The organism is Streptomyces sp. NPDC020965 (assembly GCF_044333555.1).
Taxonomy (GTDB): domain Bacteria; phylum Actinomycetota; class Actinomycetes; order Streptomycetales; family Streptomycetaceae; genus Streptomyces.
The window spans coordinates 56,835-284,271 of record NZ_JBIRRE010000003.1 but is presented as its reverse complement, the minus strand read 5'-3'; the positions used below and the strand labels follow the sequence as shown (position 1 = coordinate 284,271).

Here is a 227,437-nt window from a genome sequence, read left to right as displayed (position 1 = left end):
CCGCGCGCCGGTGATCCGGCTCAGCTCCTCCTCGCCGGCGCGGACCTGAGTGGTCTGCGGGCGGATCCCGGCGTCCGACATGAGACGCGCCATGTCACGCCGCTGCGGGGGCGTGACCAGAGTGACCACGCTGCCGGACTCGCCGGCACGGGCCGTACGGCCGCCGCGGTGCAGATAGTCCTTGTGGTCGCTCGGCGGGTCGACGTTCACGACCAGGTCGAGGTTGTCGACGTGGATGCCGCGCGCCGCGACATTGGTCGCCACCAGCACGTTCACATGACCGGTCTTGAAGTGGGACAGGGTCCGGGTGCGCTGGGGCTGCGACTTCCCGCCGTGCAGCGCGGCAGCTCGTACGCCACTGCTCAACAGGTGGGTGGTGAGCTGGTCGACGGCGTGCTTGGTGTCCAGGAACATGATCACCCGGCCCTCGCGAGCCGCGATCTCCGTCGTCGTCCGGTGCTTGTCCGCGCTGTGCACCTGCAGTATGTGGTGCTCCATCGTCGTGACCGCGCCCGCGGCGGGATCGACGGAGTGGACCACCGGGTCGACCAGATAGCGACGGACCAGGAGGTCGACGTTACGGTCCAGGGTGGCGGAGAACAGCATCCGCTGACCGCCGGGGGAGACCTGGTCGAGCAGTGCGGTGACCTGCGGCATGAAGCCCATGTCGGCCATCTGGTCGGCCTCGTCCAGCACGGTGATGCCGACCTCGTCCAGACGGCAGTCGCCGCGGTCGATGAGGTCCTTCAGCCGTCCGGGAGTCGCCACGACGACCTCCACCCCGGTGCGCAGCGCCCCGGCCTGCCTGCCGATCGGCATCCCGCCGACGACGGTGGCGAGCCGCAGCCGCATGGAGCGGGCGTACGGGGTGAGCGCGTCGGTGACCTGCTGGGCCAGCTCGCGAGTGGGTACGAGGACCAGCGCCAGCGGCTGTCGCGACTCGGCACGGCGGCCGGCCGTGCGGGCGAGCAGCGCGAGACCGAAGGCGAGGGTCTTGCCGGATCCGGTGCGCCCCCGGCCGAGGACGTCACGGCCCGCGAGGGAGTTCGGCAGGGTAGCCGCCTGGATGGGAAACGGAACGCTCACACCTTCCGCGGACAGCGCGGCCAGCAGGTGCTTGGGCATGTCGAGTTCGGCGAACGTCTCGACGGCGGGGAGTCCGGGAGTGAGCGTCACCGGCAGGGCGAACTCACCCTGCGGGGCGCTGGGTCGGCGTCCGTACCCACCCGAACGGCGCGGCGCGCCAGAGCGGTTGCCGCTCTTTCCTGATCCAGAGCCCGATCCATAGCCGGAGCCGGAGCCCGATCCGGAGCCATAGCCGGAGCCGGAGGTTCCGATACGGGTGCGGGTGCGGGCAAAGCGGTCGTTCGTACGTGTGCGGTTCATCAGAACCTTCCTCGATACGGCACGCATCAAGGAATTCCCGCGGAAAGGCGCAGCGCAGAGAATCGCAAGAACGAGCCGAGCTGAACGCGAAAGCGAATCCGGCCAGTGGTGAGAGCTTCATGGCCATCAGGGTCCGCGTGATCGTCATGTGAGTCATGTACGTCGTGGACGTCGTGTGCTTCATGGGACGAGGCGCTGAAACGAGCGGCCTGGTCCGGTGGGAGTGACCCCGGGCGGGGGCGGATACGGCAGGCTCTGACGGATTCTCATCCGGAGCCGGGAGCCGGGAGCCGGGAGCCGGGAGCCGGGAGCCGGGAGCCGGGAGCCGAGCGGCGGGGCCGGGTGGCGGTGGAACCGGAGCCTGGGCGCGCGCCGCCTGTCATCAGGTGGCTTCCCCCGGCGGGGGGTACTCGGCGGTACCGCGGAACGCAACGAGCTGGGGCCCGCACCCCAAGGTGCGGGCCCCAGCTCGGAAGTACGCGTCAGCGTCAGGCGGGAACGATGTTCTCGGCCGTCGGGCCCTTCTGGCCCTGCGCGATGTCGAAGGTCACCTTCTGGCCCTCCTGCAGCTCGCGGAAGCCCTGGGCGGCGATGTTCGAGTAGTGGGCGAACACGTCAGGGCCGCCACCGTCCTGCTCGATGAAGCCGAAACCCTTTTCCGCGTTGAACCACTTCACGGTGCCACTGGCCATGATATTTCTCCTTTGGGGCATTGCCCGGAACCCGCACTGTGCGGTCTCCGCGTCGCGATGATTGCCCCGCCCGGAAATAAAAATCCGGAAATACAGAAGCACTCTCACCGGCGCAGCGGCCGGTGAAGGCACTTGAAGTTTTGGGAACCAAACTGCAACTGATGTCGACAGTAGCACGAAGCGACCGGCCGAGCCGGGAGGATAATTCACTTCCGCCTGTTGTGTCAGAAACCCTCACAGCGCGTCGCGTCGATTTCTCACTTCACGGTCATAGATATTGATTTACGGGGAGCACAGCGTTCCCGCTGAAACGTCGAGTACATGACCACTGCGTCGGCGAACGAGTGCCCCCGCGGGAGCCGCGGGAGCCAAGCGGGAGCCAAGCGGGAGCCAAGCGGGAGCCAGGCAGGGGGGGCCTCGGGCGGGGGCGGCTCGGGCGACGTCTCCGGCCCTTCGCGGCGCCCGTGCGACGGACTCCGGGAGTCGCGACGACTACTTCGACAGTCGTTGTGACAGCCGTTTCGACAACTGCCGGAACCCGGAACCGGAAGACGCCTGACGGTGGGACCCCTCGGCGCTACGGTGTGTCTCTTCACAGAAAATACACAACACGCGACGTGAACGACACGGGCGCCACAGCCGACGCGGACGGCACAAACCACCCAAGGGGGGACCTTGAGTAACGCGTACCCGATCAGCCCGCCGCCAGCTCCACAGCCGGCCGCTGCGCAACGACCATTGCGGAAGATGAAGCGCATCTATGTCGGCGGCGTGTTGATCATGCTGGTCGGCTTCGGTTGCGGCAGCACGGCCGGATCGGCGGACGCCCGGTCGACCCCGGGGTCCGCGAAGCCCAGCCCCGCGCCGACGGTCACCGCCACCGTCACCGCGACGGCGACCGCCAGCGCGATACCCGAGCCCAGGGCGACGGTCACCAAACCCGGCCCGACCGTGACCGTGACCGTCACCAAGACGGAGACGGCGGAAGCCAACGACAGCGCCAACGGCGACGACACGAGCGGCGCCGGCCCGGACGTCTCCTACAAGAACTGTGCCGCCGCCCGCGCCGCCGGTGCCGCGCCGGTCCACCGGGGCCAGCCCGGCTACGGCAGCCACCTCGACCGCGACAACGACGGCACCGGCTGCGACTGGGGCTGACGAGCGCCCGCCCGTCCCGACTCCCGGTCGCCCGCCCACCCCGAGCCCGGGTGGGCGGCCCGGGTCCGGCCGCCCGGTGTCCGCAGTGCCCCCCGTCACCGGACGGGCGGGGACGAACCATGGTGCCCCCGCTAAGAGCCGGCGCGGCGGCCGTTACGGATTCTCGGTGAAGCGGACGGACCAGGCGTAACCGCTCAAGTTGTCCTGCGGGACCCGCCTGACCTCTCTGACCTGGCACCCGTCATGGCCGTACTTGCGGGCGAACCGGTCGAGGCGCTGAGCGTCGGTGAGGTCCTCCATGGACAGCGGCGCCCCCACGACCAGGTCTTCGTGAAGGATCGTCTCCCGCGCGCCGTCGTCGGAGCAGGCCGAGCAGAGATGCGATGTGGGTAGGGTCATGCGGCCAGTGTCCTCCTCGCCCGGCCCTCCCGGACACGATCCGCTCCCAGCCGCCGGCAAGACACGCCGGCCCGCTGCCCCTCGCGGCCGTTCACCCCCCCTGGGCCCCATCCCGCGCATGGTCGCGGTACCCACTCGGCCCCCGCTCCCCCTCTCCCGCGGTGACCGTCCCGGCGCACCCGCCGCGTACGGCCTTTGACTTCCCTGCGGACCATCCGCATACTCGCCATCACACCATTCCACTAACTAACTAGTGAATCGGGGGATCTGCATGGGTGACAGCTCTAGCCCGTACGCCATCGAGGCGCTCGACCTGGGCCGGAAGTATCTGCGCGGCTGGGCCCTGCGGGAGTGCTCCTTCCGGCTGCCCACCGGCTGCGTCAGCGCACTCGTGGGACCCAACGGCGCCGGCAAGTCCACTCTCCTGAGCATCGCCGGGCGTCTGCTCCGCCCCACCACCGGCAGCCTCCGCCTCTTCGGCCGAGAGATCGGTGATCCGGCGGTGCTGCCGCACATCGCGTTCGTGGACCAGGAACGCCCGCTGTACAAGCGGTTCACCGTCGCCGAGACACTGCGCATGGGCAGGGAACTCAACCCGCGCTGGGACCAGGCCGCCGCCGAGCGGATCGTGGAGGCGGGCAAGGTGCCCTTCGACGCCCGAGTCGGCACCCTCTCCTCCGGCCAGCGCACCCGGGTGGCCCTGGCCCTGGCCTTCGCCAAACGCGCCGAACTCCTGCTCCTGGACGAGCCGATGGCCGACCTCGACCCGCTCGCCCGGCACGAGCTGTCCGCCCTGCTGCTCTCCGAGGCCGCCGAACGCGGGCTGACCGTCCTGATGTCCTCGCACCTCCTCTCCGAGCTGGAAGAGATGTGCGACCACCTGCTCCTCCTCTCCGGCGCCCGGCTCCGCATGGCCGGCAACGTGGACGAGCTGATCCCCGCACACCGGCTCGTCACCGGACTCGCCGACCCCGGCCCGGAGGCCCGTACCAGCGACGGTGAGGAAGGCGCCGGCGTGCTGCCTCCCGGAATCGCCCAGCACCACACGGTGATCGAGGCCCGGTTCAGCGGACGCCAGTTCACCGCCCTGATCCGTACGGATTCGGAGCCCGGCGACGCGTACGACAGCGTGGAGCCGAGCCTCGAAGAGGTCCTGCTCGCCTATCTGCGCTCAGCCGACGCACCTTCGCTGATCAGCCCCGCGTCCCGTGTCCCCGTCACCCCGCAAGCAGAAGGGAAGGCAGCGTGAACGCCCCCACGACCGCCAAGGCCCCCGTCGGACGAACCGCGACCGCACGCCGTACCCTCCCGCGCGGACTGAGCGGGATGAGCTGGGTGGTGTGGCGCAACAACCGCACCGCCCTGCTGCTGCTCATCGGCCTCACCGCCGTGGTCTCCCTCTACTGCCTCGTCCAGCGCGTCGGGCTCGTGGAGTACATGGGCTCACCAGAGGCTGAACTGGGCAGTCTGCGCGACGCCGACGAAGACGTGATCGACAAACTGATCCCGGTGCTTCAGTTCCTGCCGGTCGCACTCGGCGTCTTCCTCGGTGCCCCGCTCGTCGCCTCCGAGTACGAGAACAGCACGCTCAGGCTCACCTCGACGCAGTCCGTCGGCCGGCTACGGATCGTCATGACGACACTGGCCGTACCGCTGGTCGTCGTGGCGCTCTGCACCACCGTGCTCACGCTGTCCTTCACCTGGCTGTGGCACCCGGCCCGCACCATCTACAACGGCGGCAACTGGTGGGACGGCGGCCTCTTCTTCGCGACCGGCCCGGTGCCGGTGGCCTTCAGCCTCTTCACCGTCTCGGCCGGCGTCCTCGCGGGAGCGGTCCTGCGCCGGTCGGTTGCCGCCATGGCCATCACCCTCGTCGGCCCCGCCCTGACGGGCTCGGTGGCGCTGGAATACCTGCGGACCTGGTTCGTCAGCCCCCACCGGATCTTCTACCCGGACGGCACTGAGCCCCCGGGGCTGAAGCCGGGCGACGTCTCGATCGACAACTGGGTCGCCACCGCGGACGGCAAGGTGTACGGATGGGGCACCTGCGCGCGGGCCACGGAGAAGGAGAGCGCGGAGTGCGACGCTAAGCATGGCATCGTGAAGGACGCCATCGACTATGTGACGCTGGACCAGATGCCCGGCCTTCAGTGGATGATCTCCGGAGTCCTTCTGGCACTGGCCGCCGTCGCGATCGTCGGCACCGCGTGGTGGACACACCGCAGGTCGCTGTGAGGCCCTGCCGGGCTGGAAGAACGGGGAGATAGAACGTGGTCGAGTTCCGGATCGACCGGCGCAGCGGAATGGCCACGTACCTCCAGATCGTGCAGCAGGTCAAACAGGCGCTGCGGCTCGGCATCCTGGTCGAGGGCGACCGCCTCCCCACCGCCGCCCAGGTGGCCGCCTCCACCCGGGTCAACCCCAACACCACCCTCAAGGCATACCGCGAACTCGAACGCGAGGGCCTGGTCGAACCCCGCCCCGGCGTCGGCACCTTCGTGAGCCGTTCCCTCGTCCGCCCGCCGTCCCAGGACGGCGAGCGCCTGGCGGCGGAACTGCTCACCTGGATGACCGGCGCACGGAAGGCGGGCCTGGAGCGCGAAGACGTGAAGGCCCTGCTGGACGCGACCCTGGACGGCCAGTTCCCTCCGCCGGACACCAGCGACGCCTAGCCATCCACCCGCTGCCCCCGCGCCCGATGATCAGCCATCGTGCACCCAGCGCCTGATGTGGTCTAGACAACAAACAAGGCCCTGGTCTCCGACCAGGGCCTTCATCATGGAGCGGGTGACGAGAATCGAACTCGCGCTCTGAGCTTGGGAAGCTCATGTTCTACCATTAAACTACACCCGCGCGGCGGTCCGTGATCCAGAACCGCAAGCGTCGCTCACTCTACCCCATCCCCCGCCCCGGCCGTATGCCGCCGTGGTGCACGCGTGCCGTGTGGTGGTCGACGCGGGCGTTTCGGGGGGCAGTTGAGGCGTACCGTTGGGGAGCGGAGTGCCGCCCGGTTAGTCGTGGAGTTCATCCCCTAATGTGGTCGTTCGTCCGCATTTGTTGGGGAAGGGACTCATGGACTTGATGGAGCGCACCGTCGTCCGCTGTGCCGAGGGGCACGTCTTCGCTACCGCCTCGTTTCCGATGCAGCAGCTCGGTGCCGGGCGGATCGGGCCCGGCCGGCTCATTCGGTGTCCACGGTGTGCGCGGCTGCGCAGTGCCGTGCCCGTGAGAGCCGTCAAGCGGTAGCGGAAGCAGGGACGAGCGGCAGAGGAGCCGGGGCGCGCGGGCCGACCGATTGGGGTGGGTCCGCGCGCTCTGCGTATCCTCGGGGGGTGCTTCTCTCAGACAAGGACATCCGAGCCGAGATCGCCGCAGGTCGGGTGCGTATCGACCCGTACGACGAATCCATGGTGCAGCCCTCGAGCATCGATGTGCGGCTGGACCGCTACTTCCGGGTGTTCGAGAACCACCGCTACCCCCACATCGACCCCGCCGTCGAGCAGATCGATCTGACCCGCACGGTGGAGCCGGAGGGCGACGAGCCCTTCATCCTCCACCCCGGGGAGTTCGTGCTCGCCTCGACCTACGAGGTCATCAGCCTGCCCGACGATCTCGCCTCCCGGCTGGAGGGCAAGAGCTCCCTCGGGCGGCTCGGGCTCGTCACCCATTCCACCGCTGGCTTCATCGACCCCGGATTCTCCGGCCATGTGACGTTGGAGCTGTCGAACCTCGCGACGCTGCCGATCAAGCTCTGGCCCGGAATGAAGATCGGCCAGCTCTGTATGTTCCGGCTCAGCTCGCCGGCCGAGTTCCCGTACGGGAGTGAGCGCTACGGCTCCCGTTACCAGGGGCAGCGCGGGCCGACCGCGTCTCGTTCGTTCCAGAATTTCCATCGGACCCAGGTGTGAGCATGAGTGACGCACGAGAGAACCTGACGTACGACGGGTTCGGCGGCGCCGTCCGTGAGCTGGCGCAGACCATCGCCGACGACGGGTATGAGCCCGATGTCGTGCTCTCCATCGCCCGGGGCGGTGTCTTCGTCGCCGGTGGGCTGGCGTACGCGCTCGACTGCAAGAACATCCACCTGGTGAATGTCGAGTTCTATACGGGCGTGGGAACCACCCTCGAAATGCCCGTCATGCTGGCGCCCGTTCCCAACGCGATCGACTTCTCGAACAAGAAGGTCCTCATCGCGGACGATGTCGCGGACACCGGAAAGACCCTCAAGCTCGTCCACGACTTCTGTGTGGCCCATGTCGCCGAGGTCCGTTCCGCCGTCATCTACGAGAAGTCCCACTCGCTCGTGAAGTGCGAGTACGTCTGGAAGCGCACCGACGAGTGGATCAACTTCCCTTGGAGCGTGCTGCCTCCCGTACGCAAGGCGGGCCAGCCCATCACGCCCTCCAAGGACGCCCTGTAGCCCAGCGGCCCCGGCGATACCCGCCACCCGCGCCGCCCGGCCCGCCCGCCCGGCTGGAACCGGCGACGCGACGAAGGCCCCGTTCTCCGTGGAGAGCGGGGCCTTCGCCGTGCGCCCGCCTCAGATGGTGCCGAGCTTGATGATCGACAGCAGTGCGATGAGCTGGATCGCCGACGCCCCGAGCGCCTTCGGCCACGGCAGGTCGTGCGATTTGCTCACCATCGAGGTGAACAGCGCGGCCGCCGCCAGCCAGGTCGCCCAGCCCAGCAGTTGGACCAGGGAGTTCTCGCCGCCCAGGAACATGGCGAAGACCAGCCGTGGCGCGTCCGTGATCGACATGATCAGCATGGAGAAGCCGACCGTCGGCTGCCAGGCTCCCGTACCGCCGAGCTGGCGGGCCAGGGTGTGGGTCACCGCTCCGAGGATCGAACCGCCGATGACGAACGCGACCGCCGTCGTCAGCGCGTACGGGATCGCCGTGGAGATCGTCGCGTTGATCGTCTCCTCGCGCGCCTTGTCGAAGCCGAAGATCGCGAGCAGTCCGTACAGGAACGTGACCACCAGCGCCGGGCCCCACACCGCGTAGTCCCGCATCTGTAGGAACGTCGGTCCCGGGCGCAGCACGATCCCGCTCAGCAACTGCTTCCAGTGCAGCCGCGGGCCGGACGGTGGCGCGGGCGCGTCGCCGCCCTGGTAGGTCGAGCCCTGGCCGTACGGGTCGTGTACGGAGAACGCCTGGGTGTGGCCCGCGCTGTTCGCGTACGGGTCGTGCTGCGGCGCGCCGCCGTACTGCGGCTGCTGGTGGCCCTGGTGGTGCGGGTGTTGCTGTGCGTGTGGATGAGGTTGCTGGGGAGGCTGCTGCTGGTACGGGTCGAAGTACTCCGGCTCCCCGTGCGGGCCCCGCTGCCCCTGTGGGCCCGGGTACCCGCCCGCCGGCGGCCACTGCGGCGGCGCCGCATGGCCACCCGCGTACGGCGGGGGTGCCTGTTGCGGTTGCTGCTGCTGCCGTTGCTGCTGCCTGCGGTTGTCCCGGCCGCGTCCGATCCTGAATCCAGCCACGCCTTCGAACGTACCCGCTTCCGGCGTACTCGGTGCAGGACGAAAGGGATTGAGCCACCCTTTGCGGCTGACCTGTGACATCCCCTAGGGGGAGCCAGGAGGGGCGAGGGAGGGGGCAGGGGAGAGGAAGAGGAGAGGAAAGGGAGCAGGGGCGAGGGGGAAAGCGCGCGGCCGGACCCGCTCGGGGCGGGTCCGGCCGCTTGAGGCGTCGGGAGGGTTACTTCGCGGGCTCCGGCTCCGGTGCGTTCTCCGGCTCCTCCGATGGTGCCGGGTCGGCCGGGGGCGTCCGTACGGAGTCCAGCAGTAGCTGGGCCACGTCCACGACCTTGAGGCTCTCCTTCGCCTGGCCGTCGTTCTTCTTGCCGTTCACCGAATCCGTGAGCATGACCAGGCAGAACGGGCACGCCGTCGAGACGATGTCCGGGTTCAGCGAGAGCGCCTCGTCCACGCGCTCGTTGTTGACGCGCTTGCCGATCCGCTCCTCCATCCACATCCGTGCGCCGCCCGCGCCGCAGCAGAAGCCGCGCTCCTTGTGGCGGTGCATCTCCTGCTGTCGCAGCCCGGGGACGGCGGACATGATCTCGCGCGGCGGTGTGTAGACCTTGTTGTGCCGGCCCAGGTAGCAGGGGTCGTGGTAGGTGATCAGACCCTCGACCGGGGTCACCGGGACCAGCCGGCCCTCGTCGATCAGATGCTGGAGCAGTTGGGTGTGGTGGATGACCTCGAACTCGCCGCCGAGCTGCGGGTACTCGTTGGCGATCGTGTTGAAGCAGTGCGGGCAGGTGGCGACGATCTTCTTCGAGGAGGTGGGCTTCTTGGTCGCCGGGTCCTCGTCGTCCTCGCCGAACGCCATGTTCAGCATCGCCACGTTCTCCTGGCCGAGCTGCTGGAACAGCGGCTCGTTGCCCAGGCGGCGCGGCGAGTCACCGGTGCACTTCTCCTCGCCGCCCATGATCGCGAACTTCACGCCCGCCATGTGCAGCAGCTCGGCGAACGCCTTCGTGGTCTTCTTCGCCCGGTCCTCCAGGGCGCCGGCGCAGCCGACCCAGTAGAGGTAGTCGACCTCCGTCAGGTCCGCCACGTCCTTGCCGACGATCGGGACCTCGAAGTCGACCTCCTTGGTCCACTCGACGCGCTGCTTCTTCGCCAGGCCCCAGGGGTTGCCCTTCTTCTCCAGGTTCTTGAGCATCGTGCCCGCCTCGGACGGGAACGCGGACTCGATCATCACCTGGTAGCGGCGCATATCGACGATGTGGTCGATGTGCTCGATGTCGACCGGGCACTGCTCGACGCACGCCCCGCAGGTCGTGCACGACCAGAGGACGTCGGGGTCGATGACGCCGTTCTCCTCCAGGGTGCCGATGAGCGGGCGCTCCGCCTCCGCGAGCGCGGACGCCGGTACGTCCTTCAGGGCCTCGGCGGACGCCTTCTCCTCGCCCTCCATGGTCTTGCCGCCGCCGGCCAGCAGATACGGCGCCTTGGCGTGTGCGTGGTCGCGCAGCGACATGATCAGGAGTTTGGGGGACAGCGGCTTACCGGTGTTCCAGGCCGGGCACTGCGACTGGCAGCGACCGCATTCGGTGCAGGTGGAGAAGTCGAGGATGCCCTTCCAGGAGAAGTGCTCGACCTGGGAGACGCCGAAGACGGTCTCCTCGCCGCTCTCGTCGTCGAAGACCGTCTCGAAGTCGATCTCCTTGCCGTCGGACACCATCGGCCGGAGCGCGCCGAGCGCGGTCCCGCCGTCGGCCTCGCGCTTGAACCAGATGTTCGGGAAGCCGAGGAAGCGGTGCCAGGCGACACCCATATTGGTGTTGAGCGACACCGTGATCATCCAGATCAGCGAGGCGCAGATCTTGATCATCGCGGTGAGGTAGATCAGCGTCTGGAGGGTGCTGACGTCGAGGCCGTCGAAGAGCGTGACCAGGGGGTACGAGACGAAGTACGCGGCCTCGTAGCCCTGGACGTGGTGGATCGCGCCCTCCAGCCCGCGCAGGGCGAGGATCGCGAGACCGATGGTGAGGATCACGTACTCGACGAAGTACGCCTGCCATGCCTTGGAGCCCGCGAACCGGGACTTGCGGCCGGCCCGGGAGGGGAGGTTCAGCAGCCGGATCGCCATCAGGACGAGGATGCCCACGACGGTCATTAGGCCGATGAACTCGATGTACATCTCGAACGGCACGAAGCCGCCGATCACCGGCAGCATCCAGTCCGCCTGGAAGAGCTGTCCGTACGCCTGGGCCAGGGTCGGCGGCAGGGTGAGGAAGCCGATCGCGACGAACCAGTGGGCCACGCCCACGATCCCCCACCGGTTCATCCGGCTGTGGCCGAGGAACTCCTTGGCCAGGGTGATCGTGCGCTGTCGGGGGCGGTCGGTGCGGCTGCCGGCCGGTACGGGTTGGCCGAGCTTCACGAACCGGTAGATCTGCGCGACGGCTCGGGCGATGAGCGCAACGCCGACCACGGTCAGGACCAGCGACACGACGATCGCGGCGAGTTGCATTTCGGGCTCCTCGGGCCTGCGAGGGAGGGTTGGGGGGCCGGTCAGTACGTCCGGTCAGCGCGTCCGACCGGCGCGAACCGCCGGCAGATATGCTGTCCAAGCGGTACTACTAAGCGGTAACTTAATCAGTCCGTGCTGAGACTACCCACTTATTTCGCCGCACTGTAGCCACGCGGCCGGTGATCTTTGTCGCTCAGGCTGCCCTCACCTGACGGTGTCGACGCGGGTCAGTTGTACGGGTCGTCGGCGCCCGGTGGCACGTCGGCGCCCGGGTGGCGTTACGGGCGCCGGGTGGCTCCCGCGGTGGCGGCGGCCCCCGCAGCCCCGGCCGCCCCGACGGCAGCGGCGCTGGCGGGCTCCGCACCCTCGCCAGGCCCCCCGCCCGCGGCTGTCGCGCATCTGTGGGTGCGGGTGTGGGTGCGGGTGTGCGGCAGGCCGGGTGGGTCGGTGCCGGGGTCCGTCGCCACCGCGCGCGGCGGGTGTCCACCCCGCACCACCAGCGGCACCGTCCGGGCCAGCACGCGCAGATCCATCCCCAGCCAGTGCTCCTCCGCGTAGTGCAGATCGAGTACGGCCATCTCCTCCCACGGGAGCTCCGACCGCCCGCCGATCTGCCACGGCCCCGTGACGCCCGGCCGGACCGCCGCGCGGGCCCGCTCCATGCCCGTGAGCGGGGTGCCCGGTGCGAGGGGGAACGGACCGACCAGGGACATCTCACCCCGTACGACATTGATCAGCCCGGGCAGTCCGTCGAGGTGGTGGTGGCGGAGCCAGCGCCCGGCGCGGGTGGTTCCGGGTGCCCGGAACAGCAGCATCGCGAACGTTCGGCCATCGTGACCGCGCCGCTCCCGGCGGGCCAGGAGTGGGCCGCGGGTGATCACGGCGGCGGTGGCCGCGACGGCGAGCAGCGGCGGGCCGAGGAGGAGGAGCAGGAGTACGGCTCCGAGAACGTCGACCGCTCGTTTCGCGGACACGGGCGCGCACCCCTTCTTCCTTCTTTTCTGTGGTTCTGGTCCGTGCCGGTCCGTCCCGCGCGGGAGGTGTGCTCCGGCTCCGTCGGGGGGAGGGTGGCCGTGGCGGCACATGCGCCGTGCGGTGGTTTGGGTGGATATGCGGGCATGACTCTCGCAGATGTGGGGTGCACGAGGCGGCCCGCCGCGCGTGACGAACCCCGGAGTGCCCCCGCAGGAACGAGCGCGAGTGGGTCGTGGGTGGGTCTAGGGGCAGGACTATGACCCCCAGGGTCAGGGCCAGGGCCAGGGGCATGGGCGGGTCATGGGTAAGGGTGCGGATAAGCGCGGGATAAAAGTTGAGTCGCTCCGACTCAGGTCTGTTGACTCGGGGGGAGTGGTCATGCATCCTTGAGTCAGATCCACTCAAGTAGTCAGCTGGAGGAATTGACATGGCACGTGCGGTCGGCATCGACCTGGGCACGACTAACTCCGTCGTCAGCGTTCTGGAGGGCGGCGAGCCCACCGTCATCACCAACGCCGAGGGTGCCAGGACCACGCCGTCCGTCGTCGCCTTCGCGAAGAACGGTGAGGTGCTGGTAGGCGAGGTTGCGAAGCGCCAGGCGGTCACCAACGTCGACAGGACCATCCGGTCGGTCAAGCGCCACATGGGCACCGACTGGAAGATCGAGATCGACGGGAAGAACTTCAACCCGCAGCAGATGAGCGCCTTCATCCTGCAGAAGTTGAAGCGCGACGCGGAGGCGTACCTCGGCGAGAAGGTCGCGGACGCGGTCATCACCGTCCCGGCCTACTTCAACGACTCGGAGCGCCAGGCCACCAAGGAGGCCGGTGAGATCGCGGGCCTCAACGTCCTGCGCATCGTCAACGAGCCCACCGCCGCGGCCCTGGCCTACGGCCTCGACAAGGACGACCAGACGATCCTCGTCTTCGACCTCGGTGGCGGCACCTTCGACGTCTCGCTGCTGGAGATCGGCGACGGCGTCGTCGAGGTGAAGGCGACCAACGGCGACAACCACCTCGGTGGTGACGACTGGGACCAGCGTGTCGTCGACTACCTGGTGAAGCAGTTCGCCAACGGACACGGCGTCGACCTGTCCAAGGACAAGATGGCTCTCCAGCGTCTCCGCGAGGCCGCGGAGAAGGCGAAGATCGAGCTGTCGTCCTCGACCGAGACGTCGATCAACCTCCCCTACATCACGGCGTCCGCCGAGGGCCCGCTGCACCTGGACGAGAAGCTCACGCGCGCCCAGTTCCAGCAGCTCACCTCCGACCTGCTGGACCGGTGCAAGACGCCGTTCCAGAACGTCATCAAGGACGCGGGCATCCAGCTCTCCGAGATCGACCACGTCGTTCTCGTCGGTGGCTCCACCCGTATGCCGGCCGTCGCCGAGCTCGTCAAGGAGCTGACCGGTGGCAAGGAGGCCAACAAAGGTGTGAACCCGGACGAGGTCGTCGCCATCGGCGCCTCGCTCCAGGCCGGTGTCCTCAAGGGTGAGGTCAAGGACGTCCTGCTCCTCGACGTGACCCCGCTGTCCCTCGGCATTGAGACCAAGGGCGGCATCATGACCAAGCTCATCGAGCGGAACACCACGATTCCGACGAAGCGCTCCGAGATCTTCACGACGGCCGAGGACAACCAGCCGTCGGTCCAGATCCAGGTCTACCAGGGCGAGCGCGAGATCGCCGCGTACAACAAGAAGCTCGGCATGTTCGAGCTGACCGGCCTGCCCCCGGCCCCGCGTGGTGTCCCGCAGATCGAGGTCTCCTTCGACATCGACGCCAACGGCATCATGCACGTGACCGCGAAGGACCTGGGCACGGGCAAGGAGCAGAAGATGACCGTCACCGGTGGCTCCTCGCTGCCGAAGGACGAGGTCGACCGGATGCGCCAGGAGGCCGAGCAGTACCAGGAGGAGGACCACCGCCGCCGTGAGGCCGCCGAGGTCCGCAACCAGGGCGAGCAGCTCGTCTACCAGACCGAGAAGTTCCTCAAGGACAACGAGGACAAGGTCCCGGGCGATGTGAAGACCGAGGTCGAGGCCGCGGTCGCCGAGCTCAAGGAGAAGCTCAAGGGCGGCGAGTCCGCCGAGGGCGAGAACTCCGCCGAGATCCGCACCGCCACCGAGAAGGTCGCCGCCGTCTCGCAGAAGCTGGGCCAGGCGCTGTACGCCGACGCCCAGGCGCAGCAGGCCGCTGGTGGCGCCGAGGGTGCGGCCGGGCCCGCGGGCGAGCAGCCCAAGGCCGATGACGATGTCGTGGACGCCGAGATCGTCGACGACGAGAAGGACAGCAAGGGTGGTGCCGCGTGACGGAGGAGACTCCGGGGTTCGACAAGGACGACTTCGACAAGGACAGCGAAGACAACGACGCGAACCCCACCGTCCCCTCCGGCGCCACATCTGACGACGCCGCCGATGCCGCCGAGCCCTCCGACGAGGAGGGCGAGGCGGCCCCGGCAGGGGACGCAGCGAAGATCACCGGTCTGACCGCCGAGCTGGACCAGGTCCGTACCGCGCTCAACGAACGCACCGCGGACCTCCAGCGGCTCCAGGCCGAGTACCAGAACTACCGGCGCCGGGTGGAGCGCGACAGGATCACGGTCAAGGAGATCGCCACGGCGACCCTGCTGACCGAGTTGCTGCCCGTGCTCGACGACATCGGTCGCGCCCGTGAGCACGGGGAGTTGGTGGGCGGCTTCAAGTCGGTCGCCGAATCCCTGGAGACGGGCGTCGCCAAGATGGGCCTCCAGCAGTTCGGCAAGGAGGGCGAGCCCTTCGACCCGACGATCCACGAGGCGCTGATGCACAGCTATGCGCCGGACGTCACCGAGACGACGTGCGTCGCGGTGCTCCAGCCGGGGTATCGCATCGGCGAGCGGACCATCAGGCCCGCTCGGGTCGCGGTCGCCGAGCCCCAGCCGGGCGCGACGCCGGGATCGAAGGACGACGCGGTTGACGACGAGGAGAGCGGTGGCCCGGACGAGGGCTGACGCCTTGACGGCGGCGACCGCCGGGACGCTTGACCGGAGGACTGTCCGGAAGGAGGGACGTCGATGAGCACGAAGGACTTCGTCGAGAAGGACTACTACAAGGTTCTCGGCGTCCCCAAGGACGCGACCGAGGCCGAGATCAAGAAGGCGTACCGGAAGCTCGCCCGCGAGTTCCACCCGGACGCCAACAAGGGCGACGCCAAGGCGGAGGAGCGCTTCAAGGAGATCTCCGAGGCCAATGACATCCTCGGTGACCCCAAGCGGCGCAAGGAGTACGACGAGGCCCGCGCCCTCTTCGGGAACGGCGGCTTCCGCCCCGGTCCCGGCGCGGGCGGCGGCGCCGGCTCGTTCAACTTCGACCTGGGCGACCTCTTCGGAGGCGCCCAGGGCGGGGCCCAGACCGGCGCCGGAGGCTTCGGCGGCGGACTGGGTGACGTCTTCGGCGGGCTGTTCAACCGCGGCGCCGGCACCGGTGCCGGTCCGTCCGGCACCCGGGTGCAGCCGCGCCGCGGCCAGGACATCGAGTCCGAGGTGACGCTCAGCTTCACCGAGGCCGTCGACGGGGCCACGGTCCCGCTGCGGATGTCCAGTTCGGCCGCGTGCAAGGCGTGCTCGGGCACCGGCGACAAGAACGGCACCCCCCGGGTCTGTCCCACCTGTGTCGGCACCGGCCAGGTGTCGCGCGGCGGCAGCGGTTCCTTCTCGCTGACCGACCCGTGTGTGGATTGCAAGGGGCGCGGTCTGATCGCGCAGGACCCCTGCGAGGTCTGCAAGGGCAGCGGGCGGGCCCGTTCCTCGCGGACCATGCAGGTCAGGATTCCGGCGGGCGTCTCCGACGGCCAGCGGATCCGGCTGCGCGGCAAGGGCGCCCCCGGCGAGCGCGGCGGCCCCGCCGGCGATCTGTATGTCGTCGTGCACGTGGGCGACCACCCGGTCTTCGGCCGCAAGGGCGACAACCTCACCGTCACCGTGCCCGTCGCCTATACGGAGGCGGTGCTCGGCGGCGAGGTCAAGGTGCCCACCCTCGCCGGCCCCCCGGTCACCCTGAAGCTCCCGGCCGGTACGCCCAACGGACGCACGATGCGCGCCCGGGGCAAGGGAGCGGTCCGCAAGGACGGCACTCGCGGCGATCTGCTGGTCACCGTCGAGGTCGCGATCCCCAAGGACCTGGGCGACAAGGCGAAGGAAGCGCTGGAGGCGTACCGCGAAGCCACCGTGGACGTGGACCCCAGGGCCGACCTGTTCCAGGCCGCGAACGGAGCGTGAGTGAGTGATGGACGGAAGGCGTCGTAACCCCTACCAACTGACCGATGAGACGCCGGTGTACGTGATCTCGATCGCGGCCCAGCTCTCCGGTCTGCATCCGCAGACCCTCCGGCAGTACGACCGGTTGGGCCTGGTCTCTCCGGACCGCACGGCCGGCCGGGGACGGCGCTACTCCGCCCGTGACATCGAACTGCTGCGCACCGTTCAGCAGTTGTCGCAGGACGAGGGGATCAACCTCGCGGGCATCAAGCGCATCATCGAGCTGGAGAACCAGGTCGCCGCGCTCCAGAACCGGATCGCCGAGCTCTCGGCGGCGGTGGAGGGCGCGGCGACGGCGATGCGGCAGCGCGAGGCCCAGGTGCACGCCTCGTACCGGCGCGATCTCGTGCCGTACCAGGACGTGCAGCAGGCGAGCGCGCTGGTGGTGTGGCGGCCCAAGCGGCCCGATTAGCGCGACCCATCTCTCCGCGGAAGGCCGCGGCCCCCGATCATCCGGGGGCCGCGGCCTTCCGTGCGATCCGGGGCGATGGGCGTGGTTCTCGGCCGAGGTGTCGGGTGCGGGCGGCCGTGCCGGTGTTTCGGCGGGATTCTGCGGCCCGCCCGGGTATGTACCGACCCCCTGGCCCGGTCGACCGTCCGGCAACCCCTCAGACGGGCCGTCAGTGCGTCGGACTCCCGCTCGGGCCGAGGCATTGCCTCCGCACATGGCGCGGGGGCGATGCCTCGGTCCGGCCGTGGCAGCCGGTGCCGGTCCTGAACCGGCACCGGTCCAAGACCGGCGCCGGTTCAGGAGTCGTGCTCCAGGATCCCCGACTGGGCGATGAGATAGCCCAGTTGGGTACGGCTGCCGCTGCCCAGTGACGATCCCAGCTTGGCGATGTGGGCCCGACAGGTCCGTACGTTCATCCCGAGCCGACGCGCGATGGCCTCATCCACGTGCCCCTCCACCAGTAGTTTCGCGATGGAGCGCTGCACGCCGGTGATGCCGTCCAGATCGGGCCCGTACGCCACGGGCTCTTCCCAGGGCAGACCGTGCAGCCAGAACTGCTCGAAGACCCCGACGAGATACTCGACGATCCCCTTGTGCCGGAGCTCCAGCGCGGAGAGCCGGTCGCTGCTCGCCGGGATGAAGGCCACCTTGCGGTCCACGATGATCAGCCGGTCGATTATTTCCTCAAGGGTGCGCACCTCGACTCCGGCCGGCCCCACCCGCTCCATATAGGCGAGCGTGGTGGGGTGGTGACGTGCGGTGTGTTGGTAGAGCGTGCGCATCCGTACGCCCCGCTCGATCAGCGGTTCCACCCGGCGCAGCGCCTTCTCCAGGATGTGGGGCTGCCGCCCGCTGCCCGGCTGGACGGTGAGCAGCTCCTCGGTGCAGTCGGCGGTGACCTGATCCAGCGTTGCGTTGATGCGGTTGAGACCCTCCAGGACGGTTATCCCCTGCGGGGCGGTGGAATTCTGAGCGGTGTACGCCATGAACGGCTCAAGTGCGTCCGTCAGTGCGACAGTTCGCCGTCTCCGCTCCTGGATCTCCCGCTCGATGGGGTGTATTAGCTGGGTCAACGCGGTGGTCGGAGGGACCGGACGGAGCCACTGGGGGTCGTCGGGATCCCGGTGCAGCAGGGCGAGATCGAAGAGACAGGGCGTGGATTCGGCTTCTGACCGGGCGATACGACCGGTACGCAGTGCGGTGATGTAAAGACTTTTCCCCGCCTCGCACAGTTCGCCGTCCGCGTGAGGGTGTCCGGATTCGCCCTCATTAGACGTCATATGCACCCCCTCAGGTTCCTGCATTACAGGAACATGATGCCTGCCGTCGCTGGTGCAAGCGTTCGGAGTGAGACATCGTCTTATGCGCGGGGGAGGAGGAATGATCAAAAGAGGTGGAGATCACCCATGTCTAGGACGCTACGTGCTCTTTGTGCTCTTGCCATAGCGGCGGCCGCGCTAGGTGCGGTGGCTTCCGGTGAGCCCTCCTGGGGTAGCTCCGTCACCGGCACGGTGGCGGCGACCACGGGCGAGCCTTCGTGGGGCCTCACTTCCGCTGACGCGGGGGCGGGAGCACTCGGTGAGCCCTCCTGGGGTTCGGCGCCGACGGCTGGCACGACTACGCCCGGTGAGCCCTCCTGGGGAGTCCCTCCGACCAACAACACAGAAGCATGACCGTTCCACCGGACGACCGGGTCTTCCGGCGTGAGATGGCTACGGCTTATCGATCGGGGTGGCATTTCATCGACCTCGTCACGGCAATCCCCCACCGTGGCGACTCGTTGATGGTCACTCTGTTTGGAGAGCCGATCGTCGTGGCGCGCGAGGAGGACGAGGACGTTCGTGCCTACCGGTGCCTTCGCCGACCCCGCGGAGCTCCACAGCCCGTCCGTTGCGCCATCCGGTACGGAATGATTTTTGTCAACCTCGATCAGCGTGACCAACAGCTGGCCGAGCCCGACACCATCACCGCCACCCCCCGCAGTGCCTGAGCGATTCCCCCGTCGTTACAAGTCGCTCAGGTGCTTCCCCCACACAGCGGCGCCATCGCGGACCTGAAACGCGATGGCGCCGCTGTGCATTTCCCGTACGCCCGTACTCGCGTGCCCGGGAAGCCTGAAATCCGGCCCGGTGTCCCGGTGACGGCGCGCGGAACGTACGCGCGCCCCCTGGCCGGCGCCGAGGTACCCCCGGCCGGCGCCGAGGCGCCGGGGCCCGTCATGCGGCGGGCCGGGGCCCGTCATACGCGCCCGAGCGCCCGCTCCACCGCGATTTCGATGACCACCCGGTCCGGGTTGGGCCGCGGTACCCGGCTGTACCGCTCCGCGTAGCGCCGTACGGCGTCCGCCACCGCCTCCGGCTCCGTCCGCACCCGCGCGCGGCCCTCCAGCGTCGCCCAGCGCCCGCGGTCCACCTGACAGACCGCCACCCGCGCCCCGCCCTCGCCCGCGGCCAGGATGTTGGCGATCTTCCGACGGCTCTTGCTGGTGATCACCCGCGCGGTCCGCGTCTCCGGCTCATAGGTCACCCCCACCGGCACCACGTGCGGACTGCCGTCCGGACGGAGGGTGGTGAGGGTGCAGAGGTGGTGTTCGCGCCAGAAGGCGAGGTACTCGGGACCGGGATCGTGCACGTCGAACGCCATGCCCCGAGCTTAGGTCCTGTCCTGGCGGGTGCCGCAGCGTGATGGCGCGACCGGGTTGAGTGGAATAGACTCAACTTTATGCAGGTTGAATGAGTCAGTGTCAGTGAACAGCCGCTGCCTGCAAGGAGGAGAGAGCGCACGTGGACGCCGAGCTGACCAACAAGAGCCGTGACGCCATCAACGCGGCCACCAGCCGGGCGGTGTCGGACGGGCATCCGGATCTGACGCCCGCCCATCTGCTGCTCGCGCTGCTGACGGCCCAGGAGAATGAGAACATCATCGACCTGCTGGTCGCCGTGGAGGCGGATCAGGCCGTCGTCCGGGCGGGGGCCGAGCGGGTGCTCGGCGCGCAGCCGAGCGTCACCGGCTCGACGGTCGCGCCACCGCAGCCGAACCGCGAGTTCCTGGCGGTCATCGCGGACGCCGCCCGGCAGGCGAAGGAGCTGGGCGACGACTATCTCTCCACCGAGCATCTGTTGATCGGCATCGCCGCCAAGGGCGGCCAGGCCGGAGAAGTGCTGAGCGCGCAGGGCGCGTCGGCGAAGAAACTGCTGGAGGCGTTCGAAAGTGTGCGAGGTGGACGCCGGGTGACCACGGCCGACCCCGAGGGTCAGTACAAGGCGCTGGAGAAGTTCGGTACGGACTTCACCGCCGCGGCCCGCGAGGGCAAGCTCGACCCGGTCATCGGCCGGGACCAGGAGATCCGCCGGGTGGTGCAGGTGCTCTCCCGCCGCACCAAGAACAACCCCGTGCTCATCGGTGAGCCGGGCGTCGGCAAGACCGCCGTGGTGGAGGGGCTCGCCCAGCGGATCGTGAAGGGTGATGTCCCCGAGTCGCTGAAGAACAAGCGGCTGGTCTCGCTCGACCTCGGCGCGATGGTGGCGGGCGCGAAGTACCGGGGCGAGTTCGAGGAGCGGCTGAAGACCGTGCTCTCCGAGATCAAGGGGAGCGACGGCCAGATCATCACCTTCATCGACGAGCTGCACACCGTCGTCGGTGCGGGCGCCGGTGGCGACTCCGCCATGGACGCGGGCAACATGCTCAAGCCGATGCTGGCCCGTGGCGAACTGCGCATGGTCGGCGCGACGACGCTGGACGAGTACCGCGAGCGGATCGAGAAGGACCCGGCGCTGGAGCGGCGCTTCCAGCAGGTGCTGGTCGCCGAGCCGACGGTCGAGGACACGATCGCGATCCTGCGCGGTCTCAAGGGCCGGTACGAGGCCCACCACAAGGTCCAGATCGCCGACTCGGCGCTGGTCGCGGCGGCCACGCTCTCCGACCGTTACATCACCTCCCGCTTCCTGCCGGACAAGGCGATCGACCTGGTGGACGAGGCCGCCTCCCGGCTCCGGATGGAGATCGACTCCTCCCCGCTGGAAATCGACGAGCTCCAGCGGTCCGTGGACCGGCTGCGGATGGAGGAGCTGGCGCTGAAGAACGAGGCCGACGCCGCCTCCAAGCAGCGGCTGGAGAAGCTCCGCCGCGACCTCGCCGACAAGGAGGAGGAGCTGCGCGGCCTGACCGCCCGCTGGGAGAAGGAGAAGGAGGGCCTCAACCGCGTCGGTGAGCTGAAGGAGCGGCTGGACGATCTGCGCGGCCAGGCCGAGCGCGCCCAGCGGGACGGCGACTTCGACGCGGCGTCCCAACTGCTGTACGGGGAGATCCCGGCGCTGGAGCGGGAGCTGGCCGAGGCGTCCGAGGCCGAGGCGGAGGCCCGTACGGACACCATGGTCAAGGAGGAGGTCGGCCCCGACGACATCGCGGACGTGGTCGGCGCCTGGACCGGGATCCCGGCCGGCCGGCTGCTGGAGGGCGAGACCAGGAAGCTGCTGCGGATGGAGTCGGAGCTCGGCCGTCGGCTGATCGGCCAGTCCGAGGCCGTGCAGGCCGTCTCCGACGCGGTACGGCGGACCCGCGCGGGCATCGCGGACCCGGACCGGCCCACCGGTTCGTTCCTCTTCCTCGGCCCCACGGGCGTCGGCAAGACCGAGCTGGCGAAGGCCCTCGCGGACTTCCTCTTCGACGACGAGCGGGCGATGGTCCGCATCGACATGTCGGAGTACGGCGAGAAGCACAGCGTCGCCCGGCTGGTCGGCGCGCCCCCCGGCTACATCGGGTACGAGGAGGGCGGCCAGCTCACCGAGGCGGTCCGCCGCCGCCCGTACAGCGTGGTCCTGCTGGACGAGGTGGAGAAGGCGCACCCGGAGGTCTTCGATGTGCTGCTCCAGGTGCTCGACGACGGCCGGCTGACCGACGGACAGGGCCGCACGGTCGATTTCCGGAACACGATCCTGATCCTGACGTCCAATCTGGGCAGCCAGTATCTGGTCGAGCCGCTGACCGGCGAGGAGGAGAAGAAGCAGCAGGTCCTGGAGGTCGTACGGGCCTCTTTCAAGCCGGAATTCCTGAACCGGCTGGACGATCTGGTGGTGTTCTCGGCCCTCACCAAGGACGAACTGGAACTCATCGCCAGGCTTCAGATCGACCGGCTGGCGAAGCGTCTCGCGGAGCGCCGGCTCACCCTGGAGGTCTCCGAAGCGGCGCTGGAGTGGCTGGCCGACGAGGGCAACGACCCGGCGTACGGGGCCCGTCCGCTGCGCCGGCTGGTGCAGACGGCGATCGGCGACCGGCTGGCGAAGGAGATCCTCTCGGGCGAGGTCACGGACGGGGACACCGTGCGGGTGGACCGGTTCGAGGACGGTCTGATCGTGGGCCGGGCGTCCGGGAAGACGCTGTAGCGGTCACGAGGCCGGGGTGGGGGTTGCCACGCCCGCCCCGGCATGGGGGAGGATGGCCGCATCCGTACGAAGGGAAATCCACGGTGACCATCGATCCGTCCTCGATTCCTAATTTCGGGGGCCAGCCCCAGCCGCAGGCCGCAGGACCGGCGGGCCCCGTCGTTCCCGACCAGGACCTGGTCAAGCAGCTCCTCGACCAGATGGAGCTGAAGTACGTCGTCGACGACGAGGGAGACCTCGCCGCCCCGTGGGAGGAATTCCGCACGTACTTCATGTTCCGTGGCGAGGCCGACCAGCAGGTCTTCTCCGTCCGGACCTTCTACGACCGGCCGCTGCCGGTCGAGGACCGCCCGCGCATCCTCGATGTGATCGACGACTGGAACCGCCGCACCCTGTGGCCGAAGGTCTACACGCACCTCCACGACGAGGAGGAGGAGGCACCCGCCACCATCCGTCTCATCGGTGAGGCGCAGATGCTGGTGGGCACCGGCGTCAATCTGGAGCACTTCGTCTCCTCCACCGTCAGTTGGGTGCGGGCCGCGATCGAGTTCGACAAGTGGCTCGCGGAGCAGCTCGGCCTGGAGACGGCGGCCGGTCCGGTCGACGGCACCGGAAACGAGAAGCCCACCGAGGTCTGAGGCCCCCGCGGTCTCCGGCAAGGGCCCCTGGAGCCGTCCCCAGCGGACACGGCGCCCGGCTCCCCGACCGGCTCAGAGCGCGATCGGGGACCAGGTCAGCAGGTAGGCCCCATAGGCGAAGGAGAGCCCGGCCAGGGCGGCGGTCACCACGACCGCCGTCCCCGGCCGGGCTCTCGCCAGTCCCCGCGCCACCGGCAGCAGCAGCGGGAACGCGGGCAGCAGGAAACGCGGCTTGGACTCGAAGAAGCCGGAGCCGCCCACCGTGATCAGCACCAGTACGGCGGTGTAGACGACGAGCGCCAGCGGCGGCCGGTCCAGCGCGAACAGCGCGAACAGCACCACCGAGGCGGCCACCACCGCCAGGGCCACCACCAGCGGCAGCACCGTCGGCCGCAGCACGATGTCCCGCACCACCCGCAGCGCCCCGACGCCGAAGTCGAAGCGGGAGGTCCAGCCGCGCTGCACGGCGAAGTAGCCGCCGAGCGGATCGCCCTTGCGGAAGCCGACGTACAGCACATAGCCGCACCAGCCCGCGGGTGCCAGCGCGGCGCCGGCCCAGAGCCGCCAGGGGCCCCGGCCCCGGCACCGGACCAGTTCGTACGCGGCGACCAAGAGCACCGCCGCCGCCACCGCGATCCCGTTGGGCCGGGCCAGGCCCGCGAGCGCGGCGAGCGCCCCCGCCCAGAGCCAGCGCCGGGTGAGGACCGCGTACAGCGACCAGGCGGCGAAGGCGGTCAGGACGGGTTCGGTGTACGCCATCGACAGCACCACGGCGTGCGGCAGCAGCCCCCACACCACGACCAGCGCGGTCGCGGTGCGCCGCCCGTACAGCCGCTCGCCGATCGCGTAGATCCCCCAGGCCGCCGCGCCCGCCGCGGTCCAGGAGACCAGCAGCCCGGCGGTGCCGCTGGTCACGGGCGTGACATCGGTGATCGCGCGGACCAGACCGGGGTAGAGCGGGAAGAAGGCGAGATCGCTCTGGACGGCGCCGTCCGGCCAGCGGAGGGTGCGGCCGTAGCCGTTCTCGGCGATCAGGAGGTACCAGTCCGAGTCCCAGGACCTGGCGAGGGTGCGTCGCGGCGGTCGGTCGATGTGCCAGGCCCAGCCGGCCATCACGAGCATCCCGGTCACCCGCGCCACCGCGAAGAGGGCGAGCGCGGGGGCGGCCCGGAGCAGCGCGGCCCGCCAGCGGGGCACGGACCGCCCGCCGCGCGCCCTCCGCCCGCCCGCGCGCGCGCCGTACGCCGTCTCACCTGTCTCGTCGAACGCCTCGTCGTACGCCTCGGTGGAAGTCTCGGCGGACAGGGGGCACCTCCGGGCGCGCACATGGGTCTCTTCCACTCGACCATGAGCGGCCCCGGGGGTTCACGCGAGCGCTGCGCATCCGACGGGGCCGGATCGGTGACCGTTCCCACCCGGTCGGCTGAACGTCACTCCAGGGGCCCCGGGGCCCCCGCGCCCGGCCGCGGTCAGCGGGCTCCCCGCAGCCCCTGGAGCCGGGTGACGGCCTCCCGCAGGACCTCGTCGCGCTTGCAGAAGGCGAAGCGGACGAACGGCGCGCCCTGCTCACGGTGGTCGTAGAAGACCGCGTTCGGGATGGCCACCACACCGGCGCGCTCCGGCAGGGCGCGGCAGAAGGCGTGCCCGTCGGTCTCGCCCAGGGGGCGGATGTCGGTGGTGACGAAGTACGTGCCGGCCGGCCGGTAGACGCCGAACCCGGCGTCGGCGAGTCCCGCGCTCAGCAGGTCCCGCTTGGTCCGGTGCTCCTCGCGCAGGGTGTCGAAGTACGCCGTCGGGAGTCGCAGCGCCGCCGCCACCGCGTACTGGAACGGCCCCGCCGACACATAGGTCAGGTACTGCTTGGCGGAGCGCACCGCCGACACCAGTTCGGGGGCGGCGGTCACCCAGCCGACCTTCCAGCCGGTGAACGAGAACGACTTGCCCGCCGATCCGATGGTGACCGTCCGCTCCCGCATGCCCGGGAAGGTCGCGATCGGGATGTGCTCGCCGTCGAAGACCAGGTGCTCGTAGACCTCGTCGGAGACCACCAGCAGATCGTGTTCCACCGCCAGCGCGGCGATCGCCGCCAGTTCGGCGCGGGTGAGCACCGTGCCCGTCGGGTTGTGCGGGGTGTTCAGCAGGATCAGCCGGGTGCGGTCGGTGATCGCGTCCCGGAGTTCGTCGAGGTCCAGGTGGTACGCGCCGTCGCGCGGGCGCAGGGTCACCGGCACCCGGCGGCCGCCCGCCATCGCCACACAGGCCGCGTACGAGTCGTAGTACGGCTCCAGTGCGATCACCTCGTCGCCCGGCTCCACCAGCGCGAGCAGCGCCGCCGCGATGGCCTCGGTGGCGCCCGTCGTGACCAGGACCTCGGTGTCGGGGTCGAGGCGCAGGCCGTGGAAGCGTTCCTGGTGGTCGGCGACGGCCGTGCGCAGCTCGGGGACGCCGGACCCCGGGGGGTACTGATTGCCCCGGCCGTCGCGCAGCGCCTTGACCGCCGCCTCCCGGATCTCGTCGGGGCCGTCGGTGTCGGGAAAGCCCTGGCCGAGGTTGATCGACCCCGTCCGTACCGCGAGCGCCGACATCTCCGCGAAGATCGTCGTGCCGAACTCCGCGAGTCGCCGATTGAGCAGGGGTCGTGCGCCGGGCGCGGGTGCATCCATGGTGGCCATACGGTCATCCTGGTCCGAAGCTCTGGACTTGCTCAAGTCCGCTTTGGCGCGGAGTGGCGTTGGGCATCCCCCTCTCACGCGAGAAGCGACAGGGAAGAAGCGGTCACGCGATGGCGCGGGGGGCTCGCTTCGGGGGAAAGAAAGACGGGGTGGGACCAGTGACGATTTTCCTGATGGTGTTGATTGTCAGCGTGACCGTGGTGGTGGTGCGGGCGGTCGCGCGCTATGCCAACCGCCCGACCGGCTACCGCCCGACCGACTACCGGCGTTCGGGCACCGGCCGGAGGGTCGGCGGTTCCGGTTCCGGGGCGACGGCGGACACCGGTGGTGGCGGCTGGTGGGCGGGTGGCGGGGGTTCGCACTCCTCCTGCGGCTCCTCCGGGGGCTCGTCCTGCGGTGGTGGCGGTGGCGGATGCGGTGGTGGAGGCAGCTAACACGGGGTAGCTGGTCCGCGATCCGTCCGCAGCCGCAGCCGCAGCCGCAGCCGCAGCCGCAGCCGCAGCCGGTGCCGGTGCCGGTGCCGATGTGCCGGCGCCGGGCCGATCCGATCCGGTGTCGATGTGCCGGAGCCGGTATCTGTTGCCGGTGTCCGTTGCCGGATCGGAAGTGGAGCCGCGGGTGATCGGCAGCGGGGGCAGTAAGGGCATCTGGTGGGAACGAATACTTCCACCAGGTGCCCCTTTCGTCGGTATCGGGCGTTTCCTGATCTCGAATTCAGTGGATTCCAGAGGCATATTTCGTTGAACAGTTGAACCGCAGGGCCCCCTAGGGGATGGAAACCCCTTCAAGTTGGGTAAAAACACTGTGAGGGCCGCGTACTTCATGATTCAGTCGCTGATGGAACCTGTTGGAGCCATCCAGCCCTCGGGCCGGCCTTCCGGCCTTGAGCCGGCGGTCCCCCCACATTCTTGAACTCCCGCTCAGGGGCGCTCAGGTCCTCGTGTCCACCGCCGAAGCGTGTTTGCGGAGCCGACCCATGCTCACGATCCTCAAGACCGCCTACACCGATACCCGTGCCGACGACCTCGCCTGGGCGCTCGGTCGGGAGCCGCTGCCCGCCCTGGCCGTTCTCGATCTGGAGCTTTCCGGAGCTCAACTTCAGCTGAGGCTACTGGGCGCCTCCCACCAGGTACTCCTGGAGGAGGAACGGGGCAGTTGCTCCGAGACCGTCGCCTGTATGCCCGGGAGTAGTACACCGCTCCCGTTGGGCGTGGCCAAGAGAGTGGGTGACTGGGAGTACGAATTCGCCGCCCGGGTCGAGACCCTCTCGCAGGGCTCTTTCGCCGGGCGCGCGCAGGAGTTGCTCGCCCTGGTCGCCGATCATCCCAATTCACTGGCCGGGACGTTTCCCGGTTCCCCGCACGCCTTCACCGCGATGATGGCGCAGCGGGTGCAGGGCCAGGTGCGCTGGCGCACCTGGCACGCCTATCCGCAGGAGGGTCGACTCGTCGTCACCCGTACGAGAGTGGGCGTCGTCTCGCAGGGTTCCCGGGCCGCGCGCCCGTTGGAGTCCGCCCGCCGTTAGTCCTGTTCGGGAGATCTCCCGGCGGGGGGTCCCGCGACGACGGCGGCGCCTGGGCCCCTGCGGGCCTGGGGCCTCATGCATCTGACGTCGCGGACTGATCCTCGAAGACCTCCCGGAGACCTCCCGGAGGTCGAAGTCCGCCCGGACCGGAACCCCGCCGCACCCCGGTCCCTCCTCACGGCTCGGTCGCGAGGAGGGACCGGGGTTTGCCGCGTGGTGAGCCCGTCCGTCGTGGGGTGCCCCGGTCAGGGCGGCGCCCGACTTGGAGCGCGCCGGTTTGGGCGCCGGTACGCTCCCCTCGCGCGCGGGTTGCGCTCCGGCCCGCGCGGTGCGGGTTCCGTCCGTTCGCGTGTGTCAGGTACACACGTGTGGGTGACAGTGCGCATGTATAGCGTGACGTAGCGTTACCGCATGATCGACCGGCATCCGCAGCTGTCACCACCCCAGGGCCAAGCAGCCCTGCCGGTGCGCCCAGCGGCCGGCCGGTCCCTCGTTCTGGTGACGGTCTTCGTCTGCGCCGCCTGTGGACTGGTGTACGAGCTGGAGTTGCTCGCCCTCGCCTCCTATCTCATCGGTGACTCGGTCACGCAGGCGTCCGTGGTGCTGTCGCTGATGGTCTTCGCGATGGGTGTCGGCTCGCTGCTCGCCAAGCGGCTGCGCTGCCGGGCCGCGGTCGGCTTCGGGCTGCTGGAGTTGGGGCTCGCGCTGGTCGGCGGCTGTTCGGCGATGGTGCTGTACGCGTCCTTTGCCTGGTTCGGCGAGTCACGCACCGTGTTGGTGGCCTTCTCGCTCGCCATCGGGGTGCTGATCGGCGCCGAGATCCCGCTGCTGATGTCGCTGATCCAGCGAATCTCCCGGCGGGACGCTGAGGGCACCGTCGCCGATCTCTTCGCCGCCGACTACGTGGGCGCCCTCGTCGGCGGTCTCGCCTTCCCGTTCCTGCTGTTGCCCTGGCTCGGCCAGCTCACCAGCGGACTGCTGACCGGCGCGGTCAACGCGGTCGTCGGCGGCTCGCTGGTGCTCTGGCTCTTCCGCCGCGACCTCACCCCCCGCTCGCGCGGCTGGCTGCTCGTCGCCAATGTGACCGTCCTCGCCGTGCTCGGCACCGCGACCGTGCTCGTCGACGACTTCGAGGAGGCCGCGCGCCGGGCGGTCTACGGCGATCAGGTACGGGTCGCCGTCCGCACCGGCATCCAGGAGGTGGTGCTCACCGGGCCCCCTGGCGGCCCGCTCGATCTCTTCGTCGACGGCCGGCTGCGGGTCAGCGAACGCGACGAGCACCGCTACCACGAGTCCCTGGTCCACCCCGCGATGAGCGGCCCGCACCGCCGGGTGCTGATCCTCGGCGGGGGCAACGGCCTCGCCGCGCGGGAGGTGTTGCGCTACCGCGGCGTCGATTCGGTGACCGTGGTCGAGGACGATCCGGGCGTCGTCCGCCTCGCCCGTACGGATCCGGCGCTGGCCGCGCTCAATGAACGCTCCCTCGCCGACCCCCGCCTCCGGGTGATCACCGGCGACGCCTTCACCTGGCTGCGCTCCCCGCGCCCCGCGCATGAGGTGGTGATCGTGGATCTGCCCGATCCCGCCATCACCCCGAGCACCAAGTTCTACTCGCAGGAGTTCTACGGGTTGGTCGCCAGGGCCCTCGCCGACGACGGCCGGCTCGTGGTGCACGCGGGCCCCCTCGCCTCCCGCACCCGTACGTACTGGACCGTCGACGCGACCCTGCGGGCGGCGGGGTTCGGCACCACCCCCTACCGCGCCACCGGGCGCCGCGCCGGATTCACCGGCGGTCCTGACCGTGCCACCGGTACGGCGTTCGCGCCACGGGACTGGGGCTTTCTGCTCGCCGCCCCCGGCACGGGCCCGCAGCTCGGGCTCGACATCGGCGCCCCCACACTGCGGTCGCTGACCACGGCCGGACTGGCCGCCGACGGCTGGGGCGCGGAGCGTACGAGACGGCCGGGGCTGCCGCCGTCGACGTTGGTCCATCCGCGGTACGCGGACTGAGGCCGTGTCGCCGCGGGTCTGAGGCGCCGGGTGAGGCGCCGGCCCAGCCACGCCACCCGGGCCGGGACGCGGGCCCGTCCCCACGCCACCCGCGCCGGGTCGTGTGGGGGCCGCCCCCGCGCTGCGCGGACCGAAAGGCAGACGGGAGCGGCGCCGCTGAGTACGCTCGACTCCCATGGAGCATGAGGTGTTCGTTCCGGTTCCGGCAGAGGCCGTCCGACAGGTGCTGCGGGATCCCGCGCGGCTCGCCCGCTGTGTCCAGGGGTTCCAGCAGGACGCCGATGACACGGCCGGGCCGCTCTCGGGGCGGCTGAAGGTCCGTATCGGCAATCACTCGATCACCTATCGCGGCACCCTGCGCTCCGAGGAGCGCGATCCAGGTGACCCGAGTGACCCGAGTGACCCGGGCGGTCCGGATGGTCTCTTCCTGGTCGAGGGCGACGGAGTGGAGACACGGGGCAGCGGCTCGGTGAAGGTGATCCTGACGATCCGTCTGGCGGAGACCGAACGCGGTACGACGCTCCACCTCACCGGGGCGGCCGAGGCGACGGGCCGGCTGGCGGAGCTGCCGTCGAGTGCGACGGAGCCGGCCGCCCACCGGCTGCTCGACCGGTTCGCCGAACGGCTGTCGACGGTGGCGATCGAGCCGGGGTCGGCGCCCGACGAGGACGCGGAGGGGCCGGGGCCGGTCAGCAGCGAGGACGCCGAACGGCTGGGGATCGTCGGTGATGACGGTCCGGCCGGTGAGCCCGACGAGGGCCGGGCGGCGGGCGACGCCTCCCTCTTCGGGGCTCCGGTGCCGCCGCCCGCCCTCGGGCCCGAGGCCGACGCGGACTTCGACGCTGACCCGTCGGATCTGCCGGACGCGGCCGTCGGACCCGACGGGGAAACCGGTGACGGTGCCGACCTGGCCGACGACCTGAGCGAGTTGGACGGTCTGGACGACGACGACCACGACGACGATGAAGACGAGCTGGACGAATTCGACGGAGTCCCCGATGAGCCGCCCGCCGAGGCGGCCCACGCCCGGCGCACGATGATCGGGCGGAGCGCCGAAGAGGTCGATCACGCGCCGCCGCGCGGACGGTACGCCCCCGCCCCCGCCCCCGATGCGGGCGGCTCCGGACTCTCCCTCCGCTGGATCGCGCCCGCCGCCGCCCTCGCGGTCGCCTCCGCCGTCGTCGCCGGCCGGGCGCTGCGCCGCCGGAAGTAGGTTCGCGGGTGCCAGTAGTGTCGTGGTGTGAGTAGCAGCGAGAAGTACGTCCGGCTGGTCGCCGGAGACGTCGAGTTGACCGTGGATCCGCAGAACGGCTGCCGTATCGCGAGCCTGACCGTCGGTGGCACCGAGCTGCTGAGACAGGGCGAGAAGTACGGCTCCTTCCCGATGGTCCCCTGGTGCGGACGGGTCGAGAACGGGCGGTTCCGCAATGGCGACACCGTCCATCAACTGCCCCTCAACGCGGCCCCGCACGCCATCCACGGGACCGCCAGGGACGCTGCCTGGCGCACCGTCCGGACGACTGCGACGGATGCGGTCTTCACTCATGACCTGGCGGAGCCCTGGCCGTACAGCGGACGCGTCACCCAGCTCGCCGAGCTGACGGCGGATTCGCTGACGCTCACCCTGGGCGTCGAGACCTACGACGAGTCCTTCCCGGCCCAGGCGGGCTGGCACCCCTGGTTCCGGCGCGATCTCGGCGGGGGCGATGTGGAGCTGGACTTCCAGGCCGCCTGGCAGGAGGAGCGGGGCGACGACCACCTCCCGACCGGCAAGCGCATCGCACCGCTGCCCGGCCCCTGGGACGACTGCTTCGGGATGCCCGACGGGGTCTCGGTGACGCTCACCTGGCCCGGACAACTGGAGCTGACGGTCACCAGCCGCGCCGAGTGGGTGGTGATCTACGACGAGCAGGCGGAGGCGGTCTGTGTGGAGCCGCAGTCCGGCCCGCCGAACGGTCTCAACACCCTGCCCCGGCTCGTCACCCCGATCGACCCGCTGGAGATCTCGACCACCTGGAGCTGGCGCCGCCTCTGAGCGGGGCCGCAGATCCGGGCACGCCGACCTGAGCACGCCGACCCGGGTCGCCGGTCCGGGGCACGCCGACCTAAGCACGCCGACCCGGATCGCCGGTCCGGGGGGCGCCGACCGGAGTCGCCGGCCCCCCCGGCATCCGGATTGGGCTCGCCGGCCCGGGGGCCAGGGCAGCGGCTGGGGCAGTGGCCGGGGGGGCATGGCCAGGGGCAGGGGCAGGTGATCCGCGGTCGCCGGTCCTGAGTGGCCGAAAGTGAGGCTTTAAGCTCAGGGGCATGACTGATGCACGTGCTGAGCTGCTCCAGCAGATCAAGGACAAGGCCGTGGTCCACGGCAAGGTGACCCTCTCCTCAGGGCTTGAGGCCGACTACTACGTCGACCTTCGCCGGATCACGCTCGACGGCACGGCCGCGCCGCTCGTCGGTCAGGTCATGTCCGATCTGACCGCCGACCTGGAGTTCGACTGCGTGGGCGGTCTTACGCTCGGCGCCGACCCCGTGGCGACCTCGATCCTGCACGCCTCCGCCGCGCGCGGTCGCCGGGTGGACGCCTTCGTCGTACGGAAGGCCGCCAAGGCGCACGGAATGCAGCGCCGGGTCGAGGGTCCGGACATCACGGGCCGCCGCTGCCTGGTGGTGGAGGACACCTCCACCACCGGTGGTTCGCCGCTCACCGCCGTCGAGGCTGTCCGCGAGGCCGGCGGCGAGGTCGTCGCCGTCGCGACCATCGTGGACCGGGCGACCGGCGCCGGCGAGAAGATCAGCGGTACCGCAGGAGTGCCCTATTTGTATGCCTATTCGCTGGACGAGCTGGGCCTGTCCTGAGTATGCGCCGGCTCTGACCTGCGGAAATTCAAAGAACGCGGCTGTTTCACGTGAAACGGCCGCGCTCCGCTGAACGGCCGTGCACCAGGCGGGGTGGAGTCCTGTCGCGAGTCTGGAAAGATAGGCCCCGACGATGACGTCGCCCCAAGGTCAGGGCCAGCACATATCGCAAACCGCACATCACAAGGAGCGGACAGATGCCCATCGCAACCCCCGAGGTCTACAACGAGATGCTCGACCGGGCGAAGGCAGGCAAGTTCGCCTACCCGGCCATCAATGTGACCTCTTCCCAGACCCTGCACGCCGCGCTGCGCGGTTTCGCGGAGGCCGAGAGCGACGGCATCATCCAGATCTCCACCGGTGGTGCGGAGTTCCTGGGTGGCCAGTACAGCAAGGACATGGTGACCGGTGCCGTCGCGCTCGCCGAGTTCGCCCACATCGTGGCCTCCAAGTACGACGTCACCGTCGCGCTGCACACGGACCACTGCCCCAAGGACAAGCTGGACAGCTACGTCCGTCCGCTGATCGCCGTCTCGGCGGAGCGCGTCGCCCAGGGCCGTAACCCGCTGTTCCAGTCCCACATGTGGGATGGCTCGGCCGAGACCCTCGCCGACAACCTGTCCATCGGTCAGGAGCTGCTGGCGCAGGCCGCCGCCGCCAAGATCATCCTTGAGGTCGAGATCACCCCGACCGGTGGCGAGGAGGACGGTGTCACGCACGAGATCAACGACGAGCTCTACACCACCGTCGACGACGCCCTCCGCACCGCCGAGGCGCTCGGCCTGGGTGAGAAGGGTCGCTACCTGCTCGCCGCCTCCTTCGGCAATGTCCACGGCGTCTACAAGCCGGGCAATGTCGTCCTCCGCCCCGAGCTGCTGAAGGACCTCCAGCAGGGCGTCAGTGAGAAGTACGGCAAGTCGTCCCCGTTCGACTTCGTCTTCCACGGTGGCTCCGGCTCCACGGCCGAAGAGATCAGCACCGCGCTGGAGAACGGCGTCGTGAAGATGAACCTCGACACGGACACGCAGTACGCCTTCACGCGTCCCGTCGTCGGCCACATGCTCAGCAACTACGACGGTGTGCTGAAGATCGACGGCGAGGTCGGCTCGAAGAAGACGTACGACCCCCGGACCTGGGGCAAGCTCGCGGAGGCCGGTATGGCCACCCGTGTCACCGAGGCGTGTGGCGCGCTGCGCTCCACCGGCACGAAGCTGAAGTAGTTCGTCGCCCGGCGAGGGGAGACCTCCGCCGACGCATCCGTATCGGGTTCCGGGCCCGGTGCCCCCACTACTGGGGGTGCCGGGCCCGACCTGTGCCGTGGAAAGGGCCCACCGCTGTGACGACGTACGACTTCGATGCGCCGGTCGACCGGCGCGGCACCTGGAGCGTCCAGTGGGACGGGGTCGCCGACCGCTTCGGGGTGGCCGGGCTGCTCCCGTTCACCATCTCCGATATGGACTTCACCTCGCCGCCCGAGGTGCTCGCGGCGCTGCGGCGCCGTGTCGACCACGGTGTCTTCGGCTACACGGACTGGCGGCAGGACGACTTCCGGTCCGCCGTGCGGCACTGGTTCCGCAGCCGGTACGACACCGGGATCGACACCGACCATCTCGTCTACGCGCCCTCCGTGCTCAGCCAGCTCTCCCAGTTGCTGCGGATGTGGAGCGAGCCGGGGGACGGTGTGGTCGTGCACACCCCGACGTACGACGGCTTCCGCAAGGCGATAACCGGGCTCGGGCGGGAGCTGCGCGGGGTGCCCGTCGGGGACCCGGCCGCGCTGGAGGCCCAGCTCGCCCGGCCCGACAGCCGGGTCCTCGTGCTCTGCTCGCCCCACAACCCCACCGGCCGGGTGTGGACGGAGGCCGAGCTGACCGAGACCGCCCGGCTGGCCGAGTCGTACGGGGTCGCCGTCGTCAGCGACGAGATCCATGCCGACTTCGTCCACCGGGACTTCGTCGCCGAGGGGCGGCGGCATCTGCCGTGGACCCGATTCGGCTTGGGGCGATGGGCGCTGATCACCTCCGCGACCAAGGCGTTCAACTTTCCCGCGCTGAGCGGGTCGTACGGGATCATCGGCGACCCCGACGACCACGCGGCCTTCGTGCGCCGGATGGAGACCGGGGAGGGGCTCGCCTCGCCCGCCGTGCTCTCCCTGACGGCGCATATCGCCGCGTACCGGGAGGGGGCGGCCTGGCTCGACGCGCTGGACACCTATGTCACCGGGAACCTGCGCCTGGTCGAGGAGCGGCTCACCGCCGCCTTCCCGGAGATCGGGTGGCGGCCACCGGGGGCCGGGTACCTCGCCTGGATCGATCTGCGGCCCCTCGGCGTCGGCGACGACGCCTTGCAGCGGGAGCTGATCGACCGCGAACGGGTCGCGATCATGCCGGGGACGACCTACGGGTGCGAGGGGTTCGTACGGCTCAATGTGGGATGCCCGCGCGCCAAGGCGGAGCGGGGGGTGGACGCGCTGGTACGGGCGCTGGAGCGGTTGCGCGTGCGGTGACGCGGGGGCGTGCCGCGTGTGTCTGCCGCGGGTGCGTCATGTCGCTCGGGTCGTCGTGCGCGGCTCCCGCTGCGATGATTCCGGATATGGCTGACGTCCCTCCCGGAGAGATCAGGCTGTCCACCCCCACCGGCCGGTGGGTCATCCTCGCGACCGTGCTCGGCTCCAGCATGGCGCTGCTGGACTCGACCGTCGTCAATGTCGCCCTGCCGCGCATCGGCGAGGACCTCAACGCCGATATGGCCGTCCTCCAGTGGACCGTCAACGCCTACATGCTCGCGCTGGCCGGGCTGATCCTGCTGGGCGGCGCGCTCGGCGACCGCTACGGGCGACGGCGGATCTTCGTCATCGGGGTCATCTGGTTCGCCCTCGGCTCCCTGCTCTGCGGTATCGCGCCGAACGATGTGATCCTCGTGGCCTCCCGCGCGATCCAGGGCATCGGCGGCGCCCTCCTCACCCCCGGCTCCCTCGCCCTCATCCAGGCCAGCTTCCACCCCGACGACCGGGCGCGCGCGGTCGGCCTCTGGTCCGGGCTCGGCGGCGTCGGCGCGGCGATCGGGCCGTTCGTCGGCGGCTGGCTGGTGGACGGGCCCGGCTGGCGCTGGGTGTTCCTGATCAATGTGCCGCTCGCCGCGCTCTGCGTGCCGGTCGCGCTGCGGCACGTACCCGAATCCCGGGACCCCCGGGCGCACCACGCGCACTTCGACATCCTCGGCGCGGTGCTCGGCGCGGCGGCGCTGACCCTGGTGACGTACGGGCTGATCGCGCCCCTCTGGTGGGCGGGGGCGGCCGGTGTCGTCGTCGGTGTCGTCTTCGTCCTCGTCGAACGGCACCGGCCCGAACCGATGCTGCCGCTGTCGATCTTCCGGTCCCGGCTGTTCACCGTCGTGAACGTGGTCACGCTCTGTGTCTACGCGGCCTTCGGCGGCTTCTTCTTCCTCGCCGCGCTCCAGCTCCAGGTCGTCTCCGGCTACTCCGCGCTCGGTGCCGGGCTCGCCCTGTTGCCGACGACGGTCCTGATGCTGCTCTTCTCCGCCAAGTCCGGCGAACTGGCCCAGCGCATCGGGCCGAGGATTCCCCTGACGGTCGGACCGCTGCTCTGTGCGGCGGGGATGCTGCTGATGCTCCGGGTCGGGGAGAACCCCTCGTACGTGGCCGATGTGCTGCCCGCGCTCGTCGTGATGGGCCTCGGGATGGTCACCCTGGTCGCGCCCCTGACCGCGACGGTCCTGGCCTCCGTCGAGACCGCCCGCGCGGGCATCGCCAGCGGGATCAACAACGCGGCGGCCCGCGCGGCCGGCCTGCTGGCGGTGGCCGCGCTGCCCCTCCTGGCGGGCATGGGCCCGGAGGCGTACCGCTCGGCCCAGGAGTTCGGCGAGACCTTCCGACGGGCGATGCCGATGTGTGCGGGGGTGCTGGTGCTGGGGGCGCTGATCGCCGCGGTGGGGGTGCGGCGGGGGGTGTCGGGCGGGCCGCGCCCGGAGTGCCGCCTGAACTGCGGCGTGGGCGCGCCCCCTCTCGAATCGGTCACCCCCGCCGACCCGAAGCCTCCTGCCTTGTCGCCCGGCCCTCCTTGACTCGGCCCCTCGCCCGGAGCCGCCCGCCCGTCGCCCGGTCTCCCGCGAGCCTCGGCCCCTTGCGGGGCGCTGCCCCGTGCCCCGCGCCTCAATCGCCGGCGAGGCTGGAATTTGCTTGCCCGGCTTTTGAGGGCGGACCCTTACTCGTAGCGGCTTGAGATGTACGGGCCCCTCGGCCGGAGGCGGCTGCCCGTTGCCCGGTCTCCTGCGAGTCTCGGCTCCTTGCGGGGCGCTGCCCCGTGCCCCGCGCCTCAATCGCCGGCGAGGCTGGAATTTGCTTGCCCGGCTTTTGAGGGCGGACATCCCAACTGGGGGGCTGGAAATTCAGCCTGCCCGGCGATTGAGGGCGGACGCTTCGGCTCGGGGGGCCGGGAATTTCAGACCGTCCGGCGTTTGAGGACGACCCTCCAGCCCTGGGAGTCGGACTCCGGAGGGGGCACCGCATCAGGGCCGGGCCACCCGCACCGCCGGGGGGCCCGGGCCCGATCCGTACCTGGGAGACTGGGGGCATGTCCATCCATGAGAACCTCCTCGGGGGACCGCCCCCCACCCACCTCCCCGACGACCCCGAGCCGCGCGAGCTGCTCGCGTCCGGGGCCTCGCCCGCCGATGTCGCGGCGAAGTATCCGACCTCCTCCCTGGCCTGGGCCCGCCTCGCCGACGACGCCTGGGAGCGCGGCAGCGTCGTGGAGTCGTACGCCTACGCCCGTACCGGCTACCACCGCGGTCTCGACGCCCTCCGCCGCAGCGGTTGGAAGGGCCACGGCCCCGTCCCCTGGGAGCACGAGCCCAACCGCGGCTTCCTGCGGGCCCTGCACGCGCTCGCCCGAGCCGCGCAGTCCATCGGCGAGCAGGCCGAGTACGAGCGGTGCGCCGGCTTCCTGCGGGATTCGTCCGAGACCGCCGCGAACACCCTGGGCTGACCAGGGGCGCCTCCGCGGCTTTCGAGGCCCGTGCCCGCCATCGCGCCGCTGTCGCGTGGAGGGGGCGCGGGCCTCGGCCTATGATGCCGGTGGGGACCGGGGCTCCCGCATCCAGACAGGAAGGGGCGGACCGCTACCCGGAGACGTCGAGGAGACAGCGATGTCACAGGACGCCACCCCGCATCTCGATTTCGCGGGCACCACACCGTACGAGGACTACGTCCAGGCGGATGTGCTGACTCATCTGCAACACCCCCTGTCGGACGATCCCGGCGAGATGGTCTTCCTGGTCACGACCCAGGTCATGGAGTTGTGGTTCACCGTCATCGTCCATGAGTGGGAGACCGCGTCCCGTGCCCTGCGCGAGGACCGGGTACCCGTCGCGATGGACGCGCTGAAGCGTTCCGTACGCGAGCTGGAGGCGCTCAATGCCTCCTGGCGGCCGTTGGCGCAGCTCACTCCCGCCCAGTTCAACTCCTATCGCGCCGCCCTCGGCGAGGGTTCGGGTTTCCAGTCGGCGATGTACCGCCGGATGGAGTTCCTGCTCGGCGAGAAGTCGGCTTCGATGCTCGTCCCGCACCGGGGCGCGACGCGCGTGTACGCGGAGTTGGAGAAGGCGTTGCACGAGCCGAGCGTGTACGACGAGGTGCTGCGACTCCTCGCCCGACGCGGGCTGCCCGTGCCCCAGGAGGTGCTCGACCGCGATCTGTCGCAGCGTCACGAGCCGAGCCCGGCCGTGGAGGCGGTGTGGGCGTCGATCTACCAGGACCAGGACCAGAACGCCGAACTCGTCCGGCTCGGCGAGGCGTTGACCGACGTCGGGGAACTCGTCTGGCGCTGGCGCAACGACCATCTGGTGGCGACGCGCCGCGCAATGGGGTCGAAGACGGGCACGGGTGGTTCGGCGGGTGTGGCCTGGCTGGAGAAGCGGGCCCGTAAGAACGTCTTCCCGGAGCTGTGGACGGCGCGCAGTCATGTCTGAGTCCGAGCGCCGCGCGACCACGACCATGCCCGACGTGCGCGCGACCACGACCATGCCGGACGTGCGCGCGACCACGACCATGCCCGACGTGCGCGCGACCAACGACCGAGGACCGGGGGAGCACAACCATGCCTGACGACCGGAGGATCACGACCGACGACCGGGGGATCATGGCCGGGGGCAGGGACACCGGCCCCCGCCCGCTGCGCACCCGCGCCGCCGCCCTGGACGCGGCCGACGGCCTGCGCGGGGCACGCGCCCTCTTCGCCCTCGACGACGGCGTCTATCTCGACGGGAACTCGCTGGGCGCCCTCCCGGCCCATGTCCCCGCCCGGGTCGCCGATATCGTCACCCGGCAGTGGGGCGAGCTGCGCATCCGTTCCTGGGACGAGAGCGGCTGGTGGACCGCGCCGGAGCGGATCGGCGACCGTATCGCGCCGCTGGTCGGCGCCGCCCCGGGGCAGATCGTCGTCGGTGACTCCACCAGCGTGAACGTCTTCAAGGCCGTGGTGGCCGCCGCCCGGCTGCGACCCGACCGTACGGACATCGTGGTGGACGCGTCCACCTTCCCCACCGACGGCTACATCGCCGAGTCGGCGGCCCGGATGACCGGGCGGCGGATCGTCCCGGTCGCCCCCGCCGAACTGTCCTCCGCACTCGGTCCGGACACCGCCGTGGTCCTCCTCAACCATGTGGACTACCGCACCGGCCGGCTGCACGATCTGCCCTCCCTGACCGCCGACGTCCACGCGGCCGGCGCGGTCGCCGTCTGGGACCTCTGCCACAGCGCGGGCGCGCTGCCGGTGGGCCTGGACGCGCACGGAGTCGACCTCGCGGTCGGCTGCACCTACAAGTATCTGAACGGCGGCCCCGGTTCACCCGCGTATCTGTACGTCGCCGAGCGCCATCAGGCCGCCTTCGACTCCCCGCTGCCGGGCTGGCACTCGCACGCCGACCCGTTCGCGATGGACCACGCCTACGCGCCCGCCGACGGCGCGACCCGGGGGCGGGTGGGGACGCCCGAGATCCTCTCCACGCTCGCCCTGGAGGCGGCCCTTGAGGTCTGGGACGGTGTCTCCATCGACTCCGTACGGGCGAAGAGCCTCGCCCTGACCGACTTCTTCCTGGAGTGCGTCGCGGCGTACGTCCCGGGCGGTCTCGACGGCCCGGATTCCCGGCTCACCTCGACCACCCCGGTCGCCCACGCGGAGCGCGGCAGCCAGATCGCGCTGCGCTGCGCGGAGGCGCCGGCCGTGATGAAGGAGCTGGTCGCGCGCGGTGTGGTGGGCGATCTTCGCAGGCCGGACGTGCTGCGTTTCGGCTTCACTCCGCTGTACGTGGGGTTCGCCGACGCCGAGCGCGCGGCGGCCACCCTCGCCGAGGTGCTGGCGGAGATCACTCCGGTGTGACGCGCGACTGAACCGGACCAGCGGGGGACTGGTAGCGTCCCCGCTGGTCAGGTCAATTCCGTGACTCCCTGGGAAGGTTGGCACCGCACATGCCGGACCCCGTCGCCCGTGACAGCGCCGAGACCGAGTCGGCCTTCTCGCATCCCGCCGTGGATCCGGATGTGTCCCTCGCGTACGGCGAGCACCCCGATCAGGTCGTGGACTTCTACGCCCCCAGGGGTCCCGGAGGCGTTCCCGAGAAGGTGCCGGGGGACGGGAGTCCGCGCGAGACCGTGCCGCTCGTCGTGCTGCTGCACGGCGGGGCGTGGCGGGCGGCGTACGACCGCCGCCATGTGACCCCGTTCGCGGACTTCCTGGCCCGCCGCGGTCTGGCCGTCGCCAATGTGGAGTACCGGCGCGGGCGGGGGCTGCCGGGTCAGGGCGGTGCCGGTCCGGTGGCCGGCCGCTGGCCGGAGACCTTCGACGATGTGGCCGCCGCGCTGGACGCGCTGCCCGGTCTCGTACGGCGGGCGCTGCCGTGCGTCGATGTCCGGCGCACCGTACTGGCCGGCCACTCGGCCGGTGGACAGCTCGCGCTCTGGGCCGCCGCCCGGCATGTGCTGCCGGTGGGCTCGCCGTGGCGGCTGTCGGCACCGCCGCCGCTGCGGGGCGTGATCGCGCTCGCCCCGATCGCGGACTTCGCGCGCGCCGTCGAACTCGATGTGTGCGACGGCGCGGTCCGCCAACTGCTCGGCGGCGGTACGGACGCGGAGTTCGAGGCGAGGGCCGCGCACGCCGATCCGGCCGTCCTGCTGCCCACCGGGATCGCCACCGCGGTCGTGCAGGGGCGCGACGACCTCACCGTGCCGTTCGCCGTGGCCGAGTCCTTCGTGGACGCGGCGGCGAAGGCGGGGGAGACGGTCGGGCTGACGCTGCTGGAGGAGGTCGGCCACTTCCCGCTCATCGACCCGGCCGCGGACGCCTGCGCGGTGGTGGCGGAGGAGATCGCCCAGCTCGCCTGGTAGTCGCCAGGTCGCCCGGTGATCGCTCAGCTCGCCCGGTAGTCGCCCAGCTCGCCTGGTGATCGCCCGGCTCGCCGCGCCGACGGCCGGGCACGCCCGCTCGGTCTGCGACGGCCGGTCACGCCGCCCGGGCCCGGGGCCGCCCGGTGACGGTCGTCCGGGAGCTGCCCATGCACGCCCGGCACCCCTGGCAGCTCCCGGCCACACGACGGCTTCGCCAAAGGATCAGCTTGCGGACAGAAGCTGACCGCAAGCCGTTCTACGTTCTTCCCATGACCTACCTCATCACCGGAGCCACCGGAACCGTCGGCCGCCAGATCGTCCGGGAGCTGCTGGCCCGCGGCCACTCCGTCCGCGCCCTGACCCGTGACCCCGCCAGCGCGAACCTCCCCGCCGATGTCGATGTCGTACGGGGCGACCTGACCGACCCCGACTCCCTCCGCCCCGCCCTTGACGGCGTCACCGGCCTCCACCTGCTCACCTTCGGCGGCCCCTACTTCACCCCGCTGGAGACCGGGCCCCGCATCCTGGAGCTGGCTCGCGAGGCCGGCGTACGCAGGGTCACCGTGCTGCACGGCGGCGGCGCCAGCCCGCTGGAGGACGCCGTCCGCGCGAGCGACTTCGTCTGGACCGTCGTGATGCCCGTGGAGTTCATGTCCAACGCCCTGGAGTGGGCGGAGCGCGTCCGTACGGAGGACGAGGTGCGCGCGCCGTTCGTGGACCGGGTGAGCGCCATGATCCACGAGGCGGACATCGGCGCCGTCGCGGCGGTCGCCCTCTCCGAGGACGGTCACGGCGGCCAGGAATATCTGATCACCGGCCCGCAGGCGCTGACCATCAAGGACAAGACGGAGACCCTCGCGACCGCGCGCAGCCGCCCGATCCGGCTGGTGGAGCTGTCCCCGGAGGAGGCCGTGGCGGAGTGGCGGGCGGCCGGGCAGCCGGAGGACGTGATCGAGTTCCTGATCGACGTCTACGGGAACACCCCGGAGGCCGGCCGTACCGTCATCGACACCGTGGCGAAGGTCACCGGGCGCCCGGCGCGGACCTTCGCCGAGTGGGCCGAGGAGCACGCGGACGCGTTCCGCGCCTGAGCGGGGCGGCCCGTTTCTCCCCGGGCTGGCAGGCCCGCAGGTCGGGGCGCTGATCGTTCCCGAGGCCCGGGGGTAGTCCTCAGGACGGACGCGGCAGGATCCATAACGATGCTGACGACCGCGTCCGTCCGCCCGCATACCGTTCTCCACGTGACCGAGAAGACCCACAGCCCCGAATACCGCCTGGCGGCCGACTCCATCCGGGGTCTCCGCCAGGACCTCTTCCACGATGCCTTCGCCTACCGCCCGCTGCCCCCGATGGCCACGGACGGCCCGCTGCTCCGGCGTCTCCCCGGCCGGATACGGGAGGGCGCCGCCTGGCTCCCGCACGCCGCCGTCACCTTCGTGGCGCTGCTGGTGATCAACACGGCGTTCTTCACCCTGGGGGGCGACAGCGGACTCCTCCTGGGCCTGGTCTCGGCCGGCGTTCTGCTGATGACGCTGATCAGGCCGGTCGGCGCCTTCTGGCTCTCGCTCGGTTCCGCCCCCGTCCTCACGGTGCTCTCCGACCACTGGGACATGGTCTGGCCGCCCAGCGGAGTGCTGGCGCACATGGCCGTGATGGTCGTCGTGGCGCTGCGCACCCGCCCGCGCACCGGCGTCTGGATGTGGGTCCTGACCGGGGCGTACGGGTTCTTCACCTCGTTCGTGTTCTTCGGGGGCTTCTACCCGGCCGGCGTGGGCCCGCTGTTCGTCATCGGCGCCGTGCTGCTCCTGCTGGTGACGCTGTTCCACGTCCGCCGCGACGCCGAACAGGAGGTCGCCGTCCAGCAGAGCGTCACCGCCGTCGAACGCGGCCGGCGCACCCTGCTGGAAGAGCGCACCACCATCGCCCGCGAACTGCACGACGTGGTCGCCCACCACATGTCCGTCGTCGCGATCCAGGCCGAGGCCGCGCCCTACCGGGTGGAGAACCCGCCGCCCGAGCTGGAGGCCGCCTTCGCCACGATCCGCGAGAACGCGGTGGCGGCCCTGACCGAGCTGCGCCGCATCCTCGGAGTCGTACGGGCGGAGGACTACCAGGCCCCCGACGCGCCCCAGCCGGTCCTCGCCGACCTCGGCAACCTCCTCGGCAACGTCCGGGAGGCGGGTCTGACCGTGACGGAGACCGTCACCGGCGCCGTCCGCCCGCTCCCCCCTGGCGTCGAACTGTCGGCGTACCGGATCATTCAGGAGGCCCTCAGCAACGCGCTGCGGCACGCCCCCGGATCATCGGCGAAGGTCGAGGTCTCGTATGTGCTCGGCGGGCTCGGGCTGCGGATCGTGAACACCGCCCCCCAGGGGCTGGTGAAGCCGTCGCCGGGCGCCGGACACGGGATCACCGGCATGCGGGAGCGTGTTTCCATGCTCAGCGGTGAGATGACCGCCGAACCCACGGACGACGGGGGCTACGCGGTCACCGCCTTCATCCCCGTCGCGCCGGCAGAGGCCGCGCCGGCCGACGCCCCCGCTGCCACCAAGGAGCAGTCATGACCATCCGCGTACTCATCGTCGACGACCAGATCATGGTCCGCGAGGGCTTCTCGGTCCTGCTGAACGCGATGCCGGACATCGAGGTCGTCGGCGAGGCGGTGAACGGCCGCGAGGCCATCACCCGGGTCGCGGAGCTGGCGCCGGACGTGGTGCTGATGGACATCCGGATGCCCGAGCTGAACGGCATCGACGCCACCCGGGAGATCGTCGCCTCCCAGACCACGGCGAAGGTGCTGGTCCTGACCACCTTCGACCTGGACGAGTACGTCTACCAGGCACTCCGGGCGGGGGCGTCCGGCTTCCTGCTCAAGGACGCGTCCGCGCGGCAGCTCGCGGAAGGCGTACGGGTGGTGGCGGCGGGGGAGGCCCTGCTCGCCCCGACCGTGACGCGCCGGCTGATCACGGAGTTCTCCAAGCTCGACCAGGGGCCGAGGACGGCCCCGCTCGCCCAGGTCACCGAGTTGACCGACCGCGAGACCGAGGTACTGGTCCTCATCGCGCAGGGCCTCTCGAACGCCGAGATCGCCTCCCATCTGGTGGTGGCCGAGTCCACGATCAAGACCCATGTGAGCCGGGTGCTGGTGAAGCTGGGCCTGCGGGACCGCACCCAGGCGGCGGTCTTCGCGTACGAGGCGCGGCTGGTCACCCCCGCTTAGCCCCGATCAGTGCGGGTGGTCAGCTGCGGGCCCCGGTCCGGGCTGGTCACAAGTGGATAGCGCCGTTCCGGCAGCTCTGGCCACACCTGGCGGCGGGCGTTAGCGTCCGCATATGAACGCACTTTTCGAGCCATGGTCGCCCGCCTTCGTCGCCGATCCGTATCCCGCGTACGAGCGGCTGCGGGCCGACGGGCGGGTGCACTGGTTCGAACCGACCCGGCAGTGGCTCGTACCGCACTACGAGGACGTCTCCGCGCTGCTGCGGGACCGCCGCCTCGGGCGGACCTATCTCCACCGCTTCACCCACGAGGAGTTCGGCCGCACCCCGCCGCCCGCCGCGCACGAGCCGTTCCACACGCTCAACGACAACGGCATCCTCGATCTGGAGGCCCCGGACCACACCCGGATCCGGCGCCTGATCACCAAGGCGTTCACCCCCCGGACCGTCGCCGCGCTGGAGCCGACCGTCCGGCGCATGGCCGCCGACCTCGTCGCGGAGCTGCGGAAACAGGGCGGTGGCGATCTGCTCGCCGATGTCGCAGAACCGCTGCCGGTCGCGGTGATCGCCGAAATGCTCGGCATCCCGGAGGCGGACCGGGGCCTGCTGCGGCCCTGGTCCGCCGACATCGTCGGGATGTTCGAACTGAACCCCTCCGAAGAGACCGCCGAGAACGCGGTACGCGCCTCACGCGAGTTCTCCGCCTATCTGCGCGAGCTGATCCGCGAACGGCGCACCGAGCCCGGCGACGACCTGATCTCGGCCCTGATCGCCGCGCACGACGCCGACGACCGGCTCAGCGAGCAGGAGATGATCTCCACCTGTGTGCTGCTGCTGAACGCCGGCCACGAGGCGACGGTCAACACCACCGCCAACGGCTGGTGGACCCTCTTCCGCCACCCCGACCAGCTCGCGGAGCTGCGCGCCGACCACTCCCTGCTGCCGACGGCCGTGGAGGAGTTGATGCGCTACGACACCCCGCTCCAGATGTTCGAGCGCTGGGTGCTGGACGATATCGAGATCGGCGGCACCGTCATCCCGCGCGGCGCCGAACTGGCCCTCCTCTTCGGCTCCGCCAACCGCGACCCGGCCCGCTTCACCGACCCGAACACCCTCGACCTCTCCCGCGCCGACAACCCCCACCTCACCTTCGGCGCCGGCATCCACTTCTGCCTCGGCGCCCCGCTCGCCCGCATCGAACTGGCGGCCTCCTTCGGTGAACTCCTCCGCGAGGCCCCGACGATGCGGCTGGCGGGGGAGCCGGAGTGGAAGCCGGGCTATGTGATCCGGGGCGTGCACGAGTTGCCCGTGGAGCTGTAGTCAAGGACTGATGACCGGTCCATCGCCCGATGGGGTGAAGTGCGCGCCGGCCGCTTTCGCCTCGCGGGAGGCGGTAGTAGTCGTACGAGCATGGGAATCGGGGACCGGCACCAGAAGAAGGACGTAGAGGCGGCACTCAAGCGGGCGGAGGCGCGCGGTCTTAAGGTGAAGCACGACAAGAACAGGCACCACTGGGGCTATGTCATCTGTTGTCCGTGCAATGACAGTGTGACTGTGTATTGCCCTCCCAGGGACGTGGGGACAGCGGCGAGGAGAATCGATGAGTTCAGCCACAAGCACCACGGCTGTACGTAACTGGCACTTCATTCTGCACACACAAGATCCACTCACGCCCGAGCAGGAAAACACCCTAGCGGGACTCGAAGCCTTCGCCGATGGGGATGTCTGTCTGGAACAACGCCCCGGGGTGTACTCCATGTTCACCTGCTACATGGATGCGCCGAGTCTCACCGAAGCCATCATGGCTGCGCTCACTCGCTTCGATCACTTCCCCGGCGTCCTCATCAGCAACGTCGAGCTGAGCGAGTACTCCCTCGATTACAACGGCATGGCGACGGCCGCGGTCGTCCCCCTGTCCGACCGACGCCCCCCGGTGTCACCGGTCGTTGCCCGTAAAACCCCCGAGGTTCGTACTCCGCCACCGGGCGGTTTCACCCGCGAGGGGCTGGCACGCTGATGCAGGGCGCCTTGGATGCCGTGCCTAGCTGGCACCTCCTCATGAACCGGCAGGAGCCGCTCACACCGGAGCAGTCCGACTTCATGGACACGCTCGACAGCTTCGCGGACGGCTTCGTGGGTTTGGAGACAGGGCCGAACTACTCCCAGTTCGTGTGCTACTTCGAAGCCGACAGTCTTATGGACGCGATCACGCAAGCCCTCGCCCGCTTCGAAGATGTCCCGGGCGTCGCCATCCGCACCGTCGAACTGAACCCGTGCTCCTTCGACCACAACGGCATGGCGACTGCGTCCGTGGTGCCGTGGCCCGACTAGCGGCGGCGTCCGGGAATGCTGATGCGTAGTGTTCCTCCCCGGTTGGTACGGGGAGGAACACTACGCATCGTTTCTTCGGTGGCAGGGGCGTGAGTGGTGATGGCTCTGCTGCCTTCTGGTCAGTTCTTCCAGGAAAGCGATGGTTCCTTCGGCCTCAAGCGCCACGCCTGCCATCGCGTCGAAGCGGCGAGTGAATTGCTCGATCTCTCGGGGCTTGTCCGACGTGGATACCGCTCCCCGGGCGTTATCGGTCCGAACACGAGGTGGTAATTCACCCGGGTTCAGGATCGCTTCAGCAGGGCTCGCGGATTTCCCTTATCACGCCGGAAGTTGAGTTCGCCCAGTTCGATGCGGGCAGACGTGGGCCCGGAGAGGTCCTTCAGCCCCCGAACCGCTTCCTTCCGGATCTGCTGATCTCGGAGCTGGTCACCAACGGGCTTCAGTACGGGCGGGCCGAGGTCGTCGGTGTACGGCTCTGGCGTACTGGCACGTACGTCGGTATCGAGGTCATCAGCGGCGGTGGTGCGCAGGTGCCCTGTCCGCGTGAGGCCGGCCGCTATGACGAGGGCGGGCGCGGTCTGCGATTGGTCGGGGTACTCGCGGACGCGTGGGGGGTCACACCCGACGGCGCCCGTACCTGGTGTCTGCTCGCCATCGCGGGTGGTGAGTGATGCCGACCGCTTTCCGAAGGAGTTCGATGAATCAGCTCAATCAGGACCGGCCGTCCGACCACGGGTTAAGCGGCGGTGCCGGCGGCCCGCTCGTCTGCGGGGCGACCGCCGTGCTGCCCCTGCAACTGCTCCTCGTCGCGCTGGAGATCATTCCGGGTGGGCAGGCCCATCCGCTCGACGTCGCCACCCGGCTCCGCTGCTGTCTGGAGCGGCACGCCGACGGTCCGCACTACGACTTCGTCCGCGAACTCGACGACACCGATCTGGGCGAGGTCTGGACCCAGTGGGAGACCGGACGGCCCCCGGAGTCCGTGGCCACGCTCCCCGACTGTGACGCCCACAACGGACGGCCCGGGGGGCTCAATGACGCCTGCACGCTCTTCTTCGGGCATCCCGGTGCCCACAGCTTCTCGTGTGCCGACCCCGAGGCCGACCGGCTCACCGCCGGGACCGGTGCGCACGGTCCGTAGCCGGTCCGTTCCATTCCGGCGTCTCCTGCGGCGCGGGCCCGCGAGGCCCGTGCCGCAGCCCGTACGCCACGCGCCCCCCCGCGCTCCGGGCGGGCCGGGCTCAGACCACCGTCGGCAGGGTCAGCCCCCACGCCCCCGCCCGCAGCGTCCAGGTCCGCGTCCGCACCGGCCCGGTGATCTGTGTGTCCGCCCGGTAGCGGAAGTCCGGGCCCGAGACCGTCACCGTCAGCGCCTTCGCCGTCACCGGATGGGCCTCCCCGGCCGGGGTGACCGTGACCTCCGCCCGCCCGCCGACCGCACGGACCGAGACCGACACCACCTCCTGGTCCAGATCGGCGAGCACCACCCCGTCCGCCTCCACCCGCAGCCGGTGCAACCTGATCACCGGTGGCGGAGCCGGCCGCACCAGTCCCCGTACCAGCGCGCGGCAGCCCTCCCAGGCCCAGCGGGTCGCCGTCGTCCGCGCCGGGACCACCACGGCCGGGACGGTCAGATCCCCGATCACCACGCCGTCGCTCTCGTCCACCAGCAGATCCAGCCGCCGCACGGCCCCGTCCAGCACGGCCCGCGCCGCCGCCACCGCGTCCCGGGGCACCCCCAGTGAGTGCGCCACCCGGACCGCCGAACCGACCGGTACGAGCGACAGCGCGCCGTCCCCCAGCCATCGGTCACGGTGCAGCAGCGACACCGCCCGCAGGAGTGCCCGGTCGTCTCCCACCACCACGGGGCGCCGTGTGCCCCTGCGGGCCAGGGCCCGCGCGAAATCCTCAGGTCCGTCCGGAAGACAGATTTTCGCCTCCGAGCCACCGCACAGAACATCCTTCGCGATCCGAACGGACTCGCCGTCACTTCGGCGGGCGACCGGGTCGATGACCACCAGCAGCTGGTCGTGAGCCGACACCTCGGTCCTTCCTCGGGTAGCATCTTTGTGCAAGAGCCCCTTGCGCTATTGCGCCAGGGGCTTCGTCTATTCCGGGGCAACCGGTCCAGCGGACTCAGGCACGGCTCACACCCCCTGACGTTGGACATGCCCCGCCCGGAAGGGGTGTACGCCTGTGCCCGCACTTGTGCTGCTCGGTGCTCAGTGGGGTGACGAGGGCAAGGGAAAGGCCACCGACCTGCTCGGTGGATCAGTGGACTATGTGGTGCGCTACCAGGGTGGCAACAACGCCGGCCACACGGTCGTCGTGGGCGACCAGAAGTATGCGCTGCATCTCCTCCCTTCCGGAATCCTGTCGCCGGGATGTACTCCGGTCATCGGCAACGGTGTCGTCGTGGACCCGGCCGTCCTGCTCTCCGAGCTGAGCGGGCTGAATGACCGGGGCGTGGACACGTCCAAGCTTCTGATCAGCGGTAACGCTCACCTGATCACTCCGTACAACGTCACGGTCGACAAGGTGACGGAACGGTTCCTCGGATCGCGGAAGATCGGTACGACGGGCCGGGGCATCGGCCCGACCTACGCCGACAAGATCAACCGGATCGGCATCCGCGTCCAGGACCTCTACGACGAGTCGATCCTGGAGCAGAAGGTCGAGGCGGCGCTGGAGTCCAAGAACCAGCTCCTCGCCAAGGTCTTCAACCGCCGCGCGATCGAGGCGGGCAAGATCGTGGAGGAGATGCTTCAGTACGCGGATCAGCTCAAGCCGTTCGTCGCGGACACCACGCTGCTGCTGAACAACGCGATCGACGACGGCAAGGTCGTCCTCTTCGAGGGCGGCCAGGGCACGCTGCTCGACGTCGACCACGGCACGTATCCCTTCGTCACCTCCTCGAACCCGACGGCCGGCGGCGCCTGCACCGGCGCGGGCGTGGGACCGACGAAGATCACCCGGGTCATCGGCATCCTCAAGGCGTACACGACCCGGGTCGGCGCCGGACCGTTCCCGACGGAGCTGTTCGACGCGGACGGCGAGGCGCTGCGCCGCATCGGTGGCGAGCGCGGTGTGACCACCGGTCGGGACCGCCGCTGTGGCTGGTTCGACGCGGTGATCGCGCGGTACGCGACGCGGGTCAACGGTCTGACGGACTTCTTCCTGACCAAGCTCGACGTCCTGACGGGCTGGGAGCAGATCCCGGTCTGCGTGGCGTACGAGATCGACGGCAAGCGGGTCGAGGAGCTGCCCTACTCGCAGACGGACTTCCACCACGCGAAGCCGATCTACGAGATGCTGCCGGGCTGGTCCGAGGACATCACCAAGGCGAAGACCTTCGACGACCTGCCGAAGAACGCGCAGGCGTATGTGAAGGCGCTGGAGGAGATGTCGGGCGCGCCGATCTCGGCGATCGGTGTCGGTCCCGGCCGTACGGAGACGATCGAGATCAACTCGTTCCTGTAGGGGCGCGGGTGCGGGCGCCGGACCGGGGCTGCGGTTCCGGGGCCGGTGCCGGTGCCGGCGCCTGGGCCGAGGTCCGGGCGCGGCTCGTGACGTGAGAGGTGCCGGGTGGGGGGAAGACCCCCGCCCGGCACCTTTCGCGTTCACGCCGGGGCCCGCGCGGTGAGCCTGGCGCCCGGGGCCCGCGCGGAATGCCTGGCGCCCGGAGCCCGCGCGGAATGCCAGGATCCCGGCCAACCCCTGGCCCCGGAGCCCACGCCGGGGCGTGCGGCGCGGACCGGGATCCCCTCGCCGGGGGACCCGTATCCGAAGGGTTCCGGCCATCCGTGTACCGGGCCCGACTGGAACACCCGTACGGGGCCGCCGCACCCTTACCCCCCGTAACTCCACTCGCGCCGAGCCTCAGGGGCAACGGAGCGGGGAGTGACGGTCATACGGTCTGACTTCTCCGCTAGTACACCTGTACGCACTGATATCTCTGGTTATTGTCCGGTATTCGCGCGCTTGGTCATGACTACCTGCCGTAGCCCATGGCTACGTATAGCGACCAGCACTGGTCGCTGACGCCCCTGGGCGGCAGCGCGAACGAGGGAGAAGTCATGCGTACAGGGACTCGACGGATCTGGGGCGCGGGAGCCGTGGCGGTCACGGCGGGAGCCGCGTTGGCGCTGGGAACGCTCAACCCGGCCGCGGCCACCACGGAGGAACGCTCCGCGGAGCGTGCCATCACCGTCCAACAGGTGACCCTGCGCCTGGCGAGCGATCCGAGCCAGGTCGCCAACGTCCGGGGCGGCTCGAACGAGAACGGCGCCCCGATCATCCAGTGGCGCTACACCAACGCGGCCAACGAGCGCTGGGAGCCCGAGGCGGCCGGTGGCGGTCACTTCCGCTTCAAGTCGCTCGACAGCGGCAAGTGTCTCAACGTCCGGGGCGGCGGAAACGAGAACGGCGCCCAGATCATCCAGTGGCCCTGTGGTTCGGCCGCCAATGAGCAGTGGCGGTTCGTGCGCAAGGGCATCGGCTACCAGATCGTCGCCAGGTCCAGCGCCAAGTGCCTCAACGTCGCCGGCGGCGTCGGCCAGGGCCGCCAGCTGATCCAGTACAGCTGCACCACCGACGGTGCGACCAACGACGTGTGGCTGCCGGTCTGGGAGTCGTCCAGCCGCTGAGTGATCGCGCGCGGTGACGGTGAAGTGATCTGAGGGGGCGGTTCGCCCGCCGTGGGGGAGTGCACACCCCGCGCGGGCGGACCGCCCCCTCGGCCGCTCGTACGGGCGCCCTGGCGCCGGGGGGCCACTCGTACGGGCGACCCCGCCGGAGTGTCGGGCGCGCGGTCGGCCCCGGGGGCGCTGACCCTGGACCCGTACGCCCGTCTCCCCGGCCGCTCGGCCGCACCCCTGCCCCGCGAGATCGAGGTAGCCCCATGCGCAGCCGTACCGCCGTCCGCTCGGCCGTCGTCACCGCTGTCACGCTGCTGGGGCTGACCGCCGCCACCGCGCCCGGCCTGACCGCCCCGGCCGTCCCCGCCGGGCTGCTGCTCACCGTCTCCGGTGACAGCGACACCTGGATCCGTGGCGTCCACCTCCTCTGCGAACCGGCCCCCGGCGGTCAGCACCCCCGGGCCGTCGACGCCTGCTACTCGCTGGACCAGGTCAAGGGGGACCTGGACGCGCTGCGCGTCGACCCCCGGCTCTGCACCCTGGAGTACGCGCCGGTCACCGTGACCGCCCGCGGGGAACACCGGGGGCGGGCCATCGCCTGGAGCAAGAAGTTCGGCAACTACTGCGCCATGGCCTCCGCGACCGGCCCGATCTTCGACTTCTGAGCCTTCTGACACCTTCTGAGCCTCTGTGTCTTCGCGGGCTCTGGAGACTTCCGGGCTTCTACAGACTTGCGGGCTTCTACCCTCCCGGCCAGGGGACTTGGTGCGGGCCGGAGTGTCGGCACGTGATGGCATAGCGGCCCATGGACACCCACCGACGCGTACTCATCGTGGCCTACGACGACGCGCAGATCCTCGACATCGCCTGCCCCAGCGGCGCGCTGGACATCGCCAACCGGTACGGCGCGACCCCGCCGTACGCCATCGAACTGGGCACCATCGGCCGGGGTGCCATCCGGACCTCGGCCGGGATCGTGGTCGGGGCCGGGCGCGGGCTGGAGGCGGTGACCGGGCGGCTGGACACCCTGATGGTCGTCGGCGGCGCCGGGTCCGACGCCGCCTCCGCCGATCGGCGGCTCCTGGCGCAGGTGCGGAGACTGGCCGGGCGCAGCCGCCGGATCGCGTCCGTCTGCACCGGTACGTACGTGCTCGCGGCGGCCGGGCTGCTGGACCACCGACGGGTGACCACCCACTGGGGGTACGGCGAACGGCTCGCCGCCCGCCACCCCGAGGTCGCCGTCGATGTGGGCCCGCTCTACATACGCGACGGCGACGTCTACACCTCGGCCGGTGTCACCAGCGCGTTGGACCTGACGCTCTCCCTGATCGAGGACGACCACGGGCCGACGCTCGCCCGCGCGGTGGCCCGAGAGCTCGTCTCCTACCTCCACCGGCCCGCCGACCAGGCCCAGATCAGCCTGTTCCTGGCCGCGCCGCCCCCGGGGGACCGGCTCGTCCGCGATCTGTCGGGCCATATCTCCGCCCATCTCGCGGGCGATCTGACACCGGGCGCGCTGGCGGCGCGGGCGGGGGTGAGCACCCGGCACTTGACCCGCCTCTTCGCCGCCCACCTCGGGACGACGCCCGCGCGGGCCGTCCGCGCGGCCCGCGCGGAGGCGGCGGCGCAGTTGGCGCGCTCCAGCGATCTGCCGCTCGCGGTCATCGCCCGCCGCTGCGGTTTCCGGTCGCCGGGGACGCTGCGGCAGGCGCTGCTGGACCACTATGGCGTCGGCGGGGACAGGATTCGCCGGATGCCGGACATGCCCCGGCCGCGCCCCGCTCCGGAGCAGCAGACTCCCGGTCATGACGACGACACGTAGAACACTCCTCCGGGGAACCGCCGCCACCGCTGTCACCGCTGTCACCGCTGCGGGGGCTTCCCCGGCCGGTGCCGTCGAATCCGGTACCCCTGCCACGCGCGCCGACTCCCCTCTTCCCCCCGGGCCCCGGATCGGCATCCTCTTGTACGACGGCTACAGCCTGCTGGATCCGACCGGGCCGGCCGAGGTGCTCTCCCGGCTGCCCGGCGCGGAGGTGGTGATGATCGCCGAGCGGCGCGGACCCGTCCGTACGGACACCGGGGACGTACGGGTGATGGCGGAGCGCTCCATCGGCGAGGTGGACCGGCTCGATGTGCTGCTCGTCCCCGGCGCGGGCAATCGCGGCACGGTCGCCGCGATGGGCAACCAGGCGTTGCTGACCTGGATCCGCGCTGTCCACCGCCACAGCCGGTGGACGACCTCGGTCTGCACCGGAAGCCTGATCCTCGCGGCGGCCGGGCTGCTGGACGGGCGGCGGGCGACGACCTACTGGGCCTCCGCGCCCTATCTGGAGTCCACGTTCGATGTGACGTACGTGCCGGAGCGGTACGTCAGGTCGGGGAAGATCATCACGGCCGCGGGGGTCTCGGCGGGGATCGATATGTCGCTGTATCTGGCGTCGCTGATCGCGGGGGAGACCACGGCGCGGGCGATCCAGTTGGCCGTCGAGTACGACCCCCGGCCGCCGTTCGACTCCGGTGACGCCGCGACGGCGGACCCCCGGCTGAAAACACTCGCTCTGCAACTGCTGGCCGACTCTCAGATCTGAGTGGTTCGCCCCTTTTTTGGTGGGGCGATTGTCGGACATCCTGTGGCGAAATTACCTGTTCGATTTCCGTGTTCGAGTGATTATGATCATGAATGATCCAAGCACGATCACGGAGGTGGCAGTACGTGAACAGCCCTCAACCGGCCCCATCCGAAGCCCTGGTGGCTCCTCTGGGAGTCGTCCACCCCGCCCCCGGCGCGGCCCTGCTCGTACCCTCGAAGAAGATCAAGGTCAACGGCACCACGTCCGAGGCGTACGTCCGTGAGAAGCCCGCCTTCCATAAGACCGTGATGCAGTCCCTGGCGTTCGACAACGTCAACAAGCGCATATTCATAGCCCAGGTGATCGAGCACGACCTCAAGCTCGACGAGCACGAGCCGGCGAAGGTGCCGTGGGCGCTGCGCGACAAGAACGGTGATCTGACGATCACCATGTGGCAGTGGAACGCCAACCTCGCCACCCCGGCCTACCAGTTCGGCGGCCGGATGTTCCTGCGGGGCTACGGGCACGGGGTGAGCATCGGCGTCGAGCCGGTCGGCACCGACTCGTACCTGTGGACCGAGGTCGACAACATCCCGTACCTCCTCGACGCGGCGACCGACCGGTGGAGCGGACGCGGGAAGAACATCTGCCGCTTCAAGTTCCGGGACACGGCGGCACCGCAGGGCAACGCCAGCGGTCACCTCCAGAAGCACACCCCGGTGCCGGGCAGCACCCACAACTCGGTGAACATCGACCCGGTGTACGGGCGGCTGATCCACCGCTTCAGCCTCGGCGGGGCGATGCGCTACCGCGTCCACGATCTGGATCTGGCCCGGATGGGCGTCTGGGACGCCTATCTGGCGGACGTCGAGGAACCGACGGTCAGCTTCCTGCCCAAGTACGGCACGCCCGCCTTCCAGGGGTACGCCTCGGTCGGCCGGTACCTCTACCTGCTGCACGGCAACGCCTACGGCCCGGCCGGAAGCACCTCCCCGCCGGAAGAGGGCAACACCCACATCACCTCGGTCAATCTGACCACCGGGGATGTCGACTACACCGCCCACACCCGGGCCGGCTTCACCTTGGAGCACCGGGAGCCGGAGGGGCTGGCCATCCAGGTCCCCGACATCACCCAGCCGGAGGTCTTCCGGGTGGCCATGGGCTTCGCGGGCGGTCCCGGCACCGGGCGGAACGTGTCGATCTACCACAAGCCCGAGCTGATCGCCGGTTGAGCCGGAACGTTTCTACGACTGTGTGCCAGAAAGCGATCATGGGGGTGGCAGTACATGAGTGACCTGTCGGAGACGAACGCAGCGATGCCCGCCGGCATCATCTACCCGGCGCCGGGCGCGGCCCGGCTCATCGCGACCAAGAAGATCAGGGTCGAGGGCACCACGGTGGACCCGCCGCTGGTCAAGTACAAGCCCGCGCACCACCAGACCGTGATGCAGTCCCTGGCGTTCGACAACCTCAACAAGGCGATCTTCATAGCCCAGTTGACCAACGGCGGCGCCGAGCGGGACAAGAACGGCGATCTGACCATCACTCGGTGGATATGGAACGACACCCTGCCGACACCGGGGTACGAGTACGACGGCTTCATGCTGCTGGCCGGCTTCGGGCACGGGGTGAGCATCGGCGTCGAGGTCGACGTGGACACCGCCGACACCTATCTCTGGACCGAGGTGGACAACATCCCCCACCTGGTCCCCGGCACCACCGACAAGTGGAGCGGGCGCGGCAAGAACATCTGCCGCTTCAAGTACGTCGACGCGCAGTCCCTGACCAACACCAGCCCGCAGCTCCAGAAGCACACCCCGGTGCCGGGCAGCACCCACAACACGGTGAACATCGACCCCGTGTACGGGCGACTGGTGCACCGCTTCAAGCTCGACGGGGAGATGCGCTACCGGGTGCACGACCTGGACAAGGCGCGCCAGGGCATCTGGAACGACTACGTGGCCGACATCCAGGAGCCGGACCCCTTCGTCGGCGTCCCGCGCCCGCCGTACCAGGGGTACGCGGTGGCCGGCAGCTATCTCTACATGCTGTTCGGGGCCTCCTACAGCGACACCAACCCGCCCGGCGGCGGGGGCAACGCCCACCTCGTGTCGGTGAACCTGAAGACCGGGGACATCGACACCAAGTTCCACACCAAGGCGGGGCACTCGCTGATCTTCCGGGAGCCGGAGGGGCTGTCCATCCGGATCCCGAACCCGGCGACGCCCGACGTGTTCGACCTGGGCATGGGCTTCGCCTGCGGCGAGCAGGGCGCCCGCACGGTGACGATCTACATCAAGAACAGCCTGGTCCAGGGCTGACCCACGCCGGTCCGCCCGGCCTCCCCGGCGGATCGGCGCCCGGCCCCTCCGGGAGGGCTCACTTCCCCTGATCCTCCTGGAGGGAGTCCAGCGCGGTGGACAGCCGCGCCAGCACCCTCGCCGTCTCCGCGAAGCCCTCCGGGCCGAGCGCATCGGTGAGCCGGGCGGCCAGCTCCGCGTGACCGGGGCCGATCCGTGCGATCGCGGATCGGCCCTCGTCCGTGGGGCGGAGGAGTTTGGCGCGGCGGTGCGCGGGGTTCGGTTCGTACGCCGCGAGTCCGCGCTCCACCAGCAGATCCGCGATCCGCTGCACGCTCTGCCGGGTGATCCCCATGTCCCGGGCGATCCCGGCGACGGGCAGCGGGGTGCGCAGTACCGCTCCGAGCACCTGCCACCAGGCCGCCGTCAGCCCGGCCGGCCTCGCCAACTCCTCGGCCAGTGCGAGGTACTGGCCGTTCAGCCGGAAGACCCCGAGCGCGGTGGCGCTCAACAGATCCTGCGCCACCCGGCCATCCGGGGTGGCGTTCCGGTTGTCGTCCCGATGGTCGTCCCGGGTCATGAGGCGTCGCCTTCGAGGATCGCGTAGGCGGCGAGGTCCGAGTCGTGGAACAGCCGGTACCAGGCGTCCAGCCGCTCACCCTCGTACACGCCGAGCCGGGCGAAGACCTCCCGCGCGAAGGCGACCGGCTCGGTGGGGCCCGCCGTGATCAGGTCGCCGTCGGTGACGGCGTCGGCGTCGCGGTAGTGGTCGCCGCCGGGGTACCCCGTGGCGGCGAGATAGAACGACACGGCGCTCGTGTGCTCCCGGTCGTCGAGCAGCCCCTCGCGGGCCAGTCCGGCCGTGGCGCCGCAGATGGCGGCGACGGGGGTCTTGGCGTCGAGGAAGGCGCGCGCGGTGGCGGCGAACGGGGCGAGAGCGTCACCGGTGTCCCAGGCGCTCGCGCCGGTGAGGATCAACAGGGCGCTGTCCTCGGGGTCCAGCTCGGCGAGCGCCAGATCCGGCTGGACGCGGAGGCCGCCCATGGTGGTGACGGGCTCGGTGGTGAGGCCGACGGTGCGGACGGTGTAGCCGTGCTGGGTGAGGTGGGCCGTGGTGTGGCCGGTCTCCCAGTCGGCGAAGGTGTCGTAGACGGCGAGGTGCACGGTACGGGCGGGGTCCACGGTGGAGCCGGTGGAGGTGGGGTTCGTGGTGGCGCTCATGGTGTTCTCCTCGGGTCTCCTTGTATGACAGAAGACTGTCATGATGACAGTCTTCTGTCAATTGCTCGTGGGGTACGGGGCCGGGCGCCGTGGCCGGGGCGCGGCTGGGGTACGGGCCCGGGGCGGCCCGGGCCCGGGGGGATGTCCGGGGCGGCGCGGGCCCGGGACACACGACAGATCGCCGTGAGAACGCGGCGGCGGGCAGACAACGTGGTGATGTCGGACCGCCTCCCCGCCTCCCTACGCTGAACCGCATGAACCACGATCGCCACACCGCCGACCCCCGGACCGGTGCCGCCGTCAAGGCCGCCGACCGCGCCCATGTCTTCCACTCCTGGTCCGCCCAGGGACTGATCGACCCGCTCGCCGTCGCCGGCGCCAATGGCTCGTACTTCTGGGACTACGACGGAAAGCGATATCTCGACTTCACCAGTGGTCTCGTCTTCACCAACATCGGCTATCAGCACCCGAAGGTCGTCGCCGCGATCCAGGAGCAGGCCGGGAAGCTCACGACCTTCGCGCCCGCCTTCGCCGTCGAGGCCCGCTCCGAGGCGGCCCGGCTGATCGCCGAGCGGACGCCGGGGGACCTGGACAAGATCTTCTTCACCAACGGCGGTGCCGAGGCGATCGAGCACGCGGTACGGATGGCCCGGCTGCACACCGGCCGCCCCAAGGTGCTCTCCGCGTACCGCTCGTACCACGGTGGCACCGCGACCGCGATCAATGTCACCGGCGACCCCCGCCGCTGGGCCTCCGACAACGGCACCTCCGGCGTCGTCCACTTCTGGGCCCCCTTCCTGTACCGCTCGCCCTTCTACGCCACCAACGAGACGGAGGAGGCCGAGCGCGCCCTGCGGCACCTGGCGGACACCATCGCCTTCGAGGGGCCGGGGACGATCGCGGCGATCGTGCTGGAGACCATCCCGGGCACGGCGGGGATCATGGTGCCGCCCCCGGGCTATCTCGCCGGCGTACGGGAGATCTGCGACCGGCACGGGATCGTCTTCGTGCTGGACGAGGTCATGACCGGCTTCGGACGGACCGGGAAGTGGTTCGCGGCCGAGCACTTCGACGTGGTGCCCGACCTGCTGACCTTCGCCAAGGGCGTCAACTCCGGATATGTGCCGCTGGGCGGGGTCGCGATCTCCGCTGAGATCGCGGCCACCTTCGAGAACCGGCCCTACCCGGGCGGGCTCACCTACTCCGGCCACCCCCTGGCCTGTGCGGCGGCCGTCGCCACCATCGGCGTGATGGCGGAGGAGAACGTCGTCGAGCAGGCCCACCGCATCGGCGCGACCGTCATCGGACCGGGACTGCGGGAGCTGGCCGAACGGCACCCGAGCGTCGGCGAGGTGCGCGGTACCGGCGCCTTCTGGGCGCTGGATCTGGTCCGCGACCGGGAGACCCGGGAGCCCCTCGTCCCCTACAACGCCACGGGCGAGGCCAATGCGCCGATGGCCGCCTTCGCCGCCGCCTGCAAGGCCGATGGGCTGTGGCCGTTCGTGAACATGAACCGCACCCATGTCGTACCCCCGTGCAATGTGAGCGAGGCGGAGGCGAAGGAGGGGCTGCTCGTACTCGACTCGGCCCTGTCGGTCGCGGACGCCCACATGGCCTGACGCCCACGCGGCCTGCTGCCTGCGCGGTCCGCTGCCTGCGCGGTCCGCGCCCGCGTGCCCGGTACTTGTGGGCCCGGCACCTCTGTTTTCCCGGTACCCGGGCGGGGGTACGGGGTGGGGCGCGGGCCGCCTGGCGCGGGGGCGCCCGCCCGGGGTGGTCGGCCCCGCGCCCGCCCCTGCCCCCCGGCGACCCTGCCCCCCCCGGCGACCCTGCCCCCCGGGGGCCACTGCCCTCTGGCCCCCGTACCCGCGCCCGCCCTCACGCCCCCGGCTCCACCTCCAGGAACCGCCGTCGCCGCGGCCCCCGGTACAACAGCGCCTCCCACCCCGCCGCCGCCAGCACCGTCACGCACTCGCGCAGCCGTACCTCCTCCTCCCGCGCCGCGCCGCTCCCGGCCGGCCCGAGCCACTCCACCCACACCACCCCCGCCCGGTCCGCCCCCCGTACGCGGTACCCGGTGGCGACCCGGCCGCCCTCCGCGTCCACCGCCGACGGCGGCACGCCCCCGGCCTCCAGCGCGAGCGCCACCGCCCTTACCGGCCGCAGCCGTTCCCACGTCGCCGGCGCGGTGCCCGTGAGCCGCCGTATCTGGCTCAGCCCGTCGAACGCCGTACGCACCTGCGCAGCCCGGTCATCGGCCCCCGCTGGTTGGCTGTCGGGCGGCCCGTCGCCCGTGGCCACGTCGAAGACGCCCCCCGCACCGCCGTCGCCGGCCGTATGTTTGGCCCTGTCACCGGGCCCTTCACCGACTCCGTCGCCCATCTCCACCTCACCTGGTCTGTACCGACTGGCCTATCGTGTCCGGGACCCCTGGCGAAGGAGAACTCATCGATGCCCGGCCCCGGCCCGCGCGGTGCGAGTACCACTGTCACGCGCAGCACTCTGCGACAGCAGATCGCGGACGCGCTGCGTGACGAGGTGCTGGCCGGGCGGTTGCTGCCCGGACAGGAGTTCACCGTCAAGCAGATCGCCGAGCAGTACGGGGTCTCCGCGACGCCCGTGCGCGAGGCGCTCGTCGACCTCGCCGCCCAAGGGCTGCTCGACTCCGACCAGCACCGCGGCTTCCGGGTCCACCGGTTCTCGGTCGCCGACTACCGGGGCATGGTCGAGGCGCGCTCGCTCGTCATCGACGGCGTCATCAGGCACGCGGAACGCGTCGGCCGCACCTCGGTGCGGGCCAAGGCCGTCGCGCCGGTGCGCCGCCGTGCGGAGGAGGCGGCCCGGGCGGCCCGCTGCGGGGATCTGGACATCCACATCAACTACGACCTCCGCTTCTGGCATGAACTCGGCACCATCGTCGCCAATTCCTATATTTCCCGCTTTCTGCACCAAATGCGCGTTCAGAGTTGGGTCTTCGCCGTCCCGCATCTGCGCTCCGATCCGAATCGGCGGGAGTGGCTGTGGGGCGGACACGAGCAACTGATCGACGCGGCGGTCCTCGGGGACATGGCGGCGGCCCGCGCGGTGATCTGCGCGTCCAACGAACACGCGTTGCTCTGGGCGGATCGGCTGGAGCGGTGAGCGTGGACCTGAGTGTCGTCGTCCCCGCCTACAACGAGGAGACCCGGCTGCGGCCGACCCTGGAGGCGATCCGCGCCTATCTGTCGAAGGAGCCGGAGCGCTGGGGCGATTGGGAACTCATCGTGGTGGACGACGGTTCCACCGACGCCACCGCCGAGATCGCCCGGGAGCTGGCGGCCGAGGAGCCGCGTATCCACCTGGTGGTGGCCGGTGACGGAGCGAACCGGGGCAAGGGGGACGCGCTGCGACGGGGCGTCCTCGCCTCGTACGGGCATCGGGTCCTGGTCACCGACGCGGACCTGGCCACCCCCATCGAGGAGCTGGACCGGCTCGACCAGCAGCTCGCGACGGACCACGCGACGGCCGCGATCGGCTCGCGCGCCCATCCCGACTCCCGTATCGAAGTGCACCAGTGGCGGGTACGCGAATGGCTCGGCCGGCTGGGCAACGGACTCATACGCACGGTCGCGGTCCCCGGAATACACGACACCCAGTGCGGATTCAAACTCTTCGACGGCGAGCGGGCACGGGCCGCGTTCGCCGATTCACGGCTCGACGGATGGGGTATCGATGTCGAGATCCTGCGCTTCTTCCGCCGTGCGGGCTGGCCGGTGACGGAGGTCCCGGTGCGCTGGTCGCACCAGGAGGGTTCGAAGGTCAGGCCATTGGATTACGGCAGGGTGCTGCTGGAAATAGCCCGGTTGCGCGCCCGGTCGATACGCAGGACCGATGTCCTCATAGCCACCCTCTTCCTGCTCTGTTCCTTCCTTCTCTACCGGGACCTGTGGGCGGATCTCGACCGCGGATATCTCGCGGACGCGGGACAGGACCAGAACCAGTGGGAATGGTTCTTCCGGGTCACCGCCGACAATGTGACCGCGCTGCGGAATCCCCTCTTCACCACCCTCCAGAACTTCCCCGACGGCGTGAACCTGATGGCGAACACCGTGATGCTCGGGCTCTCGGTGCCACTCACCCCGGTCACCCTGCTGCTCGGCCCGACCGTCACCTGGGCCCTGGTCCTCACCGTCGGCCTCGCCGCGACCGCCGTCTCCTGGTACTGGCTGATCGCCCGCCGACTGGTCGCCAACCGCTGGGCGGCGGCCGTCGGCGCGGCCGTCGCGGCCTTCGCGCCGCCGATGATCTCGCACGGGAACGCCCACCCCAATTTCCTCGTGCTCTTTATGATCCCGGTGATCATCGACCGGGCGCTGCGGCTCTGTGAGGGCCGCGCCGTCGTACGGGACGGAGTGCTGCTCGGCCTCTTCGCGACGTATCAGATCTTCCTCGGCGAGGAGCCGCTGCTGCTGGCGGCGATGGGAATGCTGCTGTTCGCGCTCGCGTACGCGGTCGTGCGCCGCGATATCGCCCGGCAGGCGTGGCGCCCGCTGACGCGCGGAATCCTCATCGGGCTCGCGGTCTGTCTGCCGCTCGTCGCCTTTCCACTCGGCTGGCAATTCTTCGGCCCGCAGAGCTACGCCAGCGTGATGCACGGCTCCAATACGGGAAACAGCCCGCTCGCCTTCGTGGAATTCGCCGGGCGCTCGCTGTGGGGCTCGGACGAGATCGCCGACCCCCTGGCCATGAACCGCACCGAACAGAACGCCTTCTTCGGCTGGCCGCTGATCACACTGGCCGCGGTCATCGTCGTCGTGCTGTGGCGTTCCGCTCTGGTGAAGGCGCTGGCATTCACGGCGCTGGTGGCGGCCCTCCTCTCGCTGGGCGTGAAGTTCCGCATCCCGTACACGGACATCACGCTCACCGGCCCCTGGCGGGCCCTCGCCCACCAGCCCCTCCTCGAATCGGTGATCGAGTCCCGGGTGGCGATGATCTGCGCGCCGGTGCTGGGCATCCTGCTGGCGCTGACCGTGGACCGGCTGGTGGTCACCCGGGCACGGGCGTTCCGCGCGGTGGGCCTGGCGGCGGTCGCCGCGGCGCTGCTGCCGGTGGTCCCCACCCCGTATCCGGTACGGGAACGGGCCGAGCCCCCGTCGTTCATCACGGCGGGCCTGTACCGCTCGTACATCACCGAGCGCGAGTCGGTGGTGACGTTCCCGCTGCCCGGCCCGGGCGATGCGGACCCGCTGTACTGGCAGTCATCGACGGACGAGCACTTCTCGCTGGCCGGAGGCTATTTCAACGGCCCCTGGGGCCCGGACCGGATCGGCATCTACGGCTCGGTCCCGCGGCACACGTCCAACCTCCTCGGCCGGGTCCGCGACTCGGGCCGGGTGCCCGAGATCGGCCCCCGGTGGCGGGAACAGGCGCGGCTGGACCTGGCGTCCTGGCGCGCGGGTGTGGTGGTGCTGGAGCCGGGGTACAACGCGGAGGCGCTGTACCGGACGCTGGAGAAACTTCTCGGGAAGTCCGGGGAGCGGGTCGGCGGAGTGTGGGTCTGGGACGTGGGGGCACCCGGTGGTGAGTGACGGCCGTTTCCCTGAACCCTTCGCGGGACCCTTTCCGGGACCTTCCCCGGGGCCTTCCCCGAGACCTTTCCCGGGGCCTTACGCCGCACCGCTCTTCGCCGAGCGTGTCCGGGGGCACTACGCTGTCCCGACCGTCGTACAACCGTCAGGCAATTCGTCGCACCAGTCGCACAACGCGCGCCCCCGGTGGGCCTGTTCGGCCGGGCCGGTCCATCCGCCCCGCCTGTTCCACCCGCCCCACCCCGTACGCGCCGTCCCGCTCCCGTCCGTGACCTGCGCCGTCCCGTCTCCGTACTTCGCGCCCGCCGTGCCCGACCTCGTTGGAGAGCGAGCTTCTCTTGGCCTGTGACCTGTGGCTGGTCCCCCTCGTCGACGTGCTGTGCCACAGCCCCGACAACCCCTTCGCGGAAGAACTGGCGTCGTACGACAAGGCCCTGACCGACGCCGGACTGCCCACGGTGCCCGTCTTCGCCTATATGCCGGGACTGTCGGGTGACGTCGCCCCGGTGGCCGGGTTCGACTACGACGCCCTGCACTTCCTGCGCCGGGCCTATCTGCTCCAGCTCTGTGGACTCGCCGTGACACCCGTGGACGAACTCGGCGGCGACTACGAACAGTTGCTGGAGATGTTCGAGTCGACGGCCCAGCGGTCGCATCTGGTCTGGCACTACGACCACGCGGGCGCCTATGTGCCCGTCGACTTCACCGGCCCGCTCTCCAATGACGAACTCCTCGCCGGCGGCGGCCCGCTGGGCTCCACCCAGGGTCTGCTGAGGGAGCTGGAGTACGTCGCGCCGTCGATCGGCATCGACCCGGCGAACCCCCCGAAGGCCCCGCGTCCCCCGGAGCGGCCGACCTCCCTGGAGGAGCCCGCGGGCCCGATCCCGTACGACGACAGCCCCTTCGCCCGCGAGCGCCATGTCTGGCTGGGCCTCCACGCGGCGGCGACCCGCAGCCTGGGCCAAGGCTCCATGATCATCTTTAGCTGACCCGTGACCCGTGACCCGTGACCCGTGACCCGTGACCCGTGACCCGTGACCCGTGGCCTTGGCTCGTGCCGGTGGCCGGTGGCCTTGGCTCGCGCCGGTGGCTGGTGGCCGGTGACAGGTGCCCCCGCGACCGGCGCGGTGGTTCAGCGCGGAGATTCGGGGGGCCGCTGCCTCGGCATGTTCGGCCGGGCCCCCGGGGGTAGCTGCGCCCGCCCGTTCGGCGACGGCTGCTCCACGCCACGGCCCCCGGCCGGCAGCGGCGACGACTGGAGGACCAGCGGCGCCGGCGCCCCCGCGAACTCCCGCATCCAGTCCGCCGTCTCCGACCGCACCAGCTCCGTCACGTCCTCCGAGAACCGCCGCAGCACCCCGAGGCACCGCTCGGCCGCCTCGCTCGCCGTCCCCTCCGTGGGGCCCAGCACCTCTCGTACGCTCTCCGACGCCCAGTCGAACTGGAGCACCTGCAACCGCCGCTGCACCGCCTGCGCGGTCGCCACGTTCCGCATCCAGCCGGACGTCACGCCGAAGTACCGGTCGCTCGCCAGACAGGCGGCCCCCAGCAGCAGGGAGACGTATCCCCAGCCCGCGGCCCCCGGCAGCGCCTCCGTCAGGTCGAGCAGCGGGAGGGCGGCCCCGGCGACGAACCCCAGTGCCGCGCCGAGCCGCAGTATCCGGCCCGTACGGCGCTTCCAGACCCGGTCCGCGAGATACCACTCCGTCGTCCGCAGCGCGCCCGTCTCGACCCAGCGGTACAGCTCGTCGAGGCGTTCCGCGGGCTCACCCCAGTCGCCGAGGGGGAACGGCCTCCCGGCCAGATCGCCGCGCGGCACCTCGCCGCGTTCCTCCCGGGCAGGCCCCTCGGGCCGCATCTCCGGCTGGCTCACCGGGGCACTCCTCGTCCGTGTTCGGGTCCGCAGATGGTGACTCTGTGTGACTGTCGTGGGTGGTCGAAGGTGGTTGGTGGCCGGGCGCTGCGCAGGTGTGTCGCGGGCTTTACGCCTCCCACGTCCTTCATACCGCCGAATGGTGGGCTGTGCGCGGGAAATCCCGGTATTTCCACGCACAGGCAGGCCGTGATCAGGTGGAGGACCCGCAGGATACTCACTCGAAAGAGTTGTCGCCGCGGAGTTCGGCGAGCCGCACGGTGACCACGTAGGCTCGGCATTCCGAACAACCGACGTCGATGTGCCAGGAGTGACCTTGATTCCCGGTGGTGGCCAGCCCAATATGCAGCAGCTGCTTCAGCAGGCCCAGAAGATGCAACAGGACCTCGCCGTGGCCCAGGAGGAACTGGCCAGGACCGAGGTCGAGGGTCAGGCGGGCGGCGGCCTGGTGAAGGCCACTGTGAACGGCTCCGGTGAGCTGCGCGGTCTGGTCATCGACCCCAAGGCCGTCGACCCTGAGGACACCGAGACGCTCGCCGATCTCGTCGTGGCCGCCGTCCAGGCCGCCAACGACAACGCCCAGCAGCTCCAGCAGCAGAAGCTCGGGCCGCTCGCCCAGGGTCTGGGCGGGATGCCGGGCCTGCCCTTCTGAGGCGCGGCGCCGCCCTTCTGCGAAGGCGCGGGTCCCCTCGGGCCCGGCCCTTCTAAGGAGGCGGCGCAGGAACTACCGTACGAGCCGTAAGGGCCGTACGAGCAGACGAGAGGCAGTCCGTTGTACGAAGGCGTGATCCAGGACCTCATCGACGAACTGGGCAGGCTGCCCGGCGTCGGTCCCAAGAGCGCGCAGCGGATCGCCTTTCACATCCTCCAGTCCGAGCCGACCGATGTCCGCCGCCTCGCCCATGCGCTGCTGGAGGTGAAGGACAAGGTCCGCTTCTGCGCGGTCTGCGGCAATGTCGCCCAGCAGGAGCAGTGCAACATCTGCCGCGACCCGCGCCGGGACCCCGCCGTCATCTGTGTGGTGGAGGAGTCGAAGGACGTGGTCGCGGTCGAGCGGACCCGGGAGTTCCGGGGCCGCTATCACGTGCTCGGCGGCGCGATCAGCCCCATCGACGGCGTCGGCCCCGACGACCTGCGGATTCGTGAGCTGCTGGCCCGTCTCGCGGACGGCACCGTCACGGAGCTGATCCTGGCCACGGACCCCAATCTTGAGGGCGAGGCCACGGCCACGTACCTGGCACGCATGATCAAGCCGATGGGCCTGAAGGTCACTCGGCTGGCCAGCGGTCTGCCCGTGGGGGGAGACTTGGAATACGCCGACGAGGTCACGCTCGGGCGTGCCTTCGAGGGGAGACGACTACTCGATGTCTGACGCCATGCTGCACGTGACGAGCCAGGACCCGGCAGATTTCGCGGTCCAGATCGCCGACTCGATCGAATCCTTCATCGTCGCGACCACGGAGGTCGCGAAGGGTGACGAGCCGGACAGCGCCGTACCCTTCCTGCTGCTGGAAGTCTCTCAACTACTGCTGACCGGCGGGCGGTTGGGTGCGCACGAGGACATCCTTCCGGACGAGCGGTACGAGGCGGACACCGGTCCGGAGCCGGACGTGGACGACCTGCGGGAACGGTTCGCCGTGCTGCTCGACCCGGTGGACGTGTTCTCCGAGGTCTTCGACCCGTACGAGCCCCGGAAGGCGCCGGTCGCGCACCGTATCTCCGACAATCTCGCCGATATCGTCACCGATCTGCGCCATGGCCTCGCGCACTACCGCGAGGGGCGTACGACGGAGGCGCTGTGGTGGTGGCAGTTCTCGTACTTCTCCAACTGGGGGCCGACGGCCTCCGCCACCCTGCGCGCCCTACAGTCGCTGGTCTCTCACGTCCGTCTCGGTCAGCCGCTCCAGGAGCTGGACGGGCTGGACACGGACGAGGATCTGGCCGACGAGGCGTTGGCCGAGGAGGCCGGCAGGGTCATGGTCGAGGAGATCGCCGAGCCGCTGGGGCTCCGTACCTCCTGACGTCCGTTCGCCCTGACGTCCGTAGGTCCTGACATCTGTAGGTCCTGCCGTCCTGCCGTCCTGACCTCCTGGCGGTCTGATTCCGTCCGGCTCAGCCCGGTCCTGTCCAGTCCTGTCGTGGTCCTGTCCGGTGTTCGCACGAACCCCTGCCGGGGGTGCTCCCCGCCGGCAGGGGGTGCTGTGAGTCGCCCCACACCTCGCGTACGGCGGCCGTACCCCGGGCAGGAGCCGACCCGAACGGCTGTGGGTGATCACCGGTTGATCACTTGCTGAACCGGACATCTCACGATGTGACTGCCCGGGGACGCTGGACGGCCGCTCGTTAGACTGAGCCGACCGCAGTACATGACTGTGGTGGAGAACCGATCGAGGAGCGCACGTGGGCCTTGTCGTGCAGAAGTACGGCGGCTCCTCCGTTGCCGATGCCGAGGGCATCAAGCGCGTCGCCAAGCGAATCGTCGATGCCAAGAAGAACGGCCACCAGGTGGTCGTCGTGGTATCCGCGATGGGCGACACGACGGACGAGCTGATCGATCTCGCCGAGCAGGTATCCCCCATCCCTGCCGGACGCGAGTTCGACATGCTGCTGACCGCGGGAGAGCGGATCTCCATGGCGCTGCTGGCCATGGCGATCAAAAACCTGGGCCACGAGGCCCAGTCCTTCACGGGCAGCCAGGCGGGCGTCATCACCGACTCGGTCCACAACAAAGCGCGCATCATCGATGTGACGCCGGGCCGGATCCGTACGGCACTGGACGAGGGCAATATCGCCATCGTCGCCGGCTTCCAGGGTGTGTCCCAGGACAAGAAGGACATCACCACCCTCGGTCGCGGTGGCTCCGACACCACCGCCGTCGCCCTCGCCGCCGCGCTGGAGGCCGAGGTCTGCGAGATCTACACGGATGTGGACGGCGTCTTCACCGCCGACCCCCGGGTCGTGCCCAAGGCGCGGAAGATCGACTGGATCTCCATCGAGGACATGCTGGAACTGGCGTCCTCCGGTTCCAAGGTGCTGCTGCACCGCTGCGTCGAGTACGCACGCCGCTACAACATTCCGATCCACGTCCGCTCGTCCTTCTCCGGGCTGCGCGGTACCTGGGTCAGCAACGAGCCGCAGGGAGACCAGCAGGTGGAGCACGCCATCATCTCCGGAGTCGCCCACGACGTCTCCGAGGCCAAGGTCACGGTCGTCGGGGTGCCGGACAAGCCGGGCGAGGCCGCGGCCATCTTCCGTACGATCGCGGACGCCGAGATCAACATCGACATGGTCGTCCAGAACGTCTCGGCGGCCACCACCGCGCTGACGGACATCTCCTTCACGCTGCCGAAGACGGACGGCGCCCGGGCGATCGACGCCCTGGAGAAGGCCAAGGGCAAGATCGGCTTCGATTCGCTGCGCTACGACGACCAGATCGGCAAGATCTCGCTGGTCGGCGCCGGTATGAAGACCAACCCGGGGGTGACCGCCGCCTTCTTCGAGGCGCTCTCGGACGCGGGCGTGAACATCGAGCTGATCTCGACATCCGAGATCCGCATCTCGGTCGTCACCCGCGCCGAGGACGTGAACGAAGCCGTCCGCGCCGTGCACACCGCCTTCGGCCTCGACAGCGACACCGACGAGGCGGTCGTCTACGGGGGCACCGGGCGATGACCCGCAAGCCGACGCTCGCGGTCGTTGGAGCGACCGGAGCCGTCGGAGCGGTGATGCTCCAGATCCTGTCCCAGCACGCGGACGTCTGGGGCGAGATACGACTCGTGGCCTCCCCGCGTAACGCCGGCCGCAAGCTGGCCGTACGCGGGGAGGAGTGCGAGGTCGTCGCGCTCAACGAGGAAGCCCTGACCGGCGTCGACGTGGCGATCTTCCTCGTCCCCGACGAGGTGTCCGCGCAGTGGGCGCCGATCGCCGCCGCCAAGGGCGCGGTGGTCGTGGACAACTCGGCCGCCTTCCGGCTGGACGACGATGTGCCGCTGGTCGTCCCGGAGATCAACCCCCATGCCGTACGGCTCCGGCCGCGCGGCATCGTGGCGAGCCCGCACGACACCACGCTGGCCCTGGTCCCCGCGGTGGGCGCGCTGCACGCCGAATTCGGGCTGCGCGAGCTGGTCGTCTCCTCCTACCAGGCCGTCAGCGGCGCCGGCCGGGACGCCGTCGCCGCGCTGCGGGGACAGCTGTCCCTGGTCGCCGGTACGGAGCTGGGTGCGGGCCCCGGGGACGTACGCCGTGCCGTGAGTGACGAGATCGGGCCCTTCGCGGCGCCCATCGCCCTCAATGTGGTGCCGTGGACCGGCACCCTCCAGGACGGCGGCTGGTCCTCCGAGGAGCTGGGGCTACGGGCCGAGACCCGCAAGATCCTCTGTCTGGCGGGGCTGCGGGTGTCGGCGACCTTCGTCCGGGTGCCGGTGGTGACGACGCACTCCCTCGCGGTGCACGCGCGCTTCGAGAACGAGGTCACCGTGGAGCGGGCGCACGAGATCCTGGCCACCTCGCCGGGTGTGGTGCTCTACGACAATCCGGCCGTGGGTGACTTCCCCACCCCCGCCGATGTGGTCGGTACGGACCCGACCTGGGTGGGCCGGGTGCGCAGATCGCTCGACGATCCCTGTGCGCTGGACCTCTTCCTCTGCGGCGACAATCTGCGCAAGGGGGCCGCGCTGAACTCCGCTCTGATCGCGGAGGCGGTGGCCGCCGAGTTCACGGCCGAGTCCACCGCGTAGTCCACCGCGTAGTTCACCGCGTAATTTCCCGGCACCGTTCGCCTGGGTATCCACCGATTCCATGATCCTTTTTCGGGTTGAGCCTGGACATAGGTGTGGTGTGGGTTTGTAGGATCTGTGAACGCCTCGTGAAGGGCCTGGTCAGGGCCTGGTATCGACTGTGTGTGTGCTGTGGGTTAGCTAGGGCCGGCCCATGGTTGATCCTTGACCGCTCCCTGGTTGACCCATGGCCGGCCCGTGGACACACGCAGGTCCGAACCATTTGAACTGCGGTGGGGAGATGATCGACAATTCGCATCCCCGGGTCCGCAACCAGCGACTGGGCGGGGAGCGTCTTTGCGCTCGCCTCTAGGCAGTGCGGCGAAAAATGGGGCATTGGGGAAGAGCGAGTACGCATGACTGCAAAAGAAACACCGCCAAACGCGGTGGCGTACCCGTACAACCCTGACGGGGGGAAGCGTGTCCAACAAGCGTGGCAGAAGTACTCGACATCGCAGGGTTGGTCCCGGTCCGTGGCGCTTCAGTGCGCCTGGCCCGGGGCGGTTCGGCCGTCCCGACCCGCGGCAGCAGCACCGGGGCACCGGTGCGTGCCGTCCCAGCTCTTCCGGCGGTCCCGGTCGGCCCGGCGGTTGCGCCGGCTCCTCCGACGACTCCGACCGGCACTGCGGCAGCGGCCGTCTCCGCGGCCTCGGCCGCCCTGGCACGCGCCGCTGCGGCCCGTGGCGCGGTGGTGCGTCCGGTTCGCAAGACCCGTGCGCCCGGCGGTATGCCGGTGATCGCCCCGATGCCCACGCCACGCGCCACCCGGCTGCCCTCCCAGCGCGACGGCGCTGACGACACCATGGCAGCCGGCACCACCGTCGATCACCTCACTGAGACCTACCGCACCCACTACCGGTCGCTGCTGGGTCTCGCAGCGCTGCTCCTGGACGACACCGCCTCCTGCGAGGACGTGGTCCAGGAGGCGTTCATACGCGTGCACTCGGCGCGCAACCGGGTGCGCGACCCGGAGAAGACCCTCGCCTACCTGCGACAGACCGTGGTCAACCTCTCCCGGTCGGCACTGCGGCGGCGCATCCTCGGGCTGAAGCTGCTCTCCAAGCCGATGCCGGACATGGCGAGCGCCGAGGAGGGGGCCTACGACCAACTGGAGCGCGACGCCCTCATCAAGGCCATGCGCGGACTTCAGCGGCGCCAGCGCGAGGTGCTCGTCCTGCGGTACTTCGCGGACATGACGGAGGCCCAGGTCGCCGAGACGCTGGGCATATCGCTCGGCTCGGTGAAGGCGTACGGCTCCCGGGGCATAGCGGCGCTGCGCGTCGCCATGGAGGCCACGGCATGAGCGGCGGCAGGAACAGGTTTGAGCGGTACGGGCCGGACGAACCCTTCGACGACCGGACTGGGAACGGAATTGTGAACAACGGGCCGGACAGCGATCCGAACGGCCTCCAGGGTGCGCGCGGATTCGACGACCTCGTCAGGAAACTCAACGCGGCGCCGGCCGGTGCCGGCGAACGGCGGTCCGGCGAAGGGCCGACGGGCGATGGACCGACGGGTGATGTGCCGACGGGTGACGGTCTGAGGGACGAGGGGCTACGGGACGAGGAACTCGCCCTGCGCGAACTCCTCCACGGTGCGGTGGGGGGCCTCACACCATCCGACGGAGCCCTTGACCATCTGCGCAGAGCGGTCCCCGAGCGGCGGGCGCGCAAGCGGCAGGCACTGGTCGGGGTGGCCGCCGCGGCGCTGCTGATCGGCACCGCGATCCCGGCGTTCGTCCATGTGGCGAGGTCGAGCACCGGTGACCAGGCCCGCTCGGTCAACGCCGGGCACGGCCAGGAACACGCCGAGGAGGAGGCCGAGCGCGAGAAGCGTCGCCAGGTGGAGGAGGCCGAGGCGAACACGGCCGGCCCCGCGGCTGGCAGCTCGGGCAGACCGCGTGACCCCGGCAACGTATCCCGCTCACCCGGCCAACGCCCCGACGCCAAGGGCGACACCCAAGGTGCGACGGGCGGTGGCACGGAGGAGGACGCGCCGGGCGAGGCACCCTCGACCTCGGCGGTCTGCGACCCCGGACAGCTCGGTGTCACTTCGGCCCATGCGGACAAGCCCGACGCCGAAGGCAAGGTCTACGGCGTCTTCCGCATCTCCAACGTCTCCGGCACCACCTGCACGGTCGGCGGTGCCGGGAGCTTCGGCTTCAGCGCGCTGGGCGCGGCGGACCCCACGAAGATCACCGTGGTCGAGCACACGGCGGGGGACGCGGCCTCCGGGTTGCCCGACCCCTCCCGGGAGTCCCTGGCACTGCCACTGGCCCCGGACTCGGCGTACGAGGTGCGGTTCGCCTGGGTACCCAGCGAGACCTGCCCGGTCGGCGGGGCTTCACCGTCTCCGCCGGCCCCCACGGAGGGCGGCGGCGGTGCGCCCACCGGCGGCGGTGACGGCGGCACGGGCACCGTGCCGGAGGACAACACCACGGCCCAGCTCGTCACCGAGGACGGCGCCCTCCAGGACGGCAGCATCTCGGTGACCCACACGGCGGAGGCGGGCGCCCCGAGCGCTGAGGCGACGATCCCCAACGCCTGCTCCGGCACGATCTACCGGACGGGCGTGCTGGGCGTGTAGCAGCCCCTCGTCCCCCGGCCCGCCCTCGCGCGTGCGCCCCCGCCGAGCCCGGCGCGGGCGCCGCACGGGGGACGGGCCACGGGCGGCCCGGCTTCCGCACACAGTTCCGGGTCCAGCTCGTTCGCGCGGCTGGCCTCGGGCCCATGCGGGCGATCTCGTCGGGCCCGCGACGCGGAGACCACCCGGACAGGACCTAGCCGCTCTGACTGGTCCCGTCGCTCCGGCCGGTCTGGCTGGTCCTGTCGCTCCGGCCGGTCTGGCTGGTCCGATTGATTCGGCCGGTCTGGCTGGTCCTGTCGCTCCGGCCGGTCTGGCTGGTCCGATTGATTCGGCCGGTGCCATCGGTCCGGCCGGTCAGACGGGGTCCGGCTCCAGACCCAGCGCCCGGTCCTTCACCGCTTCCGTCTCGCGGCGCACCAGCCGGAACCACATGAACAGCACGAACGCCGCGAACGCGAACCACTCCCCGGTGTACCCCAGGTTCTGGAACGCCTTCAGATCCAGCCCGCTGCCCTCCGGAAGCGTCGCCGGCACCGGTACGAGCCCGTCGTCCGCCGCCGTCAGCGTGATCCATGCGTCATGCACATCGTCCGGCACCATGTTCACCAGGGACGCGGCGCTGATCATCCCGAGCTGCCCACGCGGCAACCCGCCTTGCGTATGGACCCCGTCCGTGCCCGCGTTCTCGGACGCCTGGAGGGCGCCGGTCACCGTGACCTCGCCGGTCGGCGCGGCCGGGACGGGTTTGCCGTCGGCCAGCCAGCCGCGGACCACCGGCAGCGTCCGTCCGCCGTCCGTCTTCAGCAGCGACAGGACGTAGTCGCCCTGCTTGCCGTCCAGCATCCGGTCGGGCACGAGGAACTGCTCGCCGTACTCCCCGCTGGCCGTCGCCGGGCGGCCCGACGTCTTCTTGTCGACGGGCAGCAGCTCGGTCAGGGGCGCGACATCACGCTCACCCGGGGCCGGCTCCCGCTTGGCCTCCTGGTGGGTGTCGACCCGCTCTTCGAACTTCCCGAGCTGCCAGGACCCCATGAAGATGCAGAAGGGGATCGCCAGCACGACGAACGCATTGATGCCCCACCATCGGGGCGTCAGCAGGAACCGGTACACCCCTCCACGGTACGGAACGCGCCACGCCCACTCCGTTCCGCCCCCCTTTCCAACGCGTCCGATCCCACCGAACTCAGCCCTTGCACCCGCCCGGGCGCCACCCCGCTCCCTTCACCTCCGACTCCCTCGAACGACACCCCGCGGTCCATGACCACCCCCGCGACCCCGCCCGCCCCACCACGGGCGGTGCCCACCGAGCCCTCTGCCCCCACCACGGGCGGTGCCCACCGAGCCCTCTGCGGCCGGCACACCGGACCACCCAGTGCCGGATCCGCCCGCCCCCCACCACGGGCGGCGACCTGCCGGGCGGCCCGACTCGCCTACCGGCCTACCGACTCGCTCACCGGCCCACCGGCTCACTGGCTCACCGGGTCCTACCGGCCGGCCTATCGACCTACCGGCTCCGTCCGGTCGTCAGATCCGCCGACTTCCCGGCCCGTCAGATGCGCCGCGGCGAACGCCATCTCCATCCCCACCTGCTTGATCCGCTCTTCCACCACCAGGGAGCCATGACCCGCGTCGTACCGGTACACCTCATGGGTCGCGCCCCGGGCCGCCAGGCGCTCCACGTAGTTCTCCACCTGGCGGATCGGGCAACGCGGATCGTTGACACCCGCCGAGATGTAGACCGGAGCCCGCACCGCGTCCACGTAGGTCAGTGGGGACGAGGCTTCGAACCTCTCCGGTACCTCCTCCGGCGTGCCGCCGAGCAGGGTGCGGTCCATCGCCTTCAGCGCCTCCATCTCGTCGTGGTAGGCCGTGACATAGTCGGCGACCGGCACCGCCGCGAGCCCCAGCGCCCAGCTCTCGGGCTGGGTGCCGAGACCGAGGAGGGTCAGATAGCCGCCCCAGGAGCCGCCCGCCAGGATCAGCCGCTCCGGATCGGCGAGCCCGGACTCCACCGCCCACGCGCGGACGGCCGCTATGTCCTCCAGCTCGATCAGCCCGATCCGGTGCTTGAGCGCGTCCGTCCACGCCCGCCCGTACCCCGTGGAGCCGCGGTAGTTGACCCGTACGACCGCATAGCCGTGGTCGATCCAGGCGGCGGGTCCCGCCGCGAAGGCATCACTGTCGTGCCAGGTCGGGCCGCCGTGTATCTCGAAGACCGTCGGCAGCGGTCCCGGCACCCCGGCCGGCCGCTGCACCAGGGCGTGAATACGGCCCCCGGGCCCCTCCACCCAGACGTCCTCCACCGGCACGGAGTCGGGCGCCTTCATACCGGGCGGATCGAGGACGACACGGCCCGTCGTCGAACGCACCCGGGGCGGCAGCGCCGCGGACGACCAGAGGTACTCCACCTCTCCGTCGGGCCGGGCCGTCGCACCCGAGACCGAACCGGCCGGCGTCTCGATCCGCGTCAGCTCGCGGGTGGCCAGGTCATACCGCCACAGCTCGCCACGGGCCTCGAAGCTGTGCGCGATCAGCAGACCCGAGCCGTCGGGATACCACTCGGCGGTCACATCGCCCGGCAGCCCGATCGCGAGATCGGTCTCCGCACCCGACGCGACGTCCCAGATCATCGGCTCCCAGCGCCCACCACGCTGATGCCCGACGAGCAGCCGGGTGTCCCCGGGCACCGGAGCGAACCCGAGCACATCGAGCCCCAGCTCCTGCGTACCTCCCTTGGTGTCGTCCAGCTCCGCCACCGGGCTGCCGTCGAGACGCACGATCCGCAGCGCCGAGTGCATCGCGTCGCCGTGCTCGGTGTGCTCGATGGCGATCAGCGTCCCGTCGTGCGACAGATCGCCGACCCCCGCCGACTCCCGGTGCCGGTAGATCTCGACCGGCTCGGCCCCGTCCCGTACGACATGGATCGCCGTGCCGTCCTCGTCGGTGGACCGGCCGACCACCGAGGCGCCGTGCCTCCCGATCGCGAGACCGGCCGAGTAGGACGGGTCGAGGCCGGGGGCCGCGGGCACATCGGTCCCACCGCCGAACGGCTGCCGCATCCATATCCCGAACTCGTCCCCGTACGACGGCAAGTCTGGAACGGAGGAGCTGTGCCCGTCGTCGAACCACCAGATCGACTCGCCATCGGGGGTGAGTACCCCGTCCGTCGTTCCGTCCGGCCGGTTCGTGACCTGTCGCTGTTCACCGGTCTTCCGGTCCCAGGCGTACAGCTCGTACTTGCCGGTCGCGTTCGAGACGAACAGGGAACGGTCGGGGGCGTCCGTCGCCCAGTCGGGCAGGGAGACGCGCGGCGCACGGAAGCGCTTCTCCCAGTCGGGCATGTTCTCAGCGTCAGTCATGCCCCCCATCCAACCCGATGCCGGTCATCTGCTGCACGGCCCGTCATCTGAATCTGAATTCATTCGAATACTTCTCCGAGCTGCTCGACTGTCCTCACCCCGGACCCGGTGTATGCGGAGCTGCTCCAGGAGATAGCGATGCGCATACGTAATGGGGACTCGACCTACGCCATTGCCGAGGACTGCAACCGGCGCTCCATCATGACGTGATCGGATCATCTCCGTACCGTCAAGGGGAAGCCGGTCAAGGGATTTCTTTGGACGGCGGCAACGGTCGCCCGCGTCATCCAGAACCCCGTCTGCATGGGGTGCCAGACCCACAACGGGGATATCTGGGAGACCGAGGAGGGCGAATCGAGCGCCATAGCCGACAAGGCGATCCTCAAGCAGGGGAGTGGTAAGCCACCACCAGGGCCCTTGCCCCTCGAACCCCGCTCAAGAAGGTGCGGCGTCGGGAGACGGCGTGCCTGCTCACTGGCAATGCCATCTGCGGGAACTGCGGTAGTCGTATGGTGTGCCACCACTCGACCAAGACCTTGAAGAATGGTGAGACGCGGACCTACCGCGACTATCGGTGCACCTCAAAGAATCGCTCGGTTCTGTGTGAGGGCTTGGCCAGCATCAATGAAACCGAACTCGAAGCTGTGTTCACCGAAGCGCTCATGGAGTCCATTGGTCATGCTCCGGAAATGGTGAAGTCCGTTGATCCCGGGGAGGACCACACGGCAGAACTGGAGCGGAAGCGGCAGGGGCTGAACAGGCTGGAGAGCGACTACGCGGAAGGGAAGTACGAAACCCCCGCGAAGGAAGCGTCCTACTGGCGGACGCTGGAAAACCTGACGAAGAAGATCGATGAACTCTCGTCGCGCCCTGTGCGTCCCCGTACGGTGACCTACCAGCCGACAGGGCGAACGTGGGCGGACAAGTGGGCAGGCATGGGAACGCAGGATCGCCGGGAGTTCCTGGGCGAGCGCAATGTCAGGGTCATCGTGTGGAAGGACCCGATGCCCGGCGTCAAGCGTGGCGCCGTCGTCCGCTTCGGGAACCTCAAGGAATTCGCGGTTGCCGGTGGAGTGAGCGGTTCGGAACTCTCCGACTGGGGCTAGGCCGGTTGGAACGTGCCCGACCACTGGATGGACTCGACCCGTCTGTACGACGAGGAGCAGCGAGACGCCGTGATCGAGACCTACGGAACCACGGAACTCCCTGTGAGCCTGGTCAAGGTGAGGGCCAAGACGAGAGGGACCTTCCCCGGCGCAGCGTCCGTCACCGTCTCCACATGGACCACCGCCGCATAGCCGAGAACGGCCGCTGAGCGGCCTTGCAGCCCCCGTACCGGGAAATTTTTCCCAGGACGGGGGCCTTTCGCTTCCCACCGGGCCGCTGAACGCGATGGGTCCGGCCCTGCCGGGAAGGCCGCGCGCGGGTAGCTGACATGCCTGGCAGGTCGTCGCAGTCCCTCCCGACCGCAAGAGACCGAGTCCGGGCTTACGCCCTGGGGCACACCTGTGAAGAGACCGTGCCATCCGTGGCCGGTCCGCCCCCGCGAAGAAGAGGAGACACATGTCCCGCCGCCCGGCGGGGGGCATCGGCGTACATGTGTGCGCCTCACAGGAAGGTGCCACGACCAGTGGCTATCAGCTTCGGCCTTGACCGCCCGTGGGGTGGAGTCTCCGGACGACGACAAGCTAGCCGTGGCCCGCGCCCGGTACGCCAAGAACGAGAGCGTCACCGCCATAGCCAAGACTCTCGGAGTCCACCGGGCCACCCTCTACCGCCATTTGGGAGAGCGCGCCTGAGCAAGGCGCACAGCCACTTCGTCAGGCTGCTTGGGCGCGAATCAGCATCGTGCCCGCCGTCTTGGCCTCGGGTGGGTCGATCAACGACACACGCACATCGGAGAAGCCGTGCCCCACAAGAAGGCTCCTCCACTCGTCCGGGGTGTGGTCGTGTCGCATCCCCGCCTTGCCGGGCTGTAGCTCTTGACTCCCCGGGGGAAGGTGCGAGAACGCCAGCACCCCGCCGAGGGACATGCGCCCTCGTACGAGCGGCATCAACGTATCGGGTGCCGTGAACCACACGGCACCGAAGATCGAGAGCACGACATCGAACTCCTCCGTCGCACCCTCCAGGAACGCGACGGCTTCAGCCGTACGGAATTCCACGCCAGGCAGACCGCCCCAGCGCTTGCGCGCGACGGCTTCGCGGGACGGAGCGACGTCGATGCCCACGCCGCTGGCCCCGAGGGTGACGAGGTGAGCGAGGTTGTCACCGCTGCCTGATCCCAGCTCCAGTACCTTCCGCCCCGCCACAGGCCCGAGAACAGTCTCGTCCGGGCCGTGGTCGGCGTACTGAGTCCAGTTGAGCCAGGTCGATTCCCCGCGCCCGTTGGTGGCCCTACGGGGCTTGCTGGTGGCCGCGTAGCGCTCCCAGGACTCAGCCAGCGTCGACGACATGCAGACGGTTCCTCTCATGGCGGAAGGGGCCCACCCCAACGTATGGGATGAGCCCCCACTCACTTGCAGGTGGATGGTTCTATGTGTTGGGTGAGTCGGTGCACCCGGCGTGGCACTGCGTGCACTTGGCCGCATCCTCCATGCCCCACAGGTCGGGGTCGATCTCGAACCCGGCCGTCCGGATGGCCTTGACCGTCCGCTCCAGGACCAGCGGACCGGCGTCCTGCGAGTCGTGTCGGTCCCCCAGCTCGGGAACGTGATGGATATACCGGCCGAAGTGCCGGTCCGTGAAGTGGTGGTACGGGATCGAGTCCAGCATGAACGAGTGCCACGCTTCGTCCACCTGCTTGGACGGACCCATGAGCAGGTCCGGGTTCTCGCCGCATGTGACCAGGTAGGCGACTGCCTGCCCGAACTTGGCCTCCGCCAGTTCGCGGGTGTTCTGCGGGTTCCGGAGGAGGAGCGTCACCTCCCGCTCCCACACGTCCGGCGTGACGTACGCCTTCGGGTCGCGGATCACTACTGCCGTACTCATCCTGGCTGACCTCCACGTAATCGGGTGTCGAGCGTGCTCCGGTCCTGTCGTCCGCCTCGGCACGCGGGGCACAAGCGCGGGGGCATCACGCCGGTAGCGAGGGTTCCCCGCCCTCACCCTCGTACAGGGTCTGCGGCACGGTCTGCGTGCCGTCTGCGCTCACCTTGTAGGTGCTGATGCGGAGGGACATGGCGACCATGTTCCGGATCAGCCGGCACCATTGCGGCGACGTTCAAGGCGTCCCTCGGGCGTCATGTCGGCGTCACGCCGAGGGCGTCAAACCGGTGTCATTGGAGGCGCGGCGTGACTAACCTCGGATCATGACGACCACGGCCGAGCGTGAGCGCACCCCTAACGACGTGCTGACCTCAGTACGCAAGTCGATGAACCTCAGCCAGGACGAGTTTGCCCAAGGACTCCGGCGCGCGGGCGAGGAGCTGGGTGAACCCAACGACGCCTCCAAGCGGCTTGTGCAACGCTGGGAATCCGGGGAGACCAGGACATGCCGTCCGCTGTACGCGCGGGCGCTGAGGCGGTTCACGGGCCGCGCTCCCGAGTCGCTGGGGTTCGCCATCCCCATGACCCGCGTTCACTCAGACCGCGCAGGAGGCCACGACATGGAAGCTGGGGAAGTCGACACGACCGATGTCGTCGTGAGCCCGGAGCCGGAGACTCAGGGCGAGTACGCGGGCATCTGGGTGTCCCGGTACGAGTTCTACTCATCCAGTCGTGACGAGACATTCGACTGCAAGCACCATGTCGTGATCGTCCAGTACGGCAACCGGCTGACAGCCCAGAGCCTGCCTGGCGCGTCGACCAACCCGGACAGCCCACTGTCTCTGGACCTCACCGTGGACCGGAACGTCATCACGGGCACGTGGACGGAACAGACTGCGGCCGATGGCTACTACCAGGGTGCGCGGTATCACGGTGCCATCCAGATGCTGATCGAGCCGACAGGCCGACGCATGGCGGGCAAGTGGGTGGGGTTCGGAAAGGACTTCGACATGAACACCGGGCCATGGGAACTGCGCCTACTCGATCGGTCAAGCGCCCGCGCAAGCATCGAGCGGTACTCGACCACCCCGGACTGAAGCACCGGTGAAGAAGCCCCTTCGGGGGACCGGAGGGGTGGGTGTCAGCGTGTGAGCAGAGCGCTGGCCGCCCGGCAGGACTGGACAGACGTTCATATGTAGCGGCAAGATCCATCCCCGTCCGTGTCCGAGGACCACCAGATCGAGGCGCCGTCGGGCGACAGCACTCCGTCCGTCGTGCCGCTCGGCCGGTCGGTGGCCTGCCGCTGTTCGCCGGTCGACCTGTCCCAGGCGTACAACTCGTAGGTCCCCGTCGCGTTGGAGACGAAGAGCGAACGGTCGGGCGCGTCCTCCGCCCAGTCGGGGAGGGAGACGCGGGGCGCGCGGAAGCGCTTCTCCCAGTCGGGCATCGAGTCGGTGATCTCAGTCATGACCCCATTCTGCGCCGGACCTCCGATAAACCGTTCGCGTCGTCCGCAGCCTGTGGATAACTTCGTTCTCATGCCTGCTCACCTGCCTGCCGAGTTCCCCGCGGACTGGCGCGAAGCCAACCGTTCCAGCTGGGACGAACGCGTGCCCATCCATGTGGCCAGCGACTTCTACGACCTGGCCGGATTCCGTTCCGGCAAAGACGCGCTGCGCGATTTCGAGGTCGAGGAGGTCGGCGATGTCACCGGCCGCACCCTCCTCCACCTCCAGTGCCACTTCGGCCAGGACACGCTGTCCTGGGCCCGGCGGGGGGCCGCCCGGGTCGTCGGGCTCGACTTCTCCGAACCGGCCGTCGAGACCGCCCGCTCCCTCGCCACCGAGCTGGGTTTCGGTCCGGACCGCGCGGCGTTCGTCGCGGCCGATGTGTACGACGCCGTGGAAGCCGTCCCGGACCGCTCGTACGACATCGTCTACACCGGCACGGGCGCGCTGACCTGGCTTCCGGACATCACCCGCTGGGCCGAGACAGCCGCCTCGCTCGTCGCGCCGGGCGGGTTCCTCTATCTCGCGGAGTTCCATCCCCTCACCGACGTCCTCGATGACGAGACGGGGTCGCGTGTCGTCCACGACTACTTCTCGCGTGACGCATGGGTGGACGAGACACCGGGGACCTACGCCGATCTCGGCGCCCGGACCGTCAACAACCGCAGTGTCGAGTGGCAGCACCCGATCGGCGAGGTCGTCTCCGCGCTGTGCGCGGCCGGGCTGCGGCTGGAGTTCCTGCGGGAGCACGATGTCTCGCTCTTCCCGCGGTTCGAGACGCTCACGGCGGACGACAACGGCTACTACCGCTTCCAGGACGGCCGGCCCCGGATCCCACTGATGTACTCCCTGAAGGCGGTGCGCCCGGCCTGACGACGGCTGGCCTCCCCGCTCGGAGCGCCGGAGGCACCGGTCGCCGGCGTCGGCCCACGGCGTGACCGGGCGGCGGCCGGTTTCCCCCCGGCGTCGGGGGCGTCAGCGCTCCTGAGCGGCCCGGGGCAGTCGTACCACCGCACGGCCGCCGTCCAGGTCCACGGTGGAGCGGTGCGGAGGCGCGCCGTCCTCTTCGTCGTCCCGCATCAGCAGCGCGCTCTGGCGCTCCTTCAGTTCGTTCTGCTTGCCCGGCGAGAACGACGCGTGCAACTGCTCGAAACCAGTGGACGACACCTGGCCACGCCGTTTCCCCCGGCCGGTCATCCGCAGCAGTTGGTCGCCGAAGGCTATGGCGACGAGGATGATCACCAACCCCGGGAGGGTCATGAAGACGACGAACTCCATACGATCAGTCTCCTGAGCGGCCGACCGGATCGGCCAGGATTCGGAGGGGCATCGGCATATGAGGTGCGAGCGGTGAGCCGCGGTACGGGACGAGCCGTGCCGAGAAGCTCCCGAGTCGTCGTCGGGGAGCGCGTCCCCCGGCAGAGCCCGCCCGTACGAAACAGAAAACGTACGGAACACAGGATGTACGGAACACAGGACGTACGGAACGCGCAGGCGGCCCGGATCAACCCGTCCCCGGTCGGCGCGTCCCGGCCCAGCTGGGAAAACACGTCCCAGACGGCCGCGATCAGTCGATTCCGGCTCGGCGGACGGCGACCGCTGCCGCATACCCGGGGTCGGTCGGCAGATCGGTGATCGACCAGTCCCCGTCCCCGGTCGGCTGCGGCCCGGCCCCCACATAGGTCAGGGACAGTTGCTCGTTCAGCCCGACGCCGGTCGCCTTGAGCACGGACTCCTTGCGGGTCCAGCAGCGAGTGAAGGCGAGCGCGCGGTCGTCCTCGGACAGCGCCGCCAGTTCAGCGGTCTCCCGGGGGTGCAGCTGGGAGGCGATATCGGCGATCGTCGTGGCGCCGGGCACATTCTCGACATCCGCTCCGACGGCGGTCGGGGCCAGCGCGATCAACACCATGCCCTTGGTGTGCGACAGCGAGAAGTGAACGGCGCCACCGCGCACGACGGGCCGCCCATGAGGGCCACCGCAGTGAACACACGGCTCGCGCTCCAGCGCGACGGCCCCGGGCTGCTGCCCGAGCCGCTCGCCGAGCAGGCGGCGCAGGTGTACGTGCGCGACCGCGTAGGCGTCCCGGTCCCCGGGCCGGAGGAGCGAGTCGAGACGGGTGGACTCCTCGGCGTCGAGAAGGTGACGGTGGCCGAGAGCGTCGGTGGCGTGTTCGGAGACGCGGCCGAGCCAGAGCCGCTCCACGCCCGGAGGCGGTGGTGGCGAATCGTGGTCGACGGGTATCTCGGTCGCCATGGGGTGCCCCTTCTCCCTCTGTACTCCTCGGGTGCCCTGCGGGGAACGGCCCGGCCAGGCCCCCGCTAAGGACGCCGGGAGGCACGGACGAGCCGAGGGCCCGACCCCCTCCCGGAAGGGGATCAGGCCCTCAGTGTGCCGATGCGTGTGACGCGGTGGCGTCGGCTCAGATGTTGACGCCGAAGTCCTGCGCGATGCCGCGCAGGCCCGAGGCGTAGCCCTGGCCGACGGCACGGAACTTCCACTCCGCGCCATTGCGGTACAGCTCACCGAAGACCATGGCGGTCTCGGTGGAGGCGTCCTCGCTGAGGTCGTAGCGCGCCAGCTCGTTGTTGTCGGCCTGGTTGACGACGCGGATGAACGCGTTGCGCACCTGGCCGAAGGACTGCTGACGGGTCTCGCCCTCGTGGATCGAGACCGGGAACACGATCTTCTGGGCCTCGGCGGGCACGCCCGCGAGGTTGACCTTGATCTGCTCGTCGTCGCCCTCGCCCTCACCGGTGAGGTTGTCACCGGTGTGCTCGACGGAGCCGTCGGGGCTCTTCAGGTTGTTGAAGAAGACGAAGTGCTGGTCGGAGAGCACCTTGCCGCTGCCGTCCACCAGCAGGGCGCTGGCGTCCAGGTCGAAGTCGGTCCCGGTGGTGCTGCGTACGTCCCAGCCCAGGCCGACGACTACCGCAGTCAGGCCCGGGGCCTCCTTGCTGAGCGAGACATTGCCGCCCTTGGACAGGCTGACACCCATGGAAATCCCCTGCGCAATCCGGCGCGGGCCGCGCCTCATCTTGACGTTTCCTTGCCCAACCGACCCAACGACCGGCCACCCACACCGGTTCCCGGACCCCGAGAAACATATATATAAGCTTTGGCTTATGTAAGTGCTAACTGAAGGGTGGGGGAGGTGCACGCATTCGATGTTCTGGGTGATCCGGTGCGACGCCGGATATTGGAGCTGCTCGCCACGGGTGAGCGGCCGTCGGGAGAGATCGGCGCGGTGATCCGGCGCGAGTTCGGGATCTCGCAGCCCGCGGTCTCGCAGCATCTGCGGGTGCTGCGGGAAGCGGGCTTCGCCTCCGTGCGGGCGCAGGGCACCCGGCGGCTCTACGCGGTCGACGCCACCCCCCTGCGCGAGGTCGATCAGTGGTTGGACCGATTCCGTGGCCTCTGGGGACAGCGCCTGGACGCGCTCGGCACCGAACTGGCGCGAGGCCGTCGCGAACGGGCGCGGCAGGGGTGGGAGCCGGGATCACGCCCGGGTGCCCAGCAGGGCGAAAATGGGCAAAATACCCAATAAAGCCAACGAGGAGCGACGATGAGCGAGATCGTGGACCAGGTCAATGACATCCACCGCGAGGTCGGCACCCGGCCCGTGGCGGCCGGCGAGGCACACACGGTGCTGCTGCGCCGCACCTACGAGGCCGCCGCCCAGGATGTGTGGGACGCCTGCACCGACCCGGCGCGGATCGCCCGCTGGTTCCTGCCGGTGAGCGGCGACCTCGTCCTCGGCGGCCACTACCGCCTGGAGGGCAACGCGAGCGGCGAGATCCTCCGCTGCGAGCCGCCCGAGCTGCTCAGGGTGAGCTGGCTGTTCGGCGCGGACCCGGGCTTCAGCGAGGTCGAGCTACGCATCACGCCCGACGGCCCGGAGCGGACCGTCTTCGAGCTGGAACACATCGCGGTCGCGCCACCCGAGATGTGGGACCGGTTCGGCCCCGGGGCGGTCGGCGTGGGCTGGGATCTGACCGTGCTCGGCCTCGGCCTGCATCTGCGCGGCGGCACGATCGAGGACCCGGCAGCCTGGCAGCTATCGGACGAAGCGCGCGCGTTCATCACCCGAAGCAGCGAGCGGTGGGGAGCGGCGTACGAGGCATCGGGGGCACCCCCGGAGGTGGCCGCAACGGCGGTGGCGGCCACGACCGCGTTCTACGCACCGGACCCGGCGACGAATCCCGCGAGCCCGGCCGACGACTGAGCCGCCCCGGAATCGGTTCGCGACCCGGATCGTTCTCCCTCGCAGGCCCTCCCGTTCCGCCCGGCCCGGACTGGAGCGGGGGAGCCGTACGGCGAAGGTCCGGCCCGGTCCGGCTCAACCTGATGACCACCGGCAGGTCAGGCCAGTGACTTCCGTAGCGCTTCGGTCAGCGCCGTCGCTCGGATGTCGTCGGGTCCTCCGATGATGTGGTTCATGACGTACCCGAAGGCGACACCCTGCTCCGGGTCGGCGAAGCCGAGTGAGCCGCCTCGCCCTGTGTGGCCGAAGGCGCTTGGGCCGGTCATGGGTATGGCCTCGGTGGGCAGCATGTATCCGGAGCCGAACCGGCTCGGCATCGTCATCACCCGGTCCTGCCCGCTGGTCTGTTCCTTGGTCGCCGAGGCCAAGGTTTCGGGGGTGAACAGACGTACGCCGTCCACATCGCCGATCAGCGCGGCGTACATGCGAGCCAGCCCGTGTGCCGTGCCGATGCCGTTGGAGGAGGGGAGTTCCGCGGCCTGGACCTCGGGGGCATTGAAGTCGATGTCCGCGGGGACGGTGACCGCGAAGGCCCTGTTGCTGAGCGAGTCCGGGTCGCGCCAGGCGGCCACGAGCGCGCGGAGCGCTTCGGGCACCGACTCCTCTGGCGCGGCGGTGAGTTCGACGTCCGGTATCCGGTACACCAGCCGGCTGAGCCGCGCGCGTTCACCGGCCGGCAGCCCGATGAAGAAGTCCAGGCCCAGAGGGGCGGCGATCTCCTCGGCGTAGCAGCGGCCCGGCGATCGCCCCGACACCCGGCGGATCACCTCGCCGACCAGCCAGCCCCAGGTCCGGCCGTGGTATCCGTGTGCCGTTCCCGGAGTCCACTGTGGGCGCTGGGCGGCCAGGGCCGCCGTCATGGGGTGCCAGGTCAGCGCCTCATCCAGGGGTACCGGCCGGTCGAGGGCCACCAGACCGGCCTGGTGGGACAGCAGCCGGCGCACCGGGATCTCCGCCTTGCCGTGTGCCGCGAACTCCGGCCAGTACGCGGCCACCGGGGCGTCCAGGTCCAACGCGCCACGCTGGGCGAGCAGATGCGCCACGGTCGCGGTCGCGCCCTTCGTCGCCGAGTAGACCAGCTGAAGTGTGTCCCGTGCCCAGGGACGCCCGGCGTCCGGATCGGCGACCCCGGCCCACAGGTCCACCACCGGCCGTCCGTGCAGGTAGACACAGACCGCCGCCCCGATGTCCCCCCGCTCGACGAAGTTCGCCACGAACGCCTCACGTACCGGCTCGAAGCCCGCCGCGACCTCACCGTTGATCACCGTCATGCCAGCCATCCTGGCACCCGAGGACGCCCGCGCCGAGGGACGAGTCCCTCCCGATAAAGGGTGGCGACGATCAGGCCGCGACGGGGATCCTCGATATGCCACCACCACCGGATGGGGTAGTCACGCACTGGCACACCCGGGCAACGGCAAAGGCCCGGCTCCTCGCGGAACCGGGCCTTTGACCTGGTGTTTCAGCTGTCGGGGTGGCGGGATTTGAACCCACGACCTCTTCGTCCCGAATGAGGTTCGGGCGCTGGCCTGGCCTGCACGGATGGCGTCTGCCCTGGTCAGGGGCGTGGCATCAGTTGGTCTTGGGTGGTGTGGAAGGGGTGTCGGGAGCAAGTCGGCTCCCAAATGGCTCCCAAGGGAGCGCATGCCACGGACGGCAGACGTCACCCATAGTGGCGACTGCTTGTGTGATCCAACACGGCGCCACGTCCCCTCACGCATCGCTCGTGCGAGAGTTCCGCGTCTGCTCGGAATCCGAAGTCGGCTGGATTTCGTCGGACATAACGGTCGGATCCTCGTAGACATGAGGTGACCACGAGACCGCCTCCAGTGCTGCTTTCATGCCCGCTGCATCCTGGAATCGGTCTGCAGGATTCTGTGCGAGAGATTTCAGCAATACGGAATCGCAGGCGGGGTCGAGCAGTGGGTTTACGGATGACGGTGGTGGTACCGGAAGTGAAGTTATTGCATGGAATATCTTGTACGCCGAGCCCGTGTCATGGAATGGCTGCCGCCCGGTGAGTAGTTCGTAGAGGGTCACACCTGCTCCATATAGATCCCGGTGCAAGGTCGGCGCTTCGCCTCGGATGGCCTCGGGGGACATGTAGCTCGGCGTGCCAACGATGGACCATTCTGTGCTGTGTACTCCCTGGCGCGGGTTGTCGGCGAGGCTCGCGACGCCAAAATCGAGCACCTTAACTCTTCCGTCAGGGGTCAACATAATGTTGCCGGGCTTGATGTCGCAGTTGATGATCCCTGACTCGTGTGCATGCTTCAAGGCGTCGAGCACCACTCGCAGCAATGCGACGCTTTCCAGTGGGCTAATCCGCCCCCGTCGGAGCACGGCCATAAGATTCTCGCCATATACGTACTCCATGACGATGAATTTTCCTTCATCACCCTCAACGAAGTCGTGTACTCCGGCGATCGCGGGATGGTTAAGCATCGCAACGGCCCTAGCCTCGTCACGGAGAATTAGTGGAAGTGTTGAATCCTCCGAGAGGTCTCGTCGAAGTGACTTAATGGCAACGACGCGCCCAAGCAATTGATCCTTCGCCCGGTAGACGGACCCCATCCCTCCAGAACCTACTAACCCGTCTACTGCATATCTGCCACCGATCACAAGGAGATCATGCGGTTTCGGCATGGGCGGTTCGGCTGCCGAGCCAATACCCAGACGCAGGGCCAAATTTCGTAGCACTTCCGTGAATGGAACTTGCGTTGGAGTGGCCCGACCGAGAGTGAACGCGCGATTACGTGCCAGGATGAGCCTGCCTGCAGTGTCACTCCCCGTACGGTCCGGACGGGGCCTTCCTCTCGCGGCAAGTGCGTTCTTCACGTGCTCATATGCTCTGTCCACGGAGATCACGGGAGGCCCCTCCGGGATTCCCTCACGGAGGACTGTCAGTAGCTCACCGGTGAAAGCCGTGTATTTTTCGCCTGGCGGGGCCAGCGCAACCCGATCGTCCCTGGCAGAGGTGAGTACCACGGCGCCGCGAGCGGCTGTCTGGGCCCGTACTGCGCCCGAGGCTGCCGACATCGTGCCGCGGTGCACTCTCCCACTGAAACAACTGTCCAATATTGCAATCCGACGGGGAGCAGGTGAGTGTGCCAGGGACCGGCCTATCCATTCGTATGAGACGCAACTCCAGGGCTCGTCGGCCTTGGAATTTTCCAGGGAGACGTAGAAGCGTAGTTCATCGTCGAGAACGCCATGCCCGGCGTAATAAACAAGAAGCGTATCTCGTGCCTCTGAGGACGCCTCCTGTAGCACGGTCATGATGTCTGATGGGGTACGTGGGTGCGCCAAAAATGAGCAGTTGCTGGACGGTAGTTCCCAGCCATCTGCTGGAGTCAGGAACCGCTGTAGCGCCTTAATATTGTTGTGTACTGCGGGAAGGTCTTCGAGGTGATCATAGGAGGAGACGCCGATCAATACTGCACGAGTCCGTGCGGGATCAGGCAGCGAATCCGCCAGGTTATTCATCGGCCAAAGCGGCGGCAATACGAGCAATGATCGCGGGGTCGTCACTGTCAATCGTGACTCGTGTGCCGTTACGTTCGATCGCTACAGTCGGTGGGTTTGACCTGCTGGCGCGCCACACTGCGATGGCTAGTGCGAGGTTCGCGATCTGGAACCCGCTATCCACTGTCAGCTTGATCGCGTCGAACGCGGTCCCCATGTCCGCTGGCGATGAGGGTGCTGACGACAGGGCAACATGGGCTTCATCGCCCACGAGCTCGTCGTCCCGCAACCACTGCGTGAGACGACGTAGGTCTTCGCCTATGGACCGGCCCTCGATCACAACCCTGTACTCGGCCATGTACCCCCCCGTGGTAGGCGCTATGTGACGCCCAAGATTCTAGTGTGCAGACCTACCCCAAGACCCAACTGCCGTCATGGATCACGACTGAGGCCAGTCATCGAGCGACACCTCCTGACCGCTGGTCAGATAGCAGCGGGGGGCACTGGCGGTGGTGTCCACGAACTCCTCGGGGATGGCGCCGGGCGTCGAGCCAGCGGACTTGGGCGGGCCTGCTTGGCTCGCGATTCTCGGGCTTGCTTGGGTGCCGTCTCCCGCACTCGACTCCCAGGAAGCCCCAGAAACGACTCAGGGGCCCGACCCGCTCTCGCGGATCGGGCCCCTGACCTGGTATCTAAGCTGTCGGGGTGGCGGGATTTGAACCCACGACCTCTTCTTCCCGAATGGGTTTCGGTTACTGACCTGGCCTGCGAGAATCGCATTTATGCAGGTCAAGACCGCTGCGCCGGTTGGTTTCGCGGGGTCTGCGGTGGGCTCGGGGAGCGTACCGGCTCCCGCTCCTGGAGTGCTAGCGCGCAGTAGGGTGCTGTCTGACCAAGGCTCGTGCGAGAGGCCCCGCGACTTCCTCGGCCCCGGTGCCCAGAGCGGCCAGAGTGACGGACTCATCGGCTTCGGTTCGAAGAGTGAAGTTCGAGCGGTGGGACAGCCGGGCACTGCTCCGTGACTGATGGGGGTCGAACCTGTCGACGCTGGTCCGTGCGCTGCACGACACGCCAGCCGCGACGACGATCCGGTCTTGCTGGACGATGTTCAATGCGCCGACGAATTTCAGCAGGTCAGCGATCTGCTGAGGCAGGGCCTCAGGGTCCAGGATCGAGCCCAATCCGTCCTTGGGGAGCGTGGCCCGGGTGGAGACTTGGCCTGTCTTGTAGAGGCGCACTTCCGCGATTTCGCCAGGTTGGGGGGTGTCCCATGATCGGGGCCGTCCGGATGGGACGCTTACCGCTACGTGATCTTGGGATCTGGAGGGCGTCAGGGCAACGTCGCCCCGGATCAGTCCGGCGGTCCGGATCCGGTCCACCAGCGATGCGCTGAGCTGCTCCAGCTCGCGATCCGAGTGGCCGACGAAGTTCAGGGGCAGGACGTGCAGCTCCAGCAGGGGAACATCGTTGCCGGCCAACGCATTGATACCCGTGTCGTCGACGGTCCAGCGCAGGTCAGGGGGCTCCGCCAGCCTGGCAAAGGACAGAGGAGACGTACCAGCTTCTAGCTCTCTGATCTTCTGCACGACTTTGGTCTGAAGCTCCGAGGTGGTCTCGAAGGAGTCACGGAACACTCCAGTGGCATAGGCCTGTACGATCCGCGTGAAATCGATCTGAGCGGGCTCGAATTCTACCTTCAGCTTGCGGTAGACCAGCCGAGTCATGCCTGCTGCTTGAGCGGCCACCCATTCGTCGTGCGTTGCGGACTGCCCTGTTTCGGGAAAGATGTGGCCGTACTTCGGGCCTAGCAGGAAGAGGCAGACGTCCGCAGATGCCAACGCTGCCAGGCAGGCCTCCCGGCTGGGTGTGGGCTGTGCGGAGAAGTCCTCGAATCGCACTGGCGTATGCCCCAATGCGCTGATCAGGCCATACAGGGAGTCGCGCTCCTCTTCGAGTCCTCTGCGGGCACTACTGATGAAGATCTTCACGCTACGGTGTCTCCAGGGCTGACGGTTCGCTTCTTGGGCGAACTGGACGGCTGGCGTAGTGGGTGGAGATGGGGGAGTTTTCCATGGCCGAGGTATCAGAAGAGGCGATACGTTCCTATTGGAAGGAGCACCGGGAGCAGTTACGGCAATGCGAAACTCAGCGCTCCACGTTGACGAATCTTCTGATCGTTGTAACGGCCGCCTTGAGTGCGCTGATCGTCCAGCAGAAGTTCACGCTGAATGTCATGCCTCTGTGCTTCTTTGTGATTCTGGCTGGCGTGTACGGCGCTGTGGCCGTCTCCAAGTACTACGAGCGGGCTTCCTATCACCTATTTCAGGCTCGGGCCTTGACCAGAAACTTGGTAGAGCAGGGAGTGTTGGGCTCCGACGAAGAACTCATTCGGGCACGCACGGAGCATTACCGAAGGTTTCCGCGGCTACATCGTGTTCGGCTTCACCGGCTTTGGGTGTACCTGCATCTTGCCATCGTCCTCTACGGGCTGTCGCTTCTTTTTTTGTGCATCGCTGTTGCCTGATCGCATAAGATTTTCTGCGATGATGGCGTTGGTGGTGGCGCCTGAGAATCCTCGGTCTGACACGGTTGGCGGTGCCGGATCAAGGTGGGGCGAGGCAATGGCGTCTGACCATCGCTTGGAGAATGCAAGGTCGTCCTTTGCAGGTCTCCCGAGCTCAATCCGATCACACGAAGACCTCAGGCCAGCGACTTCCTTACCGCCTCGACCAGCGTGGTCGCCCGTGCGTCGTCGGAGCCCCCGATGATGTGGTTCATGACGTAGCCGAACGCGATGCCGTGATCCAGATCGGCGAAGCCGAGTGAGCCGCCTCGCCCCGTGTGGCCGAAGGCATCTGGTCCGGTCATGGGAACGCCCTCGGCAGGAAGCATGAATCCGGTACTGAACCGGCTGGGTACCAGCATCACCTGGTCCCGCCCGCCAGCCTGCTCCTCGGTTGCCGAAGCCAGCGTCTCCGGGGTGAGCAGGCGGACCCCGTCCACCTCACCGATCAGCGCGGCGTACATGCGTGCCAGCGCGTGCGCAGTGCCGATGCCGTTGGACGAGGGGAGTTCCGCGGCCTGGACCTCGGGGGAATCGAAGTCGATGTTCGCGGGGTCGGTGACCGCGTACGCCGTGTTGCTGAGCGAGTTCGGGTCGCGCCAGGCGGCGACGAGGTCACGGAGGTCTTCGGGGACCGACTCTTCGGGCACTGTGGTGAGGTCGACGTCCGGCTTCCGGTACACCATGCGGCTGACCCGGTCGCGTTCACCGGCTGGCAGTCCGATGAAGAAGTCGAGCCCGAGTGGTGTGGCGATCTCCTCGGCGAAGAAGCGGCCCGGCGTGCGGCCGGACACCCGGCGGATCACCTCGCCGACCAGCCAGCCCCAGGTCCGGCCGTGGTATCCGTGTGCTGTTCCCGGTGTCCACTGGGGGCGCTGGGCGGCCAGGGCTGCCGTCATGGGGTGCCAGGCCAGTGCCTCGTCCAGCGGTACCGGCTGGTCGAGGGCGACCAGGCCGGCCTGGTGGGACAGCAGCCAGCGCACCGGGATCTCCGCCTTGCCGTTCGCGGCGAACTCCGGCCAGTACTCGGCCACCGGGGCGTCCAGGTCCAGCTCGCCGCGCTGGACGAGCAGATGCGCTGCCGTGGCGGTCGCGCCCTTGGTCGCCGAGTAGACGAGTTGAAGGGTGTCCCGTTTCCACGGGCGGCCGGTGTCCGGATCGGCGACCCCGGCCCACAGGTCCACCACGGGGCGGCCGTCCTGGTAGACGCAGACCGCCGCGCCGATCTCCTCGCGCCGGGCGAAGTTCGCCGCGAACGCCTCCAGTACCGGTTCGAACCCTGCCGCGACCTCACCGTTGATCACCGTCATACCGCCCATCCTGGCACTCACGGACGCTCACTCCGAGGGGCAAGTTCCTGAGCAGGGAAGATCAGGCCGCCACGGGTACCGCCTGGAGGCGCTCGCGGAATTCCCGTACGGACGGGACGGCCCGATGGGGTTCGAGCTGCAAGGAGAACTCCTTCAACCGGTCCAATGCCCGCACCGAGCTGACCTTGTCCTCCAGAAGCGCCGCACCGTAGTTCGCGGCGTCCAGTGCCCCGTCCAGATCGCCACCCGCCAGCCGGGCCTCTGCCAGTCGGCTGGAACGGACGGCCTTGTCCCGGGGCGCCGCCCGCTCGACAGAGGTCACCAGCGAACGCGTCGCTCGCTCCACATGCCCCGCGCGGAGCAGCACCTTGCCCTCCGTCGATTTCACCTGCGCTTCGCCGAACCAGTCGAGCCAGTCCGGCGCGTCCCCCGCCGTCTGGCGCTCCCAGAGGGAAGCGGCACGGTTGAGGGCTGTGCCGGCCCTCTGGTGATCACCGTCGCGTGACAGAGCCTCGGCCTTGTGCAGGTAGAGGAAGCACCGAGTAGAGGGAGACAGCGCGCGGGGAGCGTTGTCGATGCCGGTCGAGATCAAGTCGACTCGCTCGGCCGTGCGTCCGGCTTCGGAGACGTGGACGCCCATCTCGGCCAGGATGAAGGCACCGAAGGCGTCGTCTCCGCCGGTACGGGCGCTGCGCAGCGCGCCGACGTAGTACCGCTGGCCTGCGGACCGCAGGCCAGCGTCGTACGCCATCCAGCCTGTCAGGTGCGAGGTCCGGGCGGCCAGCGCGTACAGGCGGACCCGGATGTCGTCCGTGTACCGGCCGCCGCTGAGCAGGCCCGTGACCAGGGAAAGGTCACCTCGGGCCTGTTCCAGGAGCCGGGCCCCTCCCAACTGATCATCGAGGGTACGAAGGGTGCTGACGCGCTGCTCGATCGTCGAGACCATCACGTCGGTGACGCGGTCTCCGTTGATCGCCGAGGCGAATGCGGAGGGTGCTTCGACCCAGCTCGACGCGAGCCCTGTCAAGGTAGCGCCGGTGATGGTGAGAAAGCCTCGTCGATCCAACCGTCCACTCCCCACGAGATCGGCCAAAGCCTCGACGGTGCCGGCCTCGGTCCAAGGCGCGGTGAGCCCCGTCACCTCCCAGACCGGAAGCCACCGAGGCCAGCCCTCCGCCTGCGCCCGTTCGTATGGAACGGACAGCAGGTCACTGAGCACGCGCTGAGCGTCCGCGTCCGGTTCCTGACCTTGCTCCCACTTCCAGACCGTCGTGCGATTCGTCGCCAGGGGGATGCCGAGCAGCTTGCCACGCGTCTGCATGAGGCGGGCGAACTCGGCCTTCCCCCATCCGCGCGACTGACGGACGAAGGTCAAGGGGTGGACAGCTAAGGACTCACCGGGCACGTCATCACTCCTGTCGTATCCCAACAGGGCGGCCGGGCACTGCATTCCACCCCTACGTACGAGGGTGGCGTCCCCTGGAGAAACCCCCCAGAAACGTTCCGTACCCGAGGGGCCCGGCCGTTGACTGGACCTCAGTCGTCCTCGGGCCGAGCTCGCACCTTCGCCCCGGACGGACATCAGATCGACGGCTTCGCTCGCGTTCCTGTCCTGGCGGAGCCGCCTTCCAACTCTGTGGAGGCATCCACCATGTCCTCGCTCGCCACCCGTCTCGTCCTCATGGGCAGGGAAGAGGAGGTCTCCATCGCCCGGCGCTCGGTCGTGGAGCGGGTCCGCGCGTGGGGCTTCATGGACGAGGAGACGACCGAGACGATCCGTCTCATCATCTCTGAACTGGTCAGCAACGCGGTGGTCCACGGTGAGGGCCCTGTCACGATCACCGTTCTCGGGCGTCCCAGCGGCCTGCTGATCGACGTGAGAGACGGCAACCACGAGGCTCCCCGGACAGGGAGCTTCGGTACTGAGAACGAGCATGGCCGGGGCCTTGCCCTGGTGGACGCCCTTGCGGTGCGGTCGGGATGGGAGCCGCTCGGGCGCGGCAAGCGGGTCTGGGCCGAGGTCGCACTTTCAGGACTGAGATCGGTTGGTCCTCGGACGCCGTGTGAGCCCCAGCTTCGCCCGGCCGTCTGATGTATCCGCTTCGCCCGTCGCCTCTTCCCGACCCGGACATCGTCTTCCGGCCTACCCGCCGAGACATTGACCCGAGCACGGGGGAGCCCACCGCCCACGCCCTGTGGGATCGCCACGAGTGGCAGCCGTACGGCGAGTGCTGGCTGTGGTGCGGACGGCAGAACGTCGAGGTGACGTGGATCGGCCCGGTCCGGTCCAGCGGAATGCACGCCTCCCTGTACGCCTGCCGGGCCTGTCTGTACGAGCTTGATCAGCGGGTCCTGGACGCCAACATCCGCTGGGACGCCCGCCCCGCCCGCTGACGCCCTGACGAGGTCTCCGAACCTCCGGCTACCCGTGCCCTATGTCATCCGCACCCAGCACCACCAACAGGGGTGCGGCCCCAACCTCCACCGGAATACCGGCGGGAGGAACCCAAGAGGAAGGAGAACAACGAGGTGGCAGAGAACACGACACCGTCGTCGGCCCGGAACGGCCTCCTGGTGGCGGTCGAAGAGCTGACGTCCGTCCACGACAGGTACGACAGCCTCCGGTCGGACAACGCCGGCAGCTCCGGCGACTCGCCGTGGCCCGGAGGCGACGGCAACCTGCACGACAGCGAGTAGCGGGCGGCGGTGGGGTCCGTGGTTCAGCCCGCGGACCCCACCGCTCCCTATCAGCCGATCTCACGAGGAGGAAACGATGGAACACCGGTTGATCAGCGCCATCGAGACGGCGCTCGGGTGGAACGGCGCGGGCGAACTCGGCAAGGACTTCGCGCGCGGAAGCATCGGCGACCCGGACCTGATCTCACGCGTACTCACCCCGAACCGCCTGCTCGACATCGTCATGCGCCGGAGCATGAACCGTCCGCAGTTCCGGGTCTTCCAGGAGAGCAAGGAAGTGCACCCGGCCATCTACTTCACCGACAGCGTCAGCCCGCGGGGCCAGAGCATCCCCATGGTGAACATGCACAGCCTCGGCCGGCTGCTGGGGGAGGGGGCCACGGTGATCCTCGACCAGGCCAACGTCTTCGACCCGACGATGGAGGTCGCCTGCCGGGCACTCCAGTGGTGGTCGCACGAGCGCGTCCAGGTCAACGCGTATCTGACGACGAACGAGGCATCGGGTTTCCCGCTGCACTGGGACGACCACGACGTGGTGATCGTCCAACTGGCGGGCGAGAAGGGCTGGGAGGTCCGCGGCACCTCTCGGTCCGTGCCCCTGTACCGGGACGCCGACCCCAACGACACTCCGAGCGAAGAGATCATCTGGTCCGGGGTGCTGAAAGCTGGCGATGTAATGCACATCCCTCGCGGCCACTGGCACCAGGCGACCCGCAACGGCCACGGGTCGGGAAAGAGCCTCCACGTCACCTTCGGGATCACCAAGCGCACCGGCGCGAGCTGGCTGGCGTGGCTGGGCGACTGGTGCCGGGAGCAGGAGATCTTCCGTCACGACCTGGACCGTCGTGACGGAGAGGCGTTCCACGGCCTGACGGAGGCCGCCGGTCAGCTGGTCGCCGAGCGCTCGCCGGCCGACTTCCTGGCCGCGTACGAGCAGGCGATGCCGCTTCCCCGGCAGGTCCCCTTCCTGGATGTCTTCGGAACGCTCGATGCCGTGGTGTGCACCACCCACTTCCCTCCTCGCATCGAGGAGAACGGCGAGACCGTCGACGTCCTGGCCTCGGGGAAGAAGCTGACCCTCCTGGCCAAGGCACTGCCCTCGCTGCGGCTGCTGCTGAGCGGGAGGCCCGTGCCGCTGGACCGGGCGGTCTCCGTCGTCGGGTCCGAAGCGGTGGAGACCGCCGAGATCCTGGTGAAGGAGGAGCTGTGCGCGGTGCTCACCCCCGAGTTGTCCTCGGGCTACACCGGTCTCGTCACGAACGCCGCCTCCTGACCGGAGCGCTGGATCTCGGCGTCACCTCGATCGACACCAGCACCAACTACCTCGGCTTCCGCTCGCACACCGTCCTGGCGCGGACAGCCGGTGATCTCCTGCTGAGGCTCACGGTCTCCACGAAGGTGGGCTACTTCCCTGGACGGGAGCGGGTGGAACACTCCCTGGACCCCGTGCGGCTGTACGAGGCCGTGGAACACGCCGCCCGGGATCTCGGACGGGAGCCCGACCTGGTGTTCCTGCACAACCCGGAACACTCCCTTGGTGACGTCGTCGGCCATGGCCGGGACGCACTGGCTCAGGCATGCGCGGCGCTGGACGGCGCCACATCGAAGGGGCTGTGTGGTACCTGGGGAGTCTCCTCATGGGACCCGTCACCGTTGGTCGGCCTGGTCGATCCAACCACGCCGAAACCGTCGGTCCTCATGGCGCGAGCCGGGCTGCTGGTCGGGATCAGAACGCTCGACGCTGTGGAAGCCCTCACGGTGGCCTGGGACCTCGACCGCAGTCGGTTGTGGGGCATGAGCCCCTTCGGCGGAAACACGGGGGACCCGGTATGGGATCGGATCGACCCCCGGGTCTTCCTTCGGGGCGGTGACGGATTCTCCCGTATCCAGGCGGCCTTTCGAGCCTCCTACTGCCTCCCCCGTGTCGGGACCATGGCCGTGGGCACGGACGATCCGGCTCATCTGGGCGAACTGTTCGACGCCCTGGCCGCCGAGCCCGATGAGCCGACGATCCACGAGTACCGCACCCTCCTCCGGGAGCGGCCGACGGGTCAGCCGGCCTGAAGCTCCGCGATGAGCTGCCGTGCCCGGTGCCGGGCGGGTTCGATCCGAGGGTCCTGCGGGTGCGCGTCCGGTCCCAGGATCTTCGCGCACACGAAGAGCGTCATCAGCTTGCCGTCCCGGCTCTCGAAGTCGTGCCGCCGCTCGCGTCGTACGCGGTCGGCCAGAGCGGGGACGGCAAGCGAGGCGGCCCAGAGGGTCGCGGAGTCGAGGCCCCGGGGGGCGTTTCCCCAGTCCTCCCAGTCGAAGAGGGAGAAGGCCGGCGCGCTCATGTTGGCCCAGTTCAGGTCGGCGTGGGCCGGAACCCACCGCTCGACGGTCGTGTCGGTCACCTCGGGGAACACGCCCCGGATCGACTCACTGACCAGCTCCTGTGTGATCGTGACGGTGTCCGGAGTGGCTACGCGCTTGGTCGTGTTCCGTGCGAGCGCGTCCAGTGAAGAACCGAAGTCCCGCCACCACTCCTCCGAAAGCGTCGGCTCCTCCGCTAGGACGGCGGTCCCGATCGGCGTACCGGGAAGAAGGTCGGACTCGTCGGCACGCCACATCACCGGCTCGTCCGCGTCCTGCCAGACCACACATCCCCGCCACGCGGGCTGGGCGACGCCCTCAAGGCGCGCTGCGCTCTCCGTACCGTTCCACCCCTGGTTGGTGATTCTGTCGAGCGGCCGACGTTCCACCCGTACCCAGGTGTCGCGGTCGGTCCGTGCGCCGACGGATCGGCGTTTGCGTACCACCGTGCTCGGGTCCAGTCGGGTCTGAAGGGACCGCTCGACGCGGTCAAGAACCTTGTCGACCGGCTCGACTCGGAGGTCGACAGAGCGGACAGCGGAGACCGAGTGCGTCATGCGGGGACCGTAGCAGCGGGCCACGGTGCTACGGGGACATCTGAGCCAAGAGGGGCGAGCGGGTACCTCATGCCCGCTATTCGGGAACAGCGACGGCCTCCTTCGGACGCAGCGAAGGAGGCCGTCAGCGGTCGGACTATCGGCGTGGACTGGGCCGTGGCGTCGGGCTCAACGACGTGGCGGCGACGGGCTCGTTCCGGTGCACGGCCATCGGCCTTGCGGCCCTGGTCGAGCGTGCCTGAGCTGCGAGGGCGCGGTCGCTTGGCGGTGGCCGGTGGGCGAGGCGGCGGATCCGCCAGGTGAGGACCTCCGCAGGGGAAACGGCGTCATCCAGGGTGCGCTGGTGGGTCGCGACCTGGAGGAGTCGTCGTGGGTCATGCCCATCGGTTTCGGCCTCCGAGAGAGCGGTGGCCAGGGCGGGCCAGGCGGGGTCGGTGAGGACCGTCTCCCCGTGATCGGGGACCACCGTTCGGATGTGCTGGGCCAGCCGTGCCACCTTGTCCGTCGGCGGCTTGCGGTCGGCGAGGGCGGCCAGGGGCGCGGCGGCTGCTTGACCGTAGGCGGCTCGGAGATGGTCCAGGGTCTGTTGGGCGGCTGCGACTTGCTGGTCGTGGTGACGGAGCCGGTGCCAGCGGATGGTGGCGATGACGGCCAGGAGAGCCATGTCCAGGAACATCGCCAGTCCACTGCCGTCACCGCCAGCTGGGGCGGTCCGCAGGGTGCGGACGGCTCCGCGCAGGGCTTGGGCCTGCTCGTGCCGGGCCCGGACCCGGGAGCGGGTTGCTCGTTCGAAGGCCGTGGCGGCTTGGCGGAGCTGAGGACGGAGATCGGCGGGGGCGACCAGCGGCAGGGCGTCGAGTGCTTCTCCGAAGGCGGCGATGTGGGCCTGGGCGGCTTCGTCGTCGGCTCGGTCGAGGTGGTGCGGGACGCGTTCGGTCGCGGCTGTGGCCTGGTGCCAAGGGTCGGTCCTTCGGCGGGTTCCGGTCGGGTCGGTCGGCAGTGCTTCGGTGGCGTCGAGGCGTTGGCGGATCTGGGGATAGGAGAGGTCGGGGGCGAGCTTGGAGCCGGAGAACCAGATGGGCTCGCCCTGAGCGTTGGTGTCGCCGCTGAGTGCGATCTTGTAGCCGCGTATGTCGCCGGACGGGAAGTGCTGGACATCGACGAGGACGCCCTCCACACCGGTCAGTACGCGGATGAACTCCTCCGGGCTGGTGGAGGCGGCGACCACGGTGCGGACGGTGGTACGCAGGTGCTCGCGGGTGGTCGTCCGCCGACCGGTCCGCAGCGCCTTCTCCTTCTCGGCGCGGGTGGGGCGCTGGGCGGCGGTACGGTCTCCGCGGACGAGCTGCCGGAGGCCGTACTCCTTCTCGACAGAGGCGAGCTCGCGGTCGGCATTGAGGTAGTCGTGCCAGTGGCGGGCGGGGCTCAGGTCGCCCCGGACTTTGGTGGCGGCGATGTGGATGTGGTCGGGGGCGTGCCGCACCGCCACCCACCGGCATCCGTCCGGGTCTCCCTCGGGGGCAATGCCGGTGGCGCGGACGATACGGCGGGCGACGTCCGCCCACTCGTCGTCACTGAGGATCCGATCCTCGGGTGCGGCCCGGATCGAGCAGTGCCACACATGCTGCTTGAGTCCCCGACCGAGCCGCCTGGCCTGCTTGACCCGCAGGTCCAAGTCGGCGACGAGGAGCTTCTTGGTGGCGTCGAAGTCATCGGCCCGGCCGGGGTCCGGGGCGAAGCCGTCCCAGGAGGCGACCAGGTGCGGGTCGGTGTGGTCCTTGGCCTCCTTCGTGTCGAACAGGTACCAGATGAGACCAGCGGTGCTCTTGCCACTGCCGACCCTCGCGATCATTCGGCCGCCTTCGCGGAGACGGTCTCGTTCATGACCCCGGCGACCTCGGCGATAGTGGCACGCACAGTGCCGAGTGTCTGCTGGGCGCGGTCGAGGAGGGCGGTGTCCCCAGGGTGGGGAACGCCTCCGGTGTTCAGCCGGCGGGCGATCTGGTTGACGTTGTTTCCGATACGGGCCACCTCGGTACGCAGGGCGTCGAGCCGGTCGAGGCGGTCGTCGAGGCTGGTGCGCTGCCCGGGCAGGCCGCTGGCGAGTTCTCCGTCGAGGTAGGCCATGACCACGGCACCGACGAAGTGCGCGCCGGCTATCTCCAGCTCGCGAGCCTTGCCGACGATCCGGGCTTTCTCCTCGGCGCTGTAGCGGACATCGACCCGTTCCTTGCGCTGGACCTCCTCGCGGTCACGTCGTCGAGCGACGCGCCGCAGGGTGGCAGCACCTCCGTCGTCGACGGCCTTCTCCTCTTCGGGCACCCCCTGGTGCCCGATCACCTTCGCCACCCCCGGGGCGGAGGAGTTCGCGTTGGACCGGCCCTTGGACGGTCCAACGCCATACCTTGCTGCGCTGGTTGCTGTGGGTGTGGTCGTCTCCTGCTGGTCGATGGTGCGCTCGCTGTGCTGGACGTGCATGTGGGTCTTCTCCGTGCGGCGGTCATTGGAGGGCTGGGGCGGGCCGGAGCTCGGGTCGGTTGGAGGCGGCGTCGGTGAGGGGTGGGAGACCGGGTTCGGGGGCCGGCCGGAGCGGACGACCGCAGGTGGTCCAGTGGCTGGTCGTCTTGGTCCGGTGTGTGGTCCGCGATGCCGGAGATGGACCGCAGCCTTGCGGACCAGAGCGGCGGTCTCGCGGACCAAGAGCAGGTGCATCGCGCTGACCTGCGGAATGTGTGGTCCGCAGACCGGTCCGGTCCGTGCGGACCACTTTTGTACGTACACATCTGGTCCGCGGTCAGGTCCGGCGGACCAAGCCGGTGTGGTTGTGGTCCGGGCTGGGGCTGGCTGGACTCGTCCCAGTCGTCCCGTTGCTGGTCAGGGCAGGTACGGGTGGGGTGGTGATGTCGGGTTGACCCGTTGCGGGCCCGGGACCCGTCCCCGTGCTGACCTGCGCAGGGACGGGTGGGACGGGTCGATACGGGTTACGCGCCGGGCTCGGCGGGTTCTGGCTGCGGGGCCGGGGTGGGGCAGTAGCGGTCCCAGGCGTCGGTGAACTGGTGGCGGGCGAAGCCCTTGGCCTGGGTTCCGCCGGGGAAGCGGTGGTTGGCCGAGCTGATCCCGTAGTCCTTGAGGAGCAGTTGCAGCCCGCGCGGGGTGAGCCCGTGGGGGCCGTATTCGGCCCAGGGGGCTTCGGTGTCGGCGTTGAGCTGTTCGATGAGGCGGCCGGTGCGCAGGGTGGCGGGGTCGCCTTCGGCGGCGAAGACGCGGCGGATGTCGGTCAGGATCCGGGTCCGCAGGGCTCCGTCCTCGTCCTGTCCGGCCTCGTGGGCGGTCATGGTCCGGCAGGCCGTACGGGCGAGGGTGGGCCATTCGCCCTGGGCGAGCTCGGCGACGATGATCAGGGGTTCCCAGGTGTCGGCGGCGCGGTCTTCGACCGGCATGGCCGGTTCCATGTCCATCGCTTCGGCGTGCTGGGGGTGGAGCCATGCGGTGAGGCGGTCGCGTATCGCGTTGAGGGCGGGGGTGTCGCGGCCGGTGCGGAAGGCGGCGACGGTCTCACCGGCGGCCCGGCGGCGCATCCGTATGACGACCGAGCGGTCCATGATCGTGTCGGGGAGGTCGCCGATGCCGGCGAGGGCGGCCATGGCGAAGGTGGGGAACTTGACCGGCTTGTGTTCGGGGCCGGTCACTCGCAGGGTGGGGCGGTTGCGCTGGTGACCGGCGTTGAGGAGGCCGCGCAGGTCCTCGTTGCGTTCGGCGGCCTTGAGGGTGCCGAAGAGGGTGTCGGCTTCGTCGACCAGCAGGGTCGGCGGGTTCTCGGTGATCGATCGGAAGATGGCCGCCGGGCTGGCGTTGACCGTGATCAGCGGTGAGTGCACGGTCTCGGTCACCACGTCCAGGAGCCGCGACTTCCCGCACCGCTTCGCCGGGCCGACCACCGCGAGGCGAGGCGCGTGCTGCCACGCGGTCTGCAGATGGGTGGCCGCCACCCACAAGGTCACCGCGGTCACCGCCTCCTCACTCGGAAGCATCACGAACCGCTTGACCTGCCCCCGCAGGTCAGACAGGATCCGCGCGCCCTCGGACAGCGGCTCGACATGGCCGTTCGCCTCGGCCTTCCCACCACGGGTGGGCTCGGCCGGAGTGGTGTTGCCCGGCTGACCGGGGACGGCGGTCGGAGGCCAGGGCGCGGACCTTGTGGTGGTGTCCTCGGTCGGGGATGGCGTGTTCGGCTGGGGGTCGGTCATACTGGGCTTCAGCTCCTCTGCTCGCGGGCCATATGGGACGGCAATCCCGGCCTCGCGGGTCGATCGCTAGGGATGGCGGTTGAGAGGTTTGCGCTTGAGCCCCCTGGTGCCGATGGCATCAGGGGGCTTCTTCGTTGGTGTGGTCGTGTCCTGCCCTACAAGCATGCCACAGGAATTGCGAATTGTAGTAGTGTTCTGCATCTCGCAGAATCCATGTTACGGTTGTGGGGTAGCCGGGAACGATCAGCCCTGCACGCATGGAAGGAGGTGTTTCACGGTGGACGACGGCCAGGAGGGCGTTCTGCTCAGTGGCGAGGAGAACGTCGCGGTCCGGATCAAGCTGGAGCGCGAGGCCCGCGGGTGGAGCACCAACGCCCTGTCCGACCGCCTCAACGAGGCTGGCTTCGACATGAACCCGTCCGCGGTCTGGCGGATCGAGAACCGCAAACGCCGCATCAACCTCGACGAGGCCATCGGGTTCGCCGAGGTCTTCGGCGTCTCCCTGCGCAACCTCGTCGGGCCCCCGAGGCTCGCGGCCAAGGCCCGCGCCATGGAGCTCATCGACGACGTCGTGGCCGCCCACCGGGAGACCCAGCGAGCGAACCACGCCTTCACCCAGGCCCGCAACGCCTTCGACGCGTACATCGCCGAACATCCCGACATCAGCGAAGAGGCCGAAGTCATGGTCTCCAACGCCATCGCCGAAGCGCTCATGCAGGCCAACCTCGCCACGCACGGGCCCACCCCCGGAGGCCCGAGGCCCGACACCGGCCACGCCGGTTCCCCCGAGGAGTAGCCCCTCCTCAACGCCCAGCCTGGTTCCGCAAACCCCAGTCGCGGGCAGCACACAACGCCATCCCTAGTTGATCGACCGGCCAGGCCGGGGTTGCCGCCCCACACCACCTGGCCAGAACAGGACACCCCCTTTGCGCCGACAGGCGATACCCCCTGCCCTGAACTCTGACGCCGCTCTGCCGCGTCTCTACCTCCCGGAGGAGGTCGCCGCCTTCCTCGGCTGCTCCGCCTGGTGGGTCAAGGATCGCGCCCGTCGACGGCTCATTCCCTTCACCCGCGTCGGCCGCGCCTACCGCTTCACCGCTGAGCACCTCGCGGAGATGATCCGTATGCACGAGGCTCGCCCCGCTGTTCCGCAGCAGCGGGTGTCGGCCGCATCGCCGCTCAGTCCTCCCACTTCCTCCTCGCCCGCTGCTGTGCCCACGTCCCGGCTCCGCGCCCGGCTGCCTCGCCGAGCCCGCCAGAGCCGCTTCGGGACCGCCGCCTAGCTCGACGAGGGGAGGGAGAAGAAACGTGGGTTTCGCGGAGAAGCGCGGAAACTACTGGCGCGGCCGGTACAAGACCGAGCCCGGCAGACACCTCACGGTCGTCGACGAGAACGGCAAGACGATCAAGTTCGCGACCAAGGGCGAAGCCCAGCGCGCCGCGAGCGAGGCCGAGAACAAGTACCGGCGCGGCGACTGGCGTGACCCGGCGCTCGGCCTGGAGACCTTCGGCGAGTACGCGGGCCGTTGGTACGCCGCCCAGGACCTGGCGGCATCGACGATGCAGAACTACAAGCGTCACATCGAGGAGCACCTGCTCCCCGACTTTGAGGACAAGGCACTGAGCGGTGTCCTTCGCACGGACGTCGAGCTGTGGGAGAAGAAGGAGCGGGCCGTGTACGCGGCCTCCAGCGTGAAGACATGGCGTTCGACGCTCCACCTGATCTTCGAGGACGCGATCGACGAAGGGCTGATCACCTCCAACCCGGCCGCCCGGCGGCGAGGGCGCGGCAAGCGCGCCGGCCGGTCCCGGGACCGCGGCCCGGAGAAGGTCGTCACCGACGCACTCGGCATCCTGCTGGCCGCCGAGCGTGCCGCCCTGCTGTCCGGTCGCGACGACGAGTTCGTCGCCGTGATCCTCAAGGGCTACACGGGCAAGCGCTGGGGCGAGATCGCCGGCCTGGAAACGGAGTTCGTCCGGCCGCACGCGTTCCGCGTCGAGTGGCAGCTGTACGAGCTGGACACCGGCGAGCTGGTCCGCTGCCCGCCCAAGGACGACAGCTACCGCACCATCGACTCGATGGACTGGCTGTCGGCCCTGGTCCTCAACCACATCGCCCGTACGAAGCCGACGCCCTGCCCCTGCCACGGACGGACGTATGTCTTCTGTGGCCAGGGAGCGGCCCGCACCGGTGGCCACCAGGGAGCGAAGCTCGTCGACGTTGCCCGTCTCGCCGGGGTCTCCACGGGGACGGTCTCCAACGTCCTCAACCACCCCGACCGTGTCACCGAAGCCACGCGGGCACGGGTGGAGAAGGCTGTCGCGGACCTCGGGTTCGTTCGGGGCGGCGCGGTGCCGGCACCTGCTGCCCACTGGCGCAGAAACGGTTTTGCGACCTGGCTGTTCACCCCTGCGGTCTCCGGCTGGTACCCGAAGAAGGCCCCGCAGGAGGCCCGGCCCGTTCCTCTGCTCGGCGAGCCGTGGCCCGGCGTCCCGGCACGGGGACGCGGCGCCACCACCCGGGCCGACGCCTGCTGGCTGCCGATCGCCAAGGGCCTCACACCCCACGGCCTCCGCCACACCCACCGGACGATGATGGAGGACCTCGGCACCGAGAAGGTCCTCATGGACGAGCGCATGGGCCACATCGACGGCTCCGTCTCGGCCCGCTATGCCCACGTCACCCCGGGCATGCGCCGACGCCTCATGGCTGGCCTCACCGAGCAGTGGGAGGCGGCACTCGACGCCCGGCTGGCGATGCACCCCGCGTCACCCGTGCCCGTACTTGACGGTCTCCTCCATGTGCGCAAGGCGTCCATAGCCTGATGAAGCCTGGTTGAGGTACGGCACCTGGGCCCCACGCGATCATTGTGTGGGGCCCAGGTGCTCCCTCCGTATGGCTGCTGCTTCGATCATCTGAGTTCATACGGCGAAGACTTGACCACATACGAGGCAGTGATACGGGCCCGACACGTTTTCGGGCACCTTTACTGGCTCGTACGAGTGGCAAGGGGACGCAACGATGACCATGTCGTCGGGCTCGGTGAGAGAAGCCGGTACGTCCGGTGTGTCGATGCTGTCTTTGAGATCAAATCTCATGTGCTTGCTGCTGGAGCCTTTGAAGGCGTCCTGCAGCCCCTGCCCGATCTCTCGTACTGCCCCAGGAGCAATCGTGCCTTGGGCGTATTCGAGCTGTCCCTGAGTCCACCAGGAGTCCATCCCTGCCGGCTGCCCGCACAGAGGGCAGTAGTAGGACGCCGGAACGGGCTGCCCTTCGGCTTCCTCGTTCGCTGGGCCGTGGTGCCACTTGAACTGGCTTATGCAGTGCGGGCATTCCCGGCGGAGGAACCCGTCGTGGTCCAGAGGCAAGGTCAACTGGATGTCCATGTCAGGTCCCGCTCACGAACTCGTTGAGCGCGATCGGTGTCCCGTCGGCGGTCTTGGCGGTGATCGTGATGTGGAAGTACGAGTTTGAGCGAGACGCCATAGTGTCCGATGACACGCGCCCTACACGTACGGACTTGCCTGCGGGTAGCTTCGGTACGGGGAACTCATCAGCGTTTCGCGTGACGAGCCCAACCTCGGCATCCGCATCCACTTCAAGGTCGTACACGTCGCCCGGACCGTGGTTGGTGATCTCTACCTCGTCGATCTTGCCGCGCCCATGGTCGATGTACCGAGCGTTCAGTCGCGGCATACCCGAAGTCTGCGATGACGGCTGCTTGCGGCCCATCGGCAGCCCGCCGCCTGGCGGGGCAGGCGGGGTCAGGTCTCCAGCATCGTGCCAGTCTGTCCTGCTCATTCTCGTGGCACAACCTGCGGTCTGGAGTCGGGTCGCGAGCTCTTGGCGCTTCTTAAGGCTGTTGTTGAGTCGCACGACGTGGCGACCATGAATGTCGCTGAATACCTTCACCTGCCCGAGTTCCACGATGATCGTGCGATCTGGGTGGCGACCCATGGCCATGCCTGCTTCAAAGAGCACGTTTGGGCGGGGCTGCATCTGAGGACTGCACTCCGGGTCGCCTGGACGTGCCAGGCTCTCATGCAGGTAAGCGACATCGTCCGGCGTCTGGAGGACCACGACCGCTTGGGCGCTCGCGAAGACTGTGTCGAGAACCTCCCCGACGTAGGGCGAGCCTTTGCCAGTCATCTGGACGGCTTCCGACCACTCGATTGGATCGAGGCCAAGCGCCCGCAGGAAATCGAAGAGCGCTTTGCGGGCGAGTCTGTTGCGCCCGTGGATCACAAACACCTTGCGAGGGTCTACGCCGCCCTCGGCCACACCGTCTGCCATGTCTGCCTCACCACTCATGGTCGAGGGAACCTGTCGGGGTCGAAGCTAGCCGGAGGCACTGACAGTCGGGGCGAGTCCTTTCGGGAGCCGGTTTTCTGGACTCGGCTCCCAAACGGCTCCCAAGAGACCCAGCAAACGAGTCAGGGGCCTGACCCGCTCTCGCGGATCAGGCCCCTGACCTGGTGTTTCAGCTGTCGGGGTGGCGGGATTTGAACCCACGACCTCTTCGTCCCGAAGCAACTCGGGTGGGGACGCTGCCTTGGGCTGGTGCGGCTCTCACCTGCGCTTATGGTCCGCAGAAGTTCATGCTCGTCCGCTGCTGTGCGTCGGCGTTGTCACGCAGTTAGACACTCACCGCTGCCGCTTCATCAGCTCTTCGGCTGCTCGGAGATCTGCCACACGTATCTCTCGATGACCTGGGGCACGACACGTTGGGTGTCTTCGGCTTGTAGAGCTGCAACCAGTGCCTGGTGCACTTCCGTGTACGGCCGTCCGGTATGTGAGGTGCGGACGCCATCGACCGCCCGCTCGACCTTCGCGAGGTGTGCCGCAACGATCGGCATGGACTTGTCGTACTCGCTTGGGTCGGTGGCCATGCGCCCAGCCGACCAGCATCTCAGGGCTGGGGCAAGGATCACGTGGGCATGAGCTTGGGAATCAGCAATCCTTACGATCCGTCGTTGACCATGGTTCGCCGGTCGGTCTGGCACGACCACCTTCTGATCCGTAGCTCTAGCGGGATCGGTCAGCGACGGTCATACCTGGCGCGCCGAGGCCCAGAGGGATGCTGACGGACGGATGCGGTTACTGGGGTTGCGGTACCGCGCTGCTGTACCGCTCCGTCACTTGTCACGCCCCTTGCCCGGGGAGCTCGCAGCGGCTGATGCCGCATTGTGCTTGAGGCGAGTCAACGATAGCTGTCTCAAGTGATCTGAGTCAGTGTCAGTGGTGACTGGCATCATCCTGAGTGAGGCCCGTGCAGTCACACTCAGGAGGCAAGTTTGCCCAAGAAGAAGCGCAAGAGCCGTAAGGACCAGACCAGGCGAACTTCCCCACTCAAGCCCATCATACTTTACCACGACATGGCCGTGTACGAGAATTTCGAACGTTGCGCTCAAAGGATTGTGCAAGTCCTACACCTAGCTCAGAAGAGTAGGCCGGGGGCGCCGAGACGACTCCTCTTCAGGGTGCAGGGACACAGAAACAGCGAAGGAGGGTACGATCGCGACTCATGGGAAATGATTCGACATTTCCTGCCCGAAATAATCATGCCGCACCTAACGGAACTCACTACACCACTTTACGAGGCTCGAAATCCAGAAAAGCAGATCAACTTGGTGCCCGACCAGCTCCAGTTTTCTTACCCTGAGGGCGACAAGGGATTTTGGTATGACGTGGAACTGCTTCCCCTTCGCACTCGCGAGAGTAACCCAACTGGCCGGAAGACGCCCCCATCAAGACAGGCAATCGCTGACTACCTCGGCATGAGTGAGGCGTCATGCCTGGTGTGCTGGGGCGTCCCCGCCGAGCGTGCGCATGTGGTGCCTACCTCACTGGGCGGCTCGATGGATGTTCGCAACTTTGCACTACTCTGCGACCCACACCACAAGCAAGCGCCCGACATAGCCGATGCTGAAGCGTTCTGGTCATGGGTCGATTACGCAGAACTGCGAGACTCTGGCAGCAAGTGGGTCCGCGCCCCGGAAGACCTCAAGGAATGGCTACACGCACAGGGAGTCTCAACCGAGATGAAGTCACGGGAAGAATTGGAATTTCTCGCTGGAGTGAAGTTCGAACTTCGACTTCTTTACGGTTGGCCGGACTCCGACTTTTCCGCAGCTTCGTGGGATCTCACCGAGGAATACCATCGCGTATTGGACGCGGCGACAGGGAAGCACTTCGGCGTGGAGAAGAAAGTCGCTACGCATGCCTGGGCTTATCACATAGCCAAGCAGCGACTTGCAATGCGGTGATCGATAGGTCGGTGGAGCGGCTTTGGGCGGGAGCTGCCATGGGGCGAGAGGTCGGGGGCCCGTAAGCTTCCGCGACTCGGGCAGTCACTGGACCTGCCCGCAATAGCCCGAAGTGGGCCCCCGATCTTCGAGGCTCGCCCCATGGTGGCTGCGTAAAGCCGTGGAGCCGAACGCCCCAGCCCCCACCTGCCTTTCTCTGACGGTCGGTGTCCGCGCTCGGTGCGCCGCCGCCCGGCTGGGGGCAGCCGGGCGAAGACAGAGGCAGGCCCGCAGCCGGGGGCTGCGGCGCGCGCCGCGCTTGCGCGGCGCCTTGAAGGCGTAGGGAAAGTTGTTACTCGGGTTGCTGTGGGGGCTGGTTGTACTGCTCGGCGCAGGGTGGGAGGTTGATGCCTTGGCGGGTGGCCAGTTTGAGGAAGTGGACCGGGCGGACGGTCCATTGGATGGCGGTCTGGGCCTGGGTGATGGTGAAGGTGCGTGGTTCGCCGGCCGTGAGGGCTTGGACGGTGCTGCGGTATTCCAGGGAGAGCCAGTCCCATGCCGTGTCGAAGGCTTCGGCGTCGAGCGTGGGGATGAGTGCGCGTAAGGCGATTCTGATCCAGCGGACCGCCTGGGTGGCGGTCTCGACGTCGATGGAGGCGATCAGTAGCGGGGCGTCGCCGGTCGTGGTGTTCCGGGTCCGGCATTCGCACCAGTAGCCGGGACTGACTATGGGGGCGGTCATCGGGTGCATCCGGTGCGGCGGGCGGAGAGTACGTAGCGGGTGGCGTCGTCATGGAGCGTGAGTTCGTACAACTGGCCCTGCGTGAGGGTGCGTAACGCGCGTTCGTGTTCCGCTTCGTCGGTCAGCCACTGACGGCCCTGTTCCGCGTACGGCTCGTCCATCTGGTCGGTGATGTCCTGGGCGCGGTCGCGAAGCCACCGCAGTGCGAGGCGCGACGTGTTGGTCGTACGGGAACCGAGCAGATGGACCCGGACCTCCTCCGCACTTGGGTGGGCGGTGGCTTCGCACCAGTACCGCGGGAGGGGCATGGGCAGCCTGCCGGGCCTCACCACCGGTGCCCCCGGGCGTCGGTGAGGAGTTCCGCGGTGACGGTGTGCCCGTGGCCGTTGTCCCGGATGGCGACCTTGTGGGCGAGGGTGCTGACCATCTCCAGGCCCCGGCCATGGACCGCCGCCGCGTCGGCGGAGGTGACCTCGGGGGCGGTGCAGCTCTTCCCGGCGTCGGTGACGGACACCACGATCACATGGTCGGAGAGCGCGAGAGCGACATGGAAGATGCCGTCCTCCTGGCCGCTGGCCGTGTGCAGGAGAGCGTTCGTGCCCAGCTCACTCACGATGACGACCGCGTCGTCCGCGCTCGGGTGGTCGCTGAGGATGTCGCGGGTCCATCGCCGCGCTCGGCCGATCTCTTCCCGGAGACCGGGGCAGATCAGGCCCCAAACCCGAACCCTGCTCGTATACTCGTGCATACAAGTTCCTTCGTGCTGGTGGGCGGCCATGGACCGTTGGTGTGTGCTAGATGAGTTTCACGCCGTCATGGGCCCGGACGGCTGGCGGAGAGAGCGCGTCCAGGGCGTCCTGGACGCGGATCGCGTACGCCTCGTCGGCGAGTTCGGCGGCCTCGTCACGCGTGACCCAGCGCAGTGCCCTGGTCTCGTCGCCCGTGGTCGGCTGGCCCTCGATGGCGCGGCAGCGGAAGACGAGCGAGACGATCAGGCCCGTCATGTTCTTGTAGACACCGGTCAGGGTCGCCGGAAGCTCGATCTTGATGCCGGTCTCCTCCAGGACTTCGCGCTGGAGGGCGTCGGGGAGGGTCTCACCGGCCTCGACCACGCCGCCGGGCGGCTCCCAGTGCCCGTTGTCGCGTCGCTTGATCAGCAGGGCGCGACCGTGGTCGTCCACGATCACCCCGGCGACGCTCACGGAGTGGGGGCGCTCGGCAATGGTCACGTTCGGCATTCCTCGTCCCGGAGGGCTGGCTACGCTCTTCACCGTAGCAACACGACTCAGCTTCTTGTCTAGATATCCAAAGGAGTACACATGGCCGCTCTTGCATCCGGCCTGCTCGGCTCGCTGGACCCCACCAGTGACCGCGCCGTCTTCCGGCAGATCGCCGACCACCTGCGAGAAGCGATCGACAAGGGTCGTTTCGCGGAGGGTGCCAAGCTGCCCTCGGAATCGGAGTTGGTCGAGCATTTCAGCGTCTCCCGGATGACCGTGCGCAATGCGCTCTCCATCCTCCAGAGCGAAGGACTGGTCTCGTCCGAGCACGGCAAGGGCGTCTTCGTCCGGCCGCGACCGCCCGTACGCCGTCTCGCGTCGGACCGGTTCGCCCGGCGCCACCGCGAACAGGGAAAGTCGGCCTTCATCGTCGAGGCGGACGCGGCGGGCAGCCGTCCCGAGGTGGACAACCTGGAGGTCAAGGAGGAGCGGCCGTCCACCGACGTCTCCGCCCGACTCGGTGCGCCGCGTCGGGTGCTGGCTCGTCGGCGCCGGTATCTGCTGGACGGTCGGCCGGTGGAGTTCGCCACCTCGTACCTGCCGCTGGACATCGCCCGTGACACCCCGATCGCCCAGCCCAACCCGGGCCCCGGCGGTATCTACGGCCGACTCGAAGAACTCGGCCACACGCTCGACCACTTCGAGGAGGAGATCCGCGCCCGGATGCCGTCGCCGCTGGAGGTCAAGACGCTCCAACTCGCCTCAGGCGTGCCCGTCATCCATCTCATCCGTACCGCGTTCGACACCAAGGGCCGCGCGGTCGAGGTCTGCGACACCGTCATGGCTGCCGACGCATACATCCTCAACTACCACCTCCCCGCCAACTAACTGCCGGGAGTACGCCGGATGCTGACGCACCCTCGGGTCAGGCTCACTCGTACACACAAACACGCTTACTCGTATAGACGAGTGGGCAAGATCTGTGTCAGAGTGGGCCGCGTTCCTGCAAGACCTCCGACTTCGGTTGCATCTTGTCTAGACGACTAGGTGTTAGCTGGTTCGGGGGCTGATCCCGAGGAGACCTCCCGTGCGTTCCATCCGAGTCGACACGTCCACCGCCACCGTTCTACTGACCGAGGCCGCCGCGCCGAAGATCCGCGACCGGCAGACCGGCGAGATCGCCAAGGACACCGTGAGCGGTGAGGCGTTGATGAAGGTCGGCGTCGTCTACATCGATGAGGGCGAGTCCTCGCTCATCCACGTCACCGTCCCGGAGAGCGGTGTCACCGACGGCCTGATGCTGGGGGCGCCGGTCTCGCTGCCGGGGCTGGTCGCCCGCCCGTGGGAGTCGGTGTTCAACGGGCAGCAGCGCCACGGCGTCGCCTACCGGGCCGCCGCCGTCATCTCCGGCGCGGTGGCCTGACATGGCGGAACTGCTGGTGGTGCTGGTGCTGGGTGGACTGCTCCTCGTGCTGGCGGCCACCCGGTACCCGGCCCTGCGCTGGTCCCTCGTCGGGCTGCCACTCGCCACCGTCCGGGTGCTGATCTCGTACGGGGCGGTCATGGACTCCTGCGGCCTGGCTGTCGCCCCCTCCCGGCTGCGGGCGTTAGCCGTACGGGCGACCACGCGACGGCAGGTCCGACGCGTCCCGCCGCGACGCGGGATCGTCCGTCCCACCGCCACCGGACTGCGCTTCCGGCTCCGCCTCGCGCCCGGCCAGCAACCGGCCGATCTCGCCTCCTCCGCCGAACGACTCCGCCACGCCTGGGGCGTGCACGGCGTGTACATATCGCCGGTCAAGCCGGGGGTGGTCGAACTCCGGCTGGTCGGCGTCGACGTCCTCAAAGAAGTGCGGATGCCCAAGCCCGTGGCCGATGACCTGCGGGTGCCGGTCGCGCTGCGGGAGGACGCGTTGCCGTTCGTACGGGACTACCGCGCCATCCCCCACCAACTTGTCCTGGGCGCGACTCTGTCCGGCAAGTCGATGTACCTCCGCCACCTGCTCACCGGCCTCGCCCGGCAGCCCGTCGCCCTGGTCGGCATCGACTGCAAGCGCGGCGTCGAGCTGGCCCCGTTCGCGCCCCGGCTGTCCGCGCTGGCCACCGACCCGGACGAGGCCGCCGAACTCCTCCCCGTACTCGTACGAGAGATGGAGGACCGGTACGACCTGATCCGCGCCCGGCAGAGCATCGGACCCGGCACCCCGGACGAGGAGATCACCTCGGACATCTGGGGCTTGCCGGGGAGCGAACGGCCGGTACCGATCGTGCTGTTCGTGGACGAGGTCGCGGAGCTGTTCCTCACCGCCACCCGCAAGGACGAGGAACGACGCGACGAGATGGTCACCCATCTCATCCGCCTTGCCCAGCTCGGTCGCGCGGCCGGTATCTATCTGGAGATCTGCGGGCAGCGCTTCGGGGCGGAGCTGGGCAAGGGCGCGACCATGCTCCGGGCCCAGCTCACCGGCCGGGTCTGCCACCGGGTCAACGACGAATCCTCGGCCAAGATGGCGCTCGGGGACATCGCGCCGGACGCCGTGACCGCCGCGTGCTCGATCGCGCCGGAACGGCCCGGCCTCGCCGTCGCCGGGGACACCTCCGGGGGCTGGACCCGTATCCGCACCCCGTACCTCTCCCTCGCTGACGCCGCCATCTGCCGCGACACCGCCGCGCTGGTCCCGAACGTGCCCGCGCTCAAGCCCTTCACCCCCGCCTGATCCCTGCTGTGTTCCCGCTCCGAGAGGAGGGCTCCGCCATGCGCCGACACCTGGCCCGGATCGACGCCGTACTGATCCAAGCCGTGATCGCCGGTGCCCTGTCCTTCGCCCACCTGCACGACCTGGCCGCAGCGGCCGGACAGACCGGATGGAAGGCATGGGCCTACCCCGTCTCCGTCGATCTGCTGCTCGTCGCCTCCTGGCGGCGGCTGCGCTCCGGGCAGGCCACCGCGTCCGGCTGGTGTTGGTTCCTGACCGCGCTGGTCGCCTCGCTCGGCGCCAATGTCGCGACCGCCGGACTCCTCGACCTGGACGACGTGCCGGACTGGCTCCGCATCCTTGTGGCCGGCTGGCCCGCCATCGCCTTCCTCGGCGGAACCCTCCTGGTCCACGCACCGAAACAGGCGCCGACTGAGCCCGAGCCCGAATCGGAGCCCGAGCCTGAACCGGCCGTGAGCCCTGTCCCCGCCGCGCTCCTCGCCCACGCCCGCAAGGTCGCCACCGCCCACCAGGACCGGACCGGCGCCCCCATCGACGCCGACACCCTCCGCGCCCGCCTCGGCGTCCCGCTCCCGCTCGCCCAACAGATCACGACTCACCTGACAGGAGTCCGTACGTGAACGTCTCCCTGCCGCTCGTCCTGGTCCTGGGCGTCGTCGCCTGGGCCGCGATCAAGTTCCTCGGCGTCCGCCTCTGGGTCGTCGCCGTCGTCGCGCTCTTCGGCTTCTACCTCAACGAGACCTTCATCGGACCCGCGATCGACTCCGGCACCCGCACCGGTGTCGACATCGTCAACGGCACCGACCGCCGCTGAGCGGCCCACCGGGGCGGCCTCGATACCGCCAAGCATCCACCGCCCCGGCAGGCCCCAACCCCCTCGCCCGACATACTCCAGAGCAAGGAGAAGCACCATCTTCCCCCGCACCGCCCCCACCGCACCGCCGCTCGCCGAACTCCGCCGCCTCGCCACCTACGGCCAACTCCCCGGCCTTCTGCGTCAGCTCAGCACCCTCGGCGGCTGCCTCCGCCCCATCCGCCTCACCGGCCACCGCACGGAACACCACCTCGACACCCGCGCCGGCGAGATCGGCCCCACCGCCCACCACCTCGACTCGGCCAACCTCCCGGCCGGACACCTCCTCGTCCGCTGCAACAACCGCCGCACCACCCGATGCGCCACCTGCGCCGAGACCTACCGCCGCGACACCTACCACCTGATCACCGCCGGCCTGCGCGGCGGCAAGGGCACCCCGGAGAGCATCGCCACCCATCCCCGCGTCTTCGCCACCTTCACCGCCCCCGGCTTCGGCCCCGTCCACAACCGACCCACCGGCCGCCCCGCCTGCCGCTGCGGCACCACCCACCCCACCGACGATCCGGCCCTCGGCACCCCACTGGACCCCGACTCGTACGACTACGAATCCGCGGTGCTCTGGAACGCCCACGCCGGAGCCCTCTGGCGCCGGTTCTCCATCTACCTCCGCCGCGAGATCGCCAAGCGCGCCGGGCTCACCCAACGCACCCTCCGCCGCCACGCCCGGGTCTCCTTCGCCAAGGTCGCCGAGTACCAGCGGCGCGGCGCCGTCCACTTCCACACCGTCATCCGCCTCGACGGCCCCGACCAGACCGCACCCCCGGCCTGGGCCACCGCCGAACTCCTCACCGACGCGATCCACGCCGCCGCCCGCGCCGCGACCGTCACCGGGCCGACCCTCGGCGGCCGGACCCACACCTTCGCCTTCGGTCGCCAGCTCGACGTACGCACCATCCGCTCCGCCGACTTCGACACCGGCACGGAACTCACCGACCGGGCGGTCGCCGGCTACATCGCCAAGTACGCCACCAAGGGCGCGGAGACCGCCACCGGCACCCTCGACCACCGCGTCCGATTCCTCGCCGAACTCGCCCACACCGACCTCACCACCCACGCCCGCCGCCTGATCCAGACCTGCTGGGACCTCGGCGCCCGCCGCGACCTCGAACACCTCCGGCTCCGCGCCTGGGCCCACATGCTCGGCTTCCGAGGCCACTTCTCCACCAAGACCCGCCGCTACTCGACCACCCTCGGAACCCTCCGCCGCGCCCGCGCCGAATGGCGACGCCTCCAGACCGCCATCACCCGGGGCGACGACGACACCACCCTCGTCCTCTCCCGCTGGGACTACGCCGGAACCGGCCTCACCGACGGCGAACGCTGGCTCACCGACGTACTCCAGACGGGCAAGGAGGCGGCCGATGGCGGATGAACTGCTCACCGTTCCGGAGGTGATGGCCCGGCTCAAGCTCGGCCGGACCACCGTCTACGACCTGATCCGCACCCATCGGCTGGCCTCCATCCGCGTCGGGCGTGCCCGCCGTGTCCCGGTCCAGTCAGTCCGTGACTTCATCGCCGTTGAGCTGAGGGGGGCTGCCTGATGCCGAAACGACGCAGCCGGGGTGACGGCGGTCTGCACTGGGACGACAAGCGTCAGCGTTGGATCGCCACGGCAAGCCTCGGGTTCGATCCGCGCGGCAAGCGGATCGTGAAGCGGGCGAGCGGGACAACCAAGACGGCGGCCAAGACCAAGCTGAAGGAGATTCTCCGGGACTACGAGGACGGCCTTGCCATCGCTCCGACCGGCTACACGGTCAAGGACGCGGTGACGGACTGGCTCGCGTACGGCCTCGCGGGTCGGGATTCCGGCACGGTCGAAACGAACACGATCCTGTGCAACACCCACGTCATTCCGGCTCTGGGCGCCCGGAAGCTCCGCGATCTCAGTGCCGACGACGTCGACAGGTGGCTTGCGGACAAGGCCAAGGTGCTGAGTACGCGCTCCCTGGAAGCGATCCGCTCGTGTCTGAACCGCTCGGTGAAGCGCGGCATGGCCCGGGACAAGGTGAAGCGGAACGTCGTGGAACTGTGCTCGGTGCCTGCCGGGCGTCCTGGTCGGCCCTCCAAGTCCCTGACGCTCAAGCAAGCGGAAGCCGTGCTCGTCGCGGCCGAGGACTCACCGCTGTACGCGTACTTCGTGGTGTCGCTGCTCACCGGCGGCCGTACGGAGGAGATGCGGCCCCTTCGATGGGACCACGTTGACCTTGCGGGAGATCCGCACGCCGTTCCCGAGATCCCGCCGCACGTCGCAGTATGGCGCTCGGTCCGCAGCACGGGGGAGACCAAGACGAGGAAGTCACGCCGCACCCTTGCCCTGCCCGGCCGCGCCGTCGACGCGCTGAAGATCCAATGGGAGCGCCAGGGCTGGCAGCGTGTCGCGGCCGGTGATCAGTGGCAGGAGAACGGGCTCGTCTTCACCTCGGCCGTGGGTACGGAGCTGGATGCCGCGAACGTCCGGCGTGAGTTCCGGAAGGTGCTCGTGCGGGCCGCGCAGCTCCCCGGAATCGAGATCAAGCCCCATGAGTGGACGACGCGGGAGACCCGTACGTCCTTCGTCTCGATCTTGTCGGACCGGGGCATCCCGCTCGAAGAGATCTCCCGGCTCGTCGGCCACTCCAGCACGGCCGTCACGGAGCAGGTCTACCGGAAGCAGATCCGCCCGGTGATCCAGACCGGGGCCGTCGCCATGGACGGGATCTTCGGCACGCCACCGCCCCCGAAACGGTAGTCACGCAGTTAGTCACGCACAACGGATCAGGGCCGGTCTCCCCGAAGGAAAACCGGCCCTGATCTGCTATTTAACTGTCGGGGTGGCGGGATTTGAACCCACGACCTCTTCGTCCCGAACGAAGCGCGCTGCCAAGCTGCGCTACACCCCGATTGTCGCCACCGTGGCGGCGACATCGATTACTTTAGCCCACCCACGCTCCCAGGCGAAATCCGGTTTTCACCGCCCCGGGCACGGCCCGGGGCGGTCCGTCGTCCGGTCACTCACGCCCCACGAGCGTCAGCAAGGTCGCCTCCGGCGGGCAGGCGAAGCGCAGGGGGGTGTAGCGGCTGGCGCCGCAGCCGGCGGAGACGTGGAGGTGGGAGATGTTTCCCGCCGACTCGTGGGTCGAGAGGCCCTTCACCCGGGCCGCGTCCAGGTCGCAGTTGGTCACCAGCGCGCCGTAGAAGGGGACGCATAGCTGGCCGCCGTGGGTGTGGCCCGCCAGGATCAGGGGGTAGCCGTCCGCCGTGAACGCGTCCAGGGCGCGCAGGTACGGGGCGTGGACGACCGCGACGGAGAGGTCGGCGTCCTGTTCCGGGCCGCCCGCGACATCGTCGTAGCGGTCGCGCTTGATGTGCGGGTCGTCGAGGCCGGTGAAGGCCAGCTCGTACCCCTCCAGCTTCAGCCGGCCCCGGGTGTTGTTCAGGCCCACCCAGCCCGCCGCGTCGAAGGCGTCGCGCAGGTCCTGCCACGGGTTGTGGACCACGCCGGTGGCGGGGGCGTTGCCGTTCAGGCCGTGGCGGCCCTGGGACCTCTCCAGCAGGTACCGGGCGGGGTTGCGGAGCGTGGGGCCGTAGTAGTCGTTCGAGCCGAAGACGTAGACGCCCGGGAACTCCATCAGCGGGCCCAGTGCGTCCAGCACCTCGGGCACGCCCTCCGGGTCGGACAGGTTGTCCCCCGTGTTCACCACGAAGTCCGGACGCAGGCCGGCGAGGGACTGGAGCCAGGCGCGCTTCTTGCGCTGACCGCTGACCATGTGGATGTCCGCGACATGGAGGACGCGCAGCGGACCCATGCCTCTGGGGAGCACCGGGACCGTCAGCCGTCGAAGGCGGAAGGAGCGGGCTTCGAGTGCGGCGTAGGCGATGCCGGCAACGCCGACCGCCGTGATTCCCAGGGGTACTCCATAGCGTGCGCGCATACTTCCATCGTTGCAGACCTGCCGGTACGCCCGTGCGGGTGGGCCGTCTTTTTGATCTTCGTACGGGGGTGGGTGGGCCTCTCGGGAGCGCGTCGCGCCGACGTACCCGCCCCCACCCCGACAAATGCCCACGCGCGGGCGTTCCCCCACCTGCCACACTGACCCGTATGACCACGCTCAAGTCCAAGCTCAAGGAAGACCTCACCGCAGCGATCAGGGCGCGCGACGAACTGCGCTCGGCCACGCTCCGACTGACCCTCTCGGCCATCACCAAGGAAGAGGTTTCGGGCAAGACCGCCCGCGAGCTCTCCGACGACGAGGTGCAGAAGGTGATCGCCCGGGAGGCGAAGAAGCGCCGTGAGGCCGCCGACGCCTTCGCCCAGGGCGGTCGGCCGGAGCAGGCCGAGCGGGAGAAGGCGGAGGGTGTCCTCCTCGACACCTATCTGCCGCAGCAGCTCTCGGACGACGAGCTGGAGCAGATCGTGACGCGGGCCGTCGCGGAGGCCAGGGCCGGGGGCGCCGAGGGGCCGCGGGCCATGGGCGCCGTGATGAAGATCGTGAACCCGCAGGTCACCGGTCGGGCCGAGGGTGGCCGGGTGGCCGCGGCGGTGAAGCGACTCCTCGCCGGCTGACCGGGCGGGCCAGAGCGGGACGGCGCGAGCCCGGGACCGGTACGCGGGCGCCTGCGGGATCGCGGCCGATCATGTACGGAGGGGAGGGCCCGGGTCATACGACCCGGGCCCTCCCCTCCGTCTGTCCGCTACGGGAGCACGGCCCCGCTCTCCGCCACGGGATCAGTCCTGGCCGGTGTCGCTCTCCTGGCCCTCGCTCTCGGCGCCGCCGAGCAGATCGGCCGGTACCGACATGCCGGGCCACGGCTCATCGCTGCCGCCGTTGCTCCGGCCGCCGCGGTCGTCGCCGGACCTGCCGTCCTCCTGGTCGCGGTCGCGGCCACGATCGCGGTCCCGGTCCCGGTCCCGGTTGCCCTCACCGTCGCCGTTCCCCTCGCCGTCACCGTCCCCGTCGCCGCCACCGTCGGAGCCACCCTCCTCGGGCTTCGGCGCGTCCGGGATCGTCACCGTGCTGAACGGCGGGGCGTCCTCGCCCTCCAGCGCCCCCGACATGGCGTCCCGCCAGATCGGTCCGGGCACCTGACCACCGAAGACCTTGTCGTGGTACCTGCCGCCGATGGTGATGCCCTCCATCTTCACCTGCTGCGTGGGGCTGCCCACCCAGACGGCGCCGGAGAGGTTCGGGGTGTACCCGACGAACCAGGCGTTCCGCCGCTCGTCCGTCGTACCGGTCTTACCCGCGTTGTCGCGGCTCTTCAGACCGGCCTCCTTGCCCGTACCGGAGTCGACCACACCACGCAGCAGCGTGTTGATGGTGTCCGCGGTCCGCTCGGTCATCGCCCGCTTGCAGTTGCTCTTCGGCACGGCCAGGCTCTTGCCGTCCTTGCTGATCGACTCGATGGCCGTCGGCGTGCAGTACGTGCCCCGGTTGGCGAAGGCCGCGTACGCGCTGGCCATCACGACCGGGGACATGCCGTCGGACCCCAGCGTCATCGCCGAGGGCGAGGCCGGGAGCTTGGTGCCGTTGCCCTGCACCAGCCCGAGCTTGTCCGTCATCTCCTCGACGGGGCAGAGCCCTATGTCCTGCACCATCTGGACGAAGTACGTGTTGACGGACTTCTCCATGGCTTCACGGAGCGCGTACGGGCCGACCTCGGACTCGTTCTCGTTCTCCAGCTTGAAGCCGCGGTTCAGCCAGTCCTTGCCGCTGCAGGTCGAGATCCGGTCCGGATACTGCATGCTGAACGGCGCCGAGTAGGACTGTGACGCCGGCTTGCCCCGCTCTATGGCCGCCGCCGCGACGAACGGCTTGAAGGTCGAACCGACCGGGAAGCCGTAGTTCGACCCGCCCATCTTGGAGTCGGCCGAGTAGTTCATCTGGGTCTCGTTCTTGCCGAACCCGTACGGACGGGACTGGCCCATCGCCACGATCTTGCCCGTCCCCGGCTGGACCATGGTCACCGCGGTGGCCACCTTGTCCGACTGGTAGACGTGCTTCTTCATCGACTCCTGCGCCGATTCCTGCGCCTTCGGGTCCAGCGTCGTCTTGATCGTCAGGCCGCCCTGGTTCCAGACCGTGGCCCGCTCCTCCTTCGTCTTGCCGAAGATCGGATCCTGCTTGAACACCTTCTCGACGTAGTCGCAGAAGAAGCCCGCGCCGTTGACGGCGGTGATGCAACCGTTCTTCGGCCTGCTCACCTTGAGGTTGAGCGGGGTCGCCTTGGCCTGGGCGGCCTGGGCCTGGGTGATGTCGCCGACCTCGGCCATGCGCTGCAAGACGATGTTGCGGCGCTTGGTGGCCTCCTCCGCGTCATTGACGGGGTCGTACCGGCTGGGGGACTGGACGAGGCCGGCGAGCATGGCCGCCTCCTCCAGCTTCAGATCCTTGGCCGACTTGGAGAAGTAGCGCTTGGACGCCGCCTCGACGCCGTACGCCTGCTGGCCGAAGAAGGTGATGTTGAGGTAGTTCTCCAGGATCTTCTTCTTCCCCAGCTCCTCCTCGACCTGGATCGCGTACTTCAGCTCCTGGATCTTGCGGCCGAGGGTCTGCTGGGTGGCCGCGGCGACCTTCTCGGGGTCGTCGCCGGCCGCCTCCACGAAGACGTTCTTCACATACTGCTGGGTCAGTGTGGACGCGCCCTGGGCCACCCCGCCGCTCGTCGCGTTCTTGTTGAGCGCGCGCAGCACGCCCTTGAGGTCGATCGCGCCGTGCTCGTAGAAGCGCGAGTCCTCGATCGCGATGATCGCCTTCTGCATGTGCGGGGAGATCTCCGGGAGCTTCACCACCGTCCGGTCACGGGAGAAGACCGTGGCGATCAGTCCGCCCTTGGAGTCCAGGATGGTGGTGACCTCGCTGAGCGGGGGCCGCTTGAGGTTGGACGGAATCTCGTCGAATTCCTTGACGCTCCCCTTGGCCGCGAGCCCCAGCACCCCGGCTGCGGGCAGGGCGATACCCGCCAGTACGGCTCCGGCGAGCACGCTGACACCGAGGAACTTGGCGGCTTGTTGGGTCCCGGTCAGACCGCCGCCCGAGCGCTTCATTGGCATAGGGGCAGCCTACGTTCTCATTCGCCGGACACGCGTATAGGCATTGGCCTAAGCTGCTCTCAACTGTCACAGCAGTGCGGTTTTGTATCACGTTCGTAACACGGCATTCCCGGAATCCAGCGGCATGCCCCCGGCGCGGCCCTAGTCATGACGGTGACGGCCGCGAGGGAAGCGCAATCCGACGGTCGGCGTCCGAATTCAAGCTAAATAGACTTCATGTTCCGTCCGGTGGTCACCGTGACACGACTGAAGCATCCCAGGACCTGGCTGATGCATCCCGGTTCATCGGGAATGTCCTGTATGTCCGCAGGTCACTCCCCCGGGTGATCTGCCGCGTACGCATAGTCCGTTCGGGCCATTCAAGATTGGGCCCGAAGGGGGTGTTGCGCTGTGCCCACCTTCCGTAACGTCCTCAACTGGCAGCGCTGAATATGCCGCTGCCGCCGTGGGGGAGCCTCGATTCGGGAGAGGACGGCGCCGGGATGGGCTGGGTAACCGACTGGAGTGCGCAGGCAGCCTGCCGCACTACCGATCCGGATGAACTGTTCGTACAAGGGGCAGCGCAGAACAGGGCCAAGGCGGTGTGCACCGGTTGCCCGGTGCGGACCGAATGCCTGGCCGATGCCCTCGACAACCGTGTGGAGTTCGGGGTGTGGGGTGGGATGACCGAGCGGGAGCGGCGCGCGCTGTTGCGTAGACGTCCCACGGTCACCTCCTGGCGCAGACTCCTCGAAACCGCGCGCACCGAGTACGAACGCAGCGCGGGCATTCTGCCGGTGGGCCTCGACAGCGACGAGACCTATGTGACGTACGCGGCGGTGGGGTAGTCCGCCCGCCCGCGTATGCCGGGCCCCGCCTCGCGTGGGCCCGTGATCCATGAACGCTCGTGCCCCATGAGCGTCCGTACTCCATGAGCGCTGCCGCGACGCTGGTTCATGGATGGTGCCGCACGGTGCGTAGACCGTAGTGGGCGTGCCCAACTGTGTGCTGCTGCTGTGCTGTGTGTTGGCGAGCTGTGTGTTGATGCGCGGTGTATCAGCGCGCAATGTGCTGGGGTGCTGCGTATCGGCGAGCTGTGTGTCGGAATGGCGTGTGTCGGCGTGTCGGCGTCCTGGGTACGGGGCGTCCGTACGCGGTCGGCGGGTGTTGTCGCGCCCCGCCGTCGTCGAAGTCGTCGATGTCACGGTGTGGGGAGACGGGCCGCGGTCACTCGTTTCCCCCTGATCGCGCTGATCCCGCTGATGACGGTGAAGTGGCTGACGGCGGTGAAGTGGCCTACCTGGCCGCGCCGGAGGCGAGTTGGTCGCCGATGGCCCGCAGTCCTGCCAGATCGTGTACGTCACCGGGCAGGGCGGCCACCTGGGCCACCGCCACCTCGGGGTGAAGCGCGGTGAAGCGATCACGCGTCCGCTGCTCACGTGCGAGAACCCGCATCCTTTCGGCGTGGAGCCGGAGCAGGCCCGCCGTCAATTGCTCGGTGGTGTACTGCCTGACGGACGCCGGCTGCTCCGTGGGTACGCTCCGGTCTGCCGCGTGCTCGTCCGCTACTGCCGACTCGTCCGCCGCGTGCTGGGTTTGATCAAGGCGCTGCTGTGGGGTGTCGCGATGCTCGGGGGTCTGGTGCGCGATGTGGTCCGCGGGCGGGGTTTCGGGAGAGGCGCCCGTGGTCTCACAGACACCAGTCTTCCCGTGCCCCTGATCGACAATGCCATCGGCGTCAAGATTTTCTGATCTAATTTCCGAGGCAAGATTTTCCGCCGCAGCGAGTGCTCGTTCGGCAGACAACCGCGCGGCACCACTGCCGTGGACCCGGTTGAGCACCAGCCCGGCGAGCGGCATCTCCTCCGCCGCCAGCCGCTCCACGAAGTACGCCGCCTCCCGGAGCGCGTCCCGCTCCGGAGCCGCCACCACCAGGAACGCCGTACCGGGCGCCTGCAGCAGCCGGTAGGTGGCGTCAGCCCGGGTGCGGAAGCCGCCGAACATCGTGTCCATGGCCGTCACGAAGGTCTGGACGTCCCGCAGCAACTGACCCCCCAGCAGCTTGCCGAGGGTTCCCGTCATCATCGACATGCCGACATTGAGGAACTTCATCCCCGCCCGGCCGCCCATCTTCGCCGGTGCCACCAGCAGCTTGATGAACTTCCCGTCCAGGAACGACCCCAGCCGCTTCGGCGCGTCCAGGAAGTCCAGCGCGCTGCGCGACGGGGGAGTGTCGACGACGATGAGGTCCCACTCGTCCCGGGCCCGTAGCTGGCCCAGCTTCTCCATCGCCATGTACTCCTGCGTGCCCGCGAACCCGGCCGACAGGGACTGGTAGAAGGGGTTCTCCAGGATCGCGCGGGCCCGTTCGGCGTCGGTGTGCGCCTCGACGACCTCGTCGAAGGTCCGCTTCATATCGAGCATCATGGCGTGCAGTTCTCCGGCGGGCCGCCCATCGGGCACGTCCGAGGCGTCGGCGTCGGCGGCGGTGCCGGCGTCCGGGGCCGGGTCGGACGCGGGCTTGGACATGGACGCGGACGTTGGCGCGGTGGCAGTGGTGGCGCCCCGGTCCTCTATGCCCTTCACCCGGCGCGGAGTGTTGTCCAGCGAGTCGATCCCCAGCGACTGGGCCAGCCGCCGGGCCGGGTCGATGGTCAGCACGACGACCCGGCGCCCGCGCTCCGCCGCCCGTACCCCGAGCGCCGCCGCCGTCGTCGTCTTCCCGACACCGCCCGAGCCGCAGCACACGATGATGCGGGTGGCCGGATCATCGAGGAGCGGGTCGATTTCGAGCGGTGTCACCGACGAGTCCAGGGTCATGAACCGGTCCCTTGCTTCCGCAGTTCCTTCGCCAGTTGATAGAGCCCGGCGAGATCGACGCCCTCGCTGAGCAGCGGCAGCTCGTACGACGGCAGCTCCAGCCGGCTCAGCGCCGACCGCTGCTCCCGCTCCAGCTCCACGCGCTCCGCGTGATCCACCGCCTGGTCGAGCAGGGGGGTGACGAGGCCCGCCGCGCCGCTCACCCCGGCCGCCGTCAGTGCTTCGGCGATGTCCGCGCGCCGCTCGCCCGCCGCGGTGCGCACCGCTTCCTCGTCCAGGATGTGCGGGCGGACCATGTTCACGATCACCCCGCCGACCGGGAGATCGGCGGCACGCAGCTCGGCGACGCCGTCCGCGGTCTCCTGGACCGGCATCTCTTCCAGCAGCGTCACCAGATGCACCGCCGTCTGCGGGGACTTGAGCACCCGCATCACGGCCTGGGCCTGGTTGTATATCGGGCCGAACTTCGCCAGCCCGGCCACCTCGTCGTTCACATTGAGGAACCGGGTGATCCGGCCGGTGGGCGGGGCGTCCATGATGACGTAGTCGTACGCGTACCCGCCCTGCTTGGTCCGGCGGCGGACGGCTTCGCACGCCTTGCCGGTCAGCAGGACGTCCCGCACCCCGGGCGCGATGGTCGTCGCGAAGTCGATGGCGCCGAGCTTCTTGAGGGCGCGGCCCGCGCTGCCGAGTTTGTAGAACATCTGGAGATAGTCGAGGAGTGCCCGCTCGGCATCGATGGCCAGGGCGAACACCTCGCCACCGCCCGAGGCGACGGCGATCTTCCGCTCCTCGTACGGAAGCGCTTCCGTCTCGAAGAGCTGCGCGATGCCCTGCCTCCCCTCGACCTCGACGAGGAGAGTCCGCTTTCCCTCGGTCGCGAGGGCGAGCGCGAGGGCGGCGGCGACCGTGGTCTTACCGGTGCCGCCCTTGCCACTGACGACCTGGAGCCTGCTCACACATTCGAGCCTAACCAGTCGAGGCGCGCCCTACGCACGAGGAAGGTGCGGGCTGCGTCACGCCGGCCGGCCCGCGTCGCCCGGTCGCCGCCGTGGGCGGTGGGTGCGGAACGGCCACGGCCTCCGGCTACAGTCGCCTCCATGACCAAGTGGGAATACGCGACCGTGCCCCTTCTCGTGCACGCGACCAAGCAGATTCTGGACACCTGGGGCGAGGACGGCTGGGAGCTCGTCCAGGTCGTTCCCGGCCCGAACAACCCCGAGCAGCTCGTGGCGTATCTGAAGCGGGAGCGGGCGTCGTGAGCGGCGCCGTCGAGGCCAGGCTCGCCGAGCTGGGCCTGACGCTGCCCGACGTCGTACCGCCGCTGGCCGCCTATCAGCCGGCCGTGATCTCGGGGCCGTACGTCTACACGGCCGGCCAGCTACCGATGGTGGAGGGCAAGCTTCCGGTCACCGGCAAGGTGGGCGCCGAGGTCACCCCCGACGAGGCCAAGGAACTGGCCCGCACCTGTGCGCTGAACGCGCTGGCCGCCGTGAAGTCGGTCGCTGGTGATCTGGACCGGATCGCCCGGGTGGTGAAGGTCGTCGGGTTCGTGGCGTCCGCCTCCGACTTCACCGGCCAGCCCGCCGTCCTCAACGGGGCGAGCGAACTGCTGGGCGAGGTCCTCGGCGACAAGGGTGTGCACGCGCGCAGCGCGGTGGGCGTCGCGGTCCTCCCGCTGGACGCGCCCGTCGAGGTCGAGATCCAGGTGGAACTCGTCCAGGACTGAGCCAGTAGGCCACGTCCGCAGGACTGAGCGAGTGGGCCGCCCTTCTCCGGAAGGGCCATCGGCACCAGGAGCGGCCGGCCCCGCCGCCACCGACAGATCGGTGGCGGCGGGGCCGGCCTCTTTCCGGGGCGGGGGGACCGGTGCTCCCGCTGTCCCGCCCACGGCCGGCGGCGGGGGCACGGCGGGGGCGGCCCTCGGTGGAGGGCTGTGCCCTCTCGAACATCCACCGGTGACCGTTTACCATCCGCCCATGTCCCAAGGTCAGTGGTACCCACCCGAGTGGCCGGACCGGATCCGCGCACTCGCGCGCGGCGATCTCACGCCCGCCGCCCCGAAGCGGGCCGCCACCGTGATGCTGCTCCGTGACACGGCGGACGGCCCCGCCGTCCATATGCTGCGCCGACGCGTCTCCATGGCCTTCGCCGGAGGCGCGTACGCCTATCCGGGCGGTGGCGTGGACGATCGCGACTCCCGGCCGGTCCGCTGGGCGGGGCCCCCGCTCGCCGTCTGGGCCGCCCGGCTCGGGGTGGATGAGGCATCGGCGCAGGCCGTGGTCTGCGCGGCGGTCCGGGAGACGTACGAGGAGGCGGGTGTCCTCCTCGCGGGCCGCACCCCGGAGACGGTGATCGGCGATACGACGGGCGAGGACTGGGAGGCCGACCGGCAGGCGCTGGTCGACCGGACCCTGTCCTTCGCGGACTTCCTGGACCGGCGCGGGCTGGTGCTGCGTTCGGACCTGCTGGGCGCGTGGGCGCGCTGGATCACCCCCGAGTTCGAACCGCGCCGCTACGACACCTGGTTCTTCGCCGCCGCCCTTCCCGAGGGGCAGCGCACCCGGAACGCCTCCACGGAGGCGGACCGTACGGTGTGGACGCTGCCGGCCGCCGCCGTCGCGGGCTATGAGCGCGGAGAACTACTGATGATGCCGCCGACGGTCTCCACGCTGCGCGCGCTCACCCCGTACGCGACCGCCGCCGAAGCGGTCGGCGCGGCGGACGGGCGGGACCTCGCCCCCGTACTGGCCACGGCGCGGCTCGTGGCCGGCGAGCTGGTGCTGAGCTGGCCCGGCCACGACGAGTTCACCAAGCGCATTCCGGCTGGCGGACCACGATGAGGCCCGGTGGGGCGCACATCAGGAATCCGCGGCGGGACGGTGGGGTACGGGGTACGCCCACCGGGGCGGGTACGCCGACGTCGACAGCCGCCGTGACAGCCGCCGTGACAGCCGCCGTGACAGCCGCCGTGACAGCCGCCGTGACAGCCGCCGTGACGGGCCCGGTGGCCGGGACATGACCGAAGCCGCCGCACTGCCCGGACAGCCCCGTGGCGGAGTGCTCTCCGGCCCCGCCACCGCCCGCGCGACCAATGTCCTCGCGCCCAACCCGTCGGCCATGACGCTCGACGGCACCAACACCTGGATCGTCTCCGAGCCCGATGCGGAGGCGGCGGTCGTCATCGACCCCGGCCCCCTGGACGAGGCGCACCTCCGGCATGTCGTCGCCACCGCCGAGCGGGCCGGGAAGCGGATCGCGCTCACCCTGCTGACCCACGGTCACCCCGACCACGCCGAGGGCGCGGGGCGCTTCGCCGAACTGACCCGTACGAAGGTCCGCGCGCTCGACCCCGCGCTGCGCCTCGGCGACGAGGGGCTCGCGTCGGGCGAGGTGATCGAGGTGGGCGGTCTGGAGCTGCGGGTGGTGTCGACGCCGGGCCACACCTCGGACTCACTCTGCTTCCAGTTGCCCGCCGATCGCGCCGTGCTGACCGGGGACACCGTCCTCGGGCGCGGTACGACGATGGTCGCGCATCCGGACGGCCGGCTCGGTGAGTATCTCGATTCGCTGCGCCGGCTGCGCTCGCTGACGGTGGACGACGGGGTGCGTACCGTCCTGCCGGGCCACGGGCCCGTACTGGATGACGCGCAGGGCGCGATCGAGTTCTATCTGGCGCACCGCGCGCACCGGCTGGCTCAGGTGGAGACCGCCGTCGAGAACGGTCATCGCTCGGCGGCGGACGTGGTGGCGCTGGTGTACGCGGATGTCGACCGCTCGCTGTGGCCCGCGGCGGAACTGTCGGTGCGGGCGCAGCTGGAGTACCTGAGGGAGCACGGTCTGATCTGACCCGGCCCCGCACCCTTGATCCGACCCGGCTCCGCACCCCGGAGCGCCCCTGCCTGATCCTGCCCGATCCCGCGCTCCGCGCGCTTCCCCCGGGGCCGGGAAGGCCCGTACGGGAGCCTCCGGGGCGTACGGAGCCTTCTGAGGTCGTACGGGGCCGGGCGTACGGGGCCGGTACGAGGCAGGGCGTACGGGGCCGGTACGAGGCAGGTCGTACGGGCCGGTCGTACGGGGCCGCGCGGGCAAGGCCAGTGGTACGGGGCCGGGCGGCCTTCCGCGCGGCGCCCGGGCGGGTACGGCGAAGGGCCGTCCCGATGCCTTCCGGGGCGGCCCTTCGGTGTGTCGCTTGTCGTCGCACTGTGCGGGGGTGGCTGGCGGTGTCGCTGAGCTCTCGCGTCGCCGTGGCCGCCGCGTTCGTACGCCGGTGCGGCTAGGCCCTGTCGAGCGGTCTTGTCGGGCCCGCGACGGACTGCGACGGCACGTCCCCTAGGCCCGTGGGGCCTGGGGAGGCCCCATGCCTCGGCCCTTGCGGGCCCGGGGAGGCCCCATGCATCTGACGCCGCGGGCTGACCCTCGAAGATCGCCCGGACAGGACCTAGCGCGAACGCTTGGCGAGCCGCTCCACGTCCAGCAGGATCACCGCACGCGCCTCCAGGCGCAGCCAGCCGCGCTGGGCGAAGTCGGCGAGCGCCTTGTTCACCGTCTCGCGGGAGGCGCCGACGAGCTGGGCCAGCTCTTCCTGGGTCAGATCGTGAACGACGTGGATGCCCTCCTCCGACTGCACGCCGAAGCGGCGCGACAGATCGAGGAGTGCGCGGGCGACACGGCCCGGCACATCCGAGAAGACCAGGTCGGACATCTGGTCATTGGTCTTGCGCAGCCGGCGGGCGACGGCGCGCAGCAGCGCGGTGGCCACCTCGGGCCGGGCGTTCAGCCAGGGCTGGAGGTCTCCGTGGCCGAGGCCCAGGAGCTTCACCTCGGTCAGCGCGCTGGCGGTCGCGGTGCGCGGGCCCGGGTCGAACAGGGACAGCTCGCCGATCAGCTCGCCGGGGCCGAGGACGGCGAGCATGTTCTCGCGGCCGTCGGGTGAGGTGCGGTGCAGCTTGACCTTGCCTTCGGTCACCACATAGAGGCGGTCGCCGGGGTCGCCCTCGTGGAAGAGAGCGTCGCCGCGGGCGAGCGTCACCTCACTCATCGAGCCGCGGAGCTCCGCTGCCTGCTCATCATCGAGCGCCGCGAAGAGCGGGGCGCGCCGCAGAACGTCGTCCACGAGTTCTCTCCTTGTCGACCTGCTCAGGGACCAGTGGCCCCCCATGATGCCGGACCGCACTGTGCCGGTCCGGGGGACACCGCGTAGGACAGTCTGGCCTTGGTGGACCCCTGGCAAGTAAATATTCGTGCGATCAATCACAACAAGTCTGACGCACTGGAGCGCCTGTTCGTGCGGCAGGGGCCCGATTGGGTCCTGATTGCCGGTGACCGGGGCGGATGTCAGTGGTGGACCGTAGGCTTGCGGAGTGTCCAATTCGCCGGTGAGAGCGCAGGCCAGGGGGGCTGAAAGAGTGTCCGCCAAGCAGGATTCCGCTGTGGGCGAACAGTCCCCGACGGGTGGCACAAAAGCCACAAAACAGCCTAAAGCAGAAACTAGTCCCGAGGGTCCCGCGCGCCCCTCGGGCCGTTCCGGTTCGCACAAGCCCGTCCCCCGGTCGAACAGACCTGACCGGCCGCGCAAGCCCGAGACCCGGCTGGCGATGGTCCGCCGCGCGCGCCGGATCAATCGCGAGCTGGCCGAGGTCTATCCGTACGCCCATCCCGAGCTGGACTTCCGCGACCCCTTCGAGCTGCTCGTCGCCACGGTCCTCTCCGCCCAGACGACCGACCTGAGGGTCAACCAGACGACCCCCGCGCTCTTCGCGAAGTACCCGACGCCCGAGGACATGGCGGCTGCGGCCCCCGAGGAGTTGGAGGCGATCATCCGCCCCACCGGCTTCTTCCGGGCCAAGGCCAGATCCCTGCTCGGCCTCTCCACCGCCCTGCGGGACACCTTCGGCGGGGAGGTGCCCGGCCGGCTGGAGGATCTGGTGAGCCTGCCGGGGGTGGGCCGCAAGACGGCGTTCGTGGTGCTCGGCAATGCCTTCGGGGTCCCCGGGATCACCGTGGACACCCACTTCGGCCGGCTGGTCCGCCGCTGGAAGTGGACGGATCGGGAGGAGCCGGAGAAGGTCGAGGCCGATATCGCCGCGATCTTCCCCAAGTCCGAGTGGACGATGCTCTCGCACCGGGTGATCTTCCACGGCCGCCGCATCTGTCATTCGCGCAAGCCCGCCTGCGGGGCCTGTCCGATCGCGCACCTCTGCCCGTCATATGGGGAGGGGGAGACGGACCCGGAGAAGGCGAAGAAGCTCCTGAAGTACGAGTTGGGCGGGCAGCCCGGCCAGCGGCTCAGCCCGCCGCCGGACTATCCGGGCAAGCCGGCCCCACCGCTGGGGGCGACGACCGCCGACGAGACGGGCTGACGGAACGATCCGTGCGCTCTGGTGCGTTGTGAATGAGGGGGTGCCCATGCGCACAGGAGAAGAGACATACGCGGGAGCGGATGCGGATGGGGATGCGGACAGAATCGATGGCGCGGGTGGTGCGGGTAGAGCCGATGGCGCTGTCAGGACGCGCGGTGCCGCTCGGGTCGATGGCGCGGGCGGTCCCGGCGTGAGCCGTTCGGCGGGTGCCCACGGGGAGCGGCGGCCCACCGTGGGCGAGGTGACCGTCACCGCCGACGGGCTGCCCCGGTGGCTCCACCCGGTGGTGCGCGCCGCGGACACCGTCGCGCCCGAGCAGCTCAGCGCGTTCCTGCCGCCCGCGAGCGGCCGGGGCCGTCAGTCCGCCGTCCTGGTGCTCTTCGGCGAGGGCCGGTCCGGCCCCGAGCTGTTGCTGATGGAGCGGGCCGGGACACTGCGCTCGCACGCGGGGCAGCCGGCCTTCCCCGGCGGCGCCCTGGACCCAGAGGACGGCGACCCGGCGACCAGCGGTCCGCTGCGGGCGGCGCTGCGCGAGGCCGAGGAGGAGACCGGGCTCGATCCTGCCGGTGTCCAGGTCTTCGGTGTGCTGCCCAAGCTCTACATCCCGGTGAGCGGTTTCGTCGTGACACCCGTCCTGGGCTGGTGGCACCGACCGACCCCGGTCGGCGCGGTCGATCTCGCCGAGACGGCCCGCGTCTTCACCGTCCCCGTGGCAGATCTCACGGACCCGGCCAACCGCGCCACCTCCGTACACCCCAGTGGTCACACCGGTCCGGCGTTCACCGTCGGGGGAGCGCTGGTCTGGGGTTTCACGGCCGGTGTGATCGACCGCATCCTGCACTTCGCCGGCTGGGAGCGCCCCTGGGACCAGGCCAGACGACTCCCGCTCGACTGGCGCGCATGACAGGCTGACCCTCCGGGACCGCCCCGGCGATGAAACTGCGAGGCTAATGACGGTGAACGTGCTCGACATCCTGTTGCTGGTCGCGGCCGTGTGGTTCGCGATCGTGGGCTATCGACAGGGCTTCGTCGTCGGCATCCTGTCGGTGATCGGCTTCCTCGGCGGCGGACTGGTCGCGGTCTATCTCCTCCCCGTCCTCTGGGACGAGCTGACCAACGACTCCGAGGTGTCCACCACCGCGGCGGTCGTCGCCGTCATCATCGTGATCGTCTGTGCCTCGGTCGGCCAGGCGTTCACCACCCACCTCGGCAACAAGCTGCGCAGGCACATCACCTGGTCGCCCGCGCGGGCCCTGGACGCCACCGGGGGCGCGCTGGTCAATGTGGTCGCGATGCTGCTGGTGGCCTGGCTGATCGGGTCCGCGCTGGCCGGCACGACGCTGCCCACCCTGGGCAAGGAGGTCCGTAACTCCAAGGTCCTGCTGGGCGTCGCCCGGGTGATGCCCCCCCAGGCGTCCACCTGGTTCACGGACTTCTCCTCCGTCCTCGCGCAGAACGGTTTCCCCCAGGTCTTCAGCCCGTTCGCCAATGAGACGATCAAGGAGGTCCGGGCTCCGGACCCGGCGCTGGTGGGCAGCCCGGTCGCCGCCCGCGCCAAGCAGTCCATCGTCAAGGTCGTGGGCACGGCGGAGAGCTGCGGCAAGGTCCTCGAAGGCACCGGCTTCGTCTTCGGCGACCGCCGGGTCATGACCAACGCGCATGTCGTCGGCGGCGTCGATGAACCGACCGTGCAGATAGGCGGCGAGGGCCGGCTGTACGACGCGAAGGTCGTGCTCTACGACTGGCGGCGCGACATCGCCGTACTGGACGTCCCGAACCTCCGCGCCAAGCCGCTGCAGTTCGCCGACAACGACGCGCGCACCGGGGACAGCGCGATCGTCGCCGGCTTCCCCGAGAACGGCTCGTACGACGTCCGGTCCGCCCGTGTCCGCGGCCGGATCAACGCCGACGGCCCCGACATCTACCGCCGTGGCACGGTGAGCCGCGATGTCTACTCGCTGTTCACCACGGTCCGTCAGGGGAATTCGGGCGGACCGCTGCTGACCACCGACGGTGAGGTGTACGGGGTCATCTTCGCCCGCTCGCTGGACGACCCGGACACGGGTTACGCCCTGACGGTGGACGAGATCGCCGGTGACATCTCGGCGGGTCTGGCGGCCAACCAGCAGGTGGACACTCAGGGGTGCGCGATCTGACGATCGTGCTCGGGCGGAGCCGATGGCCCGCTCCCCCAGGACTCGTATCCCTGCTGACGCACCGGCCCCGACCGGGCTCCCCCCGGCCTCACCGCGGGTGTCAGCTTCGGGTATGCCGGAGTCGGGCGGACATCCAGCGCGCGCGACGCCTCAGAATGCGAGGAATCCCGATCACCTGCGCCGCGTGGTCATGGCCCCGGACTTGCGGGCTCTCACTGTTGTGGGTGCTCGGCCCATTGGCCGAGCGACGGTTGCCTGTCGCGTCACCGTAGTCGTACGTCCAGCCCATACCGGGACGTCTGCCCGTGGCCCAAGGTCGGTAACCGCGTCAGGGGCGGCCAATTGGCGTATGCGCCGGGCAATTGGCTGTTCGTCGTACAAGCGTTTCCGGTGGGTACGGGAAGAGCCGTGGCGCGCGCCGGATCACCCGTTCCGGGCGCTCCCGCCGGGGGGCGCCCGGCTACCGGTCGGGCTCGGGGTCCCGGAGCCAGTTGACCAGCTCCGCTGAGAACGCGGCCGGGTCCTCCTCGTGCGGGAAGTGCCCGAGGCCGTCGAACAGCCGCCAGCGGTAGGGCGCTTCGACGTACTCGCCGGAGCCCGCCGCGCTGCGGGTCCGCATCGCCGGATCCAGCGAGCCGTGCAGATGCAGCGTCGGCACCCGCACCGGCCGCTTCATCCGGCGGTTGAACTGGATCCCGTCCGGCCGTGCCATCGACCGCACCATCCACCGGTACGGCTCGATCGAGCAGTGCGCCGTCGACGGGATGGACATCGCCCGGCGATAGACCGCCAGCTCCGCATCGTCGGGCGGGTTCGGACCGGACCACTCCTGGATCAACTCGCCGACCAGGGCCGCGTCGTCCGCGACCAGCCGGCGCTCCGGCAGCCACGGCCGCTGGAATCCCCAGATGTACGAACCGGCCCGGCTCTGCGAGAAGTCGGAGACCATCGCCGAGCGCCAGCGCCGGGGGTGCGGCATCGAGGACACCACCAGCCGACGCACCAGCTTCGGCCGCATCACCGCCGCCGTCCAGGCCAGATAGCCGCCGAGATCGTGTCCGACCAGCGCCGCGTCCGGCTCGCCGAGCGAGCGCACCACCCCGGTGATGTCGAGCGCGAGGTTGGCGGGGTCGTAGCCGCGCGGCGTACGGTCGCTGCCGCCGACCCCGCGGAGATCCATCGCCACCGCCCGGTAGCCCGCGTCGGCCAGCGCGGTCAACTGGTGCCGCCAGGTCCACCAGAACTGCGGAAAGCCGTGGAGGAGGAGCACCAGCGGCCCGTCCCCCATCTCGGCGATGTGGAAGCGGGCGCCGTTGGCCGCCACGTCGCGATGGGTCCAGGGACCTTCGATGCGCACGGGGCTACCGGTACCGGTATCAGGGGCCGTCATGAGGACGAGCGTGCCACACCCGGGGACTCCGTGTTGTCGCGTCCGTCCGGTGCGGGCGCGGGGGGCCGAAAGCGTCCCCCGGGCGGGCCGTGCGCCCCGCCGCCGCCGCGCGACAGGGGGGGAAGGCTCGGGCTCAGGCCGAGATCTCCACCCGCGACTCCCGGGTGTGCGGCTTGACGCTCTGGAGTACGGCGGCCGTCTCCTTGGTCGATGCGATCGACTTCTCCGGCGGCTTGACCTTCTTGAACTTGGCGACGGCCAGCAGCGCCAGCAGCGCGGCCAGGACGACGAACGCCCCGCCCACGATCAGGAAGGACCAGGCGAGACCGAGGCCCAGGTTGTGGATCCCGTACGCCGCCGCGAAGCTGAACACCGGCAGGGAGAAGAGCGCCAGCACGCCCGCGATGATTATGGCCACGGAACCGATGGCCCCGCGCTTGACGTCCTGTCGGATCTCCGCCTTCGCCAGCGCGATCTCATCGTGCACGAGTGCGGACATCTCGGCGGTCGCCGAGGCCACCAGCTGGCCGAGACTGCGCTCGGCACTGGTGCCGGGGTCGCTCATCGCTGCTCCCTCTCTCCTGGGGTCCGAGGCTTCTGGGTCCGGGACCCGGGGTCAGAGACTCCCGGTCCGAGACTTTTCCGGACTTCTCCGAAAACTTCCGGGGTCCGACATCAGATCATGCCGGACGGTCGCCGTCGGCGCGCGACGCCCCCGCCACTTCGGCGAGACGACGGTGCTCGGCGGCCTTCTTCTCGTAGATGTCGGCCATCCGCAAGTGGTAGTCCGGGTTCTCCTGCTCATAGATGTCGGGGATGCCGTCCTGGTCGTCGTCGCGGTCCTCGTTCTCGACGAGCGCCCGGTACTTGCGTACCCGCAATTTGAGCAGAATCCCCGCGCACACGGCGGCTATCAGGGAACCGATCAGGACCGCGGCCTTGATCTCGTCGGTGAGGGCCGGATCGTCGGCGAAGGCGAGTTCGCCGATGAGGAGTGAGACGGTGAAGCCGATGCCGGCGAGGGTGGCGACGGCGAAGACGTCCGGCCAGGCCAGCTCCTCGTTCAGCTCGGCGCGGGTGAAGCGGGCCGCCAGCCAGGTGCCGCCGAAGATGCCGAGAGCCTTGCCGATCACCAGACCGAGGACGACACCGAGGGTCTCCGGCTGGGTGAAGACGTTTCCGACGGCTCCGCCGGAGATGGCGACACCGGCCGAGAAGAGGGCGAACAGCGGTACGGCGAGCCCGGCCGACAGGGGGCGTACGAGATGTTCGATGTGCTCGCCGGGGGAGTGCTCCTCGCCCTCCCGGCGGGTGCAGCGCAGCATCAGGCCCATGGCCACACCGGCGATGGTGGCGTGGACGCCGCTGTTGTACATCAGGCCCCAGATGACGAGGGCCAGCGGGACGTACACGTACCAGCCCCGTACGTTCTTGCGCAGCAGCACCCAGAAGACGACGAGCCCGAGCACGGCGCCGCCGAGGGCCGCGAAGTTCAGTTCGCTGGTGAAGAAGACCGCGATGATCAGGATCGCGAAGAGGTCGTCGACGACGGCGAGCGTCAGCAGGAAGGCGCGGAGCGCGGACGGCAGTGAGGTGCCGATGACGGCGAGGACGGCGAGCGCGAAGGCGATGTCGGTGGCGGTGGGGACGGCCCAGCCGCTGGTGGAGCCGCCGCCGACGGTGGTGACCACGAGGTAGACCAGTGCGGGCGCGGCCATTCCGGAGAGCGCGGCGATCACCGGGAGGGCGGCCGCCTTGGGGTCGCGCAGTTCGCCGGCGACCAGTTCGCGCTTCAGCTCGATGCCCGCGACGAAGAAGAAGATGGCGAGCAGTCCGTCGGCGGCCCAGTGCTGTATCGACAGGTCCAGGCCGAGCGACGCGGGGCCTATGTGGAAGTCGCGCAGCGCGTCGTAACTGTCGGAGAGGGGGGTGTTCGCCCAGATCAGCGCGGCGATGGCGGCGATGAGGAGGAGGACGCCACCGACGGTCTCGGTCCGCAGGGCGTTCGTCACGAAGGTGCGCTCGGGCAGCGACAGCCGGCCGAGGAACTTACGGGAACTGGGCGCGGGCATCAGGGAAACCTCCGGTGGGTCGGGCATGGCGGATCACATGCCGACCAGACTTCCCGGCGCACCTTTGATTTGTTGTCACGTTCTTGACGCGGTCCTCACCCTACCCAAGGAACGCGCGAGTCACTCAAGAGGCGTAAGAGGTGTGAGGGGCACCCGGGGAGCGCGGGAGTGAGAGGTACGGTGCATATCTGGTGATCTTTGCCGTTTCTCACCCTATGCGGGAATGCGGCCGCCCGCTCTGTGGCTGCCGTCCTGGCCCCGCCTGCCGTCGCGGACCCGCTTTCCGTGGGGCCGTGTGTCCGTGGGGCCCCACGGACAGCGGGTCGGGTCCTGCTTCCGCCCGTGCGGGCCCTGCTGTCCGCGGTGCGGGGCCGTTTCGCCTGGTGCGGGACCTGTTCTCTTCCCGTACGGGCGGGGGTCCCGTACGGGCGGGGGAGCCCCCGTCGGCCGGGTATGGCGACGGGCACCCGGCGCGAGGTGCGCCGGGTGCCCGTACGAGGGTCACCGGAGGGTCAGTCCCTCCTCAGCCCTCCTCAGCCTTCCTCAGTCCTCCGAGGACGCGCCCGGCAGCCGGGTCTGGATCAGGTCCATCACCGAGGAGTCCGTGAGCGTGGTGACATCGCCGAGCTGGCGGTTCTCCGCGACATCGCGCAGCAGCCGGCGCATGATCTTGCCGGAACGGGTCTTCGGCAGCTCCGCCACCGGCAGGATCCGCTGGGGCTTGGCGATCGGGCCGAGCACCGCCCCGACGTGGTTGCGCAACTCCGCCACCAGCCCCTCGTCCTCCGACGCCGTACCGCGCAGGATGACGAAGGCGACGATCGCCTGGCCGGTCGTCGCGTCGTTGGCGCCGACCACGGCGGCCTCGGCGACCTTGGGGTGTGAGACCAGCGCGGACTCGACCTCGGTCGTGGAGATGTTGTGGCCGGAGACCAGCATGACGTCGTCCACCCGGCCGAGCAGCCAGATATCGCCGTCGTCGTCCTTCTTGGCGCCGTCGCCCGCGAAGTACTTGCCCTCGAAGCGCGACCAGTACGTGTCGATGAACCGCTGGTCATCGCCCCAGATGGTGCGCAGCATCGACGGCCACGGCTCGGTGAGGACCAGATAGCCCCCGCCGCCGTCCGGCACTTCCCGGGCCTCGTCGTCCACGACCGTCGCGGCGATACCGGGCAGCGCGCGCTGCGCCGAGCCGGGCTTGGTCGCCGTGACGCCGGGCAGCGGCGAGATCATCATCGCGCCGGTCTCGGTCTGCCACCAGGTGTCCACGATCGGCGTCACCCCGGCGCCGATGTGCTCCCGGTACCAGATCCACGCCTCCGGGTTGATCGGCTCACCGACCGAGCCGAGGACGCGCAGGCTGGACAGGTCGAACTTGGCGGGGATGTCGTCCCCCCACTTCATGAACGTCCGGATCGCGGTGGGCGCCGTGTAGAGGATGGTCACCCCGTACTTCTGCACGATCTCCCAGAACCGCCCCTGGTCCGGGGTGTCGGGGGTGCCCTCGTACATGACCTGGGTCGCGCCGTTGGCCAGCGGTCCGTAGACGATGTACGAGTGGCCGGTCACCCAGCCGATGTCGGCCGTACACCAGTAGACGTCGGTCTCCGGCTTGAGGTCGAACACGGCGTGATGCGTGTACGCGGCCTGGGTGAGGTAGCCGCCGGAGGTGTGCAGGATGCCCTTCGGCTTACCGGTGGTGCCGGAGGTGTAGAGGATGAAGAGCGGGTGCTCGGCCTCGAACGCCTCCGGGGTGTGCTCGCTGGACTGGCGGTCGACGATGTCGTGCCACCAGACGTCGCGGCCCTCGGTGACGGCGGTCTCCTGGCCGGTGCGTCGGACCACCAGCACGTGCTCGACCTGCGGGCACTTGGCGACGGCCGCGTCGATCGCGGGCTTGAGCGCGCTCGGCTTGCCTCGGCGGTAGCCGCCGTCAGCGGTGATGACGAGCTTGGCGTCGGCGTCCTGGATGCGGGAGGCGACCGCGTCGGCGGAGAAGCCGCCGAAGACCACCGAGTGCGCGGCGCCGACGCGGGCGCACGCCAGCATGGCCACGGCGGCCTCGGGGATCATCGGGAGATAGACGGCGACCCGGTCGCCCTTGTGGACCCCCAGCTCGGTGAGGGCGTTCGCGGCGCGCGAGACCTCGTCCTTGAGCTGGGCGTAGGTGAGGGAGCGGCTGTCGCCGGGCTCGCCTTCGAAGTGGATCGCGACCCGGTCGCCGTTACCGGCCTCCACATGGCGGTCCACGCAGTTGTACGCGACATTGAGCGCGCCGTCCGCGAACCACTTTGCGAAGGGCGGATTGCTCCAGTCGAGGGTCTCGGTCGGCTCCGTGGCCCAGGTGAGGCGCCGCGCCTGCTCGGCCCAGAAGCCAAGCCTGTCCGCGTCGGCCTGCTCATACGCCTCTGCTGTCACATTGGCGTTGGCGGCCAGCTCGGCGGGCGGCGCGAACCGCCGCTCTTCCTTGAGCAGGTTGGAAAGGGAAGACTGCTCGCTCATGCTCCCATCTCCTCCTTGACCAGGTTGGCCAGGCTTTCGTTGCTCACGACATCTCCCTTTCCCAGGGCGTCCTCTGTGCGTATGTGTCCGAAGCCATAGCTCACCAGCCGGAGGGCCGGGTGACAAGGGCCTTCCGATAATTGGTTTAGACCTGTCACCACGGCTGATCGACGCATCGGCCGGTGCGCGGTCGGTGGTCGTCAGCCGAGGGCCTGACCAGTGCCGTCAGTCGCCGGTGGTCGAGCCCTTGGCGGTGCGCCGGTGGCCCCTCCTCCCCTGGCGGGGGGAAGGAGAGGCCACACACTTCCACGGATGGCGCCGGGGATTGGTTCAGCCGCGCGCGTGCACCAGTGCGGAGGACGCGGGCCGGACCCGGTCGAAGACCGCGTCGAACGCGTGCTCGTCGCTGCCGGCCAGCAGATACGCCTGGGCCTCGCCGACATGGAAGTACATGCCGTGCAACTTCAGCGTGCCGTCGGCCAGGCGCCGGGCGACCGATTCATGGGCGCGCAGGTGCTCCAACTGCTGCACCACATTGGTCAGACAGAGCTGCTCCAGGGCGTCGGTGGGCAGCCTGCCGGAGATCCGCGCCCAGGAGCGGTGCCGGCTGCGCATCCGCTCCAGACTCGGCCTGCCGTGCCGCAGCCACCGCCGCAGCGGGGTCTGCGCACCGGTCGGCGGGGTGGCGAGCAGGGCCTGCATGGCACTGCACCCGGAGTGCCCGCAGACGGTGATCGAGTCCACCTTCAGCACGTCGACCGCGTACTCGATGGCCGCCGCCACCGAGTCGTCACCACTCTCCGCGCCCGGCAACGGCACCAGATTGCCCATATTGCGCACCGTATACAGGTCGCCGGGGCCACTGGCCGTGATCATGCTCGTGACCAGGCGGGAGTCCGAGCAGGTGAGGAAGGCGTGCGAGGGTTGCTGTCCCTCCCGCGCCAGCCGCGCCAACTCGTCCCGTACCAGCGGGGCCGTATCGCGCTGGAAGGAGCTGAGGCCGTCCGCCAGCCGGTGCGCCGTGGCTCGGTGGGGGCGGTCCTCGCAGTGGTGGTTGCGCCAGGGGGTCCAGGGGCGGCAGCAGCCGTGGGTCTCCGAGGCGGGCTCGCTGATCCGGCCCCCGGCCCGGCCGGTGAACTCCACCGAACCGCCCTGCGCCACATGGGACGCCTGCCAGTCGTGGAGTGCCTCGTACGCCGCGTGATCCATGAAGGAACCGTCCAACTCGACCACGCAGTCGCTGCCCGCGGGCACCTGGCCGAGCGCCCTGCTCAGCCGGGGTACGGCGAGGAACGTCAACTGGCCGCGCACCCCGACCCGGTGGAAGCCCTCCCGCCGCTCCTCGGTGATCCGGGTCCTGGTCAGGCGGTGCAGTGCGACGGCGACCGCGACCCCGATCCCGATCACCACCCCTTCCAGCACACCGGTGGCGACGACGGAGACCGAGGTCACCGCATACACCAGGAGTTCGCGGTTGCGCCGGACGCTGCGCAGATGGGCGATGTTGACCATCTTGACGCCGACGAACATCACCAGCGCGGCGAGTGCGGCCAGCGGGATCAGATCGAGCACCGGCACCAGCAGCAGGGCGGCCAGCACGACCCAGAAGCCGTGCAGCATGGTGGAGTGACGGCTCACCGCACCGGCCGCCACATTCGCCGAACTGCGCACGGCGACGCCGGTGATGGGCAGCCCGCCGAGCGCGCCGGAGACCATATTGGCCGCGCCCTGCCCGGCCAGCTCCCGGTCGAGCCGGGCGCGCGGGATGCGCACGGCCGGTGCCTTGCGCGCCGCCACCAGCTTGTCGACCGCCACCGCCGACAGCAGTGATTCCACGCTGCCCACCAGGGTGATGGTGAGGACGGCGGCGATGAGTCCGAGCACCGGTCCTTCGGGCAGCGAGGGCAGGGCGTGACTGCTCCAGGACGGCAGGTCGACCCGGGGCAGTCGCACACCGGCGATCAGGGTGAGCGCCGTGGCGGCCCCGACGGCCGCGAGGGTGGCCGGGATCCTCCGCAGCACCCGCCCGGCCCGGCCGGGGATGCGCGGCCACACCAGCAGGACGGCTACGCACAGCACGCCCACGGAGAGCGTGTCCGCCCGCAGGCCCGTCAACTGGTCCGGCAGGGCGATGAGATTGTCCGGCGCCGAGCTCTGGGGGGTCCCGCCGAGCACGATGTGGAGCTGCGCCAGGGCGATCGTGAGGCCGATACCGGCGAGCATTCCGTGCACGATCGCCGGGCTGACGGCGAGGGCCGAGCGGGCGACCCGCAGCGCGGCCAGACCGAGTTGGGCGCAGCCGGCGAGCACGGTGATGGCGCAGGTGATCCGCCAGCCGTACTGCTGGATCAGATCGGCGGTGACCACGGTCAGCCCGGCGGCCGGGCCGCTGACCTGGAGCGGCGCCCCGCCGAACCGGCCGACGACGAGACCGCCGACGGCGGCGGCCACCAGCCCGGCCTGGAGGGGGGCACCGGTGGCGAGCGCGATGCCCAGCGAGAGCGGCAGCGCGATCAGGAACACGGAGATCGAGGCCGAGAAATCGGCGCCCGCGATACGGAAGCGGCCCGGGCCGGCGCCCGGGGGTGGGGCGTGGAGCTGTCGCGGGTCGACTCCGGGGGGATCGGCCTCGGGGGCGCCGATGCCGGTGTCGTGGTTGTTTCCGGTGTTTCGGGTGGGGACGCAAGCAGACATGGTTCCCGTCTCCTCCGGGGCAGCGCGGTCGCGGAATGCGGGGGACGCGGCCGTGGGTCACGGCGTGCAGCAGCGGGATTCTCAACGCTCAGTAAATGGATCGTAATGGAGAGTAAAGAGTGCGGCATTATTTTTTGAGCAAATAGGGGAACGTTTCACTCTTTCAAGTGATTAATCCGGTTAATGCGGCTCGTCGTGGCCGCCCTCCCAGCACCTCGATGCGACTTTGTCGGCGCCATCGACGCCAGTACGAAAAACACAAAGTCATACGAAAGAGGTGGATGGATGAAGGCCGCCGCACAGAGGGTCGCCGTGGGAGCCGTCACCACGGCCCTGATCGCGGGACTCGCGAGCTGTTCCGGATCCGACCGGGCCGGCCAGAACGAGGGCGCGCCCGGAGCCAAGAAGGCCGGTGCGCCCAAGGTCGCGCCGCGGCTGATCGGCGACGGTTCCACCGCCTTCACCGGCACCCAGCCGGGGCAGCTCAGACCTCAGCGGCTGAAACCCGGTCAGCGGCCGCCGCAGTTCGTGGTCTTCTCCTGGGACGGCGCGGGTGAGGACAGTCAGAAACTCTTCTCCCACTTCCGCAAGGTCGGCAAGAAGTACGACGCCACGATGACCTACTTCCTCAGCGGCGTGTACCTGCTCCCCGAGGAGAAGTCGACGCTGTACATGCCGCCACAGCACTCCGCCGGGCGTTCCGACATCGGTTTCAACGACGTTCAGGGGATCAAAGACACCGTGCGCGAGCTGCGCGGCGCCTGGCAGGAGGGCAATGAGGTGGGCACCCACTTCAACGGCCACTTCTGTGGCGCGGACGGCGGGGTCGGCACCTGGTCGGTCGAGGAGTGGAAGAGCGAGATCAGCCAGGCCAAGTCCTTCGTGAAGAACTGGAAGACCAACGCGGGGCTGAAGAACGAGCCGCCGCTGCCGTTCGACTACGACAAGGAGCTGGTCGGCGCCCGCACCCCGTGCCTGGAAGGTCGTACCAACTTCGTACGCGCCGCCCACGAACTGGGGCTGCGCTACGACACCAGTGGCGTCAACGACCAGATCTGGCCCGAGAAGGACCTCGGGGTGTGGGACCTCTCGCTCCAGTTGGTCCCGGTGCCGGGGCGGTCCTTCGAGACGCTGACCATGGACTACAACTTCATGATCAACCAGTCCGGCACGGTCAAGGGGGACCCCGCCTCGCACGCCTACTGGGGCAATCAGATGCGGGACGGCCTGATCGCGGGATTCGACCGGGCCTACCAGGGGAACCGCGCCCCACTGATCATCGGCAACCACTTCGAGTCCTGGAACGGCGGCACCTATATGCGTGCCATCGAACAGACGATCGCGACGGTCTGTGTGAAGAAGGACGTGCAGTGCGTGTCCTTCCGGCAGCTCGCCGACTGGCTCGATGCCCAGGACCCTCGGGCGCTGGCGAAAATGCGGACGCTGAAGGTCGGCGAGGCGCCGAAGGGGGGCTGGGAGAACTTCCTCGCGGCCCCGTCCGTGGCCCCGGCCGGTGGACGGGCCGAGCCCGCCAAGCGCGGGGTGGCTGCCGATGGGGCGGGTGCGGCGGACGGGACCGTACGGAGTGGGGTGGTGGCGGGCGGGCCGGTGCGACCCACGCTGTAGGTCCTGGCGGGTCTGGTCGCCCGGCGCGCCTGGTCGCCCGGCGCGTTTGGTTGGCCGGCGCGTTTGGTTGGCCGGTGGGCCTGGGTGTCCGGTGGGCGCGGCCGGCCCGGGTTCGGTGGTCCGTGGAGTCGGGCCGGTCCGTGGGGCCGCGCCGGATGAGTGGGCGGCGCGGCCCCACGGCCTTCATCGCTCCCGCGGATCCCCGGCCGGGGGTTAGGCGGGGGGCTCGGCAGGGGTCAGGCGGGCAGTGCGGCACTCACCTCCGTCGTCCACTCACCGAGTACGAAGCCGGGGTCGACCTGCGCCGCCAGATCCGTCCCGGTCTTCGCGTTCCCCCAGCTCTCCGCGTTCTTCAGGTGGAAGTGCACCATCTGGCGGGTGTACCGCTCCCAGTCGCGCTGTTCGTACGAGTCCTCGGCGGCGTTCTGGAGGGTCTGCAGGGTCATCCGGTTGTCCGCCTCCAGCAGCTCGAAGGGGTGCGGCCGGCCCTTCTCCATCGCTCGTACCCAGTCGGAGTGCCCCATGGCGACGAGTAGGTCGTCACCCACTTGCTCGCGCAGGAAGTCCACGTCGTCCTGGCCCTGCACCTTGTTCCCGACGACCTTCAGGGCGATGCCGAAGTCCCGTGCGTACTCCTTGTACTGACGGTAGACGGAGACACCCTTACGGGTCGGTTCGGCCACCAGGAACGTCATGTCGAAGCGGGTGAACATCCCGGACGCGAATGAGTCCGACCCGGCCGTCATGTCAACGACCACGTATTCATCCCGTCCGTCGACGAGATGGTTGAGGCACAACTCCACCGCCCCGACCTTGGAGTGGTAGCAGGCCACCCCGAGGTCGGACTCGTTGAAGGGGCCGGTCGCCATCAGCCGGATGTCTCCGTCGTCGAGCGGGACCGTACGGGCGCAGGCGTCGTAGACCGGGTTGTCCTCGTCGACCCGCAGCAGCCGTGACCCCTCCCCGGGCGGGGTGGTTTTGATCATTGTCTCGGCTGATGTGATCCGGGGGTTGGAGCCTCGGAGGTAGTCCTTGATCAGCGGCAACTGCGCGCCCATGGCGGGCAGCGCGGCGGTCTGCGCGTCGTCGAGACCGAGCGCGGCCCCGAGATGCTGGTTGATATCGGCGTCCACCGCGACGACGGGCGCCTCATTGGCGGCCAGATGGCGAATGAAGAGCGAGGACAGCGTGGTCTTCCCGCTGCCGCCCTTCCCTACGAAAGCGATCTTCATGTTCACCTAGGGTAGTGGTTCGACAGCGGGGTGCTGTCAAGCGGCGTGAAGAAGACCACTCCATGGCAGGGCGTGCGCCGAGGGCGCGTAGCCTCGCTGCCCATGAGCACGAATGCCTCGCCGGCCGATCCTCTCGCCGCCCTCGGTGCGTTGCCGGGCGTCGCCGAATCCGTGGACTCCGTACGCAAGGCCGTTGACCGTGGCTACGGGCACCGGGTGATGCGGCGGCGAAGCAACGAGATCACCTCGGAAGCGGCTCTGCGCGGGGCGCGGGCCTCCGCCGCGCTCTCCGGGGCCGACTGGGCGCTGGAAGAGGTGCGCCGACGGACGGACTTCAGGGGTGAGCCCGAAGCCCGCACGGTCGGTGCGGCGCTGCGGCTGACGGCCGAGGCCGGTCAACTCCTCACCGTCTGGCGTCAGTCTCCGCTGCGGGTGCTGGCGCGGCTGCATCTGATCGCGGCGGGCGGGGCCGCGGAGGACGAGACCGTGGGCCGTCCCCGACTGGCCGGCGAACCGGTCGACGAGCCGCTGATCGAGGCGCCCCTGCCGGGTGCGGGCGAGGTGGCGGGACGGCTGGACGGGCTGGCCGAACTGATCATCGCGGGCGGCTCCGCTCCCGCGCTCGTGACCGCGTCCGTGGTGCACGGCGAACTGCTGGCGCTACGGCCCTTCGGCTCCCACAACGGACTGGTCGCACGGGCCGCCGAGCGGGTCGCGCTGGTAGGCAGCGGACTCGACCCCAAGTCCATCTGCCCCGCCGAGGTCGGCCACGCGGAACAGGGGCGGGCGGCGTACGTGGCGGCTCTGGACGGTTATCTGTCCGGGACGCCTGAGGGCATGGCGGCCTGGATCGCGCACTGCGGGCGCGCGGTGGAGTTGGGTGTCAGGGAGTCGACGGCGGTCTGTGAGGCGCTTCAGCGCGGCGCCGCCTGAACCGCGTCCGAAAGGTGGGCGGGGGAGCGCTCTGCGGTTCGCCGCCGGCCTGAGGAGAGCTGCCCCGGGCAGGGTTCCCGCCTCGGGGAGGATGCCGCTCCGGGCGGGGGTGCGGTGCTACCGGGCAGGGATGCGGCCTCGGGCGGAGTGGCCGCTCCGGGCGGGGTTGCGGCCGCTCCGGGTGGGGCGATTCCGAGCGGGGTTCGGGTGGCGCCTGGCGAGGTACCGGCCCCGGACAGGGTTGCGGCGGCACCGGATCGGTACCGCCGCTGGCATGTCCACCGGGTTACCAAGCGTCCTCGAAAATTGCCCATCAGGTCGGGAACTTCTGCCCGTCACCTGGTGCGGCTGGCCCGTATTCGACGGGTCGACGTCGCGTGGGTGCCTAGCTTCCATGCTCGGTCCGTGGGGCCTTTATGCGTTTCTAGGTGATCCTCTCGGATATCCATGGTCTCGCGGGCCGTTGACTCCTTTGTACTCCAGCGCGCGGGGAAGCGGAACCCCTGGCCCGAGTTCTTTACTTTTGGGTTCAAATACGGGCGAAGCGGTTCACGACCTCCTTCACGGTGGCAGTCGCGGCGATCTGGGCCGCCGCGCTGCGGCGTCGGCTGGCGTACCAGACGAGACCCGCGGTCGCTGCGGCGGCGCCCACCGCGGCGGCGGCCACCAGTGCGGGGCGCGGCGGCAGGGAGAATGCGGGCAGCCGCTGCTTCAGCCGGACCGGCCGGTTGAAGACGAGAATCGGCCAGTCGCGCGCGGTCGCCTCGCGGCGCAGTGCACGGTCGGGATTCACGGCGTAGGGATGGCCGACTGACTCCAGCATCGGCACATCGGTGGCGGAATCGCTGTAGGCGTAGCAGCGGGAAAGGTCATATCCCTCGGACTCGGCCAGTTCTCTGATGGCCTCTGCTTTTGTCGGCCCGTAGGCGTAGTACTCGACTTCACCGGTGAAGCAGCCGTCGGCGCCGACCACCATGCGGGTGGCCACCACCCGGTCCGCGCCCAGCAGCTCACCGATCGGCTCGACCACCTCTGCACCCGAGGTGGAGACGATGACCACGTCACGGCCCGCGGTGTGGTGCTCCTCGATGAGGGACGCGGCTTCGTCGTAGATGATCGGGTCGATCAGATCGTGCAGGGTCTCGGCGACGATCTCTTTCACCTGTTGGACGTTCCAGCCCTTACAGAGGGCGGAGAGGTACTCCCTCATCCGCTCCATCTGGTCGTGGTCGGCACCGCCCGCGAGAAACACGAACTGGGCATAGGCGGTCCGCAGTACGGCTCGCCGGTTGATCAGGCCGCCTTGGTAGAAGGACTTGCTGAAGGTCAGCGTCGAAGACTTCGCAATGACCGTCTTGTCCAGGTCAAAGAACGCGGCTGCGCGAGGCAAGGAGTGGTTTTCCACGAGCAGAGCATAGGTGCCCGCCATTCGGCGTACGCTCGGGCGTGTGGGTTTGCTTGAGAAGGCTCTCGGGTACACCATGGAAGTCACGGATCGTTCGCGACCGTGCTAACCCGGTCCGGCTCCTCCCCCCCCGAGTCGGCCGGAGAGACGACCCCCGCTCTCCCCCCCGGCGGGGGTCGTCGCATGTCCGGACGTGTTTTTGCCCCCTGGACGAGATCCATTCTCTTCGCCCTCCCCTTTTCTCGGGTTTCTCCGGTTCCGCCGACGACGGCCTTCCATCACTCTGCATCGTCACCGTGCGTAGCGGAAGGGCTGCTCGCGGGAGTCACCGGTATGGGGTACCGAGATATTCACAAGTGGCTAGTTGTCCACAGTTTTCCAGCAAGATCCACACGATTTCCCAGTGCGCCGCACCGTGATTCCACCCGCGTAGTTCGCGGACACCAGGAATCACCGATCTCGTATCGAAGCGAGATCGCTGTATGCGAGGGGTGGAGTCGTGGCTGGATCTATCACTTCCAGGGGCACGCCGGTCGGGGAAGAGCGGCGGAACCGGCCCCTGATCGTCACCGAGGACGCGGACCTGTTGGACGATCTGCTGCGGCTGTGCGCGGCGGCGGGAGCCGAGCCCGAGGTCCATCACTCGGTGCCGGAGCGGCGGGGGAGTTGGGAGAGCGCCCCGCTGGTCCTCGTCGGCGACGATGCGGCGGCGCGCTGCCGGGACGTCACCCGTCGATCGGGCGTCCTGCTCGTCGGGCACGACCAGGACGAGCCGGACGTCTGGCGGTGGGCCGTGGAGATCGGGGCCGACAGCGTGCTTCGGCTGCCCGAGGCGGAGGGTTGGCTCCTCGATCGGATCGCCGATGTGGTCGAGGGGGTCGGCCGCCCGGCGCTGACCGTCGGGGTGATCGGGGGCAGCGGAGGTGCCGGCGCGTCGACGCTCGCCTGCGCCCTCGCGGTCACCGCCGCCCGCTCCGGCCACCGCACCATGCTGGTCGACGGCGACCCCCTCGGCGGTGGGATCGACGTCCTGTTGGGCGGCGAGCGGGTCGAGGGAAGACGGTGGCCGGATTTCGCCGCCTCCAAGGGGCGGGTCGCCGGTGGGGCGCTGGAGGAGTCGCTGCCCGAACTCCATCAGCTCCGGGTGCTCAGCTGGGACCGGGGAGACGCAGTGGTCGTCCCGCCGGAGGCGATGCGGTCGGTGCTGGCCGCCGCGCGCAGGCGTGGCGGCGTGGTCGTGATCGATCTGCCGCGCCGGGTGGATGCGGGCGCGGCTGAGGCGCTCGCCCAGCTCGACCTCGGGCTGCTGGTTGTGCCGGGCGAGCTGCGGGCGGTCGCCGCGGCGAACCGGGTGGCGTCCGTGATCGGCCTGGTTCTGCAGGATCTGCGGGTGGTGGCGCGCGGCCCCTACACCGCCCGGCTGGACGAGCAGTGGGTCGCGGCCTCGCTGGGACTGCCGCTCGTCGGTGAACTGCCCTGGGAGCCCGGACCGCCGCCCGCTCCGGACAAGGTGGTCGTGCCGGGCATCGCGCGCGGGCCGCTAACCAGTTTCTGTACGGCCTTCTGGGACCGGGTGCTGCCGGGCGGCGGCACCTCATGAGCGTGACGCTGCTGGAAGCCGTGCGGCAGCGGCTCGCGGAGAGCGGGGCGGAGCCCACGCCTGCCAGGGTGGCCGCCGCCCTGCGGGCCCAGGGCCGGCTGTTGGGGGACGCCGAGGTGCTGGGCGGCACCGAGCGGCTCCGCTGCGAGCTGGTGGGCACCGGGCCGCTGGAGCCACTCCTCGCCGACCCGGCCGTGACGGATGTGCTGGTGTCCGCGCCTGACCGAGTGTGGGTGGACCGGGGTGGCGGTCTGGAGCTGACCGATGTGACCTTCACGGACGCCGCGTCGGTGCGCCGGCTGGCACAGCGGCTCGCGGCGGTGGCCGAGCGGCGGCTGGACGACGCCCGCCCGTGGGTGGATGCGCGACTGCCGGACGGGACCCGGATGCACGCGGTGATTCCCCCGGTGGCGGTCGGCTCGACCTGTCTGTCGCTGCGGGTGGTGCGGTCGCGGGCGTTCTCGATGGAGGAGCTGGTGGCGGCCGGGACGGTGCCGCCAGCGGGCGACCGTCCACTTCGGGCGCTGATTGACGCGCGGCTGTCGTTCCTCGTCAGCGGCGGCACCGGCTCGGGTAAGACGACGCTGCTCTCCAGTCTGCTGGGGCTCGTCGGGGAGCGGGAGCGGATCGTGCTGGCCGAGGACTCGGCGGAGCTGCGCCCCGAGCACCCCCATGTGGTCCGGCTGGAGTCGCGCACGGCCAACCAGGAGGGCGCGGGCCGGGTCACGCTGCGGGATTTGGTGAGACAGGCCCTGCGGATGCGGCCGGACCGGCTGGTGGTCGGGGAGGTCCGTGGCGAGGAGGTGACCGAAATGCTCGCGGCGCTCAACACCGGGCACGAAGGAGGTTGCGGCACCGTCCATGCCAACGCCGCCGAGGACGTTCCGGCGCGGCTGGAGGCGCTCGGCACCACGGCCGGCCTCGACCGGGCCGCGCTCCACAGTCAGCTCGCGGCGGCCCTCTCGGTGGTGATCCATGTCGTCCGGGACCACGCCGGCCGGCGGCGGATCGCCGAGGTGCGCGTGCTGGAGCGGGACGCGGCGGGGTTGGTGGTCACGGTGCCCGCGCTGCGCTGGCACGCCGAGGGCTTTGTCCACGACCGGGGCTGGGAGCGGCTGCGGGCACTGATCGGGGGATCGCTGTGATCGTGCGGGAGCCGATGTACGCGGCGGCGCTGTGCGCCGGCGCGGCGGCCTGGCTGACGGCCGGCCGGGATCAGGGGCACCTACGGGCGATGCTGTCGCCGGCCGGTGGTGGGGTGGTGCGGGAGCCGCCGCACCGACCGTGGCAGCGGCTGCCGGTGCTGCTGCGGGCGCGGCGGGAATGGCTGTGCGCGGTGGTGGGGCTGGTCGTCGCCGTGTTGGGGGAGTCGGTGCTGCCGCTGATCGCCGGGGTGTTGGCGGTGCCGCTGGAGCGGCGCAGGCTGCGGGCCGCGGAGCGTGCCAGCGCGCGGGCGCGCCGGGCGGACGAGGTGATCGCCCTGTGTGGCGCGGTCGCCGGTGAGCTGAGAGCCGGGCTCCAGCCGGGGCGGGCACTGATCTTCGCGGCCGGGGCCACGGACGGGCTGGGCACGGCGGAGTCGGCGGTGGTGGCGGCGGCCCGGTTCGGTGGCGATGTGCCCGGCGCGCTGAGAGAGGCGGCCCGGCAGCCGGGTGCGGACGGGTTGGCCGGAGTCGCGGTGTGCTGGCGGGTGGCGGTGGACAGTGGGGCGGGGCTGGCCGCGGGGCTCGACCGGCTGGAGGCCGCACTGCGGGCAGAGCGGGACCAGCGGGAAGATCTGCGGGCCCAGTTGGCGGGGGCCCGGTCGACGATCGGGCTGCTGGCGCTGCTCCCTGTGGTGGGTCTGGCCATGGGGTGGGCACTGGGCGCCGATCCGCTGCGGGTGCTGCTGCACACCCCCGGGGGTCTGCTGTGTCTGCTGACCGGAGGAGCGTTGGAGGCCGCCGGGGTCTACTGGGCCGCCCGGATCGTGGGGGACGCGCGGCGCGGGGGTGTGGGATGACCGGCGATGTTCCGCACGGCCCGTGGGCGGTGCTGCTCGCGCTGGCGGTGGCGGCCTGGCTGGGCCACGCGCTCATCGCGCGACACCGTGGGCGGACGGGCCGCCGCCGTGCCGACGCGCTGCTCGGACAGGAGCCGGAACGCCCCCGCCGACGGCCCGCCTATGGGTTGTGGACACGGCGTCTGGCGCCGCCGCTGGGGGCGGTCGTCACGGGATACGTCCTGGTGGAAGGGGTTCTGGGCGGTCTGATCGGGCTGGCGGCGGCCGGCGCGCTCCAGCACCGACGCGGCGGCTGGCGGGCTCTTGTCGGGCGGCCGGGCCCCACCGCCGTCGGTCCAGGTGCGGCGGTCAGTTCGGGCGGCGGTGCGGTTAGCGGTGGGGCGGTCGGTGGTGGTGACGATCACCGGCTGCCGCTCGCGGCCGATCTGCTGGCGGCGTGCGTCTCGGCGGGCGCGGGACCGCGTGAGGCGGCGGAGGCGGTCGGCGACTCCCTGGGCGGCCCCATCGGCGATCGGTTGGTACGGGCGGCGGCCGAGTTGCGGCTCGGGGGTGAGCCGTCGCGGGCATGGCGCTGGTTCGGCGAGATACCGGGCGCGGCGGAGCTGGCCCGCTGTCTGGAGCGGGCCGACTCCACGGGCGCGCCGGTCGCGGAGCCGGTGTCGCGGCTGGCCGAGCGGTTGCGGGCGGACCGGGCGCGTACGGCCGCGGCGCGGAGCCGCCGGGCCCAGGTCCTGATCACGGCTCCGGTGGGGCTGTGCTTTCTGCCCGCGTTCCTCGCGGTCGGGGTGGCACCGGTCGTGATCGGGCTAGCGGGCGGGTTGTTGAACGGCGATTGAACGACGTCTACAGGGGGTTGAGCGGGATGGGAAGTCCGGGAGTGAGCGCGGTTCGGGGGCGGTCACGGAGGCTGTCGCGCGGGCCGGTGCGGGCCGTGTGGGTGGTGCGCGTGGTGCAGGTGGCGCGTGGTCTGCGCGCGTTGCGGAGGAGATGGGGCGCCCGGTTCGGGGACGGCGGCATGACCACCTCCGAGTACGCCATGGGCACGATCGCCGCCTGTGCCTTCGCGGCGGTTCTGTACAAGATCGTCTCCAGCGCCGCCGTCGCGGACGCGCTGGGGGCGTTGATCGGGAAGGCGCTCGATGCGAAGTTCTGAGCGGGACCTGAGGCCAGGTGCCCGGGGGTGTGGTCCTGAGCGGCGGGCGTCCAGACGGAGTCCCGGGACGCGACCCCGGCCGGGCGACCGTGGGTCGGTGACGGCGGAGGCGGCGGTGGCCATGCCCGCCCTGGTGCTCTTCGCCATGACGCTGGTGTGGGGGCTGGTGGCGGCCTCGGCGCAGATCCAGTGTGTGGACGCGGCACGGGCGGGGGCGCGGGCCGCCGCGCGCTCCGAACCGGGTGCCGTCGCGGTGGCCGCGGCCCGCTCGGCCGCCCCGGCCGGAGCCACGGTCACGCTGAGGCGGGTGGGGGATCTCTGGCGGGTGCGGGTGGAGGCGCCACTGCCGGGGCCCGGGGTGTCGGCGCTGACCCTGAGCGCCGAGGCGGCTGCCCTCGCGGAGGACACGGTGGGCGGGGACACGGTGGGCGGGGTGGTCCCGGGCCGCTCGGCCGACGGGGGAGGCCGGTGATGCGCCATGATCCACGCCGGGACCGGGACCGGGGCTCGGCGACCGTGTGGACGGCCATGGCGGCGACCGTGCTCTGCGTGGTGTTCGCCGCGGTCTTGGCGATGGGGCAGGCGGTGGCGGCCCGGCATCGGGCGGGTTCGGCCGCCGACCTGGCCGCGCTGGCGGCGGCCGACCACGCCCTGCTGGGCCGGGCACCCGCTTGTGCCAAGGCTGCCGAGGTGGCCGGAGCGCAGGACGCGGAGGTGGTGAGCTGCGCCATCCGGGGCGAGATCGCCGAGGTGAGTGCGCGGGCCCGGTTCGGGCCGTACAAGCCGGTGGTCCGCTCCCGGGCGGGTCCCGCGGCCGAGCGGGGGCCACCCGGTGCGCCGGGTGGGGGTGGGCCCGCCGCGCCGCCCGGGGGCGCCGGGTGAGTGCACCGCGTGGGTCCGCCGTCCATCCCGGCCGCTCGTGGCCGTCTGGGGCGACGGGAGCGCTGGAGGGCCCCCGGGGGCGGGTTGTCGGGGTGGGCGACTCCCCGGGGCCGTGGAAGGGCATCAGGCCCCCTGTCAGCGGGAAGCCTCCGACCCGGCCGGGCTGATCGATCCGACCTGGCCGGCGCGGTTGGTCTGGGTCGTGCCGGGGCGACCGGATCGGCCCTGTAGGGGTCCGGCGATCCCGGCCTCGTCGCTGTGCTGCTCGGGCGGCGGCTCCGGTGACGTGATCGGGCGCCTGGTGACCCTCATGGCCCCGGCTACCCGGTAACCCGTGACCCGGTGACTCGGGCGGGCTCGGCCGGTTCGGCGCCCCGGCCCCCCGGGTGACGGTGGCTCGGGTGGCGGCGGCCAGGGCGGGCCGGCCGGCTACCCCGGTCGCGCCGACCACCCCGGGCTACCCGCCCCCGGCCTTGGGCTACCCGCCCCCGGGCTACCTGACCCCCCGGCCCTGGGCCGCCCGGTCTCCCCGGCTCCCCGGGCCTGGGCGCCCGGGCCGCCCCGCCTACCCACCCACCCCGGTACCTCGGGCGGCTCGGTTGCCGGCGGCGGTGCCGCTGGCCGTCTGACCGCCGTGCTTCTGACGGCGGGCCCGCCGCCGGTGTGCCGCTGCCGACCGTCGTGCCGCCCCCGCCGCCGCCCCTGATGCCCTCGCCCCAGGTGCCGCTCACCCTTCCGTCGTCGGAGGTCGTCCCGCCGCCGGTGGTGCGTTCTTCAGCAGTTCCGTCAGGAGGCGGACCGCGCCGCGCTTGTGCAGGGGCTCGTTGCCGTTGCCGCACTTGGGGGACTGGATGCAGGACGGACAGCCCGCCTCGCACTCGCAGGCCGCGATGGCCTCGCGGGTCGCGGTGAGCCACTCGCGCGCCGTGTGGAAGGCCCGTTCCGCGAAGCCCGCCCCACCGGGGTGGCCGTCGTACACGAAGACCGTCGGCAGCAGAGTGTCCGGGTGGAGCGGTACGGAGACGCCGCCGATGTCCCAGCGGTCGCAGGTGGCGAAGAGCGGGAGCATCCCGATGGAGGCGTGTTCGGCGGCGTGCAGGGCACCGCCGAGCTGTTCCGGATTGACCCGGGCGGCGTCCAACTGGTCCTCGGTGACCGTCCACCACACGGCCCGGGTGCGCAGGGTGCGCGGCGGGAGGTCGAGTTTGGTCTCGCCGAGCACCTCGCCGGTGATGAGTTTGCGGCGCAGGAAGGAGACGACCTGGTTGGTGACCTCGACGGAGCCGTAGCAGAGGCGGCCCTCGCCCCATGGGATCTCGATATCGGTCGCGAGCACGGAGACGGAGGTGGTGTCACGGGCGGTGGTGGAGTACGGCGGGACGGCCTCCTCCACCAGGGCGGCGGAGTCCGCCAGATCGAGCCGCCGGACCAGATAGGTGCGGCCCTGGTGCAGATGGACGGCCCCCTCGTGGACCGCGGTGTGGGCGGCCGACTCGTCGACCGTCCCCAGCAGCCGTCCGGTGCCCTCCTCGACGATCTGGACCGGCCGGCCGCCCTCGCCGCGGATGTCGGTCAGATCGGCGGCCCGTTCGCGCCGGGTCCAGTGCCACCCCGAGGCGCGGCGGCGCAGCAGTCCGGCGGTCTCCAACTGGGGCATGAGATCGCGGGTCGCCGGGCCGAACAGCTCCAGTCCGGCCTCGGTGAGCGGCAGCTCGGCGGCGGCGGCGCACAGATGGGGGGCGAGGACATACGGATTGTCGGGGTCGAGGACGGTGGACTCCACCGGCTGGTCGAACAGCGCCTCGGGGTGGTGGACGAGGAAGGTGTCCAGTGGGTCGTCGCGGGCGATCAGGACGGCCAGCGCGCCCTGTCCCGCGCGCCCGGCGCGGCCCGCCTGCTGCCACAGGGAGGCCCGGGTCCCCGGGTAGCCGGCGATGAGGACCGCGTCCAGCCCGGAGACGTCGATGCCCAGTTCCAGGGCCGTGGTGGCGGCGAGGCCGAGGAGTTCGCCGGAGTGCAGGGCGCGTTCCAGGGCCCGGCGTTCCTCGGGGAGATAGCCGCCCCGGTAGGCGGCGACTCGCCGGGGCAGGGCGCTGTCCACCTCGGCGAGGCGTTCCTTGGCGATCACCGAGATCAGCTCGGCGGCGCGCCGGGAGCGTACGAAGGCCACCGTGCGGACGCCCTGCACGGTCAGATCGGTGAGGAGGTCGGCGGTTTCGGCGGTGGCGGTGCGGCGGACGGGGGCGCCCTTCTCGCCGTGCAGCTCGGTGAGTGGGGGTTCCCAGAGGGCGAAGACGAGTTCACCGCGGGGCGAGGCGTCGTCGGACACCTCCCGGACGGGCAGGCCGGTGAGCCGTCCGGCCGCGACGGACGGCTCCGCCGCGGTGGCCGATGCGAGCAGGAAGACCGGGTTCGCGCCGTAGCGGTCGCATATCCGGCGGAGGCGGCGCAGCACCTGGGCGACATGGGAGCCGAAGACGCCCCGGTAGGTGTGGCACTCGTCGATGACGACATAGCGCAGGGCGCGCAGGAAGGAGGACCAGCGGGGGTGCGAGGGCAGGATCCCGCGGTGGAGCATGTCCGGATTGGTCAGGACGTAGGTGGCGTACTGCCGGATCCATTCGCGTTCCTCGACCGGGGTGTCGCCGTCGTAGACGGCGGGGCGCACCCGGTTGCCCAGGGGCGCGGCCAGATTCCGGACCGAACGGCACTGGTCGGCGGCGAGGGCCTTGGTGGGCGCGATGTACAGGGCGGTCGCGCCGCGGCCGTTCGGAGCCTCGGAACCGTCCAGGAGGGTGGTGAGCACGGGCGCGAGATAGGCGAGCGACTTGCCCGACGCGGTTCCGGTGGCGATCACCACCGACTCGCCGTCGAGGGCGTGCGCGGCCGCGGTCGCCTGGTGGACCCAGGGGCGCTCCACACCGATCAGCCGAATGGCGTTGATCACTTCTGGGCGGATGCGATCGGGCCAGTCGGCATGGCGGCCCGGCCTGGGGGGCAAGTGCTCCGTATGAGTGATGCGCGTAGCCCGCTGGGCCCCTGCGGCGAGCCGATCGAGGATCGCACCTGGGGAGGGGCGGGTTTCCCCGCTCTCGGGCGGTCGTCTGGGACGGAAATTCTTGGCCATCGGCACCGAGTGTGTCACCGGCGTGACGGACAATGGTCTCAAGGCGTCGTGCATGCCTGCTGGTAAGTGATTGAATGCCATCGCGGCTGGCGACCGTCCCCCGGCTCCGCCGGGGAGACCTGTTGGGGGCGGCCGCTCGATAGCAAGGTGCTGGAGGATCCGTGGACCTGTCCCTGTCGACTCGCAATGTGTCCGGACCTGGTGGCGACCGTACGGTCGTCGAGGTCGGTGGCGAGATTGATGTGTATACCGCGCCCAAGCTGCGCGAGCAGTTGGTCGAGTTGGTGAACGACGGCAGCTACCACCTGGTTGTCGACATGGAGGGCGTGGACTTCCTCGACTCCACCGGCCTGGGTGTGCTGGTGGGCGGCCTGAAGCGCGTGCGCGCGCATGAGGGCTCGCTGCGTCTCGTCTGCAACCAGGAGCGCATTCTCAAGATCTTCCGGATCACAGGTCTGACCAAGGTGTTCCCGATTCACACCACGGTCGAGGAAGCCGTCGCGGCCACCGACTGACGTCGGTCGGGGGCTTTCGCAGACAGCCGGAAGAACACGGGGTACCGGGCATCCAGCCCGGCCCCTGAGAAGCACGCGCCCGTACGTCCGAGGGGGATGTCATGGCCACCGTCGAACTTCGCTTCAGTGCCCAGCCCGAGCACGTCAGGACCGCCCGTCTGGTGGCCGCTGCCGTGGCGCGTCGGGCCGGGGTGGACGAGGCCGTGCTGGACGAGGTCCGGCTCGCGGTCGGTGAGGCGTGCAGTCGCGCCGTCGGGCTGCACCGCGGCCATGGGATCACCGACCCCGTCCAGGTCGTGCTGAGCGACGAGGACAAGACCTTCTCCATCGAGGTCGGGGACCGGGTCCCGCCCGCGGGCACGACCGCCAAGGGGGTGGGCTCCGGCTCGCCCGGCGTTCCGGATGACGACGACGGCGAGGACGATATGAGCCTCGCGGTCATCAGCGGTCTCGTCGACGACATGGAGGTCGGTTCCAGCGACGAGGGCGGCGTGATCCGGATGAGTTGGCCGACGGCTCCCGTTGGCGTTCTGCCCTGACCCAGGAAGATCCATAGGATCGAAGAAGATCGACCAGGAGCTTCGGCTCCATGATTGTCTTTTTAAAGAGGCCCTGCTGAGCAGGGCCTCTTTCCTTTTATCTAGATCATTGATCAAGCGTCAACGCGTTGGCCCCATTACTTCTTTCGGGCAGGATTTCGGTACTCGATCATTTGCTGAGTAGCCATTCAAGGTCAATCGCGTTTGCCGCGCCCTGTTTTGATCAGGTTCCGCTCCCTACAATCCGTCCACATCTTGATCTGAGACGACGTCAAGGAGGACGAATGGCGGGGCTGTTCACCTCGGAACTGATCGATCACCCCACTTCTCTAGCGGGCGCGGTACTGACAGATGACAATCGCTTGATCGTCGTCGCCATCGCCGTGGTGGCGCTGGCGGCGCTCGTCGTGGCCCAGGTGCTGGTGCGCCAGGTGCTGGCGGCCGACGAGGGCACCGATTCCATGAAGGAGATCGCTGCGGCGGTGCAGGAAGGCGCCAATGCCTATCTGGCGCGGCAGTTGCGCACCCTCGGCGTGTTCGCCGTTGTGGTGTTCTTCCTGTTGTTGCTTCTTCCCGCCGACGACTGGGCCCAACGCGCCGGTCGTTCGGTGTTCTTCCTGGTGGGTGCGCTTTTCTCGGCGGCCACCGGTTACATCGGTATGCGGCTCGCCGTACGGGCGAATGTGCGCGTGGCCGCGGCCGCGCGTGAGGCGACACCTGCGGAGGGCGAGCCGGAAAAGGATCTGACGGCCGTCGCGCACAAAGCCATGAAGATCGCTTTCCGTACGGGCGGCGTGGTCGGCATGTTCACGGTGGGCCTCGGCCTGCTGGGTGCCTCCTGCGTCGTTCTCGTCTACGCGGCCGACGCGCCCAAGGTCCTGGAGGGATTCGGACTCGGCGCCGCACTCATCGCCATGTTCATGCGAGTCGGCGGCGGCATCTTCACCAAGGCCGCCGATGTCGGCGCCGACCTGGTCGGCAAGGTCGAACAGGGCATCCCGGAGGACGACCCGCGCAATGCCGCGACCATTGCGGACAATGTGGGCGACAACGTCGGCGACTGCGCGGGCATGGCCGCCGACCTCTTCGAGTCCTACGCCGTCACCCTGGTGGCGGCGCTCATCCTCGGCAAGGCCGCCTTCGGCGACGCCGGACTGGCCTTCCCACTGATCGTTCCGGCGATCGGCGTGGTCACCGCGATGATCGGCATCTTCGCGGTCGCCCCGCGGCGCGCCGACCGCAGCGGGATGACCGCCATCAACCGCGGATTCTTCATCTCGGCCGCGATCTCACTCGTCATGGTCGCGGTGGCGGTCTACACCTACCTCCCGTCCTCGTACGCCGAACTGGAAGGAGTCACCGAGGCCGCCATCAGCTCGCACGGTGGGGACCCGCGGATCCTCGCGCTCGTCGCCGTCACCATCGGCATCGTGCTGGCCGCCCTCATCCAGCAGCTCACCGGGTACTTCACCGAGACCACCCGGCGTCCCGTGCAGGACATCGGCAAGTCCTCGCTGACCGGTCCGGCCACGGTCATCCTCGCCGGTATCTCCATCGGCCTGGAGTCCGCCGTCTACACCGCGCTGCTGATCGGTCTGGGGGTGTACGGGGCGTTCCTCCTCGGCGGTACGTCGATCATGCTCGCCCTGTTCGCCGTGGCCCTCGCCGGTACCGGACTGCTCACCACGGTCGGTGTCATCGTCGCCATGGACACCTTCGGACCCGTCTCCGACAACGCGCAGGGCATCGCCGAGATGTCCGGTGACGTCCAGGGCGCGGGCGCGCAGGTCCTCACCGACCTGGACGCCGTCGGCAACACCACGAAAGCGATCACCAAGGGCATCGCCATCGCCACCGCGGTACTGGCTGCGGCGGCGCTCTTCGGCTCGTACCGCGACGCCATCGCGACGGCGGCCAAGGACGTCGGCGAGAAAGTCGGCGACGGTGCGCCCATGAATCTCGTCATGGACATCTCGCAGCCCAACAATCTGGTGGGTCTGGTCCTCGGCGCGGCCGTCGTCTTCCTCTTCTCGGGACTCGCCATCAACGCGGTCGCCCGGTCGGCCGGGGCGGTGGTCTACGAGGTGCGGCGGCAGTTCCGCGAACACCCCGGGATCATGGACTACACCGAGAAGCCGGAGTACGGGCGAGTTGTCGACATCTGCACCAAGGACGCCCTCCGCGAACTCGCGACGCCCGGTCTGCTGGCCGTGCTGACCCCGATCGCGGTCGGATTCTCCCTCGGCGTCGGGGCGCTCGGCTCGTTCCTCGCGGGCGCGATCGGCACCGGAACCCTGATGGCCGTCTTCCTCGCCAACTCCGGGGGCGCCTGGGACAACGCCAAGAAGCTCGTCGAGGACGGCCACTACGGCGGCAAGGGCAGCGAGGCCCATGCCGCGACCGTCATCGGCGACACGGTCGGCGACCCGTTCAAGGACACGGCGGGCCCGGCCATCAATCCGCTGCTGAAGGTGATGAACCTGGTCGCGCTGCTCATCGCGCCCGCGGTGATCCAGTTCAGTTACGGGGAGGACGCGAGCGCGGGCACCCGGGCGGTGGTGGCGGTGCTGGCCATCGCCGTCATCGTCGGATCGGTGTACATCTCCAAGCGGCGGGGCATCGCGGTGGGAGCCGACGAGCCCGGCGCGGCCGAGCGGAACACGAAGTCACCGGATCCAGCGGTGGTCTCGTAAAAAACGTTCATCCGGAACATCTGTGACAACCGTTCAAAAGGCGGGTGGGCGGCGCGTATTGGCGTGCCGCCCGCCCGTTTCTCGTGTGGTGAGCCTTCTCTCCCTTGGTGCAAATGGCTTCAATAGCTGATGAACCGGGTGCACGACACGCGGTTGTCGCCCACTTGGCGTGTATGTTCCGGGGCCGAGAGCCTTGGAAGGGACCGATCCGGTGAACAAGAAGCTTGCGGTCGCACTGTCCGGTGGTGCGGTACTGGTACTGGCCCTGTCGGGCTGTGGCGGCGACGAGGACAAATTCACGGTCGACGACTGGGCCAAGAAGTACTGTGACGCCGCGAAGCCACAGATCAAGAAGCAGGCCGACGCGGAGCAGCTCATCCGCTCGACCGCGTCGGACGGCAAGCCGGCCGCCATCCAGGCCGCCGACTCCAAGGCGTTCCAGGATCTCTCCGACGTGAACAAGGCGCTCGCGACCGCCTTCAGAGACTCCGGCACCCCGCCCGTCGACAACGGCGAGCAGTTGGTGACGGACGCGGCGGCGGAGTTGGACACCAACTCCGCCTCGTACCTGGATCTGAAGAAGCAGATCGACGCGTTGGACACCGCGGACCAGCAGAAGTTCGCGGACGGGCTCCAGCCGGTCGCGGACGGGCTCGCGAAGATCGAGCAGAACCAGAGCGCGCGGAACAAGCTGCGGTCGGGCGAGACGGGCAACGCCATGGCGAAGCAGCCGGGCTGCAAGCCGGTGACCCCGAGCCCCTCCGGAGGCTCGTCCTCCTGAGTCCGCGCCACCCCCGGGGGCGCCGTGGGCCGGGGCGGCGGCTGTCGGTGGCGGAGGCCACAATGGGCGGGTGAGTACGACCGGCGTCACCCCAGGACTTCCCTCGCCCGCCCTCGCCCCCCGGCTGCGCGACGCGCTGCTCGCGGGCGCCTTCACCGCCGACGGCCTGCTCGAACGCCTCGGTGCCCCGGCGTACGCGGCGCTCGCCCGCGGCGAGACCGTGCCCGCCCTGCGCGCCACCGCGGGGGACGGCGTCCTGGACACGCTCGTACGGCTCTTCCTGCTCCAGCGACCCGTGGCGTACGAGCGCGCGCTGGCCGCCCTGCCGCTGCTGGAGGAGTGCCTGGCCGACGGCTGGGTGGTGCGGGACGACGCCGACGGCGGCGTCCGCGCCACGGTGGACGTACGGCCGTTCGGCGGGCCCGAGGAGCAGGACTGGTTCATCGTCTCCGACCTCGGCTGTGCGGTCGGCGGCGCGGGAGGTGCCGGCGGCCAGACCGAGGAGGTCGTCCTCGGGGTCGGCGGCGCCTCCACCACCCTCGCCGGAATCACCGTGCGCACGCCGGTCGCCACCGCGCTCGACCTCGGCACCGGCTCGGGCATCCAGGCGCTGCACGCGGCCCAGCACGCCGTCCGGGTCACGGCCACCGATCTGAACCCCCGCGCGCTGCGGTTCACCCGGCTCACGCTCGCGCTCTCCGGGGCCCCGGAGGCCGATCTGCGGGAGGGCTCGCTGTTCGAGCCGGTGGGTGACGACACCTACGACCTGATCGTCTCGAACCCGCCGTTCGTGATCTCGCCGGGCGCCCGGCTGACCTACCGCGACGGCGGGATGGGTGGGGACGATCTCTGTCGCTCACTCGTTCAGCAAGCGGGAGAGCGGCTGAACGACGGGGGATACGCCCAGTTCCTCGCCAATTGGCAGCATGTGGAGGGGGAGGAGTGGCAGGAGCGGTTGCGCTCCTGGGTGCCGCGCGGCTGCGATGCCTGGATCGTGCAGCGCGAGGTCCAGGACGTGACGCAGTACGCCGAGCTGTGGTTGCGGGACAGCGGCGACCACCACGGTGACCCGGTGCGGTACGCCCGGCGGTACGAGGAGTGGCTGGACGAGTTCGAGTCGCGCAGGACCACGGCCGTCGGCTTCGGCTGGATCACCCTGCGGAAGTCCGGTGCCGACCGGCCGTCGATCCTCGTCGAGGAGTGGCCGCACCCCGTGGAGCAGCCGCTCGGCGACGCCGTCCGGGCCCATTTCGCGCGCCAGGACTATCTGCGGACGCGCGATGACGCGGCCCTGCTCGCCGACCGCTTCACCCTGGTGCCCGAGGTGTCGCAGGAGCAGGTGGGGCTGCCGGGCGAGGAGCACCCCGAGCATGTGGTGCTGCGGCAGAACCGGGGGATGCGGCGGGCCACCGAGGTCGACACGGTGGGCGCCGGATTCGCCGGAGCGTGTGACGGGACGCTGACCGCCGGGCGGCTGCTGGACGCCATCGCGCAGCTCATCGACGAGGACCCGGTCCTGCTGCGGGACCGCACCCCCGACGCCATCCGGCGACTGGTGGAGGAAGGGTTCCTGGAGCCGGTACCGACGGACGCCCACGACCACGACCAGGTGGCCACCGACTGAGCCGAACCCAAGGCTGAGCCCGCGCCACCGAGCCGGGCCCTCAGCCTGAGCCGGGCCCTCAGCCTGAGCCGGGCCCTCAGCCTGAACGGCTTCCCCGCTCGGGCCCGAACCTGAACGGCCCCCCCCGCTCGGCCCTCAAGCTGAGCGGCTCCCCCGTCCGCCGGTGGGCGTTGACGGGCCGGTGGGCCCTGCTCCGCAGCCGGTGGGGAGGGCGCCCCCGGTGGCCACCGTGCGGCGCCCTCCCCACCGCGAACGGGGGCAATCACGCCGCGCAGGGGGCTCAATCGGCCAATGTTCCGCCAGCCCGCGCCCCGGTGCGTCCGGCCGGTGCCCCCACCCGCCGCAGCCGGCCCGGTGCCCCCCGCCCGGCTGCGGTGCCAGCCGATACCCGCCCGGCGCGCCCCCGCCCGGCGCCCTGCCGACCAACCCGTACGACAACCCGCCGATCGCCCCGTACAGCAACCCGCCCGGCGCGCCCCCGCCCAGCGCCCCGTACGACCGCCCACGGCGGAAGCCGCACAACAGCCGAGCCGGGCGTTCCACCGCCGCCCGGGTGAACCCCCGCGCCGTTCACCCGCAATTCGCGCCCACGACGTCCGGAGGTGTCAGCCTCGGCGCCGGGGGAGATCCCCCGCATCACCTCGGCAGGGCAGCAGGACGGGGTACGGGTATGGAGAGTGGGCCGGCCATCTTCGCCGGAGTGTCGTTCGCGCTGTTCGGGGCCGGGCTGCTGGTGTGGACGGGGGTGCGGATGACCCAGCGCGCACCGGTCGCGTACGGGGTGAGTCCCGGCACGGCCGCCGCACTCACCACGGCTTTCGGTGTGATCTGCCTCGCCCTCGGGACATGGTGCTTCGGACGGGTCTGAGCGACGCCCGGCCAGCGTCGTGCCGGTCCGGGCGGCAGGAATGGCCGGACTCGGGTTACCGTTCGAGTGGCCGTTGCGGGCTTTCACCGTTTGACACGGGGGCGGGTTGTACCGTCACACTCCGCAGCGGCAGCAGCACCACAGCAGTGCGACAGCGACGCGCCTCAGCGCGCCGTACCCGCCGCGACTGCCCACCGAGCGTCGACCGGAGAGAAGAGCGAAGTTGTCCCCGACCAGCGAGACCGCACACGGCGGCCGCCGACTCGTGATCGTCGAGTCGCCTGCCAAGGCGAAGACGATCAAGGGCTACCTCGGCCCCGGTTATGTCGTCGAGGCGAGCGTCGGGCACATCCGCGACCTCCCGAACGGCGCGGCCGAGGTGCCCGAGAAGTACACCGGCGAGGTGCGCCGTCTCGGTGTCGATGTCGAGCATGACTTCCAGCCGGTCTATGTCGTCAACGCCGATAAGAAGGCCCAGGTCAGAAAGCTCAAGGAGCAGCTGGCCGAGTCCGACGAGCTCTATCTCGCCACCGATGAGGACCGCGAGGGCGAGGCCATCGCCTGGCACCTCCTCGAAGTCCTCAAGCCCAAGGTCCCCGTCCACCGGATGGTCTTCCACGAGATCACCAAGGACGCGATCCGGGACGCCGTGGCCAATCCGCGCGAGCTGAACAAGCGCATGGTCGACGCCCAGGAGACCCGCCGCATCCTCGACCGTCTCTACGGCTACGAGGTCTCGCCGGTCCTGTGGAAGAAGGTCATGCCCCGGCTGTCGGCCGGCCGGGTGCAGTCCGTCGCCACCCGGCTCGTGGTCGAGCGGGAGCGGGAGCGGATCGCGTTCCGTTCCGCCGAGTACTGGGATCTGACCGGCACCTTCGCCACCGGCCGCACCGGTGACGCCTCCGACCCGTCCACCCTCACGGCCCGGCTGAACTCGGTCGACGGCCGTCGGGTGGCCCAGGGCCGCGACTTCGGTTCCGACGGCCGGCTCAAGTCCGACCAGGTGCTCCACCTGGACGAGGCGAACGCCCGCGCCCTCGCCGCCGCGCTGGAGAACGCTTCGTTCGCCGTGCGCTCGGTCGAGTCGAAGCCGTACCGCCGCTCCCCGTACGCCCCGTTCCGTACGACGACGCTGCAGCAGGAGGCATCCCGCAAGCTGGGCTTCGGAGCGAAGGCCACCATGCAGGTCGCGCAGAAGCTGTACGAGAACGGCTTCATCACCTATATGCGTACGGACTCCACCACGCTGTCCGACACCGCCATCGCGGCGGCCAGGGCGCAGGTGACCCAGTTGTACGGCGCCAACTATCTGCCCGAGAAGCCGCGGGTCTACGCCGGCAAGGTCAAGAACGCGCAGGAGGCGCACGAGGCGATCCGTCCGTCGGGCGACCGTTTCCGCACCCCCGCCGAGACCGGTCTGACCGGCGACCAGTTCCGACTGTACGAACTGATCTGGAAGCGGACCGTCGCCTCCCAGATGAAGGACGCCGTCGGCAACTCGGTCACCGTGAAGATCGCCGGCAGGGCCGCCGACGGCCGGGACGCCGAGTTCAGTGCCTCCGGCAAGACCATCACCTTCCACGGCTTCATGAAGGCGTACGTGGAGGGGGCCGACGACCCCAACGCCGAGCTGGACGACCGGGAGCGCAGGCTGCCCCAGGTCGCCGAGGGTGACGCGCTCGCCGCCGACGAGATCTCGGTCGACGGCCACGCCACCAAGCCGCCCGCCCGCTACACCGAGGCGTCGCTGGTCAAGGAGTTGGAAGAGCGCGAGATCGGCCGCCCGTCGACGTACGCCTCGATCATCGGCACCATCCTCGACCGGGGCTATGTGTTCAAGAAGGGGACGGCGCTGGTGCCGTCGTTCCTGAGCTTCGCCGTGGTCAATCTGCTGGAGACGCACTTCGGCCGGCTCGTCGACTACGACTTCACCGCCAAGATGGAGGACGACCTCGACTGCATCGCGCGGGGCGAGGCCCAGGCGGTGCCGTGGTTGAAGCGCTTCTACTTCGGTGCAGGCAGCGGCCCGGAGGCGGGTACCGCGTCCGCCGCCGGCAATGGCGACGGCGACCACCTCGGCGGTCTGAAGGCCCTGGTCACCGACCTGGGCGCGATCGACGCCCGGGAGATCTCCAGCTTCCCGGTCGGCAGCGGGATCGTGCTGCGCGTCGGCCGGTACGGCCCGTACGTCGAGCGCGGTGAGAAGGACTCCGAGGGCCACCAGCGCGCCGATGTGCCGGAGGACCTGGCCCCCGACGAGCTGACCGTGGAGCACGCGGAGGAGCTGCTGGCCAAGCCGAGCGGTGACTTCGCGCTGGGCACCGACCCGGAGTCGGGCAACGAGATCGTGGCGAAGGACGGCCGGTACGGCCCGTACGTCACGGAGATCCTGCCCGAGGGCACCCCCAAGACCGGCAAGAACGCGGTCAAGCCGCGGACCGCCTCCCTCTTCAAGTCGATGGCGCTGGACACCGTCACACTGGCGGACGCGCTCAAGCTGATGTCGCTGCCCCGGGTCGTCGGCACCGACGCCGATGGTGTGGAGATCACCGCGCAGAACGGCCGGTACGGCCCGTATCTGAAGAAGGGCACCGACTCGCGCTCCCTGGAGACCGAGGACCAGCTCTTCGACATCACCCTGGAGCAGGCGCTCGCGATCTACGCCCAGCCCAAGCAGCGCGGGCGGGCCGCCGCCAAGCCGCCGCTGAAGGAGCTGGGCACCGACCCGGTGAGCGAGCGTCCGGTGGTCGTGAAGGACGGCCGCTTCGGTGCGTACGTCACCGACGGCGAGACCAACGCGACCCTGCGGACCGACGACAGCGTGGAGACCATCACGCCGGAGCGCGGTTACGAACTGCTCGCCGAGAAGCGCGCCAAGGGCCCCGCCAAGAAGACGGCGAAGAAGGCACCGGCCAAGAAGGCGCCCGCGAAGAAGACGGCCGTGAAGAAGACCACGGCGGCGAAGACGACCGCAGCCAAGAAGACGGCCGCGAAGAAGGCCCCGGCCAAGAAGACCGCGGTGAAGAAGACCGCGGCATCGGCGAAGGCCACGGCCACGGACGAGTAGAGCCCCCTCTCCGGAGGCTCATGGCCGGACCCGATCCAGCGGAGAGCCCTTCTCCGGAGGCTCATGGCCGGACTCGATCCGGCGGAGAGCCCTTCTCCGGATTCCCGGTCGGAGCCTCACGGCCCGGACCGGTCCAGGAGAAGGCGCCCCTTTCGCGCCCCGGGCGCCGCCCCCAGCCACGGGGGCGGCGCCCGACGCGTACGGACCCGGTGCATCCCTTGCGCCCCAAGGGTCGTGGGCGAGGGAGGGCCCCCCGGCGGAGCCACCCCCGCGCTTTGTGTAGAACGTCCGTATGTTCGGACGGAACCGCCAGGGACCAGGGCGGTCCGGATAGGCTGGGCGGATGACGCGATCCGAGCAGCCAGCCGAGCAGCCGGTGGTCGTGAGCACCGTCTCAGAGACCTCTCAGGGCTCCGACGCCTCCGACGCCCTCGCCGCCGACTCCCGTGAGCGGGCGCCCCGCGCCCTGCTGCGCGTCCCGTCGCTCAGAAGGCTCTGGAACGCCCAGGCGGCCGGAGGCGTCGGCGACGCCCTCGCCCTTCTCGTCCTGCTCCTGCTGACCCTTCAGGCGGCGGTGGCCGAGGGCACGTTCGGCGACGGATACCGCGGGGCCGCCCTCTCGGTGGCCGCCGTACTCGGCGCCCGGGTCCTCGCGACCGTGCTCTTCGGCGCCGTACTCCTCGGCCCGCTGACGACGCTCACCTCGCCGAAGGGCCCCTTCGACCGCCGCTGGACCATGATCGGCGCCGATGGCACGCGGCTCGCGCTGCTCATCGTCGCGCCCCTGTGGATCGACTGGACCCCGGCCCACGCGGCCCTCCTCCTGCTGATCACCGTGTTCGTCGGCGGGATCGCCGAACGCTTCTGGACCGTCGCCCGCGACGGCGCGGCGCCCGCGCTGCTGCCCGCCCCGCCCCTGGAGGGCGCGGCGGTACGACCGCTGCCGGACCACCTCGGCGCGCTGCGCCGGCTCTGGCTGCGCACCAGCGTCGTGGCGATCCCGGCCGCCGCCGCCGTCCTGCTCGTGGTCACCCTGGTCAGCCGAGTCCTCGGCACCGGGATCGACTGGTTCGCGCGCCACCCGGCAGCCCTCGCCTCCTACGTCGCGGCCGGGCTCTTCGCGGCGTCCGTCGTGATCCTGTACTTCGCCCGGCTCTCCGGGTCGGCGACCCCCCGGCCGCGCTCCCCGCTCGAAGGGCTGCGCCGTCCCGCCACGGACGCGGGCCCCGACAAGGGCCGCACCGGGGCCGTCCCGTTCCTCCTGCTGGGCTGCGCCGCCGTCGCGGGCGCCGTCGCGGCGGCCGTCGCCGTCTCCGTCCTGCACGCCGTGGACCTCGGCGGCGGCCCCGCCGGCTTCGCCCTCCTCGTGCTCGCGCTGACGGGCGGCACCGTGCTCGGTGTCCGTGCCGCCGGATCCGTACTGCCCACCCTGTCGCGCCGACGGCTGCTCGCCCTCGCGCTCACGGTCACCGGGATCGCCCTCCTGGCGATGGGCCTGGTGCCCGATCTGGCGACCGTCCTGTTCCTCGCCCTCCTCGCCGGAGTCGCGGCCGGAGTCGCGGCGAACACCGGCCACGCCCTGATCGACCAGGAGTCGGAGGAGCCCCGGCAGGCCCGGATGACCAGCCACCTCCAAGCCGTCGTCCGGGTCGCCATCGGCATCGGCGCGCTCGCCGCCCCGCTGCTCGCGGCCGTCGTCGGCCCGCACCGGATCGCCAACGAAGACCTCGTCTACGGCGGCGCCGCCTTCACCCTGATGCTGGTCGGCGCGCTGCTGCTGCCGGTCGCCGCGGTCGTCCTGGCCAAGACGGACGACCGTTCCGGAGTGCCGCTGCGCCGCGATCTCGGCGAAGCGCTGCGCCGCGGCGCCGACCCGGCGCAGGCGCCCGCGCCCACCGGGTTCTTCATCGCCCTGGAGGGCGGCGACGGAGCCGGCAAGTCCACCCAGGTCGACGCCCTCGCAGAGTGGATCCGGGCCAAGGGCCATGAGGTCGTCGTCACCCGGGAGCCCGGCGCGACCCCGGTCGGCAAGCGGCTGCGCTCGATCCTCCTGGATGTGGCGTCGGCCGGACTGTCCAACCGCGCCGAAGCACTGCTGTACGCGGCGGACCGCGCCGAGCACGTCGGTTCGGTCGTACGGCCCGCGCTGGAGCGCGGCGCGATCGTGATCTCCGACCGGTACATCGACTCGTCCGTCGCCTACCAGGGCGCCGGGCGCGATCTGTCGCCGACCGAGATCGCCCGGATGTCGCGCTGGGCCACCGACGGCCTCGTACCGCATCTGACCGTGCTGCTCGACGTCTCGCCCGAGACCGCGCGGGAGCGCTTCACCGAGGCGCCGGACCGGCTGGAGTCGGAGCCCGCCGAGTTCCACCAGCGGGTCCGGGCCGGCTTCCTGACGCTGGCCGCGGCCGACCCCACGCGCTATCTGGTGGTAGACGCGGGCCAGGAGCCGGAGGCGGTCACCACCGTCGTACGGCACCGGCTCGACCGGCTGCTGCCACTCTCCGATGCCGAGGTGGCGGCGCTGGCCGAGGCGCGTCGCAAGGCCGAGGAGGAAGTACGCCGCAAGGCGGAGGAAGAGGCCGCGCGCAAGGCCGAGGAGGAGCGCCTGGAGCGGGAGCGGCAGGAGACGCTCGCCAGGCTGCGCGCCGAGGAGGAGGCCCGCCGCAAGGCGGAGGAGGAAGCTGCGCGGCAGCGCGAGGTGGAGCGGCAGGCCGAGGAGGCGCGGCAGCGCGCCGAGGAGGCACGCCGGCTCGCGGACGAGGAGCGCCGTCGGCGCGAGGCCGAGGAGAAGGCCCGCCGGGACGAGCAGGAGCGGCTGCGCAAGCTGGCGGAGGAGCAGGCCCGGCTGCGGGCCGAGGCCGAGGAGCGCCGGCTGGAGAAGCAGCGCAGGGCCGAGGAGGCGCTGCTGCGCGCCGAGGAGGCGCGCCGGGTGGAGGCGGAGGCCGCCGCGCGGGCGGAGGCGGTGCGCAGGGCGGAGGCCGAAGCGGTCGCGAAGGCGGATGCCGTACGGCGACGGGCCGAGGAGGAGGCGGTCGCGAAGGCCGCGGCGGTCAAGGCCGCCGCGGCGCAGGCCGCTGCCGCTGAAGCCGCGAAGGCCGCGAAGGCGGCGGAGGCTGCCAGGCTCGCTTCAGCCGCTTCAGCCGCTTCAGCCGCTTCAGCCGCCGAGTCGGTCTCGCCCACCGAGGTGACGGTGCCGACGCCCGTCGTCCGGCCGGACACCCCCTCAGCTCCTTCGCATCCTTCGCATCCTTCCGACCCTTCCGCCAACGAGATCACCGTGCCGACGCCGGTGGTGCGACCGGACGACCTCCCGGATCCTTCCGCCAACGAGATCACGGTTCCGACGCCGGTGGTGCGACCGGACGACGAGACCCAGCAGGTGCCGAGGATCACCGCGGACGGGAAGCGGCCGTCGGGCGGCCCGTCGGGAGCCGCTGCGGACCGCTCGCGGGCGGACCGGGAATCGGCGATGGAGGAGACGGCCGTGCTCCCGCCGGTGCGCGACGCGGCGCCGATGGACGAGACCGCCGTACTTCCCCCCGTACGGGACGAACGGCCGGTGGACCGGGTGCCGCCGGGCATCTTCCGTGATGAGCAGGGCCGTAGCGGATCTTCCCGTTCCGCTGGGGCCGCCACGTCGGGGGCTGCCGGCTCCAGGGACTCCGCGGCAGGATCTTCCGGGCCGGACGGATCGAGCGGGGACAACGACCGCACGCGGGAGCTCCCGCAGATCGACCCGGAGACGGGCCGTCCGCGCCGGCGCTCCGACTGGGCGGAGGAGACTCCCCTGGACGATCTGCCGTCCCTCGCGGACGAACTGCTCGGCCCCCACGACGAAGGCACGGACGGCGGCGACGGCCGGGGCCGGAGGCGCTGAAGGGGCCGGGTGGGATTTCGTTGTCAGACCCCTGCCCCACAATGGAGACCCCGGGAGGACCTCCCGGGTCCACGGCCACACAGCGGCCACGCGGAGGGCAGGTGACGGCGGATGACCGTATGGGACGACCTCGTCGGTCAGGAGCGGGTGCGGGCGCAGCTCGCCGCCGCGGCCCGCGACGCCGACGCCCTGGTCACCTCCGACTCCCTCGGTGAGCGGAGCCCCGACGCCTCCAAGATGACGCACGCGTGGTTGTTCACCGGCCCCCCGGGGTCCGGTGGGCCCACGGCGGCCCGCGCCTTCGCCGCCGCGCTCCAGTGCGTCAGTCCCGACCGGGCCCTCGGCGGGGAGCCGGGCTGCGGCTTCTGCGACGGCTGCCACACCGCGCTCATCGGTACGCACGCGGACGTCCAGGTCATCCGCACGGATCTGCTCTCCATCGGCGTCAAGCAGACCCGGGAGCTGGTCCGCCGCGCCCAGCTCTCCCCGGCCGTGGGCCGCTGGCAAGTGATCATCGTGGAGGACGCCGACCGGCTGACCGAGGGCGCGGGGAACGTCATCCTGAAGGCGGTCGAGGAGCCCGCGCCCCGCACCGTGTGGATGCTGTGCGCACCCTCGCTGGAGGACGTGCTGCCGACGATCCGCTCCCGCTGCCGTCATCTCACGCTCCGCACGCCCCCGGTGGCGGCCGTCGCCGATGTGCTGATCCGGCGCGACGGCATCGAGCCCGCCGTCGCCGCCGCCGCCGCGCGGGCCACCCAGGGGCATATCGGCCGGGCCCGCCGGCTGGCCACCGACGAGCGGGCCCGCGCCCGTCGGGCCACCGTGCTGAAGCTGCCGCTGCGCGTCGACGACGTCGGCGGTTGCCTCAAGGCCGCGCAGGAGCTGATCGACGCGGCTGCGGAGGACGCCAAGCAGGTCGCGGACGAGACGGATGTGAAGGAGACGGACGAGCTGAAGGCGGCGCTCGGCGCCTCGCAGGGCGGCCGGATGCCGCGCGGGACGGCCGGGGCGATGAAGGATCTGGAGGACAGACAGAAGCGCCGCAAGACGCGTACGCAGCGGGACAGCCTGGATCTCGCGCTCAGCGATCTGACCGGCTTCTACCGCGATGTGCTCGCCCTTCAGTTGGGCTCGGAGATCGCCATTGCCAATGAGGACGTACGGGACGCACTCGACCGGATCGTCCGGTCCTCCACCCCCGAGCGCACCCTGCGCCGGATAGAGGCGGTGGTGGCGTGCCGGGCGGCGCTGGAGGCGAATGTGGCTCCGCTGCTGGCGGTCGAGTCGATGACGATGGCGCTGCGCGCGGGCTGAGCCGTACTCGTACCGGTATCCGTACACGCTCCGTACCCGTACATGCTCCGTACTCGTACCGCCGTCGCTGCCGGGCCGGTCGGGGTGGTCGCGCCGGTCGAGCTGAGCCCCGTACCGCTGTCGCTCTGGTCTGGTCACCGCCCGTGCCGCCACCGCCCGTACGGACACCGCCCGTGCCGCCACCGCCCGAATCGTCTCCATCCCGCGCCGGCCTGACAGTCTTCGCTACGGCACCAGTTCACCCATACGAGTACGGATAGGCATCATTCGCCGCCTTCGCCTACGCTCCGGGGATGCATCCAAGGCACCTCTTCCGCCATTCCGTCCTCGCGGTGGCCGCTGCCGGCCTGCTGGTATCCGGTTGCGGCGGAGGGGGCTCGGCGCGCGGTTCCGGTTCGGGGCCGGACTCCGGCGCCGCCGCTTCCACCCCGGCCGCCACCGTCCCGCCCCCCGAGCTGGACCCGTACTACGGGCAGAAGCCGGCCTGGCGCGCATGTGGTGTACCGGAGTTCCAGTGCGCCACGGTGAAGGTGCCGCTGGACTACGACAAGCCGGCCGGCGACTCCGTCAAGCTGGCGGTGGCCCGGATCAAGGCCACCGGCCCCGGGAAGCGGATCGGTTCGCTGCTCGTCAACCCGGGCGGCCCCGGGGGTTCGGCCGTCGGCTATCTCCAGGCGTACGCAGGGGTCGGCTACCCCGCCCCGGTCCGCGCCCGCTACGACATGGTCGCCGTCGATCCGCGCGGTGTCGCCCGCAGTGAGCCCGTCGAATGCCTCACCGGCCGGCAGATGGACGCCTACACCCAGATCGACCAGACTCCCGACGACGCCGCCGAGGCCGCGCGTCTGACATCGGCGTTCAAGGGGTTCGCGGCGGGCTGCCAGAAGCGTTCGGGCACGGTTCTGCCGCATGTCTCGACCGTGGACGCGGCCCGGGACATGGATGTGGTCCGGGCGGTGCTGGGCGATCCGAAGCTGACCTATGTCGGCGCCTCGTACGGCACCTTCCTCGGCGCCACCTACGCCGAGCTGTTCCCGGGGCGCACCGGCCGGCTGGTCCTCGACGGCGCGCTCGATCCGTCCCTCCCCGCCCGCCGGGTGAATCTGGATCAGACGGCGGGGTTCGAGACTGCGTTCCGGTCCTTCGCGGCGGACTGCGTGCGGCAGCCGGAGTGCCCGCTGGGCAGTACGACGGTGGCGGATGCGGCCACCCGCCTCAAGGCGTTCTTCGCGACGCTGGACGCCCGTCCGGTGCCGACCGGTGAGAGCCGTGAGCTGGGCGAGTCGCTGGCCACCACGGGTGTGCTCGCGGCGATGTACGACGAGGGTGCGTGGCCGCAGCTCCGCGAGGGTCTGACGAGCGCCATGAACGGCGACGGTGCCCCGCTGCTCGCCCTCGCCGACAGTTACTACGAGCGCGACAGCGACGGCACGTACGCGAACCTGATGTACGCCAACGCGGCCGTGAACTGTCTGGACCTGCCCCCCGCCTTCGCCGGCCCGGCCGCCGTGGAGGCCGCGGTCCCGGAGTTCGAGAAGGCGTCGCCGGTGTTCGGCCGGGGCTTCGCGTGGGCGGCGCTGAACTGCGCCTACTGGCCGACCCCGGCCACCGGTGAGCCGCACCGGATCGAGGCGAAGGGCGCGGCGCCGATCCTGGTCGTGGGCACCACCCGGGACCCGGCCACCCCGTACGCCTGGTCACGGGGGCTCGCTGACCAACTGGCGTCGGGCACGCTGCTGACGTACGACGGCGACGGTCACACCGCGTACGGCCGGGGCAGCGACTGCGTGGACACCGCTATCAACGCCTATCTGCTGGAGGGCACGGTCCCGGCGAACGGCACGCGCTGCGGCTGACGGCCCGCGCGGTCCCCGAACGGACTGCGGCCGGTGCGGGGGCGGGCCCCGCACCGGTCAGTGGCCGGACGACGTGACGGTGAAATCGCGCGGCATCAGCCAGACCACCAGCAGGGTGACGGTCGCCACGATCCCGACCGAGACGAACGCCGTCGTCGTCAGCGCGCTGTCGAAGGCGGCCCGCGCCGCCGCCAGCACCTGGTCGCCCTCGGTCCGCGACAGGTCGTACGCCCCGCCGATCGACTCCCGGGCCTGCTGCGCCTGACCGGCCATGCGGTCCGCGTACACCGCGCCGTGGATCGACCCGAGGAGGGCCACTCCGAGGCCGACGCCCAGCTCGTAGTTGGTCTCGGAGACCGCCCCTGCCTGTCCGGCGCGTTCGGCGGGCACGGCCGAGACCAGGACGGACGACGCGGTGGTGATCGCCAGCCCGTCGCCGAGGCCGAGCGTGACGAGGACGACGGCGACATAGCCGTACGTGGTGGGTTCGGGCGACAGCGCCAGCACCAGGAATCCGACGACGACCCCGCCGAGCCCCAGCGCCATCAGGGCCCGTACCCCGATCCGTTCCATCAGTCCGGGTGCGAGCAGCGACCCGACGAGCATCGCGAGCGCGACGGGCAGGGTGCGCAGACCGGCCTCGGACGGCGAGTACCCGTGGACGTACTGGAGCCAGAGCGACACCAGGAACAGGGCGGCGCCGATGGCGAGCATGGCCATGAGGATGGCCAGGGCGGCGGCGGTGAAGGCGCGGTTCTTGAAGAGCCGGACATCGAGCAGCGGGTCGGGCAGCCGGAGCTGCCGGCGGGCGAAGAGCGCCAGGACGAGGACGCCAGCGACGAGCGCGGCGATGTCCTCGGCGGCGGGCGTGCCCTTGGCGACGTGCTTGATGCCCCAGGCGAGGGCGACGATGCCGATGACGGAGAGGACGGCCCCGAAGTAGTCGAGGCGGCCGTGCCCGGCGTCCTTGAACTCGGGCAGCAGCCAGAGCCCCGCGAACAAGGTCACCACGACGACGGGCACATTGACCCAGAACGCGGCGGCCCAGCCGAACTGCTCGATGAGCACCCCGCCGACGAGCGGCCCGATGGCGGCCCCGGCCCCGGCGACGGCGGCCCAGATCCCGATGGCACGGGTCCGCTCGCGGGCGTCCGTGAAGATGTTCCGGATGAGCGAGAGCGTCGACGGCATGACCATCGCCCCGCCGATGCCGAGCAGCACCCGCCCGCCGATCAGCTGCCAGGTGGTGGTGGAGGTCGCGGCGACGACGGAGGCGATCCCGAAGAGGACGATTCCGCAGAGGAAGAGCCGCTTGCGGCCGTAGCGGTCCCCGATGGCACCGGTGGTGATGAGCAGGCCGCCGAGGACCAGCCCGTAGATGTCGATGATCCACAGTTGTTCGAGGGCGTTCGGCTGTAGATCGTCGATGAGGGAGGGGAGGGCGACATTGAGGATGGTGGCGTCCATGGCCACCAGCAGCAGACTGGCGCAGAGCACGGCGAGCATGGCCCAGCGCTCCGGGCCGGGGGCCGCGGGTCGCTCCGCGACGGTGCCGGTGGGGGGCACGGCTCGGGCCACGGGTGATCTCATCCCTTCGGGGGCGTTGCCTGCTGGGCTTCGGGGCGGGGCGATGACGCGGAGGGTCTGCGTGGCTGTATGTCGTATTGACTACCTTTGAGCAATTATGGCGGTGCGTGTTGCGCCATGTGCAAATCGACGCCACCTCCGGACCGCGCCCGCGCGCCCCTGAGGTGGCCCTTTGCCCCTCCGGGGCACCCACCGGGCTGGTTCGGGGCACCCGGAACAACCCTGTAGACTTAGCGCCGCTGCTGGTGCGAACGTGTCCCGCGAGGGCACATGTATCCGTGGCTTGCCGCCTTAGCTCAGCTGGCCAGAGCAACGCACTCGTAATGCGTAGGTCTCGGGTTCGAATCCCGAAGGCGGCTCTGAAGAACCTCAGGACTCACTCGCCGTGACCTGGGGTTTTTCGCTGTTCGGGGGCGGTTTCCTGGTTGTTGAGGGTTCCTGTTCCGTGCGTTCCGTGCCGGCCGGCACGGGGAGTACATAGGTGTAGCCGACACTGAGCGGGGCGTGCGGGGCGGCGAGTCCCGGAGTGTCTCTCTGGCCTTGCGCCGGATCTTCCGGCTGGAGGGCAGGGTTGGAGCCGGTGCGGACGCAGTCGGGCGGGCACTCGATTGTGCTCGTCGTCCGGGTCTCCCGCTGTGATGGATGAGCGGATTGCCTGCCGGCCCGGGGTGGCGACTCCGACTACCGCTGCTTCGCGCGGCGAGGTTGTCGAGGGAGGACTGCCTGGGGGCGGTATCACAGCAGCCCGCTGCATCCGTTCGTCACCGGTACGTGAATCCGGCCAGACCCCCTCGCGGTCAGGGAGTAACGCGACGTCACGGGCGCGCGGTCGTTCGATGGGTGCGCTGAAACGTCGAGGGTGGCGATGGGGACATCGAGCAACCTTGGCCGCCTCGCTGGAAAATACGAAAAAATTACACGATTGGGTGACCTGCTCCGGGAAGGTTAATTGGATTCATCCTGGGCCCGCCATAATCGGTCGCGGATGGTCGGCGAAGATTGGAGTATGAGTCATGCCGGATGTTTTCGACCGAATCGAATTGGGTGCTCGGAAAGTTTTCGGTGAAGGGCCGGTTTGTGTTCATGTAGGAAATGTTGAGGAGTGTGAGATTAAGCGGCACCCTTCTTACTCGAAGTTTCGCACTGAGGCGATCCTGGCCGGGGTGCAGTCAGCTCCGAGTTCCCGCCTGTGGGAATCCTTAATTGCCATGGGGAGGTTGTGTGACCTGGATGGCGACGATACGTGGCGGCTGGTTGTCCTCGACTGTATCGTTCCCTGTTTCCGTTCACTGTCAACGCGAATATCTCGTGATTTCCAAGTCGAGCGGGAAGAAATTCGTGCGGCCATGGTGGCGACCGCGTTGGAGGTGTGGGCGGACACCGTCATGGGCGTTCCTCCGCGTCACGTCAGGGACCGGATGGTGAAGGCGGCATTTGAGGTGGCCTTCAGGCGGGGGAAGTGCGCCTCATCGGAGTGCTCGACGGACGACGTCGACATATTTTTCCGGCCGGACAGGCATTCCCAGAGCTCCTCGCTGAGGGCGTCATCGATCATCGATATCAACACCATCCGTGACGTGGATGTCGCAGAGCAGATCAGAGGTGAGCGGCTGGGGGCGCTGCTTCAGGGGCTGGGTTGCTTCGATACCGTGCGGGGTTTTCACGATGAAATTCGGGCCGGTCGCCGTTCGGGGTCTGTCAGTCATGCAGTGAAGGCTTCGAGGCTTTCTCGATACAGGGTTTCCAACCCGAACCTTTACTACTATGCCTCAGACCTTTACCCCTCATTCATTGGGCTTCGAGAAGCCGCAGACGTGATGGGGATTGCGGAATCCGCTGCACACCGACTCATCAGGGCAGGGGAATTCCCTTTCCCTGTGGCAAGGGCGGGGCGGAGCTATAAGGTCTCCGTCAGGGCCCTCATGCATTTCAAGGACATTCCGGACGCCGTCGTTCATGTCGATGACATTGAGAACGGCGCCCTTCATGCGGGCGGTGGCATACGGCGAGAGTCGTGATGCGTAGAGGAAGCTACCTCGCTGACTCGGTTGAGACTGCTGAGTAGTTGAGTGGGGTCGGGCGAGGCGGTGGCGGCCGCCAGGCGCGGTCAGTGGTCGGCGGTGCCGGGCGAGGTGACCCATTCGGTGGGTTGACTGGTGAGGGAGGCGATCATGTCGAAGTCGCCGTCGTAGTGGAGGACCGGCACGCGATTCAGCTCGGCGGTGGCGGCGATGAGGAGGTCGGGGAGTGACAGGGCGCGGTGGAAGCCCGCGTTGAGCGCGTGACGCTGTACCTCCAGTGCGCGGGTGAAGGCGTCGTCCCCGGTGTGCAGATAGTCGAAGGCGTGGAGCCAGGTGCTGATGCGCGTCGCCTCCGCGCTGTCCCGGGCCGAGTGGATCATCTCGTACTCGGTGGGCTGGCAGACGGCGAGTAGGTACCGCTCGTGGAGCGGTTTCAGCACCTCTCGGACCGCGGGTTTCGTCCAGCGGGCGAGAGCGGACTTGTCGATCAGGTAGCGGCCCTGCATCAGGCGGCCTGGCCGCCGTCGCGCCTGAGGGTTCCGTCGGCGTTGCGCGGGCCGGTGCTCTCGATGATCTCGCTGAAGTCGAACTCGCCGGCATCCATGGCGTCGAAGCCCTCCTGCCGCAGATGCCGTTTGACGGCGTCCTCCATCGCGAGGCGGACGGCTTTGGCCTTGGTCTTGGTGCCGAAGATGCGCATGGCTTCGCTGACCATGTCTTCGTCGAGGTCGATCACGGTACGGGCCACGGAGGTACCTCCCGGACAGTCGTAGCGGTTGGGTAAACGATATCATCTGTGCGCTGGTGGCGATATCGTTTCTCTCCGTGCTGGCCGCGATCGACTCCGTCGCGGGCCACGTCGTGCTCCTGGCCCGGCCCGCTCCGTGTCCATGCGGTCCCGGTCCTGAGGCCATCACCCAGTCGGGCGATCCGGTCGATCGCCCGGTCGGATCCGCAGCTCCTCGAAGAGTGACGCGAAGCTGTCGGACCCGTGACCCGCCCCGGCGCGGCGGTCGAGGAGGGACTTCAGGGGTTCGTGGACGGCGGTGTCCAGGCCCAGGGTGCGGGTCAGGTGGATGAGGTCGCCGAGTGCGGCGCGGTTCAGGTCGACCGTCGAGACGCCCTCCGTGTAGTGGCCCGACTCGGCCTCCGCCGCGAGTTCCGGCAGGAAGGCGGCCATGCCGCGCAGCCAGGACGCCGCGAGCGGGGCGAAGGTGCCGGGTGGTACGCCCACCTCGCGCAGCAGGGCGGCGGAGTGCAGGAAACCGGCCAGGGCGGCGTAGCCGGTGCCGAGCAGGGCGAGGTCCTGGATCTCGGCGAGGCCGGGGTCCGGGCCGAACCAGTGGGCGGTGGCCAGCACTTCGAGGGTCGGGCGGTGGGCGTCGAAGGCGGGCTGCGAGCCGCTGTAGAGGAAGAAGGCGTCCCGGCTGCCGACCGTGCTGGGCAGGCCCATCATCGCGCCGTCCACATACGCGGCGCCGTGACCGGCCGCCCAGTCGGCGAACTCGCGCGCCTGCGTCGGCGAACCGTTGGTCAGGTTGACCACGGCCCGGCCCGCCAGTTCCGGTGCCGCGCCGCCGAGCGCCTCGTACACCGAGGCGTAGTCCAGCAGCGGGACGATCACCAGTGGGCTCGCGGCGACGGCCGCCGCGACCGTCGGGGCGTGGACGGCGCCCGCGCGGACCAGGGGGGCGGCCTTCTCCGGCGTACGGTTCCACACCGTCGTACGATGTCCGGCGGCCAGCAGCGCCGCCGCGATCGGGGCGCCCATCCGGCCCAGGCCGATGACGCTCACCTCCGTACCGATCCGCTGCTCAGCCATGGTCCGGACCCTTCGCGACGACCGTGGCGACCCGGGCGATGCCCTCGGCTCCGTGGCCCGCCGCGCCCGTGCGGCGCAGCAGTGTGACGAGCAGGTCGGGGACCTCCGTGCCGATGCCCCGGGCCCGGCTGGTGTGCACGAGGTGCTCCATCGCGGCGGTGTGCACGTCGACCGTTCCGTCGTCGTCCGGGTAGTCGCCCGCCGCTATCTGGCGGGCGTGCTCGGTGAACAGGGTCGCCACGAAGGGCAGATAGTCGGTGGCCACGGCGGCGAACTCGGGCGCCGCCACGCCCTCCGTGCCGGTCAGCGCCAGCGCGTGGTGGAACCCGGCGACGGCGCCCCATACGGTGCCGAACAGGGCGGTGTCGTAGAGCGAGGCGTGGCCCGGATCGTTGCCCAGGTGTACGGCGTTGCCCAGCGCGGCCAGCAGCGGCGCGTGGGTGGCGTACGCGGTGGCCGAGCCGCTCAGCACGAACAGCGCCTCGGGCCGGCCGACCAGCCGGGTACCGCTCATCGCGGCGCCGTCCAGGTAGGCGGCGCCGGCCGTCCGCGCCCACCGCGCGGTGTCGCGGGCGGTTTCCGGGGTGCCGGACGTCAGATTGACCAGGACGCGTCCGCGCAGTGCACCGGCGACCGGTTCGAGCAGTTCGCGTGTGGTGGCGTCGTCGGGGAGGACGACCACCACCACCGCGCTCGCGGTGATCGCGTCGGTGAGGCTCACCGCGGGGACCGCGCCCGCCGCGACCAGTTCGTCCGCCTTTCCGGGGGTGCGGTTCCAGACGGTGGTGCGGTGGCCCGCCGTGATGAACGCGCGGGCCACGACGGTTCCCAGCTGTCCGAGTCCGAGCACGGTGACGGTCCCGGGGGCGGGGGCCCCGTGCGGGGAGGGGTGCGGTGACATGGCCGGTCTCCTTCGGTGTCCTCCGGCCGGGCCCGTCGCCCCGCCGTTCGGTCGTGCCACCACAGTGCCGAGCGGCGCTGGCGGAACCCTGTCGGTTCACTGGCGAAAGGGCGAAAGGGCGAAAGGGCGAAAGGGCGAAAGGGGGAGAGGGGGCCGGGTGCGGGGATCAGGTGATACGGGGATCGGGTACGGGGGGTCGGATAGCGTGACCGGGTGTACTTCGCCGTGCTGGGACCGCTGACCGTATCCACCACGGACGGGGCGCCCGTGGACGTCCCCGAGGCGAAGGTCCGGGCGCTGCTCGCGGATCTGCTCGTACACGCCGGAAAGGTGGTGTCGGCCGACCGGCTGGTGGACGACGTATGGGGCGCCGACGCGCCCGCCCGTCCGGCGGGGGCGCTCCAGACGAAGGTGTCCCGGCTGCGCCGTGCGCTGGACGCCGCGGAGCCGGGGGCGCGGGCGCTCGTGGTGTCCCGGGCGCCCGGCTATCTGCTCCGGGCCGATGCCGCCGTCGATGCGGCACGGTTCGCGGAACTGACGGACACGGCGTACGCCACGGACGATGCCCGGTCGCGGGCCGCGCTCCTGACCGATGCGCTCGCGCTGTGGCGGGGGCCCGCGTACGCGGACTTCGCCGACGCGGAGTTCACCCGTGGCGCGCGGGACCGGTTGGACGAGCAGCGGTTGACCGCGGTCGAAGCCCGTGCGGAGGCCCGCCTCGAACTCGGTGAGCACGCGGAACTCATCCCCGAACTGCGGGAACTGGTCGAGCGGCATCCCGCGCGCGAGCGGGCGCTGGCCGTCCTGATGCGTGCGCTGTACCGGGCGGGCCGGCAGGGTGAGGCCCTCGCGTGCTTCGCCGAGCTGCGCGGGCGTCTCGCCGACGAGTTGGGGGTGGACCCCGGGCCGGAACTGGTCGCGCTGTGGCAGGCGATCCTGCGACAGGATCCGGCGTTGGCCGGCCCGCCCGCACGACGGGCACCGGCCGCACTGCCCGCCCCTCTGACGGATCTCGTCGGCCGGGCGGAAGCACTGGCCGAGGTACGGGAACTGCTCGCCACGCACCGGCTGGTGACCCTGACCGGGCCGGGCGGGGTGGGCAAGACCCGCCTCGCGACGGCGGCAGGTGAGGGCGAGGGTACGGGCGAGGGCGAGGGTACGGGTACGGGCGAGGGGCTGGGGACGGGGGCGGGGGCGGGGACGTACGGTGCGGCGGGCGGTGGCGTTCGTTCCGTCGACGTACGGATGGTCGAGCTGACCGGTCCCGGACTGCCCGCCGAGCGCCTGAGCGCAGCCCTCGGCCTCCGCGAGGACGGGATGCCCGCGCTGCGCGACGCCCTGCGGGCCCGGCCGACCCTGCTCGTACTGGACAACTGCGAGCATGTCGTCGACGCGGCGGCCGAACTGGTCGCCGACCTCCTGGGCGCGGCGCCAGGACTGCGGATCCTGGCGACCAGCCGGGAACCGCTCGGGCTGCCCGGTGAGGCGGTGTACGCCGTGCCGCCGCTCTCGCGCTCCGACGCCGAGCATCTGTTTGCGGTGCGCGCCGCCGAGGCGGCACCGGGGTTCGCCGTGGGTCCCGGGGAGGCGGACGCGGTCGCCACGATCTGCCGTCGGCTGGACGGGCTCCCCCTCGCGTTGGAACTGGCCGCCACCCGGATACGGGCCCTGGGCGTGGCGGAGTTGGCGGACCGGCTGGACGATCGGTTCCGGGTACTGGGCGGCGGGCGGCGCGGCGCCCCGGAGCGCCAGCGGACCCTGCGGGCGGTGATCGACTGGAGCTGGGAGCTGCTCGCCGACGACGAACGCGCGGTCCTGCGCCGATTGGCCGTACACGCCGACGGCTGCTCGCTGGCGGCGGCGGAGGCGGTGTGTGGCGACGGCGATGTGGGTGGTGCGGACGGTGCGGGCGGTACGGGGGAGGGGGATGCGGGCGATGTGGGTGGTGCGGACGGTGCGGGAGTGGTTGGTGGGGAGGTGCTCGCTCCGTTGATACGGCTCGTGGACCGTTCGCTCGTGGTGGTGGCGGACGGGCCGCGCTACCGACTGCTGGAGACGGTGGCGGCGTACGGGCGGGAACGGCTCACCGGGTCCGGCGAAGAGGACACCGTACGGCGGCGGCACTTCGGTTACTTCGCCGCACTGGCCGAGGACGCGTCGACCCGGCTGTACGGGGACGGTCAGCGGCGTTCGTTGGAGCTGCTCGACCGAGAGTCGGGCAATCTGCGGGTCGCCCTGGACGGCGCGGTACGGCGGGGAGACGCGGCCGGTGCGCTACGGCTGTGCGCCGCGCTGGTCTGGTACTGGTTCCTGCGGGGCCGGACCGGGGAGGCGGGGCGGTCCCTGCACGCGGCCCTGGCCGTCGGTGGTGCGGGCGTCGGTCACGATCCGGGCCTCGCACCGGCTCGGGAGCGCGCCGCCGCATGGCTCGCGGGGTTCACCGTACTGACGGGTGGCCGGACCGGGGAAGCCACTCCACCCGGGGAGCCCCGGGCCCGGTGGTTCCTCGGATACGCCCTGTACGCCACCGGTGGCGACCTCGCCCGGAGCGAGGCGCTCGTCGGCTCCGCGCTCGCGGAGCTGCGCGCGGCCGGCGACCGGTGGGGGACGGCGGCGGCGCTGAGCACCCGCGCCAAGCAGGCCATGGCGCGTGGCGATCTCCTGGCCCCCCGCGCGGACGCCGAGGACAGCCGGGCGATCTTCGAGGAGCTGGGCGACGGCTGGGGCCGGTTGCAGACCGCCTATCCGCTGGCGTCGCTGGCCGAGGTGGCTGGGGAGTACGCGGACGCCCGTCGGCTGCACGCGGACGGGCAGCGGGCGGCCGAGGAGCTGGGCCTGTGGCACGAGGCCGCCGACCGGCTCACCGGGCTCGGCCGGATCGCGCTGCTCACGGGCGACTTCGCGCGGTCGCGCGAACTCCACGAGCGGGCCGGCCGGCTGGCCGCCGAGCACGGCTACGAGGCGGGCGAGGTGCACGCTCGGATCGGTCTCGGTCTCGGGGCGCGGCGCCAGGGCCTGTTGGAGGTGGCCGAGCGGGAGCTGCGGTGGGCGCTGGAGTGGCACCGCCGGGCGGCCTTCGACCCGGGCCCCGCGCTGCTGCTCGCCGAACTCGGCTTCGTCGCCGAACAGCGCGGGGACGCGGAGGCGGCGTGGGAGCTGCACCACGACGGCCTGCTCGCCGCCCGTGGTGGCGGCGATCCGCGCGCGGTCGCGCTGGCCTTCGAGGGCCTGGCCGGGGCGTGGTCGCTGGCCGGTGACGCCCGCGCCGGGGCCCGGCTGCTGGGGGCCGCGACCGCGGTCCGCGCGGCGGCGGGCGCTCCCCTTCCGTCCGGCGAACGCGCCGACGTCGACCGGGTCGCCTCCCGTGTACGGGCGGTACTGGAGCCCTCCGCGTACGACGCCGCGACGGGCGAAGGGGCGGCTGTGGGGCTGGCGGCTTTCTCCGACGGCCCGGGGAGCCTGGGCGTCCTGGGCGGCCCTGGGCCATCGCCACGGTGAAGGGCCCACTGCACCGGGTCGCGGCGTGGACGCTCCCGTACGGCTCGATCTGCATGAGGCCCATGTCACACCGCGATCGATCCGGTGGCTCGAGGAGATCCTGCCGGCGCGCCCGGGGCTGACCGAGGCCCCCCCGGCGGCTGGTCCGTGGCCGGGCGCGGGCGGCCGTTCACCGGCTGGGGTATCGGGATCGCCGCCCGTCCCGAATTCCGGGCCGATCTGAAGGCGGCGGTGGCGGTGACCCGGGCGGGGCCGTGACCCGCCCACGGGCTGAGCCGGGCGGCAGCTCGTGACCCGACCCACGGGCTCCTGCCGGTGGGGGGCGAGGCCCGGTCCGGTGTCCTGCCGGTGGGGGGTTGTGACCTCGGGCCCGGGGCTCTTGCCGGTGGGGGGCGAGGCCCGGTCCGGTGTCCTGCCGGTGGGGGGTTGTGACCCCGGGCCCGGGGCTCTTGCCGGTGGGTGGCGTGGCCCCGGGCCCGTGTCCTGCCGGTGGTCGGGGGTCGTGACCCCGGTCCATGGGCTCCGTTGGTCGGGGCAGTGGGCCGGGCCGCGGGCTTCGGACCAGCGGTCCGGCACTGTTATCCACAGGCTGGGGGGTAGGCGGATCGTCGCCGGTAGAGTGGCTTCGCCGCTCGGAGTGGTGGCCAGGTGGAGAAGGACGCGCGACGCGGCGGCGGCCCGCGGTGCCTGTTGGGCTGGACGGTGGATGGGGACATGGAGCGACTGGACACAGCGGCCGAGCGGGAGGCCGCGGCCGCGGCGGACGGCGTCCCCGCGCGCCCGATGCCCCTGCCCCCCGGCCGCGCCTCGGTCGAGAACGGCAAGTTGAAGGACACCCCGGCGAATCGGGCCCTGCACCCCCAGGTCACCCCGCAGGAGCGGTTCACCGACTCCGAGCTGGTCGACCACAGCTTTTACGCCGACGAGAAGACGATCGTGCTCCGTGACGACGTCCGGACCGGTCTCCAGAAGCTGATTGACGCGAAGATCAAGGTCGACTGCATCGTCACCTCCCCGCCCTACTACGGCCAGCGCGATTACGGGTACGAGGGCCAGCTCGGCCTCGAAGAGCGGCCCCAGGAGTTCATCGACCATCTGGTCGAGGTCTTCCAGCTGTGCTGGGAGGTCCTGAGCGACACCGGTTCCCTCTGGATCAACATCGGCGACACCTACTGGAGCGGCAAGGGCGCCCATAAGAGCGGTGAGGCCAAGCAGGGCGCACGGCGCTTCGGCATTCGACCGCAGGACAAGCCGGGCGACGGCAAGTGGGCCCGCCCCAAGCAGCTCCTCCTCATTCCGCACCGGTTGGCCATCGCGCTCCAGGACTCCGGCTGGCTCGTGCGGAACGACAACGTCTGGGTGAAGCCGAATCCCGTGCCCGACCAGGTGCGGGACCGCTGCTCGATCTCCCACGAGTACGTCTTCCACTTCACCAAGAGCCGCTGGTACTACTTCGACCGGCTCGCGGTGGGCCGGAAGCACGAGAAGACCGGCAGCGTCCTGCCGCCGCTCGACACCTGGGACGCCCGCCCCTCCGCCGGGAACGGCAAGCACCGCGCAGCCTTCTCCGACGAGCTGGTCCGTATCCCGGTCCTGGCGACCACTCCCCCCGAGGGCATCGTCCTCGACCCGTTCAACGGCTCGGGCACCTCGATGCTGTTCGCCCGCTCGCACGGATTCCGCTCGATCGGGATCGACCTCAGTGACGACTACTGCGGTCATGTCGTCGATGAACTGAAGAACATGGACAGTCAACTCGACTTGGAGCTGTGAGTGCCGTTGTATCTGGCGTCATCCGTGGTGAAAGCGGCTGTCGAGCGGCTGGGTGTCTCCTCGACGAATGCCAGTCTTGGGGACTATCTGATCTTCAAGAGGGCTCTGGAGAACAGAAAGTCCGAGGCGGCCGACCCCGCTCCCGACGGAGATGGGGAGGCGCTGGGCATCGTCACGGGCACGCGGTCGACGTACTACGTGCAGGCGATCAGAGAGATGGCGCTCATCGGGGCGGTATCCGGCTCCACGCCTCCCGGCCCGGAGCTGGCGGACGGGACTCCCCCCTTCTTCCTTCCCTTCGGGGCCAAGCGGGAGACGACGCGTGGCTATCGATCCCACAAGTTCCCGTCGAACGGCTCCTCCGACACCATCAGCCGGTGGCAGGCGCGTGGTACGACACCGTTCCAACTGATACCCGACTCCAAGCCCAAGGCGTACCGGTTCGTGGCGCGCAGCGCCCAGCAGTTGGAGCTGTTCTTCGCCGTCAAGAAGGCTCAGCACAATTTCTCCGGGAAACGGCCGTCCATCCTCGACACGGCCGTGTGGTGGTTCCGCTCCACCGATCTCGCGGAGAGGTTCCCCGGGCAGCCGAGCGATGAGGAGTTGGTCGCGGCGGCCGTCGCCGATCTCGGCCTGACGCCGGCGGAGCTGGAGGGTCTGTTCAGCGGCCCAGGACCCGAGGATCTGTTCGACGGGGAGTTCACGTGACACCGATCTACGCCGACACGCCCGCCGATCCGGCGCAGTATCTGCCCCCGGCGCCACAGCAGCACCCGGTGATCACTCCGGAGACCGCGCAGAGCCCAACGCCGCCCCCGGCCGATCCCCCCGTCCAGCAGCCCCCTGTCCAGCCTCCGGCCGACCTCGGTGGCCAGATCGAGCATGTCGCCGCGTATGTGGCGGCCCGGGGCTTCGTCTTCGAGCCCTGGCAGATAGCCGCCTTCATCACCGCCGTACGGACCAAGCCGTTCGTGATCCTGGCGGGGATATCGGGGACCGGGAAGACCAAGCTGCCCCGGCTGGTGGCCGAGGCGACCGGAGCGGAGTGCGTCACCGTCCCCGTACGGCCCGACTGGACCGACAGCAGCGAGCTGCTGGGGTACGAGCGGCTCGACGGCTCCTTCCAGCCGGGCGAGCTGCTCCGGGTGGCGCGCGAGGCGTGGCAGAACCCGGACCGGCAGTTCTTCTTCGTGCTCGACGAGATGAACATCGCGCGGGTCGAGTACTACCTGGCCGAGGTGCTGAGCCAGTTGGAGAGCCGCGCCCCGGACGCGGACGGACGGGTCGTCTCCGGGCCGCTGGCGCCGCATCTCGCCGGGTCCGCCCATGACGAGTGGGCGACGGTGGGGCTGCCGGCGAATCTCTGTCTCGTCGGCTCGGTCAATATGGACGAGACCACCTTCGGGTTCTCCAAGAAGGTCCTCGACCGGGCCTTTGTGATCGAGTTCTCCACGGTCGACCTGTTCCAGGTGAAGCCGGTCGACACGGGCTCGGTGGCGCCCGTCGCGTGGGGGAGCGCCGAGTGGCGGGTGCCCGCTCTCGCCCTGGGCGGTCATCCGGCCGCGGGGACCCAGCAGGTCACGTCGATCATCGAGATCCTGGCTCCGGTCAATGAGATCCTGACGCAGGGCCAGCTCCAGTTCGGCTATCGCGTACGCGACGAGATCACCATGTTCTGCCTCACGGCGAAGGACTGCGCGGAGCTGTTCACCACGCCCGGCTCCGGGACGGTCGATCCGCTCGATCTCGCCATCGCCATGAAGGTGCTGCCGAGGGTGCAGGGCGGCGGGGCCACGGTCCGGGGCGTTCTGGAGGGCCTTCAGCGGTGGGCGGCGGGTGGCTCCGGCACGGTCGGCGGGCCGCAGGGTGCGGCCGCAGAAGACGGACAGCCGGGCTCGACGGGAGAAGCGGGGCCGTCGGTCTCGACGGAGGAGGACGGACAGCCGGGTTCCGCTGCGGCGCCGGGAGCCGGGGGCGGGCAGCAGGACGCGGGACAGGGCGCGCAGTACCCGTTCTGCGCGGACCGGCTGGCGCTCATGCTGCGGCGGCTCCAGGAGACCGGCTTCACGACCTTCTGGCTCTAGCTGATGGCCGACACTCGTCTGCTGAAGATCACCACCCCCTTCGTGACGCTGGAGATCCATGGCCCCCGGCGGGCCCGCTGGGCGGTGACCGCCGATCCCTCGGACGTACCGCCCCTGCTGTCGGTCGAGTCGTCGACCGGGACCGCCGGTGTACGGGTGCTGGGCGTCGACGCCGGCTCGGGTACGGGGGCGGGTGCTGGGCTGGGCGCGGGCGCCGATACCGAGGCCGGCCCCGGTATCGGCGTCGGCACCGGGGTCGGGGTCGGGGCGGGGACGGCCGGAGTGGCGGTTCTCGGTGGGCTGCCGCGCTTCTTCGAGGACACCGCCTACCGGATCCGGGTCACCTCCCTCGTCCCGGGACAGCTCCCGGTGCTGACCCACCGCGACCCCCTGCTCCTCCAGGCCGTCGACTCCTACCCGGACGTCCTGATGTGTGCCGGCCCGGTGAATTTCGGCCGCCAGGTCGGCCGGTGCGCACTGGAGGTCGGGGTCGGCCACGAGACGCTCCGGCTGACCGTCGAGATCTTCCCGGCGAAGATCGACTACGCCACCGACTACCAGGCCCTCCTCTCCGATGTCACCGCCGCGTCCCGCGCCCTCGCGCTGGAGTATCTGCGGGCCACCTACCGGACCGGCCGCGCCGAGGAGGTCCAGGACGCGACCGACCTCGACTGGCTGACCCTGCTGCGCAATGAGATGACCCTGCTGGAGCGCTCGGTCCGCCATATCGATCAGCGTCCGCACCGCGCGCTGAGCCGGGAGATCGACCAGGTCCGCGCCGACCGGATCCGCCGGGCCGACTCGACCACCAGGAAGGCGGTCATCCGGGGGCGCGGCCGGGGCCCCTGGACCCAGGTGCCGGGCATCGGCCCGGTCAGGAGCGTCCTCCCGGTCTCCTGCGGCAAGGAGACGCTGGACACCGCCGAGCACCGCTGGCTGCGCCTGCACCTGCTGCTGATCCGTGACCGGCTCGCCGGCATCCGGAGGGAGATCGCCACGGAGCTGGAGCGGATCGGGCGCGGCGGGCGGCGGACCCCGGCGCGACTGCTGGCGGAGGAGCGGGAGGTCGCCGGGTTCGCGCGGACGGTCTCCGAGCTGCTGGCGCTCCCGCTCTTCGACGGGATAACCGAACCGCCGCCGTCGGGTTTCTCCTCGCTCACGCTGCTGAGCGGCACCGGGTACGGCGAGGCGCACCGCGTCATCATGGTGCTGCGGCTGGGACTGTCGCTCCAGGGGGAGGCGTTCGACCTCTCGGTCATGGATGTGCACGGGGTGTACGAGACCTGGTGCTATCTGGAGGTGCTGCGGATCGTGCTGGCGTGCACCGGCGGTACGGCCGAACTGTCCTCCCTGGTGCGCGTGGAGGAGAGCGGTATCCGGATCCGGCTGGCCAAGGGGCGGCGGGCGGCGGTGCGCTGCGGTGCCCCTGGTGGCGGCACGGTCGAGGTCTCGTACAACGATCACTACCGGGGGCCGACCGGCGACCAGCGGCCCGATATCGTGCTCCGCTTCCGCCATGAGGGCTGGCCGGACATGGCCGTGGTGCTCGACGCGAAGTACCGGCTGGACGCGTCCGACGGCTACCGGCGCCAGTTCGGGTGCCCGGGCCCGCCGGCGGACGCCATCAACGCCCTGCACCGCTACCGGGACGCGATCGTGACCGGTCCGCCGGGGGGCCGGGTCCGGCCGGTGGTGAAGGGGGCCGCGCTCTTCCCGCTGTCCGCCGCCGCTTCGGCGGATTTCCCGCAGTCGCGGCTGCGGGAGGCGCTCGACACGCTGGGCGTGGGGGCGCTGCCGTTCCTCCCCGGGAACACGGGGCACGTCGAGAGCTGGCTGACGGAGCTGCTGGCGCTGGCACCGGAGGAACTCGCGGAACCCGGACCGCCGTTCGCCGCCCTGGCGGAGCGGCAGGGCCGGACGGCGGACGAGGCGTAGCGGCCCTGCCGGCGGGAGGTCGGCCGAGGGGCTCGTCAGCGGCCCCCCGGCCGGATCTCCTGCGCGGATCAACTCTCCGGATCCACCGTCCGGATCAACCGGCGCCGGCCTGAGGTGTGTGCCGGGGCCGAGCGGGCTGACGGGACCTTTCGATTGAGCGGGTCAGCGCACGTCGACGAGGTCGCCGGTGGAGTTCAGCGGGGCGGTGGTGGTCGTACCGGCGAAGCTGTAGCGGTAGTGGCCGTCCGTGGTCGCCTTCACCGTGGTCGTCAGCTTGCCCTTGCTACCGGACTTCACCGTCTTCACGGTGGTGTACGAGGTGGCGCCGGCCTTACGGAACTGGAGCTGCACGGACTGGTTGGCGTAGCCCGTGTAGGTGTTGCCGTCGCCGTAGTGCTCCCAGTTCGCCCGGGTGAGCGCGCCCGAGACGGTGATCGTCTTGCCCGCCGTGACCGGCTCCGGGGTGGCGTCGGCGGTGAGGGCCGAAGCGCGCTTGATGGTGAGCGACTTGGCGTTGTCCTTCTCGACGAAGTTGACGTCCTTGGCCAAGGCCCAGACCCAGGTCTTCCAGGCGCCGGCGTCGTCGTTGAACAGGTCCTCGGCCGGGTTGATGGTGAACGTCAGCTTGCAGGTCGGCTTGGCGCCGGTGCCGCACTTGGCGCCCTTTATCTCGTTGGCCAGCATGATGTCGGCCGCCGCGTTGATGTTCTTGCCGCGCCACAGGTACGCGTCGGCCGCCGAGATGCCGGAGCTGTCGGACGCCGTGAAGGTCAGCGTGAACGTCTTCTTGCCGGTCGGGCCGAACACGAGCGGCTTGCCATCGTTGATCACGACATTGGAGACGGTCGTGTTGCCGTACGAGTCGTCGGCCTGTGCGGCGGGGACGACCAGTGCGGTGAGAGCCAGAGTGCCGGTGACAACAGCGACAGATGCACGAATGCGCATGTATTTCCCTGTTCGAAAGGGGCACCAGTCCGTGTGACGTACGTGGCCCGGGTGCCCGGAGTGCCTGTGGAGTCTGCTGACTCGCAAAGTCCAGACAGGGGAGACGGGTGAAGGGTTGCGCGGCGCCGTGGAGATTTTATGAATCGGTGATCCGGTGTTCCTCCCAGGACTCGTCGCTGGGCCCGTGATCCAGATAGCGGATCCTCAGGTCCTGGGCGACGGTTCGCTGGTACGCGGAGTCCGCCGTGGCCGCCATCCGGGAGACCAGCCCGTCCAGACCGGACACCTTCAGCAGCTCCGGCCGCGTGAGCACGTCCCGGTACAGACCCACGGTCTTGGGCGCCGACCGGTCATCGGGGTGGTGCAGTACGAGGACGGTGGGCGGGGTCTTCGGCCCGTCATCGCTCCCCGCCCGGTCAGCCGTCCGGTCAACCGTCCGGTCAACCGCCCGCTCCGTCCGCCGATCCGCCGGCCCGTTCATGGGCCCGTTCGTGGGCCGCTCCGCAAGCTGCTCTGCCAGCCACGCCTCCGCCGACGACGGGTCGAGCCAGAGGTGGGTGGCCAGTGCGTGGCAGCGGAGCAACTGGTTGACCGGACGGGACCGGGTCCGCTCGTCATCGAGGTCCCAGAGCCCGGTGGTACGGGCCAACTCCCGGTACCGGGGGTTCTCGGCCACCCGCAGATGCCGGGAGCTGAAACGGTCGGCGTACTTGATCTCCAGCGCGAGCCCCTGCGGCCCGCTCCCGGTCTCCAGCCGTATCCAGGCGTCCAGCCGGGTCATGTCCCCGAGGTGCAGGCTGCGCCGCCGTGGCGCGTACTCGATCTCCAGCCCACTCACCGCCGTGATCTCCCGGTCGAGGAGCCCGCTGAGAACACGGGCCGCCCAGGCGGGATCCTCCTTCAGCGGGGCCAGCAGATTGATGGTCAGCGCCTGGCTCGACGTCAGATATCCGGTGCAGCGCACCGGGTCGACCCCCCACCCGGCCCGCCGCCGGTCCAGATAGAGCCGTTCGGCGGCGGGGGTGGTGAAGTTCCGGCCGGCCGCCGCGTCGTCGGGGTGCAGGATGCTGCCCATCGCCCGGCCGCCGGAGTGCGGTTCGGTGCTTCCGTACCGTGGCAGGCCGAGTATGTGCCGTCGGTACCAGGACTGGTGGAACCGGATCCGGGCCCGGACCCCGGACTCGCCCGGAGCCTGCGGGCCGATCTCCCGGAGGACCTCCGAGGGGCGCCCGGTCGGGTCCGGTGCGGCCCCTGGACGACTCCCGGTCGGGTGTGGTGCGGTCTCGGAAGGGCGCCCGGTCGGGTCTGGTGCGGTCTCGAACAATCTCGTACTCCGGATGCGGTGCGGTACGCCCTGTGCCGTACGTGCCGTACGACCCTATCCGCGCGCCCGCCCCCCACGGCCGTCGGCCGTGGGGGTGGCCCCGGTCACTCCGGTTCGCCGTCCCGCTGCGGCGGTGGGGCGGCGACGTCGTGCGCGTACTGGCGCGACTGGACCAGATACATCCGGCGGAACGTGCCGTCCGCCACGCCCATCAGCTCATCGAACGAACCCCGCTCGGTCACCCGCCCCCGCTCCAGTACGCAGATCTCGTCCGCGTGCCGGACGCTGTGCAGCCGGTGGGTGATCAGGACGACCGTCTGGCCCTCGTCCGCGAGCGCCCGGATCTGGTCGAAGACCCGCTGCTCCGCCTCGGCGTCCAGCGCGCTCGTCGGCTCGTCCACGACGAGGACGCGGGCGTCCCGGTGACGGGCGCGCGCCACCCCGAGGCGCTGCCACTGGCCGCCCGAGATCTGGTGGCCGCCCTTGTAGCCCCGGCCGAGGAGGGTGTTCCAGCCGCGCGGAAGCGAGGCGATCGTCTCGTCGGCACCGGCGTACTCCGCCGCCGCGTTCAGCCGGGCGTCGTCGTACGGCGCCTCGGGGCGGCCGATGGCGACATTGATACGGGCGGTGAACGGCCAGCGGTAGAAGTCCTGGGGCACGACCGCGACCCGGTCGAACAGCTCGGTGCGATCGGCCTCCGTCGCGTCGACCCCGTCCCACAGGATGCGGCCGGAGTCCGGCGCGTACAGCCCGCAGAGCAGTTTGGCCAGGGTGGACTTGCCGCTGCCGTTGCTGCCGACGAGGGCGATGGTCCGGCCGGTGGGGATGGTGATGCTCACCCGGTCGAGGGCGGGCTCCTCGGCGACGCCGGGGTAGGTGAAGGAGACGTTCTCGAAGCGGATGGCCGCCACGTCATCCGGGAGGGGCTTGCCGGTCGTGGGGATCAGACGGCGGTCGGCCTCCTGGCAGAGCCGGTCCAGATCCGCGACGAACAGGCTCTCCTCGTAGAGGTAGTTGAGCTGGACCACGAGTGCTTCGAGGTTGGCGGACCCGGTCCGGATGGCGATGACGGCCGTACCGGCGACGGCCAGATTCATGGTTTCCGTCCACAGCAGCAGACCGAGGGTGCCGTAGGTGGCGGCGGCCATGAGCCCGGTCCAGCCGGAGGCGATGAGTCCGGTACGGGCCGCGAGCCGGGCCAGCCGGGTCTGCTCCTGCTCGCCCGTCTCGGCCATCGTGCGGAAGTGCCGCAGCAGGAACGGGCCGATGTTGTGCACCCGCACCTCGGGCGCGGCCTGCGCGTCGATGAGGAGACGGCTCAGCAACTGGCCCGCGCGGGCGTGCTGGATCCAGGTGTGGAAGGAGACATAGCGGCGCCGGGCGATCGTCAGCGAACTCCAGGCGCTGGGCAGCGTCATCAGCGCGAGCAGCGGCAGTAGGGCCGGGTGCAGCACGGTCAGCACGCCCGCCGCCGCGATCAGCGAGATCGTGGCGGTGATCACCGACGTACAGAACCGGATCATCCGGCGCGCCGACTCCGCGCCCCACTGCGCGGACTCCAGCAGCTTGTGGAACTCCTCGTCCTCGACGGCCGCTAGCTCGACGCGGGCCACCCGCTCCAGATACTCCTCGGTCGCCACCCGGAACACCTTGGGCTCCAGCCGTCCCGTACCGGACGTGGAGGCGGACCGTAACAGGGCGCCGATCAGCGCGGTGACCGCCATGGCGACCAGCGCGGGTACGGCGGCGCGGATCCGGTCGCCGGTGGCACCCGTGCCCAGGAGGTGGATGAGGACCTGATTGACCGCGATCAGTCCCACGGCCTGGGCGATACCGCCGCCCAGCTCCGCGCCCGCGACCTGGCGCAGGGCCCGGGGGTCGGCGCGGTGGGCCAGCCGGACCGTGTAGGCGATCAGCCGGGGGGTCCGCGCGAGCATGGAGCGGAGGTTCAGTTCGAGGAAGGAGCCGCTGTGTTGGTCCCAGCCGCGGTCATAGCGGAGGGGGCCGCCGAAGAGGAGCTGCTCGGACTCGGAGACATCCCGGTCGTCGCCGTTGTTGTCGCTGTCGCCACTCTCGCCACGGGCACCACTCTCGTCATGGGCGCCGCTGGTGTCGCCGGTGCCCGCCCCGCCCTCGGTGGTTCCCGCGCCGTCGGGGCTCGCGGGCCGCTCCGCCTGCCCGGCCCCCTCCGCCCCCGCCGCTGCCCCCGAGCCGGTCCCGGCCTCCGCCCCCGGATCCGCCCCGGTCCCGGCGCCCGCCTTCGCTGCCGCCGTGGTTTCCGCCCCTGTCCCTGTCCCCGCCCCCGTCCGTGCCGAGTCCGCCGTGATCCTGATGTGCTGTGTCATCCGAGCCCCCCGTCGTCGTCTGCCTCCGTACGGCGCCAGGCCAACGCCGTTGATCTAGCGTCCGTAACGGTGTGCGCCGCACTGCCGGGGGCACTCGGGTCGCTTTCGCGCTCCCGGTGCCGGGCACGGCGATCCGGGGGGCGGCGCCCCCGGGTGACGGCGCATCGGGGCAGGCCGGGAAGGCCCTACTTCGCGTCCGCGTAACACTCCACCACCGCCGTCGTGAACGGGAACCTCACCGGTGTCTCCCCGAACGTGATCCGCCCCGCCAGCTCCCCCGCCTCCCGGATCGCCGTCACCACCGCTTCCGCCTCCTCCGCCGGACAGTGCACGATCACTTCGTCGTGCTGGAAGAAGACCAGCTCGGCACGCATCCCGGCGGTCGCCCGCCGCAACGCCGCGAGCAGCAGCAGCGCCCAGTCCGCCGCGCTGCCCTGCACCACGAAGTTCCGGGTGAACCGACCCCGCGCCCGCTTGTCCGACGATGCGTATCCCGGCGTGAACTCCCCCGGGCCCGCCCCTCCGGAGCCGTCCGGTGCCTCCGGTGACGGGCCCTCCTGGGGGATGCCCGCCTCCTCGTCCTCTCCCGCGCTGACCGCTCGCGGGCTGGTGCGGCCCAGCCATGTCCGTACGAGTCGGCCCTCCTCACCCGCCCGCGCCGCGTCGTCGACATACGCCACCGCGGCCGGGAACCTGCGCCGCAGCGCCGCCAGGTTCTTCAGTCCGTCGCCCGAGGTCTGGCCGTAGACCGCGCCGAGCAGCGCCAGCTTGGCGTGCTCCCGGTCGCCCGAGAAGGCCCGGTCGGACAGGGTCGAGTACAGGTCGCCCCCATCGCCCGCGACCTCCATCAGCCCGGGGTCCCGGGAGATCGCCGCCAGCACCCGGGGCTCCATCTGGTCGGCGTCGGCGACCACCAGCCGCCAGCCCTCGTCGGCGACCACCGCCCGGCGGATCACCTTCGGAATCTGGAGGCCCCCGCCCCCATGGGTCGTCCAGCGGCCCGAGACCGTGCCGCCCGGCAGGAACTCGGGGCGGAAGCGGCCGTCCCGCACCCAGTCCTGGAGCCAGCTCCAGCCGTGCGCCACCCAGATCCGATACAGCTTCTTGTACTGGATCAGCGGTGGCACGGCGGGATGGTCGATCTCTTCCAGCTCCCAGCGGCGCGTCGAACGCACCTTCACCCCGGCCCCGGCGAACGCCTTCACCACATCGGCCGGCAGGTCGGGCCGAACCCGCCGCCCGAACGCCGCCGACACCTCGTCCGCCAGCTCCGCCAGCCGCCGGGGCTCGCCCCCGCCCGCATACCGCTCGCCGAGGAGTTCGCGCAGCACCTCACGGTGGACATCCGCCCGCCAGGGCAGTCCCGCGCGGTTCATCTCCGCCGCCACCAGCGCCCCGGCCGACTCCGCCGCCGTCAGCAGCCGCATCCGCCCGGGGTGCTCGGCGGCGTCGTGGCGGCGGAGCTGTGCCCCGTACACCTCCAGGAGGGATTCCAGGGGGACGGGGACGCGCTGTGGTTCGAAGAGTGAGGACTGCGCGCCCGGCTCGGCCGACCGCTGCGGTGGATCGGGTGGTACGGGCCGGTCGTGGAGCCGTGCGAGGGCCGCCGCGGCCGACCGGGGCTCGCCGAACCGCCCCTCGTGGCCGAGGAGGAGCTGCTCCGCGCTCTCGATGTCGTAACACCGCTCGACCCGGACACCGGCCGCCAGCAGCCGTGGATAGATCTCGGCGGTGGACCGCCACACCCACCGCTCCACCTCCGGTCGCGAGCGGACCGCCTCGACCAGGTCGGGTGCGGTCAGCACCGGGCCCCCGGGCATCCCGTCGGGGCGGAGGGGGACGAGCCGCGCCCCGTCCCCCTCCGCCACTGCCAGAGCCCACCGTTCGCCCATGGGTTCGAGTCTTGCAGCAGGGTCTGACAACGCCCGGGAGGACCGGCCGGCGACACGGCACTCGATGCTCCGCACCGCACCGGACCGCACCGCACCGCACCGCACCGGACTGGACCGGACCGGACCGCACCGCACCCCGGCCCCACCGCCCACGGCCAAGCCCCCCCGCCGCCCGGCTCCCGCGACCGCGCCCCGCCCCGTAACCGCGCCACCCGCCACCCGCCACCCCCAGCCCCCAGTCAGGCCAGGATGCGCACCACCCGCGCCGGGTTGCCCACCGCCAGCACCCCCGGTGGCAGGTCCTTGGTGACCACGGCCCCCGCCCCCACCACCGTGTTCTCCCCGATCGTCACCCCCGGGCAGACGATCACCCCGCCGCCCAGCCAGACGTTGTCGCCGATCGTGATCGGCTCGCCCCGCTCCCACCCCGCCCGGCGCCGTTCGGTGTCCAGCTCGTGGCTGGGCGTGAGGAGTTGTACGTTCGGCCCGATCTGGACCGACGCTCCGACCGTGATCGGAGCCACGTCCAGGAAGACCGCGTTGTAGTTCACGAACGTGTTGTCGCCGATGGAGATGTAGCTCCCGTAGTCGCACTGGAACGGCGGCCGGATGTTCACATCCCGGCCGACCGAGCCCAGTAGTGCTGTCAGGATGCCGTCCCGCTCCTCGACGGGAGCGCCCCCGTTCGCGTTGTACGCGGCGCACAACTCGAAGCGGCGCTGATTGTCCGCCGTCAGTTCGGGGTCGTCCGGGAGATACCACTCGCCCGCCAGCATCCGGTCCTTGTTCGTGCCCATCTGCCCGTTCCTCCTGGGTGTCGGATCACTCGCCACTGATGCCATCCCAGCATCGGCCACGCCCGCCCGGAGGAGGGCGCGGGACGTCAATCACGCGCCCCGTCTCCCCGGCGACCCCGGCCGGAGTGAACCGGCGCCGCTCGCCCCACCTGGGATGATGGTGTGATGACCACGGTGGACGACGCGCTCAGGGCCGCGCTGTACGAATCGGGCGACGCCCCCCTGGACGCGGCGGCCTCCCTGCTCGCCGCCGCCCCGTCGGCCGACGCCGAACTCGCCCGGCGCGGTGAGGAACTACTGCGGACGGCATGGGAGCGGGGCTGGCAGCCCGCCGATGTCGTCCGGCTCGTACGGAGAGACCTGGACGAGCACCACGTACGGCTGGTGGCGGAGCTGATCCGCGCCGAGTCGCGGCGGTACGAGGCACTGGCGCCGCGCTGGACGGCGCAGCTCACGGAGCTGCCGGGACCGGCCGGGCGCGTCGACCGCTTCTCCCACGCGACGGCGGTGCTGGAGCTGTACCGGCTGCTGGTCCGGCTCCCGTCGATCGAACCGGTGGCGCCGGCCCCGGGCTCGCCCTTCGTGGTGATGACCGGGTACGAACCCCGGATGCTCGCCCGGATCCGCGCCCTGCTCGCGAAGGCCGAGGCGACGACCTACCCGGACGAGGCGGAGGCGCTGTCGGCGAAGGCGCAGGAGCTGATGGCCCGGCACGCCGTGGACGACGCGGCGCTGCCTCACCGGGCGAGCGCCCCCGCCGCCTGCCGGATCGGCGTGGACGCGCCGTACGAGACGGCGAAGGCGATCCTGCTGGACGCGGTGGCGTCCGCGAACCGCTGCCGAGCGGTGTGGAACAGCGGATTCGGCTTCTCGACGGTGGTCGGTTTCGAGGCGGACCTGGAGTCGGTGGAACTCCTCTACACATCGCTGCTGGTCCAGGGCACGACGGCGATGACCCGGGCGGAGGCGGCCCAGCGGGCGGGCGGGCGCAGGCGCACGAAGACGTTCCGCCAGTCCTTCCTGTTGGCGTACGCGGCCAGACTGGGCGAACGGCTCACGGCGGCCACGGAGAGCGTGGCGGTCGAGCCCGACCTGCTGCCCGTCCTGGCCACCCGGGAGGTCGCGGTGGCGGCCCGTACCGACGAACTGTTCCCCGAGACCCGCACGTCCCGGGTCCGGGGCGGGTCGGACGAGGCCGGCTGGGAGCAGGGGCGCGCGGCGGCGGACGGGGCGGAGGTCGCGGGCGGCCGGAAGCGGCTGGGCGGCCCGGGGCGCCCGGGGTAGGCCCCCGGCCCGCTGACACCCCCACGCCCGACCATCCACACATCGCCCGAAAAGGTCATCAACGGGGCTAATCTCAGCCCATGATCTGGCTCCGGGCGCTGAAGGAGACCGCCCGCTCCGGCCTCACCCTCGAACGCCGGCGGCTCGAACCCCTCGTCGCCCTGCGCGGTGCGGCCGGGCTCGCCCTCGTCGTCGGTGTCGCGCTCGTCCTCTTCGGGCCCGTCGTCGCCGTCAGTTCCGCCTTCGGCGCGTTCCAGGCCGCCATCGCCACCTTCCAGCGGAGTTGGCGCCCCCGACCCGTCCTCGCGCTCGCCTCCGGTGGCAGCCTCGCCGTCTCCACCTTCCTCGGCTACGTCACCGCCTTCGAACTGCCGCTCTTCCTGGCGCTCCTCGCGCTCTGGACCTTCGTCGCCGGGCTCGCCTGGGCCGTCGGCCCCACCGTCGGGATCATCGCCGCGTCCAATGTCGCCATCATGCTGGTGACGATCACGCTGCCGACCTCCGTCGCCACCGCGGCCGGGCACGCCGCCGTCATCGCTGCCGGCGGGTTGGTGCAGGCCGCGCTCATCGTGCTCTTCCCCGTACGCCGCTGGGGCGCCCAGCGCGACGCGCTCGCCGATGCCCTCGCCGCCGAGGCCGACTACGCCCGCCGGCTGCGGCACGACCCCACCGCGTCCTTCGACCCCGAACCGCTGATGCTCGCCCGCAGCGCCGCCGCCGTCACGCCCCGGCAGGCCCGCCGCCGCCCCGCTGAACTGCACGGGACGCGCGGGGTCGCCGAACGCATCAGACCCGTGCTCGCCTCCCTCGCCGACCCCGCCGTGGGCGTGCCCGCCGAGGGCCCGGAACGGGAACGGTGCCGGGAGATCCTCGCCGCCGCCGCGACCGTGCTCGACCGCGCCGCGCACGCCATCCGGCACGGGAAATCCGTGCGCATCCCCCCGGAGGCCGCCGCCACGCTCAGATCGCCCGACACCGTCACCGTCCTCAGCGGCCCGCCCCGGCGCGCCGCGATCCGGCTCGTCGCCCTCCTGGACGACGTGGTGGAGGAGGCGGAGGGCGAGAGCACCGGCGAGGGCCCGCACCGGGACCGGCCGGCGCTCCACAAGCTCATCCCCGGCGCCATCCGCTCGATCCGGGCCGAACTGCGCCGGGGCTCACCGATCCTGCGGCACGCCGTCCGGGTCTCCGCCGTGGTGACCGTCGGCTATCTCCTCGGCTCCGCGCTCCCCCTGGGACACGGCTACTGGGTCCCGCTGACCTCGGCCATGGTGATGCGCCCGGACTTCTCGCAGACGTACGCCCGGTCCGTGGCCCGACTCGGCGGGACCGTCGTCGGCGTCGGGGTCGCCACCGCCGTGGTGGAGACGGCCACCCCCGGCACCTATCTCTCGGGCGCGCTCGCCGTCCTCTGCGCCTTCGGCATGTATCTCGTGATGCGCACCGGCTATGTCGCCGCCAACATCTGCGTCAGCGCCTATGTCGTCTTCCTGCTCGGCATGGGCGGCGAGGACGCCGGGCAGACCGTGCCCGAGCGCATCCTGCTCACCCTCCTCGGCGGCATCCTCGGGATGATCTCGTACGCCCTCTACCCGGCCTGGGAGACGCCCCGGCTCCGCAACCGCCTCGCCGACTGGTTGACCGCCGACGGCCGGTACGCGGCGGCCGTGGTCGACCACTACGCCCACCCCGGCCACCCCGCCCGCCAGGAGGAGGTCCGCACCGCGCTGCTCGCCGCGCGGGACGCCCGTATCGCCTGGCAGGACGCGCTGGCGCGGGCGATTCACGAGCCGGTACGGAGCCGGGGACTGACCCGGGCCGGGGCCGAGCACGCCGAGCACGCGCTCGCCCAACTCGGCCGCAGCGCCATGCTGATGGAGGCCCATCTCCCCGTACACGCGGCGAATCCGGTACCGGAGGCCGGTGCGCTCGCCGACGCGCTGCGCCAGGACACCGAGCGGGCGGCCAAGGCGGTACGGGACCACCGGCCGCTGCGCTGGGACCGGGTGGAGCGGGCCCTCGCCGCGTGGGAGGACGACCACCCGGTGCTGCGGAGCGGGGGCGCACTCCTCGCCGAGGCGCTCGACGAACTGGCGGACGCCCTCGACGACCGGGGCGACGACCGGGTCAGGGGCGGATGACGGGCGATCGCCTTGAGCCGTCCGGCCGGGGCCAGTTACAGGATGCGCGGGTCCCATCACGTGATAGCGGCCGGCGCGAACCACCCAGCCGGGGGCTCCGACGCCCGGCGCACCAGGGCCCGACCGGCCGCGTGCGGGAAGCCGTCGGGCCGGGGCCGCGCGCCCTCGACGGGGCGGGCACGGCACCGGTCGGGCGCGGCCCGGCAGCTCGGGTCAGGGCATCTTCGGGAGCTGGTCCAGCGCGCCGGTGGGCAGCCCCGACGGCAGCTCCGCGCCCGCCGCCGCCTTCGCGAGGGTGTCCTTCTTACCGCTGTCCCACGCCACGACGAGCGTCTTGCCGTCGTTGGACTCGATCGTCCCCATCACCCGGTCCTTCTTCCCGCCGACGCACTTCAGCGACAGCATCGGCTTGCCGTGGTCGGCCACCTCTCCGGCACAGGCATCACCGGCCGCGACCAGCGCGGCCTTGGTGCCGGTGACCACCAGATCGACGGACTTGCCGTCGGTCGTGCCCTTCCAGGCGCCGGTCAGTTCGCCGTCCGTGGCACCGCCGTCGGCGCCGTCCGTCTTCTCGGCCGGCGCGGTCGGGGCCGTGTCCTTGCCCTTGTCCTTGGCCGTGTCACCGCCGTCGTCATCGCTGCCGCATCCCGTCAGTACGAGAGCCGCTACGGTGATAAGTCCTGCCGCGGTCACCGAAGTACGTACGCGCACGTCACTGTCCCCCTGAGTCGGTTGGAAGTCCGCGCCAAGCTACCAGGACGGCTCCCGCACCCCGCCCCAGCAGGAATCCCGGGGATATCCGGAACGCGGACGACAATCGTCCGCACCCATGGTGACGGGCGCCGGACCGGGGCCGTTGGAAGAATTGCGCGGCCGGTTGGCCCAACAATGGATCCTTGACGGTGCGAAAAGCGTCTCTCTCTTCGGTGGGTTCGGCCGGCCGCTGGCACCCGCCACCGCGAGGGGCCAACACGCGTCGGAGACGGCGCCGATGGCAAGTCGGCCCCCCCGGATCGGTGATGGTGGACGCCGTACAGGGGTCAAAGCTGTAACCGAGGGAATACCCCTCGTGCACGTGCATCTGCCCGTGCTAACGCTCATGCATCCGCACCTGAAACAGGGCTATGATCCGGGACAGTTGACACATGCACCTTGTACCTCTGGGAGCGACTCGTGCACCACGCGTACAACGGCATGGCGGCCACAGAGCTCCATGGGGTGGTCTGGCAGAAGAGCCGGCACAGTAACTCCCAGGGCGCGTGTGTGGAGTTCGCCAAGCTGCCGGGCGGGAATGTCGCGATGCGCAATTCACGGCATCCCGACGGGCCCGCGCTCGTCTATACGCCCGCCGAGATCGAAGCCATGATCCTGGGTGTCAAGGACGGCGAGTTCGACCATCTGATCCCCGGCGTCTGATTCCCAGCGCCTGGCCGCCGGGGGGCGTGGGATCCCGAGCGTTCGGCCTCCGGTGCCAGAAGTAGTCCTCCGGTACCAGAGGAAGAAGCCTCCGGCACCACCGGAAGAAGCCTCCGGCACCACCGGAAGAGGAATAAGGAGGAGCGGGCCCGCCCCCCGAAGCCGGGCCCGCTCCCCGGCTCGTCGGCCCGGCCCCCCTTGGCGCCCTATCCGAGCCGGAACAGCGCCCACACGACCTTGCCGTGCAGCGCGCCGGCGAGCGGGTGCCAGCCCCAGGTGTCGCTGAAGGAGTCCACCAGGAACAGCCCCCGGCCCGACTCGGCCGTGCCGCGCGGGTCGGGGAACGGCGATCCGTCGCCGTCGAAGGACGGCCCGGGGCTCTCCGGGCTGGGATCGCGCACCGCGCACACCAGCCGTCCCGGCCAGCGCATCAGGTGCAGCCGTACGGGCGGGTCCTGGAAGTCGGCGGCCGGCTCGTCGGGCAGGGCGTGCCGCAGCGCGTTGGTGACGAGTTCGGAGACGACCAGCGCCACATCGTCGAAGCGCTCGGCGAGTTCCCAGCTACCCAGGGTCGAACGGGTGAAGTGCCGTGCGCCGCGCACCGCTTCATAGCGGGGAGGCAGCGAGCACGAGGCCGAGTTCGACGCCCGCGCCGGGTCGCTCGGCGGAAGCCCCCGCCGTAACGGCTCTAGCATGGTCGATCCATTCATCCCCATGCGAGGCACTCCCGGGAATCGCGGCTGTGGCGTTACGACACGAACGAGTACGCAGGTGCGGCAAGACCATGGTTCCGAATGCGTCAGGCAGATGCAAGGGCAGATGCACGTGCACGCGACCGCGATGCCCAAGAGCGTGCCGTTAACAGGTCATATCTTCCTCGTGACTCTTTCACGGTCTCCCCAAGCGCTTCCCATTTCCGTAACCGAACGAGTACGCGCTGAAGTGTTTTGGTGGCAGAATCCCGCACTTGGGGTTCGGGGGTGCCCCACGCTGTAGGGGACCGAACGAGATGGACGACGAGGGATGGGGAGGGTCGGAGTCGTGACCGCAGACGAGTCGTGGGCCGAAGGGCCGAGTGGCGGTTCCGTGGTGCGGCGCATCCTGTTGGGCTCGCAGCTGAGGAGATTGCGCGAGTCGCGCGGCATCACCCGGGAGGCGGCCGGCTACTCGATCCGCGCATCGGAGTCAAAGATCAGCCGTATGGAGTTGGGTCGGGTGAGCTTCAAGGCCAGGGACGTCGAGGACCTGTTGACGCTCTACGGCGTCGCCGACGACACCGAGCGCGGCGCCCTGCTCGGCCTCGCCAAGGAGGCCAATGTCGCCGGCTGGTGGCACAGCTTCGGGGATGTTCTGCCCGGCTGGTTCCAGACATATGTGGGACTGGAGGCGGCGGCATCCCACATCCGCCTCTATGAGGTCCAGTTCGTGCACGGACTGCTCCAGACCGAGGCGTACGCGCACGCCGTCGTCACCCGGGGGATGCCCGGCGCCGCCCAGGCCGAGATCGATCGCCGGGTCGCCCTGCGTCTGGAGAGACAGAAGGTCCTGGTCTCGGAGCGCACGCCCCATCTGCACGCGATCCTCGACGAGGCGGCGCTCCGCCGCCCGTACGGGGATCGCTCGGTGATGCAGGGCCAGTTGCGTCATCTCATCGAGGTCTCCGAGCAGTCCCATGTGACGCTCCAGGTGATGCCCTTCAGCTTCGGCGGACACGCCGGTGAGAGCGGCGCCTTCGCCATGCTGCGATTCCCGGAGTCGGACCTGTCCGACATCGTCTATCTGGAACAGCTCACCAGTGCGCTGTATCTGGACAAGCGGGAGGAAGTCGCCCAGTACGAAAGGGTGATGACGCGCCTCGCGGAAGACAGCCCCGATCCGGCTGAGAGTCGAGATGTTCTGCGTGGTCTACTCCAACTCACGTAAGCCGCACGTATAGTGACGTGCTATCAGGAAAGCTGTTTGCGAGGTTCTGACGGGTAAGGAATCGGTTCATATGTCCTTGTTCACCGAGCTGGCGTACCAGTACATCGATGGCGAGTGGAGACCTGGGAGCGGTTCCTGGGACATCATCGATTTCAATCCGTACGACGGAGAGAAGCTGGCCTCGATCACCATCGCCACGGTGAGCGAGGTGGACCAGGCGTATCGCGCCGCCGAGCGGGCTCAGGTCGCCTGGGGCGAGACCAGCCCGTACGCCCGCCGTGCCGTCTTCGAGAACGCGCTGCGCATCATCGAGGACCGTGAGCAGGAGATCACCGAGGCGATCATCGCGGAGCTCGGCGGTACGCATATCAAGGCCGGCTTCGAACTCCACCTGGCCAAGGAATTCCTCCGGGAGGCGATTCAGCTCGCACTGCGCCCGGAGGGCCGGATTCTCCCCTCGCCGGTGGACGGCAAGGAGAATCGGGTCTATCGGCTGCCCGTCGGCGTCGTCGGTGTCATCAGCCCGTTCAACTTCCCCTTCCTGCTGTCGCTCAAATCGGTCGCGCCCTCGCTGGCGCTCGGCAATGGTGTCGTTCTCAAACCGCATCAGAACACCCCCATCTGCGGTGGTGCACTCGTCGGCAAGGTCTTCGAGGACGCGGGTCTGCCGCCCGGTCTGCTGAATGTCGTCATCACCGACATAGCGGAAATCGGCGACGCGCTGATCGACCATCCGGTCCCCAGGGCGATCTCCTTCACCGGCTCCGACAAGGTGGGGCAGCATGTCGCCATGGTCTGCGCGGCCAACTTCAAGCGGGCCATTCTGGAGCTCGGCGGAAACAGCGCGCTGATCGTCCTGGACGACGCGGATATCGACTACGCCGTGGACGCGGCGGTCTTCAGCCGCTATGTGCATCAGGGGCAGGTCTGTATGGCGGCCAACCGGGTGCTGGTGGACCGCTCGATCGAGCAGGAGTTCACCGAGAAGTTCGTTGCCAAGGTCCGCACGCTGAAGGTGGGCGATCCGGCCGACCCCACCACCCATATCGGCCCGCTCATCAACTCCCAGCAGGCGGACGCCGTCAACGCGCTCGTCGAACAGACGGTGGCGGCGGGCGCGACCGCGCTACTGCGCGGGGGCTCCACCGGCAATCTCGTGGAGCCGTCGGTGCTGACCGGCATCGCCACCGACTCGCCGATCCTGGGTCAGGAGATCTTCGGCCCGGTGGCGCTGATCGTGCCGTTCGACGGGGAGGACGAGGCGGTCAGGATCGCCAACGACACTCCGTACGGGCTGAGCGGGGCCGTGCACACCGCCGATATCGAGCGGGGTGTGCGGATCGCCAAGCGGATCGAGACCGGCATGATCCACATCAATGACAGCACGGTCCACGACGAGCCGATCGTCCCCTTCGGCGGGGAGAAGCACTCCGGCAGCGGGCGGCTGAACGGCGAATCGATGATCGAGGCGTTCACCACCCAGAAGTGGATCTCGGTGCAGTACGGCCGCTCGGTCTTCCCGTTCTGAGCCGCCGCTCCCTCCCGGTTCACGGGATGCGCCACTCCGGGCCCTTGCGGACGACCCCCGTCCGTAAGGGCCCGTGGCGTTGCCCGGTGCCGTCCGCGGGCCCCGGGGCCGGCGCCCCGCCTGCCGGCCGTGGGTACCGCCCGGCACCCGGTCGTCCCACCCCGCCGCCCGGCCGGGACCTCAGGGCTGTCCCGCTTGACCTTGACACGGTGACAACGAGTTCACTGCGGCCAAGGAGGTGGTTCCGATGACCATGCCGACAGGGGCCAAGGCGACAGAGGCCCTGGCGACAGAGGCCACGAGGGCGGCGCGCGCGCTCCGCGGGCTGGAGAACAGCAGCTCGTCAGTCCGGCTACAGGCGGCGCTGGCGATCGGCACGACCCCGGACCCGCGGTTCGTCGACAAGCTCATCGAACGATGCGCGATCGAGCCCGAATTCTCCGTGCGCGAAATGCTCACCTGGGCGCTCATCCGCCACTCACCGGCGCTGACGGTCCCCAGGCTCATCGCCGAGTTGGGTTCGGGGCGCGCCCAGGCGCGGAGCCAGGCGTTGCACACGCTGTCCAAGATCGGGGACCGGCGGGCATGGCCGGCGATCACCCGGCCGCTGCTGACCGATGCCGACGACGACGTGGCACGGAGCGCCTGGCGGGCGGCGGTGGTACTCGTGCCCGAAGGCGAGGCGGCCGGGTTGGCCGGAGCACTGGCGACACAGCTCGGGCGGGGTGACCGGGAGACACGGTTGAGCCTCAGCCGGGCGCTGATCGCGCTCGGTGAAGTGATCACGCCGACCCTGCGCGCCACCATGACGGACCCCGACCCCCGCGTCCGTGAGCACGCCATCGCCACGGAACGGTTGTGGCGTGACCCGGATGCCGGATTCGAGTTCGCGATCGAGGAGGCGAAGCGCATCGTGGTCCTCGGCACGAACAGCCAGGAGGGGTGATGGGCAGTGTTGATCGGTGAGGTGGCACGGCGGTCCGGGGTCAGCGCTCGCATGCTCAGGCACTACGAGTCGCTGGGCCTGGTGCGCCCCACGGGCCGTACCGACGGCGGCTATCGGGAGTACTCCAGCGACGACATCCGGCGGATCTTCCACATCGAGAGCCTGCGGTCATTGGGGCTTTCCCTGCGTGACGTCGGGCGCGCGCTGGATGATTCCGGCTTCCGGCCGGCGGAGCTGGTCGACGGCCTCATCCGGCAGACCCGGGAGCGCATCGCGAGTGAGACGGAGCTGCTCACCCGACTCAGCCGGATCGGTGCCGCGGAACCCGCCGGCTGGGAGGACGTCCTCCAGACCGTCGCACTCCTCCAGGCCCTGGGGTCAAAGAGCCCCGGCACGCGTCAGCGCGCGGCCCTGTCCTCGGTCGAAGAGGTTCCGGTGCCGGTGGAAGCGCTGGTCGAGGCGGTGCTGAGGGAGACGGACCCGAGTGTCGCCGGGGCCCTTCGATGGGCGCTTGCGCACCTGGGCGACGGCGGATTGGCGCTCCTGGCGGAGGGCCTCGGCTCGCCAGTGGCCGAAGTGCGGAACCGTGCTGTCCAATCGATCGTGGAGATTCCGACGGGTGCGGCGACCGCACTGCTGCGGGAGGCTCTCACCCATTCCGACCCCGTGGTCCGCGGATATGCGGCGCTGGCGCTCGGGGCGCGCGGAGTGGCCGAGGCCGTTCCAGCGCTCATCGATATGGTCGTCGGGGAGACGAATGACGTCGATGCGGCCGATGCGCTGAGTGCGCTGGCGAGTGATCCGGCGGTGGCGGATCGGATCGCCGACGGGCTCATCGCTCGCCTGGCCCACGGCACCGTTGAATCGTCCGTACGCCGACGGCTGACCCAGGCGCTCGCGGATATCCCGGGAATCACCACATCGCGTGCGCTCACCGAACTGTCCTATGACGAGGACCGTGCCGTCGCGCTCACCGCCGCCTACATCCTCGGGATACGCGAAGCGCGCTGACGGATTCATCCGGGAGTTCTCCGACTGCCGGGCCCGGCCCCGCCGCGTCCCGGCTCCGCGTCAAACGCCTGCCCCGGCCCCGGCCCCGGATTCGCTCCCCGCTCCCGCCCCTGCCCCGGATTCGCTCCCGGCCCCGGTCTCGGCTGCGGGCCGCCCGGGAAGCGGGTCGGGCCCGTCCGTGAGCAGTTCCGCCAGCCTGGCCAGCGGGTCCCGCGCCGAATCCCGTTCCTCGTCGGAGAGCCGTACGGCAGCGGCCCGCGCCAGCAGCTCCCCGGCCGCTCCGTCATCGCCCAGCCGCTGCGCGATGTCACCCCGCAGCACCAGCAGCCGCAGCAGTTGTACGGGGGTGGGGGAGGGGTCCGTCAGCCTCAGCGCCCTGTCGATGATCTTCGCGGCGCCCGACAGGTCCTCCTTGGAATCCACGAAGAGGTCGGCCATGTGCAGCGCCCGGGCGAACGCCTCCTTGGGCGCGGGCCGGTGGTGCTGGTCCTCGCTGATCGGCTGACCGACGCGGACGCTGGTGCCGGTCGGGTCGGTCAGCAGAAACTGCCGCACCCCGTACGACATGTCCTTGATGGGCCCGATCCGTGGCAGCCCCCGGGTCGGGATCTTCCCGTAGGCGGCCTTGAGCCCGCGGCGGAAGGCGTCGTGCACTCCGTCGACGTCGTCGGAGTAGAGGTAGAAGCCGGAGTAGGAATCGGCGGGGTCGTACTCCTTCATGCCGAAGAACTGGAGTTCCACGTCACCGCGTGCGACGACCGCGTAGGCGTACGGGCTGGTCTGTAGGAACGTCGTCTCGAAGCCCAGCGCGGTGTAGAAGTCGACCACCGACGGGATCAACTGTGTCTTGCAGGGGAGGAGTGGCGCGGTCTTCTCGGTCATACTGGGGAGCGTAGTCAAAGTTGAATACTCTAGTCAAAGTTGAATAGGAAGGAATTTCGGCCAATGTCAGCGATCCGTCTGCTGGTCCTCGGCGCCGTCCGTCAGCACGGGCGGGCGCACGGCTACCAGGTCCGCAACGACCTGGAGTTCTGGGGCGCCCACGAGTGGTCCAACGCCAAGCCGGGGTCGATCTACCACGCGCTCAAGCAGATGGCGAAGCAGGGACTCCTGCACGCCCATGAGATCGCACCGTCCACGGTGGGCGGGCCGCCCCGGACGGAGTACGAGGTCACCGACGACGGGACCGCCGAGTTCTTCCGGCTGCTCAGAGAGTCGCTGACCGCCTACGACCAGCGGCTGGACGCGCTCTCGTCGGGCATCGGCTTCATCGTCGACCTGCCCCGGGCCGAGGCCGTGGCGCTGCTGACGGAGCGGGTGCGCGGACTGGAGGAGTGGCGGGCGTCGGTGACCGGCTACTACACCCCCGAGGCCGGACCCGAATCGCTCGGACACATCGGCGAGATCATGAATCTCTGGGTCGCGTCGGCGGACTTCGGGGCGGAGTGGACCCGTGGCCTGATCCGGCGCATCGAGGGCGGTGCGTACACCTTCGCCGGAGAGGGGGAGCGGCAGGTGCTGGTCCTCGGTGCGGGCGAGGAGAACCCGTACGCCACGACCGAATCGCATCCGGGCGACCGGGAGTAGGCCCCCCGCCGGTCCATCCACCTGCCGCCCCCGGCATAACGGGGTTGGTGGTGGCGGAAGTTGTGTCAACGGCCTCAGTAGTACTGGCGCGCGGCATGGCGCCTGTGGCAGTGCCCGGCGCGCACAGGAGTACTGGCGCGCACAGGAGTGCTGGCGCGGTGGGCCGGTGGGCCGGTGGGCCGGTGGGCTCAGTGGTGGAACGACGTGGCCGCCGAGGCGTCCTTGCTCAAGGGGCCTGGTTGGCGGCGCAGTTCCGGTAGCAGCAATTCCAGATCCTGCACCAGCAGTGCGGCCAGATCGGCGGAGAAACCGTTCCGGCAGACCACCCGGAGCACGGAGAGGTCCTCCCGGTTCTTGGGGAAGGTGTACGCGGGCACCAGCCAGCCGTGTTCCCGCAGCCGCCGCGAGACGTCGAAGACGTCGAACGCCGTGACACCGGGCGCGGTGGTGAGGGCGAAGACGGGCAGTTGGTCGCCCCGGGTGAGGAGTCGGAAGTCCTCGACGGCCTCGAACCGTTCGGCGAGCCCGCGGGCGACGTCCCGGGACGCCTGCTGGACCGCCCGGTATCCGTCCCGGCCCAACCGCAGGAAGGTGTAGTACTGCGCCACCACCTGGGCGCCGGGGCGGGAGAAGTTGAGGGCGAAGGTGGGCATGTCGCCACCCAGGTAGTTGACGCGGAAGACCAGTTCCTCCGGCAGCTCCGCCGATGACCGCCACAGCGCCCACCCGACCCCCGGGTAGACCAGTCCGTACTTGTGCCCGGAGGTATTGATCGAGGAGACCCTCGGCAGCCGGAAGTCCCAGACCAGTTCATCGTCCAGGAAGGGCGCGACCATCGCCCCGGACGCCCCGTCCACATGGACGGGGATATCGAGCCCGGTCCGCTCCTGGAGCGCGTCCAGCGCGGCGCAGACCTCGGCGACCGGTTCGTACGACCCGTCGAAGGTCGAACCGAGGACGGCGACGACCCCGATGGTGTTCTCGTCGCAGAGCGCGGCGGCGGCCTCCGGGTCGAGATGGAAGCGGTCGCCCTCCATCGGCACCAGACGGGCCTCCACCTCCCAGAACTCGCAGAACTTGTCCCAGCAGACCTGGACGTTGACGCCCATGACCAGGTTCGGGCGGGCACGCGCGGGATAGCGGTCGGCGTTCCGGTGGGCCCAGCGCCGTTTGAGGGCCATTCCGGCCAGCATGCACGCCTCGCTGGAGCCGGTGGTGGAGCAGCCGACGGCGGCCCCGGGATCCGGGGCGTGCCACAGGTCCGCGAGCATGGCGACACAGCGCCGCTCCAGTTCGGCCGTCCGGGGGTACTCGTCCTTGTCGATCATGTTCTTGTCCCGGCACTCACCCATCAGGACATCGGCCTGGGGCTCCATCCAGGTGGTGACGAAGGTGGCGAGGTTAAGCCGTGAGTTCCCGTCGAGCATCAGCTCGTCGTGGACGAGCCGGTACGCGGTGCTGGGTGGCAGCGGTCCGTCGGGCAGCCGGTGGGTGGGCGGGGCCGAGGTCATACCGCTGACCGGGTCGGCCTCCCCGTAGAAGGGGTTCATGGAGAGCCTGCGCCGCTCGCGCGCCGCGTCGGACTCCCGGTCGTGGGAACTGTCCGCGCCTCTGTGGAGTGGCATCCGCCCGCCGCCTTCCGCTCGCCGTACGGCTCGGATCTCGGACCCGTACGGATCTCAGGCTGGTACGGGCGCGGGCCGGCCGCAATGCGAGGCGTCCGCACGGTCCCGGGCGCCGCGCGGACCGGGCCGGACCGGGCTCCTAGCCGGCCGGACCGTGCTCCAGCTCGGGCCGGGCGGTGGTCAGGGCAGTGGGTCGATCACCGCCGCCGTGCCGTACGCGCAGACCTCCGTACCGACGTCCGCCGCCTCCGTCACATCGAACCGGAACATCAACACCGCGTTCGCCCCCCGCGCCCGCGCCTGTTCGATCAGCCGGTCCATCGCCTGGTTGCGCGTCTCCACCAGCGTCTTGGTGAGCCCCTTCAACTCCCCACCGACGATCGACTTCAGCCCGGCGCCGATCTGACTGCCCAGGTGGCGGGAGCGGACTGTCAGACCGAAGACCTCGCCGATGGTCTGCCGCACCTGATACCCCGGCACATCATTGGTCGTGACGACCAGTACGTCCGGCTGTGGGCCCTGTCCGCCGCCGAAGTCCTCGATGCCCATCTTCGTCTGCCTTCCTGCTGGTTCCTCAGGGAGTCTTTGACCGACAGCTTTGTCCCGGCGCGGGCACAGTGCATCCTGAGGGGGCCGCAGGGACGCGGAGCACTGCCGATGCGTTGATAGCGTTGGCCGACGGCCGACGTCGCTTCTCGCCGATCCACCCGATCTTTGACGCAGAGCCACGCCGCGGATCTCTGCCTCTCGCCCATGTCCCTCGCGGATGTCTCTCGCAGATCTATGACTCTTGGAGCCCGGACCTCGTGACTACCCTCGCTCTCGGACCGAGCTGGCTGGACCCGGACTATCTGATCGGGACCTTCGGTCTCATCGGGGTTCTCGTCATCGTCTTCGCCGAATCCGGCCTGCTCATCGGCTTCTTCCTGCCGGGCGACTCGCTGCTGTTCACCACCGGCCTGCTGGTGACCACCGGCAAGCTCGACGATCTGCCGCTGTGGGGCGTCTGCACACTGATCGTGATCGCCGCGGTCGTCGGTGACCAGGTCGGCTATCTCTTCGGCCGCAAGGTGGGCCCCGCGCTCTTCAAGCGCCCCGACTCCCGCCTCTTCAAACAGGAGAACGTGGAGAAAGCGCACGTCTTCTTCGAGAAGTACGGTCCCAAGTCGCTGGTCCTGGCCCGCTTCGTGCCCATCGTGCGGACGTTCACGCCGATCATCGCTGGTGTGAGCCGGATGAACTACCGCTCGTTCATCACCTACAACATCATCGGTGGTGTCCTCTGGGGTGCCGGGGTCACCCTGCTGGGCGCCGGCCTCGGCAAGATCGACTTCGTGCATCAGCACATCGAGAAGATCCTCATCCTGATCGTGCTGCTCTCGGTGCTGCCGATCGTCATCGAGGTGCTCAGGGCCCGGTCCAAGGGCAAGAAGGAAGCGGTGGCGCGTGAGGTGCCGGGGGCCGGCCCCGACGACGGCCCGGCCCCGGCCCAGCGCGGCCGGCACGCCAAGCGCTGAGCCCGTCCGGCACGCCGGGCGCCGGGCACCGGCTCCGTGGCCCTGCCGCCGCCGTCCGGCCCCGTACATCTCGTCCTCCGGCCCCGTACACCCCGGCCCGCCCCCGTACACCCCGCCCGGCCCCGTATGGCCCGTGCACCGGGGGACATCCCGTAACTCCCGCTCCTGCCCCTTCCCGAGCCCCGGGAGGGGGCAGCGGCGCTTCTCCGGGCCTTCCGGGTCTTCGCGCTTCCCTGGGTGCGCCAGGCGCTCCAGGCGCGCGGACCTGAGCGCCACGCCCCGGACCGGCCTCGCCCCAGAAGCCCCGCTCGCCCCGGCAGCCCAGCCCCCGCCCCCGACCGGCCCGCGCCGTCAGAAGCCGCGCGTCCGCTTCGCCGCGCGGCGCGGTTCGGACGGGATCGTGGCGCCCGGCACCCGCAGGAAGAGCCGGGAGATCTCGCTGCCTAGGTTCACCCCTATCGCGATCGCCAGCGCCAGCGCCGCCGCCTTCGACAGGGAGGCGAGCCCGGTGTTCAGCTCCCCCCGCGCGATGGCCAGCAGCCCGAAGTAGGTCGCGCTGCCCGGCAGCAGCGGCCCGATGGCCGCCGTCACATACGGCAGCGCCGACGCGAACCGATAGCGCGCCAGGAGTTGCCCGAACAGCCCCACCAGCCCCGCCGCCGCGGCCGTCGCCGCCACCGGGGGCACGTCGGCCGTGTCCGCGAGGGCGCCGTAGACCGACCAGGCGACCCCGCCGTTCAACGTCACCAGCAGTACTGTGCTCCGCTCCTGCTGGAGCAGGACGGCGAAACAGAGCGAGAGCCCCATCGCCGCCAGCAGTTGTACCTCCGGCCGTTCCACGGCGTGCAGCGCGGTCTCCGGGGTGAGGGCCGCGCCCAGCGCCAGGCCCAGATAGAGCGCGCTCAGCACCCCGACGACGATGCCGACGATCAGGTAGCCGACCTCCAGCAGCCGGGCGGCGGCCGTGATGTAGAAACCGGTCAGTCCGTCCTGGACGCCGGCGACCAGCGCCCGCCCCGGGATCAGCGCGAACAGCCCACCGGTGATGACGGCCGACGCCCGCACGTCCAGTGGGGAGAGCGTCAGCGCCACCCCCATCGCGCCCGGAGGCATGGCCGCCGCCACGAACTGGTAGAACTCCGGCAGCCCGCGCCCCGCGCACACCCAGGCCAGCCGGTCCCCGAGCATCGCGCTGACCGCCGCCGCCAGGAACACCAGGAGGTTGCCGCCGACCAACACGGACGCCGAACCCGCCAGCAGCCCCCCGGCGACGGTGAGCGCCCAGCCGGGGAAGGGGTGCCGGTTGCGGCGGATCTCCGCGAGCCGGCGGTACGCCTCCTCCAGCGTGATCTCGCTCTCCGGGTCGCTGATGTCGTGGACCAGCCGGTAGACCGCCGACAGCCGGTTGTAGTCGGTGCCCCGGCGCCGTACGGTCCGGTTCGCCGTGACCGGATCGTCCACCAGCGACGGCTGGTAGGTGATCGACAGCAGGGTGAAGGTCACCGTCGGTTCGCAGCGGTCGAGCCCGTACGAGTGGGAGATGGCGAACATCGCCGCCTCGACGTCCTCGGCGCCCTCACCGCCCGCGAGCAGCAGCTCCCCGATCCTGAGCGTCAGGTCGAGGACGCGCGGCACGGCCGGGCCGCCCTCCTCCTGCCGCTGCGCCGTCTCCGGCACCGGCCGCTCGCCCACCGGCATCCGCAGCATGGCCCGCATCCGGTCCTGCCAGGGCCCGTCCTTGGTCAGGCTGACCCGGGGGAGGCCCTGTGCGGGGGTGAAGGCGGGCGGTGAGTGCTTGGCGCTGTACGTGCGGGGCGTGGCGAACGCGGAACCCTCCGGCTCGGCCGGTGGTGTCTCGGTGGCGGCCCCCGGCGGCAGGGCGAACTCCGAGGTCGGCTGGTCCTCCTCGGGAGCGTCGGGCAGTCCGACCCCCGGGGGTGGCGTGAAGGCGCTGTGCGCGTCGTCGGGCGCGGGTTTCCGGTCCTCCGGCCCCCGCTGCCCGGGATCCCTGTGACCCTCCGGCTCCGCCACCACCTGCTGCCCTCGCTCCCTCTTGTGTCGCCGGCTCACGCTCAGTATGTGCGTGGACATGCCGACGGACGACTCCGGGATCTTCTGCCCGCTCCGGGGCGCCCGTCCACGCACGGGCCGGCGGAGGTTCCCTTCGGCGGGGGACTCTGGCCGGGGACCGCCGTGCCGGCCCCGGCCGGCCATGCCACACGGGACACGCGACACACGGACACACGACACACCGACATGGCAGCGGACATGACTGCGGGCGGGACACCCTTCGGGGTGTCCCGCCCGCAGTGAGGTCCGGTGTCACGCGCTCAGCGCGCGCGCTCCGGCCCCGGTGCTACCCGTTCAGTGCGCGCCGCCCTGCGCCTCCAGGCGCTTGTAGGACGCCTCGATCTCGGCCTCGGCCTCGGTGCGGCCGACCCAGTTCGCGCCCTCGACGGACTTGCCGGGCTCCAGGTCCTTGTAGACCTCGAAGAAGTGCTGGATCTCCAGGCGGTCGAACTCGGAGACGTGGTGGATGTCCCGCAGGTGCTCCACCCGGGGGTCGGACGCGGGCACGCAGAGCAGCTTGTCGTCGCCGCCCGCCTCGTCGGTCATCCGGAACATGCCGATGGCACGGCACTTGATCAGGCAGCCGGGGAAGGTCGGCTCGTCGAGAATGACCAGGGCGTCCAGCGGGTCGCCGTCCTCGCCGAGGGTGTTCTCGACAAAACCGTAGTCCGCGGGGTAGCTGGTCGAGGTGAAGAGTCGACGGTCAAGGCGGATCCGGCCCGTCTCGTGGTCCACCTCGTACTTGTTCCGCGAACCCTTCGGGATCTCGATGGTGACGTCGAACTCCACGGGTGGCTCCTCCATGATCAACACATACGTCTGGTGATGCTGTGCCCGTCCGGGGGCAGTCCCCGGACCCCCGAGCCGCCCGTTGGCTGATGCCGACCGGGTGGTGACCGGGGTGCCGTGCACACGGCAAGACGCAGTTCTGGTGGTTAAGTGTCTCTCACGCACGTGTGTGATCGCGAAAGGGGCTGGTGCGAGGTGCCAGTGGTCAGGACGTGGCAGCTCACGGCCGGCGCGGCCGTGGTGGGTCTGGCCCTCGCGGCCGGGGTGGTGACGGCTGCCGGGCCCTGGGAATCGGGCCGCCGAACGGCCGAGATCCAGCGGGCCGCGGCCCAGGACCTGACACCCCGGACCGGACCCGGACGACCCGCCCCCGCGCCCAGCGCGCCCACCGTCCTCGCCGCAGTCGGCGCCGCGCGGACCCCCGCCCCCGCCGACGGCAAGGTCGGCCAGGACCTCGGCAGGGAGCTGGGCGCCCTCCTCGGCGACGCCGGCCTCGGACCCCTCCGTACGGCCTCCGTGGTCGACCTCGCGACCGGACGGCAGTTGTACGGGAGCGGGGCGGCGAACCCGATGACCCCGGCCTCCACCATAAAGATCGCGACCACCGTCGCGGCCCTGTCCGCCCTCGGCCCCGACCACCGGATCCCCACCACCACCGCCCTGACGGCCGACGGCCGGGTCGCCCTCGTCGGCGGCGGCGACGCGAGCCTCACCACGGCCCGGCTGCGGACCCTCGCCGAGCGGACGGCCCGCGCCCTGCGTGAGCGCGGCGTCGCCTCCGTACGCCTCGTCTATGACACCTCCCGCTACGGGGGGCCCGTGCTCCACCCCATCGGGATCAACGGCAATATCGCACCCGTCACCGCGCTCATGGTCGACCAGGGCAGGCTCGACCCCGCCGCCACCGGGGACTCCCCGCGCACCGACGACCCGGCCGGGGACGCGGCCCGCGCCTTCGGCGGGATGCTGACCGCCGAGGGGATCAAACTGACCGCGCCGGCCGTGCCGGGCCGGCCGGGCAAGGGTCCCCAGCAGCTCGCGAAGGTGCTCTCGCCCCCGCTCTCCACACTCGTCGAGCGGACCCTGACCGAGAGCGACAACGACATCGCCGAGTCGCTCGCCCGGCAGACCGCCGTCAAGGCGGGCGAGGAGGCGAGCTTCGCCGGCGCCGGACGGGCCGTGCGCGCGGAACTGGCCCGGTTGAAGCTCCCGTTGGCCGGCGCGCGCTTCGCCGACGGCAGCGGGCTCGACCGTGCCGACCGGGTCTCCGCCACGCTGCTCACGGCGCTGCTCGCCCGCGCCGCCGGCCCGGACCGCCCGGAACTCCGCCCGGTCCTCACCGGGCTGCCGGTCGCCGGCTTCAGCGGGACCCTCCGGTCCCGGCACACCGGCAGCTCGCCGGGGACTGGTCTGATCCGCGCCAAGACGGGCACCCTGACCGGGGTCAACTCGCTGTCGGGGACGGTGGTCGCGTCCGATGGGCGGCTGCTGGGCTTCGCGTTCCTGGCGGGGCGGACCCCGTCCCGGGACGAGGCGCAGTCCGCCCTGGACCGGCTGGCGGGCGCACTGGTGTCGTAGGACCGCGCCCCACCGGCGCCCCCGGCCCCGTACCGCCCCCGCCCGGTCCGTACACCCCCCGCCCGTTCCCGTACGGCCGCGCCCGGCCCCGTAACCGGTTGAAGCAGTGCTCCGCGACGCCACACCGCCGCGCGGGCCCACCACGTACGGTTGACGCATGACGAGCATCGGTGGTGCAGGGATGGTCGACTGGAATCTCGCGGTGGCGACCGCGACCCGCTTGGTGCGGCCAGGGCCCGAAGTGAGCAAGGACGAGGCCCGTGCCGTCGTCGCGGAGTTGCGGCGGCACGCCAAGGCTTCCGAGGAACACGTACGGGCCTTCACGCGGATGATTCCCGAGAGCCACCGGCCGGAGGACACCCCTGTCCTCGTCGTGGACCGGGCGGGCTGGGTGAAGGCCAATGTGGCGGGCTTCCGCGAACTGCTGAAACCCCTGCTGGACAAGATGCAGGAGCGCCGCTCGGGTGGCCCCACGGGCGCCGTGCTGGGCGCCGTCGGCGGCAAGGTCACCGGCGTCGAGCTGGGGATGCTGCTGTCCTTCCTGTCCTCGCGGGTCCTCGGGCAGTACGAGACCTTCGCGCCGGCCAGCCGCGAGCTGCCGGCCGGGACGAACGGCGGCGGGCGGCTCCTCCTGGTCGCGCCCAACATCGTCCATGTGGAGCGGGAGCTGGAGGTCGACCCGCACGACTTCCGCCTCTGGGTCTGTCTGCACGAGGAGACCCACCGCACCCAGTTCACCGGGGTGCCGTGGCTCAAGGACCACCTTGAGGGCGAGATCCAGTCATTTCTGGGGGAGACCGACGTCGACCCGATGACGGTGCTGGAGCGCCTCAGGGAGGCCGCCCAGTCGCTGGCCGGAGCCCGGCCGGAGGGTGAGGACGACGACAGCGGACGTTCGATCGTCGAACTGGTGCAGACCCCCGCACAGCGCGAGATCCTCAGCCGGCTGACCGCCGTGATGTCCCTCCTGGAGGGGCACGCGGACTTCGTCATGGACGGTGTGGGACCCGACGTCGTGCCGTCGGTCGCCGAGATCCGGGAGAAGTTCCAGCAGCGCAGGGCGCGCGGCGCGAGCCGGCTGGATCTGGCGTTGCGCAAACTCCTCGGACTCGACGCGAAGCTCCGTCAGTACCGTGACGGCGAGCGTTTTGTGCGTGCTGTGGTGAACGAGGTCGGTATGGACGGCTTCAACCGGGTCTGGACCTCGCCCAACACCCTCCCCACCAAGGCGGAGATCGCCAAACCAGCGGATTGGGTCGCGCGGGTGCACCGCACAGCGGATTCGTGAGCGCGATTCCGGCCGTACGCCCTCCGGGGGGCGGGAGACGCCCCCCGGAGGGCTCAGCATCACCCATCCGAGGGACCGTAGGGCGTAGGTAGGCGTGCAATGCTCGGGGAACGGCTCGGTTCTGTCACCATCAACGCACTCTGAGTGACTGAGCCCCGGCTGCAACTCCCCCACCGAGGCACCCCCCAAACTCCACGAAGGGCACCGGACATGGGTCCCCATCCTGCGGTCGCGGCGATACGCCTGGCGGTCCGCCGCGTACTCCACGATGTACTCACCGAGTACATCGAACAGACGGAACCGGTCGCGCGTCTCAGCCATGCGACCACCTCGGCCTGCGCCGCCGCCACCCACGCCGCGCACGCCACCCACACCGCACACATCACGACGCACGCGACGCGCTCCGCGCCCGTCGCGCGCCCGGTGGCGGGCGTGCGCCCCACAGTCGCCGCGCGCACCACCCCCGCACAGCGCCCCACCCCCTCCTCGCGCCCCGCCCCCCTCGTCCTGGTGGCCTGCTCCGGGGGCGCCGACTCCATGGCCCTCGCCTCCGCACTCGCCTTCGAGGCCCGCAAGCTCTCCATCCGGGCCGGGGGCATCACCGTCGACCACGGCCTGCAGGACGGCTCCGACCTCCGCGCCGCCGAGGTCGCCGGGCGGCTCACCGCGCTGGGGCTCGAACCCGTCGAGGCCATCACCGTCCGGGTCGGCCGCGACGGCGGACCCGAGGCCGCGGCCCGTGACGCCCGCTACGCGGCGCTGGACGAGGCCGCCGAGCGCCACGGCGCCGTCGCCGTACTCCTCGGCCACACCCGCGACGACCAGGCGGAGACCGTCCTGCTGGGGCTCGCCCGCGGCTCGGGCATCCGCTCGCTCTCCGGGATGGCCGCCGTCTCGGGCGCGTCCCGCCGCTACCGCCGCCCCTTCCTCCAGCTCGACCGGCAGACCGCCCGCAAGGCGTGCCTGGTCCAGTCGCTGCCCGTCTGGGACGACCCACACAACGCCGACCCCGCCTACACCCGCTCCCGACTGCGCCACGAAGGGCTGCCCGCCCTGGAGAAGGCGCTCGGCAAGGGAGTGGTCGAGGCCCTGGCGCGTACCGCGCAGCTCTCCCGCGACGACGCCGACGCCCTGGACACCTGGGCCGCCGACGCGGACGCCTCCGTGCGCGACGAGTCCGGCGAGCTGGAGTGCGCCAAGCTGTACGCGCTGCCCCCGGCCGTACGGCGCCGGGTACTGCGCCGCGCGGTGATCGAGGCGGGCTCGCCGGCGGGCTCGCTCTTCGCCCGTCACGTGGAGGAAGTCGACCGGCTGATCACCGGCTGGCGCGGCCAGGGAGCCATCAATCTGCCGGGCCGCGTCGAGGCGCGGCGGCAGAGTGGCAGACTTGTCATCCGGCAAGGCTGACGCAGTCGCGGCGAGAGCGTGGCGGCTGAGGTCACCCGGGAGCCTGCTTCCAGGCACCCGGACCCCCGGCCCCCGGGCCCCCGGCAAGGAGATACCCACCGCGTGAACGAAAAGGACATGGGCACCGACCTCCAGTCGGTGCTCATCACCAAGGAAGAGATCGACGCGAAGCTCGCGGAGCTCGCCGCGAAGGTCGACGCGGAGTACGCGGGCAAGGACCTGCTCCTCGTCGGTGTCCTCAAGGGCGCCGTGATGGTCATGGCGGACCTGGCGCGAGCGCTGTCGAGCACCGTGACCATGGACTGGATGGCGGTGTCGTCGTACGGCGCGGGCACCCAGTCCTCCGGTGTCGTACGGATCCTGAAGGACCTCGACACCGACATCAAGGGCAAGCACGTCCTGATCGTCGAGGACATCATCGACTCCGGGCTGACGCTGTCGTGGCTGCTCTCGAACCTGGGATCGCGCGAGCCGGCCTCCATCGAGGTGTGCACCCTGCTCCGTAAGCCGGATGCCGCAAAGGTCGCGATCGACGTGAAGTGGATCGGCTTCGACATCCCGAACGAGTTCGTGGTCGGCTACGGACTCGACTACGCCGAGAAGTACCGCAACCTGCCGTTCGTCGGCACCCTCGCACCGCACGTCTACGGCGGCTGACCCCCTCCGCCGGCACCGGGGGCACCGCCACCTGTGACCGTTGCAGGTGGCCGTCACCGGTGAGACCGCCATCCGGCCGTGACACCTCCCCCCGCACACCTCCCGCGACAGCGATCGCGGGGCGGGGGCGAACAGCGGCCGGCACGACGGGAACCAAGGCCCCACTCCCGCCGTTGAAGCATGGGAGGGCTGGTTTGTCAGCCGTACCGTGCGGTCACGGTGACGATGCTGGGGTACCGTCCGAAGAACAGTCTTTTCTCACAGCAGCATTTACCTACGGGCAGGAGGGACGGGGCGTTTTCGCTCCGTATGGATGGACGTGAAGCGATACTTCCGTGGGCCGGTCATGTGGATCGTGCTGGCCGTCCTCGCCGTGGTCGTGTTGATGCAGGTCGTCGGCTCGTCGGGCGGCTACAAGACGGTGGACACCGGTCAGGTCGTCCAGGCGATCGACAAGAACCAGGTCGACCAGGTCAAGCTGACCACTGGCGACGAACAGATCATCAAGGCCGATCTGAAGGACGGCCAGAAGGTCAAGGGCAGCGACAAGATCCAGGCGAGCTACATCGGGACCCAGGGTTCCGACCTCGCCGCGAAGCTTCAGGCGAAGTACGAGGCCGGCGACATCGAGAAGGGTTACACCATCTCGCCGTCGAAGCAGAGCCCGTTCATCTCGGTGCTGCTCTCGCTGCTGCCGTTCGTGCTGATCGTCGTGGTCTTCCTGTTCCTGATGAACCAGATGCAGGGCGGCGGCTCCCGAGTCATGAACTTCGGGAAGTCCAAGGCCAAGCTGATCACCAAGGACACCCCGAAGACGACCTTCGCCGATGTGGCGGGGTCCGACGAGGCCGTCGAGGAGCTCCACGAGATCAAGGAGTTCCTCCAGGAGCCGGCGAAGTTCCAGGCCGTCGGCGCCAAGATCCCCAAGGGTGTGCTGCTCTACGGCCCGCCCGGCACCGGCAAGACGCTGCTCGCACGCGCCGTCGCCGGTGAGGCGGGGGTCCCGTTCTACTCGATCTCCGGTTCCGACTTCGTCGAGATGTTCGTCGGTGTCGGTGCCTCGCGAGTCCGTGACCTCTTCGAGCAGGCCAAGGCGAACGCCCCGGCGATCGTCTTCGTCGACGAGATCGACGCCGTCGGCCGCCACCGTGGCGCCGGCCTCGGCGGCGGTCACGACGAGCGCGAGCAGACGCTCAACCAGCTCCTCGTCGAGATGGACGGCTTCGATGTGAAGGGCGGGGTCATCCTGATCGCCGCCACCAACCGGCCGGACATCCTCGACCCGGCGCTGCTGCGCCCGGGACGCTTCGACCGGCAGATCGCGGTCGACCGCCCGGACATGCAGGGCCGGCTGGCGATCCTCAAGGTGCACCAGAAGGGCAAGCCGGTCGCGCCGGACGTCGACCTCGGCGCGGTCGCCCGCAGGACGCCGGGCTTCACCGGCGCCGACCTGTCGAATGTGCTGAACGAAGCCGCGCTGCTCACCGCGCGCAGCGACAAGAAGCTGATCGACAACGACTCGCTGGACGAGGCGATCGACCGGGTGGTCGCGGGCCCGCAGAAGCGGACCCGGATCATGTCGGACAAGGAAAAGAAGATCACCGCGTACCACGAGGGCGGACACGCCCTGGTCGCGGCGGCTCTGCCGAACTCCGACCCGGTCCACAAGATCACGATCCTTTCCCGCGGCCGGGCCCTCGGTTACACGATGGTCCTCCCGGACGAGGACAAGTACTCGACCACGCGTAACGAGATGCTGGACCAGCTCGGCTACATGATGGGCGGGCGCGCGGCGGAGGAGCTGGTCTTCCACGACCCGACCACCGGCGCCGCGAACGACATCGAGAAGGCGACGACGACGGCCCGCGCGATGGTCACGCAGTACGGCATGACCGAGCGACTGGGCGCCATCAAGTTCGGCGGCGACAACACCGAGCCGTTCCTGGGCCGCGAGATGGGCCACCAGCGGGACTACTCGGAAGAAGTCGCCGCGCTGGTCGACGAAGAGGTCAAGAAGCTCATCGAGACCGCGCACAACGAGGCGTGGGAGATTCTCGTCGAGAACCGCGATGTGCTCGACAACCTGGTGCTCCAACTCCTGGAGAAGGAGACACTGGGCAAGGAGCAGATCGCGGAGATCTTCGCCACGATCGTGAAGCGCCCGGCCCGTCCCGCGTGGACGGGTTCCTCCCGCCGCACGCCGTCGACCCGTCCCCCGGTGCTCTCGCCGAAGGAACTGGCCCTGACGAACGGCGCGGCCGGAGCCAACGGAGCGACGTCCACGGACAAGGTCCCGAGCATCGACAAGGCTCCGGAGAAGACTCCCGAGGAGCGCCCGGAGAGCTGACACCCGAGGCACCCGTCACACGGGCCCCGGAATGCGTGCCGCGTCCCCCCAGGTTTTAGCCTGGGGGGACGCGGCGTTTGTGTGACCGCGGTCCAGAGCAAGAGGAACGAGGCACAGATGACCGATCCGGTGACGCTGGACGGTGAAGGCACGATCGGCGAATTCGACGAGAAGCGGGCCGCGGCGGCGGTGCGCGAGCTTCTCATCGCCGTTGGGGAGGACCCGGACCGGGAGGGCCTCAAGGAGACGCCGGGGCGGGTGGCGCGGGCGTACAAGGAGCTCTTCGCGGGTCTGCGGCAGGAGCCCGAGGACGTGCTGACGACGACGTTCGACCTGGGGCACGACGAGATGGTCCTGGTGAAGGACATCGAGATCGTCAGCCTCTGCGAACACCATCTCCTTCCGTTCCACGGGGTCGCGCACGTCGGCTACATCCCGGCGGAGACCGGCAAGATCACGGGGCTGTCCAAGCTCGCCCGGCTGGTCGAGGTGTACGCCCGCCGCCCGCAGGTGCAGGAGAGGCTCACCACTCAGATCGCGGACTCCCTGACCCGCATCCTGGAAGCACGGGGGGCGATCGTCGTGATCGAGGCCGAGCACATGTGCATGTCCGTCCGAGGCATCCGCAAGCCCGGGGCGAAGACCACGACCTCCGCGGTGCGGGGGCAGCTCCGCGACGCGACGACGCGTGCGGAAGCGATGAGCCTGATACTCGCGCGCTAGGGTCTTTCGGGAGTCCCTAGCTCCGCGGGCTGATCCTCGAAGATCGCCCGGACCGGACCTGGTCACCCGGTCGGCCGCGCCCACTCCCTCGCGTGACAGGAGCTGATCACGCCGGGGAGTGCGCGCGGCCGGTACGGACCCCGGCCGGCGGGAGGCGCTACGCGTGCGCCGTGCCCGTCCCGCCGCCCTGGGGGCTGTCGCTGTCGTCGGGGAGCTTGCAGACGCGCTCCAGGAAGAACGCTGCCGCGATCACCGCCACCCCGGCCAGCACCGAGAAGCCCGCGTAGATCGCCTGGTCGCGCCGGGACGGGATGTCCAGCGACCCCAGCAGGAACGCGCCCGTGCCGCCGTACATCCCACTCACCAGTGCCGCCACCAGCGCGCTCGCCTGTCCGAAGACCACCGCTCGGGCGGCCATCAGCGGCTCCACGCCCTTCGCGCCGGGGCGGCGCTCCCGCTGGGCCTTCAGCCGGGAGCGCAGGGAGAGCGCCGTCGCCGTCAGGATCGCCGCGATGGCGGCGAGCACGATGGGCGCCGCGATGGGCACGCTCGGCAGCGTGCCGAACGACTCCCACAGGCGCGCGCCCGCCCAGGACAGCACCCCGGCCGCGACGAAGAGACCGGCCAGGACACCGAGCCGTAGTTGCTTCACCGAGAGAGCCGCCCTTTCGAACTGTGCCGAACCTGACTGAACAGCAGGCCGTCCGCCGGTGTGGACCACCGACGCACGAGCCTAACGACTACTCCGGCAGCCGGAGTTCCAGGTCGGCGCGGGCGTGTACGCCCTTCTGGCCGATCGAATCCAGCAGATCCGCCACCGGACCACGGCCGGGAAGCTGTGCGGCGGGGTCCACGTCGTGCCACGGCGCGAGGACGAAGGCGCGCTCATGGGCCCGCGGATGCGGCAGCGTGAGCGCCGGATCGTCCGAGACGAGGTCCGCGTAGGCCACGATGTCGACATCGATCGTGCGCGGGCCCCAGCGCTCCTCGCGGACCCGCTCGAATGCCTCCTCGATCGCCTGCCCGCGCTCCAGCAGCGACGACGGCGGCAGGGTCGTCTTCACCACGACCACCGCGTTGAAGTACGACGGCTGGGAGTCCGGGTCCACACCCCACGGCTCCGTCTCGTACACCGGGGAGACCGCTTTGACCCGCAGTCCGGGGGTGTCCTCCAGGGCGTCGATCGCGCCCTGGATCGTCTCCAGGCGGTTGCCCAGATTCGATCCGAGGGAGATGACGGCCCGGTTGGGGTTGGAGAGGGTGACATCGGCCGCGTCGACCTGCTCCACCACCGACGCGGGAACGGGCTGCACCGTCGGGTCGCTCATACTCGGCTCCGGGTGATCGTGATGGTCACATCGTCGAAGGGCACGGTGATCGGCGCGTCGGGCTTGTGCACGACCACCTCGACCTCTTGGACGCCCTGGTGCTTGAGACAGGTCTGGGCGATCCGCTCCGCGAGCGTCTCGATCAGGTCGACGGGGTCGCCCTCGACGACCGCGACGACCTCCTCCGCCACGATGCCGTAGTGCACGGTCTTCGCCAGGTCGTCGTCGGTGGCCGCGGGGCGGGTGTCGAGGCCGAGTGAGAGGTCCACGATGAAGGTCTGCCCTTCCTCGCGCTCCCGGGGGAAGACGCCATGGTGCCCGCGGGCCTTGAGGCCGCGCAGCGCGACACGATCCACGCGAATCACTCCTGCTCTCGTAGGTCTGATGGGCGTACGGCCACGTGCGCGCGGCTCGTGTGCCCATGCGAATCTACCCGCGGTCACCGACACCGCTCGCCCACGGGGTGCGGTCCCCGGTCGCCCGGGAGGCTGGTAGCCGCGTCTACCCGGGAACCGCGGCGCCAGGCCCGTACCGCCAGATGCGGGTGGCGGGCGTGGTCACGAAGGCGAATCGTCTTCCGTGTCCGGGTCCGCATCGGGGTCGGTCTCCGTCAGGACGGGTGAACCGTGGTGCGACCAGATCCGCCAACCCTCCGGTGTGCGGCGGAACACATTGGTGGCGACCACGAGCTGTCCCACCAGGGGCCCCAGCTCGCCGCCCTCCTCGGCCGGCCCGCCGCTGAGGATGTTCTCCGTGCAGGTCACCAGCGCCGTGTCACCGGTGAGGCTCACCTTCACATCGGTCAGGAAGAACTGGATGTACTCGGTGTTCGCCATGATCAGGGCGTACGAGCGCAGTACCTCGCCCCGCCCGGAGAGCACCGGCCACCCGGGGTGGACGCAGGAGATCTCGTCGTCCAGCCAGAGGTCGGAGAGCGCGTCGAAATCGCCGCGCTCCATGGTCTCGTAGAACGTGGTGTTGGCTTCCTCCACCAGTTCGATGTCGGTACGGCTCACCGGGCGGCCTCGACTGCCTGGGCGACCCGGACGGCGTCGGCGGTGGCCCGCACCTCGTGCACGCGGACGGCCCACGCGCCCTCGTGCGCGGCGATGGCGGAGATCGCGGCGGTGGCCGCGTCCCGCTCTCTGGCGCGCGGTGGGGTGCCGTCCTTGGCGAGGACATGGCCGAGGAAGCGCTTCCGGGATGCGGCCACCAGCAGCGGGCGCCCCAGGGTGTGGAGATCGCGGATATGGGCCACCAGGGCGAGGTCGTGCCGGGCCTCCTTGGCGAAGCCGAGGCCGGGATCGAGGACGATGTGCTCGGGATCGATCCCGCCGTCGACGGCGGCGGTCATCCGGGTGCGCAGTTCGGCGACTACCTCGGCGACGACGTCCTCGTACACCGCGCGGCTGTTCATGTCCTGGCTGAAACCGCGCCAGTGCATGACGACGAAGGGCACCCCGGCGGAGGCGACCGCCGGGATCATCGCGGGGTCGGCGAGACCACCGCTGACATCGTTGACGAGCACGGCTCCGGCGGCGACGGCCCGGTCGGCGACGGCGGCGCGCATGGTGTCGACGGAGACGGTGACGCCCTCGGCGGTCAGCCCCCGGACGACGGGGACGACCCGGCGCAGCTCCTCCTCCTCGTCGACCCGGCTGGCGCCGGGCCGGGTGGACTCGCCGCCGACGTCCACCAGGTCGGCGCCGTCCGCGACGAGGTCGAGACCGCGCTTGACGGCGGCGGTGGTGTCGAACCAGCGTCCGCCGTCCGAGAAGGAATCGGGTGTCACATTGACGACCCCCATGACGGCACAGCGATCCCACTCCGGCAACCCGCGCAACGTACTCATGCGTCCAGCCTAGGCTCCCGCGCCGACACCCGCGGCCCCTGCCCACCCCTGCCCGTCAGCCCGGGCGGTGCTCTCCTCGGAGAGCCGCTGGATGTGGGCGTACGGGCGGGGTGCGCGGGGGTCGGCGCGGAGCGGGGGGAGGGCCGGGTTCATGGGGTCATCTGGCCGGATCGCCGTGGGACCTCTCCGTGTCAGCGGCTCATGCGCGAGGTCACGGACCCCCCGGACCCGGGTCGTGCGGCCGGGGCGGGCGATGCGCTTCACCATCCGGCGGGCGTCGCACCTGGCGCGCCCGCCGAGAGGGAAATCCGCGCTGTCCACCACCGCCTCGTCGCCCGGTTCCAGGGCGTTCAGGCCGGTCTCCCGGGTCCAGACCTCGCCCCCGGTCTCGGAGCAGCCCATGACGGCGGGGGTCCAGGAGTGGGCCCTGGCCTTGTCCATGAAGCGCTCGATGGCGCCCGGCCAGGCCGCCACATCGCCGATCGGGTCGCCATTGGCGAGCATCACCCCGGAGACCACTCGGTAGCGGACGGCGGCCTTGCCGCTGGGGGAGAACACCACGCCGTTGTCGCGGCGGAGTGCGCAGTGGCCGGGGGAGTCCCGGCCGCCGTGCCGGGCGAGCAGCGCGCGGAGCCGCCGTGCGTCGTCCTCGGTGAGGCGCGCGGTCCGGTGCTCGGGCCGGAAGGCGAGGTAGCCGGTGGTGACGGCGGTCAGCAGGCCGAGCGCGCCCAGGGAGTACCCGACGGTCCAGGAGACGTCGCCGCCGTAGCCGACGGGCCCCTCGAAGCCGAGGAGCCCGTACAGGGTGTGCTCCAGCCGGTCGGCGAGCCCGGGGTTGCCGTCGACCTCGTCCGGGTGGGCGCTGACGACGATCAGGCCGAGGCCGAGCGAGGCCGCGCCCATGAGGACGAAGTTGGTGAGCGCCCGCCAGCGACTGCGCGGGTCCGGCAGGGCTGCGAACTCCTGGCGGTGGACGAGGAGCAGTGCCAGGACGGCCAGGGAGACGACCGCGCCGGCGATCGAGTTCCGGTAGACGAACTGTCCGGCCGCCCCGAGGGGCAGTAGGAGTACGGCGGCTCGCCAGGCCCGGCGCTGGTGGTGTTTGAGCCCGTGCGCGAGCAGAAGGAGGAGGACGCCGGCGCTCAGGGAGAGGGCGGCGGAGAAGGGGCCGGTGGCGCCGGGGAGTACCTCGGTGGGGGCGGTCGTCCCGCTGGGTCGGAAGGTCGGGACGACCCCGGCCGCGATGTCGATCAGGCCGACGAGGACACAGGCCGTGCCGACGATCGAGGGGACCGTCTCCGGGCGCGGGCCGCGCACCATCCGGCGGGCGCGCCGCATCCCCCGCGCGCGTTGCGGAACCGGTCCTGATTTATCCCCATCCATCGCTGCAGACATCGCTTCCCGTGGCTTCGCGAGAGGTTTGGGTCCATGAGCCGCGGGTCGGGGCGGCTCCGGACGATTTGCGCTGTCTAGGACGGAAGTTCCGGGGGGCGGGTTCCTCTCCGCACCGTAAATTCGGGAACGGCGGCGCACCGGGGCCCATGCGTCCGAGCGGTGGCGAAGTCCCGGCGTGGCCGTGCCGGTGGCCGTGCCGGTAGCCGTTCCGGGCTCCGCGGCGGCCACCGTGCGATCCGCCTGCGCCCATGACCATCCGGCCGGCCCGGGAAGGGCGCCCGGGCCGGAGCCCTTCCCGGGGCGAGCCCGACTCAGTCCTCGGTGGGCCGGGCGTCCGTGCCCGGTGTCGGTGTCGGGTCCGGGGTCGGCGTCGGCGTCGGTGTCGGGTCCGGGATCGGTGGCTTGATCGCGTCCGTCACCGTCGCGATGGACTCCAGCGCGACGGCGGTACGGGGAACGTCCTGGGCGTCCGCGTCGATCGAGCGTCGCAGTGCCTCGTGCAGCCCGGCCGGGGTCAGCACCCCCAGGAAGCGCCCGGTCCCCTCCTTGTCGATCACCGCGATCCAGCCGGCGTCGTGCTGGAGCATCGTGGCGAACGCCTGCTTCAGGGAGGCGCCGAGCGGCAGCCAGGCGTCCATGCGGCGGGCGTGCTCGCCCACGGAACCGGCCAGCCGCGCCCGCTCGGCGGAGATCCAGCCGTGCAGATCGCCCGCACCGTCCAGGACGACCGCCCAGCGCGCGCCCAGCTCCCGGGGCAGCGCGTCGTCCAGCCGGACGACGGGCGGCTGGATGAGGTCGCTCTCCTCGATGGGGGTGACCGAGAGCCGCTTGAGGCCCCGGTCGGCGCCGACGAAATCGGCCACGTACGGCGTCGCGGGGGTGCCGAGCACGGCGGCCGGGGCGTCGAACTGCTCGATCCGACCCTGTCCGTAGACGGCGATCCGGTCGCCGAGGCGTACCGCTTCCTCGATGTCGTGTGTGACGAACAGCACGGTCTTGCGGACCTGCGACTGGAGCTTGAGGAACTCGTTCTGGAGGTGTTCGCGGACCACCGGGTCGACGGCGCCGAACGGCTCGTCCATCAGCAGCACCGGGGGATCGGCCGCCAGCGCGCGGGCCACCCCGACCCGCTGGCGCTGACCGCCGGAGAGCTGCTCGGGATAGCGGTCGCCGTACGTGGACGGGTCGAGCCCCACCAGATCGAGCAGCTCGGTGGCGCGGGCGCGTGCCTTGGTGCGCTGCCAGCCGAGGAGATGGGGGACGGTGGCGGTGTTCTCCAGGACCGTCTTGTGCGGGAAGAGCCCCACCTGCTGGATGACGTAGCCGATCCGCCGGCGCAACTGGACCGGGTCGACGGTGGAGATGTCGTCGCCGTCCACGAGTATCCGGCCGGAACTGGGCTCGATGAGCCGGTTGACCATCTTCATGGTGGTGGTCTTGCCGCAGCCGGACGGACCGACGAGCGTGACCAGTTCGCCCTCGGCCACCTCGAACGACAGATCGTCGACGGCTGTCGTTCCGTCCGGATAGCGCTTGGTGACGTGCTCGAAGCGAATCATGGTTCCCCATTTTGACGGTGTCAGGCGGGTGCTGTGTGAAGGCAGTGTTGCCGGCCTGTGGTGGTCTCCGACGATTGTCAGTGGTCGGGGTTAGGGTTTCCGGGCAGTTGTCAGACATACGTTCTTCAAGGGGCGGGGAGGTGGGGGAGCATGAGTTCGGGACTCGCGGCACAGAGCTGTCTGGCGGCCAATGACTGGATCTGCGGGGAGTACCTCCGCACCCGGAGCCAGGAGTTGACCGACGCGACGCTCCAGCACGTCGGGATCACCGTGGTGTCGGTGCTGATCGGGCTGGCGGTGGCGTTCCCGCTGGCGCTGCTGGCCCGTGCGCGACCCGCCTTCGCCGGTCCGGTGCTGGGCCTGACGACCCTGCTCTACACGATCCCGTCGCTGGCGATGTTCTCGCTGCTGCTACCGGTCTTCGGACTCTCGGCGGCGCTGGTCGTGACCGGTCTGGTGCTCTACTCCCTCACCATCCTGGTCCGGAACATACTGGCCGGCCTCGACTCCGTGCCCGCCGAGGCCCGTGAGGCCGCCCGCGGGATGGGTTACGGACCGGGGCGCCTGCTCTGGGAGGTCGAGCTGCCGCTCGCGCTGCCCGCCGTGATGGCCGGTCTGCGGATGGCCACGGTCTCCACGATCGCGCTCACCACGATCGGCGCGCTGGTCGGCAAGGGCGGTCTCGGCAACCTCATCGACGACGGCGTGCAGACCACGTTCAAGGCGCAGGTGCTGGCCGCTTCGGTGCTCTGTGTGCTGCTGGCGGCGGTGGCGGATCTGCTGTTGCTGGGGGTCCAGCGGCTGCTGACGCCCTGGACCCGCATACGCACGGCCGGAGGGGTGGTCTGATGGGAGTGCTGGCGGACGCCTGGACCTGGCTCACCACCGGTTCCAACTGGTCGGGGGAGAGCGGTGCCTGGCACCGGCTGGGCGAGCATGTGTATGTCAGCGGGGTCGCCCTGCTGCTGGCCTGTGCCATTGCCCTGCCGATCGCGTTCTGGCTCGGGCACATCGGCAGGGGCGGCGCGCTCGCGGTCAACATCTCCAACGCGGGCCGGGCGATCCCCGTCTTCGCGGTCCTCGCCCTCTTCATGCTCACCCCGCTGCGGAGCGCCGGTTATGCGCCGACGATCATCGCGCTGGTGCTCTTCGCAGTGCCACCGCTGCTGACCAACGCCTATGTCGGGATGCGGGAAGTGGACCGTGCGGTGGTGGAGGCCGCGCGGGGGATGGGGATGTCGGGCGGTCAGCTCTTCCGCCGGGTCGAACTGCCACTGGCCTATCCGCTGCTGATGACCGGGCTGCGGTCGGCCGCCGTCCAGGTCGTCGCCACCGCCACCATCGCCTCGATGGTCGGGCAGGGCGGTCTCGGCCGCATCATCACCGCGGGTTTCAACACCTATGACACACCACAGGTCGTGGCTGGT

Annotated in this window: 205 protein-coding genes, 3 tRNA genes and 5 pseudogenes (2 of these 213 only partly in view); 132 read left to right on the top strand and 81 right to left on the bottom strand. The window is 70.2% G+C overall.

Annotated elements, in window-relative coordinates; genetic code table 11:
• Window positions 1-1,386, bottom strand: partial view of a DEAD/DEAH box helicase gene (locus ACH4S7_RS11745; protein ID WP_398520965.1) — the 5' portion only. Its footprint begins 252 nt before the window's first position; only the first 1,386 of its 1,638 coding nucleotides appear in the window; it begins with the start codon at window positions 1,384-1,386; the stop codon falls past the left edge of the window.
• A 488-nt stretch (window positions 1,387-1,874) separates the two neighbouring features.
• Window positions 1,875-2,078, bottom strand: coding sequence for a cold-shock protein (locus tag ACH4S7_RS11740; protein ID WP_376581976.1), 204 nt, complete (start codon window positions 2,076-2,078; stop codon window positions 1,875-1,877).
• A 747-nt stretch (window positions 2,079-2,825) separates the two neighbouring features.
• Here ACH4S7_RS11740 and ACH4S7_RS11735 point away from each other — a divergent pair.
• Window positions 2,826-3,236, top strand: coding sequence for an excalibur calcium-binding domain-containing protein (locus tag ACH4S7_RS11735; protein WP_398520964.1), 411 nt, complete (start codon window positions 2,826-2,828; stop codon window positions 3,234-3,236).
• Between the two features lie 153 nt (window positions 3,237-3,389).
• Here the strand turns inward: ACH4S7_RS11735 and ACH4S7_RS11730 are convergent, their stop codons facing one another.
• Window positions 3,390-3,635 (bottom strand): hypothetical protein, encoded by a 246-nt coding sequence (locus ACH4S7_RS11730; protein WP_398520963.1) that lies wholly within the window; start codon window positions 3,633-3,635, stop codon window positions 3,390-3,392.
• A 271-nt stretch (window positions 3,636-3,906) separates the two neighbouring features.
• On the opposite strand from ACH4S7_RS11730, the gene ACH4S7_RS11725 reads away from it, so the two are divergent.
• The 3 genes from ACH4S7_RS11725 to ACH4S7_RS11715 all read left to right on the top strand — a co-directional run bounded on the left by ACH4S7_RS11725 (window position 3,907) and on the right by ACH4S7_RS11715 (window position 6,307).
• The gene (locus ACH4S7_RS11725) at window positions 3,907-4,884 is read left to right on the top strand and encodes an ABC transporter ATP-binding protein (RefSeq protein WP_398520962.1); all 978 of its coding nucleotides are present in this window, start codon (window positions 3,907-3,909) and stop codon (window positions 4,882-4,884) included.
• The gene (locus ACH4S7_RS11720) at window positions 4,881-5,870 is read left to right on the top strand and encodes an ABC transporter permease (protein WP_398520961.1); all 990 of its coding nucleotides are present in this window, start codon (window positions 4,881-4,883) and stop codon (window positions 5,868-5,870) included. The genes ACH4S7_RS11725 and ACH4S7_RS11720 overlap by 4 nt, the downstream gene beginning before the upstream one ends.
• Before the next feature lie 68 nt (window positions 5,871-5,938).
• Window positions 5,939-6,307: a GntR family transcriptional regulator gene (locus ACH4S7_RS11715; RefSeq protein ID WP_398521357.1), complete on the top strand. Its 369-nt coding sequence runs from the start codon at window positions 5,939-5,941 to the stop codon at window positions 6,305-6,307.
• A 107-nt stretch (window positions 6,308-6,414) separates the two neighbouring features.
• On the opposite strand, the gene ACH4S7_RS11710 is transcribed toward ACH4S7_RS11715, so the two are convergent.
• Window positions 6,415-6,488: transfer RNA gene (locus ACH4S7_RS11710), tRNA-Gly, on the bottom strand.
• A gap of 479 nt (window positions 6,489-6,967) precedes the next feature.
• Here ACH4S7_RS11710 and dcd point away from each other — a divergent pair.
• Window positions 6,968-7,543: a dCTP deaminase gene (dcd, locus tag ACH4S7_RS11705; RefSeq protein WP_398520960.1), complete on the top strand. Its 576-nt coding sequence runs from the start codon at window positions 6,968-6,970 to the stop codon at window positions 7,541-7,543.
• 2 nt (window positions 7,544-7,545) lie between these two features.
• Complete coding sequence (locus tag ACH4S7_RS11700; protein WP_398520959.1) at window positions 7,546-8,055, top strand: phosphoribosyltransferase; 510 nt, start codon at window positions 7,546-7,548, stop codon at window positions 8,053-8,055.
• A gap of 120 nt (window positions 8,056-8,175) precedes the next feature.
• On the opposite strand, the gene ACH4S7_RS11695 is transcribed toward ACH4S7_RS11700, so the two are convergent.
• From ACH4S7_RS11695 to ACH4S7_RS11685, 3 genes are all read right to left on the bottom strand, one after another.
• The gene (locus ACH4S7_RS11695; protein ID WP_398520958.1) at window positions 8,176-9,114 is read right to left on the bottom strand and encodes a Yip1 family protein; all 939 of its coding nucleotides are present in this window, start codon (window positions 9,112-9,114) and stop codon (window positions 8,176-8,178) included.
• A 217-nt stretch (window positions 9,115-9,331) separates the two neighbouring features.
• Window positions 9,332-11,617, bottom strand: coding sequence for a (Fe-S)-binding protein (locus ACH4S7_RS11690; RefSeq protein ID WP_398520957.1), 2,286 nt, complete (start codon window positions 11,615-11,617; stop codon window positions 9,332-9,334).
• A gap of 278 nt (window positions 11,618-11,895) precedes the next feature.
• A complete protein-coding gene (locus ACH4S7_RS11685; RefSeq protein WP_398520956.1) occupies window positions 11,896-12,591 on the bottom strand; it encodes a sugar transferase in 696 nt (231 codons plus the stop codon).
• Window positions 12,592-13,019: 428 nt separating this feature from the next.
• Here ACH4S7_RS11685 and dnaK point away from each other — a divergent pair, with 428 nt between their 5' ends.
• The 4 genes from dnaK to ACH4S7_RS11665 all read left to right on the top strand — a co-directional run bounded on the left by dnaK (window position 13,020) and on the right by ACH4S7_RS11665 (window position 17,297).
• Window positions 13,020-14,900, top strand: coding sequence for a molecular chaperone DnaK (dnaK, locus tag ACH4S7_RS11680; protein ID WP_398520955.1), 1,881 nt, complete (start codon window positions 13,020-13,022; stop codon window positions 14,898-14,900).
• Window positions 14,897-15,580 (top strand): nucleotide exchange factor GrpE, encoded by a 684-nt coding sequence (gene grpE, locus ACH4S7_RS11675; RefSeq protein WP_398520954.1) that lies wholly within the window; start codon window positions 14,897-14,899, stop codon window positions 15,578-15,580. The genes dnaK and grpE overlap by 4 nt, the downstream gene beginning before the upstream one ends.
• Before the next feature lie 63 nt (window positions 15,581-15,643).
• Window positions 15,644-16,846 carry a molecular chaperone DnaJ gene (dnaJ, locus tag ACH4S7_RS11670; RefSeq protein WP_398520953.1) on the top strand — a complete coding sequence of 401 codons (1,203 nt, stop codon included), beginning with the start codon at window positions 15,644-15,646 and terminating at the stop codon, window positions 16,844-16,846.
• A gap of 7 nt (window positions 16,847-16,853) precedes the next feature.
• Window positions 16,854-17,297: a heat shock protein transcriptional repressor HspR gene (locus ACH4S7_RS11665; protein ID WP_398520952.1), complete on the top strand. Its 444-nt coding sequence runs from the start codon at window positions 16,854-16,856 to the stop codon at window positions 17,295-17,297.
• A gap of 335 nt (window positions 17,298-17,632) precedes the next feature.
• Here ACH4S7_RS11665 and ACH4S7_RS11660 read toward each other — a convergent pair whose 3' ends face one another.
• Window positions 17,633-18,616: a helix-turn-helix transcriptional regulator gene (locus tag ACH4S7_RS11660; protein ID WP_398520951.1), complete on the bottom strand. Its 984-nt coding sequence runs from the start codon at window positions 18,614-18,616 to the stop codon at window positions 17,633-17,635.
• Between the two features lie 389 nt (window positions 18,617-19,005).
• Between ACH4S7_RS11660 and ACH4S7_RS11655 the strand changes: the two genes are divergently transcribed.
• Entirely contained in the window at window positions 19,006-19,326 is a 321-nt protein-coding gene (locus ACH4S7_RS11655) for a (2Fe-2S)-binding protein (RefSeq protein WP_398520950.1), read from the top strand.
• A 248-nt stretch (window positions 19,327-19,574) separates the two neighbouring features.
• On the opposite strand, the gene ACH4S7_RS11650 is transcribed toward ACH4S7_RS11655, so the two are convergent.
• Window positions 19,575-19,979 (bottom strand): pyridoxamine 5'-phosphate oxidase family protein, encoded by a 405-nt coding sequence (locus ACH4S7_RS11650; protein ID WP_398520949.1) that lies wholly within the window; start codon window positions 19,977-19,979, stop codon window positions 19,575-19,577.
• A gap of 140 nt (window positions 19,980-20,119) precedes the next feature.
• On the opposite strand from ACH4S7_RS11650, the gene clpB reads away from it, so the two are divergent.
• Both clpB and ACH4S7_RS11640 read left to right on the top strand, forming a co-directional pair.
• Window positions 20,120-22,717, top strand: a complete 2,598-nt coding sequence (gene clpB, locus ACH4S7_RS11645; protein WP_398520948.1) for an ATP-dependent chaperone ClpB — start codon at window positions 20,120-20,122, stop codon at window positions 22,715-22,717.
• A gap of 83 nt (window positions 22,718-22,800) precedes the next feature.
• Entirely contained in the window at window positions 22,801-23,355 is a 555-nt protein-coding gene (locus tag ACH4S7_RS11640; protein WP_398520947.1) for a YbjN domain-containing protein, read from the top strand.
• 72 nt (window positions 23,356-23,427) lie between these two features.
• Here the strand turns inward: ACH4S7_RS11640 and ACH4S7_RS11635 are convergent, their stop codons facing one another.
• The gene (locus ACH4S7_RS11635; RefSeq protein ID WP_398520946.1) at window positions 23,428-24,681 is read right to left on the bottom strand and encodes a glycosyltransferase family 39 protein; all 1,254 of its coding nucleotides are present in this window, start codon (window positions 24,679-24,681) and stop codon (window positions 23,428-23,430) included.
• Window positions 24,682-24,824: 143 nt separating this feature from the next.
• Window positions 24,825-26,027 (bottom strand): pyridoxal phosphate-dependent aminotransferase, encoded by a 1,203-nt coding sequence (locus tag ACH4S7_RS11630; RefSeq protein ID WP_398520945.1) that lies wholly within the window; start codon window positions 26,025-26,027, stop codon window positions 24,825-24,827.
• A gap of 173 nt (window positions 26,028-26,200) precedes the next feature.
• Here ACH4S7_RS11630 and ACH4S7_RS11625 point away from each other — a divergent pair, with 173 nt between their 5' ends.
• The 23 genes from ACH4S7_RS11625 to ACH4S7_RS11515 all read left to right on the top strand — a co-directional run bounded on the left by ACH4S7_RS11625 (window position 26,201) and on the right by ACH4S7_RS11515 (window position 47,509).
• Window positions 26,201-26,461, top strand: a complete 261-nt coding sequence (locus tag ACH4S7_RS11625; protein ID WP_398520944.1) for a hypothetical protein — start codon at window positions 26,201-26,203, stop codon at window positions 26,459-26,461.
• A gap of 542 nt (window positions 26,462-27,003) precedes the next feature.
• Window positions 27,004-27,552, top strand: coding sequence for a DUF2617 family protein (locus tag ACH4S7_RS11620; RefSeq protein ID WP_398520943.1), 549 nt, complete (start codon window positions 27,004-27,006; stop codon window positions 27,550-27,552).
• A 411-nt stretch (window positions 27,553-27,963) separates the two neighbouring features.
• Entirely contained in the window at window positions 27,964-29,562 is a 1,599-nt protein-coding gene (locus ACH4S7_RS11615) for a polyamine aminopropyltransferase (RefSeq protein WP_398520942.1), read from the top strand.
• Between the two features lie 175 nt (window positions 29,563-29,737).
• A complete protein-coding gene (locus ACH4S7_RS11610) occupies window positions 29,738-30,775 on the top strand; it encodes a carbon monoxide dehydrogenase (protein ID WP_398520941.1) in 1,038 nt (345 codons plus the stop codon).
• Window positions 30,776-30,802: 27 nt separating this feature from the next.
• Window positions 30,803-31,597 carry an aldose 1-epimerase gene (locus ACH4S7_RS11605; RefSeq protein WP_398520940.1) on the top strand — a complete coding sequence of 265 codons (795 nt, stop codon included), beginning with the start codon at window positions 30,803-30,805 and terminating at the stop codon, window positions 31,595-31,597.
• 272 nt (window positions 31,598-31,869) lie between these two features.
• Window positions 31,870-32,418, top strand: coding sequence for an orotate phosphoribosyltransferase (gene pyrE, locus ACH4S7_RS11600; protein WP_398520939.1), 549 nt, complete (start codon window positions 31,870-31,872; stop codon window positions 32,416-32,418).
• Between the two features lie 197 nt (window positions 32,419-32,615).
• Window positions 32,616-33,638 carry a class II fructose-bisphosphate aldolase gene (gene fbaA, locus ACH4S7_RS11595; protein ID WP_398520938.1) on the top strand — a complete coding sequence of 341 codons (1,023 nt, stop codon included), beginning with the start codon at window positions 32,616-32,618 and terminating at the stop codon, window positions 33,636-33,638.
• A gap of 116 nt (window positions 33,639-33,754) precedes the next feature.
• On the top strand, window positions 33,755-34,924 hold the full coding sequence (locus ACH4S7_RS11590) for a MalY/PatB family protein (protein WP_398520937.1): 1,170 nt from the start codon (window positions 33,755-33,757) through the stop codon (window positions 34,922-34,924).
• An 86-nt stretch (window positions 34,925-35,010) separates the two neighbouring features.
• Entirely contained in the window at window positions 35,011-36,501 is a 1,491-nt protein-coding gene (locus ACH4S7_RS11585) for an MFS transporter (protein ID WP_398520936.1), read from the top strand.
• A gap of 509 nt (window positions 36,502-37,010) precedes the next feature.
• Window positions 37,011-37,424, top strand: a complete 414-nt coding sequence (locus ACH4S7_RS11580) for a DUF3151 domain-containing protein (RefSeq protein WP_398520935.1) — start codon at window positions 37,011-37,013, stop codon at window positions 37,422-37,424.
• Between the two features lie 160 nt (window positions 37,425-37,584).
• A complete protein-coding gene (kynA, locus tag ACH4S7_RS11575) occupies window positions 37,585-38,406 on the top strand; it encodes a tryptophan 2,3-dioxygenase (RefSeq protein ID WP_398520934.1) in 822 nt (273 codons plus the stop codon).
• The gene (locus tag ACH4S7_RS11570) at window positions 38,399-38,542 is read left to right on the top strand and encodes a hypothetical protein (RefSeq protein ID WP_398520933.1); all 144 of its coding nucleotides are present in this window, start codon (window positions 38,399-38,401) and stop codon (window positions 38,540-38,542) included. Before kynA ends, ACH4S7_RS11570 begins: the two co-directional genes overlap by 8 nt.
• A 34-nt stretch (window positions 38,543-38,576) precedes the next feature.
• On the top strand, window positions 38,577-39,815 hold the full coding sequence (gene kynU / locus ACH4S7_RS11565; RefSeq protein WP_398521356.1) for a kynureninase: 1,239 nt from the start codon (window positions 38,577-38,579) through the stop codon (window positions 39,813-39,815).
• An 89-nt stretch (window positions 39,816-39,904) separates the two neighbouring features.
• Entirely contained in the window at window positions 39,905-40,819 is a 915-nt protein-coding gene (locus ACH4S7_RS11560; RefSeq protein WP_398520932.1) for an alpha/beta hydrolase family protein, read from the top strand.
• 269 nt (window positions 40,820-41,088) lie between these two features.
• Complete coding sequence (locus tag ACH4S7_RS11555) at window positions 41,089-41,910, top strand: NAD(P)H-binding protein (RefSeq protein ID WP_398520931.1); 822 nt, start codon at window positions 41,089-41,091, stop codon at window positions 41,908-41,910.
• A gap of 108 nt (window positions 41,911-42,018) precedes the next feature.
• On the top strand, window positions 42,019-43,383 hold the full coding sequence (locus ACH4S7_RS11550; protein ID WP_398520930.1) for a sensor histidine kinase: 1,365 nt from the start codon (window positions 42,019-42,021) through the stop codon (window positions 43,381-43,383).
• Window positions 43,380-44,039, top strand: a complete 660-nt coding sequence (locus ACH4S7_RS11545) for a response regulator (protein ID WP_398520929.1) — start codon at window positions 43,380-43,382, stop codon at window positions 44,037-44,039. The genes ACH4S7_RS11550 and ACH4S7_RS11545 overlap by 4 nt, the downstream gene beginning before the upstream one ends.
• 112 nt (window positions 44,040-44,151) lie before the next feature.
• Window positions 44,152-45,357 carry a cytochrome P450 gene (locus tag ACH4S7_RS11540; protein ID WP_398520928.1) on the top strand — a complete coding sequence of 402 codons (1,206 nt, stop codon included), beginning with the start codon at window positions 44,152-44,154 and terminating at the stop codon, window positions 45,355-45,357.
• A 90-nt stretch (window positions 45,358-45,447) separates the two neighbouring features.
• Window positions 45,448-45,672 (top strand): hypothetical protein, encoded by a 225-nt coding sequence (locus ACH4S7_RS11535; RefSeq protein ID WP_398520927.1) that lies wholly within the window; start codon window positions 45,448-45,450, stop codon window positions 45,670-45,672.
• Window positions 45,638-46,054 (top strand): hypothetical protein, encoded by a 417-nt coding sequence (locus ACH4S7_RS11530; RefSeq protein WP_398520926.1) that lies wholly within the window; start codon window positions 45,638-45,640, stop codon window positions 46,052-46,054. The genes ACH4S7_RS11535 and ACH4S7_RS11530 overlap by 35 nt, the downstream gene beginning before the upstream one ends.
• 20 nt (window positions 46,055-46,074) lie before the next feature.
• Entirely contained in the window at window positions 46,075-46,368 is a 294-nt protein-coding gene (locus tag ACH4S7_RS11525) for a hypothetical protein (RefSeq protein WP_398520925.1), read from the top strand.
• A 263-nt stretch (window positions 46,369-46,631) separates the two neighbouring features.
• A complete protein-coding gene (locus ACH4S7_RS11520) occupies window positions 46,632-47,039 on the top strand; it encodes an ATP-binding protein (RefSeq protein WP_398520924.1) in 408 nt (135 codons plus the stop codon).
• Between the two features lie 26 nt (window positions 47,040-47,065).
• Window positions 47,066-47,509 carry a hypothetical protein gene (locus tag ACH4S7_RS11515; protein ID WP_398520923.1) on the top strand — a complete coding sequence of 148 codons (444 nt, stop codon included), beginning with the start codon at window positions 47,066-47,068 and terminating at the stop codon, window positions 47,507-47,509.
• Window positions 47,510-47,609: 100 nt separating this feature from the next.
• Here ACH4S7_RS11515 and ACH4S7_RS11510 read toward each other — a convergent pair whose 3' ends face one another.
• On the bottom strand, window positions 47,610-48,410 hold the full coding sequence (locus ACH4S7_RS11510; RefSeq protein ID WP_398520922.1) for a diacylglycerol kinase: 801 nt from the start codon (window positions 48,408-48,410) through the stop codon (window positions 47,610-47,612).
• A 154-nt stretch (window positions 48,411-48,564) separates the two neighbouring features.
• Between ACH4S7_RS11510 and ACH4S7_RS11505 the strand changes: the two genes are divergently transcribed.
• From ACH4S7_RS11505 to ACH4S7_RS11475, 7 genes are all read left to right on the top strand, one after another.
• Window positions 48,565-49,848, top strand: a complete 1,284-nt coding sequence (locus ACH4S7_RS11505) for an adenylosuccinate synthase (RefSeq protein WP_398520921.1) — start codon at window positions 48,565-48,567, stop codon at window positions 49,846-49,848.
• Window positions 49,849-50,444: 596 nt separating this feature from the next.
• Window positions 50,445-51,014 carry an RICIN domain-containing protein gene (locus ACH4S7_RS11500; protein WP_398520920.1) on the top strand — a complete coding sequence of 190 codons (570 nt, stop codon included), beginning with the start codon at window positions 50,445-50,447 and terminating at the stop codon, window positions 51,012-51,014.
• Between the two features lie 254 nt (window positions 51,015-51,268).
• The gene (locus ACH4S7_RS11495; protein WP_398520919.1) at window positions 51,269-51,670 is read left to right on the top strand and encodes an SSI family serine proteinase inhibitor; all 402 of its coding nucleotides are present in this window, start codon (window positions 51,269-51,271) and stop codon (window positions 51,668-51,670) included.
• A gap of 140 nt (window positions 51,671-51,810) precedes the next feature.
• Window positions 51,811-52,827 (top strand): GlxA family transcriptional regulator, encoded by a 1,017-nt coding sequence (locus ACH4S7_RS11490; protein ID WP_398520918.1) that lies wholly within the window; start codon window positions 51,811-51,813, stop codon window positions 52,825-52,827.
• A complete protein-coding gene (locus tag ACH4S7_RS11485) occupies window positions 52,811-53,596 on the top strand; it encodes a DJ-1/PfpI family protein (protein ID WP_398520917.1) in 786 nt (261 codons plus the stop codon). Before ACH4S7_RS11490 ends, ACH4S7_RS11485 begins: the two co-directional genes overlap by 17 nt.
• A 125-nt stretch (window positions 53,597-53,721) precedes the next feature.
• Window positions 53,722-54,810 (top strand): teichoic acid biosynthesis protein C, encoded by a 1,089-nt coding sequence (locus ACH4S7_RS11480; protein WP_398520916.1) that lies wholly within the window; start codon window positions 53,722-53,724, stop codon window positions 54,808-54,810.
• Window positions 54,811-54,864: 54 nt separating this feature from the next.
• Window positions 54,865-55,899, top strand: a complete 1,035-nt coding sequence (locus ACH4S7_RS11475) for a teichoic acid biosynthesis protein C (RefSeq protein WP_398520915.1) — start codon at window positions 54,865-54,867, stop codon at window positions 55,897-55,899.
• A gap of 58 nt (window positions 55,900-55,957) precedes the next feature.
• Here ACH4S7_RS11475 and ACH4S7_RS11470 read toward each other — a convergent pair whose 3' ends face one another.
• Window positions 55,958-56,458 carry a MarR family winged helix-turn-helix transcriptional regulator gene (locus ACH4S7_RS11470; protein WP_398520914.1) on the bottom strand — a complete coding sequence of 167 codons (501 nt, stop codon included), beginning with the start codon at window positions 56,456-56,458 and terminating at the stop codon, window positions 55,958-55,960.
• Complete coding sequence (locus ACH4S7_RS11465) at window positions 56,455-57,099, bottom strand: type 1 glutamine amidotransferase family protein (RefSeq protein WP_398520913.1); 645 nt, start codon at window positions 57,097-57,099, stop codon at window positions 56,455-56,457. Before ACH4S7_RS11465 ends, ACH4S7_RS11470 begins: the two co-directional genes overlap by 4 nt.
• 254 nt (window positions 57,100-57,353) lie before the next feature.
• On the opposite strand from ACH4S7_RS11465, the gene ACH4S7_RS11460 reads away from it, so the two are divergent.
• Window positions 57,354-58,718, top strand: a complete 1,365-nt coding sequence (locus ACH4S7_RS11460; RefSeq protein ID WP_398520912.1) for an aspartate aminotransferase family protein — start codon at window positions 57,354-57,356, stop codon at window positions 58,716-58,718.
• A gap of 259 nt (window positions 58,719-58,977) precedes the next feature.
• On the opposite strand, the gene ACH4S7_RS11455 is transcribed toward ACH4S7_RS11460, so the two are convergent.
• Complete coding sequence (locus tag ACH4S7_RS11455; RefSeq protein WP_398520911.1) at window positions 58,978-59,481, bottom strand: hypothetical protein; 504 nt, start codon at window positions 59,479-59,481, stop codon at window positions 58,978-58,980.
• 69 nt (window positions 59,482-59,550) lie between these two features.
• Here ACH4S7_RS11455 and ACH4S7_RS11450 point away from each other — a divergent pair, with 69 nt between their 5' ends.
• The 3 genes from ACH4S7_RS11450 (at window position 59,551) to ACH4S7_RS11440 (ending at window position 63,655) form a co-directional block, all read left to right on the top strand.
• Window positions 59,551-60,240: a GntR family transcriptional regulator gene (locus tag ACH4S7_RS11450; RefSeq protein WP_398520910.1), complete on the top strand. Its 690-nt coding sequence runs from the start codon at window positions 59,551-59,553 to the stop codon at window positions 60,238-60,240.
• Window positions 60,237-62,666: a dolichyl-phosphate beta-glucosyltransferase gene (locus ACH4S7_RS11445; RefSeq protein ID WP_398520909.1), complete on the top strand. Its 2,430-nt coding sequence runs from the start codon at window positions 60,237-60,239 to the stop codon at window positions 62,664-62,666. The genes ACH4S7_RS11450 and ACH4S7_RS11445 overlap by 4 nt, the downstream gene beginning before the upstream one ends.
• Before the next feature lie 338 nt (window positions 62,667-63,004).
• On the top strand, window positions 63,005-63,655 hold the full coding sequence (locus ACH4S7_RS11440; protein WP_398520908.1) for a hypothetical protein: 651 nt from the start codon (window positions 63,005-63,007) through the stop codon (window positions 63,653-63,655).
• A gap of 143 nt (window positions 63,656-63,798) precedes the next feature.
• Here ACH4S7_RS11440 and ACH4S7_RS11435 read toward each other — a convergent pair whose 3' ends face one another.
• Window positions 63,799-64,539, bottom strand: a complete 741-nt coding sequence (locus ACH4S7_RS11435; RefSeq protein ID WP_398520907.1) for an SLATT domain-containing protein — start codon at window positions 64,537-64,539, stop codon at window positions 63,799-63,801.
• Between the two features lie 316 nt (window positions 64,540-64,855).
• Here ACH4S7_RS11435 and ACH4S7_RS11430 point away from each other — a divergent pair, with 316 nt between their 5' ends.
• The 7 genes from ACH4S7_RS11430 (at window position 64,856) to ACH4S7_RS11400 (ending at window position 71,900) form a co-directional block, all read left to right on the top strand.
• Window positions 64,856-65,191 carry a YbaB/EbfC family nucleoid-associated protein gene (locus ACH4S7_RS11430; RefSeq protein WP_398521355.1) on the top strand — a complete coding sequence of 112 codons (336 nt, stop codon included), beginning with the start codon at window positions 64,856-64,858 and terminating at the stop codon, window positions 65,189-65,191.
• Window positions 65,192-65,311: 120 nt separating this feature from the next.
• Window positions 65,312-65,911 (top strand): recombination mediator RecR, encoded by a 600-nt coding sequence (recR, locus tag ACH4S7_RS11425; RefSeq protein WP_398520906.1) that lies wholly within the window; start codon window positions 65,312-65,314, stop codon window positions 65,909-65,911.
• Window positions 65,904-66,560 carry a DUF5063 domain-containing protein gene (locus ACH4S7_RS11420; protein ID WP_398520905.1) on the top strand — a complete coding sequence of 219 codons (657 nt, stop codon included), beginning with the start codon at window positions 65,904-65,906 and terminating at the stop codon, window positions 66,558-66,560. The genes recR and ACH4S7_RS11420 overlap by 8 nt, the downstream gene beginning before the upstream one ends.
• Window positions 66,561-66,939: 379 nt before the next feature.
• Window positions 66,940-68,211, top strand: coding sequence for an aspartate kinase (locus tag ACH4S7_RS11415; protein ID WP_398520904.1), 1,272 nt, complete (start codon window positions 66,940-66,942; stop codon window positions 68,209-68,211).
• The gene (locus ACH4S7_RS11410) at window positions 68,208-69,275 is read left to right on the top strand and encodes an aspartate-semialdehyde dehydrogenase (protein WP_398520903.1); all 1,068 of its coding nucleotides are present in this window, start codon (window positions 68,208-68,210) and stop codon (window positions 69,273-69,275) included. Before ACH4S7_RS11415 ends, ACH4S7_RS11410 begins: the two co-directional genes overlap by 4 nt.
• Before the next feature lie 766 nt (window positions 69,276-70,041).
• Window positions 70,042-70,617 (top strand): SigE family RNA polymerase sigma factor, encoded by a 576-nt coding sequence (locus ACH4S7_RS11405; RefSeq protein WP_398521354.1) that lies wholly within the window; start codon window positions 70,042-70,044, stop codon window positions 70,615-70,617.
• Entirely contained in the window at window positions 70,614-71,900 is a 1,287-nt protein-coding gene (locus ACH4S7_RS11400) for a hypothetical protein (RefSeq protein WP_398520902.1), read from the top strand. The genes ACH4S7_RS11405 and ACH4S7_RS11400 overlap by 4 nt, the downstream gene beginning before the upstream one ends.
• A gap of 354 nt (window positions 71,901-72,254) precedes the next feature.
• On the opposite strand, the gene ACH4S7_RS11395 is transcribed toward ACH4S7_RS11400, so the two are convergent.
• Window positions 72,255-73,010, bottom strand: a complete 756-nt coding sequence (locus ACH4S7_RS11395) for an SURF1 family protein (protein WP_398520901.1) — start codon at window positions 73,008-73,010, stop codon at window positions 72,255-72,257.
• Window positions 73,011-73,396: 386 nt separating this feature from the next.
• Window positions 73,397-75,268, bottom strand: coding sequence for a prolyl oligopeptidase family serine peptidase (locus ACH4S7_RS11390; RefSeq protein ID WP_398520900.1), 1,872 nt, complete (start codon window positions 75,266-75,268; stop codon window positions 73,397-73,399).
• A gap of 219 nt (window positions 75,269-75,487) precedes the next feature.
• On the opposite strand from ACH4S7_RS11390, the pseudogene ACH4S7_RS11385 reads away from it, so the two are divergent.
• The 4 genes and pseudogenes from ACH4S7_RS11385 to ACH4S7_RS11370 all read left to right on the top strand — a co-directional run.
• Window positions 75,488-75,799: pseudogene (locus tag ACH4S7_RS11385) on the top strand (hypothetical protein); the annotation flags it as partial.
• On the top strand, window positions 75,703-76,365 hold the full coding sequence (locus ACH4S7_RS11380; RefSeq protein ID WP_398520899.1) for a zinc ribbon domain-containing protein: 663 nt from the start codon (window positions 75,703-75,705) through the stop codon (window positions 76,363-76,365). The pseudogene ACH4S7_RS11385 and the gene ACH4S7_RS11380, both read left to right, overlap by 97 nt.
• Window positions 76,366-76,392: 27 nt before the next feature.
• Window positions 76,393-76,557 carry a hypothetical protein gene (locus ACH4S7_RS11375; RefSeq protein WP_398520898.1) on the top strand — a complete coding sequence of 55 codons (165 nt, stop codon included), beginning with the start codon at window positions 76,393-76,395 and terminating at the stop codon, window positions 76,555-76,557.
• A 351-nt stretch (window positions 76,558-76,908) separates the two neighbouring features.
• Complete coding sequence (locus ACH4S7_RS11370; RefSeq protein WP_398520897.1) at window positions 76,909-77,058, top strand: helix-turn-helix domain-containing protein; 150 nt, start codon at window positions 76,909-76,911, stop codon at window positions 77,056-77,058.
• A 21-nt stretch (window positions 77,059-77,079) separates the two neighbouring features.
• Here the strand turns inward: ACH4S7_RS11370 and ACH4S7_RS11365 are convergent, their stop codons facing one another.
• Both ACH4S7_RS11365 and ACH4S7_RS11360 read right to left on the bottom strand, forming a co-directional pair.
• A complete protein-coding gene (locus ACH4S7_RS11365; RefSeq protein WP_398520896.1) occupies window positions 77,080-77,715 on the bottom strand; it encodes a class I SAM-dependent methyltransferase in 636 nt (211 codons plus the stop codon).
• A gap of 79 nt (window positions 77,716-77,794) precedes the next feature.
• Window positions 77,795-78,250 carry a glycine-rich domain-containing protein gene (locus ACH4S7_RS11360; RefSeq protein ID WP_398520895.1) on the bottom strand — a complete coding sequence of 152 codons (456 nt, stop codon included), beginning with the start codon at window positions 78,248-78,250 and terminating at the stop codon, window positions 77,795-77,797.
• A 320-nt stretch (window positions 78,251-78,570) separates the two neighbouring features.
• On the opposite strand from ACH4S7_RS11360, the gene ACH4S7_RS11355 reads away from it, so the two are divergent.
• Window positions 78,571-79,344, top strand: coding sequence for a helix-turn-helix domain-containing protein (locus ACH4S7_RS11355; RefSeq protein ID WP_398520894.1), 774 nt, complete (start codon window positions 78,571-78,573; stop codon window positions 79,342-79,344).
• Between the two features lie 113 nt (window positions 79,345-79,457).
• Here the strand turns inward: ACH4S7_RS11355 and ACH4S7_RS11350 are convergent.
• A pseudogene (locus ACH4S7_RS11350) lies at window positions 79,458-79,715 on the bottom strand (TolB family protein); the annotation flags it as partial.
• Between the two features lie 70 nt (window positions 79,716-79,785).
• Between ACH4S7_RS11350 and ACH4S7_RS11345 the strand changes: the two are divergent.
• Window positions 79,786-80,628, top strand: coding sequence for a class I SAM-dependent methyltransferase (locus tag ACH4S7_RS11345; RefSeq protein WP_398520893.1), 843 nt, complete (start codon window positions 79,786-79,788; stop codon window positions 80,626-80,628).
• A gap of 102 nt (window positions 80,629-80,730) precedes the next feature.
• Here the strand turns inward: ACH4S7_RS11345 and ACH4S7_RS11340 are convergent, their stop codons facing one another.
• The 3 genes from ACH4S7_RS11340 to ACH4S7_RS11330 form a co-directional block, all read right to left on the bottom strand.
• Window positions 80,731-81,033, bottom strand: coding sequence for a DUF6191 domain-containing protein (locus tag ACH4S7_RS11340; RefSeq protein ID WP_398520892.1), 303 nt, complete (start codon window positions 81,031-81,033; stop codon window positions 80,731-80,733).
• 289 nt (window positions 81,034-81,322) lie between these two features.
• Window positions 81,323-82,009, bottom strand: coding sequence for a 4'-phosphopantetheinyl transferase family protein (locus ACH4S7_RS11335; protein WP_398520891.1), 687 nt, complete (start codon window positions 82,007-82,009; stop codon window positions 81,323-81,325).
• Window positions 82,010-82,175: 166 nt separating this feature from the next.
• The gene (locus tag ACH4S7_RS11330) at window positions 82,176-82,751 is read right to left on the bottom strand and encodes a TerD family protein (protein ID WP_398520890.1); all 576 of its coding nucleotides are present in this window, start codon (window positions 82,749-82,751) and stop codon (window positions 82,176-82,178) included.
• Window positions 82,752-82,898: 147 nt separating this feature from the next.
• On the opposite strand from ACH4S7_RS11330, the gene ACH4S7_RS11325 reads away from it, so the two are divergent.
• Both ACH4S7_RS11325 and ACH4S7_RS11320 read left to right on the top strand, forming a co-directional pair.
• Window positions 82,899-83,300, top strand: a complete 402-nt coding sequence (locus ACH4S7_RS11325) for an ArsR/SmtB family transcription factor (protein ID WP_398520889.1) — start codon at window positions 82,899-82,901, stop codon at window positions 83,298-83,300.
• Between the two features lie 18 nt (window positions 83,301-83,318).
• Complete coding sequence (locus tag ACH4S7_RS11320; RefSeq protein WP_398520888.1) at window positions 83,319-83,978, top strand: SRPBCC family protein; 660 nt, start codon at window positions 83,319-83,321, stop codon at window positions 83,976-83,978.
• Between the two features lie 137 nt (window positions 83,979-84,115).
• On the opposite strand, the gene ACH4S7_RS11315 is transcribed toward ACH4S7_RS11320, so the two are convergent.
• From ACH4S7_RS11315 to ACH4S7_RS11295, 5 genes and pseudogenes are all read right to left on the bottom strand, one after another.
• Entirely contained in the window at window positions 84,116-85,288 is a 1,173-nt protein-coding gene (locus ACH4S7_RS11315) for a serine hydrolase domain-containing protein (RefSeq protein WP_398520887.1), read from the bottom strand.
• A gap of 442 nt (window positions 85,289-85,730) precedes the next feature.
• Window positions 85,731-86,639, bottom strand: coding sequence for a serine/threonine-protein kinase (locus tag ACH4S7_RS11310; RefSeq protein ID WP_398521353.1), 909 nt, complete (start codon window positions 86,637-86,639; stop codon window positions 85,731-85,733).
• Between the two features lie 210 nt (window positions 86,640-86,849).
• Window positions 86,850-87,503 (bottom strand): annotated as a pseudogene (locus ACH4S7_RS11305) (caspase domain-containing protein); the annotation flags it as partial.
• The gene (locus ACH4S7_RS11300; RefSeq protein ID WP_398520886.1) at window positions 87,496-87,840 is read right to left on the bottom strand and encodes a hypothetical protein; all 345 of its coding nucleotides are present in this window, start codon (window positions 87,838-87,840) and stop codon (window positions 87,496-87,498) included. The pseudogene ACH4S7_RS11305 and the gene ACH4S7_RS11300, both read right to left, overlap by 8 nt.
• A gap of 508 nt (window positions 87,841-88,348) precedes the next feature.
• Window positions 88,349-89,470 (bottom strand): DUF4062 domain-containing protein, encoded by a 1,122-nt coding sequence (locus ACH4S7_RS11295; RefSeq protein WP_398520885.1) that lies wholly within the window; start codon window positions 89,468-89,470, stop codon window positions 88,349-88,351.
• An 83-nt stretch (window positions 89,471-89,553) separates the two neighbouring features.
• Here ACH4S7_RS11295 and ACH4S7_RS11290 point away from each other — a divergent pair, with 83 nt between their 5' ends.
• A complete protein-coding gene (locus tag ACH4S7_RS11290; RefSeq protein WP_398520884.1) occupies window positions 89,554-90,006 on the top strand; it encodes a hypothetical protein in 453 nt (150 codons plus the stop codon).
• 176 nt (window positions 90,007-90,182) lie between these two features.
• Here the strand turns inward: ACH4S7_RS11290 and ACH4S7_RS11285 are convergent, their stop codons facing one another.
• Together ACH4S7_RS11285 and ACH4S7_RS11280 are read right to left on the bottom strand one after the other, a co-directional pair.
• A complete protein-coding gene (locus tag ACH4S7_RS11285; RefSeq protein WP_398520883.1) occupies window positions 90,183-91,355 on the bottom strand; it encodes a serine hydrolase domain-containing protein in 1,173 nt (390 codons plus the stop codon).
• Between the two features lie 61 nt (window positions 91,356-91,416).
• Window positions 91,417-92,805 carry a transcriptional regulator gene (locus ACH4S7_RS11280; RefSeq protein ID WP_398520882.1) on the bottom strand — a complete coding sequence of 463 codons (1,389 nt, stop codon included), beginning with the start codon at window positions 92,803-92,805 and terminating at the stop codon, window positions 91,417-91,419.
• A gap of 201 nt (window positions 92,806-93,006) precedes the next feature.
• Between ACH4S7_RS11280 and ACH4S7_RS11275 the strand changes: the two genes are divergently transcribed.
• The 5 genes from ACH4S7_RS11275 (at window position 93,007) to ACH4S7_RS11255 (ending at window position 96,116) form a co-directional block, all read left to right on the top strand.
• Complete coding sequence (locus ACH4S7_RS11275) at window positions 93,007-93,447, top strand: ATP-binding protein (protein ID WP_384707739.1); 441 nt, start codon at window positions 93,007-93,009, stop codon at window positions 93,445-93,447.
• A 170-nt stretch (window positions 93,448-93,617) separates the two neighbouring features.
• Window positions 93,618-93,749, top strand: coding sequence for a hypothetical protein (locus ACH4S7_RS11270; protein WP_398520881.1), 132 nt, complete (start codon window positions 93,618-93,620; stop codon window positions 93,747-93,749).
• A gap of 135 nt (window positions 93,750-93,884) precedes the next feature.
• A complete protein-coding gene (locus ACH4S7_RS11265; RefSeq protein ID WP_153480196.1) occupies window positions 93,885-94,052 on the top strand; it encodes a hypothetical protein in 168 nt (55 codons plus the stop codon).
• Between the two features lie 76 nt (window positions 94,053-94,128).
• Entirely contained in the window at window positions 94,129-95,325 is a 1,197-nt protein-coding gene (locus ACH4S7_RS11260) for a JmjC domain-containing protein (protein ID WP_398520880.1), read from the top strand.
• On the top strand, window positions 95,259-96,116 hold the full coding sequence (locus tag ACH4S7_RS11255) for an aldo/keto reductase (protein WP_398520879.1): 858 nt from the start codon (window positions 95,259-95,261) through the stop codon (window positions 96,114-96,116). Before ACH4S7_RS11260 ends, ACH4S7_RS11255 begins: the two co-directional genes overlap by 67 nt.
• Here ACH4S7_RS11255 and ACH4S7_RS11250 read toward each other — a convergent pair.
• From ACH4S7_RS11250 to ACH4S7_RS11235, 4 genes are all read right to left on the bottom strand, one after another.
• The gene (locus tag ACH4S7_RS11250) at window positions 96,104-96,961 is read right to left on the bottom strand and encodes a hypothetical protein (protein ID WP_398520878.1); all 858 of its coding nucleotides are present in this window, start codon (window positions 96,959-96,961) and stop codon (window positions 96,104-96,106) included. The two genes, ACH4S7_RS11255 and ACH4S7_RS11250, sit on opposite strands and share 13 nt — an antisense overlap.
• Window positions 96,962-97,097: 136 nt before the next feature.
• Window positions 97,098-98,813 carry a relaxase/mobilization nuclease domain-containing protein gene (locus ACH4S7_RS11245; RefSeq protein ID WP_398520877.1) on the bottom strand — a complete coding sequence of 572 codons (1,716 nt, stop codon included), beginning with the start codon at window positions 98,811-98,813 and terminating at the stop codon, window positions 97,098-97,100.
• Window positions 98,810-99,439 carry a MobC family plasmid mobilization relaxosome protein gene (locus ACH4S7_RS11240; protein ID WP_398520876.1) on the bottom strand — a complete coding sequence of 210 codons (630 nt, stop codon included), beginning with the start codon at window positions 99,437-99,439 and terminating at the stop codon, window positions 98,810-98,812. Before ACH4S7_RS11240 ends, ACH4S7_RS11245 begins: the two co-directional genes overlap by 4 nt.
• 503 nt (window positions 99,440-99,942) lie before the next feature.
• Window positions 99,943-101,208 carry a DUF3631 domain-containing protein gene (locus tag ACH4S7_RS11235; protein ID WP_398520875.1) on the bottom strand — a complete coding sequence of 422 codons (1,266 nt, stop codon included), beginning with the start codon at window positions 101,206-101,208 and terminating at the stop codon, window positions 99,943-99,945.
• 277 nt (window positions 101,209-101,485) lie between these two features.
• On the opposite strand from ACH4S7_RS11235, the gene ACH4S7_RS11230 reads away from it, so the two are divergent.
• The 3 genes from ACH4S7_RS11230 (at window position 101,486) to ACH4S7_RS11220 (ending at window position 104,034) form a co-directional block, all read left to right on the top strand.
• Complete coding sequence (locus tag ACH4S7_RS11230; RefSeq protein WP_398520874.1) at window positions 101,486-102,004, top strand: helix-turn-helix domain-containing protein; 519 nt, start codon at window positions 101,486-101,488, stop codon at window positions 102,002-102,004.
• 130 nt (window positions 102,005-102,134) lie between these two features.
• The gene (locus tag ACH4S7_RS11225; RefSeq protein WP_384595328.1) at window positions 102,135-102,491 is read left to right on the top strand and encodes a helix-turn-helix domain-containing protein; all 357 of its coding nucleotides are present in this window, start codon (window positions 102,135-102,137) and stop codon (window positions 102,489-102,491) included.
• Between the two features lie 25 nt (window positions 102,492-102,516).
• Window positions 102,517-104,034: a LacI family DNA-binding transcriptional regulator gene (locus ACH4S7_RS11220; RefSeq protein WP_398520873.1), complete on the top strand. Its 1,518-nt coding sequence runs from the start codon at window positions 102,517-102,519 to the stop codon at window positions 104,032-104,034.
• Window positions 104,035-104,130: 96 nt separating this feature from the next.
• Here the strand turns inward: ACH4S7_RS11220 and ACH4S7_RS11215 are convergent, their stop codons facing one another.
• From ACH4S7_RS11215 to ACH4S7_RS11205, 3 genes are all read right to left on the bottom strand, one after another.
• Window positions 104,131-104,595: a hypothetical protein gene (locus tag ACH4S7_RS11215; RefSeq protein WP_398520872.1), complete on the bottom strand. Its 465-nt coding sequence runs from the start codon at window positions 104,593-104,595 to the stop codon at window positions 104,131-104,133.
• 1 nt (window position 104,596) lies between these two features.
• On the bottom strand, window positions 104,597-105,502 hold the full coding sequence (locus tag ACH4S7_RS11210; protein WP_398520871.1) for a TIR domain-containing protein: 906 nt from the start codon (window positions 105,500-105,502) through the stop codon (window positions 104,597-104,599).
• 368 nt (window positions 105,503-105,870) lie between these two features.
• Entirely contained in the window at window positions 105,871-106,098 is a 228-nt protein-coding gene (locus tag ACH4S7_RS11205; protein WP_398520870.1) for a hypothetical protein, read from the bottom strand.
• Window positions 106,099-106,740: 642 nt separating this feature from the next.
• Here ACH4S7_RS11205 and ACH4S7_RS11200 point away from each other — a divergent pair.
• Window positions 106,741-107,475, top strand: a complete 735-nt coding sequence (locus tag ACH4S7_RS11200; RefSeq protein WP_398520869.1) for an HNH endonuclease signature motif containing protein — start codon at window positions 106,741-106,743, stop codon at window positions 107,473-107,475.
• Between the two features lie 331 nt (window positions 107,476-107,806).
• Here the strand turns inward: ACH4S7_RS11200 and ACH4S7_RS11195 are convergent, their stop codons facing one another.
• The 4 genes from ACH4S7_RS11195 to ACH4S7_RS11180 are packed head-to-tail and all read right to left on the bottom strand — an operon-like array spanning window position 107,807 to window position 109,398.
• Window positions 107,807-108,196, bottom strand: a complete 390-nt coding sequence (locus ACH4S7_RS11195; protein WP_398520868.1) for a hypothetical protein — start codon at window positions 108,194-108,196, stop codon at window positions 107,807-107,809.
• Window positions 108,193-108,504, bottom strand: coding sequence for a hypothetical protein (locus tag ACH4S7_RS11190; RefSeq protein WP_398520867.1), 312 nt, complete (start codon window positions 108,502-108,504; stop codon window positions 108,193-108,195). Before ACH4S7_RS11190 ends, ACH4S7_RS11195 begins: the two co-directional genes overlap by 4 nt.
• A gap of 17 nt (window positions 108,505-108,521) precedes the next feature.
• Window positions 108,522-108,944 carry an ATP-binding protein gene (locus ACH4S7_RS11185; RefSeq protein WP_398520866.1) on the bottom strand — a complete coding sequence of 141 codons (423 nt, stop codon included), beginning with the start codon at window positions 108,942-108,944 and terminating at the stop codon, window positions 108,522-108,524.
• Between the two features lie 46 nt (window positions 108,945-108,990).
• Complete coding sequence (locus ACH4S7_RS11180; protein WP_398521352.1) at window positions 108,991-109,398, bottom strand: NUDIX hydrolase; 408 nt, start codon at window positions 109,396-109,398, stop codon at window positions 108,991-108,993.
• A 117-nt stretch (window positions 109,399-109,515) separates the two neighbouring features.
• On the opposite strand from ACH4S7_RS11180, the gene ACH4S7_RS11175 reads away from it, so the two are divergent.
• From ACH4S7_RS11175 to xerC, 8 genes are all read left to right on the top strand, one after another.
• On the top strand, window positions 109,516-110,304 hold the full coding sequence (locus ACH4S7_RS11175; RefSeq protein ID WP_398520865.1) for a GntR family transcriptional regulator: 789 nt from the start codon (window positions 109,516-109,518) through the stop codon (window positions 110,302-110,304).
• Window positions 110,305-110,503: 199 nt separating this feature from the next.
• Window positions 110,504-110,839: a hypothetical protein gene (locus ACH4S7_RS11170; RefSeq protein WP_398520864.1), complete on the top strand. Its 336-nt coding sequence runs from the start codon at window positions 110,504-110,506 to the stop codon at window positions 110,837-110,839.
• A gap of 1 nt (window position 110,840) precedes the next feature.
• Entirely contained in the window at window positions 110,841-112,133 is a 1,293-nt protein-coding gene (locus tag ACH4S7_RS11165; protein WP_398520863.1) for an FtsK/SpoIIIE domain-containing protein, read from the top strand.
• 38 nt (window positions 112,134-112,171) lie between these two features.
• Window positions 112,172-112,753, top strand: a complete 582-nt coding sequence (locus ACH4S7_RS11160; RefSeq protein WP_398520862.1) for a DUF2637 domain-containing protein — start codon at window positions 112,172-112,174, stop codon at window positions 112,751-112,753.
• Window positions 112,750-112,947, top strand: coding sequence for a hypothetical protein (locus ACH4S7_RS11155; protein WP_398520861.1), 198 nt, complete (start codon window positions 112,750-112,752; stop codon window positions 112,945-112,947). The genes ACH4S7_RS11160 and ACH4S7_RS11155 overlap by 4 nt, the downstream gene beginning before the upstream one ends.
• Window positions 112,948-113,125: 178 nt before the next feature.
• Complete coding sequence (locus tag ACH4S7_RS11150) at window positions 113,126-114,379, top strand: replication initiator (RefSeq protein WP_398521351.1); 1,254 nt, start codon at window positions 113,126-113,128, stop codon at window positions 114,377-114,379.
• A complete protein-coding gene (locus tag ACH4S7_RS11145) occupies window positions 114,369-114,548 on the top strand; it encodes a helix-turn-helix domain-containing protein (RefSeq protein WP_398520860.1) in 180 nt (59 codons plus the stop codon). The genes ACH4S7_RS11150 and ACH4S7_RS11145 overlap by 11 nt, the downstream gene beginning before the upstream one ends.
• Window positions 114,548-115,735, top strand: a complete 1,188-nt coding sequence (gene xerC / locus ACH4S7_RS11140) for a tyrosine recombinase XerC (RefSeq protein ID WP_398520859.1) — start codon at window positions 114,548-114,550, stop codon at window positions 115,733-115,735. Before ACH4S7_RS11145 ends, xerC begins: the two co-directional genes overlap by 1 nt.
• A 77-nt stretch (window positions 115,736-115,812) precedes the next feature.
• On the opposite strand, the gene ACH4S7_RS11135 is transcribed toward xerC, so the two are convergent.
• Together ACH4S7_RS11135 and ACH4S7_RS11130 are read right to left on the bottom strand one after the other, a co-directional pair.
• Window positions 115,813-115,886, bottom strand: a tRNA-Pro gene (locus tag ACH4S7_RS11135).
• 108 nt (window positions 115,887-115,994) lie between these two features.
• On the bottom strand, window positions 115,995-116,918 hold the full coding sequence (locus tag ACH4S7_RS11130; protein ID WP_398520858.1) for a metallophosphoesterase: 924 nt from the start codon (window positions 116,916-116,918) through the stop codon (window positions 115,995-115,997).
• Between the two features lie 167 nt (window positions 116,919-117,085).
• Here ACH4S7_RS11130 and ACH4S7_RS11125 point away from each other — a divergent pair, with 167 nt between their 5' ends.
• A complete protein-coding gene (locus ACH4S7_RS11125) occupies window positions 117,086-117,550 on the top strand; it encodes a GatB/YqeY domain-containing protein (RefSeq protein WP_398520857.1) in 465 nt (154 codons plus the stop codon).
• A gap of 162 nt (window positions 117,551-117,712) precedes the next feature.
• Here the strand turns inward: ACH4S7_RS11125 and ACH4S7_RS11120 are convergent, their stop codons facing one another.
• Window positions 117,713-120,037, bottom strand: a complete 2,325-nt coding sequence (locus tag ACH4S7_RS11120) for a transglycosylase domain-containing protein (RefSeq protein WP_398520856.1) — start codon at window positions 120,035-120,037, stop codon at window positions 117,713-117,715.
• A gap of 482 nt (window positions 120,038-120,519) precedes the next feature.
• Here ACH4S7_RS11120 and ACH4S7_RS11115 point away from each other — a divergent pair, with 482 nt between their 5' ends.
• Window positions 120,520-120,864 carry a WhiB family transcriptional regulator gene (locus ACH4S7_RS11115; RefSeq protein ID WP_398520855.1) on the top strand — a complete coding sequence of 115 codons (345 nt, stop codon included), beginning with the start codon at window positions 120,520-120,522 and terminating at the stop codon, window positions 120,862-120,864.
• Window positions 120,865-121,312: 448 nt separating this feature from the next.
• Here the strand turns inward: ACH4S7_RS11115 and ACH4S7_RS11110 are convergent, their stop codons facing one another.
• Window positions 121,313-122,836, bottom strand: coding sequence for an ArsA family ATPase (locus ACH4S7_RS11110; RefSeq protein WP_398520854.1), 1,524 nt, complete (start codon window positions 122,834-122,836; stop codon window positions 121,313-121,315).
• Window positions 122,833-123,795, bottom strand: coding sequence for an ArsA family ATPase (locus ACH4S7_RS11105; protein ID WP_398520853.1), 963 nt, complete (start codon window positions 123,793-123,795; stop codon window positions 122,833-122,835). The genes ACH4S7_RS11110 and ACH4S7_RS11105 overlap by 4 nt, the downstream gene beginning before the upstream one ends.
• Before the next feature lie 141 nt (window positions 123,796-123,936).
• Here ACH4S7_RS11105 and ACH4S7_RS11100 point away from each other — a divergent pair, with 141 nt between their 5' ends.
• From ACH4S7_RS11100 to ACH4S7_RS11085, 4 genes are all read left to right on the top strand, one after another.
• Complete coding sequence (locus ACH4S7_RS11100) at window positions 123,937-124,098, top strand: DUF4177 domain-containing protein (RefSeq protein ID WP_356630092.1); 162 nt, start codon at window positions 123,937-123,939, stop codon at window positions 124,096-124,098.
• Complete coding sequence (locus ACH4S7_RS11095) at window positions 124,095-124,565, top strand: RidA family protein (protein ID WP_398520852.1); 471 nt, start codon at window positions 124,095-124,097, stop codon at window positions 124,563-124,565. Before ACH4S7_RS11100 ends, ACH4S7_RS11095 begins: the two co-directional genes overlap by 4 nt.
• 250 nt (window positions 124,566-124,815) lie before the next feature.
• Window positions 124,816-125,679: an NUDIX hydrolase gene (locus ACH4S7_RS11090; RefSeq protein ID WP_398520851.1), complete on the top strand. Its 864-nt coding sequence runs from the start codon at window positions 124,816-124,818 to the stop codon at window positions 125,677-125,679.
• Window positions 125,680-125,854: 175 nt separating this feature from the next.
• Window positions 125,855-126,685, top strand: a complete 831-nt coding sequence (locus tag ACH4S7_RS11085; RefSeq protein ID WP_398520850.1) for an MBL fold metallo-hydrolase — start codon at window positions 125,855-125,857, stop codon at window positions 126,683-126,685.
• 592 nt (window positions 126,686-127,277) lie between these two features.
• Here ACH4S7_RS11085 and ACH4S7_RS11080 read toward each other — a convergent pair.
• A complete protein-coding gene (locus ACH4S7_RS11080) occupies window positions 127,278-127,952 on the bottom strand; it encodes a Crp/Fnr family transcriptional regulator (RefSeq protein ID WP_398520849.1) in 675 nt (224 codons plus the stop codon).
• A 292-nt stretch (window positions 127,953-128,244) separates the two neighbouring features.
• Here ACH4S7_RS11080 and nth point away from each other — a divergent pair, with 292 nt between their 5' ends.
• The 3 genes from nth (at window position 128,245) to ACH4S7_RS11065 (ending at window position 131,354) form a co-directional block, all read left to right on the top strand.
• Window positions 128,245-129,198 (top strand): endonuclease III, encoded by a 954-nt coding sequence (gene nth / locus ACH4S7_RS11075; RefSeq protein ID WP_398520848.1) that lies wholly within the window; start codon window positions 128,245-128,247, stop codon window positions 129,196-129,198.
• 190 nt (window positions 129,199-129,388) lie between these two features.
• Window positions 129,389-130,102 carry an NUDIX hydrolase gene (locus ACH4S7_RS11070; protein ID WP_398520847.1) on the top strand — a complete coding sequence of 238 codons (714 nt, stop codon included), beginning with the start codon at window positions 129,389-129,391 and terminating at the stop codon, window positions 130,100-130,102.
• Window positions 130,103-130,154: 52 nt separating this feature from the next.
• Window positions 130,155-131,354, top strand: a complete 1,200-nt coding sequence (locus tag ACH4S7_RS11065; protein ID WP_398520846.1) for a MarP family serine protease — start codon at window positions 130,155-130,157, stop codon at window positions 131,352-131,354.
• A gap of 100 nt (window positions 131,355-131,454) precedes the next feature.
• Here ACH4S7_RS11065 and ACH4S7_RS11060 read toward each other — a convergent pair whose 3' ends face one another.
• The 6 genes from ACH4S7_RS11060 to ACH4S7_RS11035 all read right to left on the bottom strand — a co-directional run bounded on the left by ACH4S7_RS11060 (window position 131,455) and on the right by ACH4S7_RS11035 (window position 140,012).
• Window positions 131,455-131,643: a hypothetical protein gene (locus ACH4S7_RS11060; protein WP_398520845.1), complete on the bottom strand. Its 189-nt coding sequence runs from the start codon at window positions 131,641-131,643 to the stop codon at window positions 131,455-131,457.
• A 171-nt stretch (window positions 131,644-131,814) separates the two neighbouring features.
• Complete coding sequence (locus tag ACH4S7_RS11055; protein WP_398520844.1) at window positions 131,815-132,744, bottom strand: alpha/beta fold hydrolase; 930 nt, start codon at window positions 132,742-132,744, stop codon at window positions 131,815-131,817.
• A gap of 133 nt (window positions 132,745-132,877) precedes the next feature.
• Window positions 132,878-133,309: a phage holin family protein gene (locus ACH4S7_RS11050; protein WP_398520843.1), complete on the bottom strand. Its 432-nt coding sequence runs from the start codon at window positions 133,307-133,309 to the stop codon at window positions 132,878-132,880.
• Window positions 133,310-133,424: 115 nt separating this feature from the next.
• Window positions 133,425-134,816, bottom strand: coding sequence for a Na+/H+ antiporter NhaA (nhaA, locus tag ACH4S7_RS11045; protein ID WP_398520842.1), 1,392 nt, complete (start codon window positions 134,814-134,816; stop codon window positions 133,425-133,427).
• A gap of 543 nt (window positions 134,817-135,359) precedes the next feature.
• Complete coding sequence (gene acs, locus ACH4S7_RS11040) at window positions 135,360-137,318, bottom strand: acetate--CoA ligase (RefSeq protein WP_398520841.1); 1,959 nt, start codon at window positions 137,316-137,318, stop codon at window positions 135,360-135,362.
• 330 nt (window positions 137,319-137,648) lie between these two features.
• Window positions 137,649-140,012, bottom strand: a complete 2,364-nt coding sequence (locus ACH4S7_RS11035) for a SulP family inorganic anion transporter (RefSeq protein WP_398520840.1) — start codon at window positions 140,010-140,012, stop codon at window positions 137,649-137,651.
• Window positions 140,013-140,297: 285 nt separating this feature from the next.
• Here ACH4S7_RS11035 and ACH4S7_RS11030 point away from each other — a divergent pair, with 285 nt between their 5' ends.
• Window positions 140,298-141,638 carry a hypothetical protein gene (locus tag ACH4S7_RS11030; protein WP_398520839.1) on the top strand — a complete coding sequence of 447 codons (1,341 nt, stop codon included), beginning with the start codon at window positions 140,298-140,300 and terminating at the stop codon, window positions 141,636-141,638.
• Between the two features lie 236 nt (window positions 141,639-141,874).
• Here ACH4S7_RS11030 and ACH4S7_RS11025 read toward each other — a convergent pair whose 3' ends face one another.
• Window positions 141,875-142,870, bottom strand: a complete 996-nt coding sequence (locus ACH4S7_RS11025; protein ID WP_398520838.1) for an ATP-binding protein — start codon at window positions 142,868-142,870, stop codon at window positions 141,875-141,877.
• Window positions 142,871-142,972: 102 nt separating this feature from the next.
• On the opposite strand from ACH4S7_RS11025, the gene ACH4S7_RS11020 reads away from it, so the two are divergent.
• The gene (locus ACH4S7_RS11020; protein WP_398520837.1) at window positions 142,973-143,803 is read left to right on the top strand and encodes an oxidoreductase; all 831 of its coding nucleotides are present in this window, start codon (window positions 142,973-142,975) and stop codon (window positions 143,801-143,803) included.
• A gap of 529 nt (window positions 143,804-144,332) precedes the next feature.
• On the opposite strand, the gene ACH4S7_RS11015 is transcribed toward ACH4S7_RS11020, so the two are convergent.
• Window positions 144,333-145,232 carry an HAD family hydrolase gene (locus ACH4S7_RS11015; protein WP_398520836.1) on the bottom strand — a complete coding sequence of 300 codons (900 nt, stop codon included), beginning with the start codon at window positions 145,230-145,232 and terminating at the stop codon, window positions 144,333-144,335.
• Window positions 145,233-145,707: 475 nt separating this feature from the next.
• Between ACH4S7_RS11015 and ssd the strand changes: the two genes are divergently transcribed.
• From ssd to ACH4S7_RS10980, 7 genes are all read left to right on the top strand, one after another.
• Complete coding sequence (gene ssd / locus ACH4S7_RS11010) at window positions 145,708-146,808, top strand: septum site-determining protein Ssd (RefSeq protein WP_398520835.1); 1,101 nt, start codon at window positions 145,708-145,710, stop codon at window positions 146,806-146,808.
• Entirely contained in the window at window positions 146,805-147,953 is a 1,149-nt protein-coding gene (locus ACH4S7_RS11005; protein WP_398520834.1) for a TadA family conjugal transfer-associated ATPase, read from the top strand. The genes ssd and ACH4S7_RS11005 overlap by 4 nt, the downstream gene beginning before the upstream one ends.
• A 14-nt stretch (window positions 147,954-147,967) precedes the next feature.
• Complete coding sequence (locus ACH4S7_RS11000) at window positions 147,968-148,810, top strand: type II secretion system F family protein (protein WP_398521350.1); 843 nt, start codon at window positions 147,968-147,970, stop codon at window positions 148,808-148,810.
• A complete protein-coding gene (locus ACH4S7_RS10995; protein WP_398520833.1) occupies window positions 148,807-149,646 on the top strand; it encodes a type II secretion system F family protein in 840 nt (279 codons plus the stop codon). The genes ACH4S7_RS11000 and ACH4S7_RS10995 overlap by 4 nt, the downstream gene beginning before the upstream one ends.
• A gap of 95 nt (window positions 149,647-149,741) precedes the next feature.
• On the top strand, window positions 149,742-149,963 hold the full coding sequence (locus ACH4S7_RS10990; protein ID WP_398521349.1) for a DUF4244 domain-containing protein: 222 nt from the start codon (window positions 149,742-149,744) through the stop codon (window positions 149,961-149,963).
• Window positions 149,950-150,435, top strand: a complete 486-nt coding sequence (locus tag ACH4S7_RS10985) for a TadE family type IV pilus minor pilin (RefSeq protein WP_398520832.1) — start codon at window positions 149,950-149,952, stop codon at window positions 150,433-150,435. The genes ACH4S7_RS10990 and ACH4S7_RS10985 overlap by 14 nt, the downstream gene beginning before the upstream one ends.
• The gene (locus ACH4S7_RS10980) at window positions 150,435-150,845 is read left to right on the top strand and encodes an Rv3654c family TadE-like protein (RefSeq protein ID WP_398520831.1); all 411 of its coding nucleotides are present in this window, start codon (window positions 150,435-150,437) and stop codon (window positions 150,843-150,845) included. The genes ACH4S7_RS10985 and ACH4S7_RS10980 overlap by 1 nt, the downstream gene beginning before the upstream one ends.
• Before the next feature lie 727 nt (window positions 150,846-151,572).
• On the opposite strand, the gene ACH4S7_RS10975 is transcribed toward ACH4S7_RS10980, so the two are convergent.
• On the bottom strand, window positions 151,573-154,053 hold the full coding sequence (locus tag ACH4S7_RS10975) for a DEAD/DEAH box helicase (protein ID WP_398520830.1): 2,481 nt from the start codon (window positions 154,051-154,053) through the stop codon (window positions 151,573-151,575).
• Window positions 154,054-154,133: 80 nt separating this feature from the next.
• On the opposite strand from ACH4S7_RS10975, the gene bldG reads away from it, so the two are divergent.
• The 10 genes from bldG (at window position 154,134) to ACH4S7_RS10925 (ending at window position 171,115) form a co-directional block, all read left to right on the top strand.
• A complete protein-coding gene (gene bldG / locus ACH4S7_RS10970; protein ID WP_078075833.1) occupies window positions 154,134-154,487 on the top strand; it encodes an anti-sigma factor antagonist BldG in 354 nt (117 codons plus the stop codon).
• Window positions 154,488-154,588: 101 nt separating this feature from the next.
• A complete protein-coding gene (locus tag ACH4S7_RS10965) occupies window positions 154,589-155,026 on the top strand; it encodes an ATP-binding protein (protein ID WP_398520829.1) in 438 nt (145 codons plus the stop codon).
• Between the two features lie 284 nt (window positions 155,027-155,310).
• Window positions 155,311-157,719: a sodium-translocating pyrophosphatase gene (locus ACH4S7_RS10960; protein ID WP_398520828.1), complete on the top strand. Its 2,409-nt coding sequence runs from the start codon at window positions 155,311-155,313 to the stop codon at window positions 157,717-157,719.
• Between the two features lie 211 nt (window positions 157,720-157,930).
• Window positions 157,931-158,500, top strand: a complete 570-nt coding sequence (locus tag ACH4S7_RS10955) for a small secreted protein (RefSeq protein WP_398520827.1) — start codon at window positions 157,931-157,933, stop codon at window positions 158,498-158,500.
• 70 nt (window positions 158,501-158,570) lie between these two features.
• Window positions 158,571-160,124, top strand: coding sequence for a methyltransferase (locus tag ACH4S7_RS10950; protein WP_398520826.1), 1,554 nt, complete (start codon window positions 158,571-158,573; stop codon window positions 160,122-160,124).
• A 670-nt stretch (window positions 160,125-160,794) separates the two neighbouring features.
• The gene (locus tag ACH4S7_RS10945) at window positions 160,795-160,992 is read left to right on the top strand and encodes a hypothetical protein (RefSeq protein ID WP_398520825.1); all 198 of its coding nucleotides are present in this window, start codon (window positions 160,795-160,797) and stop codon (window positions 160,990-160,992) included.
• Between the two features lie 223 nt (window positions 160,993-161,215).
• Window positions 161,216-164,059 (top strand): type I DNA topoisomerase, encoded by a 2,844-nt coding sequence (topA, locus tag ACH4S7_RS10940; RefSeq protein WP_398520824.1) that lies wholly within the window; start codon window positions 161,216-161,218, stop codon window positions 164,057-164,059.
• Between the two features lie 343 nt (window positions 164,060-164,402).
• Window positions 164,403-167,942, top strand: a complete 3,540-nt coding sequence (gene tmk, locus ACH4S7_RS10935; protein WP_398520823.1) for a dTMP kinase — start codon at window positions 164,403-164,405, stop codon at window positions 167,940-167,942.
• A 111-nt stretch (window positions 167,943-168,053) separates the two neighbouring features.
• Window positions 168,054-169,259 carry a DNA polymerase III subunit delta' gene (locus tag ACH4S7_RS10930; protein WP_398520822.1) on the top strand — a complete coding sequence of 402 codons (1,206 nt, stop codon included), beginning with the start codon at window positions 168,054-168,056 and terminating at the stop codon, window positions 169,257-169,259.
• A gap of 293 nt (window positions 169,260-169,552) precedes the next feature.
• Entirely contained in the window at window positions 169,553-171,115 is a 1,563-nt protein-coding gene (locus ACH4S7_RS10925; protein ID WP_398520821.1) for an alpha/beta hydrolase, read from the top strand.
• 57 nt (window positions 171,116-171,172) lie between these two features.
• On the opposite strand, the gene ACH4S7_RS10920 is transcribed toward ACH4S7_RS10925, so the two are convergent.
• Window positions 171,173-172,693, bottom strand: coding sequence for an MFS transporter (locus tag ACH4S7_RS10920; RefSeq protein ID WP_398520820.1), 1,521 nt, complete (start codon window positions 172,691-172,693; stop codon window positions 171,173-171,175).
• A gap of 294 nt (window positions 172,694-172,987) precedes the next feature.
• On the opposite strand from ACH4S7_RS10920, the gene ACH4S7_RS10915 reads away from it, so the two are divergent.
• Together ACH4S7_RS10915 and ACH4S7_RS10910 are read left to right on the top strand one after the other, a co-directional pair.
• Window positions 172,988-173,061 (top strand) — tRNA-Thr (locus tag ACH4S7_RS10915).
• 987 nt (window positions 173,062-174,048) lie between these two features.
• Complete coding sequence (locus tag ACH4S7_RS10910) at window positions 174,049-174,720, top strand: helix-turn-helix transcriptional regulator (RefSeq protein ID WP_398520819.1); 672 nt, start codon at window positions 174,049-174,051, stop codon at window positions 174,718-174,720.
• An 89-nt stretch (window positions 174,721-174,809) separates the two neighbouring features.
• On the opposite strand, the gene ACH4S7_RS10905 is transcribed toward ACH4S7_RS10910, so the two are convergent.
• The 4 genes from ACH4S7_RS10905 to ACH4S7_RS10890 all read right to left on the bottom strand — a co-directional run bounded on the left by ACH4S7_RS10905 (window position 174,810) and on the right by ACH4S7_RS10890 (window position 177,446).
• Entirely contained in the window at window positions 174,810-175,229 is a 420-nt protein-coding gene (locus ACH4S7_RS10905) for a PIN domain nuclease (protein ID WP_398520818.1), read from the bottom strand.
• Window positions 175,229-175,471 carry a type II toxin-antitoxin system VapB family antitoxin gene (locus ACH4S7_RS10900; protein ID WP_398520817.1) on the bottom strand — a complete coding sequence of 81 codons (243 nt, stop codon included), beginning with the start codon at window positions 175,469-175,471 and terminating at the stop codon, window positions 175,229-175,231. The genes ACH4S7_RS10905 and ACH4S7_RS10900 overlap by 1 nt, the downstream gene beginning before the upstream one ends.
• A gap of 165 nt (window positions 175,472-175,636) precedes the next feature.
• Window positions 175,637-176,545 (bottom strand): NAD(P)-dependent oxidoreductase, encoded by a 909-nt coding sequence (locus tag ACH4S7_RS10895; protein WP_398520816.1) that lies wholly within the window; start codon window positions 176,543-176,545, stop codon window positions 175,637-175,639.
• Window positions 176,538-177,446, bottom strand: coding sequence for an NAD(P)-dependent oxidoreductase (locus ACH4S7_RS10890; RefSeq protein WP_398520815.1), 909 nt, complete (start codon window positions 177,444-177,446; stop codon window positions 176,538-176,540). Before ACH4S7_RS10890 ends, ACH4S7_RS10895 begins: the two co-directional genes overlap by 8 nt.
• A 213-nt stretch (window positions 177,447-177,659) precedes the next feature.
• Between ACH4S7_RS10890 and ACH4S7_RS10885 the strand changes: the two genes are divergently transcribed.
• The 5 genes from ACH4S7_RS10885 to ACH4S7_RS10865 all read left to right on the top strand — a co-directional run bounded on the left by ACH4S7_RS10885 (window position 177,660) and on the right by ACH4S7_RS10865 (window position 186,736).
• Window positions 177,660-180,944: a BTAD domain-containing putative transcriptional regulator gene (locus ACH4S7_RS10885; RefSeq protein ID WP_398520814.1), complete on the top strand. Its 3,285-nt coding sequence runs from the start codon at window positions 177,660-177,662 to the stop codon at window positions 180,942-180,944.
• 714 nt (window positions 180,945-181,658) lie between these two features.
• The gene (locus ACH4S7_RS10880) at window positions 181,659-182,717 is read left to right on the top strand and encodes a DNA-methyltransferase (protein WP_398520813.1); all 1,059 of its coding nucleotides are present in this window, start codon (window positions 181,659-181,661) and stop codon (window positions 182,715-182,717) included.
• Window positions 182,718-183,425 carry a hypothetical protein gene (locus tag ACH4S7_RS10875; RefSeq protein ID WP_398520812.1) on the top strand — a complete coding sequence of 236 codons (708 nt, stop codon included), beginning with the start codon at window positions 182,718-182,720 and terminating at the stop codon, window positions 183,423-183,425.
• Window positions 183,422-184,801: an McrB family protein gene (locus tag ACH4S7_RS10870; protein ID WP_398520811.1), complete on the top strand. Its 1,380-nt coding sequence runs from the start codon at window positions 183,422-183,424 to the stop codon at window positions 184,799-184,801. Before ACH4S7_RS10875 ends, ACH4S7_RS10870 begins: the two co-directional genes overlap by 4 nt.
• Window positions 184,802-184,804: 3 nt before the next feature.
• Complete coding sequence (locus ACH4S7_RS10865) at window positions 184,805-186,736, top strand: DUF2357 domain-containing protein (RefSeq protein ID WP_398520810.1); 1,932 nt, start codon at window positions 184,805-184,807, stop codon at window positions 186,734-186,736.
• A 162-nt stretch (window positions 186,737-186,898) separates the two neighbouring features.
• Here ACH4S7_RS10865 and ACH4S7_RS10860 read toward each other — a convergent pair whose 3' ends face one another.
• From ACH4S7_RS10860 to ACH4S7_RS10840, 5 genes are all read right to left on the bottom strand, one after another.
• On the bottom strand, window positions 186,899-187,681 hold the full coding sequence (locus ACH4S7_RS10860) for a calcium-binding protein (RefSeq protein WP_398520809.1): 783 nt from the start codon (window positions 187,679-187,681) through the stop codon (window positions 186,899-186,901).
• Window positions 187,682-187,817: 136 nt separating this feature from the next.
• Window positions 187,818-189,005, bottom strand: a complete 1,188-nt coding sequence (locus ACH4S7_RS10855; protein WP_398520808.1) for a PGN_0703 family putative restriction endonuclease — start codon at window positions 189,003-189,005, stop codon at window positions 187,818-187,820.
• Window positions 189,006-189,109: 104 nt separating this feature from the next.
• On the bottom strand, window positions 189,110-190,942 hold the full coding sequence (locus ACH4S7_RS10850; RefSeq protein WP_398521348.1) for an ABC transporter ATP-binding protein: 1,833 nt from the start codon (window positions 190,940-190,942) through the stop codon (window positions 189,110-189,112).
• 593 nt (window positions 190,943-191,535) lie between these two features.
• Window positions 191,536-193,242 (bottom strand): bifunctional 3'-5' exonuclease/DNA polymerase, encoded by a 1,707-nt coding sequence (locus tag ACH4S7_RS10845; RefSeq protein WP_398520807.1) that lies wholly within the window; start codon window positions 193,240-193,242, stop codon window positions 191,536-191,538.
• A gap of 239 nt (window positions 193,243-193,481) precedes the next feature.
• Window positions 193,482-194,039 carry a sugar O-acetyltransferase gene (locus tag ACH4S7_RS10840; protein WP_398520806.1) on the bottom strand — a complete coding sequence of 186 codons (558 nt, stop codon included), beginning with the start codon at window positions 194,037-194,039 and terminating at the stop codon, window positions 193,482-193,484.
• Between the two features lie 165 nt (window positions 194,040-194,204).
• Between ACH4S7_RS10840 and ACH4S7_RS10835 the strand changes: the two genes are divergently transcribed.
• Together ACH4S7_RS10835 and ACH4S7_RS10830 are read left to right on the top strand one after the other, a co-directional pair.
• Window positions 194,205-195,323 carry a DUF2786 domain-containing protein gene (locus ACH4S7_RS10835; RefSeq protein WP_398520805.1) on the top strand — a complete coding sequence of 373 codons (1,119 nt, stop codon included), beginning with the start codon at window positions 194,205-194,207 and terminating at the stop codon, window positions 195,321-195,323.
• 80 nt (window positions 195,324-195,403) lie between these two features.
• The gene (locus tag ACH4S7_RS10830; RefSeq protein ID WP_398520804.1) at window positions 195,404-197,464 is read left to right on the top strand and encodes an FUSC family protein; all 2,061 of its coding nucleotides are present in this window, start codon (window positions 195,404-195,406) and stop codon (window positions 197,462-197,464) included.
• A 213-nt stretch (window positions 197,465-197,677) separates the two neighbouring features.
• Here the strand turns inward: ACH4S7_RS10830 and ACH4S7_RS10825 are convergent, their stop codons facing one another.
• Window positions 197,678-198,175, bottom strand: coding sequence for a hypothetical protein (locus tag ACH4S7_RS10825; RefSeq protein ID WP_398520803.1), 498 nt, complete (start codon window positions 198,173-198,175; stop codon window positions 197,678-197,680).
• 462 nt (window positions 198,176-198,637) lie between these two features.
• Between ACH4S7_RS10825 and ACH4S7_RS10820 the strand changes: the two genes are divergently transcribed.
• Window positions 198,638-198,880: a DUF397 domain-containing protein gene (locus tag ACH4S7_RS10820; RefSeq protein ID WP_398521347.1), complete on the top strand. Its 243-nt coding sequence runs from the start codon at window positions 198,638-198,640 to the stop codon at window positions 198,878-198,880.
• A 206-nt stretch (window positions 198,881-199,086) separates the two neighbouring features.
• Here the strand turns inward: ACH4S7_RS10820 and ACH4S7_RS10815 are convergent, their stop codons facing one another.
• Window positions 199,087-199,596: an ATP-binding protein gene (locus ACH4S7_RS10815; protein ID WP_398520802.1), complete on the bottom strand. Its 510-nt coding sequence runs from the start codon at window positions 199,594-199,596 to the stop codon at window positions 199,087-199,089.
• A 307-nt stretch (window positions 199,597-199,903) separates the two neighbouring features.
• On the opposite strand from ACH4S7_RS10815, the gene ACH4S7_RS10810 reads away from it, so the two are divergent.
• The 4 genes from ACH4S7_RS10810 (at window position 199,904) to ACH4S7_RS10795 (ending at window position 204,288) form a co-directional block, all read left to right on the top strand.
• Window positions 199,904-200,803, top strand: coding sequence for a helix-turn-helix domain-containing protein (locus tag ACH4S7_RS10810; RefSeq protein WP_398520801.1), 900 nt, complete (start codon window positions 199,904-199,906; stop codon window positions 200,801-200,803).
• 70 nt (window positions 200,804-200,873) lie between these two features.
• Window positions 200,874-202,331, top strand: a complete 1,458-nt coding sequence (locus ACH4S7_RS10805; RefSeq protein WP_398520800.1) for an aldehyde dehydrogenase family protein — start codon at window positions 200,874-200,876, stop codon at window positions 202,329-202,331.
• A 253-nt stretch (window positions 202,332-202,584) separates the two neighbouring features.
• Window positions 202,585-203,277, top strand: coding sequence for a HEAT repeat domain-containing protein (locus tag ACH4S7_RS10800; protein ID WP_398521346.1), 693 nt, complete (start codon window positions 202,585-202,587; stop codon window positions 203,275-203,277).
• Between the two features lie 6 nt (window positions 203,278-203,283).
• A complete protein-coding gene (locus ACH4S7_RS10795) occupies window positions 203,284-204,288 on the top strand; it encodes a HEAT repeat domain-containing protein (RefSeq protein ID WP_398520799.1) in 1,005 nt (334 codons plus the stop codon).
• A gap of 183 nt (window positions 204,289-204,471) precedes the next feature.
• Here the strand turns inward: ACH4S7_RS10795 and ACH4S7_RS10790 are convergent.
• Window positions 204,472-205,170, bottom strand: a pseudogene (locus ACH4S7_RS10790) (bleomycin resistance protein); the annotation flags it as partial.
• A gap of 63 nt (window positions 205,171-205,233) precedes the next feature.
• Between ACH4S7_RS10790 and ACH4S7_RS10785 the strand changes: the two are divergent.
• Entirely contained in the window at window positions 205,234-205,875 is a 642-nt protein-coding gene (locus ACH4S7_RS10785) for a PadR family transcriptional regulator (RefSeq protein WP_398520798.1), read from the top strand.
• A gap of 188 nt (window positions 205,876-206,063) precedes the next feature.
• On the opposite strand, the gene ACH4S7_RS10780 is transcribed toward ACH4S7_RS10785, so the two are convergent.
• Together ACH4S7_RS10780 and ACH4S7_RS10775 are read right to left on the bottom strand one after the other, a co-directional pair.
• Window positions 206,064-207,500 carry a glutamate decarboxylase gene (locus ACH4S7_RS10780; RefSeq protein WP_398520797.1) on the bottom strand — a complete coding sequence of 479 codons (1,437 nt, stop codon included), beginning with the start codon at window positions 207,498-207,500 and terminating at the stop codon, window positions 206,064-206,066.
• 180 nt (window positions 207,501-207,680) lie between these two features.
• On the bottom strand, window positions 207,681-208,049 hold the full coding sequence (locus ACH4S7_RS10775; RefSeq protein ID WP_398520796.1) for a YbjQ family protein: 369 nt from the start codon (window positions 208,047-208,049) through the stop codon (window positions 207,681-207,683).
• A gap of 257 nt (window positions 208,050-208,306) precedes the next feature.
• Between ACH4S7_RS10775 and ACH4S7_RS10770 the strand changes: the two genes are divergently transcribed.
• A complete protein-coding gene (locus ACH4S7_RS10770) occupies window positions 208,307-209,017 on the top strand; it encodes a DedA family protein (protein WP_398520795.1) in 711 nt (236 codons plus the stop codon).
• A 351-nt stretch (window positions 209,018-209,368) separates the two neighbouring features.
• Here the strand turns inward: ACH4S7_RS10770 and ACH4S7_RS10765 are convergent, their stop codons facing one another.
• The gene (locus ACH4S7_RS10765; RefSeq protein ID WP_398521345.1) at window positions 209,369-211,051 is read right to left on the bottom strand and encodes a threonine/serine exporter family protein; all 1,683 of its coding nucleotides are present in this window, start codon (window positions 211,049-211,051) and stop codon (window positions 209,369-209,371) included.
• Window positions 211,052-211,381: 330 nt separating this feature from the next.
• On the bottom strand, window positions 211,382-211,876 hold the full coding sequence (locus ACH4S7_RS10760; protein WP_108151010.1) for an inorganic diphosphatase: 495 nt from the start codon (window positions 211,874-211,876) through the stop codon (window positions 211,382-211,384).
• Between the two features lie 195 nt (window positions 211,877-212,071).
• Between ACH4S7_RS10760 and dacB the strand changes: the two genes are divergently transcribed.
• From dacB to folE, 6 genes are all read left to right on the top strand, one after another.
• Window positions 212,072-213,454, top strand: coding sequence for a D-alanyl-D-alanine carboxypeptidase/D-alanyl-D-alanine-endopeptidase (gene dacB / locus ACH4S7_RS10755; RefSeq protein WP_398520794.1), 1,383 nt, complete (start codon window positions 212,072-212,074; stop codon window positions 213,452-213,454).
• A 157-nt stretch (window positions 213,455-213,611) separates the two neighbouring features.
• A complete protein-coding gene (locus ACH4S7_RS10750) occupies window positions 213,612-214,742 on the top strand; it encodes a zinc-dependent metalloprotease (RefSeq protein WP_398520793.1) in 1,131 nt (376 codons plus the stop codon).
• 210 nt (window positions 214,743-214,952) lie between these two features.
• Window positions 214,953-216,149 (top strand): tRNA lysidine(34) synthetase TilS, encoded by a 1,197-nt coding sequence (tilS, locus tag ACH4S7_RS10745; protein ID WP_398520792.1) that lies wholly within the window; start codon window positions 214,953-214,955, stop codon window positions 216,147-216,149.
• A 117-nt stretch (window positions 216,150-216,266) separates the two neighbouring features.
• On the top strand, window positions 216,267-216,806 hold the full coding sequence (gene hpt, locus ACH4S7_RS10740; RefSeq protein ID WP_398521344.1) for a hypoxanthine phosphoribosyltransferase: 540 nt from the start codon (window positions 216,267-216,269) through the stop codon (window positions 216,804-216,806).
• A 313-nt stretch (window positions 216,807-217,119) separates the two neighbouring features.
• Complete coding sequence (ftsH, locus tag ACH4S7_RS10735) at window positions 217,120-219,153, top strand: ATP-dependent zinc metalloprotease FtsH (protein ID WP_398520791.1); 2,034 nt, start codon at window positions 217,120-217,122, stop codon at window positions 219,151-219,153.
• Between the two features lie 117 nt (window positions 219,154-219,270).
• A complete protein-coding gene (gene folE, locus ACH4S7_RS10730; protein WP_398520790.1) occupies window positions 219,271-219,876 on the top strand; it encodes a GTP cyclohydrolase I FolE in 606 nt (201 codons plus the stop codon).
• Between the two features lie 157 nt (window positions 219,877-220,033).
• Here folE and ACH4S7_RS10725 read toward each other — a convergent pair whose 3' ends face one another.
• The 7 genes and pseudogenes from ACH4S7_RS10725 to ACH4S7_RS10695 all read right to left on the bottom strand — a co-directional run bounded on the left by ACH4S7_RS10725 (window position 220,034) and on the right by ACH4S7_RS10695 (window position 226,010).
• A complete protein-coding gene (locus ACH4S7_RS10725) occupies window positions 220,034-220,528 on the bottom strand; it encodes a DUF3180 domain-containing protein (protein WP_398520789.1) in 495 nt (164 codons plus the stop codon).
• An 88-nt stretch (window positions 220,529-220,616) separates the two neighbouring features.
• Window positions 220,617-221,204, bottom strand: coding sequence for a 2-amino-4-hydroxy-6-hydroxymethyldihydropteridine diphosphokinase (gene folK / locus ACH4S7_RS10720; RefSeq protein ID WP_398520788.1), 588 nt, complete (start codon window positions 221,202-221,204; stop codon window positions 220,617-220,619).
• Window positions 221,201-221,560: a dihydroneopterin aldolase gene (folB, locus tag ACH4S7_RS10715; protein ID WP_398520787.1), complete on the bottom strand. Its 360-nt coding sequence runs from the start codon at window positions 221,558-221,560 to the stop codon at window positions 221,201-221,203. The genes folK and folB overlap by 4 nt, the downstream gene beginning before the upstream one ends.
• 201 nt (window positions 221,561-221,761) lie before the next feature.
• Window positions 221,762-222,220 carry a nuclear transport factor 2 family protein gene (locus ACH4S7_RS10710; RefSeq protein WP_398520786.1) on the bottom strand — a complete coding sequence of 153 codons (459 nt, stop codon included), beginning with the start codon at window positions 222,218-222,220 and terminating at the stop codon, window positions 221,762-221,764.
• A complete protein-coding gene (gene folP / locus ACH4S7_RS10705) occupies window positions 222,217-223,056 on the bottom strand; it encodes a dihydropteroate synthase (RefSeq protein WP_398520785.1) in 840 nt (279 codons plus the stop codon). Before folP ends, ACH4S7_RS10710 begins: the two co-directional genes overlap by 4 nt.
• Before the next feature lie 186 nt (window positions 223,057-223,242).
• A pseudogene (locus ACH4S7_RS10700) lies at window positions 223,243-224,451 on the bottom strand (transglutaminaseTgpA domain-containing protein); the annotation flags it as partial.
• Between the two features lie 311 nt (window positions 224,452-224,762).
• Window positions 224,763-226,010: an ABC transporter ATP-binding protein gene (locus ACH4S7_RS10695; protein WP_398520784.1), complete on the bottom strand. Its 1,248-nt coding sequence runs from the start codon at window positions 226,008-226,010 to the stop codon at window positions 224,763-224,765.
• 150 nt (window positions 226,011-226,160) lie between these two features.
• Between ACH4S7_RS10695 and ACH4S7_RS10690 the strand changes: the two genes are divergently transcribed.
• Window positions 226,161-226,859, top strand: a complete 699-nt coding sequence (locus ACH4S7_RS10690) for an ABC transporter permease (protein WP_398520783.1) — start codon at window positions 226,161-226,163, stop codon at window positions 226,857-226,859.
• Window positions 226,859-227,437, top strand: the 5' portion of a protein-coding gene (locus ACH4S7_RS10685; RefSeq protein ID WP_398520782.1) for an ABC transporter permease. 207 nt of this gene lie beyond the right edge of the window; the window shows 579 of its 786 coding nt (coding positions 1-579); the start codon lies at window positions 226,859-226,861; its stop codon lies beyond the right edge, outside the window. Before ACH4S7_RS10690 ends, ACH4S7_RS10685 begins: the two co-directional genes overlap by 1 nt.

Excerpts from the sequence above, each read along its gene's own strand:
- ACH4S7_RS11630 (WP_398520945.1), bottom strand. The coding sequence starts at position 26,027 with ATGGCCACCATGGATGCACCCGCGCCCGGCGCACGACCCCTGCTCAAT.
- ACH4S7_RS10810 (WP_398520801.1), top strand. The coding sequence starts at position 199,904 with ATGGGGAGGGTCGGAGTCGTGACCGCAGACGAGTCGTGGGCCGAAGGG.
- ACH4S7_RS10860 (WP_398520809.1), bottom strand. The coding sequence starts at position 187,681 with ATGCGCATTCGTGCATCTGTCGCTGTTGTCACCGGCACTCTGGCTCTC.
- ACH4S7_RS11260 (WP_398520880.1), top strand. The coding sequence starts at position 94,129 with ATGGAACACCGGTTGATCAGCGCCATCGAGACGGCGCTCGGGTGGAAC.
- ACH4S7_RS11535 (WP_398520927.1), top strand. The coding sequence starts at position 45,448 with ATGGGAATCGGGGACCGGCACCAGAAGAAGGACGTAGAGGCGGCACTC.
- xerC (WP_398520859.1), top strand. The coding sequence starts at position 114,548 with ATGCCGAAACGACGCAGCCGGGGTGACGGCGGTCTGCACTGGGACGAC.
- ACH4S7_RS11585 (WP_398520936.1), top strand. The coding sequence starts at position 35,011 with ATGGCTGACGTCCCTCCCGGAGAGATCAGGCTGTCCACCCCCACCGGC.
- ACH4S7_RS11560 (WP_398520932.1), top strand. The coding sequence starts at position 39,905 with ATGCCGGACCCCGTCGCCCGTGACAGCGCCGAGACCGAGTCGGCCTTC.
- ACH4S7_RS11490 (WP_398520918.1), top strand. The coding sequence starts at position 51,811 with ATGGACACCCACCGACGCGTACTCATCGTGGCCTACGACGACGCGCAG.
- ACH4S7_RS10750 (WP_398520793.1), top strand. The coding sequence starts at position 213,612 with ATGACGAGCATCGGTGGTGCAGGGATGGTCGACTGGAATCTCGCGGTG.
- ACH4S7_RS11400 (WP_398520902.1), top strand. The coding sequence starts at position 70,614 with ATGAGCGGCGGCAGGAACAGGTTTGAGCGGTACGGGCCGGACGAACCC.
- ACH4S7_RS10905 (WP_398520818.1), bottom strand. The coding sequence starts at position 175,229 with ATGCAGGGCCGCTACCTGATCGACAAGTCCGCTCTCGCCCGCTGGACG.
- ACH4S7_RS10965 (WP_398520829.1), top strand. The coding sequence starts at position 154,589 with ATGGCCACCGTCGAACTTCGCTTCAGTGCCCAGCCCGAGCACGTCAGG.
- ACH4S7_RS11015 (WP_398520836.1), bottom strand. The coding sequence starts at position 145,232 with ATGGCGGGCACCTATGCTCTGCTCGTGGAAAACCACTCCTTGCCTCGC.
- ACH4S7_RS11540 (WP_398520928.1), top strand. The coding sequence starts at position 44,152 with ATGAACGCACTTTTCGAGCCATGGTCGCCCGCCTTCGTCGCCGATCCG.
- ACH4S7_RS11175 (WP_398520865.1), top strand. The coding sequence starts at position 109,516 with ATGGCCGCTCTTGCATCCGGCCTGCTCGGCTCGCTGGACCCCACCAGT.
- folE (WP_398520790.1), top strand. The coding sequence starts at position 219,271 with ATGACCGATCCGGTGACGCTGGACGGTGAAGGCACGATCGGCGAATTC.
- ACH4S7_RS11060 (WP_398520845.1), bottom strand. The coding sequence starts at position 131,643 with ATGGGCTGGACGTACGACTACGGTGACGCGACAGGCAACCGTCGCTCG.
- ACH4S7_RS10830 (WP_398520804.1), top strand. The coding sequence starts at position 195,404 with ATGATCTGGCTCCGGGCGCTGAAGGAGACCGCCCGCTCCGGCCTCACC.
- ACH4S7_RS10975 (WP_398520830.1), bottom strand. The coding sequence starts at position 154,053 with ATGGCATTCAATCACTTACCAGCAGGCATGCACGACGCCTTGAGACCA.
- ACH4S7_RS11210 (WP_398520871.1), bottom strand. The coding sequence starts at position 105,502 with ATGGCAGACGGTGTGGCCGAGGGCGGCGTAGACCCTCGCAAGGTGTTT.
- ACH4S7_RS11450 (WP_398520910.1), top strand. The coding sequence starts at position 59,551 with ATGCCCGGCCCCGGCCCGCGCGGTGCGAGTACCACTGTCACGCGCAGC.
- ACH4S7_RS11195 (WP_398520868.1), bottom strand. The coding sequence starts at position 108,196 with ATGACCGCCCCCATAGTCAGTCCCGGCTACTGGTGCGAATGCCGGACC.
- ACH4S7_RS11665 (WP_398520952.1), top strand. The coding sequence starts at position 16,854 with ATGGACGGAAGGCGTCGTAACCCCTACCAACTGACCGATGAGACGCCG.
- ACH4S7_RS10945 (WP_398520825.1), top strand. The coding sequence starts at position 160,795 with ATGGAGAGTGGGCCGGCCATCTTCGCCGGAGTGTCGTTCGCGCTGTTC.
- ACH4S7_RS10960 (WP_398520828.1), top strand. The coding sequence starts at position 155,311 with ATGGCGGGGCTGTTCACCTCGGAACTGATCGATCACCCCACTTCTCTA.
- ACH4S7_RS11495 (WP_398520919.1), top strand. The coding sequence starts at position 51,269 with ATGCGCAGCCGTACCGCCGTCCGCTCGGCCGTCGTCACCGCTGTCACG.
- ACH4S7_RS11550 (WP_398520930.1), top strand. The coding sequence starts at position 42,019 with ATGCTGACGACCGCGTCCGTCCGCCCGCATACCGTTCTCCACGTGACC.
- ACH4S7_RS11500 (WP_398520920.1), top strand. The coding sequence starts at position 50,445 with ATGCGTACAGGGACTCGACGGATCTGGGGCGCGGGAGCCGTGGCGGTC.
- ACH4S7_RS11110 (WP_398520854.1), bottom strand. The coding sequence starts at position 122,836 with ATGACCCTGGACTCGTCGGTGACACCGCTCGAAATCGACCCGCTCCTC.
- ACH4S7_RS11460 (WP_398520912.1), top strand. The coding sequence starts at position 57,354 with ATGAACCACGATCGCCACACCGCCGACCCCCGGACCGGTGCCGCCGTC.
- ACH4S7_RS11090 (WP_398520851.1), top strand. The coding sequence starts at position 124,816 with ATGTCCCAAGGTCAGTGGTACCCACCCGAGTGGCCGGACCGGATCCGC.
- ACH4S7_RS10805 (WP_398520800.1), top strand. The coding sequence starts at position 200,874 with ATGTCCTTGTTCACCGAGCTGGCGTACCAGTACATCGATGGCGAGTGG.
- kynA (WP_398520934.1), top strand. The coding sequence starts at position 37,585 with ATGTCACAGGACGCCACCCCGCATCTCGATTTCGCGGGCACCACACCG.
- ACH4S7_RS11215 (WP_398520872.1), bottom strand. The coding sequence starts at position 104,595 with ATGGACATCCAGTTGACCTTGCCTCTGGACCACGACGGGTTCCTCCGC.
- ACH4S7_RS10815 (WP_398520802.1), bottom strand. The coding sequence starts at position 199,596 with ATGGGGATGAATGGATCGACCATGCTAGAGCCGTTACGGCGGGGGCTT.
- ACH4S7_RS10775 (WP_398520796.1), bottom strand. The coding sequence starts at position 208,049 with ATGGGCATCGAGGACTTCGGCGGCGGACAGGGCCCACAGCCGGACGTA.
- ACH4S7_RS11515 (WP_398520923.1), top strand. The coding sequence starts at position 47,066 with ATGAATCAGCTCAATCAGGACCGGCCGTCCGACCACGGGTTAAGCGGC.
- ACH4S7_RS11620 (WP_398520943.1), top strand. The coding sequence starts at position 27,004 with ATGCTCACGATCCTCAAGACCGCCTACACCGATACCCGTGCCGACGAC.
- ACH4S7_RS11650 (WP_398520949.1), bottom strand. The coding sequence starts at position 19,979 with ATGGCGTTCGACGTGCACGATCCCGGTCCCGAGTACCTCGCCTTCTGG.
- ACH4S7_RS11240 (WP_398520876.1), bottom strand. The coding sequence starts at position 99,439 with ATGCACGTCCAGCACAGCGAGCGCACCATCGACCAGCAGGAGACGACC.
- ACH4S7_RS11125 (WP_398520857.1), top strand. The coding sequence starts at position 117,086 with ATGACCACGCTCAAGTCCAAGCTCAAGGAAGACCTCACCGCAGCGATC.
- ACH4S7_RS11700 (WP_398520959.1), top strand. The coding sequence starts at position 7,546 with ATGAGTGACGCACGAGAGAACCTGACGTACGACGGGTTCGGCGGCGCC.
- pyrE (WP_398520939.1), top strand. The coding sequence starts at position 31,870 with ATGACTGATGCACGTGCTGAGCTGCTCCAGCAGATCAAGGACAAGGCC.
- ACH4S7_RS11235 (WP_398520875.1), bottom strand. The coding sequence starts at position 101,208 with ATGACCGACCCCCAGCCGAACACGCCATCCCCGACCGAGGACACCACC.
- ACH4S7_RS11410 (WP_398520903.1), top strand. The coding sequence starts at position 68,208 with ATGACCCGCAAGCCGACGCTCGCGGTCGTTGGAGCGACCGGAGCCGTC.
- ACH4S7_RS11465 (WP_398520913.1), bottom strand. The coding sequence starts at position 57,099 with ATGAGCGCCACCACGAACCCCACCTCCACCGGCTCCACCGTGGACCCC.
- ACH4S7_RS11610 (WP_398520941.1), top strand. The coding sequence starts at position 29,738 with ATGGAGCATGAGGTGTTCGTTCCGGTTCCGGCAGAGGCCGTCCGACAG.
- ACH4S7_RS11315 (WP_398520887.1), bottom strand. The coding sequence starts at position 85,288 with ATGACGGTGATCAACGGTGAGGTCGCGGCGGGCTTCGAGCCGGTACGT.
- ACH4S7_RS11115 (WP_398520855.1), top strand. The coding sequence starts at position 120,520 with ATGGGCTGGGTAACCGACTGGAGTGCGCAGGCAGCCTGCCGCACTACC.
- ACH4S7_RS11000 (WP_398521350.1), top strand. The coding sequence starts at position 147,968 with ATGTACGCGGCGGCGCTGTGCGCCGGCGCGGCGGCCTGGCTGACGGCC.
- folK (WP_398520788.1), bottom strand. The coding sequence starts at position 221,204 with ATGAGCGACCCGACGGTGCAGCCCGTTCCCGCGTCGGTGGTGGAGCAG.
- fbaA (WP_398520938.1), top strand. The coding sequence starts at position 32,616 with ATGCCCATCGCAACCCCCGAGGTCTACAACGAGATGCTCGACCGGGCG.
- ACH4S7_RS11740 (WP_376581976.1), bottom strand. The coding sequence starts at position 2,078 with ATGGCCAGTGGCACCGTGAAGTGGTTCAACGCGGAAAAGGGTTTCGGC.
- ACH4S7_RS11420 (WP_398520905.1), top strand. The coding sequence starts at position 65,904 with ATGTCTGACGCCATGCTGCACGTGACGAGCCAGGACCCGGCAGATTTC.
- ACH4S7_RS11100 (WP_356630092.1), top strand. The coding sequence starts at position 123,937 with ATGACCAAGTGGGAATACGCGACCGTGCCCCTTCTCGTGCACGCGACC.
- ACH4S7_RS11025 (WP_398520838.1), bottom strand. The coding sequence starts at position 142,870 with ATGAAGATCGCTTTCGTAGGGAAGGGCGGCAGCGGGAAGACCACGCTG.
- ACH4S7_RS11050 (WP_398520843.1), bottom strand. The coding sequence starts at position 133,309 with ATGAGCGACCCCGGCACCAGTGCCGAGCGCAGTCTCGGCCAGCTGGTG.
- ACH4S7_RS11690 (WP_398520957.1), bottom strand. The coding sequence starts at position 11,617 with ATGCAACTCGCCGCGATCGTCGTGTCGCTGGTCCTGACCGTGGTCGGC.
- ACH4S7_RS11055 (WP_398520844.1), bottom strand. The coding sequence starts at position 132,744 with ATGACGGCCCCTGATACCGGTACCGGTAGCCCCGTGCGCATCGAAGGT.
- ACH4S7_RS11455 (WP_398520911.1), bottom strand. The coding sequence starts at position 59,481 with ATGGGCGACGGAGTCGGTGAAGGGCCCGGTGACAGGGCCAAACATACG.
- ACH4S7_RS11250 (WP_398520878.1), bottom strand. The coding sequence starts at position 96,961 with ATGACGCACTCGGTCTCCGCTGTCCGCTCTGTCGACCTCCGAGTCGAG.
- ACH4S7_RS11545 (WP_398520929.1), top strand. The coding sequence starts at position 43,380 with ATGACCATCCGCGTACTCATCGTCGACGACCAGATCATGGTCCGCGAG.
- ACH4S7_RS11120 (WP_398520856.1), bottom strand. The coding sequence starts at position 120,037 with ATGCCAATGAAGCGCTCGGGCGGCGGTCTGACCGGGACCCAACAAGCC.
- ACH4S7_RS11285 (WP_398520883.1), bottom strand. The coding sequence starts at position 91,355 with ATGACGGTGATCAACGGTGAGGTCGCGGCAGGGTTCGAACCGGTACTG.
- ACH4S7_RS11320 (WP_398520888.1), top strand. The coding sequence starts at position 83,319 with ATGAGCGAGATCGTGGACCAGGTCAATGACATCCACCGCGAGGTCGGC.
- ACH4S7_RS11085 (WP_398520850.1), top strand. The coding sequence starts at position 125,855 with ATGACCGAAGCCGCCGCACTGCCCGGACAGCCCCGTGGCGGAGTGCTC.
- ACH4S7_RS10840 (WP_398520806.1), bottom strand. The coding sequence starts at position 194,039 with ATGGGCACGAACAAGGACCGGATGCTGGCGGGCGAGTGGTATCTCCCG.
- ACH4S7_RS11290 (WP_398520884.1), top strand. The coding sequence starts at position 89,554 with ATGGCCGAGGTATCAGAAGAGGCGATACGTTCCTATTGGAAGGAGCAC.
- ACH4S7_RS11005 (WP_398520834.1), top strand. The coding sequence starts at position 146,805 with ATGAGCGTGACGCTGCTGGAAGCCGTGCGGCAGCGGCTCGCGGAGAGC.
- ACH4S7_RS11625 (WP_398520944.1), top strand. The coding sequence starts at position 26,201 with ATGGTGTTGATTGTCAGCGTGACCGTGGTGGTGGTGCGGGCGGTCGCG.
- ACH4S7_RS10925 (WP_398520821.1), top strand. The coding sequence starts at position 169,553 with ATGCATCCAAGGCACCTCTTCCGCCATTCCGTCCTCGCGGTGGCCGCT.
- ACH4S7_RS11280 (WP_398520882.1), bottom strand. The coding sequence starts at position 92,805 with ATGCAGTGCCCGGCCGCCCTGTTGGGATACGACAGGAGTGATGACGTG.
- ACH4S7_RS11340 (WP_398520892.1), bottom strand. The coding sequence starts at position 81,033 with ATGGAGTTCGTCGTCTTCATGACCCTCCCGGGGTTGGTGATCATCCTC.
- ACH4S7_RS10980 (WP_398520831.1), top strand. The coding sequence starts at position 150,435 with ATGCGCCATGATCCACGCCGGGACCGGGACCGGGGCTCGGCGACCGTG.
- acs (WP_398520841.1), bottom strand. The coding sequence starts at position 137,318 with ATGAGCGAGCAGTCTTCCCTTTCCAACCTGCTCAAGGAAGAGCGGCGG.
- ACH4S7_RS11205 (WP_398520870.1), bottom strand. The coding sequence starts at position 106,098 with ATGGCCACCGACCCAAGCGAGTACGACAAGTCCATGCCGATCGTTGCG.
- hpt (WP_398521344.1), top strand. The coding sequence starts at position 216,267 with ATGGGCACCGACCTCCAGTCGGTGCTCATCACCAAGGAAGAGATCGAC.
- ACH4S7_RS11485 (WP_398520917.1), top strand. The coding sequence starts at position 52,811 with ATGACGACGACACGTAGAACACTCCTCCGGGGAACCGCCGCCACCGCT.
- ACH4S7_RS11185 (WP_398520866.1), bottom strand. The coding sequence starts at position 108,944 with ATGCACGAGTATACGAGCAGGGTTCGGGTTTGGGGCCTGATCTGCCCC.
- ACH4S7_RS11335 (WP_398520891.1), bottom strand. The coding sequence starts at position 82,009 with ATGGCGACCGAGATACCCGTCGACCACGATTCGCCACCACCGCCTCCG.
- ACH4S7_RS11275 (WP_384707739.1), top strand. The coding sequence starts at position 93,007 with ATGTCCTCGCTCGCCACCCGTCTCGTCCTCATGGGCAGGGAAGAGGAG.
- ACH4S7_RS11715 (WP_398521357.1), top strand. The coding sequence starts at position 5,939 with ATGGCCACGTACCTCCAGATCGTGCAGCAGGTCAAACAGGCGCTGCGG.
- ACH4S7_RS11615 (WP_398520942.1), top strand. The coding sequence starts at position 27,964 with ATGATCGACCGGCATCCGCAGCTGTCACCACCCCAGGGCCAAGCAGCC.
- ACH4S7_RS11300 (WP_398520886.1), bottom strand. The coding sequence starts at position 87,840 with ATGGCCGAGTACAGGGTTGTGATCGAGGGCCGGTCCATAGGCGAAGAC.
- ACH4S7_RS11200 (WP_398520869.1), top strand. The coding sequence starts at position 106,741 with ATGATTCGACATTTCCTGCCCGAAATAATCATGCCGCACCTAACGGAA.
- ACH4S7_RS11470 (WP_398520914.1), bottom strand. The coding sequence starts at position 56,458 with ATGACCCGGGACGACCATCGGGACGACAACCGGAACGCCACCCCGGAT.
- ACH4S7_RS10845 (WP_398520807.1), bottom strand. The coding sequence starts at position 193,242 with ATGGGCGAACGGTGGGCTCTGGCAGTGGCGGAGGGGGACGGGGCGCGG.
- ACH4S7_RS11165 (WP_398520863.1), top strand. The coding sequence starts at position 110,841 with ATGGCGGAACTGCTGGTGGTGCTGGTGCTGGGTGGACTGCTCCTCGTG.
- ACH4S7_RS11555 (WP_398520931.1), top strand. The coding sequence starts at position 41,089 with ATGACCTACCTCATCACCGGAGCCACCGGAACCGTCGGCCGCCAGATC.
- ACH4S7_RS10785 (WP_398520798.1), top strand. The coding sequence starts at position 205,234 with ATGTCAGCGATCCGTCTGCTGGTCCTCGGCGCCGTCCGTCAGCACGGG.
- ACH4S7_RS11345 (WP_398520893.1), top strand. The coding sequence starts at position 79,786 with ATGCCTGCTCACCTGCCTGCCGAGTTCCCCGCGGACTGGCGCGAAGCC.
- ACH4S7_RS10865 (WP_398520810.1), top strand. The coding sequence starts at position 184,805 with ATGGCCGACACTCGTCTGCTGAAGATCACCACCCCCTTCGTGACGCTG.
- ACH4S7_RS11190 (WP_398520867.1), bottom strand. The coding sequence starts at position 108,504 with ATGCCCCTCCCGCGGTACTGGTGCGAAGCCACCGCCCACCCAAGTGCG.
- ACH4S7_RS11390 (WP_398520900.1), bottom strand. The coding sequence starts at position 75,268 with ATGGGGGGCATGACTGACGCTGAGAACATGCCCGACTGGGAGAAGCGC.
- ftsH (WP_398520791.1), top strand. The coding sequence starts at position 217,120 with ATGGACGTGAAGCGATACTTCCGTGGGCCGGTCATGTGGATCGTGCTG.
- ACH4S7_RS11660 (WP_398520951.1), bottom strand. The coding sequence starts at position 18,616 with ATGACGTCTAATGAGGGCGAATCCGGACACCCTCACGCGGACGGCGAA.
- tilS (WP_398520792.1), top strand. The coding sequence starts at position 214,953 with ATGGGTCCCCATCCTGCGGTCGCGGCGATACGCCTGGCGGTCCGCCGC.
- ACH4S7_RS10690 (WP_398520783.1), top strand. The coding sequence starts at position 226,161 with ATGAGTTCGGGACTCGCGGCACAGAGCTGTCTGGCGGCCAATGACTGG.
- ACH4S7_RS10930 (WP_398520822.1), top strand. The coding sequence starts at position 168,054 with ATGACCGTATGGGACGACCTCGTCGGTCAGGAGCGGGTGCGGGCGCAG.
- ACH4S7_RS10910 (WP_398520819.1), top strand. The coding sequence starts at position 174,049 with ATGGTGGCGACCGCGTTGGAGGTGTGGGCGGACACCGTCATGGGCGTT.
- ACH4S7_RS11580 (WP_398520935.1), top strand. The coding sequence starts at position 37,011 with ATGTCCATCCATGAGAACCTCCTCGGGGGACCGCCCCCCACCCACCTC.
- ACH4S7_RS11035 (WP_398520840.1), bottom strand. The coding sequence starts at position 140,012 with ATGTCTGCTTGCGTCCCCACCCGAAACACCGGAAACAACCACGACACC.
- dnaK (WP_398520955.1), top strand. The coding sequence starts at position 13,020 with ATGGCACGTGCGGTCGGCATCGACCTGGGCACGACTAACTCCGTCGTC.
- tmk (WP_398520823.1), top strand. The coding sequence starts at position 164,403 with ATGACGCGATCCGAGCAGCCAGCCGAGCAGCCGGTGGTCGTGAGCACC.
- ACH4S7_RS10995 (WP_398520833.1), top strand. The coding sequence starts at position 148,807 with ATGACCGGCGATGTTCCGCACGGCCCGTGGGCGGTGCTGCTCGCGCTG.
- ACH4S7_RS10780 (WP_398520797.1), bottom strand. The coding sequence starts at position 207,500 with ATGCCACTCCACAGAGGCGCGGACAGTTCCCACGACCGGGAGTCCGAC.
- ACH4S7_RS11375 (WP_398520898.1), top strand. The coding sequence starts at position 76,393 with ATGGACTCGACCCGTCTGTACGACGAGGAGCAGCGAGACGCCGTGATC.
- ACH4S7_RS11130 (WP_398520858.1), bottom strand. The coding sequence starts at position 116,918 with ATGCGCGCACGCTATGGAGTACCCCTGGGAATCACGGCGGTCGGCGTT.
- ACH4S7_RS11330 (WP_398520890.1), bottom strand. The coding sequence starts at position 82,751 with ATGGGTGTCAGCCTGTCCAAGGGCGGCAATGTCTCGCTCAGCAAGGAG.
- ACH4S7_RS10800 (WP_398521346.1), top strand. The coding sequence starts at position 202,585 with ATGCCGACAGGGGCCAAGGCGACAGAGGCCCTGGCGACAGAGGCCACG.
- ACH4S7_RS11655 (WP_398520950.1), top strand. The coding sequence starts at position 19,006 with ATGACCGTTCCACCGGACGACCGGGTCTTCCGGCGTGAGATGGCTACG.
- ACH4S7_RS10985 (WP_398520832.1), top strand. The coding sequence starts at position 149,950 with ATGCGAAGTTCTGAGCGGGACCTGAGGCCAGGTGCCCGGGGGTGTGGT.
- ACH4S7_RS11475 (WP_398520915.1), top strand. The coding sequence starts at position 54,865 with ATGAGTGACCTGTCGGAGACGAACGCAGCGATGCCCGCCGGCATCATC.
- kynU (WP_398521356.1), top strand. The coding sequence starts at position 38,577 with ATGGCCGGGGGCAGGGACACCGGCCCCCGCCCGCTGCGCACCCGCGCC.
- ACH4S7_RS11145 (WP_398520860.1), top strand. The coding sequence starts at position 114,369 with ATGGCGGATGAACTGCTCACCGTTCCGGAGGTGATGGCCCGGCTCAAG.
- ACH4S7_RS11360 (WP_398520895.1), bottom strand. The coding sequence starts at position 78,250 with ATGAGTACGGCAGTAGTGATCCGCGACCCGAAGGCGTACGTCACGCCG.
- ACH4S7_RS10880 (WP_398520813.1), top strand. The coding sequence starts at position 181,659 with ATGGAGCGACTGGACACAGCGGCCGAGCGGGAGGCCGCGGCCGCGGCG.
- ACH4S7_RS11530 (WP_398520926.1), top strand. The coding sequence starts at position 45,638 with ATGAGTTCAGCCACAAGCACCACGGCTGTACGTAACTGGCACTTCATT.
- ACH4S7_RS11735 (WP_398520964.1), top strand. The coding sequence starts at position 2,826 with ATGAAGCGCATCTATGTCGGCGGCGTGTTGATCATGCTGGTCGGCTTC.
- ACH4S7_RS10695 (WP_398520784.1), bottom strand. The coding sequence starts at position 226,010 with ATGATTCGCTTCGAGCACGTCACCAAGCGCTATCCGGACGGAACGACA.
- ACH4S7_RS11405 (WP_398521354.1), top strand. The coding sequence starts at position 70,042 with ATGCCGGTGATCGCCCCGATGCCCACGCCACGCGCCACCCGGCTGCCC.
- ACH4S7_RS11725 (WP_398520962.1), top strand. The coding sequence starts at position 3,907 with ATGGGTGACAGCTCTAGCCCGTACGCCATCGAGGCGCTCGACCTGGGC.
- ACH4S7_RS11355 (WP_398520894.1), top strand. The coding sequence starts at position 78,571 with ATGACGACCACGGCCGAGCGTGAGCGCACCCCTAACGACGTGCTGACC.
- ACH4S7_RS11245 (WP_398520877.1), bottom strand. The coding sequence starts at position 98,813 with ATGATCGCGAGGGTCGGCAGTGGCAAGAGCACCGCTGGTCTCATCTGG.
- ACH4S7_RS10895 (WP_398520816.1), bottom strand. The coding sequence starts at position 176,545 with ATGGCTGAGCAGCGGATCGGTACGGAGGTGAGCGTCATCGGCCTGGGC.
- folP (WP_398520785.1), bottom strand. The coding sequence starts at position 223,056 with ATGAGTACGTTGCGCGGGTTGCCGGAGTGGGATCGCTGTGCCGTCATG.
- ACH4S7_RS10835 (WP_398520805.1), top strand. The coding sequence starts at position 194,205 with ATGACCACGGTGGACGACGCGCTCAGGGCCGCGCTGTACGAATCGGGC.
- nhaA (WP_398520842.1), bottom strand. The coding sequence starts at position 134,816 with ATGCCCGCGCCCAGTTCCCGTAAGTTCCTCGGCCGGCTGTCGCTGCCC.
- ACH4S7_RS10850 (WP_398521348.1), bottom strand. The coding sequence starts at position 190,942 with ATGCTCGCGCGGACCCCCCGGCTGATCGCCTACACGGTCCGGCTGGCC.
- ACH4S7_RS11365 (WP_398520896.1), bottom strand. The coding sequence starts at position 77,715 with ATGTCGTCGACGCTGGCTGAGTCCTGGGAGCGCTACGCGGCCACCAGC.
- ACH4S7_RS11730 (WP_398520963.1), bottom strand. The coding sequence starts at position 3,635 with ATGACCCTACCCACATCGCATCTCTGCTCGGCCTGCTCCGACGACGGC.
- ACH4S7_RS11160 (WP_398520862.1), top strand. The coding sequence starts at position 112,172 with ATGCGCCGACACCTGGCCCGGATCGACGCCGTACTGATCCAAGCCGTG.
- ACH4S7_RS11020 (WP_398520837.1), top strand. The coding sequence starts at position 142,973 with ATGAGCACGAATGCCTCGCCGGCCGATCCTCTCGCCGCCCTCGGTGCG.
- ACH4S7_RS10890 (WP_398520815.1), bottom strand. The coding sequence starts at position 177,446 with ATGTCACCGCACCCCTCCCCGCACGGGGCCCCCGCCCCCGGGACCGTC.
- ACH4S7_RS11030 (WP_398520839.1), top strand. The coding sequence starts at position 140,298 with ATGAAGGCCGCCGCACAGAGGGTCGCCGTGGGAGCCGTCACCACGGCC.
- ACH4S7_RS11570 (WP_398520933.1), top strand. The coding sequence starts at position 38,399 with ATGTCTGAGTCCGAGCGCCGCGCGACCACGACCATGCCCGACGTGCGC.
- dnaJ (WP_398520953.1), top strand. The coding sequence starts at position 15,644 with ATGAGCACGAAGGACTTCGTCGAGAAGGACTACTACAAGGTTCTCGGC.